General features: G+C 54.6%; 173 protein-coding genes, 3 tRNA genes, 2 pseudogenes, 1 riboswitch and 1 other annotated feature. Of the genes and pseudogenes, 135 read left to right on the forward strand and 43 right to left on the reverse strand.

Annotated features, from left to right (window positions below; genetic code table 11):
- Positions 1 to 173: 173 nt before the first annotated feature.
- The 23 genes from FC18_RS00290 to FC18_RS00395 all read left to right on the forward strand — a co-directional run bounded on the left by FC18_RS00290 (position 174) and on the right by FC18_RS00395 (position 27,184).
- On the forward strand, positions 174 to 1,298 hold the full coding sequence (locus FC18_RS00290) for a PDZ domain-containing protein (RefSeq protein WP_054676723.1): 1,125 nt from the start codon (positions 174 to 176) through the stop codon (positions 1,296 to 1,298).
- A 2-nt stretch (positions 1,299 to 1,300) separates the two neighbouring features.
- Positions 1,301 to 1,996 carry a response regulator transcription factor gene (locus FC18_RS00295; RefSeq protein ID WP_056975266.1) on the forward strand — a complete coding sequence of 232 codons (696 nt, stop codon included), beginning with the start codon at positions 1,301 to 1,303 and terminating at the stop codon, positions 1,994 to 1,996.
- Positions 1,989 to 3,605: a two-component system histidine kinase PnpS gene (gene pnpS, locus FC18_RS00300; protein ID WP_054676720.1), complete on the forward strand. Its 1,617-nt coding sequence runs from the start codon at positions 1,989 to 1,991 to the stop codon at positions 3,603 to 3,605. The genes FC18_RS00295 and pnpS overlap by 8 nt, the downstream gene beginning before the upstream one ends.
- 213 nt (positions 3,606 to 3,818) lie before the next feature.
- Positions 3,819 to 4,682: a phosphate ABC transporter substrate-binding protein PstS family protein gene (locus tag FC18_RS00305; protein ID WP_056975267.1), complete on the forward strand. Its 864-nt coding sequence runs from the start codon at positions 3,819 to 3,821 to the stop codon at positions 4,680 to 4,682.
- 14 nt (positions 4,683 to 4,696) lie between these two features.
- Positions 4,697 to 5,623, forward strand: a complete 927-nt coding sequence (pstC, locus tag FC18_RS00310; RefSeq protein WP_054676718.1) for a phosphate ABC transporter permease subunit PstC — start codon at positions 4,697 to 4,699, stop codon at positions 5,621 to 5,623.
- Positions 5,623 to 6,507: a phosphate ABC transporter permease PstA gene (pstA, locus tag FC18_RS00315; RefSeq protein WP_054676715.1), complete on the forward strand. Its 885-nt coding sequence runs from the start codon at positions 5,623 to 5,625 to the stop codon at positions 6,505 to 6,507. Before pstC ends, pstA begins: the two co-directional genes overlap by 1 nt.
- Before the next feature lie 40 nt (positions 6,508 to 6,547).
- Positions 6,548 to 7,345 carry a phosphate ABC transporter ATP-binding protein PstB gene (gene pstB, locus FC18_RS00320; RefSeq protein ID WP_056975268.1) on the forward strand — a complete coding sequence of 266 codons (798 nt, stop codon included), beginning with the start codon at positions 6,548 to 6,550 and terminating at the stop codon, positions 7,343 to 7,345.
- A gap of 34 nt (positions 7,346 to 7,379) precedes the next feature.
- Positions 7,380 to 8,138 carry a phosphate ABC transporter ATP-binding protein PstB gene (gene pstB / locus FC18_RS00325; RefSeq protein ID WP_054676710.1) on the forward strand — a complete coding sequence of 253 codons (759 nt, stop codon included), beginning with the start codon at positions 7,380 to 7,382 and terminating at the stop codon, positions 8,136 to 8,138.
- A gap of 30 nt (positions 8,139 to 8,168) precedes the next feature.
- The gene (phoU, locus tag FC18_RS00330) at positions 8,169 to 8,846 is read left to right on the forward strand and encodes a phosphate signaling complex protein PhoU (protein ID WP_056975269.1); all 678 of its coding nucleotides are present in this window, start codon (positions 8,169 to 8,171) and stop codon (positions 8,844 to 8,846) included.
- 162 nt (positions 8,847 to 9,008) lie between these two features.
- Positions 9,009 to 10,469, forward strand: coding sequence for a daptomycin-sensing surface protein LiaX (gene liaX / locus FC18_RS00335; RefSeq protein WP_056975270.1), 1,461 nt, complete (start codon positions 9,009 to 9,011; stop codon positions 10,467 to 10,469).
- Between the two features lie 24 nt (positions 10,470 to 10,493).
- Positions 10,494 to 10,802 (forward strand): hypothetical protein, encoded by a 309-nt coding sequence (locus tag FC18_RS00340; RefSeq protein WP_054676703.1) that lies wholly within the window; start codon positions 10,494 to 10,496, stop codon positions 10,800 to 10,802.
- A gap of 133 nt (positions 10,803 to 10,935) precedes the next feature.
- The gene (gene hprK, locus FC18_RS00345) at positions 10,936 to 11,874 is read left to right on the forward strand and encodes an HPr(Ser) kinase/phosphatase (RefSeq protein WP_054676699.1); all 939 of its coding nucleotides are present in this window, start codon (positions 10,936 to 10,938) and stop codon (positions 11,872 to 11,874) included.
- Between the two features lie 78 nt (positions 11,875 to 11,952).
- On the forward strand, positions 11,953 to 12,795 hold the full coding sequence (gene lgt, locus FC18_RS00350; RefSeq protein WP_054676696.1) for a prolipoprotein diacylglyceryl transferase: 843 nt from the start codon (positions 11,953 to 11,955) through the stop codon (positions 12,793 to 12,795).
- 30 nt (positions 12,796 to 12,825) lie between these two features.
- Positions 12,826 to 13,845, forward strand: coding sequence for an NAD(P)H-dependent glycerol-3-phosphate dehydrogenase (locus FC18_RS00355; protein ID WP_056975271.1), 1,020 nt, complete (start codon positions 12,826 to 12,828; stop codon positions 13,843 to 13,845).
- A 207-nt stretch (positions 13,846 to 14,052) separates the two neighbouring features.
- Positions 14,053 to 14,994, forward strand: coding sequence for a thioredoxin-disulfide reductase (trxB, locus tag FC18_RS00360; protein ID WP_054676692.1), 942 nt, complete (start codon positions 14,053 to 14,055; stop codon positions 14,992 to 14,994).
- A gap of 177 nt (positions 14,995 to 15,171) precedes the next feature.
- The gene (locus FC18_RS00365) at positions 15,172 to 16,902 is read left to right on the forward strand and encodes a phospho-sugar mutase (protein WP_056975272.1); all 1,731 of its coding nucleotides are present in this window, start codon (positions 15,172 to 15,174) and stop codon (positions 16,900 to 16,902) included.
- Positions 16,903 to 17,154: 252 nt separating this feature from the next.
- The gene (locus FC18_RS00370; RefSeq protein WP_156660846.1) at positions 17,155 to 19,767 is read left to right on the forward strand and encodes a SpaA isopeptide-forming pilin-related protein; all 2,613 of its coding nucleotides are present in this window, start codon (positions 17,155 to 17,157) and stop codon (positions 19,765 to 19,767) included.
- Positions 19,764 to 20,396 (forward strand): pilin N-terminal domain-containing protein, encoded by a 633-nt coding sequence (locus tag FC18_RS00375; RefSeq protein WP_054676687.1) that lies wholly within the window; start codon positions 19,764 to 19,766, stop codon positions 20,394 to 20,396. The genes FC18_RS00370 and FC18_RS00375 overlap by 4 nt, the downstream gene beginning before the upstream one ends.
- Positions 20,380 to 20,514 carry a hypothetical protein gene (locus FC18_RS12355; RefSeq protein ID WP_263849225.1) on the forward strand — a complete coding sequence of 45 codons (135 nt, stop codon included), beginning with the start codon at positions 20,380 to 20,382 and terminating at the stop codon, positions 20,512 to 20,514. Before FC18_RS00375 ends, FC18_RS12355 begins: the two co-directional genes overlap by 17 nt.
- A complete protein-coding gene (locus FC18_RS00380; protein ID WP_056975274.1) occupies positions 20,511 to 21,380 on the forward strand; it encodes a SpaA isopeptide-forming pilin-related protein in 870 nt (289 codons plus the stop codon). The genes FC18_RS12355 and FC18_RS00380 overlap by 4 nt, the downstream gene beginning before the upstream one ends.
- 252 nt (positions 21,381 to 21,632) lie before the next feature.
- The gene (uvrB, locus tag FC18_RS00385) at positions 21,633 to 23,633 is read left to right on the forward strand and encodes an excinuclease ABC subunit UvrB (RefSeq protein ID WP_056975275.1); all 2,001 of its coding nucleotides are present in this window, start codon (positions 21,633 to 21,635) and stop codon (positions 23,631 to 23,633) included.
- Positions 23,634 to 23,699: 66 nt separating this feature from the next.
- On the forward strand, positions 23,700 to 26,540 hold the full coding sequence (gene uvrA, locus FC18_RS00390) for an excinuclease ABC subunit UvrA (protein ID WP_056975276.1): 2,841 nt from the start codon (positions 23,700 to 23,702) through the stop codon (positions 26,538 to 26,540).
- 104 nt (positions 26,541 to 26,644) lie between these two features.
- Positions 26,645 to 27,184 (forward strand): HdeD family acid-resistance protein, encoded by a 540-nt coding sequence (locus FC18_RS00395; protein WP_054676678.1) that lies wholly within the window; start codon positions 26,645 to 26,647, stop codon positions 27,182 to 27,184.
- 56 nt (positions 27,185 to 27,240) lie between these two features.
- Here the strand turns inward: FC18_RS00395 and FC18_RS00400 are convergent, their stop codons facing one another.
- Positions 27,241 to 27,720 carry a ComE operon protein 2 gene (locus tag FC18_RS00400; RefSeq protein ID WP_054676675.1) on the reverse strand — a complete coding sequence of 160 codons (480 nt, stop codon included), beginning with the start codon at positions 27,718 to 27,720 and terminating at the stop codon, positions 27,241 to 27,243.
- Positions 27,721 to 27,916: 196 nt separating this feature from the next.
- On the opposite strand from FC18_RS00400, the gene rapZ reads away from it, so the two are divergent.
- From rapZ to whiA, 3 genes are read left to right on the forward strand one after another with little or no spacing between them, the layout of a single operon-like run.
- Positions 27,917 to 28,810: an RNase adapter RapZ gene (gene rapZ / locus FC18_RS00405; protein WP_054676673.1), complete on the forward strand. Its 894-nt coding sequence runs from the start codon at positions 27,917 to 27,919 to the stop codon at positions 28,808 to 28,810.
- Positions 28,807 to 29,835: a gluconeogenesis factor YvcK family protein gene (locus FC18_RS00410; protein ID WP_056975277.1), complete on the forward strand. Its 1,029-nt coding sequence runs from the start codon at positions 28,807 to 28,809 to the stop codon at positions 29,833 to 29,835. Before rapZ ends, FC18_RS00410 begins: the two co-directional genes overlap by 4 nt.
- A gap of 4 nt (positions 29,836 to 29,839) precedes the next feature.
- Positions 29,840 to 30,784: a DNA-binding protein WhiA gene (gene whiA, locus FC18_RS00415; RefSeq protein WP_054676670.1), complete on the forward strand. Its 945-nt coding sequence runs from the start codon at positions 29,840 to 29,842 to the stop codon at positions 30,782 to 30,784.
- A gap of 60 nt (positions 30,785 to 30,844) precedes the next feature.
- Here whiA and clpP read toward each other — a convergent pair whose 3' ends face one another.
- Both clpP and FC18_RS00425 read right to left on the reverse strand, forming a co-directional pair.
- On the reverse strand, positions 30,845 to 31,429 hold the full coding sequence (clpP, locus tag FC18_RS00420; protein WP_054676668.1) for an ATP-dependent Clp endopeptidase proteolytic subunit ClpP: 585 nt from the start codon (positions 31,427 to 31,429) through the stop codon (positions 30,845 to 30,847).
- 245 nt (positions 31,430 to 31,674) lie between these two features.
- Positions 31,675 to 31,746: transfer RNA gene (locus tag FC18_RS00425), tRNA-Arg, on the reverse strand.
- 543 nt (positions 31,747 to 32,289) lie between these two features.
- Here FC18_RS00425 and FC18_RS00430 point away from each other — a divergent pair.
- The 5 genes from FC18_RS00430 (at position 32,290) to eno (ending at position 38,190) form a co-directional block, all read left to right on the forward strand.
- Entirely contained in the window at positions 32,290 to 33,327 is a 1,038-nt protein-coding gene (locus FC18_RS00430) for a sugar-binding transcriptional regulator (RefSeq protein WP_054676666.1), read from the forward strand.
- Positions 33,328 to 33,365: 38 nt separating this feature from the next.
- A complete protein-coding gene (gene gap, locus FC18_RS00435; protein ID WP_054676661.1) occupies positions 33,366 to 34,391 on the forward strand; it encodes a type I glyceraldehyde-3-phosphate dehydrogenase in 1,026 nt (341 codons plus the stop codon).
- 172 nt (positions 34,392 to 34,563) lie between these two features.
- Positions 34,564 to 35,754 carry a phosphoglycerate kinase gene (locus tag FC18_RS00440; protein WP_054676658.1) on the forward strand — a complete coding sequence of 397 codons (1,191 nt, stop codon included), beginning with the start codon at positions 34,564 to 34,566 and terminating at the stop codon, positions 35,752 to 35,754.
- 180 nt (positions 35,755 to 35,934) lie between these two features.
- Positions 35,935 to 36,690 carry a triose-phosphate isomerase gene (gene tpiA, locus FC18_RS00445; RefSeq protein WP_056975278.1) on the forward strand — a complete coding sequence of 252 codons (756 nt, stop codon included), beginning with the start codon at positions 35,935 to 35,937 and terminating at the stop codon, positions 36,688 to 36,690.
- A gap of 192 nt (positions 36,691 to 36,882) precedes the next feature.
- Entirely contained in the window at positions 36,883 to 38,190 is a 1,308-nt protein-coding gene (gene eno, locus FC18_RS00450) for a phosphopyruvate hydratase (protein WP_054676655.1), read from the forward strand.
- A gap of 203 nt (positions 38,191 to 38,393) precedes the next feature.
- On the opposite strand, the gene FC18_RS00455 is transcribed toward eno, so the two are convergent.
- The 3 genes from FC18_RS00455 to nrdH form a co-directional block, all read right to left on the reverse strand.
- On the reverse strand, positions 38,394 to 39,578 hold the full coding sequence (locus FC18_RS00455; RefSeq protein ID WP_054676652.1) for an SAM-dependent methyltransferase: 1,185 nt from the start codon (positions 39,576 to 39,578) through the stop codon (positions 38,394 to 38,396).
- Between the two features lie 222 nt (positions 39,579 to 39,800).
- Complete coding sequence (nrdE, locus tag FC18_RS00460; RefSeq protein WP_054676649.1) at positions 39,801 to 41,972, reverse strand: class 1b ribonucleoside-diphosphate reductase subunit alpha; 2,172 nt, start codon at positions 41,970 to 41,972, stop codon at positions 39,801 to 39,803.
- Between the two features lie 78 nt (positions 41,973 to 42,050).
- A complete protein-coding gene (gene nrdH, locus FC18_RS00465; protein WP_054676647.1) occupies positions 42,051 to 42,278 on the reverse strand; it encodes a glutaredoxin-like protein NrdH in 228 nt (75 codons plus the stop codon).
- Between the two features lie 331 nt (positions 42,279 to 42,609).
- Here nrdH and nrdF point away from each other — a divergent pair, with 331 nt between their 5' ends.
- Both nrdF and FC18_RS00475 read left to right on the forward strand, forming a co-directional pair.
- Positions 42,610 to 43,620 (forward strand): class 1b ribonucleoside-diphosphate reductase subunit beta, encoded by a 1,011-nt coding sequence (gene nrdF / locus FC18_RS00470; protein WP_056975279.1) that lies wholly within the window; start codon positions 42,610 to 42,612, stop codon positions 43,618 to 43,620.
- Position 43,621: 1 nt separating this feature from the next.
- Positions 43,622 to 44,110: a class Ib ribonucleoside-diphosphate reductase assembly flavoprotein NrdI gene (locus FC18_RS00475; protein ID WP_054676645.1), complete on the forward strand. Its 489-nt coding sequence runs from the start codon at positions 43,622 to 43,624 to the stop codon at positions 44,108 to 44,110.
- Positions 44,111 to 44,478: 368 nt separating this feature from the next.
- Here the strand turns inward: FC18_RS00475 and carB are convergent, their stop codons facing one another.
- The 3 genes from carB to argF are packed head-to-tail and all read right to left on the reverse strand — an operon-like array spanning position 44,479 to position 49,747.
- Positions 44,479 to 47,604 carry a carbamoyl-phosphate synthase large subunit gene (carB, locus tag FC18_RS00480; protein ID WP_054676749.1) on the reverse strand — a complete coding sequence of 1,042 codons (3,126 nt, stop codon included), beginning with the start codon at positions 47,602 to 47,604 and terminating at the stop codon, positions 44,479 to 44,481.
- Positions 47,597 to 48,688: a carbamoyl phosphate synthase small subunit gene (locus FC18_RS00485; protein ID WP_420806072.1), complete on the reverse strand. Its 1,092-nt coding sequence runs from the start codon at positions 48,686 to 48,688 to the stop codon at positions 47,597 to 47,599. The genes carB and FC18_RS00485 overlap by 8 nt, the downstream gene beginning before the upstream one ends.
- Positions 48,689 to 48,724: 36 nt before the next feature.
- Entirely contained in the window at positions 48,725 to 49,747 is a 1,023-nt protein-coding gene (argF, locus tag FC18_RS00490; protein ID WP_054676641.1) for an ornithine carbamoyltransferase, read from the reverse strand.
- Between the two features lie 255 nt (positions 49,748 to 50,002).
- Here argF and FC18_RS00495 point away from each other — a divergent pair, with 255 nt between their 5' ends.
- The 6 genes from FC18_RS00495 to FC18_RS00520 all read left to right on the forward strand — a co-directional run bounded on the left by FC18_RS00495 (position 50,003) and on the right by FC18_RS00520 (position 57,970).
- Entirely contained in the window at positions 50,003 to 51,229 is a 1,227-nt protein-coding gene (locus FC18_RS00495) for an argininosuccinate synthase (RefSeq protein ID WP_056975281.1), read from the forward strand.
- A gap of 153 nt (positions 51,230 to 51,382) precedes the next feature.
- A complete protein-coding gene (argH, locus tag FC18_RS00500) occupies positions 51,383 to 52,768 on the forward strand; it encodes an argininosuccinate lyase (RefSeq protein WP_054676638.1) in 1,386 nt (461 codons plus the stop codon).
- Positions 52,769 to 54,232 (forward strand): ABC transporter substrate-binding protein/permease, encoded by a 1,464-nt coding sequence (locus FC18_RS00505; protein ID WP_054676635.1) that lies wholly within the window; start codon positions 52,769 to 52,771, stop codon positions 54,230 to 54,232.
- A gap of 158 nt (positions 54,233 to 54,390) precedes the next feature.
- Positions 54,391 to 55,653 carry a hypothetical protein gene (locus FC18_RS00510; protein ID WP_056975282.1) on the forward strand — a complete coding sequence of 421 codons (1,263 nt, stop codon included), beginning with the start codon at positions 54,391 to 54,393 and terminating at the stop codon, positions 55,651 to 55,653.
- 181 nt (positions 55,654 to 55,834) lie between these two features.
- Positions 55,835 to 57,283: an ABC transporter permease gene (locus FC18_RS00515; protein ID WP_056975283.1), complete on the forward strand. Its 1,449-nt coding sequence runs from the start codon at positions 55,835 to 55,837 to the stop codon at positions 57,281 to 57,283.
- A gap of 18 nt (positions 57,284 to 57,301) precedes the next feature.
- On the forward strand, positions 57,302 to 57,970 hold the full coding sequence (locus FC18_RS00520) for an ABC transporter ATP-binding protein (protein ID WP_056975284.1): 669 nt from the start codon (positions 57,302 to 57,304) through the stop codon (positions 57,968 to 57,970).
- A 60-nt stretch (positions 57,971 to 58,030) separates the two neighbouring features.
- Here the strand turns inward: FC18_RS00520 and FC18_RS00525 are convergent, their stop codons facing one another.
- Positions 58,031 to 58,912, reverse strand: a complete 882-nt coding sequence (locus FC18_RS00525; RefSeq protein WP_054676626.1) for a LysR family transcriptional regulator — start codon at positions 58,910 to 58,912, stop codon at positions 58,031 to 58,033.
- A 144-nt stretch (positions 58,913 to 59,056) separates the two neighbouring features.
- Here FC18_RS00525 and FC18_RS00530 point away from each other — a divergent pair.
- The 7 genes and pseudogenes from FC18_RS00530 to FC18_RS00560 form a co-directional block, all read left to right on the forward strand.
- Positions 59,057 to 60,721: pseudogene (locus FC18_RS00530) on the forward strand (malolactic enzyme); the annotation flags it as partial.
- Between the two features lie 29 nt (positions 60,722 to 60,750).
- Positions 60,751 to 61,731 (forward strand): AEC family transporter, encoded by a 981-nt coding sequence (locus tag FC18_RS00535; protein WP_056975286.1) that lies wholly within the window; start codon positions 60,751 to 60,753, stop codon positions 61,729 to 61,731.
- Between the two features lie 287 nt (positions 61,732 to 62,018).
- A complete protein-coding gene (locus tag FC18_RS00540) occupies positions 62,019 to 63,110 on the forward strand; it encodes an ABC transporter ATP-binding protein (RefSeq protein ID WP_054676621.1) in 1,092 nt (363 codons plus the stop codon).
- A 2-nt stretch (positions 63,111 to 63,112) separates the two neighbouring features.
- Positions 63,113 to 63,940 (forward strand): ABC transporter permease, encoded by an 828-nt coding sequence (locus FC18_RS00545; RefSeq protein ID WP_054676618.1) that lies wholly within the window; start codon positions 63,113 to 63,115, stop codon positions 63,938 to 63,940.
- On the forward strand, positions 63,933 to 64,733 hold the full coding sequence (locus tag FC18_RS00550; RefSeq protein WP_054676616.1) for an ABC transporter permease: 801 nt from the start codon (positions 63,933 to 63,935) through the stop codon (positions 64,731 to 64,733). Before FC18_RS00545 ends, FC18_RS00550 begins: the two co-directional genes overlap by 8 nt.
- A gap of 1 nt (position 64,734) precedes the next feature.
- Positions 64,735 to 65,808: an ABC transporter substrate-binding protein gene (locus FC18_RS00555; protein ID WP_054676613.1), complete on the forward strand. Its 1,074-nt coding sequence runs from the start codon at positions 64,735 to 64,737 to the stop codon at positions 65,806 to 65,808.
- A gap of 151 nt (positions 65,809 to 65,959) precedes the next feature.
- Entirely contained in the window at positions 65,960 to 66,946 is a 987-nt protein-coding gene (locus FC18_RS00560; RefSeq protein ID WP_054676611.1) for a choloylglycine hydrolase family protein, read from the forward strand.
- Between the two features lie 66 nt (positions 66,947 to 67,012).
- On the opposite strand, the gene FC18_RS00565 is transcribed toward FC18_RS00560, so the two are convergent.
- Positions 67,013 to 67,558 (reverse strand): recombinase family protein, encoded by a 546-nt coding sequence (locus FC18_RS00565; RefSeq protein ID WP_056975287.1) that lies wholly within the window; start codon positions 67,556 to 67,558, stop codon positions 67,013 to 67,015.
- A gap of 120 nt (positions 67,559 to 67,678) precedes the next feature.
- Between FC18_RS00565 and FC18_RS00570 the strand changes: the two genes are divergently transcribed.
- Together FC18_RS00570 and rsgA are read left to right on the forward strand one after the other, a co-directional pair.
- Entirely contained in the window at positions 67,679 to 69,013 is a 1,335-nt protein-coding gene (locus FC18_RS00570; RefSeq protein ID WP_054676606.1) for an MATE family efflux transporter, read from the forward strand.
- 252 nt (positions 69,014 to 69,265) lie between these two features.
- Positions 69,266 to 70,342, forward strand: a complete 1,077-nt coding sequence (gene rsgA, locus FC18_RS00575; RefSeq protein WP_056975288.1) for a ribosome small subunit-dependent GTPase A — start codon at positions 69,266 to 69,268, stop codon at positions 70,340 to 70,342.
- Between the two features lie 61 nt (positions 70,343 to 70,403).
- Here the strand turns inward: rsgA and FC18_RS00580 are convergent, their stop codons facing one another.
- Positions 70,404 to 72,950, reverse strand: a complete 2,547-nt coding sequence (locus FC18_RS00580; RefSeq protein ID WP_054676603.1) for a TIM-barrel domain-containing protein — start codon at positions 72,948 to 72,950, stop codon at positions 70,404 to 70,406.
- A gap of 365 nt (positions 72,951 to 73,315) precedes the next feature.
- On the opposite strand from FC18_RS00580, the gene FC18_RS00585 reads away from it, so the two are divergent.
- From FC18_RS00585 to FC18_RS00610, 6 genes are all read left to right on the forward strand, one after another.
- Positions 73,316 to 74,755: an amino acid permease gene (locus FC18_RS00585; RefSeq protein ID WP_056975289.1), complete on the forward strand. Its 1,440-nt coding sequence runs from the start codon at positions 73,316 to 73,318 to the stop codon at positions 74,753 to 74,755.
- Between the two features lie 98 nt (positions 74,756 to 74,853).
- A complete protein-coding gene (locus FC18_RS00590) occupies positions 74,854 to 75,387 on the forward strand; it encodes a cob(I)yrinic acid a,c-diamide adenosyltransferase (protein ID WP_054676599.1) in 534 nt (177 codons plus the stop codon).
- Positions 75,388 to 75,398: 11 nt separating this feature from the next.
- Positions 75,399 to 75,890 (forward strand): NUDIX hydrolase, encoded by a 492-nt coding sequence (locus FC18_RS00595; protein WP_054676596.1) that lies wholly within the window; start codon positions 75,399 to 75,401, stop codon positions 75,888 to 75,890.
- A complete protein-coding gene (locus tag FC18_RS00600) occupies positions 75,887 to 76,792 on the forward strand; it encodes a glycosylasparaginase (RefSeq protein WP_054676593.1) in 906 nt (301 codons plus the stop codon). The genes FC18_RS00595 and FC18_RS00600 overlap by 4 nt, the downstream gene beginning before the upstream one ends.
- 117 nt (positions 76,793 to 76,909) lie before the next feature.
- A complete protein-coding gene (locus tag FC18_RS00605) occupies positions 76,910 to 77,449 on the forward strand; it encodes a biotin transporter BioY (RefSeq protein WP_173585337.1) in 540 nt (179 codons plus the stop codon).
- A gap of 26 nt (positions 77,450 to 77,475) precedes the next feature.
- Positions 77,476 to 78,450: a biotin--[acetyl-CoA-carboxylase] ligase gene (locus FC18_RS00610; protein ID WP_056975290.1), complete on the forward strand. Its 975-nt coding sequence runs from the start codon at positions 77,476 to 77,478 to the stop codon at positions 78,448 to 78,450.
- A gap of 44 nt (positions 78,451 to 78,494) precedes the next feature.
- Here FC18_RS00610 and FC18_RS00615 read toward each other — a convergent pair whose 3' ends face one another.
- On the reverse strand, positions 78,495 to 79,319 hold the full coding sequence (locus tag FC18_RS00615; protein ID WP_054676590.1) for a LysR family transcriptional regulator: 825 nt from the start codon (positions 79,317 to 79,319) through the stop codon (positions 78,495 to 78,497).
- 100 nt (positions 79,320 to 79,419) lie between these two features.
- Here FC18_RS00615 and FC18_RS00620 point away from each other — a divergent pair, with 100 nt between their 5' ends.
- Entirely contained in the window at positions 79,420 to 80,448 is a 1,029-nt protein-coding gene (locus tag FC18_RS00620) for a YeiH family protein (protein ID WP_225353626.1), read from the forward strand.
- Positions 80,449 to 80,571: 123 nt separating this feature from the next.
- Here the strand turns inward: FC18_RS00620 and FC18_RS00625 are convergent.
- Both FC18_RS00625 and FC18_RS00630 read right to left on the reverse strand, forming a co-directional pair.
- Positions 80,572 to 80,657: transfer RNA gene (locus FC18_RS00625), tRNA-Leu, on the reverse strand.
- Positions 80,658 to 80,750: 93 nt separating this feature from the next.
- Positions 80,751 to 80,981 (reverse strand): cytochrome b5 domain-containing protein, encoded by a 231-nt coding sequence (locus FC18_RS00630; RefSeq protein ID WP_056975291.1) that lies wholly within the window; start codon positions 80,979 to 80,981, stop codon positions 80,751 to 80,753.
- 146 nt (positions 80,982 to 81,127) lie between these two features.
- Here FC18_RS00630 and FC18_RS00635 point away from each other — a divergent pair, with 146 nt between their 5' ends.
- Both FC18_RS00635 and FC18_RS00640 read left to right on the forward strand, forming a co-directional pair.
- Positions 81,128 to 82,579, forward strand: a complete 1,452-nt coding sequence (locus FC18_RS00635; protein ID WP_056975292.1) for a L,D-transpeptidase family protein — start codon at positions 81,128 to 81,130, stop codon at positions 82,577 to 82,579.
- Positions 82,580 to 82,748: 169 nt separating this feature from the next.
- Positions 82,749 to 84,098 (forward strand): amino acid permease, encoded by a 1,350-nt coding sequence (locus FC18_RS00640; RefSeq protein ID WP_056975293.1) that lies wholly within the window; start codon positions 82,749 to 82,751, stop codon positions 84,096 to 84,098.
- Positions 84,099 to 84,146: 48 nt separating this feature from the next.
- Here FC18_RS00640 and FC18_RS00645 read toward each other — a convergent pair whose 3' ends face one another.
- The 3 genes from FC18_RS00645 to FC18_RS00655 are packed head-to-tail and all read right to left on the reverse strand — an operon-like array spanning position 84,147 to position 87,772.
- The gene (locus FC18_RS00645) at positions 84,147 to 86,090 is read right to left on the reverse strand and encodes a PTS fructose transporter subunit IIABC (RefSeq protein ID WP_056975294.1); all 1,944 of its coding nucleotides are present in this window, start codon (positions 86,088 to 86,090) and stop codon (positions 84,147 to 84,149) included.
- Between the two features lie 21 nt (positions 86,091 to 86,111).
- On the reverse strand, positions 86,112 to 87,026 hold the full coding sequence (gene pfkB, locus FC18_RS00650) for a 1-phosphofructokinase (protein ID WP_054676583.1): 915 nt from the start codon (positions 87,024 to 87,026) through the stop codon (positions 86,112 to 86,114).
- Positions 87,023 to 87,772 carry a DeoR/GlpR family DNA-binding transcription regulator gene (locus FC18_RS00655; protein ID WP_054676737.1) on the reverse strand — a complete coding sequence of 250 codons (750 nt, stop codon included), beginning with the start codon at positions 87,770 to 87,772 and terminating at the stop codon, positions 87,023 to 87,025. The genes pfkB and FC18_RS00655 overlap by 4 nt, the downstream gene beginning before the upstream one ends.
- A gap of 242 nt (positions 87,773 to 88,014) precedes the next feature.
- Here FC18_RS00655 and FC18_RS00660 point away from each other — a divergent pair, with 242 nt between their 5' ends.
- Positions 88,015 to 88,506, forward strand: a complete 492-nt coding sequence (locus tag FC18_RS00660; RefSeq protein ID WP_054676580.1) for a GNAT family N-acetyltransferase — start codon at positions 88,015 to 88,017, stop codon at positions 88,504 to 88,506.
- Positions 88,507 to 88,584: 78 nt separating this feature from the next.
- On the opposite strand, the pseudogene FC18_RS00665 reads toward FC18_RS00660, so the two are convergent.
- Positions 88,585 to 89,424 (reverse strand): annotated as a pseudogene (locus tag FC18_RS00665) (MurR/RpiR family transcriptional regulator).
- Positions 89,425 to 89,566: 142 nt separating this feature from the next.
- Here FC18_RS00665 and FC18_RS00670 point away from each other — a divergent pair.
- Together FC18_RS00670 and FC18_RS00675 are read left to right on the forward strand one after the other, a co-directional pair.
- Positions 89,567 to 90,202 (forward strand): ribose-5-phosphate isomerase A, encoded by a 636-nt coding sequence (locus tag FC18_RS00670; protein ID WP_054676577.1) that lies wholly within the window; start codon positions 89,567 to 89,569, stop codon positions 90,200 to 90,202.
- 10 nt (positions 90,203 to 90,212) lie between these two features.
- Positions 90,213 to 91,193, forward strand: a complete 981-nt coding sequence (locus FC18_RS00675) for a Gfo/Idh/MocA family protein (protein ID WP_056975295.1) — start codon at positions 90,213 to 90,215, stop codon at positions 91,191 to 91,193.
- 71 nt (positions 91,194 to 91,264) lie between these two features.
- Here FC18_RS00675 and FC18_RS00680 read toward each other — a convergent pair whose 3' ends face one another.
- Positions 91,265 to 91,906 (reverse strand): Ltp family lipoprotein, encoded by a 642-nt coding sequence (locus tag FC18_RS00680; RefSeq protein ID WP_056975296.1) that lies wholly within the window; start codon positions 91,904 to 91,906, stop codon positions 91,265 to 91,267.
- A 381-nt stretch (positions 91,907 to 92,287) separates the two neighbouring features.
- Between FC18_RS00680 and manA the strand changes: the two genes are divergently transcribed.
- The 21 genes from manA (at position 92,288) to FC18_RS00775 (ending at position 109,600) form a co-directional block, all read left to right on the forward strand.
- On the forward strand, positions 92,288 to 93,274 hold the full coding sequence (gene manA, locus FC18_RS00685; RefSeq protein WP_156300781.1) for a mannose-6-phosphate isomerase, class I: 987 nt from the start codon (positions 92,288 to 92,290) through the stop codon (positions 93,272 to 93,274).
- Between the two features lie 65 nt (positions 93,275 to 93,339).
- Complete coding sequence (locus FC18_RS00690; RefSeq protein ID WP_054676562.1) at positions 93,340 to 94,443, forward strand: hypothetical protein; 1,104 nt, start codon at positions 93,340 to 93,342, stop codon at positions 94,441 to 94,443.
- A 131-nt stretch (positions 94,444 to 94,574) separates the two neighbouring features.
- On the forward strand, positions 94,575 to 95,147 hold the full coding sequence (locus tag FC18_RS00695; protein WP_054676559.1) for a thymidine kinase: 573 nt from the start codon (positions 94,575 to 94,577) through the stop codon (positions 95,145 to 95,147).
- A gap of 71 nt (positions 95,148 to 95,218) precedes the next feature.
- Positions 95,219 to 96,301, forward strand: a complete 1,083-nt coding sequence (gene prfA, locus FC18_RS00700; protein ID WP_054676556.1) for a peptide chain release factor 1 — start codon at positions 95,219 to 95,221, stop codon at positions 96,299 to 96,301.
- Positions 96,294 to 97,115, forward strand: a complete 822-nt coding sequence (prmC, locus tag FC18_RS00705; RefSeq protein ID WP_054676553.1) for a peptide chain release factor N(5)-glutamine methyltransferase — start codon at positions 96,294 to 96,296, stop codon at positions 97,113 to 97,115. Before prfA ends, prmC begins: the two co-directional genes overlap by 8 nt.
- Positions 97,116 to 97,183: 68 nt before the next feature.
- Positions 97,184 to 98,194: an L-threonylcarbamoyladenylate synthase gene (locus FC18_RS00710; RefSeq protein WP_054676551.1), complete on the forward strand. Its 1,011-nt coding sequence runs from the start codon at positions 97,184 to 97,186 to the stop codon at positions 98,192 to 98,194.
- A 198-nt stretch (positions 98,195 to 98,392) separates the two neighbouring features.
- A complete protein-coding gene (gene upp, locus FC18_RS00715; RefSeq protein ID WP_054676548.1) occupies positions 98,393 to 99,022 on the forward strand; it encodes a uracil phosphoribosyltransferase in 630 nt (209 codons plus the stop codon).
- A gap of 415 nt (positions 99,023 to 99,437) precedes the next feature.
- A complete protein-coding gene (gene atpB, locus FC18_RS00720) occupies positions 99,438 to 100,136 on the forward strand; it encodes a F0F1 ATP synthase subunit A (RefSeq protein ID WP_054676545.1) in 699 nt (232 codons plus the stop codon).
- Between the two features lie 21 nt (positions 100,137 to 100,157).
- Positions 100,158 to 100,370 carry a F0F1 ATP synthase subunit C gene (gene atpE / locus FC18_RS00725; RefSeq protein ID WP_054676542.1) on the forward strand — a complete coding sequence of 71 codons (213 nt, stop codon included), beginning with the start codon at positions 100,158 to 100,160 and terminating at the stop codon, positions 100,368 to 100,370.
- A 48-nt stretch (positions 100,371 to 100,418) separates the two neighbouring features.
- Positions 100,419 to 100,925, forward strand: a complete 507-nt coding sequence (gene atpF, locus FC18_RS00730) for a F0F1 ATP synthase subunit B (protein WP_054676539.1) — start codon at positions 100,419 to 100,421, stop codon at positions 100,923 to 100,925.
- A 1-nt stretch (position 100,926) separates the two neighbouring features.
- A complete protein-coding gene (gene atpH, locus FC18_RS00735; protein ID WP_156300780.1) occupies positions 100,927 to 101,472 on the forward strand; it encodes an ATP synthase F1 subunit delta in 546 nt (181 codons plus the stop codon).
- Between the two features lie 23 nt (positions 101,473 to 101,495).
- Complete coding sequence (atpA, locus tag FC18_RS00740) at positions 101,496 to 103,022, forward strand: F0F1 ATP synthase subunit alpha (RefSeq protein WP_054676535.1); 1,527 nt, start codon at positions 101,496 to 101,498, stop codon at positions 103,020 to 103,022.
- 11 nt (positions 103,023 to 103,033) lie between these two features.
- The gene (locus FC18_RS00745) at positions 103,034 to 103,960 is read left to right on the forward strand and encodes a F0F1 ATP synthase subunit gamma (RefSeq protein ID WP_056975297.1); all 927 of its coding nucleotides are present in this window, start codon (positions 103,034 to 103,036) and stop codon (positions 103,958 to 103,960) included.
- Between the two features lie 134 nt (positions 103,961 to 104,094).
- A complete protein-coding gene (atpD, locus tag FC18_RS00750; protein WP_056975298.1) occupies positions 104,095 to 105,519 on the forward strand; it encodes a F0F1 ATP synthase subunit beta in 1,425 nt (474 codons plus the stop codon).
- Between the two features lie 15 nt (positions 105,520 to 105,534).
- Complete coding sequence (locus tag FC18_RS00755; RefSeq protein ID WP_054676532.1) at positions 105,535 to 105,966, forward strand: F0F1 ATP synthase subunit epsilon; 432 nt, start codon at positions 105,535 to 105,537, stop codon at positions 105,964 to 105,966.
- A gap of 221 nt (positions 105,967 to 106,187) precedes the next feature.
- Positions 106,188 to 106,424, forward strand: a complete 237-nt coding sequence (locus tag FC18_RS00760; RefSeq protein ID WP_054676528.1) for a DUF1146 family protein — start codon at positions 106,188 to 106,190, stop codon at positions 106,422 to 106,424.
- 120 nt (positions 106,425 to 106,544) lie between these two features.
- Positions 106,545 to 107,534 carry a rod shape-determining protein gene (gene mreB / locus FC18_RS00765; protein WP_054676525.1) on the forward strand — a complete coding sequence of 330 codons (990 nt, stop codon included), beginning with the start codon at positions 106,545 to 106,547 and terminating at the stop codon, positions 107,532 to 107,534.
- Between the two features lie 66 nt (positions 107,535 to 107,600).
- Positions 107,601 to 107,765, forward strand: coding sequence for a DNA-directed RNA polymerase subunit beta (locus FC18_RS11870; protein ID WP_082403823.1), 165 nt, complete (start codon positions 107,601 to 107,603; stop codon positions 107,763 to 107,765).
- A gap of 10 nt (positions 107,766 to 107,775) precedes the next feature.
- Entirely contained in the window at positions 107,776 to 108,012 is a 237-nt protein-coding gene (yidD, locus tag FC18_RS11875; RefSeq protein ID WP_082403821.1) for a membrane protein insertion efficiency factor YidD, read from the forward strand.
- Positions 108,013 to 108,054: 42 nt separating this feature from the next.
- Positions 108,055 to 108,276, forward strand: coding sequence for a DUF2969 family protein (locus tag FC18_RS00770; RefSeq protein ID WP_054676520.1), 222 nt, complete (start codon positions 108,055 to 108,057; stop codon positions 108,274 to 108,276).
- Positions 108,277 to 108,343: 67 nt separating this feature from the next.
- A complete protein-coding gene (locus FC18_RS00775; RefSeq protein ID WP_056975299.1) occupies positions 108,344 to 109,600 on the forward strand; it encodes an FtsW/RodA/SpoVE family cell cycle protein in 1,257 nt (418 codons plus the stop codon).
- 46 nt (positions 109,601 to 109,646) lie between these two features.
- Here the strand turns inward: FC18_RS00775 and FC18_RS00780 are convergent, their stop codons facing one another.
- A complete protein-coding gene (locus FC18_RS00780) occupies positions 109,647 to 110,057 on the reverse strand; it encodes a hypothetical protein (RefSeq protein ID WP_054676517.1) in 411 nt (136 codons plus the stop codon).
- A gap of 602 nt (positions 110,058 to 110,659) precedes the next feature.
- Between FC18_RS00780 and FC18_RS00785 the strand changes: the two genes are divergently transcribed.
- The 3 genes from FC18_RS00785 (at position 110,660) to FC18_RS00795 (ending at position 113,474) form a co-directional block, all read left to right on the forward strand.
- On the forward strand, positions 110,660 to 111,490 hold the full coding sequence (locus FC18_RS00785) for a MetQ/NlpA family ABC transporter substrate-binding protein (protein ID WP_054676514.1): 831 nt from the start codon (positions 110,660 to 110,662) through the stop codon (positions 111,488 to 111,490).
- A gap of 234 nt (positions 111,491 to 111,724) precedes the next feature.
- On the forward strand, positions 111,725 to 112,786 hold the full coding sequence (locus FC18_RS00790) for a methionine ABC transporter ATP-binding protein (RefSeq protein WP_056975300.1): 1,062 nt from the start codon (positions 111,725 to 111,727) through the stop codon (positions 112,784 to 112,786).
- A gap of 1 nt (position 112,787) precedes the next feature.
- A complete protein-coding gene (locus tag FC18_RS00795) occupies positions 112,788 to 113,474 on the forward strand; it encodes a methionine ABC transporter permease (RefSeq protein ID WP_054676511.1) in 687 nt (228 codons plus the stop codon).
- 66 nt (positions 113,475 to 113,540) lie between these two features.
- On the opposite strand, the gene FC18_RS12360 is transcribed toward FC18_RS00795, so the two are convergent.
- Genes FC18_RS12360 through FC18_RS00805 form a run of 3 tightly spaced genes read right to left on the reverse strand, consistent with a single transcriptional unit; the run spans position 113,541 to position 115,652 of the window.
- Positions 113,541 to 113,666, reverse strand: coding sequence for a hypothetical protein (locus tag FC18_RS12360; RefSeq protein WP_263849224.1), 126 nt, complete (start codon positions 113,664 to 113,666; stop codon positions 113,541 to 113,543).
- 18 nt (positions 113,667 to 113,684) lie between these two features.
- A complete protein-coding gene (locus FC18_RS00800) occupies positions 113,685 to 114,374 on the reverse strand; it encodes a YjjG family noncanonical pyrimidine nucleotidase (protein WP_054676509.1) in 690 nt (229 codons plus the stop codon).
- Between the two features lie 42 nt (positions 114,375 to 114,416).
- Entirely contained in the window at positions 114,417 to 115,652 is a 1,236-nt protein-coding gene (locus FC18_RS00805; RefSeq protein ID WP_056975301.1) for an aminopeptidase, read from the reverse strand.
- 382 nt (positions 115,653 to 116,034) lie between these two features.
- Here FC18_RS00805 and FC18_RS00810 point away from each other — a divergent pair, with 382 nt between their 5' ends.
- Positions 116,035 to 116,637, forward strand: coding sequence for a TetR/AcrR family transcriptional regulator (locus FC18_RS00810; RefSeq protein WP_054676506.1), 603 nt, complete (start codon positions 116,035 to 116,037; stop codon positions 116,635 to 116,637).
- A gap of 463 nt (positions 116,638 to 117,100) precedes the next feature.
- Here the strand turns inward: FC18_RS00810 and FC18_RS00815 are convergent, their stop codons facing one another.
- Positions 117,101 to 117,562 carry a flavodoxin gene (locus tag FC18_RS00815; protein WP_054676503.1) on the reverse strand — a complete coding sequence of 154 codons (462 nt, stop codon included), beginning with the start codon at positions 117,560 to 117,562 and terminating at the stop codon, positions 117,101 to 117,103.
- Positions 117,563 to 117,769: 207 nt separating this feature from the next.
- Here FC18_RS00815 and map point away from each other — a divergent pair, with 207 nt between their 5' ends.
- From map to galU, 4 genes are all read left to right on the forward strand, one after another.
- Positions 117,770 to 118,561 (forward strand): type I methionyl aminopeptidase, encoded by a 792-nt coding sequence (map, locus tag FC18_RS00820; RefSeq protein ID WP_054676500.1) that lies wholly within the window; start codon positions 117,770 to 117,772, stop codon positions 118,559 to 118,561.
- A 107-nt stretch (positions 118,562 to 118,668) separates the two neighbouring features.
- A complete protein-coding gene (locus FC18_RS00825) occupies positions 118,669 to 119,664 on the forward strand; it encodes a YihY/virulence factor BrkB family protein (RefSeq protein ID WP_056975302.1) in 996 nt (331 codons plus the stop codon).
- A gap of 131 nt (positions 119,665 to 119,795) precedes the next feature.
- Positions 119,796 to 120,893 (forward strand): phosphomevalonate kinase, encoded by a 1,098-nt coding sequence (locus FC18_RS00830; protein WP_056975303.1) that lies wholly within the window; start codon positions 119,796 to 119,798, stop codon positions 120,891 to 120,893.
- Between the two features lie 309 nt (positions 120,894 to 121,202).
- Positions 121,203 to 122,132, forward strand: coding sequence for a UTP--glucose-1-phosphate uridylyltransferase GalU (galU, locus tag FC18_RS00835; RefSeq protein ID WP_056975304.1), 930 nt, complete (start codon positions 121,203 to 121,205; stop codon positions 122,130 to 122,132).
- 52 nt (positions 122,133 to 122,184) lie between these two features.
- Here the strand turns inward: galU and FC18_RS00840 are convergent, their stop codons facing one another.
- Positions 122,185 to 122,952: a tyrosine-protein phosphatase gene (locus FC18_RS00840; protein WP_054676491.1), complete on the reverse strand. Its 768-nt coding sequence runs from the start codon at positions 122,950 to 122,952 to the stop codon at positions 122,185 to 122,187.
- Between the two features lie 322 nt (positions 122,953 to 123,274).
- Between FC18_RS00840 and FC18_RS00845 the strand changes: the two genes are divergently transcribed.
- Together FC18_RS00845 and FC18_RS00850 are read left to right on the forward strand one after the other, a co-directional pair.
- On the forward strand, positions 123,275 to 123,967 hold the full coding sequence (locus FC18_RS00845; RefSeq protein ID WP_054676488.1) for a VIT1/CCC1 transporter family protein: 693 nt from the start codon (positions 123,275 to 123,277) through the stop codon (positions 123,965 to 123,967).
- A 10-nt stretch (positions 123,968 to 123,977) separates the two neighbouring features.
- Positions 123,978 to 124,661 carry a VIT1/CCC1 transporter family protein gene (locus FC18_RS00850; protein ID WP_054676486.1) on the forward strand — a complete coding sequence of 228 codons (684 nt, stop codon included), beginning with the start codon at positions 123,978 to 123,980 and terminating at the stop codon, positions 124,659 to 124,661.
- Between the two features lie 50 nt (positions 124,662 to 124,711).
- Here the strand turns inward: FC18_RS00850 and FC18_RS00855 are convergent, their stop codons facing one another.
- The 3 genes from FC18_RS00855 to FC18_RS00865 all read right to left on the reverse strand — a co-directional run bounded on the left by FC18_RS00855 (position 124,712) and on the right by FC18_RS00865 (position 128,484).
- Positions 124,712 to 125,563: a MucBP domain-containing protein gene (locus FC18_RS00855; RefSeq protein ID WP_056975305.1), complete on the reverse strand. Its 852-nt coding sequence runs from the start codon at positions 125,561 to 125,563 to the stop codon at positions 124,712 to 124,714.
- A 97-nt stretch (positions 125,564 to 125,660) separates the two neighbouring features.
- A complete protein-coding gene (locus tag FC18_RS00860; protein ID WP_054676480.1) occupies positions 125,661 to 125,960 on the reverse strand; it encodes a DUF1827 family protein in 300 nt (99 codons plus the stop codon).
- Between the two features lie 331 nt (positions 125,961 to 126,291).
- On the reverse strand, positions 126,292 to 128,484 hold the full coding sequence (locus tag FC18_RS00865; protein WP_056975306.1) for an ATP-dependent Clp protease ATP-binding subunit: 2,193 nt from the start codon (positions 128,482 to 128,484) through the stop codon (positions 126,292 to 126,294).
- A 472-nt stretch (positions 128,485 to 128,956) separates the two neighbouring features.
- Between FC18_RS00865 and FC18_RS00870 the strand changes: the two genes are divergently transcribed.
- From FC18_RS00870 to ptsP, 3 genes are all read left to right on the forward strand, one after another.
- Positions 128,957 to 129,145, forward strand: coding sequence for a hypothetical protein (locus FC18_RS00870; RefSeq protein WP_054676477.1), 189 nt, complete (start codon positions 128,957 to 128,959; stop codon positions 129,143 to 129,145).
- A gap of 88 nt (positions 129,146 to 129,233) precedes the next feature.
- Positions 129,234 to 129,500: a phosphocarrier protein HPr gene (locus FC18_RS00875; RefSeq protein WP_056975307.1), complete on the forward strand. Its 267-nt coding sequence runs from the start codon at positions 129,234 to 129,236 to the stop codon at positions 129,498 to 129,500.
- Entirely contained in the window at positions 129,500 to 131,221 is a 1,722-nt protein-coding gene (gene ptsP / locus FC18_RS00880; RefSeq protein ID WP_056975308.1) for a phosphoenolpyruvate--protein phosphotransferase, read from the forward strand. Before FC18_RS00875 ends, ptsP begins: the two co-directional genes overlap by 1 nt.
- A gap of 78 nt (positions 131,222 to 131,299) precedes the next feature.
- Here ptsP and FC18_RS00885 read toward each other — a convergent pair whose 3' ends face one another.
- Positions 131,300 to 131,809: a hypothetical protein gene (locus tag FC18_RS00885; RefSeq protein WP_054676474.1), complete on the reverse strand. Its 510-nt coding sequence runs from the start codon at positions 131,807 to 131,809 to the stop codon at positions 131,300 to 131,302.
- A 92-nt stretch (positions 131,810 to 131,901) separates the two neighbouring features.
- On the opposite strand from FC18_RS00885, the gene FC18_RS00890 reads away from it, so the two are divergent.
- Entirely contained in the window at positions 131,902 to 132,639 is a 738-nt protein-coding gene (locus tag FC18_RS00890) for an MBL fold metallo-hydrolase (RefSeq protein WP_054676471.1), read from the forward strand.
- A gap of 135 nt (positions 132,640 to 132,774) precedes the next feature.
- A complete protein-coding gene (locus FC18_RS00895; RefSeq protein WP_056975309.1) occupies positions 132,775 to 133,473 on the forward strand; it encodes an adaptor protein MecA in 699 nt (232 codons plus the stop codon).
- Between the two features lie 61 nt (positions 133,474 to 133,534).
- Here the strand turns inward: FC18_RS00895 and FC18_RS00900 are convergent, their stop codons facing one another.
- From FC18_RS00900 to FC18_RS00910, 3 genes are all read right to left on the reverse strand, one after another.
- A complete protein-coding gene (locus FC18_RS00900) occupies positions 133,535 to 133,867 on the reverse strand; it encodes an AzlD domain-containing protein (RefSeq protein WP_054676465.1) in 333 nt (110 codons plus the stop codon).
- Positions 133,848 to 134,564, reverse strand: a complete 717-nt coding sequence (locus FC18_RS00905; protein ID WP_056975310.1) for an AzlC family ABC transporter permease — start codon at positions 134,562 to 134,564, stop codon at positions 133,848 to 133,850. Before FC18_RS00905 ends, FC18_RS00900 begins: the two co-directional genes overlap by 20 nt.
- Positions 134,565 to 134,663: 99 nt before the next feature.
- The gene (locus tag FC18_RS00910) at positions 134,664 to 135,059 is read right to left on the reverse strand and encodes a hypothetical protein (protein ID WP_054676461.1); all 396 of its coding nucleotides are present in this window, start codon (positions 135,057 to 135,059) and stop codon (positions 134,664 to 134,666) included.
- A gap of 454 nt (positions 135,060 to 135,513) precedes the next feature.
- Between FC18_RS00910 and FC18_RS00915 the strand changes: the two genes are divergently transcribed.
- From FC18_RS00915 to FC18_RS00925, 3 genes are all read left to right on the forward strand, one after another.
- Positions 135,514 to 135,584, forward strand: a tRNA-Gly gene (locus FC18_RS00915).
- A 214-nt stretch (positions 135,585 to 135,798) separates the two neighbouring features.
- Positions 135,799 to 137,493 (forward strand): arginine--tRNA ligase, encoded by a 1,695-nt coding sequence (gene argS, locus FC18_RS00920; RefSeq protein ID WP_054676459.1) that lies wholly within the window; start codon positions 135,799 to 135,801, stop codon positions 137,491 to 137,493.
- Between the two features lie 192 nt (positions 137,494 to 137,685).
- Positions 137,686 to 138,144 (forward strand): arginine repressor, encoded by a 459-nt coding sequence (locus tag FC18_RS00925; RefSeq protein ID WP_054676456.1) that lies wholly within the window; start codon positions 137,686 to 137,688, stop codon positions 138,142 to 138,144.
- Positions 138,145 to 138,194: 50 nt separating this feature from the next.
- On the opposite strand, the gene FC18_RS00930 is transcribed toward FC18_RS00925, so the two are convergent.
- Positions 138,195 to 138,971: an RluA family pseudouridine synthase gene (locus FC18_RS00930; protein ID WP_054676728.1), complete on the reverse strand. Its 777-nt coding sequence runs from the start codon at positions 138,969 to 138,971 to the stop codon at positions 138,195 to 138,197.
- Between the two features lie 274 nt (positions 138,972 to 139,245).
- On the opposite strand from FC18_RS00930, the gene FC18_RS00935 reads away from it, so the two are divergent.
- Both FC18_RS00935 and FC18_RS00940 read left to right on the forward strand, forming a co-directional pair.
- On the forward strand, positions 139,246 to 141,282 hold the full coding sequence (locus FC18_RS00935) for a PBP1A family penicillin-binding protein (RefSeq protein WP_056975328.1): 2,037 nt from the start codon (positions 139,246 to 139,248) through the stop codon (positions 141,280 to 141,282).
- A 120-nt stretch (positions 141,283 to 141,402) separates the two neighbouring features.
- A complete protein-coding gene (locus FC18_RS00940) occupies positions 141,403 to 141,741 on the forward strand; it encodes a YlbF family regulator (RefSeq protein WP_054676453.1) in 339 nt (112 codons plus the stop codon).
- Positions 141,742 to 141,850: 109 nt separating this feature from the next.
- On the opposite strand, the gene FC18_RS00945 is transcribed toward FC18_RS00940, so the two are convergent.
- From FC18_RS00945 to FC18_RS00960, 4 genes are all read right to left on the reverse strand, one after another.
- Positions 141,851 to 143,191: a C1 family peptidase gene (locus FC18_RS00945; RefSeq protein ID WP_054676450.1), complete on the reverse strand. Its 1,341-nt coding sequence runs from the start codon at positions 143,189 to 143,191 to the stop codon at positions 141,851 to 141,853.
- 59 nt (positions 143,192 to 143,250) lie between these two features.
- Positions 143,251 to 144,564, reverse strand: coding sequence for a C1 family peptidase (locus FC18_RS00950; protein WP_054676448.1), 1,314 nt, complete (start codon positions 144,562 to 144,564; stop codon positions 143,251 to 143,253).
- 234 nt (positions 144,565 to 144,798) lie between these two features.
- The gene (gene rpiA / locus FC18_RS00955; RefSeq protein ID WP_054676445.1) at positions 144,799 to 145,485 is read right to left on the reverse strand and encodes a ribose-5-phosphate isomerase RpiA; all 687 of its coding nucleotides are present in this window, start codon (positions 145,483 to 145,485) and stop codon (positions 144,799 to 144,801) included.
- Between the two features lie 31 nt (positions 145,486 to 145,516).
- Entirely contained in the window at positions 145,517 to 145,798 is a 282-nt protein-coding gene (locus FC18_RS00960) for a GNAT family N-acetyltransferase (protein ID WP_054676442.1), read from the reverse strand.
- Positions 145,799 to 145,960: 162 nt separating this feature from the next.
- Here FC18_RS00960 and FC18_RS00965 point away from each other — a divergent pair, with 162 nt between their 5' ends.
- The 5 genes from FC18_RS00965 to FC18_RS00985 all read left to right on the forward strand — a co-directional run bounded on the left by FC18_RS00965 (position 145,961) and on the right by FC18_RS00985 (position 152,221).
- A complete protein-coding gene (locus FC18_RS00965) occupies positions 145,961 to 146,503 on the forward strand; it encodes a dCTP deaminase/dUTPase family protein (protein ID WP_054676438.1) in 543 nt (180 codons plus the stop codon).
- Between the two features lie 24 nt (positions 146,504 to 146,527).
- Positions 146,528 to 147,949 carry a DNA repair protein RadA gene (gene radA, locus FC18_RS00970; RefSeq protein ID WP_054676437.1) on the forward strand — a complete coding sequence of 474 codons (1,422 nt, stop codon included), beginning with the start codon at positions 146,528 to 146,530 and terminating at the stop codon, positions 147,947 to 147,949.
- A 245-nt stretch (positions 147,950 to 148,194) separates the two neighbouring features.
- Entirely contained in the window at positions 148,195 to 149,376 is a 1,182-nt protein-coding gene (locus FC18_RS00975; RefSeq protein ID WP_054676433.1) for a PIN/TRAM domain-containing protein, read from the forward strand.
- A gap of 312 nt (positions 149,377 to 149,688) precedes the next feature.
- Positions 149,689 to 151,131, forward strand: coding sequence for an amino acid permease (locus tag FC18_RS00980; protein WP_054676429.1), 1,443 nt, complete (start codon positions 149,689 to 149,691; stop codon positions 151,129 to 151,131).
- Positions 151,132 to 151,255: 124 nt separating this feature from the next.
- Complete coding sequence (locus tag FC18_RS00985) at positions 151,256 to 152,221, forward strand: 3'-5' exoribonuclease YhaM family protein (protein ID WP_054676425.1); 966 nt, start codon at positions 151,256 to 151,258, stop codon at positions 152,219 to 152,221.
- Positions 152,222 to 152,718: 497 nt separating this feature from the next.
- On the opposite strand, the gene FC18_RS00990 is transcribed toward FC18_RS00985, so the two are convergent.
- The 3 genes from FC18_RS00990 to FC18_RS01000 form a co-directional block, all read right to left on the reverse strand.
- Positions 152,719 to 153,630, reverse strand: a complete 912-nt coding sequence (locus tag FC18_RS00990) for a peptidylprolyl isomerase (protein WP_056975311.1) — start codon at positions 153,628 to 153,630, stop codon at positions 152,719 to 152,721.
- Between the two features lie 190 nt (positions 153,631 to 153,820).
- Positions 153,821 to 154,204 carry a YtxH domain-containing protein gene (locus FC18_RS00995; RefSeq protein ID WP_054676419.1) on the reverse strand — a complete coding sequence of 128 codons (384 nt, stop codon included), beginning with the start codon at positions 154,202 to 154,204 and terminating at the stop codon, positions 153,821 to 153,823.
- Positions 154,205 to 154,206: 2 nt separating this feature from the next.
- Positions 154,207 to 154,635, reverse strand: a complete 429-nt coding sequence (locus FC18_RS01000) for an HIT family protein (protein ID WP_056975312.1) — start codon at positions 154,633 to 154,635, stop codon at positions 154,207 to 154,209.
- A gap of 138 nt (positions 154,636 to 154,773) precedes the next feature.
- Between FC18_RS01000 and FC18_RS01005 the strand changes: the two genes are divergently transcribed.
- The 3 genes from FC18_RS01005 to trmB all read left to right on the forward strand — a co-directional run bounded on the left by FC18_RS01005 (position 154,774) and on the right by trmB (position 157,472).
- A complete protein-coding gene (locus FC18_RS01005; protein ID WP_056975313.1) occupies positions 154,774 to 155,508 on the forward strand; it encodes an ABC transporter ATP-binding protein in 735 nt (244 codons plus the stop codon).
- Entirely contained in the window at positions 155,508 to 156,704 is a 1,197-nt protein-coding gene (locus tag FC18_RS01010; RefSeq protein WP_056975314.1) for an ABC transporter permease, read from the forward strand. Before FC18_RS01005 ends, FC18_RS01010 begins: the two co-directional genes overlap by 1 nt.
- 129 nt (positions 156,705 to 156,833) lie before the next feature.
- On the forward strand, positions 156,834 to 157,472 hold the full coding sequence (gene trmB, locus FC18_RS01015; RefSeq protein ID WP_054676410.1) for a tRNA (guanosine(46)-N7)-methyltransferase TrmB: 639 nt from the start codon (positions 156,834 to 156,836) through the stop codon (positions 157,470 to 157,472).
- A gap of 33 nt (positions 157,473 to 157,505) precedes the next feature.
- Here trmB and FC18_RS11995 read toward each other — a convergent pair whose 3' ends face one another.
- Positions 157,506 to 157,829, reverse strand: a complete 324-nt coding sequence (locus FC18_RS11995; protein ID WP_054676406.1) for a hypothetical protein — start codon at positions 157,827 to 157,829, stop codon at positions 157,506 to 157,508.
- 64 nt (positions 157,830 to 157,893) lie between these two features.
- On the opposite strand from FC18_RS11995, the gene ytpR reads away from it, so the two are divergent.
- From ytpR to thiT, 8 genes are all read left to right on the forward strand, one after another.
- Positions 157,894 to 158,529, forward strand: coding sequence for a YtpR family tRNA-binding protein (gene ytpR / locus FC18_RS01025; RefSeq protein ID WP_054676403.1), 636 nt, complete (start codon positions 157,894 to 157,896; stop codon positions 158,527 to 158,529).
- 111 nt (positions 158,530 to 158,640) lie between these two features.
- Positions 158,641 to 159,330, forward strand: coding sequence for a hypothetical protein (locus tag FC18_RS01030; protein ID WP_054676400.1), 690 nt, complete (start codon positions 158,641 to 158,643; stop codon positions 159,328 to 159,330).
- 21 nt (positions 159,331 to 159,351) lie between these two features.
- The gene (gene murC, locus FC18_RS01035) at positions 159,352 to 160,665 is read left to right on the forward strand and encodes a UDP-N-acetylmuramate--L-alanine ligase (RefSeq protein ID WP_054676398.1); all 1,314 of its coding nucleotides are present in this window, start codon (positions 159,352 to 159,354) and stop codon (positions 160,663 to 160,665) included.
- A 117-nt stretch (positions 160,666 to 160,782) separates the two neighbouring features.
- Positions 160,783 to 161,490, forward strand: a complete 708-nt coding sequence (locus FC18_RS01040) for a Bax inhibitor-1/YccA family protein (RefSeq protein ID WP_054676396.1) — start codon at positions 160,783 to 160,785, stop codon at positions 161,488 to 161,490.
- Between the two features lie 587 nt (positions 161,491 to 162,077).
- A complete protein-coding gene (locus FC18_RS01045) occupies positions 162,078 to 162,734 on the forward strand; it encodes an amino acid ABC transporter permease (protein ID WP_056975316.1) in 657 nt (218 codons plus the stop codon).
- 24 nt (positions 162,735 to 162,758) lie between these two features.
- Positions 162,759 to 163,394: an amino acid ABC transporter ATP-binding protein gene (locus FC18_RS01050; RefSeq protein ID WP_054676390.1), complete on the forward strand. Its 636-nt coding sequence runs from the start codon at positions 162,759 to 162,761 to the stop codon at positions 163,392 to 163,394.
- Between the two features lies 1 nt (position 163,395).
- Positions 163,396 to 164,202, forward strand: coding sequence for an amino acid ABC transporter substrate-binding protein (locus FC18_RS01055; RefSeq protein WP_056975317.1), 807 nt, complete (start codon positions 163,396 to 163,398; stop codon positions 164,200 to 164,202).
- A 173-nt stretch (positions 164,203 to 164,375) separates the two neighbouring features.
- A riboswitch (TPP riboswitch) is annotated at positions 164,376 to 164,474 on the forward strand.
- 115 nt (positions 164,475 to 164,589) lie between these two features.
- Positions 164,590 to 165,153 (forward strand): energy-coupled thiamine transporter ThiT, encoded by a 564-nt coding sequence (gene thiT, locus FC18_RS01060; RefSeq protein WP_056975318.1) that lies wholly within the window; start codon positions 164,590 to 164,592, stop codon positions 165,151 to 165,153.
- An 84-nt stretch (positions 165,154 to 165,237) separates the two neighbouring features.
- Here thiT and FC18_RS11880 read toward each other — a convergent pair whose 3' ends face one another.
- Positions 165,238 to 165,354 (reverse strand): DUF4044 domain-containing protein, encoded by a 117-nt coding sequence (locus FC18_RS11880; RefSeq protein ID WP_082403815.1) that lies wholly within the window; start codon positions 165,352 to 165,354, stop codon positions 165,238 to 165,240.
- A 210-nt stretch (positions 165,355 to 165,564) separates the two neighbouring features.
- On the opposite strand from FC18_RS11880, the gene FC18_RS01065 reads away from it, so the two are divergent.
- From FC18_RS01065 to FC18_RS01150, 18 genes are all read left to right on the forward strand, one after another.
- Positions 165,565 to 165,888, forward strand: a complete 324-nt coding sequence (locus FC18_RS01065; protein WP_054676387.1) for a hypothetical protein — start codon at positions 165,565 to 165,567, stop codon at positions 165,886 to 165,888.
- A gap of 231 nt (positions 165,889 to 166,119) precedes the next feature.
- Complete coding sequence (gene mraZ, locus FC18_RS01070; RefSeq protein WP_054676384.1) at positions 166,120 to 166,551, forward strand: division/cell wall cluster transcriptional repressor MraZ; 432 nt, start codon at positions 166,120 to 166,122, stop codon at positions 166,549 to 166,551.
- Between the two features lie 2 nt (positions 166,552 to 166,553).
- Positions 166,554 to 167,489: a 16S rRNA (cytosine(1402)-N(4))-methyltransferase RsmH gene (gene rsmH / locus FC18_RS01075; protein WP_054676382.1), complete on the forward strand. Its 936-nt coding sequence runs from the start codon at positions 166,554 to 166,556 to the stop codon at positions 167,487 to 167,489.
- A 16-nt stretch (positions 167,490 to 167,505) separates the two neighbouring features.
- A complete protein-coding gene (locus FC18_RS01080; protein ID WP_156300777.1) occupies positions 167,506 to 167,883 on the forward strand; it encodes a hypothetical protein in 378 nt (125 codons plus the stop codon).
- Positions 167,880 to 170,042 (forward strand): penicillin-binding transpeptidase domain-containing protein, encoded by a 2,163-nt coding sequence (locus tag FC18_RS01085; RefSeq protein WP_235804195.1) that lies wholly within the window; start codon positions 167,880 to 167,882, stop codon positions 170,040 to 170,042. The genes FC18_RS01080 and FC18_RS01085 overlap by 4 nt, the downstream gene beginning before the upstream one ends.
- 18 nt (positions 170,043 to 170,060) lie before the next feature.
- Positions 170,061 to 171,023, forward strand: a complete 963-nt coding sequence (gene mraY, locus FC18_RS01090; RefSeq protein WP_056975319.1) for a phospho-N-acetylmuramoyl-pentapeptide-transferase — start codon at positions 170,061 to 170,063, stop codon at positions 171,021 to 171,023.
- A 110-nt stretch (positions 171,024 to 171,133) separates the two neighbouring features.
- A complete protein-coding gene (gene murD, locus FC18_RS01095; RefSeq protein ID WP_056975320.1) occupies positions 171,134 to 172,492 on the forward strand; it encodes a UDP-N-acetylmuramoyl-L-alanine--D-glutamate ligase in 1,359 nt (452 codons plus the stop codon).
- Between the two features lie 42 nt (positions 172,493 to 172,534).
- A complete protein-coding gene (gene murG, locus FC18_RS01100; RefSeq protein WP_056975321.1) occupies positions 172,535 to 173,641 on the forward strand; it encodes an undecaprenyldiphospho-muramoylpentapeptide beta-N-acetylglucosaminyltransferase in 1,107 nt (368 codons plus the stop codon).
- 27 nt (positions 173,642 to 173,668) lie between these two features.
- Positions 173,669 to 174,460: a cell division protein FtsQ/DivIB gene (locus FC18_RS01105; RefSeq protein WP_054676377.1), complete on the forward strand. Its 792-nt coding sequence runs from the start codon at positions 173,669 to 173,671 to the stop codon at positions 174,458 to 174,460.
- A gap of 131 nt (positions 174,461 to 174,591) precedes the next feature.
- The gene (gene ftsA / locus FC18_RS01110) at positions 174,592 to 175,908 is read left to right on the forward strand and encodes a cell division protein FtsA (protein ID WP_054676374.1); all 1,317 of its coding nucleotides are present in this window, start codon (positions 174,592 to 174,594) and stop codon (positions 175,906 to 175,908) included.
- Positions 175,909 to 175,935: 27 nt separating this feature from the next.
- Positions 175,936 to 177,141 carry a cell division protein FtsZ gene (ftsZ, locus tag FC18_RS01115; protein WP_056975322.1) on the forward strand — a complete coding sequence of 402 codons (1,206 nt, stop codon included), beginning with the start codon at positions 175,936 to 175,938 and terminating at the stop codon, positions 177,139 to 177,141.
- A 20-nt stretch (positions 177,142 to 177,161) separates the two neighbouring features.
- Entirely contained in the window at positions 177,162 to 177,617 is a 456-nt protein-coding gene (locus FC18_RS01120) for a cell division protein SepF (protein ID WP_054676371.1), read from the forward strand.
- A gap of 20 nt (positions 177,618 to 177,637) precedes the next feature.
- Positions 177,638 to 177,904, forward strand: a complete 267-nt coding sequence (locus FC18_RS01125) for a YggT family protein (RefSeq protein ID WP_054676367.1) — start codon at positions 177,638 to 177,640, stop codon at positions 177,902 to 177,904.
- The gene (locus FC18_RS01130) at positions 177,904 to 178,686 is read left to right on the forward strand and encodes a YlmH family RNA-binding protein (RefSeq protein WP_056975323.1); all 783 of its coding nucleotides are present in this window, start codon (positions 177,904 to 177,906) and stop codon (positions 178,684 to 178,686) included. Before FC18_RS01125 ends, FC18_RS01130 begins: the two co-directional genes overlap by 1 nt.
- A 51-nt stretch (positions 178,687 to 178,737) precedes the next feature.
- A complete protein-coding gene (locus FC18_RS01135) occupies positions 178,738 to 179,454 on the forward strand; it encodes a DivIVA domain-containing protein (protein ID WP_056975324.1) in 717 nt (238 codons plus the stop codon).
- Positions 179,455 to 179,457: 3 nt separating this feature from the next.
- Positions 179,458 to 179,669, forward strand: a binding site (T-box leader).
- A gap of 97 nt (positions 179,670 to 179,766) precedes the next feature.
- Positions 179,767 to 182,568, forward strand: a complete 2,802-nt coding sequence (ileS, locus tag FC18_RS01140) for an isoleucine--tRNA ligase (protein ID WP_056975325.1) — start codon at positions 179,767 to 179,769, stop codon at positions 182,566 to 182,568.
- 181 nt (positions 182,569 to 182,749) lie between these two features.
- A complete protein-coding gene (mnmA, locus tag FC18_RS01145; RefSeq protein ID WP_056975326.1) occupies positions 182,750 to 183,883 on the forward strand; it encodes a tRNA 2-thiouridine(34) synthase MnmA in 1,134 nt (377 codons plus the stop codon).
- 277 nt (positions 183,884 to 184,160) lie between these two features.
- The gene (locus FC18_RS01150; RefSeq protein ID WP_056975327.1) at positions 184,161 to 186,890 is read left to right on the forward strand and encodes an HAD-IC family P-type ATPase; all 2,730 of its coding nucleotides are present in this window, start codon (positions 184,161 to 184,163) and stop codon (positions 186,888 to 186,890) included.
- The last annotated feature ends 127 nt before the right edge of the window (positions 186,891 to 187,017 follow it).

Raw genomic sequence — 187,017 nt, forward strand, 5'->3', positions numbered from 1 at the left:
GGGCCTACACCTCTGAGTTGGAGAAAAATCTCCAACACCAGAAAGTGTAGACCCATATTTCCTCAAGATCCGTGCCTGCGCATTCCGCAGGTGCGGATTTTGTTTTTCTAGCGGCAAGTCGCGAATCTAGCTGGTATACTTAAGGGGAAAATGTTGCAAATGTTGGAGGACGCATGGTGGATGCAAACTGGTTACTAATCATTATTTTTATCTGCGCGACCGCACTCATGGGTCTCCTGACGGCCATGGTGGCCGGACGGCGGGTGGTGACAGAGCGCCGGCAGTTCCGGATGGCGGTTAAGCCGGACACCACGGAGACGCCGCGGTATTGGCTACTGGGGATTGTCCCCGGAATTATGCTCAGCGGGTTATTGCTACTGACCCACACGTGGCTCACACCGGCTTCAATCGTGGGTCTGGGCATTATCGGGCTCATTCTGGCAATTCTGCCGCAGTACCTGCCCGTCTTGCTGGGCCTGACCGGGCTCATCGTGGCAGTTGTACCTAATGGTGTTTGGCGGTTGCTCCTCCACACCACCCGCGTGCCGCTTATTTCCTGGGCACCAAATTTTGCCATCATCGTCGGCGCACTGACACTGCTGGCAGCGGTCAGTGACATTGTATTGCCGTTCGCCAGCTCACCGCGCCTGTTTAGCCGCCACGGCCGGACGTGGGTGCAGTACGTGGTGCAGCAACGGGTTTGGCTGCCACTCGTGGTGCCAATTCCCTACAACCTGGTCAGCAACATCGCGTGGTGGCCACATATCAGTCTTGGCGGAACCACGATTGCTCTAACCTTGCTGCCAGCCTTTTTGGGCTTGGGTTTTCGGCACCGCCAGCCATCAGCGCAGGTACTTTTGCGCCGGGACGCGTGGACGTCCGGCATCGTGGGCCTGGCGACACTCGTTTTGGGCATTCTGGGCCGTGCGGGGTTGCTCGGTGCGGGGATGGTGCTCCTCATGGTGGCTGAGGTGAGTGTGTTTGGCCTCATTGTGTGCCTCATGGCGCGATATCAGCGACCAGCGATTGCGCCCGCTGCCGGCGGTGTGCGCGTGCTGGCGGTGCAGGCGGGAACCCCCGCGGCCAAGATGCAATTGCGTCCGGGGGATACGATTTTGCAGTGCAACGGACGGGATGTGCCCAGCAGCAGCGACCTTTATGCCGCGACGCAGAACCTGGGAACCTTCTGCCACTTACGCGTACGCGGATTTGACGGTCAGATTCGCTTAACCGAAACGGCAATTTTCCAGGGTGCACCACACATGCTCGGCATCATCACATTTCCGGAGGAGGATTAACGGTGGACAAAATTCTTGTTGTTGACGATGAACCCGCGATTGTCACCTTGCTTCAGTACAACTTGGAACAAGCTAAGTACAGTGTGACCACAGCCAGTGACGGGTTGGAAGCGGTGAATAAGGCCATTGCGACGGACTTCCAGTGCATCTTGCTCGACCTGATGCTCCCCAAACTGGACGGTTATGGGGTGACGCGGCGGCTGCGTGAGGCCGGGGTCCACACGCCCATCATCATGCTCACGGCCAAGGACGAAGAAATGGACAAGATTATCGGCCTTGAACTGGGCGCCGACGATTACGTCACCAAGCCGTTTTCGCCGCGGGAAGTGATTGCACGCATCAAGGCCATTAGTCGGCGGGTAGCTGAGAAACCGCGCACGGGCGCCACTAATTTGCGGGTGGGTGGCCTGGCCATCGATACCGTGGCCCACAAGGCGGAGGTTGATGGCCGCAAGCTGGACCTCACGCCGACCGAGTTCCGGTTACTGGCGTGTTTTGCCCGCAACGTCGGGCAGACACTCAGCCGCGATCAACTGTTAGAAAAAGTGTGGGGCGCCGAGTTTACCGGCAACACGCGGATGGTCGACATTCAGATTAGCCACCTGCGTGACAAGCTGGAACCCGACACGAAGAACCCGCGCTACCTGCGGACGATTCGCGGTTTTGGCTACCAGCTGGAGGAACCAACGGATGCTTAAACACGAACGGCGAAGATTAATCCTGTTAAGTCTGCTAGCGATAGTGGGCTTTTTTGCCCTCGGCTTCGGGGCAAACGAGGCGGTACACCAGCATCAGCGGGAGGCGTTGAAATCAATTGCCACGGTGATTACCAAGGACACCGTGCCCACGAAGGGTGACCTGCACATTGTGGATTTGGCCGGCAACTCGTTGCGGGCACGCGATTTGCGCAGCCACACCGTGAGCGGCCACGCCCCGCGGGCCAACTCGTTTGATCTCATCCACCCCCATGGCAAGGCAGAGCTGGTTTACCGCGCAGAAGTTGATGGTGAACTGGTTGCGATTACCCAGCCGCGGCAGAGCCTGATGACGGTTGCGCCCAAGCTGGTAGTGAGCGCCGCGCTGCTCTACTGGTTGTTGATCATCATGCTGCTGGGCCTGCGGGTGCATGCGGACCGCAAATTGCGTCAGGAATTATTGTCCCTGCAAACGGCGCTGCACGCCATGCGCGTGGGTCAGGTGGCCCAGCCGGTTCTCGTGACGCAACATTCGCGGATTTTCGGTCTCGTGCGGGAGACCCAGCAGTTGAACGAGGCGCTGGCGTCAATGCGTCGGCACATGCGAGTCCGCAGCGCGCGGTTTGCCCGCCTGCTGGATTATTTGCCCCAAGGGGTGATGCTGATTGATGCGGACCGTAACGTGGTGCTGGCAAACCCGGCATGCGGGGATTTGCTCGGCATTGTGATTGGTGAATCCGAGCACCCGTACGTGGATGACGTCAAGGAATACGAGTTGGTGCACAGCATTGAAGCGGTCCTGGCTAGCGGCGTGAGCGAGCACCGGGAGCTGACGTTAGACGCCACAGGGAAGACCGTTGACGCGTCGATTGTGGCAATCCGTGATGACAACCAGGTGGCTCAAGTGCTGGTGATTCTCTATGACTTAACGGAGATTCACCACGTGGAGAAGATGCAGGCTGATTTCGTTGCCAACGTCAGCCACGAGCTCAAGACTCCCGTAACGGCCATCAGTGGTTTCGCGGAAACGCTGCTGGGTGGGGCGAAGGATGATCCCGCTGCGTTGACGCAGTTCCTGGAGATTATTCAAAAAGAAGCGCGGCGCCTCACCACCTTGATTAACGATATCTTGACCCTGCAACGCAATCCCGCAACGGAAGAGCGGAAAACGGTGAATGTGGCCGAGATTGTGCAAACCACCGTCAACAACTTGCAGAAGGTGGCGGACAAAAAGCACGTCAAAATCGACGTCACCATGCCCACTGAACTATTAGTCACCAGTTCGCCGGGCCGTATCACCCAGATTGTGCGTAACCTGATTGATAATGCGGTTTTCTATAATCGGGAGCACGGGGTGGTCAAAGTGGTGGTGCAGCCGGAAACAGCTGGTTTTCGGTTTAGTGTTGCGGACACCGGGATTGGGATTCCTGAAGCTGACCAGCAGCGCGTCTTTGAGCGGTTTTACCGGGTCGATAAAGCCCGTAGTCGCAACAATGGGGGCACGGGCCTGGGCCTAGCCATTACTGCTGAAGCCGTCCGGGCACTGGGCGGTAGTATCAGTTTGCACAGCGAGCTGAATGTCGGCACCACCTTCACGGTTGTTGTGCCCTAAAGAATAGGATTTGGTCGCCGGTAAGTTAGCGTTAAATGACGCTGCTTACCGGCTTTTTTGGTCTAAAACTACCCGCTTTCATCAATGAAACAAGCACGGTAAAGCGTGATAATTAACGCATTTGGCCCGTCTTTTACTGAACCTTTACATTGCTTCCAAATGACCGTTACATAAACTTGTTATTATCATAATAATGAATTGGAGGTGGACCGTATGCGGACGCGCAACATAGTGATTGGCTTGTTCACATTGATGGTGTTGACTCTTGGTCTGACTGGTTGCAAAACGGATCAGGGCGAGTCAATTACGGTAGTTGGTAGTTCGGCCCTGCAGCCGCTCGTGGAAGCGGCCAGCGAGGAATACACCAGTAGTCGGCCCGGAGTTTTCATTAACGTTCAGGGCGGGGGTTCCGGTACGGGCCTGTCCCAGATTCAAGAGGGCGCCGTGGCCATCGGGAATTCTGATGTATTCGCGAGCGAAAAAACCGGCATTAATGCCAGCAAGCTTGTGGATCACAAGGTTGCGGTGGTGGGGATTACCCCGATTGTGAACCGCGGCATTAAGGTGCAGAACCTGACGATGAAGCAGCTGCGCGGGATTTTCACCGGGACCATCACCAACTGGAAGCAGGTGGGCGGTCAGAACCAGAAGATTGTGCTCGTGAACCGGGCGCAGGGTTCCGGGACCCGCGCCACCTTCGAGAAGTGGGTGATGGCGGGGCAACCCGCGCTCGCGGCGCAGGAACAGGATTCCACGGGGATGGTCCGCCAGATTGTGGCCAGTACCCCGGGGGCGATTTCGTACGTCGCGTTTTCTTACGCCGACAAGACCGTGAAGACGATGAACGTGGATGGTGTGCAGCCAACCGCCAAGAACGTCACGACTGGTAAGTGGCAAATCTGGGCGTACGAGCACATGTACACGCAAAAAAAGCGTGACGCGTTAACGAAAAAGTTCCTCAAGTACATGTTAAGTGACCATATTCAGCAGAAACTGGTGACGGGGATGGGTTACATTCCGGTAGCCGATATGCTGATTGAACGGGACGCAGACGGCCACGTAACCAACCTGAAGTAGTGGAGGTGACAAAGATGCAAAATGATGAAATTCGGCAGGCTCTGCAAAAAAAGTCGCGGGCCGCACGCACCGAAACAATGGGCAAACTGATTAGCCTGAGCTGCATCACGCTGATTGTGGTGGTTGTGGCCGCCATCTTCTGGTTTGTGGCTAGTCGCGGGATTGCCACCTTCACCAAGGACGGGGTCAATCTGTGGAGCTTCCTGAGTAAAACAGCGTGGGCGCCTGGAACAACGGATGCTTCCGGGGTGCCGAAGACCGGGGCGTTGCCGATGATTGTCGGCAGTTTTGGCGTAACCTTCCTGTCCGCGTTGATTGCGACCCCATTTGCCATCGGGGCGGCCTTGTTCATGACCGAGATTGCCCCCAAGTGGGGCGGGAAGATTCTCCAGCCGGTGATTGACTTGCTGGTCGGCATTCCGTCAGTTGTGTACGGGTTCATCGGTCTGACCGTGGTCGTACCCTTCATTCGCCACGTTTTCGGCGGCACTGGGTTTGGGATTCTGGCGGGGATGTTCGTCCTGTTCGTCATGATTCTGCCCACCGTCACCTCAATGACGATTGAAGCGATTAAGGCCGTGCCGCGGCGCTACCGGGAAGCGTCCCTGGCACTCGGGGCGACCCGTTGGCAGACGATTTACAAGGTCATCTTGCGTGCAGCCATGCCCGGCATCTTGACCGGGATTGTCTTCGGGATGGCCCGCGCGTTCGGTGAAGCGCTAGCCGTGCAGATGGTAATCGGGAACGCCGCGCTGATGCCGACGAACCTGATTAGTCCCGCAAGCACGTTGACTTCAGTTCTGACCAGCGGGATTGGGAACACGGTCATGGGTAGTTTGGAAAACAACGCGTTGTGGTCATTAGCCTTGCTCTTGCTGCTGATGTCCCTGGCGTTCAACTTGGTCGTGCGCTGGATTGGTAAACGAGGGGAGATGAAGTAATGGGTGCAAAACGTGCAGACAAAATTGCAACGGCCGTCATTGACGCTCTAGCCGGGGTCATCGTGCTCATTCTCGCGAGCTTGCTCGGTTACATCCTCTTCCGCGGAGTACCACAGATTTCCTGGCACTTCCTGACTAGCCCGGCTAAGGCCTTCGAAGCTGGGGGCGGGATTGCCTACCAGCTGTTTAACTCGTTTTACCTGCTCATTTTGTCCATGCTGATTTCCGTGCCGCTGGCCATGGGCGCCGGGATTTACCTGGCGGAATACGCCCGCAAGAACTGGGTGACCGACGTGGTGCGGACTTCGATCGAAATCCTGAGCAGCTTGCCGTCCGTGGTGGTTGGGTTGTTCGGCTTCCTGATTTTCGTGTTGCAGTGGAAGATGGGCTTCTCCATTTTGAGTGGGGCGCTTGCTTTGACTGTCTTCAACTTGCCACTGTTGACCCGGAACGTTGAAGACGCACTGCGCCAGGTGAACTTCGCCCAGCGTGAAGCCGGTCTGGCTCTCGGGCTGTCGCGGTGGGAAACCGTCACGCACGTGGTGATTCCCGAAGCACTACCCGGCATTGTGTCCGGGATGGTGCTCGGCGCCGGGCGCGTGTTCGGTGAAGCCGCCGCGCTCATCTACACGGCGGGCCAGAGTGCCCCTGCGCTGGACTTCACCAACTGGAACCCGCTCTCTATTTCCAGTCCGCTGTCTCCGTTTCGGCCGGCCGAAACCCTGGCGGTGCACATTTGGAAGATCAACTCAGAAGGGATTCAGCCCGATGCCGCTGCGGTGTCAGCTGGCGCCAGTGCGGTTCTGATTATCGTGGTCCTGCTGTTCAACTTCGGGGCCCGCTACATTGGTAAATTACTGCACAAGAAGATGACTGCAGCTTAGTAGTGTGCCGGAATTGCCGGTGTGCCCGGAGGAATTATTGATGACTAACCAAGAAACTTTTATTCGTGAATTACCGCAAGATGCCGAACTGGCCTTAAGCACCGAAGACTTGCGCGTGTTCTACGGGACCAAAGAGGCGGTGCACGGCGTGAGCTTGCCCTTTGAACGCTACAAGATTACCGCACTGATTGGCCCCAGTGGTTCGGGGAAGTCGACCTTTTTGCGGTCCCTGAACCGGATGAACGACACCGTTGATGGGAGTCGGGTGACGGGTAAGATTATGTACCGCGACTTAGATATCAACGCGAAGGGCATCGACGTGTACGAGATGCGCAAACACATCGGGATGGTGTTCCAGCGGCCCAACCCGTTCGCCAAATCGATTTATGATAACATCACCTTTGCCCTCAAGCGCTTTGGCGAGAAGGACAAGCAGGTGCTGGACGAAGCCGTTGAGACCAGTCTAAAGCAGGCGGCCTTGTGGGATGAAGTCAAGGATAAGCTGCACCAAAGCGCCCAGGCACTGTCCGGGGGCCAGCAGCAGCGCCTGTGCATTGCCCGCGCGATTGCCATGCAACCGGACGTTTTACTCATGGATGAACCTGCCAGCGCGCTGGATCCGATTTCTACCGCCGCGGTTGAAGACACCATGATGCAGCTGCGGGACAAATACACGATTATTATCGTAACCCACAACATGCAGCAGGCCGCGCGGATTAGTGACTACACCGCCTTTTTCTACAATGGCGACTGCGTGGAATACGACGAAACACGGCGAATCTTCACCCGGCCAAAGATTCAGGCTACGGATGATTACGTTGCTGGTCATTTCGGCTAAGTACCGGGTATAATTAACGATGGAGGACAGCAAGATGGCTGAACCAATTATTACCGCCAAGGATGTACGACTGCACTACGGCGAATTTGAAGCACTACACGGCATTAACCTTGAATTCAACCGCGGTGAAATCACGGCGATGATTGGCCCCAGTGGCTGCGGTAAGTCGACCTTCCTGCGTTGTTTGAACCGCATGAACGACCTGATTGATACGGCCAAGGTCACTGGCGATATTCGGCTGGACGGCCAGGACATCTACGCCGGAGATACGGACGTCGTGCAATTGCGCAAGCGCGTGGGCATGGTGTTCCAGCAGCCAGTCCCATTTCCGTTTAGCATTTACGAGAATGTCATCTACGGGCTGCGGCTGGCCGGCGTGAAGGACCGCGCCGTGCTCGATGCGGCGGTGGAAAAATCACTGCGGCAGGCGGCCTTGTGGGATGAGGTTAAGGACAAGCTGCATGATTCAGCGCTCGGTTTATCCGGGGGCCAGCAGCAGCGTGTCGCCATTGCGCGGGTACTGGCGGTTGAACCCGAAGTGATTTTGATGGACGAACCGACCAGTGCACTCGACCCCATTTCCTCGACCCAGATTGAGAATATGCTGCTTGAATTACGGGAGCAGTACACGATTATTATTGTGACCCACAACATGCACCAGGCTTCACGAATTTCCGACCGGACCGCATTTTTCCTGCAGGGGAACTTGATTGAATACGCCCCAACCAAGAAGATTTTCATGAATCCAGACAAAAAAGAAACTGAAGATTATATCAGTGGCCGTTTCGGATAGTCGCGGCCCGCGGATAGGAGGACCCCCACAATGCGTCAAGAATTCAGTCAGGAACTCGAAAACCTGCACGTTGATTTCTCCGAGCTCGGAATGATGGTGAACGCCGCCGTGTACAAGTCGGCCAAGGCGTTCATCAACCACGATAAGGAATTAGCCCGGCAAGTAATTGATCACGATCACCTGATTAACGAACGGCAGATGAGCCTTGAAAAACGCTGCTTTGAGCTCATTGCCCTGCAGCAGCCCGTGACGTCTGACTTACGGCTGGTGGTGACGGCGATGAAGGCAAGCTCAGATTTGGAACGCATGGGGGACCATGCCGTTTCGATTGCTAAGTCCACCATTCGGGTTAAGGGCAACACGCGTGTGCCTAGTATTGAGGCGCACCTGCACAAGATGTCGGATGCGGTCAAGAAGATGTCCGATGAGGTGCTCGACGCGTATGTCCACGACGACGAATCGCGGGCCCGGGCGATTGCCACCGAGGATCACGGGATTAATGATTACTCACGCCAAATCTACACTGAGTGCATTCAGAACATGAAGGAAGACAAGGACACGATTGTTGGGGGCATGGACTACATGCTGGTGGCCTCGTATTTGGAACGCATCGGGGATTACGTGACGAATATCTGTGAATGGATTGTATACCTGAAGACGGGCAAACTGGTTGAACTGAACTCCAGTACCGACGAAGATAAGTTTTAAACTGGTGGCGGCTGCATTTGGTGCAGCTGCCATTTGTGCATGCACGGTAGTTTCTCGGACCAGCTGCCGACAAAAATATCAACCTTTGGCCCTATGTTTTTTTCACGCGGGACTTGCATAATAGACTTATCGAATGAACCAGCAAAATGGAGGGTCATATCAATGAACGAACGTGAACGGATTTTAGACTTAGTAAAAAAAGGCATTTTATCTAGTGAAGAGGGTCTGGTTTTGCTTGAAAACCTGGCCAAACAGGGCAAGGAACCAGCGGGCACGCCAGCTGAACCTGAAGCACCGGTGAAGCAGCCAGAAGAAGCCGCGCAGCCTGAAGCACATGACAGCGCCCTGGACGAACTCGAAAGCAAGCGGGCCGCAGCCAAGACCAAGCTCGACACCACTACGGACGAGTTGGCAAACCTGCGTCGCCAGATTGCCGCAAACGACGAACAGATTATCGTTTACGACACGATGGAAGACCTCGACACGCTGACGCCGGACAAGGCGGAAGCACGCCTCAGTCTCAAGGGCCAGAACAAGGAATTGACGGCCAAGGCCACCGCGCTTGAAGAAGAGCGGGTTAACGCCAAGCAGGAACTCAGCGATCTTGAACGCGACCTGCGCAAGCACCAGGTGCACGCCAGCTTCGACAAGGTGCTGCCTGATGACTGGCAGGAACAGGTCAAGAGCGCAACTGCCGATCTCGGCAAGACCGTTTCCGACGCCACCAGTCAGATTGGTTCCATCGTCAAGAAGACGGCTAAGTCCGTGATTGACAACGTGGACTGGAAGGACGTTACGGTGCGGGTGCCAGGGATTGTCACCCAGCGCTTCACCCACACCTTCAACTTCGAAAAGAACGCCGCAACGGTGGTCGACGTGAACGTGGCCAACGGGGACGTGCACTTCAACACGTGGGACAAGGATGACATCCAGGTGATTGCGAATGTCCGCCTGTTCGGTAAGGTTGAAGGCGACCCCTTCACCGCTTTCAGTGAGCGGAGCCGGATTGAAGCTGATGACGACAGCTTTATCTTCCAGGTACCTAACAAGCGGATTGAAGCTAACTTGACCATCAGCTTGCCGCGCCGTGAGTTTGACCACCTGGCAGCCCGCACCCTGAACGGTAACATTAACTTCGAGGACATTCACGGGAAGGACTTCTTCGTGAAGACCACCAACGGGGATCTGCGCTTCCGCAACACCCACGCGGTCATGCTCGAAGCCGAGAACGTGAATGGGAGCGTCAAGGCGGTGGACAGTGCCTTGAAGACCGCCGTGCTCTCCACGGTTAATGGCGACACCCGGTTTGCCGGTCAGTCGAACAGTTTGAAGCTGACAACGGTGAATGGGGATGCTAAAGTAACCATTAGCAAGCCACTTGCGAGTGTGGCTGCCACCAGTGTTAATGGCGACGTCAAATTGGCGCTGCCGCTCGAACAAGGCATTTCCGGCCACGCCAAGACCCGCTTCGGGAGTATCCGCTCCCGGATGCAGGACGTGAAGACGCCCAACAAGTTGATGCACACGCTCGACTTTGACCGTCCCGGCGCAACGCTCGCCACGGTTAACATCAGCACGGTGACGGGGGATATCCTGCTCAAGGATACCGACCTGAATAAGTAAGTAAGATAGTTAGGAGACGACAATTTGCCACTATTAGTTATCCCACTCCTCATCCTTGGGGTATTAATCGTTCTGGGCCTCGCATTCGCGCTCGTCGCGGTGCTGGTCAAGATGCTTTTCGTCCCCGCATTGATTCTGATTGCAGTGCTCTTCTGGCTGCGGCGCGACCGGCAACCACGTAAGCGCACGCGCAACCCGTACAGAGCCAGCCAGTTCCACAACACGCACCCGCAGCAACATACGCAGCGGCGTGAACTGCATAACGTGCAGGAAAAGGACGTGAAGAAGCCGCACCACCAGTCAAACCATCCTGACAGTTGGGATGATTTCTAAGTGCGGCCAAGCAGGACTTACGGGTCCTGCTTTTTTTATGCCCGCGGCGAATTGCGAAATACGGAATTATGGCCCAGGGACACGTGGGTATGGTAAAATTAGGGTTAAAGTTAAAAAGGGTAGGTGAATCATTATGGCTGACTATGTTACGGTCGAGACGTTGGTTAAATCCGCGAACCTCACCGTGGTTAGTGGCTCCGAGCATTTGCAGGACCGCAAGATTGTTGTCAGTGATATTTCGCGTCCAGGTTTGGAATTAACCGGGTACTTCAATTATTACCCCCACGAACGGATTCAGTTGTTCGGCCGGACCGAAATTTCGTATACGCGCAACATGACGCAGGAGGAACGGACTGACGTGCTGAAGCGCATGTGCGCGCGCGACACGCCGGCGTTTGTTGTGTCCCGTGGCCTGACCCCGCCAGCAGAAATGCTGAGTGCGGCCGCTGCGGCCCAGATTCCAGTGCTGAGCTCCAACTTGCCAACCACGCGGCTGTCCTCGCTCATCACCGATTTCCTCGACGGGGAACTGGCTGAACGTCAGAGTCTGCACGGGGTGCTGGTCGAAATCTTCGGGCTCGGGGTGCTGATTACCGGGGATTCCGGGATTGGTAAGTCTGAAACCGCGCTGGAACTCATTCAGCGGGGCCACCGGCTCATTGCTGATGATCGGGTCGATGTTTACCAGCAAGACGAGCGCACGCTGATTGGGGAAGCCCCAGCCATTTTGTCCCACCTACTTGAAGTCCGCGGAATTGGGATTATCGACGTCATGGACCTGTTCGGGGCCGGCGCCGTGCGCACCAACTCCCAGATTAATTTGATTGTCCACCTTGCTAACTGGACGCCGGACAAGAACTTTGACCGCCTGGGTAGCGGGGTTCAGAGTCAGTCCATCTTTGACGTGGAAGTGCCGAAGATTACCGTTCCCGTTCGTGTTGGGCGGAACATTGCCATTATTATCGAGGTTGCGGCGATGAACTTCCGCGCCAAGACCATGGGCTATGACGCCACCAAGAAGTTCGAGGCCAACCTCAATAAGCTAATCGCGCAGAACGAATCTGCGGATTAAGCGGGGGGTTAAGCACCAATAATATCCAAGCCACGGTGGTACCACATGCTGCTTTGACTTTGGCTGAAGGAGAAATACATGCTATCTGCTGCACTAAACCCGATTGCCGTTAACCTGGGGCCGCTTGAGGTTCACTGGTACGGGGTAATCATCGCTAGTGGTGTGATTCTCGCCGTGATTTTAGCAATTCGCGAGGCCAAGCGGCGTAATGTCGCGGAAGATCACATTTTAAACTTGGTGCTGTACTCGCTGCCGTTTGCCCTCATCGGGGCGCGGGCCTACTACGTGTTCTTCGAGTGGTCGTACTACTCGAAGCATCCAAGCGAAATCATTGCCATTTGGAATGGGGGCATTGCCATCTACGGGGCGCTCATCGCCGCGGCAATTGTCTTCATCGTGTACTGCCGGGTGAAGGATCTGTCCATCTGGCTGGTCCTGGACATCGCGGCGCCAACCGTCATGATTGCCCAAGCGATTGGCCGCTGGGGTAACTTCATGAACCAGGAAGCGTTCGGACAGATTACCTCGCTGCACTTCCTGCACGAGTTGCATTTACCTGAATGGATAATCCAACAAATGTTAATCGGTGGCCATTACCGCATGCCAACTTTCTTATTTGAGTCGACATGGAACGTAATTGGGTTTATCCTCATAATGTCGATTCGTCACCACCGGGGATGGTTCAAGCAGGGTGAAATTTTCCTGAGTTACGCAATGTGGTACAGTTTCGGGCGCTTCTTCGTTGAAGGGATGCGCACCGACAGCCTGTACCTGATGCCGGGACTCCGGGTTTCACAACTGGTTTCAATCGTCCTGTTCGTTGGGGCAATCATCATTTGGCTTTACCGGCGCCACCGGGCAGACACGCCCGATTATCTCGCCGGTAATCTCAATGCTGCAATCAATAATCACGCGGTCTAAGCCGCATTCACAATTTAAGGAGTGAACATTTTGTCTGAAAAAATTGCTGTTCTAGGTGCTGGGTCATGGGGCACTGTTCTTGCTAACTTACTCACGGATAACGGCCATGACGTTACCGTGTGGGCATACCTCGACAAGGATGCACACGAACTGAACGACCAGCACACGAATGAGCACTACCTGCCAGGCTTCAAGCTCAACGAACGGCTCAAGGCAACCTCAAACCTCAAGGACGCTACTGATGGTGCCAACCTGATCCTCTTCGTTGTGCCAACCAACGTTGTCCGTGGCGTTGCGGAACAGCTGCTGCCACTGCTTAAGGAATCCGGCAACAAGCCCGTTCTGGTATCCGCCGCTAAGGGTCTGGAAGTGGGCACGTACGACCGCATCTCCGAGATTCTGGCCTCAGTCATTCCGGCCGAGAACCACTCCGGGATTGTTGTTATTTCTGGTCCTAGCCACGCTGAAGACACTTCAACCAAGGACATCACCACTTTGACCGCAGCGTCCACCAACCTGGAAGCAGCTCAGTACGTCCAGAAGGTCTTCATGAACAGTTACTTCCGGCTCTACACCAACCAGGACGTGGTTGGTGTCGAAATGGGTGCCGCACTCAAGAACGTGATTGCTATCGGTGCCGGCGCGCTCCACGGTTTGGGCTACGGCGACAACACGAAGGCCGCCCTCATCACCCGCGGACTTGCTGAAATCACCCGCCTTGGGGTAACGATGGGTGCTGACCCACTGACCTTCTCCGGGTTGTCCGGGGTTGGTGACTTGATTGTGACCGCGACGAGTGTCCACTCCCGTAACTGGCGCTGTGGTAACGCATTGGGCCATGGTGAAGCACTGCAGGACATTCTGGACAACATGGGCCAGGTTGTCGAAGGGGTTTCCACGGCCAAGGTGGCACACGAACTCGCCCAGAAGAAGGGTGTCGAGATGCCAATCACCGACGCAATCTACGGTGTTCTGTACGAAAACAAGCCAATTCGTGAAACCATTGTTTCCCTGATGGAACGCGATTCCAAGCCTGAATTCGACTACTAAACTTGCAGCTTAGAAGCGATAGTAACCGCCATTTTGATTTGGGCGGTTATTATCGCTTTTTGCGTGGCGGGGACAACTGGGGCGCGTCGTCCGGGCGCTTTTGGGATTTGTTTCCCGCCGTGGCTTTACTTTTGGTAGAATGATGGTATACTCATTTTAACGACAAGCTTACAATTAGTAAGCGAACATGAATTGGAGATGTGTTCCATGACGAAAAAAGTAGATGTAGTCGTAATTGGTGCCGGCCCAGGTGGGATGACCGCGGCGCTTTACGCCTCCCGGGCAAACCTGTCCGTTGTGATGATTGACCGCGGGATTTACGGTGGCCAGATGAACAACACGGCAACAATTGAAAACTATCCCGGATACTCCTCAATTCTTGGCCCAGATTTGGGTGAAAAAATGTACGCGGGCGCGACCCAGTTCGGTGCCGAGTACGAATACGGTAACGTGACTGGCATCGAGGACCTGGGTGCAACGAAGATTGTGCACACCGATGACGGTGACTACGAAACCAAGGCGGTCATTTTGGCCACCGGGGCGGAACACCGTAAAGTGGGGATTCCTGGGGAGGAAGAATACGCTGGCCGCGGTGTGTCATACTGTGCCGTATGTGATGGCGCGTTCTTCAAGGACCGGGACCTCGTTGTGATTGGTGGGGGTGACTCCGCGATTGAGGAAGGCTTGTACCTGACCCAACTCGCTAAGTCCGTCACCGTTATCCACCGGCGTGATCAGCTCCGGGCGCAGAAGATTATTCAGAAGCGTGCTTTTGCGAACGACAAGATGCACTTCATCTGGAATGGACTCGTGCAGTCCGTTGAGGGTGACGGCAAGGAAGTCACTGGTGTCACCTACAAGGACAAGTTCAGTGGCGAAGAGACCACGATTCCCGCTGCCGGTGTGTTCATCTACGTTGGGATCAAGCCAATGACCGACGCATTTGCCGGTCTCGGTGTCCTCGACGAGCATGGTTGGGTAATCACGAACGACAAGATGGAGACCAGCGTTCCCGGCATTTTCGCCATTGGGGACGTGCGTCAGACCTCATTGCGGCAGATCACCACGGCCGTTGGGGATGGCGGACTTGCTGGCCAGGGTGTTTTCAATTACATCCAGAGCTTGGGCGACGAAGCAATTGAGGCTTAGACCGCAACTTAACCACAATAATAAATAGGCAGTATGATTTGTATTTTCACAAATCAAATTGCCGTTTTCAGAAACATTTCGCCGATTTAGGCGGGATGTTTTTATTTTGCCATTTTGCCGTGCAATGATTACGGGTATACTTACAAAGTAGAAATCAATGAAATGGGAGTGGCAGATATGGGTTACGACGATACGTATGCAGTTTGGGCAAAGCAAACCAACTTGCCGGAAGAATTGGCAAAGGATCTTGCCGCACAGAAGGATGACGCGGAAGCACGCGAGGATGCCTTTGCTGTGCCAATGTCATTCGGGACGGCGGGCATGCGCGGGGTGTATGGAGCCGGCATCAACCGGATGAACATCTACACCGTGGCGCAGGCAACAGCTGGATTGGCGCGGTACATGAACGAATTGGGGGCAGCAACCTGTGCGCGTGGGGTCGCCATTAGCTTCGACTCCCGCCACAATTCTGAACTGTTCGCCCATGTGAGTGCGCACGTTTTGGGTGCTGCCGGCATCAAGAGCTACGTGTTCGACGCATTGCGGCCAACGCCAGAGCTGTCCTTTGCTGTTCGGGAACTGCACGCTTTTGCCGGGATTATGATCACCGCCAGCCACAACCCTAAGCAGTACAACGGCTACAAGCTGTACGGTGAAGATGGCGGCCAGCTGCCACCAGAAGCATCCGACAAGATTACCGAATACGTGCGTGCCGTCACCGACATCTTCAACATTGCGCAGGCGGATGAAACCGAACTGCGCGCAAGTGGGCTGATGCAGCTGATTGGTGAAGACATCGATGCGGCCTACCTGGACGCAGTCGCAACCGTCACGGTGAACCCAGAACTGGTGCGGCGTGTAGGTAAAACCATGAAGCTGGTTTACTCGCCACTGCACGGGACGGGGAAGGTGCCCGTCATGCGCGCATTGCAGCACGCCGGTTTCGCCAACTTCGCCATGGTGCGCCAGCAGGCTATCTACGACCCAGAATTTAGTACGGTGACCCACCCGAACCCTGAATTCAAGGAAGCCTTCGACCTGGCGATTAAATTGGGCCGCGAGCAGGACGCTGACTTGCTCATTGCCACTGATCCCGACGCCGACCGTCTGGGTGCGGCTGTACGCAAAGATGGCGAATATCATTTGCTCACCGGGAACCAGATTGCTAGCTTGCTGCTGCACTACATTTTGGAAGCCAACAAGCAGGCGGGCACACTGCCAGCCAACGCGGCGGTCGTGAAGAGTTTCGTTTCCACCGAACTAGCCGACGCCATCTGCAAGGATTACGGCGTGGCAATGATTAACGTCGAAACGGGCTTCAAGTTCATTGGCGACCAGATTGCCCACTACGAAACCACCGGCGACCACACCTTCATGTTCGGATTCGAGGAAAGTTACGGCTACCTCATCAAGCCGTTTGTCCGCGATAAGGATGCGGTCCAGTCCACATTGCTGCTGGCCGAAGTTGCGGCTTACTACCAGGAACGCGGCATGACCCTCGCCGACGCCATTGACGCCCTGTACCAGCGCTACGGTTACTACGCGGAACAGACGACCTCGCTCGAATTCGCCGGGGTGACCGGGCCCAAGAAGATGGCGGCACTCATGGTGGCCTTCCGCGAAGAGGCGCCAACCGAATTTGCCGGCGTTAAGATTGCCCGGGTTGAAGATTACCTGACCCAGCAGGCCCAGCTGGAGGACGGTACCACTACCGCCATCACCCTCCCGAAGGCTAACGTGCTCAAGTACTACATGGAAGATGGTACCTGGATTGCCATCCGTCCAAGTGGCACCGAGCCCAAGGTGAAGTTCTACATCGGCGTGCAGGGCAAGAGTGACGCTGACGCCCAGGCTAAGTTGCACCAGTACGCAACGGCGCTGAACACCTTTGCCGAATCTGCAGAATAGTTGAAAAAATGATACACGGTTTGCGTGAATTTGCGCAGGCCGTGTTTTTTTGTGCGTTCAAACTAGCAATTTCATTGAGCCATTGACCCAGTTTATGCATATTAATGTCGGGAAGAACGTGCGTAAAGCCCGTGATACCGGCATTTATACGTTGTCTAGCTAGTTAACGTTGTGCACTGCCGGGGTGTTGAAAGATGTTAATCTAGCTGCGATATCAAAAACACGTGTTATCGAGGGCAAGGGGGCATTACTGTGCATAAGTGGCGGCGCGGATTGATGGTGTTAATGCTGGTCGCAACGGTCAGCATTTTTTGTGCGGCCGGGGCCCGGACACTCAGCGCGACAAATAGCGCGCCGACCTACACGACCGATGCGAAGGGCACGTACCCCGCGGCGAGTTGGCAAATTCCGCACCAGGACACGGTGATTAATGCGCAGGGCGACGATGGACAGCGGCCTGATGGGGTGACGAGTTGGGCGGGCGATCCGGATGACCGCACGCATTCCTACCGGCAGTTCGGGAATTCGACTCAGGGGGCTTATGCGGTGCGCAAATTTGCCCGTGAGACCAAGACCCCGGGGCGGTATGACGTCTACCTGAACGTACGCGGAGGCACAACCACGACCACGACCATTGAGCCGCTGGACATCGTCTTTGTCATCGACGTGTCGGGAAGCATGGAAGAAATAAAGCCCGGCACGCAGCTGCAACACATTAACAGCGCTTATCGGGGCCAGAATGGCGATTATTGGTGGCGAGATGCTGATGATGATGACGTGATGTACCGCGACAGCAACAATCAGCGGGTCAGCATGGAGGCCTTTATTAATGCAGACAAAACGGTGCTGATGCGCAACAAAGCTGATCACAACGAATTTTTTACCCGGAAAAAAGTTTTTCTGGGGTACCACTATTATTCAACGGCCAATCCCGGCTTTGTGGCTGACACCAGCGGATACTGGGATTGGCAAACCAAGGCCCAGGCTATGCGGGTCGGCCTGCATGAATTTATGACCCAATTGAATACATTGAATGCGGAGCAAAAAGCAGCCCTCCACGTTGGCGCCGTTACCTTCTCCGAACCGACCTACGCGACCAACGGTAAATCGGTGGCGTTAGGAGCGGTCTCGAACGCGCAAACGGCGGCCATCGATAATTTGGTGAACATGGATTTTTCCGGCGCGACTTTCACCCAGTCGGGGATGCTGGACGGCGAGCAGATGCTGAATGGCGGCCGGCCAGCTGCCCGCAAGATGATGATTGTGCTCTCCGACGGCGTGCCGACGTACAGCTACCACGTGACTGGGGCGCAAATGGCGAGCGGGCGCATCTTCGGCACCGACTTTAACTATCGCGCTGTGGAAGGGTTGGCCAACACCGCAGCCTTTTCCGGCCGCACCCACCCGCACGCGCATAATTTGCCGGAACGGGCCAACGAGTACAACGTGAACGGGCTGACCATTGCCAGCACCTGGCCGGCGACGCTCGGGACGGCGCGCACAATCCAGGGCAATGTGGATGTGCGGGCACTCGGGATTCAGTTGCAGCCCGACCCGATGGCGGATATGTCAGTGGATGATGTGGCGGCCAGATTTAGACTCGTTGCGAGCACGGACGCAAACGGGAAGCGGGAGTTTGAACGCGCGGAGAGTCCGGCAGACATCACCGCGTACCTCTTGGAGCAGGCTAAATTGGTGGAGCAAGAACTGACTGCCGACGTGATTGTTGATGGTCAGGTGCACGACCCGCTGGGAACCCAATTCAAAATGGTGAGCGACCAGTGCGACGTGACCACGTACGGTGGGGCGCAGGATCCACGCGTTCAGCTGGGTGCCGCCGGCCTCACGGTTACCGGGATTAATCTCGGTGCGGGGCAGGAGGTGCGCCTGCATTACCAGGTGCAACTGCAAACGCAGACCCCAGATTTCAAGACGAATTACTGGTACCAGTTGAACGGGCCAACCACGCTCACGCCTGTGGGTGCGGACCCGGATACATCCGTGAACTTCGGCGTGCCATCAGCGCGGGCGCCGGCGCGAGAACTGGAAATCGATAAGCATTGGCAGGTGCCGCAGAACGCCGAGTTGCCGGCCAGCCTGCTATTTACCGTGCAGCGACGCACCAAGGCCAGCGTTGATCCAGACTGGGTGGGCCAAGTGACCCTCACCAACCAGGATGCCGAGGACGATGATTATTGGGAACACGAATACTTTGCGGCGACTGGGACGGATGGCGCGGCGCTGGCCATGCCCGCCTATGATGACAATGGTCAAAAACTACGGTATTTCGTCACGGCGGAACAAGCGCCCGGTTATGCCGTTGACATCGACAACGACATTGACTGGCTAACCAGCGAAGACGACGAAGCGGCGGTGACCAACACCCAGTACGCGGTCACGGTGCGCAAGTACGCGACGGGGCACCGGGAATTGCTCAGCGGCGCGCAGTTTACTTTGCGCCACCTCGATAATTGGCAGGATACGGGCACGCCCGTTAAGTTGAACGCGGCGGTTGTTCCCGGGAAGTACAGCATCACGGAAACGGTGGCGCCACCCGGGTACGCGGTCGATAAAACGCCGCATTATTTCCGGCTCACGGCTGCTGGTCAGTGGCAAACCCGCACGGGCACGCCCATCAGCGATGGCATCCAGCAGAAAGGTAATGGCTACGCAAGCGGTTTTGCACTCACTTCACCGACGAACCTGGTGCTCGTGGTGAACGATGAGCCGGCACCGGCGGCGGTCATGCCACACACGGGGGGCCCGGGGAATCCGTGGTGGGCGCCGCTGGTCGTGTTTGTGCTCGGCGGGTTTGCCGTGCTGGTCATGCTGCAGGTTAAGCATGCAGGGAGGTGGCGCGAATGAAGGCCAAGCTAGCCTGGATTTTTGGGATCGTACTCGCCTTTGTGGCCGTGCGGGCGGGACCGGTGGCTGCGGCCGCCACGCAGACGGCCATTCAGATTGATTGCGTGGCAGCGGACGGGCAAACGTTTGGGGCGTATGACGTGACCGCCCAGTTTTGGCGGACCAATCCCCACGGCAGCGCACTAAATTCGCGGATGCAGCAGGTGGCACGGCTCAGGCTAACGGGTCAAGCCCCCGTGGCCGTGCGCACTGTACGTGCTGGTCGGGCGGAGTTTTTGCTGCCCACACACAGGGCGGGTGCAAACGCGGTGTATCTGGTGCGCACATTGGACGCGCAAAATGTCCAGCCAGTGGTGGTGGTTTTGCCGGTCGTGCGGGCCGGACGGGTACGGAGCCAATTGACTGTGTACCCCAAGGCCGGTGCGCCCGGCCCGCCGTTGCCGGATACCGCGGGCAGCCCGCCAGAACATCCGTCGCTGCCGAACACGTTTGGCGGTAATTTGCCCCAAACTGATGGCCAGTGGCACCGGTGGTTATTGATTTTAGGCGTGATAATTGGGGCCCTCGCGCTAATGGTTGGCGTGCGGGTTCGAATCCAAAGAGAGGTAGATAATGATGATGATGAATAAGATTGGCCGGCGACTGACCGCGACGGCCGCAATCGTGGTGGCGGCGCTGGGACTCGGCGCAGCACACGCGGCAAACGCACCGGCAGCGGCGGCTGAAGCGGTGCCGTATACGACGTGACGGATCAGTACTGGTCGGAAATGGCCAAGGATGACATTAACAAGACTAATATCGGGGATGTTGGCACTGACAGTAGTAAGACGGACGCCAAGAATTTTGACGTGTCTAAACTCACTCCGGTTGCCACGATGACGACGGGTGAAAATGACAATGCAAACCTACCCACCAAGAGCACAGGCGTTCGCGGCGCTGTTTACCTGTTCCGCGAGTCGGTGACGCCTAAGGGCTACAACCCTTCCGCCGACTTCCTGCTCGGCCTGCCATATGCTGCCGGCGATGGTACGTACCCGGCAAACCTGTACGTTTACCCTAAGGATGCCATTAAGAACCACTACTTCTTGAAGTTCAAGAAGGTGGACAAGTACAACACCACTACAGCTCTGGCCGGTGCGGAATTTGAAATCACCCGCACCGTCGGGGATACCACATTGTACGCGGTGGTTGATGGGAAGACCGCGATTAAGGGCTTTGAACCTGAGTCCCAGAAGATTACCTGGGTGGCGGACCAGAACTCAGCCACCAAGTTCACTTCCGACGAAAATGGGGCATTTGGGGTGACTGGCGAACCAGAAAGCCACATAGATGGTGTCTTCAGCGGCCTCAGCACCGACGCGACGTACGGTTTGGTTGAAACCAAGGCGCCAAAAGGCTACACGACCGCCTTCAATTATGTTGGCGGCAAGGTCCAAGTCGGCACTTCTGAAGACCCCGAAGCCGACAGCGCGGAGAACCTCATCGGCGATAAGCCCGAGAACGTGCTGCCCCACACCGGTGGCCGCGGCATCATCATGATGGTGGTTGCCGGGATTTTGCTCGTCACCATCGGCATGATTGCCTACGCAAAGCGGCGCAATGCGAACGCTTGATGAGCATGAATTTGGCAAGTGAATTGGTGTTCACGCCGCCGTTCATTTCAGCGGACAGGCCGTCAATTTTGACCATAAATTATTCAATATTCAGGACGAGATACGTGGCGAAAGTTTGTTCGCTATGTTAGACTTGGCATACGAAGGGTAGCACCAAGATTGTTGCGGGCTGCCCAGCCGCGTCCTAAACCAGAAGGCGGATTGTGCGTGAGCATTATCCGCTTTTTAGTTGCGGAAGATTGGAGGAATATCATGGACGATACACGTGAACAGCGCAAGTTTGAACTGGTGTCACCGTACAAGCCAGCGGGGGATCAGCCCCAGGCCATCAAGCAGTTGACTGAGGGCTTTGAAGAAGGCAAGAAGGCCCAGATTCTACTCGGGGCAACGGGGACCGGGAAAACTTTCACCATGAGTAACGTCATCGCGAACCTGAACCGGCCCACGCTGATTTTGTCCCACAACAAGACCCTGGCCGGCCAGCTCTACGGTGAATTCAAGCAGTTCTTCCCGCACAACGCCGTCGAATATTTCGTTTCGTACTATGATTACTACCAACCAGAAGCGTACGTGCCTAGTTCCGATACGTACATCGAAAAGGACTCGTCCATTAACGACGAAATCGACCAGTTGCGCCACTCCGCCACCAGTTCCCTGCTCACCCGCAGCGACACGATTGTGGTGGCGTCGGTGTCCAGTATCTTCGGGTTAGGGGACCCTAAGGAATACTTCGACCACCTGATTTCGCTGCACGTGGGGCAAGAAATCGACCGTAACACGCTGCTGCGGAAGTTGGTGGACATTCAGTACGACCGCAACGACATTGACTTCCAGCGTGGGCGGTTCCGCGTGCGTGGGGATGTCGTCGAGATTTTCCCCGCCAGCAAGGACGACCACGCGATTCGGGTGGAATTCTTCGGCGATGAGATTGACCGGATTACCGAAGTGGACGCGCTGACCGGAGAAATCATCGGGACACGGGAACACGTCGCAATCTTCCCGGCGACGCACTTCATGACCAACGATGACGCGATGGACAAGGCGATTGCCAGCATCAGCGCCGAACTCAACCAGCAGCTGGCCAAGTTGCGCGGTGAGAACAAATTGCTGGAGGCCCAACGTCTGGAGCAGCGCACGAACTACGACATCGAGATGCTGCGGGAAATGGGCTTTACGAGTGGGATTGAAAACTACTCGCGGCACATGGATGGCCGCAAGCCGGGCGAACCACCATACACGTTGCTAGATTTCTTCCCCAAGGATTTCCTGATTATGGTCGATGAAAGCCACGTGACGATGCCGCAAGTGCGGGCAATGTACAACGGTGACCGGGCCCGGAAGCAAACCCTGATTGATTACGGGTTCCGCCTGCCAAGTGCGCTGGATAACCGGCCGCTCAAGATTGGCGAGTTCGAGGAGCGCGTGAACCAGATTCTGTACGTTTCCGCCACGCCGGGGCCGTACGAAGAAGAGCGCGTACCCAAAGAGGACGTGGCCGAACAGATTATTCGGCCGACCGGGCTGCTGGATCCGCAGATTGAAGTGCGGCCGATTATGGGCCAGATTGATGATCTGGTCTCCGAAATCAACAAGCGGGTTGAAAGGCACGAGCGGGTCTTCGTGACCACGCTGACCAAGAAGATGGCCGAGGACCTGACCGATTACATGAAGGACTTGGGCATCAAGGTGAAGTACCTGCACTCCGACATCAAGACCCTGGAGCGGACGCAAATCATCCGTGATTTGCGCCTGGGCAAGTTCGACGTGCTCATCGGGATCAACCTGCTACGTGAAGGGATTGACGTGCCTGAAGTTTCCTTGATTGCGATTCTGGACGCCGACAAGGAAGGATTCCTGCGCGCTGAACGGTCACTGATTCAGACCATTGGCCGCGCCAGCCGGAACGAGCACGGGCGGGTCATCATGTACGCGGACAAGATTACCGACTCCATGCGCGGTGCGATTGACGAGACCAAGCGGCGCCGGCAAATTCAGGAGCAGTTTAACGAAGACCACGGCATCACGCCGAAGACCATCGTCAAGCCGATTCGCGATAATATTTCCGCGGTCAAGAGCGATGGCAACGCTGATGATGACAAGTCCTTTGCTGAAGTTGACCTGGCCGATATGTCCAAGGAAGAAAAACAGGAGCTCATCAGCAACCTGCGCGAACAGATGCGGGCCGCGGCCAAGAAGCTGGACTTCGAGCAGGCGGCAAGTTTGCGGGACACGATTCTGGAATTGGAAAAGTAGTCCTGGTGTGAAGACAGAGAACCCGGCCGCGTTTGCTGCCGGGCGGTGAATGATGTAGAGGTAAATATGGCAGCAGATAAAATTGAAATTCACGGCGCACGCAGCCACAACTTAAAGAATATCGACGTAACGATTCCGCGCGACAAACTGGTCGTGGTGACCGGTTTGTCCGGCTCCGGGAAGAGTTCCTTGGCGTTTGACACCCTGTACGCTGAAGGCCAGCGGCGGTACGTGGAGAGTCTGTCCGCGTACGCACGGCAGTTCCTCGGGCAAATGGACAAACCGGATGTCGATTCGATTGACGGCCTGTCACCCGCGATTTCCATTGACCAGAAGACAACGTCGAAGAACCCGCGTAGTACCGTGGGGACGGTTACCGAAATCAACGACTACCTGCGGCTGCTCTGGGCGCGCGTGGGGACGCCAATTTGTCCAAATGACGGGACCAAGATTGAGAGCCAGTCGGTTGAACAGATGGTCAACCACGTGCTGGAGCTGCCAGAGCGTACCCGGATTCAAATTATGAGTCCGGTGGTGCGGCATCGCAAAGGGGGACACAAGAAGGTCTTCGCCAAGATTCAGCGTGAAGGGTACGTCCGTATGCGCGTGGATGGCGAAATCGTGGACGTGAACCCCGACTTTGAGGTGGACCGCAAGAAGTTCCACGATATCGACATCGTCATTGACCGGATTGTGGTCAAGCCAGATGTGCGGTCCCGGCTCTTTGACTCGTTCGAAGCGGCCCTGCGTTTGTCCGACGGGTACGCCGTGGTGGACGTCATCGGTGGCGAACCGCTCGTCTTTTCGGAACACTACGCCTGCCCCCTGTGCGGTTTCTCCGTGGGTGCGCTTGAACCCCGGCTCTTTAGTTTCAACGCGCCGTTTGGGGCCTGCCCCGAATGTGATGGGTTGGGCCAGAAGCTGAACGTCGACGTCGACCTGGTCGTGCCTGACGACAGTTTAACCCTTACCCAGGGCGCCATTGCCCCCTGGAATCCGATTAGTTCCCAGTACTATCCTGAATTGCTGCGGCAGGCCTGCGAACACTTCGGCATCCCCATGGACGTGCCGTTTACGGATTTGACCCAGCCCCAGAAGGACTTTGTGCTGCACGGCAGTAACGGCAAGACGTTCCACTTCCACTACGAGAATGACTTCGGTGGGGTGCGCGATGTCGACGTTGAATTCGAAGGGGTCATGGCCAACATCGACCGGCGTTACCACGAAACCAGCAGTGATTTCACCCGCAACCAGATGCGCCTGTACATGACCGCGCTGAAGTGTCCCGCATGTGGCGGGAAGCGCCTGAACCGGGCGGCTTTGGCGGTGAAAGTTGGTGGTCTGGATATTGCCGAAGCCAGCGACCTCGCCATCAAGGACGAACTGCCATTCTTCCAGCGGATTGAACTGGGCGAACAGAACCGCGTTGTGGCGCAGCCGATTGTCAAGGAAGTGGTTGACCGCTTGACGTTCCTGATCAACGTGGGGCTGGACTACCTGACGCTTTCCCGCAGTGCCGGCACCCTGTCCGGTGGGGAAGCTCAGCGGATTCGCCTCGCCACGCAGATTGGCTCGAACCTGTCTGGGGTGTTGTACGTCCTGGACGAACCGTCTATCGGACTGCACCAACGCGATAATGCCCGTTTGATTGACTCACTGAAGAAGATGCGCGACTTGGGCAACACGCTCGTAGTCGTTGAACACGACGAGGACACGATGCTCGCCGCGGACTACCTGATTGACATTGGTCCCGGCGCCGGCGCGAACGGGGGCCACGTGATGGCTGCCGGTACGCCGAAGCAGGTGATGAAGAGTCGCAAGTCACTGACCGGGCAGTATTTGTCCGGGAAGAAATTCATCAAGGTGCCGCACGTGCGGCGGCCGGGGAACGGCGGGGTCATTACGGTTACCGGGGCTACGGAGCACAACCTGAAGAACATTACCGCGAAGTTCCCGCTGGGCAAGTTGGTGGCCGTTACCGGTGTGTCCGGCTCCGGGAAATCAACGCTGGTGAACTCCATCTTGAAGCGGGCCCTGAAGCAGAAGCTGAACCGGAATTCCAACAAACCGGGCGCCTACAAGAAGATTAGTGGCTACGAGAAGCTGGAGAAGGTCATCGACATCGACCAGTCGCCAATTGGCCGTACGCCGCGGAGTAACCCGGCAACGTACACCAGCGTCTTCGACGACATTCGCGGCCTGTTCGCGCAGACCACGGAGGCGAAGCTGCGCGGTTACAGCAAGGGCCGGTTTAGCTTCAACGTCAAGGGTGGCCGCTGTGAGAACTGTAAGGGCGACGGGATTATTAAGATTGAAATGAACTTCCTGCCTGACGTTTACGTGCCGTGTGAAGTTTGTCACGGGCGGCGCTATAACTCCGAAACTCTGGAAGTGACCTACAAGGGCAAGAACATTTCTGAAGTGCTCGATATGACCGTCAGTGAAGCCGTGAAGTTCTTCGCCCCAATTCCAAAGATTGCGCGCAAACTGCAAACTATCGTTGACGTTGGTCTCGGCTACGTCAGCATGGGGCAGTCCGCCACCACGCTGTCCGGTGGGGAAGCCCAGCGGATGAAGCTGGCCAGTGAACTGCAGAAGAAGAGCACCGGCAAGAACTTCTACATCCTGGACGAACCAACGACCGGTTTGCACACGGATGATATTAACCGCCTGCTGGATGTGTTGCAGCGGCTCGTCGACGAAGGAAACACCGTGCTGGTGATTGAACACAATCTGGACGTCATCAAGTGCGCCGACTGGGTCATTGACTTGGGCCCTGAAGGCGGGGATGGCGGTGGCCAGATCATTGCGACCGGCACGCCGGAACAAGTTGCCGCGGTGCAGGACAGCTACACGGGGCAATACCTGGGCGCAATTCTCAGACGCGACAAGGCGCGCGAGGTGTAGGATTACGCGCACACGCTTTCATGGTACAATCTATGTAGGAATTAAGTTGGTGCGTGCGCCAACTGCGGAACTAGATAGATATTGGTGAAGAAAGCAGGGGTATTATGTTCAGTACACGTGATCGGTGGGGTTTTGACTGGCGTGAATTAATCACTGGGGTGTTGTTTGTCATCGCGGGGATATTCATGTTCATGCACCCGCAAGTTGGCTTGGTAACGATGGCACTGCTCTTTGCGGTGGTGGCCATTATCCGCGGGATTACGGTGCTCGCTGCCTTTAGCAAGATGCGGCAGTACTTGCCCCGGCTATCGTGGATCTATGCATTGTCTGGGGTCCTGGACCTGATTCTGGGGGTCCTGTTCCTGTTTAACGTACCGGCTGGAATTGTGGGGATTACCATCCTCTTTGCGGTGTGGTTCCTCATCGATGCCATCGGGAACTTATTGACTTCTAGCCACCTGCGCCGGATGGGCACTGGCTGGTTCGTTCTGTCCCTTATCTTGGACATTGCGACGATTCTGGTTGCCATCTTGCTGATTATGCAGCCAGTGGTTGCGGCAATCTCCTTCGCCACCATCGTTGCCATCTACCTGATTCTGTTCGGGATTAACTCCATCATCATTTCCATTGCGCGTGGACGCTAAGCAGTTAGTGAAGTGCGCAAAAAGGGCCAGGAAATTTTTCCTGGCCCTTTTGCTGTCTATTCGGGAATGTAATCACTGAGGTGGGCGCGCTCCAGTGCCTCTTGAGTCAACTTAATCTGGGTGACGCCAACCTGCTTGAGCTTGATTAATTGCACGGCGTACTCGTCGTTGTGGTAATTGCGCAGGTAGTAAATGTGGCGAATGCCGGCTTGCAGCAGCATCTTGGTGCACTGCAGGCAGGGGAAATCGGTGACGTACACGCTGGCGCCGTCCATGGAGACACCGAACTTAGCGCACTGCAGCACCGCGTTCATTTCGGCGTGAATCGTGCGGACACAGTGGCCATCCCGCAGCAAGCAGCCCGAATCGATACAGTGCTCATCGCCGGAGACCGCGCCGTTGTAGCCGCCCGCAATGATGCGCTTGTCGCGGACAATCGCGGCGCCAACGGAGAGGCGGGCGCAGGTGCTGCGGGAAGCCAGCAGGATTGCCTGAATCATGAAGTATTCGTCCCAATCTAATCGTTTATCTGCCATATGTGGTCACTCCCGGAATGTTTTGCTTTATTATACACCAGATATAGTGGTTACTGGTGGAATGAACGTCAAGTTAGCTTGCACGTGGCAGATTTGGGGTGCGTTGCGGGTTAATCAGGGGGGCCACTATTAAAGACACGCCCGGAATGTTACAATGTAAATAGGATTGATTGCATCACTAACTGGAGGCCACGGAATGACAGAAGCAGATAACAAGATTGAATTAGTGATTATTTCCGGAATGTCCGGAGCGGGGAAGACCGTTGCCATGCAGGCCTTTGAGGACTTGGGCTATTTTTGTATCGATAACATGCCGCCAGCACTGATTCCGAAGTTCTGGGAGCTGCTGGAGAATTCAGGCAAGATCAAGAAGGTCGCGCTGGTTGTGGACATGCGCAGTCGGGCCTTTTACGACCAAATTGTTGATGTGCTGCACGAAATGGAGAACACTGAATCGGTTCACGCCCGGATTATTTTCCTTGACGCCACGGATACCGAACTGGTTTCGCGCTATAAGGAAACACGGCGGTCCCACCCGCTCGCCATGGAAGGGCGGCTCATGGATGGCATCAACAAGGAACGCGAACTGCTCAAGCCATTGCGCAACCACGCGGCGGTAATCATCGACACGAGCAACCTCAGCCCGCGTGAGTTGCGGGAAGAGCTGTTTGCCAGCTTCAAGAACGAGAAGAAGCCGGTATTCCACATCGAAGTGATGAGTTTCGGGTTCAAATACGGTTTGCCAATCGACGCGGATATCGTGATGGACGTGCGCTTCTTGCCGAACCCATACTACATTCCGGAACTGAAGGAGAAGAACGGCGAGGACAAGGCCGTCTACGATTACGTGATGGGCAACCCCATGGCCGAGAACTTCTACCAGCAATACAGCAAGATGCTGCACGACATCATGCCGGCGTACATCAAGGAAGGCAAAACGAGCCTGACGATTGCGATTGGTTGTACTGGGGGCCAGCACCGGAGCGTGGCCTTCGCGCGGCGCATCGGCAACAGCTTTAAGAACGAATATCCTGTGGACGTGACGCACCGTGATGCCCACAAGCGAAAGGAAACGGTGAACCGCTCATGACCGCAGACCACAAAATAATTCGGGTTATTCGGGGACGCCGGCCCAAAGTCGTTGTGATTGGCGGGGGGACGGGCCTGCCCGTCATCGTCAAAGCCCTGCACAACCAAAACGCCGACGTCACCGCCGTCGTGACTGTTGCCGACGACGGGGGCTCCAGTGGCGCCCTGCGCAACTACATTAACGTTGTGCCGCCTGGTGATATTCGGAACGTCATGGTGGCGCTGTCCGACATGCCCGCATTGCAGCGAGAAGTGTTTCAGTACCGTTTTGCCAGCACCGACTCGTTCTTTGCTGGCCACGCCATTGGCAATCTGATCATCGCGGCGCTGTCCGAGATGCAAGGCGGGATTTTCAGCGCCATCCAGCAGCTCAGCGCGATGATGCAGGTCGACGGGCACGTATACCCTGCCTGCAACACGCCGCTAACCCTGAATGCCGAATTCAGTGATGGTTCGACGCTGGCGGGGGAAGCTGAAATCACTGCCGCAGGGAAGATGATTAAGCGCGTCTGGGTGACCCGCAGTGATAATGGGGGACAGCCGGCCGCCGAGCAGGAAGTGATTGACGCAATCATGGACGCCGACGTGGTGGTTATGGGCCCCGGGAGTTTATTCACCAGCATTTTGCCCAACCTGATGATTAAGAACGTGGGCGATGCCGTGCTCAAAACCAAGGCGGAAGTCATCTACATCGTCAACATCATGACGCAAAAGGGCGAAACGGATAACTTCACCGATGCCGACCACGTGCGCGTGTTGCACAACCACCTGCACCAGGACTTCGTGGACACCGTGCTCGTCAACATCGAGCACGTACCTGTTGGGTATCTGGATACGCAGAAGTATACCGAAATCTCCACCAGGCCCGTCCGCAGTGACTACGCCGGGTTGCGCAAGATGGGGTGCCGGGTGATTTCCTCCGACTTCCTCGAATTACGCGGCGGTGGGGTTTTCCACGACGGGAACAAGGTCGCGGACGAAATCATGAATTTAGCCTTCCAAGCCAACTTAAAGAATAAGAGGTGACACAATGGCGAGTTTTGCCAGTCAGGTCAAAAAAGAACTGACCCAACTAGAGGTCCATCCGGAACACGCGAAGGCGGAACTATCCGCGCTGATTCGCATGAACGGGACATTAACCATCGTGAACCACCAGCTGGGCCTAGACGTCCAGACGGAAAATCCGGCAATTGCGCGGCGCCTGTACGCACTGATTCGGCAGTTGTACAAGCAGGAAGCCAACCTCATTGTGCGCCGGAAAATGAAACTGAAGAAGAACAACCAGTACGTGGTGCGTCTCAGCCACGACGTGAAGCCGATGCTCCAGGACCTCTCGATTCTTGATCCGCTGGGCCTGAGCATTAACACCGCGGTGGCCGATAGCGTGCTGAACGAACCGCAGCGGATGCGGTCGTACCTGCGCGGTGCGTTTTTGGCGGGCGGGTCGGTGAATAATCCCGAAACCAGTCGCTACCACCTAGAAATCTACTCCCTTTATGCTGACCACAATGAAGGCATTATGCAGATGATGAACCACTTCGACCTGAACGCCCGCACCGTGGCGCGCCGCAGTGGCAACATTGTTTACTTGAAGGAAGCCGAAAAAATTGCGGATTTCCTGAACGTCATCGGCGCGACGAACGCCATGCTGAAGTTCGAAGATGTGCGGATTATGCGCGACATGCGCAATTCGGTCAACCGGCTCGTGAACTGCGAGACGGCGAACATGTCGAAGACGGTCAACGCCGCCCAGAAGCAGATTGACAACATCAAGTTCATCCAGGCCCACGGCGGTTTGGATCAGCTGCCGGTTCGCCTCGCCGAGATGGCGCAAGTGCGCGTTGACCACCCAGAAGTATCGTTGACGGAGCTGGGGACGCTGGTTCCTGGTGGCCCGATTTCCAAATCTGGGGTTAACCACCGGCTCCGCAAGCTGAACGAGCTAGCGGAGTCCATGCGCGCGAACTTAGCTTAAGGTAGTCAAAAAAGCCCGTGCCCACTAATTGAAGTGGACACGGGCTTTATTTTGCAGAATTTACTTCTTGTTGCCGGTCAGAATATCGTCAATGAGGCCATATTCCTTAGCTTCGTCAGCGGAAAGGTAGTGGTCACGTTCTGTGTCCGCCTTAACCTTCTCGATTGGCTGACCAGATGCATCAGCGAGCATCTTGGTGAGCTTCTCCCGCGCCTTCAGAATCTGCTGGGCAGCGATTTCGATTTCGGTTTGCTGGCCCTGAGCGCCGCCAAGTGGCTGGTGGATGAGGACTTCTGAGTTAGGCAGGGCAAAACGCTTGCCCTTGGTCCCGCATGCGAGCAGCACACTGGCCATGGAAGCAGCCATGCCGACCGCAATCGTCTGGACGTCGGACTTGATGAGGTTCATCGTGTCGAGGATTGCGAGCCCGGAAGTAATCACACCACCTGGGGAGTTAATGTACAGGTAAATGTCTTTGTCTGAGTCTTGCGCGTCCAGGAAGAGGAGCTGCGCAATAATTGTGTTGGCCATCTGGTCGTTGATCTCGCCGGACAGCATGATGATGCGGTCCTTGAGCAGGCGGGAGTAGATATCGTAGGCGCGTTCGCCGCGGCTAGTCTGTTCAATAACTGTAGGTACTAACATGGGATACCTCCTAAATAATAGAGAATTAGCGGGTACGTTTGGCACTCGTTTTATTACAGTGCTAACATTACACCAAACGTCAAACTAGGTCAAATGATTTGCAATGTTTTTTGCGTACAAATCAGCGCTTTGCCTGAGTATAAGCCATCTGGATTCAGGCTGACAACTAATGCGGGACACAAAGGCTGAGGTGTCGGCGGGGAAAACAAAAAACGCCACTGCCGAATGACAGTGACGCTAGACGATGCGCAGCCCGGGAGTCGAACCCGGATTTCGAGAACCGGAATCTCACGTGCGATCCATTACACTAACCGCGCAAAGTACTTAACTATAATATCTGGTATGTGGCAAAATTGCAAGTGTTTTACGCAAAGCTACGGGTGGTTTTAGTGCGGCCAGGGGGCATATATAGAATAGACTGAGCGTTGACAGTGTGCGTAAATCGTGCAGCCGGCCCGTTTTGTCCGGTATTGCGGCGAAACCGGCGCAACTTTTGGCTTGCCGGACATGAATTTTAGTTATAGAACGTTTTCATAATGACGGTTAGGGGCTTTCATTAAATAGTAATTAGATACAATCCGAATGTATGACCGAACGGATTGCCCAATCAAGGGGTTATATGTGCGTAAAATGCGAACGAAAAAACAAGTTGTTGCAAAAATGCTTCCATAATCCGAATTTTCTGCCTGAAAATTGTGACGTTTTGCCTCCACGCCTTGCATTCGCTTCCCGGGGGTTGTTATAATAAGAACCGTTGGTAAGGAGGACGGCTTGCACCGGTAATCCAAAATTTTTTTACAGTTGATGGGTCGCTTTAAGGACCTGTTGGCCGCCAAACGTCCCACAAAGAAGGAAGAGTTATGCAATCTGATTTTGCCTGGATTGAGGCCATCGCGCCAGACATGCTGGCCGTGGCCACAAAACGCTATCAGATTCTTCAATATGTGGGGTGGATGGAGCCGGTTGGGCGCCGCGCACTTGCTGACCAGATGCACACAACTGAACGCATGTTACGCACCGAAGTTGATTTTATGCGACGCCAAGGACTCCTAGAGAGTTCCCGCAGCGGCATGGTTTTAACCGCTAAGGGCCGTGATGTGTTTGCCAGCATGGATGACTTCATGAATCAGGTGCTCGGAATTCGTTCCGACGAGAAGGCACTGGCGAAACGCTTGGGGATTGAACATTGCCTCATCGTTTCGGGGGATGCTGATCAAAGCAGCCGGGTTCTGGATGACATGGGCAAGAATCTTGCCAGAATGATGCAATTATTGCTGCCAACCGGGCGGCAAACAATCGCGGTCATGGGTGGGACGACATTGGCCCGGGCAGCACGGCAGTTCAGTTTCCAGCTCTCGACCGGGCGCGATTTGGTGTTTGTGCCAGCTCGCGGTGGGGTCGGCGAGACAGTTGACATTCAGGCAAACTCCGTGGCTGCGGCAATGGCGCAGTCAACGGGGGGCACTTACAAGGTGCTTTACATTCCCGAAAATGTCAGCGAAGAAACCTACCAACCACTATTAAAGGAACCAAGTGTTAAGGAAGTATTGGAACTGATTGACAATAGTTCCGTAGTGATTCATAGTGTAGGAGAAGCATTGGTAATGGCCCGGCGGCGGAACATGCCGACCGACATCCAGAAAATGCTTCGTGAGCACCATGCGGTCGCAGAAACATTCGGCACGTTTTTCGATGCCGATGGCCAGGTGGTGTACAAGATTCCGAAAATCGGTTTGAGGATTAGGGATCTTGATAATATTCCGTTCGTCTTTGCAATTGCCGGCGGCCGTAGTAAGGCCAAAGCAATTGAGGCGTACATGCAACACGCACCCAAGCAGACGTGGTTAATCACCGATGCGGGTGCGGCAAACTCGATTTTAACCGGGGGAACCCGTTAAAATAAAACTTCTCATTTCCTAAAGGAGGAAATTTTAACATGACTGTTAAGATTGGTATCAACGGTTTCGGCCGTATTGGCCGTTTGGCTTTCCGTCGTATCCACGAACTTGGTGCAAAGTCCAGTGACATCGAAGTTGTCGCTATCAACGACTTGACCACCCCAGCAATGCTGGCACACCTTCTCAAGTACGACTCAACCCACGGTACTTTTGATGGCGAAATCAGCGCAACCGACAACTCCATCATTGTTGATGGTAAGGAATACCCTGTTTACGCTGAAGCAGACGCAAACAACATTCCTTGGGTTAAGAACGACGGTGTTGACTACGTTCTCGAATGCACCGGCTTCTACACCTCTGAAGAGAAGGCACAGGCTCACATCAACGCTGGTGCTAAGCGTGTTCTGATCTCTGCCCCAGCCGGCAAGATCAAGACCATCGTTTACAACGTTAACCACGAAAGCCTTACCTCCGACGACCGTATCGTCTCCGCTGGTTCTTGCACGACCAACTGTCTTGCACCAATGGCATACTTCCTGAACAAGGCCTTCGGTATCGAAGTTGGTACCATGACCACGGTTCACGCTTACACTGGTACCCAGAAGCTTCTGGATGCACCTGTTCGCGGTGGTAACAAGCGTGCTGCACGTTCTGCTGCTTACAACACCATTCCTCACACGACTGGTGCTGCTAAGGCTATCGGTCTGGTTATCCCAGAACTCCTTGGCAAGCTTCAGGGCCACGCACAGCGTGTTGCTGTTCCTGATGGTTCCCTTACAGAACTCGTTTCCATCCTCAGCAAGAAGGTTACTGCTGACGAAGTTAACGAAACTCTTCGCAAGGCTACTGAAGGCAACGAATCCTTCGGTTACAACGCTGACGAAGTCGTTTCTGGCGACATCGTAGGTACAACTTACGGTTCAATCTTCGACCCTACTCAGACCGAAGTTACAACCGCAGGCGACTACCAGCTTGTTAAGACCGTTGCTTGGTACGACAACGAATACGGCTTCACTTGCCAGATGGTTCGTACCCTGCTTGCATTCGCAAAGCTTGCTGACTAATTTATTAGTCGCTATCTAGCGAATAATAGTTACACCGCACTGCCGAAAAGGGGAGGGAGGTTACTCCCTACCCCTTTTTGTATGTTTTCAGACATGCTGCCCACCACGTGCGGGCAACGCGTCCAATCTTTTACACACGCATTTACGCGTGCAAAATTAGGAGGAAATATTCGTGGCAAAACTTATCGTTTCTGACCTCGATGTTAAGGGCAAAAAGGTCCTTATCCGTGTCGACTTCAATGTTCCTATCAAGGATGGCGTTATTGGTAACGACAACCGTGTTGTAGCTGCTCTGCCTACCATCAAGTACGTAATCGAACACGGTGGTAAGGCAATCCTGCTTTCTCACCTTGGCCGTATTAAGACTGAAGAAGACAAGGCTAAGCTGAGTCTTCGTCCAGTTGCAGAACACCTTTCCGAACTTCTCGGCAAGCCTGTTACCTTCGTTCCTGCTACTCGCGGTAAGGAACTCGAAGATGCTATCGGCAACATGAACGATGGTGACGTCCTCGTTATGGAAAACACTCGTTTCGAAGACCTCGACGGCAAGAAGGAATCCGGCAACAACCCAGAACTGGGCAAGTACTGGGCAAGCCTTGGCGACCTGTTCGTCAACGATGCTTTCGGTACCGCACACCGTTCCCACGCTTCCAACGTCGGTATTGCTTCCAACATGAAGCAGACCGCTGCTGGTTTCTTGATGGAAAAGGAAATCAAGTTCTTGGGTGACGCCGTTGAAAACCCACAGCACCCATTCGTAGCTATCTTGGGTGGTGCTAAGGTTTCTGACAAGATCGGTGTGATCAAGAACCTCATTCCTAAGGCTGACAAGATCATCGTCGGTGGTGGTATGACCTACACGTTCTACGAAGCTAAGGGTCTTTCCATTGGTAACTCCCTTGTTGAAGCAGACAAGGTTGACCTTGCTAAGGAAATCATCGCTGAAGCAGGCGACAAGCTCGTTCTGCCTATCGACAACGTTGTAGCAACCGAATTCAACAACGACGCTCCACACAAGACCGTCGAAGGTGACATTCCTGATGGCTACATGGCTCTTGATATCGGTGAAAAGTCCGTTGAACTCTTCAAGGAAACTCTGAAGGGTGCAAAGACTGTTGTTTGGAACGGCCCAATGGGTGTGTTCGAAATGAGCAACTTTGCTAAGGGTACTCTCGAAGTTGGTACCGCACTTGGTGACCTCAAGGATGCTACCACAATCATCGGTGGTGGGGACTCCACTGCTGCAGCCGTAGAACTTGGCCTTGCAGACAAGATTACCCACATCTCCACTGGTGGTGGTGCAAGTCTTGAATACCTTGAAGGTAAGGAATTGCCTGGTATCGCTGCTATTACCAACAAGTAATAACGCGTAACAAGTGATTACTGCTCGAACTAACAATTGATCTGGCAGTTTGCCGGATGCTAAGCACGGAAGGACGCTTGTGTGCTTAGCTGTTAGTTCGAAGCGTAATTGCGCCGCGGCTAATCCCGCAACCATAATTCCCGCCTAGACGGGATAATTTCGAAAGGAAGAAAGCATATTATGCGTACCCCAATTATTGCCGGTAACTGGAAGCTCAACAAGAACCCCCAGGAAACTCAGGCTTTCGTAGATGCAATCAAGGGCAAGCTGCCTAAGAGCACCGACGTTGAAACTGTTATTGCTGCACCAGCTATTGACCTGAACGCTTTGACCTGGTTCGCCAAGGACGAAGAACTCAAGGTTGCTGCTGAAAACTGCTACTTCGAAGACGAAGGTGCCTTCACTGGTGAAACCAGTCCTAAGGCCCTCTCCGAAATGGGCGTTGACTACGTTGTTATTGGTCACTCCGAACGTCGTGAATACTTCCACGAAACGAACGAAGACATCAACAAGAAGGCTAAGGCCATCTTCCGTAACAACATGCTGCCAATCATCTGCTGTGGTGAAACGCTTGAACAGCGCGAAGCCGGCGACGCAGAAAGCTGGGTAGCTGGTCAGATTAAGGCTGCTCTTGACGGCCTTACTGCTGAACAGGTTTCCAAGTCTGTTCTGGCTTACGAACCAATCTGGGCTATCGGTACCGGCAAGACCGCTACTGCTGACCAGGCACAGGAAATGTGCGCACACATCCGTAAGACGGTTGCTTCCCTGTACAACGAAGAAACCGCTGCGAACGTTCGCATTCAGTACGGTGGTTCCGTCAAGCCTGCTAACGTTAAGGAACTCATGAGCAAGGAAGACATCGATGGCGGTCTCGTCGGCGGTGCATCCCTTGTTCCAGAAAGCTTCCTTGCACTGGCAAACTACAAGAACTAATTATCTAACTGATTTAGGCAGCAAGCTGCTGCTGAATTTCGTTTAATTTAGTCCTAAAAAACCGGATAAAGCGGTATCACCGCAACATAACAATATGCTTAAGCGCGCTTATTTGTTAAAATATGTTGTGGGGTAGAACGCTTTGTCCACCCAACAAAGCCGTAAAGGCAAAATAAAGGAGAAAATCACACAATGTCTATCATTACTGATGTCTTTGCTCGTGAAGTCCTCGACTCTCGTGGCAACCCAACTGTTGAAGTTGAAATGTACACCGAAGATGGCGGTTTCGGCCGCGCACTTGTTCCTTCAGGTGCTTCTACCGGTGAACACGAAGCCGTAGAACTCCGTGACGGCGACAAGAGCCGTTTCGGTGGCAAGGGTGTGCTCAAGGCCGTTGCTAACGTTAACGAAAAGATTTCCAAGGCTGTTATCGGTCTTGACGTTACCGACCAGCGCCTCATCGACGCAACCATGATTGAACTCGACGGTACCCCTAACAAGGGCAAGCTTGGTGCTAACGCTATTCTTGGTGTTTCCCTGGCTGCTGCACGTGCCGCTGCTGACGAACTTGGCCTGCCACTTTACGAATACCTTGGCGGCCCTAATGGTCACGTTCTTCCTACACCTATGATGAACGTTATCAACGGTGGTGCTCACTCCACCAACACGATTGACTTCCAGGAATTCATGATTATGCCTATCGGGGCTAAGAGTGTCCACGAAGCAATCCGGATGGGTTCCGAAACCTTCCACGCACTTCAGGCTCTCCTGAAGGAAAAGGGCGACATCACCTCTGTTGGTGATGAAGGTGGTTTCGCACCTAACCTTAAGGACAACGAAGAAGCATTCGAAATCCTTGTTGAAGCTATCAAGAAGGCCGGCTACAAGCCTGGTGAAGACGTTGCTCTTGCCTTTGACGTTGCTTCTTCCGAACTTTGGGACACCGAGAAGAATGGTTACGTTCTTCGTTGGAGCAACCCAGACAAGGTTTACAACACGGACGAATTCATCGACCTGATTGCAAGCTTCGTTGACAAGTACCCAATCGTTTCCATCGAAGACCCTATCGACGAAAACAACTGGGAAGACTGGCAGAAGATCACCGCTAAGCTCGGTGACAAGGTTCAGCTCGTTGGTGATGACCTGTTCGTAACGAACACCGACTACCTGCAGAAGGGTATCGACATGGGCGTTTCTAACTCCATCCTGATCAAGCTTAACCAGATCGGTACACTTACCGAAACCTTCGAAGCTATCGAAATGGCTAAGGAAGCTGGCTTCACCGCCGTTGTTTCCCACCGTTCCGGTGAAACTGAAGACACCACGATTGCTGACCTCGTTGTTGCTACAAACGCGGGCCAGATCAAGACTGGTTCCATGAGCCGTACTGACCGTATCGCTAAGTACAACCAGCTCATGCGGATTGAAGACCAGCTTGGTACTGCTGCACAGTACAAGGGTCGCAAGTCCTTCTACAACATCAAGAAATTCAATTTCTAATTTAGCTGCATAGCTAAGTCAAAACGGCGCCCCACAGGCATTCTGTGGAGCGCCGTTTTTGTGTTTAGCGACATTATTTTGCGCGTAATCCGATGTAGAAGTTGAACTTCTACAACATCAAGAAGCTTAAAATCGCTGTGGCTATCCAATTGTGATTAAAAAAACCTCGAACCGTGGTCACGGTCCGAGGTCAAAAGCCACATTTACTTGTACATGTATTCACGTGTCATTGGCAATGTCTTGCCGGAAGCACCCTTGTTGAGCAGGTACTGAATGACGTCAATGTTGCCGGATTCGAATGAAGCGGCACATGCCTGCAGGTACAAGTCCCACATGCGGGTGAACTCTTCGCCCATCATGTCCTGCACCTGGTCCCGGACGGCGTTGAAGTTGTCGTCCCACATCTCGGTGGTGCGCTGGTAGTGGCGGCGCAGGGGTTCGAGGTCGTTCACCTGGAGGCCAGCGTCAATGATGTGGCCGAGGTTCTCGGTCAAACCAGGGACGTAACCACCGGGGAAGATGTACTTGGTGAGCCAGGCGTTCGTGGCGCCACCTTGCTGCCGCGTAATCCCGTGAATCAGGGCCGTCCCGTCATTCTTCATGAAGCGGGCAACATCCTTGAAGTACAGGCCGAGGTTCTCTTCACCAACGTGTTCGAACATGCCAACTGAGGTCACGTAATCGAAAGGTTCGTGCTTCAGTTCGCGGTAGTCACACAGGAAGATTTCTGCTTGGTCTTCCAGGTGTTCTTCCTTGATCTTGTTCTGGACGAAATCGAATTGTTCCTGGGACAAGGTGATGCCGGCAACGTGCAAGTTGTATTCCTTGGCTGCCGTCAGCATGAGTGTGCCCCAACCGCAACCGATGTCGAGCAGGGTGCGTCCTGGCTGGGGGTCCAGCTTCCGCAAAATGTGGTGTACCTTGTGCATCTGCGCCTTGGCCAGGGTGTCGTCATCGTGCTCAAAGTAGGCACAGGAATACGTCATCGTTGGGTCGAGCCAGAGGCGGTAGAAGTCATTGCCGACGTCGTAGTGCTTCTGGATATCCTTCTTGCTGGCGCGCTCACTGTGGGATTGCTTGGGGATAATCCGCATGAGCTTGCTATTGCGCATGAATGAATCTGCGCTTTCGTAGGCGGCCGTGAGTAACTTCTGCAATGGCCGGCCAGCACCCTCAACTTCAATGTCGCCTTGTTGGTAAGCTTCACCGAGTGCGAGGGACGCGTTCTTGGTTAATTCTTTAACCGGAATTGCCTTCTTGAAAGTGATGGTGGCGTCAACTTTGCCGTCGCCATAGGTTTCAGTCGTACCGTCCCAATAGTTCACGGTTACGGTGATGTCCTTGAAGGAACTAGCGAACATCTTTGCGTACAGTGTTTTCTCGAGCATAATGAACCTCCATCGTTAGTATCATATCCAGTCTACAACTGAAATTATTTTCATGTAAGCACTACTTGCGTAAATGCCGTCAATATCGACCAATTGTCCTATGTTGGCCGACAAATCAGGGTTTGTGTTGCAAAAACTGAGACCAATTTTCTGAATATTTGACAAAAACGGGTGCCGGCCGCAGCAGTTACGCTTTGGCCGGCACCCGTTAGCAGCAGGAGCCTAGATGGAGCAGCTTTCGCACGCATTGGCGCCGATTTCGTCTTCGGAATCAGTGAACGTGCGGATGTAGTAAATCGATTTGACGCCCTTGTGGTGGGCATAGTTGCGCAGGATGTTCAAATCCCGGGTCGTCATCTTGTTGGTCCGCCCCGCCTTCCACGGATAGAGGCCTTCGGGGATGGTACTGCGCATGAACAGGGTCATGGCCATGCCCTGGTCGATGTGTTCTTGCGCGGCCGCGTAGACGTCGATCACCTTGCGCATGTCGGTATCATAGGCACTCTGGTAGTAGGGCAGAGTGTCATTGGCCAGGCCGCTAGCAGGGTAGTAAATCGTGCCAATCTTCTTTTCTTGGCGGTCCTCGATGCGGTTAACAATCGGGTGCAGGGAAGAGCTGGTGTCGTTAATGTAGCTGATCGACCCGTTTGGTGCTACAGCCAGGCGGTTCTGGTGGTAGAGACCGTCGCGCATGACGTCGGCGCGTAGTTGCGCCCAGTCGGCCTGGGTTGGCACCTTAATCCCAGCAAACTGCTGCTTAACGGTTGCGGACTTTGGCCCCCAGTCCTTGGTTGTGTACTTATCGAAGTACGAGCCATCTGCGTACTTGCTGCTGGCGAAATTGTGGAAAGATTCGCCGCGTTCTTTTGCAATCCGGTTGGAGGCCTTCAGGGTGTAGTAGTTGAGGCACATGAAGTACACGCTGGTGAAGTCCAGGGATTCGGGACTGCCGTAGTGCATGTGTTGCTTAGCAAAGTAGGTGTGCAGTCCCATGCCGCCGAGGCCAATTGAGTGGGCCAAGTTGTTACCGTGCTGGACGGATGGGACCACGTCGATATCGGAATGGTCGGTAACGTAGGTGAGGGCACGCACCATGGCGTCCACGCTCTTGCCGAAGTCGGGGCTGTGCATCAGGTTCGGGATGTTGGTTGAGCCTAAGTTACACGACACATCGGTCCCCAAAACATCGTATTCCTGCCGGTTATTCAGCTTGCTTGGTGTCTGCACCTGCAGGATTTCAGAGCAGAGGTTGCTCATGATGATTTTGCCAGCGATGGGGTTAGCATTATTGACGGTGTCGATGTTCAGGATGTACGGGTAGCCCGATTCCTGCTGCAGCTTGCTGATTTCGTTTTCCAGGTCGCGGGCGCGAATCTTGGTTTTACGAATGTCGGGGTCGGCCACCAGGTTGTCGTATTCCTTGGTGATGTCGATGTAGGAAAATGGTTTGCCATATTTACGCTCCACACTGTAGGGCGAGAAGAGGTACATGTCGGCGTCTTCCCGGACGAGCTCGTAGTACTTGTCGGGGACAATCACGCCGAGGCTCAGTGTCTTCAAGCGGTATTTTTCATCCGCATTTTCCTTCTTGGCCCCCAGGAACGCGATGATGTCGGGGTGGAAGACGTTCAGGTACACCACGCCGGCCCCTTGACGCTGGCCGAGCTGGTTGGAGTAGGAGAACGAGTCTTCAAGGAGCTTCATGACGGGCAGCACGCCACTGGCCGCACCCTCGATGCCCTTGATGGGGGCGCCGCCTTCACGCAGGTTGGAGAGGGTCAGGCCGACGCCACCGCCAATGCGGGACAGTTCGAGGGCGGAGTTGATGGCCCGGCCGATGCTGTTCATGTCATCGGTGACTTGCAGCAGGAAACACGATACTAATTCACCGCGGCGGGCTCGGCCGGCGTTCAGGAAGGACGGCGTTGCGGGCTGGTAGCGCTGGTGAATCATTTCGTCGGCCAGCTGCATGGCCAGCTGCTCGTTGCCGTCAGCGAAGAATAGGGCGTTCGCGAAGACCCGGTCCTTGAAACTTTCAAGGTACTGCTCGCCGTCGTCAGTTTTCAGCGCGTACTGGGCGTGGAACTTGTAGGCCGCCATGAAGCTTTGGAAGTGGAAGTCCTGGGCCACCAGGTAGTCGTCCAGTTGCTGCTTGAACGCATCCGTGTACTTGGCCAAAAACGCCGCCTCGTAGTAATTGTGCGCCACTAGCCAGTCGAGCCGCTCCTTGAGGGAAGCAAACCGCAGCGTGTTGGGTTCGACGTTCTCCTTGAAGAATGCGGCCAGAGCTTCCTTGTCCTTGTTCAGCGGAATCTGGCCGTCCACGGGGATGTTGATTTCGTTGTTGAGCTTGTAATAAGTGACGCTTTCCGGATCGATGTCTTTAAGTCCCATGATTTCCTCCAGTTACAATAATTGGCGCTGACAGGTGATCAGCGCCAAGTTGCAGTCAATATTCGTCGCGGGTTGCGCTTAGTTCAGTTTTGCCAGAGCGTCGGGGCGGAAACCAGAGAAGGCGCTCATGCCGTCAGCTTCGACCACCGGGACAGCCTTGAAGCCCTGCTGCTTGAGGTAGTCGACGCATTCGGGTTCGTTATTGATGTTGTGTTCCGTGAAGGGGATGTTGTGCGTCTGCAAGTAGTTGCGCGTCATCCGGCACTGGGGGCAACCATTCTTTGTGAAAAGAGTAATGTTCTTCATATCTAATATCCTCGCTAACTTGGGGCTACCCACTACTGGTTGTGGGTGCCACTTACTTAATGTCAACATTATACTTGATATTGATAATCGGTTCAACATGGGCACAATATCTTGTGGGTGATGAAAAACGCATGTAAACCGCGTCGCCGCGCGCTTTAACACAAGCTACCTACTTTTTGCCGGCCAAAAATTAAATTTTGCCGCATAAATGTAACTTGAGCATCGTTTGCCCCCGTGCTAAAGTTTGGCTATACGTAACTAAAGCGGCCGACTGCGCGTACCAAACGGGCGTTATTCATTCCTGTCGCAAGCGAGTAAACGGAGGGCAACCATGACGGACAAATTAAGTGATATTGGGAATTACAAGACCATTAACTGGGATCGCGTTGATGACGCGATTGATAAGGCAACCTGGGAGAAGCTGACTGAACAGTTCTGGCTGGATACCCGGATTCCGGTCTCCAACGACACGAACGACTGGCGTGAACTCGATGATACGCACCAATGGGTGGTTGGCCACGTGTTCGGGGGGCTCACCCTGCTCGATACGGTGCAATCACAAGACGGGATGCGTTCGCTGCAGTTGGGCGCCGTGACCCCACACGAAAAGGCGGTGCTGAACAACATTCAGTTCATGGAATCCGTGCACGCGAAGTCATACTCCACCATCTTCTCCACTCTGAACACGCAAACGGAAATCGACGAAATCTTCCACTGGTCAGACTCCGAAGAATACCTGCAGAATAAGGCCCGCTGGATTGTTGACTTATACCGCAACGACCCGGATCCGCTGCACAAGAAGGTGGCCAACGTCTTTCTCGAAACTTGCTTGTTCTATTCCGGGTTCTACACCCCGCTGTATTACCTGGGCAACAACAAGCTGGTGAACGTCGCTGAGATCATCAAGCTCATCCTACGTGACGAATCTGTGCACGGCACGTACATTGGCTACAAATACCAGGTGGGTTACAACCAGCTCAGCCAGGCCGAGCAGCAGAAGCAGGATGACTGGGCGTACGATTTGCTCTACAAACTGTACGCGAACGAAGAAAAATATGCGTCCCTGTGCTACGACCAAGTAGGGTGGACGAACGACGTGCTGACCTTCGTCCAGTACAACGCGAACAAGGCGCTGATGAACCTGGGCAAAGAGGGCTTGTTCCCGACCACGGCCAGTGACGTGAACCCAATCATCATGAACGGGATTAACACCACGACTTCGAACCACGACTTCTTCTCGCAGGTGGGGAATGGCTACCTGCTGGGCCAGGTTGAAGCGATGAGCGACGACGATTACACAATCGGGATTGACGACACGCTCCCAGATGAGGGGGACAAGTAAAATGGCACCATTACGCATTGTTTATATCAGTATCTCCGGCAACACTGAAGCCTTCGTTGAAAAGGTGGCGGAACTGGCGGCCAAAGAACACGCCAAAAATGCGGACAAGCCGCTGGTTGAGGCGTTTGAGTACAGTGAACAGTTTGACGAACGCATCTTCGACCAGCCGTACTTCGTGTTCGTGCCGACGTACCTCGATGGGGGCGACGGGATCCACACCGGCTACCACGAAATTCTGACCATTGATCTACGCGATGAACTGGATGCTGCGAACACCGCGAACATGCTGGGCATTGTGGGCAGTGGCAACCGCAACTTCAACGCCCAGTTCGGCCTCACCGCAAAGCACTATGCACGCCGGTTCAACACGCCACTCATTGGCCTGTACGAACTGCGCGGTAACGACGAAGAGGCTGCCTTAATCTACGGGCGGATGCAAAAGTACGCACATAATTACCAGCTGTCGGGTAAGAAACTCGCGTTGGCATAATATTAACTCAAGGCGGCACCCGAATTGGGGGCCGCTTTTTTGCGATGGGGCCAAAAATGCCAGGAGCTGACGGAATTTCCACCAGCTCCTGGCATTTAAAAGTGATTGAGCTATAACGTGCAGCTTACACAAATGCAAAAATGAAAACAAGTTCTATTGAATATCGGCCCGTATTGGTTGTGCAAATCGTTATTATATTAAGTGTAGGGAGGCCCCCCAACCTCCTAACAAACCAAACTTACACTCCCAATGTTCCCCATATTCATCCCGCATGACGCGTGGCTAGTACGCTGTGGTTGATTTTTCCACAGGGTAGTGCCAGGCGTTTTTTGCATGCTTAAGGTTATTTTTCTTGGGGACGCTCCACGTTATGCGTGCGCTGTGAGGTAGGCCATCAGCGTATCGATACAGGTGAATAGTGGCACCTTGTGGACAATGGCCAGTTCGCGCAGGGCGACGGCGTCTGCATCCTCGGTGGGGACGGTGCTCAGGATGAGACCAAGCTGCTTAGCCCGAATGGCGGTCAGCGGCTGTTCGCAGAGGGTTGCGTGGATGCCGGCCGCCGTGAGGTAGGTGATGGCATCCTGGTCGCCGGTGAGCTTAAAGCCAGCTTGCTGTAAGGCGCGGGCGGTTGCCACCATCTCGTTCAGTGTGTGCTTGTCCGCACTGATGTAGGCGATGAGCGGCGTGGTGGTTGCGGGCACCTTAGCGCCAGCAAATACGCGGGCGAGGGCATCAGCGTAGGTGGCACCACTGCCCATGACTTCACCGGTTGACTTCATTTCGGGTACTAGCAAGGGGTCAACGCCCGGCAGCTTCGTGAAGGAGAAGACGGGGGACTTGACGTGGATGCTGGTCGGTTCTGCCACCAGTCCCGTGGAGTAGCCGTATTCGCTCAGTTTATGCCCGAGCATTGCGGCGGTCGCAAGTTGGGTCATCGGGACGTTGGTCACCTTGGAGATGAACGGGACAGTCCGGGAAGCGCGCGGGTTAACCTCAATCACGTAGGCGGTGTCGTTATGGATGACGAACTGCACGTTCATGATTCCGACTGTGTGCAGCTCGTGCCCCAGCGCAATTGCCGCATTGATGATTTCGTGTTTCACCTTGGCTGACATTTGTTGGGGTGGGTAAACGGACATTGAGTCACCGGAGTGCACCCCGGCGCGTTCGATGTGCTCCATGATGCCGGGGATGACCACGGTTTCGCCATCCGCGATGATGTCGGTTTCGGCCTCGGAGCCGGTCAGGTAGGAGTCCACCAGCACTGGGTGGTTATGCGAAATCTTGACGGCGCGGTCGATGTAGTCTTGTAGCTCGAACGAATTGTGCACGATTTCCATGGCGCGCCCACCCAGCACGTAGGATGGGCGGATCAATACGGGGTAACCCAGTTCGTCTGCGGCTTGCAAGGCTTCTGCACTCGTCATCGCGGTTTTGCCTTGGGGCTGCGGCAGGCCCAGTTTTTTGATCACCTGGTTGAACTCTTCCCGGTCCTCTGCCCGGTTAAGGTCACTGAGCGTGGTGCCCAAGATCTTGACGCCCGCCGCGGCCAGGCTGGCGGCCAGGTTGATGGCGGTTTGGCCCCCGAACTGGACGACCACCCCAACTGGCTGTTCGAGGTTAATCACGTTCATCACGTCCTCGAAGGTCAGGGGTTCGAAGTACAACTTATCGGACACGGAAAAATCGGTGGAAACCGTCTCGGGGTTGGAATTGATGATGATGGCCTTGTAGCCGCACTTGCGGATGCTTTCGGCTGCATGCACCGTTGCGTAGTCGAACTCCACGCCCTGGCCGATGCGAATCGGTCCGGAACCGAGCACCAGCACGGAGGGGGTGGTCAGTGGGGTTGACTCGGTGTACTGGTCGTAGCTGCTGTAAAAATACGGGGTGCTGGAAGCAAACTCTGCGGCAACCGTATCGACCATTTTGTAGACTGGGTGCAGACCTTGCGCATCCCGTGCACTGGCGATTGCGGCTGCAGAGGTGTTGGTCAAATTGGCGATGGTTTGGTCCGCCAGTCCGTACTTCTTCGCGGTTGCCAGGAGTTCAGGGTTCAGCGGCGCACTTGCAGCCAATTCCTGCTCGATTTCGGTGATGTGCAGCAACTTATCGAGGAAGAACTCGTCGATTTTGGTCACCGCGTGGATGGTGTCGATGGTGACGCCACGCCGCAGCAGCTCGGTGATTGTGAAAATCCGGTCGTCCTTAGCCGGCATCAGGTCGGCGAGCAGCGCCGCGGTGTCCACGTCGGGGTAGCGCTTATCGGTCAGACCGGTGACACCAATTTCGAGCGACCGCACGGCTTTGTTCATGGCTTCTTCGAGGTTGCGGCCAATCGCCATGACTTCCCCGGTGGCCTTCATCTGGGTACCCAGCGTCCGGTCGGCGGTGGTGAACTTGTCAAATGGCCAGCGCGGAATCTTGCACACTACGTAATCCAGGGCTGGTTCTAGTTCGGCCATCGTTGCGCCGGTGACGGGGTTGACGATTTCGTCGAGGGTCAACCCGACCGCAATTTTGGCGGCCATCTTGGCAATCGGGTAGCCCGTTGCCTTGGAAGCCAAGGCACTGGACCGCGAGACTCGGGGGTTCACTTCGATGATGTAGTACTGGTCACTTTCGGGATCCAGTGCCATCTGGATATTGCAACCACCCTCGATTTTGAGGGCACGAATAATCCGCAGCGCGGCGTCACGCAGCATCTGTAGTTCGTGGTCGGCTAAGGTTTGCACCGGTGCCACCACGATTGAGTCGCCGGTGTGGATGCCGACAGGGTCGAAATTTTCCATCGAGGCCACAATCAGCGCGTTGTCGTGGTGATCACGCATGACTTCGAATTCGATTTCCTTAAACCCGGCGATGGACTGCTCGATTAACACCTGGGTAACGGGTGACAGGTCCAAGCCGTTCGTCGCAATCGCACTGAGTTCGGTGGCGCTCGCGGCAATCCCGCCGCCGGTGCCACCCATAGTGTAGGCGGGCCGGACGATTACGGGGTAACCAATCTGCGCAGAAAACGCCAGGGCTTCGTCGACGGTGGTTGCTACGGTGGAGGCGGGGATGGGTTCACCCAGCCGATCCATGAGTTCCTTGAAGAGTTCCCGGTCTTCGGCTTCCGCAATCGCGCTCATCTTCGTGCCGAGCAATTCAATGTGCAGCTCGTCCAGAATTCCGGATTCGGCCAGTTCACGGGCCATGTTCAGTCCGGTTTGGCCGCCAAGCGTAGGCAAGATGGCATCGGGCCGTTCGGTCTGCAAAATGGGCTTGAGTGCCGCCAGGGTGAGGGGTTCAATGTAAATTTTGTCGGCCATTTCCTGATCAGTCATGATGGTTGCGGGGTTGGAGTTGACCAGCACCACGTTATAGCCTTCTTCGCGCAGGGCAATGGCCGCTTGGGAGCCTGAGTAGTCGAACTCAGCGGCTTGCCCGATGATGATGGGGCCGGAGCCAATGATGAGGATTTTGTGAATATCAGAACGTTTAGGCATGGTGTATCTCCTTTTGGTGCTGCAGAATGTTGGCCTTGAAGTCAGCAAATAGGTCTGCGTAATCGTGCGGACCCGGCGCCGCGTCGGGGTGGAATTGGACGGAAAAGGCTGCGTGGTCCGCCAGTTTTAGGCCCTCAACGGTGTGGTCGTTAATTTCTTCGTGGGTAATGGTGAGTGCGGTGCTTTGCAGTGACTGGCGGTCAACGGCGTATCCGTGGTTCTGGGAGGTGAAGCCGATGGTGCCCGTTTTGAGGTTGCGGACGGCGTGGTTGAAACCGCGGTGCCCGAACTTCATCTTGAACGTGGTCGCGCCGTTTGCCAGGGCAAATAGCTGGTGGCCAAGGCAAATCGCCATCAGGGGCAACTGGTCCTGGAGCGTACGAATCACGGGCAGCACCTCCGGCAAGCTTTCTGGGTCGCCGGGGCCGTTGGAGAGCATCACGCCGTCAACATTGGCCGCGAGGATGGTTGCTGCCGGGGTGGTCGCGGGGAAAACCACGGTTTGCAGGCCAATCTGATTGAGGGCACACAAAATCGAGTCCTTGAGGCCAAAGTCAAGCACCGCAACGCGTGGTGCGTCAGCAGGCAGGGTGGCTGTCTGGGTCAGTGCCTGGTCGGTCACGTGCGCCACTTGGTCATTGATGCCCGTGCGCGCCTTGGCCGCCGCAATTACGGCGGGCGTCACCTCGTCAACAATGAGGGCCTGCATGACCCCAGCGTCACGAATCGTGCGGGTGAGTTCCCGGGTGTCCACGTCGGTGATACCGGGTAAATCCTGCTCTGTGGCCCAGTCCGCGAGGCTCATCGTGGCCCGCCAGTTCGATGGCCGCCGGGCGAGTTCGTGACAAATAATGGCGCTGGGCTTGGCCCCATTTGATTCATAGTCGGCGGGATTGACCCCGTAGTTCCCGATTAACGGGTACGTGAAGGTCAGGATTTGGCCGAAATATGACGCGTCGGTGATTGCTTCCTGATAGCCGGTCATGCCGGTGGTGAAGACGACTTCACCCGCCGTGGTTTTGGCGCTGCCAAAGCCGGTACCGGCAAATACCTGGCCATTTGCAAGAACTAAGTAGCGTTTCATGTGCTTCATTCCTTTGTTATGCGTTGCAAGATCAACTTATTCTTCAGTTAGGGCCCCGATAAACAGGTGGCCCAGGCTGGCAGCCATGATGGCTTTGATGGTGTGCATCCGGTTTGCGGCCTGCTGGAATTGCTTGGCAAACGGGGCGGAGAACACTTCGTCGGTGATTTCTAGTTCTGTTAGGCCGAACTGTGCGTGGATGTCCTGCGCCAGCTTGGTGTTAAGGTCGTGATAGGCGGGTAAGTCGTGCATCACGATGGTTGAATCCTTGCCCGTCTTCTGCACGGCTGCCATGTTGAGCTGGTATGGCTGCAGCAGTTTAATCCGTTCTGCCCACTGATCTTCTTCACCCATGGACGCCCAAATGTCGGTGTACAGAACGTCACTGCCAGCAACGCCCGCGTCGAGGTCATCGGTAATGAGCAGTTCGCTGCCGGTTTGGGCGGCAAACTTCGCGGCAATGGCTTGGACTTCAGCGGTTGGCTGGAGCGTCTTGGGGCCGACCAGGTGAATGTTCGCGCCCAGCATTGCCCCGGTAACCAGCAGCGAGTTGGCGACGTTGTTGCGCGCATCGCCCAGGTAGGTCAGCGTGATCCCCTTGATGTGGCCGAACACTTCATCGATGGTCATGAAGTCGGCGAGCATCTGGGTGGGGTGCCATTCGTCGGTCAGACCGTTCCAGACGGGTACCCCGGAGTATTGTGCGAGCCCCTCAACGATTTTCTGGTCGTAACCGCGGTATTCGATGCCATCGTACATTGAGCCGAGCACCTTGGCCGTATCAATGAGGGATTCCTTCTTGCCGAACTGGATGTCCTGGGCGCCCAAGAATTCGGGGTGGGCACCGAGGTCAGTGGCGGCGACGGTGAACGATGACCGGGTCCGCGTGGAGGTCTTGGCGAAGAGCAAGGCGATGTTCTTGCCGGCCAAGTAGTGGTGTTCAATATTGTGTTCCTTCAGGTACTTGAGGTGTTCCGCCAGCTTGATTAAGGTGTACAGCTCAGCGCCAGTGAAGTCTTTTTCTGCGAGTAGGGATTTGCCCTGGAAGTGTTCATTCATGATTTAGGTCTCCTTATATAGGAAGTAGTTGTTGGGGGAACGGACTGCGTGTCGCGCTCCTTATTTTTATTCATAAATGCAGTATACATCAAATGTAAGAATATGCAACATTTGAAAATAAAAACGCAAATATTTGCCAAAAAATGCATATTAGGTGTTTATTTTTATGAAAGCTGGTGCTATGATACATTCATCGAGTTAATAAGCATAAAACAAATTGCATATATTAATGCATAAACGTGGAGGATATTCATTATGACAAAGAAGATTGTTCTGGCATATTCAGGCGGTTTGGACACATCCGTTGCGATTCCGTGGCTCATGGATCGCGGCTATGAAGTCATTGCCGTGAACCTGAATGTCGGCGAAATGGACAAGGACGTCGACTTCATTAAGGAAAAGGCCATCAGCATTGGCGCCATTGCCAGCTACGCCATTAACGCCGAAGAAGAATTCGCCGCTAATTACGTGGCCCCAGTAATTAAGGCCAACGCGCTTTACGAAGGTGAATACCCACTGGTGTCCGCACTGTCCCGCCCACTCATCATTAAGAAGCTGGTGGACATCGCCCACGAAAACGGGGCGGTCGCCATCGCCCATGGTTCAACGGGGAAGGGGAACGACCAGGTCCGGTTCGAAGCCGCCATCCACGCGCTGGATCCCGACATGGCCATTGAAGCGCCAATCCGTGAATTCCACTGGAGCCGTGAAGAAGAAATCGACTACGCCAAGGAACACAACGTACCGGTGCCAATCGGCAAGAAGTCCCCATACTCCATTGACCAGAACCTCTGGGGTCGGGCCAACGAATGTGGGATTTTGGAAAACCCATGGAACCAGGCACCAGAAGATGCGTACGCTTTGACCGTACCCGTTGAGGAAGCGCCTGACACACCAGAATTCATCGATTTGACCTTTAAGGCAGGCTTGCCCGTTGCCATTGACGGTGAAGAACTGCCACTGTACAAGCTGATTCTTAAGCTGAACAAGATGGCCGGCGCCCAAGGGATTGGCCGGATTGACCACATCGAAAACCGGCTCGTGGGGATTAAGTCCCGTGAAATCTATGAAGCACCCGGTGCTGCAGTCATCATGACCGCGCACAAGGACCTGGAAGACCTGACCTTCGAACGCGACGTGGCGCACTTCAAGCCCCTCATTGAACAGCAGATTACCAACACCATTTACAACGGCCTCTGGTACTCACCGCTGATGGATTCCCTGCAGGCATTCGTTGACGACACGCAGAAGGTGGTCAACGGGGTGGTGAAGATGAAGTTGTTCAAGGGGACGGCCACCGCCGTTGCGCGGAAGTCCGACACGAACTCCCTGTACGACGAGAACCTGGCGACCTACACGTCTGCCGATTCCTTCGACCAGCAGGCAGCGGTCGGCTTCATCAAGCTGTGGAGCCTGCCAAGCACGGTTTACTCACAGGTTAACGGCAAGACGGCGAAGAAGCCCGAACTGTCTGAAAACTAACGGACGCATTTTGCCGGCAACCACTGACATATCCGTTGCACCGGTCAACGGAACTTTCCATTAAACACTTAGCTTAAGGAAAAAAGATGGGTCATTCGCCCGGCGCGAATGACCCATCTACATAATGACAACAATTCTGAGGAGGACATGATTATGGCTGTGAAAAAAATGTGGGGTGGGCGCTTTACCGCCGTTAGTCCCGAATTTGCGCAAGAGTTTGGTGCCTCCATTAGCTTTGATCAGGTGATGGCCGCCGAAGATATCGAAGGTTCCATCGCCCACGTCACCATGCTGGGGACCACGGGGATTTTGCCCCAGGCCGATGCGGACAAAATTAAGGCCGGGCTGCTTGAAATTCAAAGTGAGTTGGCCGCGGGCAAACTGGAATTTGATGTGGCCAATGAAGACATCCACATGAACATTGAGGCCATCCTCACGGCCAAAATTGGGCCGGTGGCGGGCAAACTGCACACCGCCCGCTCGCGTAATGATCAGGTGGCCACTGACTTCCACCTGTGGGTAACCCACCGCCTGCCCGAAGTGACTGCGGCCATCAGCAAGTTGCAGGCAGTGCTCGTGCAGCTGGCAGAGGCTAACGTAGAGACCATTTTGCCGGGCACGACCCACTTGCAGCACGCCCAGCCGATTTCACTGGGGCATTACTTCATGTCCTATTACTCAATGTTGCAGCGGGACAAGGAACGCTTCCAGTTCAACCAGCAACACGCAAGCATCTCACCGCTGGGAGCTGCCGCGTTGGCCGGGACAACCTTCCCGATTGACCGGCAACAAACCGCGGATCTGCTGCATTTCAACAGTGTCTACACCAACTCGCTGGATGCAGTGTCCGACCGTGACTTCGCAGTCGAGTACCTGAGCAACGCGGCGCTGCTAATGATGCACCTGTCCCGGCTGTCTGAGGAACTAATCATCTGGGCCAGCTTCGAGTACCAGTACGTGGAGTTGGATGACGCATATTCGACCGGCTCATCCATCATGCCGCAGAAGAAGAACGCTGATTATGCCGAACTGATTCGCGGCAAGGTTGGGCGAGTCTATGGTGATTTGACCAGCTTGCTCACGGTGATGAAGGGCTTGCCCCTGGCATACAACAAGGACATGCAGGAAGACAAAGAGGGCGTGTTCGACGCGACGACCACCATCATGGGCAGCTTGCACGTGATGACGGGGATGATGTCCACGCTACACATCAAGCAGGACAACATGGCGGCGGCCGTGCAGAACGACTTCAGTAACGCCACCGAATTGGCCGACTACCTGGCGACCAAGGGGCTGCCGTTCCGCCAGGCCCACGCCGTTGTGGGTCAACTGGTCTTGACCGGGATTAAGACGCACACGCCGCTACAGGACATGCCGCTAACCCAGTTGCAGGCGGCCAGTGACCTGATTGAAGCGGATGTCTACAAGGACCTGGATCCGGTCGTTGCCGTTGCCCGACGCACCAGTTTTGGTGGTACTGGCTTTGATTCAGTTCGCGCCCAGATTGCGCTGGCGCAGAAGCAGCTTGAGGAAGACTAAATGAAATTATGGCAGAAAATTGGCTTTGCCTTACTGACTAGCGTGACGCTGGCGGCGGGGCTAAACGCAAAGCAGGTAACGGCCGCAACCAAGACCGACCCGACACTCACGAAAATCGAAAAGGCCGGCGTGGTTCGCGTCGGCGTGTCGCCCGATTACGCACCGTACGAATTTCACAGCACGGCCAGCGGGAAGGACAAAATCGTGGGGTTTGACATCACGATGGACAAACTGCTAGCTAAGCGGCTCGGAGTGAAGCTGAAGCTCGTGCAGATGGACAACGATGCGCTGCTCGCGGCGTTGGAATCTGGCAAGGTGGATCTGGTTGTTTCCGGGATTACGCCCACGCCCGAACGGGACAAGATGGTTGATTTCACCATTCCGTACTTCAACGACCCGAACGTGGTGCTCGTGAAGAAGGCCGACAAGAACAAGTTCAAGTCGCTGAGCAGCTTCAAGAACGCTAAAATCGGTGCGCAAATTACCACCATTCAGGAAGATCAGGCCAAGAAGTACCTGAAGGGCGCGACGGTCACCTCCCTGAAGAAGGTCACGGATGAGGCCGCACAGCTCAGTCAGGGCAAACTGGACGGGATTGTGGTGCCAACGACCACGGCGAAGTCCTACATCATGCAGGATGGTAGCTTCGCCATCGCGCCCGTGAAGATTCCTGGTGGGGGCGGCGAATCCGCCGTCGTGCTGCCAGAAGGGTCCACGGCGCTGCAGGCGAAACTGAACCACATCCTGAAGACTGAGGTGATTGGCAAGCCCATCCGCACGTGGCGGGATGCAGCCATCAAACAGATGACGGTTAAGAAGTCGTTCTTGAGCAAATACGGCCCGTACTTCCTGAAGGGGACTGAGTACACGCTTGGATTAGCCGTTATCGGGGTGGCGCTTGGCTTCGTGCTCGGCACCGTGCTCGCAATGATGAAGCGGTCCAAGCTCTGGATTCTGAAGGCACTCGCGAACATCTATATTGAGTTCGTTCGGGGCACGCCGCTACTCATTCAGGTCTTCATCGTGTTCTTCGGGACGCAAATCATCGGCCTGTCCGTCTCCGGGTTCGTTTCCGGGGCCATCGCCATGTTCCTGAACTCGGGGGCGTACGTGGCCGAAATCATTCGGTCCGGGCTGAACTCCGTGCCGAAGGGTCAAGAAGAAGCCGCGCGGTCGCTTGGGTTAAGCGGTAGTCAGACCATGCAGCTGGTGGTGTTGCCGCAAGCATTGCGGACGATTCTGCCGGCGCTGGGGAATGAATTCGTGTCGGTCATCAAGGAAGGCTCCGTCATCTCGGTTATCGGGGTCGGCGAATTAACGTTCCAGACCTCCGTGGTGCAGGGGGCGTCGTTCCGGGCGTTCCTGCCACTCATGATTACTGCTGGGATATACTTTGTCCTCACGTTCGGGCTGACCCGGCTGCTCAGGTTGATGGAAAAGCAATTCAGTAAGGCAAATGCATAATTACGAATCAGGGCGGATTTCGCCCTGATTTTTTGCATTCTGGCGGTGAAATTTAGGCGATAATTAACCCGATATTGCTCATCTGCACCTAGCATTGTTTCTGCGATTACGGTACAGTTTGCGTAATCAAACTTTTGCGTGTATTGGGGGCAGAATTCGTGCAGACATTTTTCATCATCATGGCCGTGGCCATCATGTTGGCGTTTGTTGCTAGCATCTTGGTTGTGCGGCGTCTGGACCAGCAAGTGGAACAGATTCAACTTGAGGCGCACAAGGAGCTGTTCCCCCAGCAAATCTGGGGTGCCCGGCGCGCTTTTCGGCGGAATTTGCGGCGAACGCATAAGCAAGTGCAAATGTGGCGGATTCTCGGCGTTACTTTCGGCGTCATCACGGCGCTCCTGCTGCTGTTCGTCTTGTTTCTGCAATTTGTGTCCGCTCCGGTTGGACTAGACGGGTCCGCGCTGCTCGTGTGGTTTTTCAGCGGTTCGAATTTGTTGCGGACCAACCTTTTGTGGGTCGCTGCTGGAACCGGAATTCTGGCTGGTATTTTTGCCGGCGTTGGCGAATGGCAAATCGTACAGCTGGAGATTGCGGGCAATGGCGACAATGCCCGCGTTGTCTTCTGGGAACCGGAAGCAGTGTCCAGCAAGCGCCTGAAGGTACGGTTAGCGGATGCGGCATTGCTCGGCGTCACGCTATTTGGTCTAGCCATGGCGGGCCAGTTGGGGGTGCTGCCGGACACACCGTCTGGGCTTTCTGCGCTTGCAGGAGCCATGAATACTGATGCTAGCGAATCCACTAGTGCTACTAGCACTGCCGCTACAACCAGTAGTACGGATTCTAGCGCTGCTGGTTCCAGTTCTGCGGCTACTTCACGTTCTGGTAGTGCTAGCGACGATAACCAAGTGCCCAGCAACAAGGAAGCCAGCACGACTGACGTCTTCGCCGCCACGCCAGCTTCTGCTAGTGTACTGGCCAAGGTTACAGACGCGGACAAAGCCGTGATGTACTACATGACCTATTATTCCTTCCTCGGCAAGGACGCGTATTCCCAGTTTACGGGTAATTCTGGTGGTGGCAGCTACTATTACCAGATTGTGCATAACGGCGGGCAATTGTTCATTGCCTACTACTACACTCTGGCTGGCACCACTTATTACACTAATTATGCTTATGAAGTTAATGGAACGATGACGTTATACGCGCTGAACGGGGTACAGGGTAAGAAAACCAAGCTGACCGACATGACCAGCATGAGTATCAATCAGGGCACGGTGACCCCGACCGCCGAACCGCAGTCGGATCCGGTCAGTGTCGCGAAGGTTGTGGGCAATTATTTCCAGCAGACAGGCTACAAACAGGATGGTTACAAGCGGGTCCAGAATAACCTTAAACCGGGCGTGCAGATGACCGCATATTAAGCAGTGAAAATTCAGTGGTGGACGTTACTTTTAGTGCGTACGCCATTGAATTTTCCCGTTTAAAGGCAAATTTGCACGCATTCTGTTCACATTTTGCACGAATTTGGCCAGTAAATTGGGTACCAGAGATAAGGGCGTTGCCACGGCGGCGCTCAATATATTATTGATGGGAGCAATTTTTATGAATTTTGCCAAACGTGCATGGCTGAACCTGATTGCCAAAAAGGGGCGGACGGCACTACTGATTCTGGTTACGTCCGCGATTATGCTGTTCGTGCTGGCCGGAATCCTGATTCGCGGGGCGGCAACCACCGCCACCGAGAACGCGAAGGATTCGGTCGGCGCCACCTTGACGCTGAGTGCCAACCGGCAAGCGGCGTTCAAGAAGATGCGGTCGAGCTCGACTTCGGGCAGCAAGCCTAGTCTGTCGATGTCGCCGGTCAAGCTCAGCACCGCCAAGAAGATTGCCAAGCTGAATAACGTTGAGAGTTACTCGGCGACCGTGTCCACCTCGGCCAACGCTAAGGGCTTCGACGCCATCGAAACCAGCAGCGATTCGAGCGGGTTCGGCGGCAAAATGCCTGGGGCCACCAGCAGTGGGGACATCACGGTTAGTGGGGTGACCAGCACCGCCAGCAGCACCAACTTCAGTAATGGGACCTATTCCATTAAGTCTGGCCGCGGTCTGACCAGCAAGGATGTCGGCACGAATAACATCGTGATTGAGTCGGAACTGGCCACTCAGAACTCCATTAAGGTCGGCGACACCATTAAGCTGAAGTCAACCACCGGCACCAAGAAGACGTACTCGCTCAAGGTTGTCGGGATTTACAAGGCGAAGAGTAGCAGTTCCACGCAGATGGGGCCTGGTCAGTCTGATCCAAGTAACACCGTGTTCACTTCATACACCTTCGCTAACACGCTGAAGGGCAGCAAGTACAAGAACACTGCTGATTCCGTTGTCTTCACCGTTTCCAAGCCCGCCAAGGTGGCGAGCGTGAAGAAGGCGGCCAAGCAGTTAATCACCAGTAAGTTCAGTTTGACGGCGGACGACGCAACGTACCAGACCGTGAAGGCATCCATGTCGACCGTGACGAGTTTTGCCAACAAGATTGTCTGGCTTGTCGCGATTGCTGGGACGATTATCCTCGCGCTGATTGTCATCCTGATGATTCGCGAGCGCCGGTTTGAAATCGGGGTTCTGCTGTCACTGGGTGAAAAACGCGGCAAGATTATCGCCCAGTTCTTCACCGAATTATTGGTCATTCTCCTGATTGGGGTGGGCGTGGCCGGCATCGGCGGCAAGTTCGTCGGCGATAAACTCGGGCAGCAGCTCATTACCTCCACGCAGACGACCACAACCAGCTCGAGCTCCATGGGCGGCAACATGCCTGGTGGTCAGGGTGGCCCTGGTGCCAGCAAGAGTGGTTCCGCGCCAAGTGGCCAGATGGGCGGTCGTGCCAGTCAGTTTGCGGCCCAGCAGCAGAAGCAGGCGAAGCTGACGACGAAGGTGACTGCCGCGGATATGGGGATTCTCTTCGCTCTGGGATTAGTAATCATTTTGATTGCCATCCTGGCCGGGGCGGGTGGTATCCTGCGACTCCAGCCGAAGAAAGTCCTGATTGGTTAAAGAAAGGAGCGGCAAGCAATGCTAAATACCAATAAATTAGGTTACTGGTACACCCACGAGGAGGATTACCTCTTCAAGGATGTTGACCTCACTTTTAACGCCGGCCACTCGTATGCCATCGTAGGCCAGTCGGGTTCCGGGAAAACGACCCTGGTCTCGCTCCTGGCCGGGCTGGATAAACCCAAGTCCGGATCAATCGAGCTGAAGGGCAAGGACTTGAACAAGATTGGCCTCACGACGTATCGTCGGCATGACGTGGCGATTGTCTTCCAGGCGTACAACCTGTTCACCTACATGTCCGCAACGGAGAACTTGATGACGGCTATGGCCATCACGGAGTCGAAGCACAAGGGCGACAAGACCTACGCCCAGGATATGTTGCGCAAGCTCGGGTTGACCGATGACCAGATGAAAAAGAACGTCCAGAAGCTCTCCGGGGGCCAGCAGCAACGTGTGGCCATCGCCCGCACCATGGTTTGTGACGCGCCACTGGTAGTCGCCGACGAACCAACCGGGAACCTGGATGAGACGAATACCAATGAAGTCATCGCCTTATTCCAGAAGATTGCCCACGAGCAGGGCAAGTGCGTGATTATTGTCACCCACGAACCCGATGTGGCCAAGCAGTGCGACGGTGTGATTCGCCTCGCTAAGCGTGAATTCACGTGGGAAAAACAGCCCGCATAACTGATACAGACAAAGAAACAGCGCCGGCCCAGAATGTTGGGCCGGCGCTGTTTCTTTACGTTAGGTGGGGTTGTAAGCCAGCAGTTTTTTCAAGTTCCGCTGCATCGGCGAGAGCACCTGGTGTTTGCGGTGGACGATGGAGATGCAAAATTGCGGCTGGTCGGGATCACTGAGGTGCAAGGTTTGCAAGTCATCGTCCGGGGTGACGGCCAGGTCGACTAATAGCGCAATGCCGACGTTCTGGTGCACCATCTTCTTGATTAGGCCGACGTCGCTGGTGCGGAACACAATCCGGGGATGCACGTGGTTCGCCGCAGTCAGGCGCCGAAATGCCTCGGAGTGCATGAAGCCGACGGTCAGGGAGACGAATGACTCGTGGGCCAGTTCGCTAAAGGCAACTTGGCCCCCGTGCCCCAATTCCCGCTGCTTGCTGGCGATGATGGTGAATTCCGGCTGGGCCAGCTGGGTGACGTCTAGGTCGGGTTCGTCCAGCGGGCCCACGCTGCCAAGCAGGGCCATTTCGAGTTCGCCGTTGCGCAATTGGGCGAGCAGTTCCCCAGATCCCGCCTCCACGGTGCGCAGGTGCTGGACGAGGCCGTGCTCCAGCAGCCGGTCAACGGTGGAGGGGAAGAAGTAGTTGCCGATAATTGGCGGCAGGCCCAGGGTGATAATTTCTTGCTGCAGGGCGGTGATTTCGCTTTGTGTCTGGTCGAGTTCACGCAGGATGTTCTGCGCGTGGGCTTCCAGCTGCCGCCCGGCGTCGGTCACGGTGATGGTGTTATGGCTCTTGTCGCGGTGAATCAGTTCAATGCCGTACATTGTTTCGAGCCGCTTTAACGCGAGCGACACTGTTGGCTGACTCACCTGAAAATAATTGGCGACGAGCGAAAAATTTTTTAATTTACATAATTGGGTGAAATATTCTAAATCGCGGGTGTTCATCTAAACGCCGTCCTTCCGCCGTTTCCAGCTTGCTTATAAATATATTTTATCACAGCTGCCGTGTTTGACTATATTTTTTTGCCCCGTGTATTGTAGATATCGTAAGCAACGCGGTGATTACCGCAACGATTCACGAATACGGAGGATATAAATATGCGTTATACACCAGAACAAATTTTAAACGACCCATTCCTGAACAAGGGCACTGCCTTCACGCAGGCTGAACGCCAGCAGTACGGCTTGGCCGGCATCTTGCCCCCAGCGGTCCAGACCCTGGACCAGCAGGTAGCACAGGCCTACGCCCAGCTGCAGAGCAAGCCAAGTGACTTGGAAAAGCGGATTTTCCTCATGGATATCTTCAACCACAACCACGTGCTGTTCTACAAGCTCTTCTCCGAACACATCGCTGAATTCATGCCGATTGTGTACGACCCAACCATTGCCGACACGATTGAAAACTACAGTGCACTGTTCATTGAACCTCAAAACGCTGTGTACCTCTCCATCGACGACCAGGACAACATCGCTAGTGCCCTGCGTCACGGTGCCAACGGTCGCGACATTCGTCTGATCGTGGTCACCGACTCCGAGGGGATTCTCGGGATTGGCGACTGGGGTACCCAGGGGGTCGACATCGCCGTGGGTAAGCTGATGGTCTACACGGCCGCTGCCGGGATTGACCCAGCCAACGTGCTGCCAGTTGTCCTGGATGCCGGGACCAACAACGAAGCACTCCTGAACGATGACCTGTACCTTGGTAACCGTAAGCAGCGGGTCTACGGCGACGAATACTACAATTTCGTCGACAAGTTTGTGGCGGCTGCGCGCGACCTGTTCCCGAAGCTCTACCTGCACTTTGAAGACTTCGGCCGTAGCAACGCGGATAACATCCTGAACAAATACCAGGACAAGATGACCACCTTCAACGATGACATTCAGGGCACCGGGATTATTACCCTTGCCGGCATCATGGGTGCCCTCAACATTTCCAAGCAGAAGATGACCGACCAAATCTACATGAGCTTTGGTGCCGGGACTGCCGGGGCTGGGATTACCAAGCGGATTTACGATGAATTCATCCAGGCGGGCCTCAGTGCTGAAGAAGCCAAGAAGCACTTCTACATGGTTGATAAGCAGGGGCTGCTCTTTGATGATGACGACACATTGACCCCACAGCAGCGGCCATTCGCCCGTTCCCGGAGCGAATTCGCTAACGCCGACGAATTGACCAGCTTGGCTGCAGCGGTTAAGGCTGTGCACCCAACAATCTTGGTCGGTACTTCCACCGTTCCCGGTACGTTCACCGAAGATATCGTGAAGGAAATGGCGGCCCACACCGAACGCCCAATCATTTTCCCACTGAGTAACCCCACCAAGCTGGCGGAAGCAAAGGCGGAAGACCTGATTGCTTGGACTGATGGTCGCGCACTGGTTGCTACCGGGATTCCGGCCGCACCAGTCGAATACAAGGGTGTTACCTACGAAATCGGGCAGGCCAACAACGCGCTGGTTTACCCAGGTCTTGGCCTCGGGACCATCGCCGCAACGGCCACCTTACTCACGGACGGCATGATTTCTGCTGCTGCCCACTCGCTGGGCGGGATTGTTGACCCTGACCAGCCAGGTGCTGCCGTATTGCCACCAGTCAAGAAGCTGGATGTCTTCAGCCAGACCGTGGCCAACGCGGTTGCTGCCGCAGCGGTTGCCGAAAAGCTGAACGCAGAGCCAATTGCCGACGTGCAGAAGGCCGTGGCTGACATGAAGTGGGTACCTGAATACAAGGCCCTGAACATCGACGCCGAACTCTAATGCCATTAGGCTAGTTGTGGAGGAAAAATATGACTGCTTTAACAACATCAATCCAGAGCATCTTGACCATCGTGCTCATCATCGCGCTGGGTTACATTCTGCAAAAGAAGGGCTGGTTCGACGATAAATTCGGCGGCACCGTGTCCACATTACTGATGAAGGTGGCACTGCCTGCGTCCATCTTCATCTCGGTCCTTGAACGCCTGACGCTCGACAAACTGATTAGTTTATCCAGCGGCCTGGTTTATGGCTTCGGTGGCGTGATTCTTGGTTACATCATCGCGTTCATCCTGGTTAAGGTACTGAAGGTGCGCCCTGGCCGCCGCGGGACCTTTATCAACATGTTCGTGAACGCCAACACCATCTTCATCGGTTTGCCCCTGAACCTGGCGTTGTTTGGGGATAAGTCCCTAGCGTACTTCCTCGTTTACTATGTTGTGAACACCGTGTCAACGTGGACACTTGGTGCCTTCCTCATCGCAAATGATGACCCAACGAAGCAAAAGGGCGAAAAGGGTGCAGCCTTCAACTGGAAGAAGCTCTTGCCACCACCACTGCTCGGATTCCTGGTTGCCCTGGTCTTCCTGCTGCTGCGGATTCCATTCGTGAACGTCCCAGCCTTGAGCTTCGCCGTGAACACCCTCGATTACGTCGGTAGCCTGGTAACGCCACTGTCCCTGATTTACATCGGGATTGTGCTGGCCAAGGCCGGCCTAGGGAGCATCAAGTTCGACCGCGACACCATCGTGGCCCTGCTTGGCCGCTTCGTGCTGGCGCCAGCGCTCATTGCTGGCCTCATCGTCCTTGGCGCCCACATGGGGAACGCCCTGCCAAGTCTTGAAGCTCAGACGCTGATTGTCCAGGCTTCCGCTCCTGGTCTGGCCGTGCTGCCAATTCTGGCGGATCAGGCCCACGGGGATGTGAAGTACGCAACCAACGTGGTAACCACATCCACCATCCTGTTCGCCGTCGTGGTGCCAGTCATCATGATGCTGATTCAGGGAATGTAAGTAAACAAAAACTTCTGCGCTCAGCGTGGAAGTTTTTTTGTTGCCGCCAGTGGTCGTTTCTGTTGCAACTAGTTTACATTTGCAGCAGAATCGCGGGTACCATCCGTGAAGACTGGTACCTATAGCATTTTTTGCGTATAATAACAACCGGACCTTTGGGGAACCAGGGGTCCATTTTTGAGCAGTCCGGCCCACGGACGTTCAAATTGGTGGGCCACTGTGCCTGCCGCTGCAGGGGAGCGTGGCGATACCTGCAAGCACACACAGCGCTATGGGAGGCGGAAATTTTGGGCGAACCGATTGTTGAATTGCACCACGTGTTTAAGAGCTACGACGATACCGTTGTTCTCGATGACATTGATATTACCCTGGAGGCAGGGAAGTTTTATACGTTACTGGGGCCCTCAGGTAGTGGGAAAACCACTATTCTGCGGGCAATTGCAGGCTTTCTTAATGTTACCAGTGGGGATGTAGTGATCGCGGGTAAACGTGTGAACGATATTCCAGCGAATCTGCGGCAGGTCAATACGGTCTTCCAGAATTATTCGTTGTTCCCGCACATGAACGTGTTTGAAAACATTGCTTACGGGCTGCGCATTCGCAAGGTCGACAAGGCAATGATTGAGACGCGGGTTATGGATGCGCTGAAGAAAGTCCGGCTGGAGAATCTTGCCAACCGGGAAATCAGCGAACTTTCTGGTGGCCAGCAGCAGCGTGTCGCAATTGCGCGCGCGATTGTGTTGGAGCCAAAAGTATTGCTGCTGGATGAACCACTCTCCGCACTGGACGCCAAGTTGCGTAAGGACATGCAGTACGAACTGCGTGATCTGCAACAGCGGCTCGGCATTACCTTCCTGTTTGTCACGCATGATCAGGAAGAAGCCTTGGCCTTGTCCGACGAAATTTTCGTCATGAATGACGGCAAGGTGCAGCAGAGTGGTACGCCAGTTGATATCTACGATGAACCAATTAACCACTTCGTTGCGGACTTCATCGGCGAAAGCAACATCGTCGACGGCCGGATGGTGGAAGACTACCGGGTTGAATTCAACGGGAAGGTCTTCGACTGTGCCGACGCCGGGATGCGGCCGAACGAACACGTTGAAGTCGTGCTGCGACCAGAAGACCTTGACGTGGTGCCCGTGGATAAGGGGCGCGTTGCCGTACGGATTGACACGCAGCTTTTCCGCGGCGATTTTTACGAAATCGTCGCGTACGATGACGGGCAGAACGAATGGTTGATCCATTCCACCAACCCGGCACCTGAGGATGTAGAACTGATGGGCCTGTACTTCGACCCAGAAGACATTCACGTTATGCGTTTTGGCGAGTCCGAGGAGGATTTCGACGCCCGTCTCGAAAGTTACGAGGGGGAATAGTCATGCGCAAGAACGTCAATACTGCTTTCTACATTCCCTACGCACTGTGGCTCGGGCTGTTCGTGATTGCCCCGATGCTGCTGATTTTCTACCAAAGCTTCTTTGATATTAACCACAACTTCACTCTCAGCAACTACACGACTTACTTCCAGTCCGGGACGTACCTGGCGATGACCTTTAACTCGGTCTGGTACGCGTTCGTGATTACGGCGGTCACGCTGCTGATTAGTTACCCGGCTGCTTACATCTTGCACTACATGAAGCATAAGCAGCTGTGGCTCCTGCTGATTATCCTGCCGACGTGGATTAACCTGCTCCTGAAGGCGTACGCGTTCATCGGGATTTTCGGCCAGGATGGCGGGGTGAACAACTTCCTGGGTTTCTTCGGCATTGCGCCGCACCAGATTCTGTTCACCGACGCCGCCTTCATCTTCGTGGCGGCCTACATCGAGATTCCGTTCATGATTCTGCCGATTTTTAACGGCATCGAGGAATTGGACGAAAGCCTGGTTAACGCCAGCAAGGACCTCGGGGCGAGCCCGTGGCAGACGTTTACGAAGGTGACCTTGCCACTGACCATGAGTGGGGTCAAAAGTGGGGTGCAGGCCGTGTTCATCCCCAGCCTGAGCCTCTTCATGTTGACCCGCCTGATTGGGGGGAACCGCGTGATTACGCTGGGGACCGCCATTGAAGAGCACTTCCTCACCACCATGAACTGGGGGATGGGTTCGACAATCGGGGTGGTCCTGATTGTGGCCATGTTCATCATCATGTTCCTTACCGGCGAACGCGCCAAGCACCGCGTGAAGGGAGGGCGACACCATGCGTAAATTCAAATGGGGCCACCTCTACCTCGTGTTCGTATTCATCGTGCTCTACCTGCCGATTGGCTACCTGATTGGTTTTTCCTTCAGTGATGGCGAGCGCATGAGTCACTTCAAGGGCTTCACGCTGCGGCACTATGCCGAACTGTTTAACGATCCACGGATGATTCAGATTGTGCTGGACACGCTGCTCGTGGCGCTGCTCGCTGGCCTGGTTGCGACAATCATCGGCACGTTTGGCGCGATGGCCATTAACCGGACGAGCAAGGCGGTTGTGCGCAACACAGTGTTGTCGCTGAACAACATCCTGATGGTTAGTCCCGACGTTATCATTGGGGCCAGCTTCTTGATCTTCTTCACCGCTTTGAACGTGCCCCTAGGCTTCATGTCGGTGCTGCTGTCCCACATCGCCTTTTCGATTCCGATTGTGGTGCTGATGGTGCTGCCGAAGCTCAAGGAACTACCGGGCACGATGCTGGATGCTGCCGAGGATTTGGGGGCGACGAACTTCCAGGTACTGCGCGACGTCATCTTGCCGTTCATCACCCCGGGGATTCTGTCCGGGTTCTTCATGGCGTTCACGTATTCGCTCGATGATTTTGCCGTTACCTTCTTCGTGACGGGTAACGGGTTCCAGACGCTGGCGGTTGAAATTTACGCCCGCGCTCGGCAAGGGATTAGTTTGGAGATTAACGCGTTGTCTGGAGTTATGTTCCTGTTTGCTTTGGTCTTAGTAGTTGGGTACTACTTCGTCCAGCAGGCGCAGTCCAGTCGGCGGCAGAAAAAGGGGGGTCGTTAAATTGAAGAAGTTACTGACAGGGATCCTCGTGATCATCATTGCCTGCTTTGGGTTAGCGGCAACCAGTGCCCACCTGGCCAAGAGCCAGGGGGCGACCGGGGATAACGTCCTCAACTTTGCGAACTGGGGCGATTACATTGACCCCGCGCTGATTAAAAAGTTCGAAAAGGAAACTGGTTACCACGTTAACCAGGAAACTTTCGATAGTAACGAAGCCATGTACACGAAGATTAAGCAGGGGGGAACGCATTATGACCTCACTGTGCCGTCTGAATACATGGTGGAGAAGATGGCGCACGACAAGCTGCTGATTCCGCTGGATAAGAGCAAGCTGTCCGGGATGAACAATTTCGGCTCTGACTTCATGAACCAGAGCTTCGACCCGGGCAACAAGTACTCGATTCCGTACTTCTGGGGTACGCTCGGGATTATCTATAATGATAAATTCATCAAGCCAGGCACCATCAAGCACTGGAACGACTTGTGGTCGACCAAGTACAAGGGGCAAATCATGCTCATTGACTCCGCGCGCGACATCATGGGGATGAGCCTCGTGTCGATGGGCAAGTCAATGAACACTACGGACACGCCAACGTTGGCGGCAGCCAAAGCCAAGCTCGACACATTGTCGCCGAACGTTAAGGCCGTGGTGGCCGACGAAATCAAGATGTACATGGAAAACAACGAGGCACCACTGGCGGTTGACTGGTCTGGTGAAGCCAGCGAAATGCTGTACGAGAACAGTCACCTGCATTACGTGGTGCCGACTGAGGGGAGTAATCTTTGGTTCGACAACTTTGTCATTCCGAAGACTGCCAAGCACATGAAGGCCGTTTATGCCTTTTTGAACTTCATGTCGGACCCGAAGAATACCGCTCAAAACACGGACTACGTGGGGTACGCGACGCCAAACAACAAGGCGCGCGCGCTGCTGGACAAGTCCGTGCGGGAGGACAAGGCCTTCTATCCGGACGAAGCGACCATGAAGCGCCTCGAAGTGTATAAGGATTTGGCGCCGACCGTGGTTGGTAAGTATAATGATATGTTCTTGGAATTTAAGATGTTCAGACACTAAACGATAATGCGCGGTGCTAATTGGCAGTCATTTGCCAGTTAGCACCGCGTTTTTGCGTCTTGTTCATTGATTTATCCCAACTCGCCGGCGCATACTAAAATTAACGGGCTGCATTAACTAACTGTGTGGCCGCAATCAAGGGGGAACGCTTATGTGCACAAGTTTTACATATGAAGATGCCGATGGTAAGTGGTATCTGTCACGGACAATGGATTTCGATTTTGATATGGGCGCGCGGCCGGTCGTGATTCCGCGTGGTTACCGCTTCAAGGCGGCAGTTGATGCAGAGGGTATCGTGGCCAAGTTTGGCTTTGTTGGTAGCGGGCGCCAAGTGGGCGAATACGCGGTGGTCGACGGTGTTAACGAACACGGTTTTGGTGCGGCCACGTTGTACCTGGTGGAATCTAAGTACAATGAGGGCCCCGTTGCGGGAAAGCAAAATCTGGCCTCCTACGAAATGGTGCCGTACTTGCTGGGCAACTACACCACGGTGGCCGAATTGCGTGATCACCTCGATGACATTAACATCGTCGCCGTGGCCAATGCGTTCATGGGAAACATCGTTGTGCCGCTGCACTGGATTGTGGCGGACGATACGGGCGATTGTGCCGTCTTGGAACAGACTGGTGCGGGCCTTGAACTGTTCGACAACCCGGTTGGCGTGATGACCAACAGCCCCGACTTTGGCTGGCACCTGCAGAACCTGAAGAACTACCCGCAGCTGCAGCCAACGCAAGCACCAGCGCGCAAATATGGGACGCTGAACGTGCATGGGTTCGGTGCCGGAACCGGGGCCGTTGGGCTGCCGGGTGATTACACGAGCGTTTCCCGGTTCGTGCGCATGGCCTTCATGCGTGAGGTCGGGGAAAAAGTTTCCGGGCAGGCGAACGCGGTCAACACGATTAGCCACCTGATGAACTCCGTCGACATTCCGCGCGGCGCCAAGTTGATGGATAATCTCAGTGCCGATTACTCCCAGTACCGAGCGTACTGTAGCCTGAGCGACCGGACGTACTTCCTCCAGCCGTACGATGACCAGACGATTACGCGGGTTCAGTTGACCGAGGACTTACTGAACGCCGATGCACCGACCGAGTTTGCGGTGCAGCACCAGCAGCAATTTGTATCAGTTAATTAATCTAGCCTACCAACAAAAACGGCGCTCCTGCATCTGCGGGAGCGCCGTTTGCGTGCGCGGTCAATGTTAGTGTTTGAACCGCTGTGTGTGCGCGCGGATAATGCGCGCAACGGTGGCGCGGGAAATATGGAAGTGCGCCGCGGTTTCATTTTGCGTATGTGTAGTGCAATAGTCAATGACCGCCAGCCGGGCAGCAGGTTCCAGCTTGAACGGTCGGCCGCGGCGCTTGGCGGTGGGGGTGTATTGCTGCTCTGCCAGCGTCATCCGGGTCTGCGCGGCAGCCAGAGCGTCGATGATGCGTAAAATTGAGGTGCCAGACACAATCTTGCCGGCCGCCGTCACTTTGATCATCCCCATGTCGCTGATATTGACGCTAATGCCCCGGTGCAGTAAGCGGTTCAGGATATTGCGGGCACCAATGATCGACGGGCCGAGGGCATCAAAACCGTTAACCGTTAAAGTGTCGCCGGCATGCATAGTGGTTTGGAGTTGACTCCAATTTCGGCGAAAAGTGTCGGTGTCACTAACCCAGCGCATGTCTAGTCCGATTGGCATTTTAGCCAACTGGGGTGCAGTGACGCCTTGTGGTTGCCACAAGTATGTGTAATGCATCGTGCAATCCTTCCTTGTATCATAATTGTGCCTTTATGCTACAACAATTACGGAAACATTTCCATGCCGTTAGTTTTTCGCGGTAAACTAATAGCTAGTTTAATGATTGGAAGGTAAATCATGGAAGAATTATTCGAACGCACCTCGGTGCCCAAGGCGTACTTCACGCTGGCCTTGCCGGTGGTCGCGGGGATGGTCGCCAGCATGGTCTACAACCTGGCGGACACGTTTTTCATCGCCCAAACCCAGGACGCACGGCTGGTTTCGGGGGTCGCGATTTGCACGCCGTTATTTTCGTTCTTGCTTGCAATTGGTGACATTTTCGGCCTGGGCGGCAGCTCGGTGATTTCGCGTCTGCTGGGGGCCAAGGATGTTGACCAAACCCGGCGCGTCAGCAGTTGGTGCCTGTATGCGGCGCTGGTCGTGGGGATTGTGACCGCGGCCTTACTGCTGCTCTTTGAGGCCCCAATTTTGCACCTGCTCGGGACGACCAACGCGACGTACACCGCGGCGGCGCATTTTTACCGGATTATGAGCATCGGTGCGCCCATTATCATCATCTCGCTCGTGCCCAGCAACATCATCCGTACTGAGGGTATGGCCAAGGCGTCGATGGTGGGGACGGTTCTGGGCACGCTGCTGACCATTGTGCTCGATCCAATTTTCATCCTGGTTTTGCACATGGGGACCGCCGGCGCCGCACTGGCCACGGTGATTGGCTACGTGCTGACGGATGCGTTGCTGATTTGGCTCACGCTGCAGCGGGCCCAGGCGGTGAGTGTGGATCCGCGGCTGGCGCGAATTACTCCGCACATGATTTGGGGTGTCATCGCAATCGGCGTCCCGGCCGCGATTACGAACCTCACGCAGGCGTTCGGGACGGCCGTGCTGAACCGCTATGTGGTGGAGTACGGGGTCAACGCGATGGCGGCACTGGGAATCACGCTGAAGGTCTACATGGTCATCATGCTCGTGATGGTCGGCTTTGCCTTTGGCGCGCAACCACTGCTGGGGTATAACTACGGGGCGAAAAATTACGCGCGGCTGAAGGCCATTATCCGCTTCGACTTGTTCGTCGAGGTCGTGTACGCGTTGATTTTGGCCGCAGTCCTGATGGTGTTTGCGCCGCACATTGTGGCCATCTTCATGCATAGCAGTGCAGTTATCCACCTGGGGACAACGATGGTCCGCGTGCTGCTTATCAGCACCCCGGCGGTTGGGGTATGCCTGGTGATGACGACATTGTTTCAGACCATCGGCGCGGCCCCGGCAGCGCTGGTGATGGCCATTGCGCGGCAAGGGGTGATTTTCCTGCCCGTAATCGTCGCGCTGCATGTGGCTTTTGGTTACATTGGTGTGCTCTGGGCGCAACCAGTCGCCGATGTTTTGACCATGCTGATTGGTTTGTGGCTGTTCCGGCGGCACTTTAAGAAGATTTTTGTGGCTGCAGGTTAACGGTATTTTCCGGGAAATATAGACGCTATTAGGCGCTAATGTTATACTTTGAGCATTATCGGCACTCGTAAACAGTGCAGCGACTGGCCAGATTAAGTTGTGGCTGGTAGCAGAAAGGATGTGTGTAATCATGGCAAAGAAGATCATTGTGATGGACGTTGTTAAGATGGCGGAGGGTTCGGTCAACTAACAGACTTCGCCCTCCAGGTGTGTGCGGGGGAACCCGCGCAGTTTTTGGAGGACACACATAAATTGAATAGTAACAAACTTACCGCATATGGCCTGACCGCAGACATGACAACGACGAACGCCCCCGGGCTCACCATTGGCCGTGTGGTTGCGCAAAGTCGCAATCTGTACGGGGTGCAAACCGCGGCGGTGCGGGTGCAGGCCCAGGTTTCGGGGCGTATGCAAAACATTGCGTTTGGGCCAGAGGACTTCCCAACCGTTGGCGACTGGGTGCTGCTGCGCATGCCGGCTAGTCTGCAAGATGCGGGGATTATTGAACGGCTCGTGCCCCGGCAGTCAGTCTTTACGCGCAAAGCTGCGGGGACAACCAGCAATCTGCAGGTGGTTGCGGCCAACGTTGATACCTTGTTCTTGTGTATGGCGCTGGACGGCAACTTCAACCTGCGGCGCCTGGAACGCTACTTGGCGGTGGCCCGCGACAGTGGGGCTACTCCCGTGGTGGTGCTGACCAAAGCCGACCTGGCGACCGATTTTGCCAATCAGCTGACCGCCGTTACCGCAACGGCTGGTGACGCTCAGGTGCTGGTCTGTGATGCGACCAAGGTTGACGGCTGGCAGGAGTTGCAGGCATGCATCCATCCCGGCCGTACGTACGCGTTCCTCGGCTCGTCCGGGGTGGGCAAATCCACGTTGATTAACCGCCTTTTGGGTAGTGATGAACTCGCCACTGGTGGTATTCGCCTAGCCGATGCGCACGGACGCCACACGACGACCAGCCGGCAGCTGATTGTGCTGCCAAGTGGGGGCATCGTGATTGATACCCCGGGCATGCGGGAACTCGCGATTGTGGCTGCTGACCTGGATAGCACGTTCAGCGACATTACGGATTTGGCGCGGGGGTGCAAGTTTAACGATTGTACGCACACGCGGGAACCAGGATGTGCGGTGCAGGCGGCGATTGCGGCCGGCGAGCTTGACCCCAAGCGGCTGCGTAGTTTTCACCAGCTGCAGGCTGAGCAGAAAGAAAACAAGGAGTTGCGGGGTCGGGCGCGGGAACACGCCAAGATTGAGAAGATGTTCGGCTCCAAGAAAAGCATGAAGGCCGCAATGCGGACCGCTAAGAATAAGTGGCGCCGGTAGCGGATGAATAAGAAACGCCCCCGAGGACTGCACGGTGCAGTTCTCGGGGGCGTTTTTGGCGTTACAGTTGCACTTCGATTTCTAGGTCGTTGGCGTTAATCATCATCGCGGGAATCTCGATGGTGAAGCCAGTTTCGGTGCGCATGGCCGCAAATGGGTCGTGGGCGCGCAGGCCAAAGCGCTTGGGCACGTTGATGATCTCACCGTTCATCTGGACCACCGAGTAGCCAGGCTCGGTGGGGCAGGCAATGAAAATGGTCGTCGGCTGGCGCAGTTCCTGGCCGGCGAAGGTGCCCGTCGTCTTGTGAATGGTGATGTGGACGGTATCGTCGTCATCGGTGCGGGCGTCGATTTGGGTCTGCGCCTGGGCGCCATCTTGGTACGCCGGGGTAACGCCATCATCGGTATACACCGTGAAGTGGCTTTCGTCGTACCCCGGGTAGTATTCCAGGATTCGCTCTGCGGGCATCTCGTCTGGCGTGAGGTGCGGCGCCGTGCGGGGCACGAGGCTGCCGGCACGCACGAACAGTGGTGTCTGGCCAAGTGGGGCGGGGAAGTCGGCAATGGTGCGGCCGCCCGTGTATTCTTTCCCGGTCCAGAAGTCGGTCCAGTCACCGTACGGCAGATACAGTGCGGGGCGGACGTCATTACCGTTTGCTTCCGGCTGGTAGGTTCCAGTGATGGGAGCAAGCAGGAACGTGGAGCCGATGAGCAGCTGGTCGTTGAGGTCATCGCCCAGCGTGTAGTCGTTAGCTTCGAGCCACCAGGTAGGCCGCATAATTGGCGCCCCGGTGTTCCGGGCGGTGGTGGCCAGGCTGTACAGGAATGGCACGATGCTGGAATGGTATTCCAGGTAGGCGCGGTTAATGGAAGTGAACGGTTCGCCGTGCTCTAGCCCGAGCCGCTTGGCCGTTTCGCCCCAACCATCCATGGCAAAGAACGTGGGCGTGAAGGCTTTCCACTGCAGGTCGCGCGTCTGTACCAGTGGGTCGCTGCCGGCATAGATTCCGTCGACGTCGCTGGCCACATTGGGGTTCCCGGACAGGCCGGTGCTCAGGTAGGTGCCAATGTGGGATTTGATGTTGCGCCAGTTGCTGCCAGACTGGTCGCCGCTCCAGATGAGGGCGTTGCGCTGGCTGCCGGCCCAGCCATCAAGCGTGACGATGGCGGGCCGGGCGTTAACTGCCTGCAGTTCGCGTGCAGCACTGGCGGTGGCGTTCACGCCGAACGTGTAGCCTTCACCAATCCACGCGACGTCCGTCTTAAGTGCCCGGACGCCCGCCGCGATTTCTGCGTGCAAGTCGCGTTCGGCTTTTTGCGGCTTAGCGGGGTCCTTGGGCGCGACCGTTTTTTGCGTCCACAGACCGGTCGTTACGCCCTGCGCCTTCGCGTAACCAGCGAATTGCGCGAGGTTGGCCAGGTCACCCGCAAACGTTGACGTCTGCCCGTAACCGGCACCGTAACCATCGTTCGGCAGAATCCAGCCCAGGGGGAACCCGGCCGCCCGGTAACGGTCGATGACGGCCCGTGCGGAGAACTGGTAGTCGTGCTCGCCGTTAAGGGACTCGTGAATCGCCGTTTGCGGGTTCCCGTCAGCATCGGGGTGCACAAACTCGACCTGCCCGTCGCCGTACACGTTCGGGATGAGGGTGAGTCCGGCGACCGTGATGGTGCCGGGCCGATAGCCCGTGTTGAACGTTTCGGGATTAACCGGTTGGTATTCTTTGTACCACTTATTGTCCTCAAACTGGACCGCGGCGGTGGATTCTGGCGTAACCTCGACCCAGCAGTCGCGGTTGTAGGCGTTGAAGTGGGCGGGGTAAAAGGCAAACCGGGGCAGGATGGCGGGCGCCCCAGTTAATTCGTGGTAGCCGTGAATGAGGCCACTGGCGGTGTCCGCAAGAATGAAGTAGGCATCAAAGGTGGCGTCTTCGTGCATCAGGTAAGCCGCGCGGGGATTGCTGAAGTCGTATTCGCCGGGGGTGTACGAGTTGATGAGCACGCCGTAACCCGTGGTGCTCCAGTAAAACGGCACGGGGCTGGAAACGCCGCCGAGCGTCCAGCGGTTTTCGTTCTTAATCTGGATCAGACGGTCATTGAGCGTCACGATGCCATTTTGGGTGCCGCCCCCAAAGTAGTGGGCGTGGGCCGTCGTGCTAATGCGGCTGGTCCAATGTGCGGTGCTCACGTCGCTGTCGGCATCAGCCGTCGCTGCGGCTGCACTGACCAGCTGGGGCAGACTCTGGCGCAAGATGAGCTGGTCAGCGCGGTTCACAGTCAAGGCACCATCAGTGATGGTAACGGTGTACTGGCCCAGCCCAAAATGGTTGCCGTTTAGGGTGAGCGGCATCGTGGCTCCATTCACGACGATGGGTTCGCGGTATTCCTGACCGCTGCCGCCGGTCGCCACCGTGGCGTCGGCGTGCTTCACAACTTCTGGTGCGGCCGGGATGTTGGGGTGGGTCGGAAACTCATCTGTGGCCGTAACCGTGAAGCGCAGAATGTGGTCGTTTGTGGCGGTGATCCGGGCACGCCAACTATGATAGCTGAATGTGATTTGGTGCGCATCAGCGGCCAGGTCGCTGATGGCGTTCGGATTTGCAGGCATTTTAGGTTCCTCCATGAAGTACTGATTGATTACGCATATGATAGCGCAAAAAGCTTGGGTTCGCTACGGCAGTTCGCCGCACTGTGGCGTAATTATTGCGCAGACGTGACTAAATTATTATGCATTGTCAGGAAGCCGCCATAATTTCCGGTGCATTTGGTTGCACTGATGAAGATAGCGTTAATAACAAATAAATTCGGGGTGGCGTGTTTGCTTGACCTGACGCGCAATGTTATGATTGAAAATGCAAATCAGAATATAAATATATGAATGTTATTAACTAGCAGTTACAAGCTGCTTTCAGGACTGGACGTCTTGGTGAATTGGGTCCGGTCCTTTTAATTATGTGACGTAAGGAGTTAGTTTTGGGACAAAAAGAAAATAATCATGGCGTCGAGCGGACGTTAAAAACCCGGCATCTGTCGATGATTGCCCTTGGCGGTTCAATCGGCACGGGGCTGTTCGTTGCCAGCGGCTCAGCGATTGCCACGGCCGGTCCTGGGGGTGCAATCCTCGCATACGGCGCTATCGGGGTAATGGTGTATTTCCTCATGACGAGTCTGGGCGAGATGGCCACGTATATGCCGGTGTCCGGTTCCTTTTCGGAGTACGCCAGCCGCTTCGTTGACCCGGCAATGGGCTTTGCGCTCGGGTGGAATTACTGGTTTAACTGGGCAATTACGCTGGCGGTGGACGTGGCGACAACTTCCATTCTGATGCATTTTTGGCTCCCCAGTGTGCCCGGCTGGATTTTTAGCCTCGGGTTTCTGGCCTTGATTTTCGCCATTAACATTATTTCGGTTAAGGCGTTTGGCGAAACGGAGTACTGGCTGTCGATGGTGAAAGTGGTGACGGTAATTGTATTCCTCATCGTCGGCGTGCTCACCATCATCGGCATTTTGGGTGGGGGCCCAGCAATTGGGCTGCACAACTACACTGTCGGCGATGCGCCGTTCCACAATGGGTGGCCGGCCGCGCTGTCTGTGTTCGTCGTTGCCGGATTCTCCTTCCAGGGGACCGAGCTCATTGGGATTACGGCGGGTGAATCGGCCACGCCGGAAAAGAGTATTCCGAAGGCCATCAAGCAGGTTTTTTGGCGCATCATTCTCTTTTACATCTGTGCCATTGCTGTGATTGCGGCAATCATTCCGTTCACCAGTCCGAATTTGCTCGGCTCTGGCGCCGGGGACGTCGCGATTTCGCCGTTCACCTTGGTCTTCAAGCGGACGGGACTCGCGGGGGCTGCGAGCGTGATGAACGCCGTGATTTTGACCTCGGTGCTTTCCTCCGCCAATTCGGGGATGTATGCATCAACGCGGATGCTGTGGGCGATGGGGAGCACCGGCTTTGCGCCCCGCATCTTCAGCAAGACCAATAACCGCGGGGTACCGTTGCCCGCCCTCATCGTCACGACGGCGGTCGGTGCGTTGACGTTCCTCACCAGCATCATGGGCTCAGAGGTTTACACTTTACTTGTGGCGGCTTCGGGGCTGACTGGCTTCATCGCCTGGCTCGGGATTGCTATCTCGCACTACCGGTTCCGGCGCGCGTTCATCAAGCAGGGGCATCAGGTCAGTGAATTGGTGTACCACGCGAAGTTATTCCCGTTGGGGCCACTACTCGCACTGGCGCTCGGGATTGTTGTCATCTTGGGGCAAGATATCCAGTCGGTGACCCACTTCGCCTGGGCAAAATTGCTGATTTCGTACATGTCCGTGCCGCTGTTTCTCATCCTGTATGTCTACTACAAGGTGCGCCACAAGACGAAGCTGATTCCGCTGGATGAGATTAAACTGGATAAGTAGTGGGTGCAGAAGGACGCAACTGGTCCTTCTTTTTTTGGCCAATGATGGCGGGGAATGCGGTAAAATGAATGCAATATAGATCCAGATGGAGGGACGACATGAAAATATACACGAAAGTCGGCGACCACGGGCAGACCAAACAGGTGACCGGTAAAATGGTTGCGAAGACGGATCCGCAAATTGAGGCGCTCGGGGCAATCGACGAGTTCCAGTCCTACCTCGGGGTGGCGGTCGCGGCCCTGGCGCCTACCAGTCTGAACTTGGCGCCAGACCTGCAGGCGGTGCAAAAGCAGTTGTATATCTTGCAGGCGGACCTGGCTGTGCCGCGCAGTAACAAGCTGACCCCGGAAGCGACCGCTTGGTTGGAGCAACGGATTGATGCGTTTTGGGCGGCAATGCCGCACCTGAATGCGTTCATTATCCCCGGCGGCCCGGATAATGGTGCCGGCAGTCAGTTGCAGTATGCCCGCACCCTCGCACGCCGGGCCGAACGGGCGGCGGTGGCGCTCAGCAACCAGCAAGACATCTCGGATGCGTGCATGACCTACCTGAATCGGGTGTCTGACTTTCTGTATGCGGCCGCCTTGTACGCGAACTGGGAAGATGGCTATCAGGAAATTCCCAGTAAGTAAGGGGGCAAATAATGGGCTATATTGAAGATTTACGTGCGGTCATTGGCGCGCGGTCAGTGATTCTGAATGGCTGCTGCGCGGTGCTTGTGAACGACCAGGCGGAAGTGCTACTGCAGCAGCGTAATGAACCGCAAAAGCGCTGGGGTTTGCCCGGTGGGTTGATGGAAATGGGCGAGACGACGCAGGCAACCGTTGTGCGTGAGGTCGCCGAAGAGGCGGGTTTGCACATTGAACCGGACGCCTTGCAGTTGCTGAATGTCTATTCGGGACCAGACCACCACGTGATTGCGCCGAACGGGGATGAATTCTACAATGTGGTGATTGCGTATTACGCGGAAAATGTCGCGGGCACACCACGCATCAGTGACGGCGAGTCGTTGCAATACGCCTGGGTGCCCCTGACGCAGTTGCCCGCGAACATGGTGGCTACCCATGCAGAAGCGATTCAAGAATATCTGCGGCGCGTTTTGCGCGCGCCGCTTAGTGAAGAGGAAAACAAATGACGAATGCAATTATTGGCACCTGGCGGATGGCGGGCGAAGGCGTGCAGCTTGTCGCGCCCGCTTTGGCTGCCGGCGGAAGTGCTGCGGACGCAGTGGAGCGGGGCATCATGGCGGTGGAGAACAACCCCGCGAACATTTCGGTTGGCTACGGCGCGTTGCCCAACCGGGATGGGGTACTGGAGATGGATTCTGCGTTCATGAACGGCGCCAATTTTCAGATTGGCGCAATTGCCGGCGCGCGCGACATTGCCAACCCCATTCGTGTCAGTCGCCGGCTCAGTGAAGAACGCGTGAACAACGTGCTCGTTGGCCGGGGCGCAGAGAGTTTTGCGGATGCGTGCGGCTTTGAGCGCAAAGACATGGTGACGGCAAAAGCCCGCGCGCAGTATCTTGCCCGCAAAGCAGAGGTTGCCGCCGGCGCGCGGCTGACCCCCTACGATGGCCACGATACGGTGGGGATGATTGCACTGGATAATGCCGGGCAGATGGTTGCGGGTACCAGTACGTCGGGTCTGTTCATGAAGCACGCGGGGCGGGTGGGCGATTCGCCCCTTGCCGGCAACGGCTTCTACGTTGACCGTGAAGTTGGCGGCGCGGTTGCGACCGGCCTGGGTGAAGACATGATGAAGCGGCCGCTGTGTTTTGAAATCGTTGACCTGATGGCGCGCGGAATGGCGGTGCAGGCGGCGATGAATCAGGCGGTTTACGGCTTTATTGACCGGTTGCAGGCACGCAACGGCAACGTGGGGGAATTCTCCTACGTGGCCCTAGATAAGGACGGCAACTTCGGCGTCGCGTCGAACGTGGAGTTTCAGTTTGCGGTGGCCGTGAACGGGAAGGCGCACCTGTATGTGGTTACCCCCCTTGCCGGTCATGAATTGCAGATTAACCAAGAGTATTAACAGGGGGCGGGCGCAAGCGGCCCGCTTTATTTGCCTGCTTAGTAACCCTAATATTGACAGTTGGGTTACTAGTTTAGTATGCTGAACCCATTCAACGTGCTGATGGAGGGCAAAGTGATGCAAAATGTGCGTAATCTAACGCTAACGGCAGTGATGCTGGCGCTGTTGATTGTTCTAGGCCTGTTGCCCGGAATTCCGCTGGGGATTATCCCGGTCCCGCTGGTGCTGCAAAATATGGGCGTCATGCTCGTGGGGCTAATCTTAGGCCCACGATATGGCACCATCGCGGTGGGCTTGTTGTTGCTGCTGGTTGGTCTGGGCTTGCCCATTTTAACCGGCGGCCGCGGCGGGGCGGCGATGTTTGTCGGGCCCACTGCCGGGTACATGCTGGGCTGGCTACTGGTGCCCGTGAGCATCTGGGGGCTGACCCAAATTGGCGCACCGGCCGCGACAACCTGGTGGGGGCAGTTTTTAATTGTCCTGCTCGCGGGAGTCTTGCTCGTTGATCTGTGCGGAACATTGTGGCTTGCCCACCAGGCCGACATGCCGGTTGCCGCCGCAATGATTGCGAACATGGCGATTATCCCGGGTGATATACTGAAAGCAGGATTAACGGTCGTTTTGGTGCGACGTTTGCCTAAGCAACATGTTGGGTGAATGCCGCTGGTGCATGAGGAGAAATTATGGCTAAAAGTACCCGGCAACAGGTTTTAACGGACCTGCTGCAATATCAGAATGGTTGGCGTTCCGGTGACGAGCTGGCTGCCGACCTGGGCGTTTCGCGCGAAACCGTGTGGAAGGCGATCAATGCGCTGCGCAAAGCGGGGCACCACATCGAGGGACGCAAGAGTCTGGGCTACCGGTATGCGGCCAGTGCCGTGCTCGATGCCGACGCGATTAGTTTTTACACCCATACCCAGATGCCGGTCACGGTGCTGGCCAGCGTGGACTCAACGCAGGTGTACGCGAAGGAAGCCGTGAATGCAGGCACCAGAACGCTTCCGTTCGCGGTTCTAGCCGATCAGCAAAGTGGCGCGTATGGGCGGCGCGGGCGGCATTTTTACGCCCCCGCCAGCAGCGGCCTGTATCTAAGCATGGTGTTGCCTAATGCGGGCGCGACCTTGCAGAATGTGGGGCTCCTCACTACCGGGGTGGCTAATGCCGTGGTGGATGTGCTGGCGGCCACGTTCCCCGGGCAGAATTTTGGCCTCAAGTGGGTGAATGATGTGCTGCTAAACGGGCACAAGGTGGGCGGGATTATCACCGAGGCGGTGCTGGAACTCGAGTCCACGTCAACCGCGGCCTTTATCATCGGCATCGGTCTGAACCTGACCACCGCTGATTTTCCCGCCGCGTTGACGGATGTGGCGGGCGCCATTCAGGTTGGCGCGGATGTTGACCGCAACCTGCTGGCAGCGCGCATTATTGACCACGTCACGCAGTTGTATGCACACTACGGGGATGGCGCCTTTTTGCCCGCGTACCGGCAGCGGTCGGTAACCATCGGCAAGCAGGTGACGTTGAACCTCGGCAATGAACGGGTGCTCGGCAAGGTGCTGGACATCGCCGATAACGGCGGACTGGTGCTGCGCGACGTGTTTGGCACGGTGCACACCTTTACCAGTGGTGAAGTAGTCAAAGTTGAAAATTCGCATTAAGCGCAAAGAAAATGCCGTCCGTGGATGCGGACGGCATTTGTGCGTTATTCAGTTAGTTCGTGCGTTGCATGCTTGATGGCACGGGTGATGCGGGTGTAGTCATCAAGTTCTTCATCCTGGCGGTCCCTGGCCGTCAGCATGTAAAACTGGCGGGTGAACTTGCTGCCAAGCGATTGGTGCGGAATATTGCCCGCGGCGCGCTGGGAAATAATGGACTGGCCAAAGCCGGTTTGTAGCAGGTTGACAATCACGGCGTTGTTGTCGATTTCGATGGTCGGCCCCGCGATGCCCGCCTCTTCCATGTAGCGCTTGGTGTAGTAATAGACTCCAGAGTCGGGTTCGCGGGTGAGCCAGGGGCCGCTGGTGCCAGCATGCACGAGCTGATCGGCGAGCAAGACGGTGCGGTGCAGCTGGGTACTGGCGAGTGGTTTTTCGATGAAGCCGATGTCGGCGTCGTGGTGCAGCAGCCGGGTTTGGACGTCCTGCGAGTTGCCCATGTGGACACTGAATTGCACGTTGGCAAATGTTTGCTCAAGCATGGGCAAAAGGTGGGGCAGGATGTAGGTAGCGAAGGTGTGCGAACTGGCGAGGCGGCAAGTCCGCTTCTGGGCAGCCGTGGCTTGGAGCTGTGTGTGGAGCGTGTTCCACGTACCGAGGAGCTGCAGGGTTTGGGCGTAAAGGGTGTCGGCAGCTGGGGTGAGGCCAATCTCCCCGCGCCCGTTGCGGACGAACAGTTGCGCCCCGAATTCGGTTTCGAGCTGTTTGATTTGCGCCGACACAGTGGGCTGGGCGATGAAGAGCAGGTCGGCGGCACGGGAGAAGCTGCGCGCTTCGTAGACTGCCTTGAAGGTGGCGAGGTTTTTAAACATGAGTTCTCCATTACGATTTGTGATAGTTGATATTATAGCAATCACTCCCATTGATGAAAACCATCAAGTAAACTAATTACTGACAGGAAGGATGTTGGTAATGGAAAAAACGACAACAATGGCCCGATTGACGGCCAAGAATGCAATTGTTCCGGGCCTTGCCCTCGCGACCATTGTGGCAATCGCCGCTAAATTATTGGGGACACTGGTTCCCAGCCTCGGTGGAGCGACCATCGCCATTTTACTCGGGATTGTGCTGGGCAACACGATTTTTCGGCAAGCATACTTAGGTGCCGGCACCAAATTTGCTGAAAGCAAGCTGCTGGAGGTCTCGGTGGTGCTGCTTGGGCTCACCGTTACGTTTCAAACCATCGGCCAAATCGGGCTGCGCGGCGGAATCTTCGTGCTCATGATGATGACCACGGTGATCCTGGCGGCGTACGGGATTGGCCGCAAGCTCGGGTTCGGGGAGAAAATGGCGCTGATGATGGCGGGCGGCAACGCGGTCTGCGGCTCGTCGGCCATTGGGGCAATCGCGCCGGCCATTGACGCTGACGACGCAGATAAGGGTCAGATTATCACGCTGGTGAACTTGCTGGGAACGGTCATGATGCTGACGTTGCCGTTTCTGGGCATGACGCTTTTGGGCAAAAACAGTTTGGCGACAAGCGCCTTGCTGGGCGGCACCCTGCAGTCGGTGGGGCAGGTGGTGGCCGGTGCCAGTTTGGTCAACGCCCACACCGTGCAGTTCGCCATGTTGTTCAAAATCATGCGCATCATCATGCTGGTGGTTGTGGTGTACCTGTTCACGCGTAAGGTACAAGGCGGCCGGCCGCAAAGTGCTGGTGCAACCGCGCCGCATAAGTTCAAGCTGCCGCTGCAGTGGTACGTGCTCGGCTTTCTGATTCTGTGCGTCATGAACAGCGCGGTCACCTTGCCCGTATTTCTGGGTACGGGTGCGCACTGGCTGAGTGGGTGGTGTGAGACCATCGCGCTGGCGGCAATCGGGTTGCGGCTGGATTTTGCCCGCTTCATCAAGGAAGGGCCGAAGTTCATGCTTTACGCCCTGGCAGTTGGTGGGGTGCAAACTATCGCTGCACTAAGTTATATATACCTACTAGGCATTTAATCTGAATTCAAAAATGGGTCCGACTGCGTAAAGGCAGTCGGACCCATTTTATGTGCTGCAAACCGGAATGTTGTGGCCGGTATAAAAAAAGCGCGGAATGAGTAACCTCGTTCAGCGCAGCAATGCGGGTGAAAGGACTTGAACCTTCACGGCCGTAATTGGCCACAAGATCCTTAATCTTGCGCGTCTACCAGTTCCGCCACACCCGCATCATTGGTAGTTGTGCCTCAAGCACAAGAAATATCATACCGGAAATGGGGGGTGTCTGTCAACCGTTCTGCGCAAAAAGTTCGGTGCGGCGCTTAGCCGATGTACTTACCAACGACCGGCTTGTCATCGAGGAACTTCTTCCCGTGTGGTGAGTGGGTGATGGCGATTGATAAGTCCTGGCCCGCAACGTTGCCGTGGTGGTTGTCACCACTCCACGCGGGCACGTTAGTTAAATCATAGACGACGCCGTCAACTGCAACGTACTTTTCGGGATTTTTCTGCCCGTCGAATTCGGCTAATTGTTCCTTGGTAAATTCACGCATGAATATCATCCTCCATTAGAAAAATTATTGTCTTCCTACTTACTATTATATAGCAATGGCCGCCAGAAAGGAAACCCTTGCAAAGCGGTTGGCTAAATTGGGGCCAGCCTGTATGATTAAAGTATCAATGAGTGAGGTGCAAAAAAATGGGCAAGTTTAGACGGCACAAACCGTGCGTACTGGGATTCATGTTAATCTGGGCGAGCGTTCTTTTGGGGTTAACCTGCAGCAGTGGCCAAATTACGCAGGCGGCCACACCAACGACCCAGCAGGTAGCCGCAACCAGTAACCAGACCCCAAAGCCCCAGGGTGCGGCCCAAAAATTTGGGCAGTACGTCACGGTGACTAGCTCTAATTACAGTGTCTGGGGCAATTTTGACTGGGCAGTGCGCAACCAGTCGGCCAAGTTGTACCACCACACCTATCTGGCAAAGGTGGCGTACCACCACGCGAACGGGAGTACCTACTACTCACTGTATGCGGGCAAAAAGTGGCTGGGTTATCTCAACGCGCGGGCGGTGAAAGTCGGTCAGGGGGCCCAGGGCGGGGCCGTTGCGACTAATCAGTACGTAACGATCACTAAGAAGAATTTCACCGTCTGGGGTGATTTTGCCTGGCGCAAAAAGCGCGCGAACACCAAAAACGCATATCATGTCACGCTACAGGCCAAAATTATTTACTACCACAGCAATGGGTCCGCCTACTATTCGCTCTACCGTAACGGCAAGTGGTTCGGGTACCTGAATGCCAGCGCGGTCCAGGTGGCCAAGGGTGCCCAGGGAATCGCGGTGGGCGCAAACAAGTACGTCAAGATTACGAGTAAACGCGCGACCGTTTGGGGCGGATTTAACTGGCAAAGTAAGCACCTTACCAAGAACTGGTTCAACCACGTGTTTCAGGTCAAATGTGTGTACTATCACAGCAATGGCAGTGTGTACTACTCGCTCTACCAGGATGGCTGGTGGTTTGGGTACCTCAACGCGACGGCCACGAAGGCGAGCACTAAGCCCAAGGCCACAGCGCGCAGTTACGCCGCCACGAGCAAGACGGCCAAGAAGACCGATCAGATTGTCGGGGTGGTGGCCAGTGGCAGTCACGCACAGGTTTACCTGTTCGAAAAATCGGGTGGTATCTGGGTGCAGGCCGTAAGTGTTGCCGGGCGGGTCGGATACAATGGCGTGGGCACCGCCCGTGAAGGTTCTGGCCGCACGCCGCGGGGCGCATACCCGCTGACCTTTGCCTTTGGGACGGGGAAGAATCCGGGGACCAAGCTCACTTACCGGCAGATTACTGAGCAGTCGTACTATATTTCTAACCCCAAGGACAAGCAGTACAATACCTGGCAGGAGCGCCGCAAGTCTAGCAGCAAGGACGAGCACCTGGCCGATTATCCGGTCCAGTATCAATACGGAATTGTTATCGGCTACAACCACGGCGTCGGTGGTGGGTCGGCGTTCTTCCTGCACGTGAACGGACGCGGCGCGACGGCGGGCTGTGTCTCCGTGCCGCGGAGCACAATGCTCTCTTTCATGCGCCGAATTCATAACGGCGCCCGGATTATCAACGTTACCAGTGCCGCGCAATTAGCTAAATATTAGGTTTTCAGGCAAAGCACAGGGTGGCTTTGCCTTTTTTGTGGCCGCAAGATAAGAATTATTGCCAGATATCCACCGCAGTTTCTGAAAATAAAATGAAGGCTAGTTCGCAAGACGTGCACACTTGTGTATAATGCTTATATTACGCACGCAGGCTAACCAAGGAGGCACCATGGCAGAAGCAAAACCGCAACTAGCACGCAATCTTAAGAGTCGCCACATTCAGCTGATGGCAATCGGGGGCACTATCGGGACCGGGCTGTTCTTGGGCGCCGGTCAATCCATTCACCGCGCCGGGCCCGCAATCATTTTTGCGTACCTGTTGACGGGGATTGTGTGTTTCCTCATCATGCGCGCCCTCGGGGAACTGCTCGTGGCGGATTTGCACCAGCATTCATTTGTCGAGAGCATCGACAAGTACCTGGGCAAAACGTGGGCGGTAGTCACCGGCTGGACGTACTGGGTGTGCTGGCTGGCCCTAGCAATGGCGGAAGTCACGGCAATTGGCGTATACGTGCGCAACTGGTGGCCACTTTTGCCGCAGTGGCTGCCGGGGCTAGTGGTGCTGGTTGTCTTATTGTTAATGAATCTAATCTCCGTGGGTCTGTTCGGTGAGGCGGAATTTTGGTTTGCCCTCATTAAGGTTGTGGCCATCATCGGGCTGATTGCGGTCGGAGTCGTGCTGCTCATCTTGCACCACCCGACCAATTACGGACACGTCAGCTTGAGCAATCTGTGGGCTTACGGCGGCTTATTCCCCAAGGGCCTCGGCGGCTTTCTGATGTCCTTCCAGATGGTCGTATTCGCCTTCACCGGCATTGAGCTCGTGGGGATGACAGCGGGGGAGACCGCGGATCCGGGCAAAACCATTCCGGACGCCATCAACAAGCTGCCGGTGCGCGTAATTCTGTTCTACATCGGGGCGCTGGTCGTGATTATGGCGATTAACCCCTGGACCGCAGTTAGTCCGGACAACAGCCCGTTCGTCCAGGTCTTTGAACAAGTGGGGCTACCTGGCGCCAGCGACATCATCAATTTTGTGGTGTTAACGGCCGCGGCCTCCGCCTGCAACTCGGGGCTCTTCAGCACGGGGCGGATGCTCTTGTCACTGACCATGACGAGTAATAATCAGCGGCTGCACCGGCTCAGCAAGCTGTCGCGGCACCAGGTTCCGGCGCGGGCCATTGCGCTATCGGCAGCGGTGATCGCCATTGCGGTGGTGCTCAACATGTTTCTACCCGCCTCCGTATTTGCCTTGGTGTCCAGTGTGGCGACCATCAGTTTCCTATTCGTTTGGGTGATGATTATTCTGGCGCACATTCGCTACCGGCGGCAAAATCCTGCCGGTAGTGCGTTCAAGGCGCCGCTTTTCCCGGCGGCCGATTACTTAGTGCTCGCATTTCTGGCCATGGTGGTAGTCATCATGCTGTTCACCTTCGAAACGGCAATCGCAATGGGCGCCACGGTGGTTTGGATTATGGTTGTGTACCTGCTCACCCGGTTCAGTCGCCGAACGGCATAAAAAAGAGGGTCAGACATTTGTCTGACCCTCTTTGCGTACCTATTAAGGTTAGTCTTGCTTTGCCTTTGGCCGCCAGATACCGAGGATAACCCCGGCGACGATGGCACCAACGAGCAGGGAAACCAGGAAGCCGACCTTCTGATCCGTCAGTGCGAGGGCCACAATGCCCCCGTGTGGTGCGGGTACGTTAACCTTGAACAACTGGGTCAACCCACCGGCAATGGCACTCCCGATAACGGAGCTACCGATGATGTGTACGGGGTCGGTTGCGGCGAACGGGATGGCCCCTTCAGTGATGAAGGTGAGCCCGAGCACGTAGTTGGATAAACCAGACTGGCGTTCGTTTTCCGTGAACTTAGCGGGGAAGAAGGTGGAAGCAATGGCGATGGCCAGTGGGGGAATCATCCCCCCAACCATGACTGCGGCCATCCAGCGGCCGTCGGTGTAGTTGGATGCGGAGTAGATCCCAATGGCGAAGGTGTAAGCAGCCTTGTTGAAGGGACCGCCCATGTCGATACTCATCATGGCGGCGAGAATGACGCCGACCAGGATGGCGTTACCAGTACCCATACCTTCAAGGAAGCTAATCAGGGCGCCGTTGATGGCAGCGAAAATGGGGTTAACGATGAAGAACATGATAATCCCGATTAACGCAAGCCCGACAACTGGGTACAGGAGAATCGTTTTAAGCCCGTCAAGCGACTTTGGCAAGCCCTTGAAGGCTTTCTTCAGGTAAACGACGAGCCAACCAGCGACGAACCCAGCAACCAGGCCGCCCAGGAACCCGGATGGATTGGAAGCCTTAACGATCGAGGCGGTCGCAATGGTGGCCATGTACCCACCGACGAACCCAGGCATGAGCGCTGGCCGGTCGCCGATACTCATCGCGATGTAAGCGGCGAGGACGGGAACCAGGAAGCTAAATGCGTAGTTCCCCAAGTTGTTAGTGAAGGTGAACCACAATGATTCTTTGCCCGCATACTGTTCGAAGATGAAGGAGAGGGCCATGATGATTCCCCCACCAACAACGAATGGCAGCATGTTGGAAACCCCGTTCATGAGGTCCTTGTAGATGCGGTTCCACAGGGTGCCAGTGGTTTCTTCTTCACCACTGCTTTCTTCATTGCTGTTGCCGGCGTAAATTCCGCCCTTTTCGTCCAGGGTGTCCTGAATCAGTTCGGTTGGCTTCTTAATGCCGTCAATGACGGGGTGGTTGATCAGGTGCTTGCCGGAGAACCGGTTCATCTCCACCTTCTTGTCAGCAGCAATGATGACCCCGACGGCGCGGTTGATGTCATCGCTCGTGAGGCGGTGCTTGACCCCTTCAGAGCCGTTGGTTTCGACCTTGATGTCGACGCCCATCTTCTCGGCGGTTTCCTTGAGGGCCGCTTCAGCCATGTAGGTGTGCGCAATCCCGGTTGGGCAGGCGGTGACGGCGACGATGAATGGCTTGTCGGCAGCGGCTTCTGCAGCGGCGGCGCGCTGAGCTTCCTGCGCCTTTTCCTTAGCTTCATCGGCCTTGTCCTTGGCATCCTTGGCTTCCTGCGCGGCGGCGAATAGGCGCTGCACTTCATCAGGCGTCTTGGCGTCGCGCAACTGGGCCACGAAGTCTGGATTGATGAGTAGTGAAGACAGGGCGGAAAGCGCGGCGAGGTGCGTGTTATCTGCACCCTCTGGCGCAGCAATCATGAAGAACAGGTGCACTGGCTGACCGTCAAGTGCGTCGTATTCGACCCCGGCGTCACTCTTGGCGAAGAGTACTGCGGCCTGACTGACCGCCTTGTCCTTCGCGTGCGGCATGGCGATGCCATCACCAATCCCGGTGGTGGATTCAGCTTCACGCTTCAGAATGTCCTGCTTGTACAGGTCAGCGTCGGTGATAATGCCGCTGGCGGCGTACTTGGCAACTAATTCGTCAATCACATCGGCCTTGGTGGTGCTCTTCAGGTCCATGATCATGATATCTTTGCGTAGTAATTCACGGATGTCCATGATTTTGTCTCCTTCTACTAGTTAGATTTCTTCAATCGAGATGGTGGCTTCAACTTCATCAATCTTGGCGCGATCGGCAAGGTCGGTGGAAAAGGCGGTGGCACTACCGCACGCGATGGCCTTCTTGAAGGCGAGCAGTGGGTCGTGGGTGCGGGCGAACGTGCCGGTGAATCCGGCGAGCATGCTGTCACCGGCCCCGACTGAGTTCTTCACGTCCCCCTTCGGCACGGTGCCGTGCCAAGCCTTGTCCGCAGTAATCATGAGCGCACCCGCACCGGCCATTGAGACCAGTACGTGCTTGGCGCCGAGTCCGAGCAGCTTGCGCCCAGCGGCAACGGTTGCCTGCAGGTCTGGATATTCTGCGTCGCCGAACAGCTCTGCCAGTTCGTGGTGGTTTGGCTTCACGACCAGCGGCTTGCTTGGCAATGTGTCCAGCAGTGCCTGCCCCGTGGTGTCGATGACGAAATCGGCACCGTGTTCGTGGATGAGGGGAATGAGGTCGCGGTAGAAGGATTCGGGTAACCCAGCCGGAATACTACCGGCCATGATGACCACATCGCCCTGCTGCAGCTGGTTGAACCGGGCACGGAAGGCGGCAACTTCATCGTCAGTAATCTGGGGGCCAGGCGCATTCAGTTCGGTTTCTTGGTCGGCCTTGAGCTTGACGTTAATGCGTGTGTCGCCGTTGATGCGGGTGAAGTCGGTGCGTAAGCTGAGGGCCTGCAACTGCTCTTCGATGAAGCGGCCGGGCATCCCGCCGGTAAAGCCCCAGGCGGTGGTGTCAATGTCCAGTTCCTTGAGGATGCGGGAAACGTTGATGCCTTTACCGCCAGGGAGCTTGATGGCGGTGTCGAGCCGGTTGACCAGCCCTAGTTCCAGTTTGGGGAGCCCAATCACGTAATCAATGGCTGGGTTCAATGTGATGGAGTAGATCAAAGTGTTGCCTCCTTGATGTTGTCGAGTTTGGTGAATGCTGGGTCGATTGCCGTGAAGTCATCCGTGATGATTGCGGTTGTGTTCAGTGGCGCGATTTGGGCGAATGAAACACTGCCGAACTTGCTGGCGTCGGCGAGCATGTAGGTGCAAGCGGCTTGACTGATGGCGACCCGCTTGGTTGCGGCTTCCTCGGGGTCCGGGGTGGTGCAGCCGTAATCGATGTGGATACCGTTAGCGCCGATGAACGCGCTGTTGAACCGGTACTGGGCTAGCTGTTGTGCAGCCTGCGCCCCGATAATCGCTTTTGTCAGCGGCTTGATGGTGCCGCCGAGCATGATGGTCTTAATGCCGTAATCAGCCAGGAGTGACGCGTTGTCGACCCCGGTGGTGACGACGGTGACGTCCTTATCCTGCAGCAGCGGAATCATCTGCGCGGTGGTGGTGCCGGCGTCGAGGAAAATCAAATCGCCGTCCGCCACCATGTTGGCTGCGGCGCGCGCAATTGCGGCCTTAGCGGTGGTGTGCGTCGTGGCTTTTTCCTGGACGCCAGGTTCGTCGCGCAGGGAGCTGATTTTCTGGGCGCCACCATGGACGCGGCGGACCAGGCCCGCTTTGGCCAGTTCACCAAGGTCCCGGCGGATGGTGGATTCGGAGGCATCCAGTTGCGCGATGAGTTCGCGAATCTGGACGACGCCGTTCCGGTCAATATCGGTCAATATGCGTTGTTTGCGTTCTTCAGTAAGCACTTTCATTCACCTCTTGATTCTTATTATACACAGCAACCGGTTACAATCAAGTAAAAAACGTCAAAAACATTCAAAAAAGTTCATGAAAATGGCCAAAACTGCCCAATAAGCGGGCAAAATGCCGGTCAGCGGCTGATTTTTCGCTTAAACGGTCAAAAGACGTCAATTAGGTGCACCTTGTTTGTCGGCACCGTTTCTTCTATATTAAAGGCACGATGATTTTTTCAGGACGGGAGAATAATATGAATATTGTAATTCGCAGTGCCGGCGCCGCTGACCTCGGGGCCATCATGCGCATTGAACGGGCGGGGTTCACGCCAGCAGAAGCGGCCAGTGAAGCGAGTATGGCGGAGCGCATCGCCAAGATTCCAGACACGTTCCTTGTCGCGGAAAGTGCGGGGCAGGTTGTCGGCTTCATTGTGGGGCCGGCAATCAGTGCCCGTTATCTGACCGATGATTTGTTTGATCACTTGACTGTTAATCGCGATGCAGACAAGTGCGTTGCGGTGCTGAGCATTGCCGTTGATCCGGCCACCCGCGGACAGGGGCTTGGCACGGCATTGCTGACCGCCTTTGCCAAGCAGGCGCAAAAACAACACCGCGAACTCATTTCGTTGACCTGCCTAGAGCGCCTCGTGCCGTACTACGCCAAGCATGGCTACGTGAATGAAGGTGTGGCGGACTCGCAACATGCTGGTGAGGTGTGGTACAACATGGTGCTCAGCTTGGCGTAGTTGGGTTTACCTATTACCATGAAAAAAGACCAGGAACTCCGCAGTCGTTACTGACTGCGGGGGTTCCTGGTCTTTATTTTAGATTTTGGTTGTGGCGACGATGCTTTCGTGCTGCTTGATGTGCTTAAGTCGCGTTTTGTCATCGGCAAGCAGCAGGAAGATTGCTTCCACCGCGGTCATCGCGGCGACGCGGGAGAAGTAGTATTCCGACTCGAAGACCCGCTGCCGAACTGCGGTTAGCATGTGCAGGTCAGCCCGCTGCGCAATCGGTGAATCCGCGTGATTGGTAATGGCGACGACTTTGATGCTGCGCTTTTTGGCGACATTGACCTGGGTGAGTAAGTCGCGGGTTTCCCCAGAGTTAGAAATTACCAGCAGCACCGCGGTTTGCGGTAAGTTGAGGGTTTGGGCCACCGCTGTGTCCCACACGGAATCCGTAATGGCCAGCTTGCCCAACTGGTTGAACTTTTACACCGCATCGGCCGCCACGGGAAAGGTGCCCCCAGCGCCGGCAACCTGCACAATTGGTGCGGCCGCGATTGCTTGCACGATCTCTTTGAGCACCGGCGCCGCTGTCTGGGCCAGCGTGCTATTGATTTCTGCTACCTTATTGGCGCTAATGCTTTGCAGAGCCTGACCGAAATCATCCGGATTGATTTGTTGATAATAGCTGTCTTGATTCTCCGCCACGCGCGCAAGTTCAATCTTGAGCTGATGGAAGCCGTCCAGCCCGATGTTCTTGCTGAAGCGCGACACGGAGGCGTCACTAACCCCAGCCGCCTGCGCGAGTGCCGAGATGGTCATGTTCACGACCTGATTGGGGTGGGTGAGCACGTATTGCGCGATTTTGTGATCCGTTGCCGATAGGGTGGGTAGCTTGCTGTAGAGTGTATCGATGATTGTCGCCTGACTTGCCATAGTGTGCGCCTCCGTGGTTGTTACCATTAATGTACGCCAGCACCACCTGAAAATCAATTTCCAAATTTGCCGCTTGACGAAAATTAATTTCTGAATTAGTATCTATTTGTAAATTAATTTCATGATTGTAAGGCGTGTGAAAATGACTAGACAAATTGAGATGGCAGCGCAGATGGTTAAGCCAGGAATGAGCGTTAGTTTCGGTGGGGGTCAGCACGTGCGCGCGTTAATTGACGCTGTGGCTGTCCGTAACTTGGATATATCTGTCACCAGTCCACTTGCACTTGTGCGCGATTATTGTCGCCAGGTGGGGTTCAGCGTGATCGATGCGCCCCAGCAAATCGATTTGGGCTTTGATGGCTGTGATGCAGTTGATGGCTATCTGAACTTGCTCAAGAGCATGGGCGGAATCTTCGTGGACGAGAAGGCATACGCAACACTGTGTACAGAATATGTCATCCTAACGCCGGAAGCGCGGGTTCAGCCAACCCTCGACACGACGATTCCGCTGACTCTAGAGGTGGTGCCAATCATGGCGGCGCAGGTTGTGCAGGCAGCAAAGAACCTGGACTTAGATGTCCGTGTGCGGCCGGTTGTTCAAGGTGAACGGGGGAACCGGTTGCTTGACTGTTTCTGCAAAGCTGATGAATGGGCGCGGATTCGTGAACAGAATGCAGCTTTAACCCAAGTGAACGGGGTTGTGGGCAGTTCTTTGTTCACGAACTTAGCAACGCAAGTATTGATTGAAACACCGGATGACGGCGTCCGGATGTTATAAGGAGGAACTCATGACAAAATTGAATTGGGGCATGATTGGAACGGGCTGGATTGCCCACGAAATGGCAGATGCACTGAACCGCGTTAATGGTGAGATTTACGCCGTGGCCGACGTGAATGCGGAGATGTTGGCTAAGTTTGCCCGTGAAAAGCACATTCGCCGGACATTCACCGATGCGGACGCGATGATTGCGGATCCGAACATCGACGTGATTTATATTGCCACGCCCCATACCTTTCACTACCCATACATTAAGCAGGCGTTGAACGCGGGGAAGCACGTGTTCGCGGAAAAGGCGATTACCGTAAACGCCAAGCAGTTCGATGAGGTGCAGGCCCTCGCCAAGGCCAAGGGGCTAATTCTCACCGAGGGCCTGACGCTGCTGCACATGCCACTCTACCAGAAGGTGCAGGCGCTGATTGCGGCTGGCAAACTGGGTGACATCCACATGGTGCAGGTCAATTTCGGCAGTCTGAAGGATTATGACCCGCAGAACCGGTTCTTCAACAAGGACTTGGCTGGCGGCGCGCTGCTGGATATTGGCGGGTACGCAACCGCGTTTGCCCGGACGTTCCTCAACCAGCAACCGAATGTCTCTTTGACCACGGTGAAGTACTTCCCAACCGGAGTTGACGAACAATCGGGGATTATTCTGAAGACGCCTGATGAACAAATGGCGGTGATGGCACTGTCGCTGCGGGCGAAGCAGCCCAAACGCGGGGTGATTTCGGGGACTAAGGGCTACATCGAAATCAATGATTACCCGCGGGCAACAACCGCGGAAATCACGTACACTGCTGACGCCCACACCACCACTACTGAGACCATTACCGCGGGGAACGCGGCGGATGCGTTGGTCTACGAGGTGCAGGACATGCAGCGGTACGTTGATCAAGGCCATGATGATGGCCAACTAGCGCTCTCACATGATGTTAGCCACATCATGTCCGATGTGCGCAACCAGTGGGGAATGACGTTCCCGTTCGATTAGCTGCATAACAAATCAATCCGGGGCGGACAAATTTTGTCCGCCCCGGATTAGCATTAGTGCCTCAATTCTGGTTATTCATGGAGCTGGTCAACCGCAAATGCAGCTTCGGCCTTTGTGAACTTCTCGCCATTATCGGAAGCGAGGTGGGCTTCGATGGCGGCAGCAGACATGTGCTCGCGCTTTTGGAGCGTGATGGCCGCGGCGGCCGCATTCTTCTTGTAGTTAACGTGAATGTGCTCGACCGCGTATTTGGCTTCGGTCTTCGCGAAGCCTTCGCCACTGGCGGCGGTCAATTCGTTATAGAGCCCTTTTTTCGAGAGGTGCTTGGACTTAGCAATCTGGGCGCCCCTGATGGTCGCGTTACGGTTCCAGTCCGCGCTGACGTGACCCACCGCGTAAGTTGCGGCACCTGCGCTAAAGCCTTCACCCTTTTTGTTCGTTAAGAGTTTGTACAAGCCTTTGCGCGACGGGTGGGTATTGGTGACATACGCGTCTGCGCGGTTGAGGGCCTCCTTGTACGATTTTGGCACCTTCTTCTTACTGGATGACTTTTCTGTGACCACCGTCGATGCCGGATCTTTGTCCGCGGTGGACTTGCTACTGTTATTGGCAGCAAGCGCGCCCCAGGTGATGGCAACGACGAGTACGACGAGAACCCAGAACCACGCCTTTTTCCAGAAAGGGGTCTTGGTCGGTGTTTGGTTATCAGCCATGATTTCCTCCCTTGGACCGGAGCTAGGGTACTACCGGTCACAACTCAGTTTACGGTCAGATACGTGGCGCACGGCCACGCAAACATTGGGGTGACGAGCAACTTGGTCTTTAACCTACATTCATCGTAATTGCTGGCAAGCAAATAATAAATGGCTGGGGTTAGCTATCGACTGCAGGCCTTGCGCTGCTTAGCTTGTCGCGAAGAGGGGGTGGCGGCGAGCCAAATTTTGCTGCGTTCTTGAGCATTTTGGTTAAGCAAAAGTCCAATTTTTTGCAGCAAAAGTGGATTAGTGGGGCGGGTGGTGACCCATACCAATCCCGTTGTGACCGTTTTCTGGAAGTGATTTCTGTGTTAGAATTAACGGGAATTGATAAACGCTATGCATACAGATGGAGGAATTATTTTGACTGAACCATTTTTCCTGAAACCATATTTCCAACCAAAAATCTGGGGTGGCCGCAAACTTGAAACATTCGGCTACGATCTGCCTGAGGGTAAGATCGGTGAATGCTGGGCAATCTCGGCCCACCCCCATGGCCCCGCAACCATCGAAAACGGACCACTGGCCGGCAAGACGCTGGCTGAGGCCTACAGTGATAACCCAGAATACTTCGGTAACCCAAGCAGCAAGGTCTTCCCGCTGCTCACCAAGATTCTGGATGCGGAAGATGCACTTTCCGTCCAGGTGCACCCGGATGACGAATATGCGGCAATCCACGAGCACGAACTGGGTAAGACCGAATGCTGGTACGTGATTAATGCGGACCCAGGTTCCTACCTGATCTACGGCCACCACGCCCAGACACATGAAGAACTTGTGTCCATGATTGAAAACGGACAGTGGGACAAGCTGCTGCGGAAGGTGCCAGTTAAGGCGGGCGACTTCTTCTACGTGCCTAGTGGAACCATTCATGCACTGACCAAGGGCATCATGGTGCTCGAAACCCAGCAGAGTTCCGACACCACGTACCGCTTGTACGACTACGACCGGACGGACGATGCAGGAAACAAGCGTGAGTTGCACCTCAAGCAGTCCGAAGATGTGACCATCGTGCCACACGTTGACCCTAAACTCGACATCACCACGGAAAAGATTGGCGATTCGACCATCACCACGTTCGTAACCGCACCAACGAGTCCATTTTTCTCCGTGTACCGCTGGCAGGTTAACGGCGAACTTAAGCTTACTAAGTCCGCGGACTACACGCTCATTTCCGTCCTGGATGGCGACGGGACCATTACGGCCGACGACAAGACGTTCGCCCTGACTAAGGGGACGCACCTGCTTGTGCCAAGTCAGATTGCAAGCTGGACGATTAACGGGAAACTCGACATCATCGCCTCAACCCCAGGCAAAGAAGCATAAATCATTTTCTGAACTGAACAAGGCCCAGCTTTGTTCAGTTTTTTTCGCAAATGGAGGACACGTGCATGCACAAAAAGATCATCTTACTCTTGGCCGCCGCCTTGGGACTGACGCTGGCTGCGTGTGGCAAGACGGCGACGCAAAATCCGGTCAGCTCACCGAAACCGGCGACGCAAAAGGTGCTCGCCCAGACGGACAATACGTGGCAGGGCACCAAGTACCTGAGCATCAACGTGAGCAAAAAAGGTCAGCTCGGCAAGCGCAGTTTGCAGCAGCAGGGTGCAGGGTTAGTGACGGTGTCGCACGGCGGGAAGCTCGATCTGGGGCAAGGCCAGCAGAGCTATGCCGCGTTCAAGTACCAATCGTCGCTGAACCAGGTGGGTGCAACGGGCAAAACCAAGCAGTACACACTCGCTCAGTTGAACGCCAACCTGAAAGCGGCCCATGCCGGCATTAAGTTAACCAAGATTAGTGACCTGGTGTTCTTCAAGGGCAACCGTTTGGGCTACGTGGTGCACAAAAACAACCTGTACGCCCTCGCGCTTTCCTATAGTTACGGGACGACTGGGGCAAACGACGCGCTCTATCTCTACACGCGCTCCGGATTAACGGCGCCCAAGAAGCACCTGACCGATGCCCAGCTGAACGGGCGCTGGTCGCCACTGGACACACAGGAGAGTGATGCCAGTGTGCTCGTGCAGGACGGGATGCTGTATCGCAGCGAGAACAACGGCATGTTCGTGTTCCGCACCCGCGTGCAGGACCTGCGCAAACTGCCGGCTAAGCAGTTGTACACGACCCAATTCCTTAGTGTGCTCGGAACGGCAGCGAACTCTGGTTACGCAATGCCCAAGGCAACAACACGTGGGGCGAACACGAATGAGTACACATATTTGTTCTTGACGCCGACGAAGATGGTCAAAATTGGCAACGGGTCGGTTCAAACTTTCACCAAGTCGGCCAGCACTTATTCGACGATTCCGGCCGCGTTCGTCCACACACTGGCGCAGACGGCCAATTACAAGGGTTTGGTGCCCGCCGTGATTAATCAGACCGGCACCAATTACTTTGTCGGTTATTACAACACAATCAATGGCTTAACTGAGGCGTGGTTGCAGAATAGCACGCAGACCAAAACGGTTGATGCGCAGGGGAAACTAGTTAAATAATGCTGGCCAGGCCACATGTAGCGGGGCGGCGTGAATTCCAATTTGTGGAATTTGCGCTGTCCCGCTATAATAGTTAGGTTAAGATGCGTGGATTGTGCGGAGTTTCAGTCCACCAGATTGGAGAAAACGAAATGGCACAACTGTTTTTCCGCTACGGTGCGATGAATAGCGGTAAAAGTATCGAAATCCTCAAAGTGGCACACAACTATGAGGAGCAGGGTAAGCAGGTCATCATTTTGACCAGCGGGGTCGATTCCCGCTCCGGCGTTGGCGTCATTGCCAGTCGCATTGGGCTGGAACGCAAGGCCACGCCAATCGAGAGTGCAACCAACGTGTTCGACCTGGTGCAGCGTGAAAACCCCCAGGCCGCGTGCGTGCTCATTGACGAAGCCCAGTTCTTGGAGAAGCACCACGTGACCGAGTGCGCCCGGGTCGTTGACGAACTGAACATTCCGGTGATGGCGTTCGGCCTCAAGAATGACTTCATGAACAACCTGTTCGAAGGCAGTGAGGCACTGCTCCTCCAGGCCGACAAGATTGAAGAGATGAAGACCATCTGCTGGTTCTGCACCAAGAAGGCCATCATGAACTTGCGGGTGCACGACGGTCACCCCGTTTACGCGGGTGAGCAGATTCAGATTGGCGGCAACGAGAGTTACTACCCAGTCTGCCGCAAGCACTACAACAACCCCCCATTTCGTTAGCTAGCCAGTCTGGTAATCATGACTGTCACTAGATTTGGGGAAGTCGCATTCCCCAGTAATAAGGAGTAATAATGGATAAAATTTTTGAACAACTTGAGAGCGTCCTGATTCATTACGATGATATTCAGGAACAGATGTCTGACCCGGACATCATTGCCGACACCGACCGCTACATGGCGCTCGCAAAGGAAGAAGGCTCCCTGCGCGATGTCGTTGCGGCGTACAAGCGCTACAAGGAAGTCCTCGATGACATCGAAGGTTCCGACGAGATTATGCGGGAAACCAAGGACCCCGAAATGCTCGAAATGGCCAAGGAAGAACTCGAAGATGGGCGCAAGGAGAAGGCCGAGCTGGAAGACAAGATGAAGATCTTGATGCTGCCTAAGGACCCCAACGACGATAAGAACATCATCATGGAAATCCGCGGTGCTGCTGGTGGGGATGAAGCCAGTCTGTTTGCTGCCGACTTGCTTAACATGTATTCCCGTTACGCTGAACGCCAGGGGTGGAAGACCGAAATCATTGACGAAAACCCAACCGAAGTCGGGGGGTACAAGGAAGTTGTCGTCATGATTACCGGCGATTCTGTCTACTCCAAGCTGAAGTTTGAGAACGGGGCGCACCGAGTGCAGCGGATTCCGGCAACTGAAAGTGCGGGCCGCGTGCACACCAGTACCGCAACGGTGGGCGTAATGCCCGAATACGAACAGGTTGACCTGGTGCTCGACCCTAAGGATATCCGTACCGACGTCTTCCGTTCCTCCGGTGCCGGTGGTCAGCACATTAACAAGACCAGTTCGGCTGTGAGGATGACGCATATTCCAACCAACATCGTGGTTTCCATGCAGGACCAGCGTTCCCAGCAACAGAACCGGGTGAAGGCGCTGCAGATTTTGACCACCCGTGTGTACGATTACTACGAAAGCCAAAACGCGGAAGCTTACGCGGAAAAGCGGAAGACTTCCGTCGGGACGGGGGACCGTTCTGAACGTATTCGGACCTACAACTACCCGCAAAACCGGGTGACGGACCACCGGATTGGCCTGAGCCTCAACAAGCTAGACCGCATCATGAACGGGGAACTGGATGACATCATCGACGCACTCATCCTGCACGACCAGACCGCAAAGTTGGAGCAGTTGGCCAATGACTAGTTACGCTGCGGCCTTACGCAACGCGACGGATAAGCTTGAACGGGCGGAGATTGACGGCGACGGCGCGAATTTCGTGCTGTCTGTGCGTCAAAACTGGACACGCAGCCAGCTGGTTCTGCACGGTCGGGACGAGATGGACGCTGACGTGGCGCAGCAATTCAATGCGGATATTGATAACCTGCTTGCCGGGCAACCAGCACAGTACATCGTGGGCCGCGCACCGTTTTGGGGGCGCATGTTTAACGTGAACCCAGCCGTCTTGATCCCCCAGTTCGACACCGAAATTCTGGTGGAATGGATGCTGGAGGATGCGGTCGGTGGCTTTGGTATCGACATCGGCACCGGTAGCGGCGCGATTGGCATCACCTTGAAGCTAGAACGGCCGCTAATGGAAATGACGCTGTCTGACATTTCCCAGCCGGCACTGGCCGTAGCCACGGCCAATGCGCAGACACTAGGGGCGCAAGTGCAGGTTAACCAGGGTGACCTACTGACGGGAACGGGCAAATTCGACTTCATCGTGGCCAACCTGCCGTACATTGACCCGGACGAAACGAACGTGATGGATCAGTCGGTAATTGACTACGAGCCGCACCTAGCCTTGTTTGCCAAGGAACACGGGCTCGCGTTGTTTCGGGAACTCTTCGACCAGATTCCGCGCCACCTGCGCCCAGGCGGTGTGGTTTACCTCGAGTTTGGGTATCGCCAGCAGCCAGCCTTGGAGCGCATGATTGCGGAGATGCTGCCATTAGGCCACGCCGATTTTCGGGTTGACGAGGCGGGGAACCCGCGCGCAGTACGGATTCAGTTCTAGGCGGAAGGGCAAAGGGGGACTTTTGCCCTTTTCCGCGCGACATTGATTAATTAATTGGAAGTGCAGAAATGAAAACCACAATATTTACCCACGACACTGTTGCTAGTGCCGCCAAGTTATTGCAGGCCGGGGAACTCGTTTCTTTTCCGACCGAAACTGTCTACGGCTTGGGTGCCGATGCAACGAACGTGGACGCAGTCAAGAAGGTATACGTGGCCAAGGGCCGGCCTTCAGACAACCCGCTGATTGTTACGGTCGCTGATCCGGAGACCGTGGCCAAGTTCGCCCAGGTGACCCCAGCGGCTGAAAAGCTGATGGCCAAGTTCTGGCCCGGCCCCCTTACCATTATCCTGCCCATCATTCCTGGGGCACTGGACATGGCGGTGACGGGTGGCCTGCAGACGGCTGCTTTCCGTGAACCCGATAATGATGCAACCCGCGACTTGATTCGGCTTGCCGGCACGCCGATTGTCGGGCCGTCCGCGAACCTATCGGGTAAGCCGAGCCCAACAACCGCCCAGCACGTGCTGCACGACATGGACGGGCGGATTGCCGGAATTTTGGACGATGGCCCGTGCCGTGTGGGGGTTGAATCCACGGTAATCGACATGTCTGGGGATGTGCCAGCCATCTTGCGGCCCGGCGCAGTGGATGAAGCGATGTTGGAACCAATCGTTGGCCCCGTGGCGACAGACAAACACAAGGTGGGCGCTAAGGAAACACCAAAAGCACCGGGCATGAAGTACAAGCACTACGCTCCCGAAGCCCAGGTCATCATTGTGGACCACCCGGAACAGTTCCCCGCAGCTATCGCGTGGGCTAAGGCGCAGGGTTATGACTTTGGCGTGCTCGCGACGGACGCAATTCTTACGGCCCACGCCCAGGGTTTGCCCCAGTACTCACTTGGCAAAGACCTGACTTCTGCAACGCGCGACCTGTTTGCCGGGCTACGATACTTTGACCTCCACCCCGACGTGTTGGTGGTGTTGGCCCAGGCGTTTGCTGATGACGGCTTTGGGGCGGCGTACATGAACCGGCTCGGCAAATCCGCTGGTGGTCAGCATTTCACTGAGGCGTAACTAGTTTCTTCTATTAATATTCTTAGTGAAACCTAACCCAAAAACGATAATTGAGGCCCCCTGCACGGCAATTTCAGTGCGGGGCCTTTTTATTGCGTGCGAATCCGGAATCGTCTTGCGCGCCACTAGCTTCACCGCTATAATGTTTAAGGCGATGCGTGTGTGTGGCACGCACCATAGATAGGAGAGACAAACAACATGGGTAAATTTACCGTTTTGAACCACCCGCTGATTCAACACAAATTAACGATTATTCGGGACAAGAATGTTGGGACCAAGGAATTCCGCGAGGTTGCTAACGAAATTGCCGAATTAATGGTATACGAAATTACCCGTGATTTGCCCCTTGAGGACGTTGAAGTTGAAACCCCAATGGGCCACAGCGTCCAGAAGCAGCTTGCCGGGAAGAAACTGGCAGTGATTCCGATTCTCCGTGCCGGCCTCGGCATGGTGGACGGCGTGCTGGAACTGATTCCCGCAGCTAAGGTGGGCCACATCGGCATGTACCGCGACGAAGAAACCCTGAAGCCACATGAATACTTCGTTAAGATGCCAACCGATATTGACCAGCGTGACCTGATCATCGTTGACCCAATGCTCGCAACTGGTGGATCGGCTATCATGGCCATTGACGCCCTGAAGAAGCGCGGTGCCCAGTCCATGCGGCTCGTCGTCCTCGTTGCGGCTCCAGAAGGCGTGAAGGCCGTTCAGGAAGCCCACCCAGACGTTGACATTTACGCAGCTGCGCTCGATGACCACCTGACCGAAAGTGGCTATATCTTCCCTGGTCTTGGTGACGCAGGGGACCGGCTGTTCGGCACCAAGTAAAGATATTTATAAATTACTTAATAATCCGTTATTGCAGACAAGTGCGTGCGTATTTGCACGTTTAATGGTCCGCAAATAGCGGATTTTTTTGTTATTCGCGGTTGGCGAAATTCGACGGGTGCGCCAATAGACGCGACACTTTTGTGACATTGTGTCAGAAATTTATTTAATTTTTTTGTTGTTCCGCAACTGGTATACGCGGTCACCCTTTATTCGGCGCGGAGTTTTCCGCTTTCAATGAAAAGGTATGTAACCTCGCTTGTCGCGTGCTTTTTCCTTTGTCTTTTACAGTTGAAGGTGGTAGAGTTATCAGTGTATTTTGTGGGACTCTACAAAATCCGTATTAAGAAAACTTAGTCCCTCTCAGATGATAAGGATCTTTCTGGGCACTAGCTTTCGTAAGGAGGTGAATTCTGTGAACGATAAGTATCCCTATCTCGCAATAGGGCCGGTTCGTTTCAACTTAGCGAACGACATCCCAATGCTACTTTCCGCCATCATCATCGCGGCGCTTGTTATTTACCTGTCACGCAACCCTAAGCTGCGTCCAGGCGGCAAGCAGAACGTGCTTGAATGGCTGATTGATTTCATTAAGGGCATCGTTGGCGGTGAAATGCCGGGTAAGTCAGGTAGCTTTTTCCAACTTTTCGCATTCACAATGTTCCTGTTCATATTCGTTATGAACCAACTGGGGCTGTTCATTGATGTGAATATCGGTGGTGTTTCGTGGTTCCACTCACCAACGGCAAGTCCATTAATCACAATGACGCTTGCATCCACGGTGTTGTTCCTTTCCCACTACTATGGGGTCCGGAACAAGGGCTTCCTCGGATACATGAAGCGGTACCTTAACCCGATGAACCTGCTTGAAGAGTTTACCAACTTCATGACGCTGTCACTGCGTCTGTACGGTAACATCTTCGCTGGTGAAATTCTGATTATGCTTATCCGCAACATGGCATTATCTGGCGTCGCGCCTATCTTCACGTTCCCATTTGGGTTTGTCGCCGAGATGGCATGGATGGGATTCTCAGTTTTCATTGGCAGTATCCAAGCGTACATTTTTGTAATTCTCGGGACGGTTTACACGTCTCACCAAGTTATCTCAGAATAGTTTTTAGGAGGAAATATACTCATGAAATATCTCGCAACAGCTATCGTAGCTGGTATGGCAGCCCTGGCTGCTAGTCTTGGTAACGGTCAGGTTATTAGCCGGACCATCGAAAGCATGGCTCGCCAGCCAGAACTTTCTGGTCAGCTCCGTGGGACCATGCTTCTTGGTGTTGGTTTGATCGAAGCTGTGCCAATCATCGCGATTGCTATCTCCTTCCTTATCCTTTTCATGTAATTCACGTGCATCGTCACGTATTTGATGAAAAAGAAGGGAGTGGCATAAATGAATTACGGAATGATTAGTGCCGCCGGTGCCCTTGAACTTGGGGATATGCTCTTCGGACTCATTACCTTCATCGTGCTGCTTCTTGTTGTTGGGAAGTTTGCTTGGAAGCCAGTTGTCGCAATGATGGCTGCACGTCAGGACAAGATTACCTCTGACCTTGACTACGCAGACAACAGCCGCGACGAAGCGGAAAAGCTGCTTGCCCAGCGCAAGAGCGAACTGCAAAGCACCCAGACTGACGCTGTGAACATTATCAACACGGCTAAGGCTAACGGTGAAGCGCAGAGCAAGAAGATCGTTGCTGACGCACACGCTGAAGCAACGGACCTCAAGTCCAAGGCCGAAGCAGATATCGCCCAGGCTAAGCAGGACGCACTGAATGGCGCCCGTGACCAGGTTGCTGACCTGTCAGTTGCCATTGCCAGCAAGATTATCGGTAAGGAACTGTCAACAAGCGACCAGCAGGCCCTCATTGACGATTACATCAAGGGGCTAGGTGATTAGAATGGCGCTAACGAACGCGGTAGTTGCCCCACGTTACGGTACGGCTTTGTACGCACTCGCGCGTGAGACGAATCAGGTTGACCTGATTAACGAAGAATTACAGCAGCTCAAAGCTGTTTGCGATGCTGCGCCTCAACTACTCGCCGCTTTAGACGCTCCCGAGCTGACGCCAGCGGCCAAGCAGCAGTTGATTGACACCCTGAAAAAGGATGCAATCCAGCCAGTTGCCAATCTCATCCAGATGACGTTCGATTACGGTCGAATCGGCGCATTGCCCGCCATCATTGATGACTTTGCGGTCTCAGCACAGGCGGATGCCGGTATCGTAGAAGGTACCGTCACTTCCGCCGTGCCGCTGAGTGATCAGCAGGCTCAGCAACTTAGCAGCGCGATTGCGGCTAAGTTGTCGGCGAAAACAGCACACCTGACACCAGTAGTAGATGCTAGTGTTCTTGGTGGTGTGCGAGTAGAAGCAGCAAACCGGATCATCGACGGAACGGTTGCACACCGGATCCAACAGATGCGTGCGGCATTGCTGGCACATTAGATTTTTAGTGAAGAGGTGAAGTCATGGCTATCAAAGCAGAAGAAATTAGCGCGCTGATCAAGGATCAGCTCGCACAGTACCAGACCGACCTCGATGTTGAGGAAATCGGGACCGTTACCTACGTTGGTGACGGGATTGCCCGTGCCCACGGTCTGGACAATGCCATGGCCGGTGAACTTTTGCAGTTTGAAAATGGTTCATACGGTATGGCGCAGAACCTTGAAACAAATGACGTTGGGATTATTATCCTGGGTGAATTCGATGATATCCGCGAAGGCGACACGGTTAAGCGTACCGGCCGGATCATGGAAGTGCCTGTCGGTGAAGCTCTGATTGGTCGTGTTGTGAACACGCTCGGTCAGCCACTCGATGGCCTTGGTGATATCAAGACGGACAAGACCCGTCCTATCGAATACAAAGCACCTGGTGTTATGCAGCGTAAGTCTGTCTTCGAACCACTGCAGACAGGGCTTAAGGCTGTTGATGCCCTCGTGCCAATCGGCCGTGGCCAACGTGAATTGATTATCGGGGACCGTAAGACTGGGAAGACCAGCATTGCGATTGACACGATTATCAACCAAAAGGGTCAGGACATGATCTGTATCTATGTTGCTATCGGGCAGAAGGATTCCACTGTGCGTGCACAGGCGGAAACCCTCCGTAAGTTCGGGGCCATGGATTACACGATTATTGTTTCTGCTGGCCCATCCGAACCAGCTCCTATGCTGTACCTGGCGCCTTACGCTGGTGCAGCCATGGGTGAAGAGTTCATGTACAACGGCAAGCACGTCCTCATCGTGTACGATGATTTGACGAAGCAGGCTTCTGCTTACCGTGAAATATCCCTGTTGCTCCGTCGTCCACCTTCCCGTGAAGCTTACCCTGGTGACATTTTCTACACTCACTCCCGTTTGCTTGAACGTAGCGCTAAGCTCAGTGATGAACTTGGTGGGGGCTCAATGACTGCTTTGCCAATCATCGAAACCCAGGCCGGTGACGTGTCCGCATACATTCCAACCAACGTTATCAGTATTACTGACGGACAGATTTTCTTGCAAAGTGACCTGTTCTACGCTGGTACCCGTCCAGCGATCGACGCCGGGACTTCTGTTTCCCGTGTCGGTGGTGACGCGCAGCTGAAGGCAATGAAGAAGGTTGCCGGGACGCTCCGTCTTGACTTGGCAAGTTTCCGTGAACTGGAAGCCTTCAGTCAATTCGGTTCTGACCTGGATGCAGCTACTCAGGCCAAGCTGAACCGTGGGCGTCGGACTGTTGAAGTTCTGAAGCAGCCACTGCACAAGCCATTGCCTGTTCAGTACCAGGTTGTCATTCTTTACGCTCTGACGCACGGTTTCCTTGATGCCGTTCCTGTTGCTGATATTCAGCGCTACGAATCTGAAGTTGTTGATTACTTCGAAAGCAACGCCAGCGATTTGCTCAAGCAGATTGTTGAAACGGGTAAGCTGCCTGACACCGACAAGATGGATGCTGCACTCAAGGCATTTTCTGCCGGCTTTGTCGCTAGCGATTCTGCCGACACCACCAAGTAGGGGGTGTACACATGGCTGATTCTTTAATTGACATCAAGCGGCGCATTGCGTCAACCAAGAAGACCCGCCAGATTACGGCGGCCATGCAGATGGTCTCCGGGGCAAAACTGTCCCAGGTTGAGAAGAAGTCCGGTGCATATCAGATCTACGCTGACAAGATCCGTGAGACGGTCACGCATTTGGCCCAAAGCCAATTGCTGAGTATGGCTGCCAACCGCGATTACAATAATCGTGACGACAACGACAAGGCTGGGGACATGCGTGTGCGTGTTTCCGACCTGTTGCAAGAACGTCCAGTCAAGAAGGTCGGCTACTTAGTCATGACCTCTGACCGGGGCCTCGTTGGTAGTTATAACAGCAACGTGCTCAAGCCAATGCTCGACGTGCTGAAGGATGACGAACACCCATCCACCGTACTTGCGGTTGGAGGGGTTGGTGCCGATTTCTTCAAGGCGCGCAACGTGAGCGTGGCTTACGAATACCGGGGCATTTCTGACGTGCCAACCTTCAACGAAGTCCGGGAAATCGTTAAGACGGCGGTTTCAATGTACGATAATGAAGTGTTCGATGAACTTTACGTGTGCTACAACCACCACGTGAACTCATTGACCTCCGTTTTCCGAGTTGAAAAGATGCTGCCAATTAACGACTTGGACCCAGCTGAAGTTGAAGACACACCAGTATCGTACCTGACTGAACCCGATGTGGATGCAGTTCTGGATGCGGTATTGCCTCAGTACGCTGAAAGTCTGATTTTCGGGGCCATCATGGACGCGAAGACGGCGGAACACGCCGCTTCAATGACGGCCATGAAGAGTGCCACCGACAACGCCGACAACCTGATTGGCGACCTGTCGACCCGTTACAACCGGGCCCGTCAGGCACAGATTACGACCGAACTGACCGAAATCGTTTCTGGTGCCGCTGCGGTTGAATAACTGCAAGCACCATGATTTTGCCAGTAGTAATCTGACGGTTAAATACAAATATAACGGTTTGGGCGGGGCCAAAGGTGACCCGCAACAGCGGGCATTTTTGCCTGCGCCCAAACACAAAAGGGAGGACACAGACATTGAGTAATAGTACAGGGAAAATCGTTACCGTTATCGGCCCTGTTGTCGACGTGGCCTTTCCCATTAACGATTCCTTGCCTAAGATTAACAACGCTATGAACATCAAGAAGCCCGACGGTTCAACGCTTGTCGTTGAAGTTGCCGTTGAACTTGGTGATGGCGTTATGCGGACCATTGCGATGGCCAGCACAGACGGCTTGCAGCGCGGGATGGAAGTTACCGACACCGGTGCTCCTATCTCCGTGCCTGTAGGGAAGGACACGCTTGGTCGTGTGTTCAACGTTTTGGGAGAGCCAATCGACGGTGGCGAGGACTTTGGTCCTGATCACAAGCGCGATAGCATTCACAAGTCTGCACCTAAGTTCGAAGACCTGTCCACTGGTTCCGAAATCCTCGAAACCGGGATTAAGGTTATTGACCTGCTTGCCCCATACCTTCGTGGTGGGAAAGTCGGTCTGTTCGGTGGTGCCGGTGTTGGTAAGACCGTTCTGATTCAGGAACTCATTCACAACATTGCTGAAGAACACGGTGGGATTTCCGTGTTCACCGGTGTTGGTGAACGTACCCGTGAAGGTAATGACCTTTACTTCGAAATGAAGGAATCTGGCGTTCTGGAAAACACCGCCATGGTCTTCGGACAAATGAACGAATCTCCTGGTGCCCGTATGCGTGTGGCACTGACTGGTTTGACCATCGCTGAATACTTCCGTGATGTTGAAGGCCAGGACGTGCTCCTGTTCATCGATAACATTTTCCGTTTCACCCAAGCCGGTTCCGAAGTTTCCGCGCTGCTCGGCCGTGTGCCTAGTGCCGTTGGTTACCAGCCAACGCTTGCTACGGAAATGGGTCAGTTGCAGGAACGGATTACTTCCACCAAGAAGGGTTCCGTTACGTCAATCCAGGCCGTTTACGTGCCTGCCGATGACTACACTGACCCTGCGCCAGCAACGACATTTGCCCACTTGGACGCAACGACTAACCTTGAACGTCGTCTGACCCAAATGGGGATTTACCCCGCTGTTGACCCACTGGCTTCTTCTTCCAGTGCCCTGACCCCCGAAATCGTGGGTGAAGAACACTACGAAGTTGCCACCAAGGTCCAGCAGGTTCTCCAGCGTTACCAGGAACTCCAGGACATCATCTCCATTCTCGGGATGGACGAACTGTCCGACGAAGAAAAGCTGATTGTTGCGCGTGCGCGTCGCATCCAGTTCTTCCTATCACAGAGTTTCAACGTTGCTGAACGGTTCACCGGGATTAAGGGTTCATACGTGCCAGTTGAAGAAACCGTTAAGGACTTCAAGGCCATCCTCGATGGTGAATACGACGATGTTCCTGAAGAAGCATTCCGTCTTGTCGGTGACATTAACGACGTGATGGCAAAGGCCAAGACTCTCGGGTACGACCCAGCAGCAGCTAAGTAGTAGGAGGGGACAGACATGGCCGAAGACAAGCAAGTGTTGACGGTGAATATCGTTACCCCGGACGGCATTGTGTACAATCACCACGCAAAAATGGTGGTTGTGCGTTCGGTAGACGGTGATCTCGGCATTATGGCTAACCACGAGCCAATCGTGGCCCCCCTGCAGATTGGTGAAGTTCGCGTGCAGCGGATTGACAATCCTGGTCATGAAGACCGGATTGCGCTGAACGGCGGCTTCATGGAAGTTGCGAACAACGTGGCTTCCATCGTTGCTGATTCTGCCGAACGCGCGCGGGACATTGACCTCACGCGTGCACAGGCTGCGCGTGAGCGTGCCGAGCGCAGAATTGAAACTGCCAAGCAAGAGCAGAACAAAAACGATTTGCGGCGGGCACAAGTTGCATTGCAACGTGCGCTCAACCGGATTAACGTTAAGAGCTCAAAGTAGAAAAGTGTGTCGGCTTGCCGGCACGCTTTTTTATTTTGCCCCGCGAGATTTTGTGAATACATTTACAAAGCCCGGGGAGCAGTTTTCACACGGGTTTGGTCCCGAAAAATGCCCGTGACCCTTTATTTTTGGTAAAAAAGTCGTAAACGGTTGTAAACCATTGCCTGCACGTCTTTTAGTCTTTGCATAATTTTGCTATTATTATGCTTGGAGGTTTGCTTATGACACAATCATTCGGCGTATCCGCATTAATCACCATCATGTCGCACCTCATTTTCATCCTGATGGTGTGGCGCACGCTCATTGCATTGCGCCTCGAGAAGATCTTTAAGGCGGGCCATGAACGCGAGATTCAAATCCTGATGTTGTTTATCGCCATCGGGTTGGGTTACCTGGTTTCCAGTTGTTTTTTGTCGCTGCTGGGCGCGTTCAAAAATCTGCCGTACTTATACAAATAAATCAGTTAGTAATTGCGTTGAAAAATAGAACGTGGGCTCATGTGCATACACTGGGGTTCCTTGCAGAAGGTTTTGCTTTCAGGGTATAATGGAGAGTCTAACGAGGGGAGAATTACATTAATGGCAAAAGATATCGGGATCGACCTGGGGACGGCGAACGTCCTCATCAACGTGAAGGGTAAAGGGATTGTTCTGAATGAACCTTCCGTTGTGGCAATCGATACCCAGACGGGCAAGGTGCTTGCTGTTGGTGCTGAAGCGTACAAGATGGTCGGCCGGACTCCAGGTAACATTCGGTCCATTCGGCCACTGAAGGATGGCGTCATCGCCGACTTCGACATCACCGAAGCAATGCTGGAATACTTCATTAACAAGCTGAACGTTAAGGGGTTCCTCAGCAAGCCCAACATTTTGATTTGTGCACCAACCAACATTACTTCCATCGAACAGAAGGCCATTATTCAGGCGGCCGAAAAGTCCGGCGGTGGTAAGGTGTACCTTGAATTCGAGCCTAAGGTTGCCGCTGTCGGTGCCGGTCTCGATATTTTCCAGCCCCAGGGGAACATGGTCATTGATATCGGTGGGGGGACGAGTGATGTCGCCGTCCTGTCGATGGGCGAAATCGTCACCAGCCAGTCCTTACGCCTTGCCGGGGACAAGATGGACGCAGCGATTGTGAGCTACGTGAAGGCTAAGCACAAGCTGCTCATCGGTGAACACACCGCGGAACAGCTCAAGATTCAGATCGGGGCCGTTTACGAAGCCGACAAGTCTGTTTCCATGGAAGTCCGTGGGCGGGACATCGCGACCGGGCTGCCACGTGAAGTTGAAGTGACGGCGGTCGAAGTGCAGGAAGCCCTGCACGACGTTATGAGCGCCGTGATTGCAGCTGCCAAGGAAGTGCTGGAGAAGACGCCACCTGAACTGTCAGCTGACATTATTGACCGGGGCGTTATGCTTACGGGTGGTGGTGCACTGCTTAAGGGGATTTCCAAGCTCTTCGCCGACGAACTGCACGTCCCAGTGCTGCTTGCCGAAGACCCACTGGATGCCGTTGCCCTTGGTACCGGTGTATTGCTTGATAACATCGCGCACCACAAACAGTACTAATCACTTCTGGGTGCGCGTGTTGCTATGGCAACACGCGCATTTTCAGGTTAGAAGGAGACCGTTTCCATGGATGTATTTTCACGGACAATCCGCCGGGTGCTCTTGCTGCTCGGCATTGGGATTATTCTTATGATTTTAGGGGCAATGATTGGTTATGCAATCGGTGGCGGCAATCCCTTTGCCGTCTTTGTCCCGAGCACGTGGACCCATATCTTTGATTTCTTGAAGTAAGGTGATTTGGTTGCAGACGCTTGTTGTCGGAATGATTCACTTTTATCAGCGGTACATTTCCCCCGCGTTCCCGCCGTCTTGCCGGTACCAGCCGACGTGTAGTCAGTACACGGTGGTGGCGGTCAAGCGGTTTGGCGTGCTCCGGGGGCTGCTTATGGGCACGGTCCGCATCCTGCGCTGCAACCCGTTTGTCCGGGGCGGACAGGATCCGGTACCCGATAAATTTAGTTTACGAAGAAACAATTAAAAATAATAATTAAGCATGGAATTAGGTCAGGGAGGCGCAATAATGGCTAAAGAGCGCAACATTAACATTACGATGGACAGTGTCCAGCGGGGCGGCAAGACCGTTTCTGTTTTGCTGGATGGCAAAAACGAAATTGGTTCAATCGAGCCGGCTGGCAGTAAGTTTGCCGCATTTCTCATCGGGGAAGATGCACCGCAGAACTTCAAGAGTGAAGACGAGGCGGTTAATTTCTTGATTGCGGGTTATCACTTGCACCGGCATTAGGCACCGCGCTTAGCGTAGTGAACGATTTACCTAGGGGCGCCGTTTTCAAAGCGAAAATGGCGCCCTTATGCAAAGGAGTGGGAAAGTGAATAGACAGCAAGCAAAAAATGAGGCGCCGCAGCAAGACCGCGTGGACTACGGGATTTTGCTGACAATCATGCTTCTGGGGCTCATTGGCATGGGCGCCATCTACATGGCGGTGGCCAATGACAGCACGCAGGGGGCCGCAATCAAAGCGGTGGTCATGCAGGTTGTCTGGTATGCCGTGGGTGGCGTCGGTGTGCTGCTGATTATGCGATTTGACGCGGAGCAGCTGTGGCGGATTGAGCCAATCCTGTTCGGCATTGGGATATTTCTACTCGTGGCCGTCCTGATTTTCTACAACCGCCAGATTGCGTTCAAAACGGGGGCCAAATCGTGGTTTAAGGTTGGGCCGATTACCTTCCAGCCTAGTGAAGTTATGAAGCCGGCGTACATCTTGATGCTCAGCCGGGTGGTGACGCTGCATAACTCGAAGATGCCCCATAATTTCGCGAACGACTGGCTCCTCATTGGCAAAATGCTGCTGTGGACGCTGCCCGTCGCGGCACTGCTGATTGCCCAGCATGACTTGGGGACGACGCTGGTTTTCCTGGCGATTTTCGCCGGGGTGGTTCTGGTTTCGGGGGTCACGTGGCGCATCATCGCGCCAATTGGCGGGGGCGCCATCTTCATCGGCGGCTCAGCACTGTATCTGGCCACGCAAACCTGGGGGCAACACCTGCTCGAACACGTCGGCTTTGAGGCCTACCAGTTCGCCCGCATTCAGTCGTGGCTGAATCCATCCGGCGCCACGTCGGGGGATTCGTACCAGATTTGGCAGGCGATGAAGGCGATTGGTTCCGGCCAGATGACGGGGACGGGCTTCGGCAACCTCAACGTGGTCGTACCCGTGCAGGAGTCAGATATGATTTTCTCTGTCATCGGCGAAACGTTTGGTTTTATCGGTGCCGGGGTGCTGATTCTCCTCTATTTCCTGCTAATCTACCAGATGATTCGGGTCACGTTTGATACGAAGAACGAATTCTACGCCTACATTTCAACCGGCGTTATCATGATGATTCTCTTCCACGTGCTGGAAAACGTCGGGATGAACATTGGGCTTCTGCCACTGACCGGGATTCCACTGCCGTTTGTTAGTCAGGGGGGCTCGTTCCTGCTTGCAAACATGTTCTCGGTGGGCATGGTGCTGTCAATGCGGTACCACCATCAGAGCTACATGTTCAGCCAAACTGAAGAATTCAAGGGGAGCGGCCAGGGTTCCGAACTGGTTGATAACCCGTAAACCAAAAATGCAGGGCCACCGCATATTACACGGCGGGCCTGCATTTTTATTTCTGTAGATACTTGGAATACTGATCCGGAATCTTATTCTTGTCCGGGTGCTGTTTTTTGATGAGGGTGAAGGTCAGCACGGGTTTTGGCGTGATGCGGTACTCTTCGTTGGCGGTGTTGACCAGAAAGACCGCATTTTCGGGGGTCAGTCCGTATTGTTGCATTTGGCCTTGGGATAGCTGCATCATTTGGCCAGTCTGTTCGCCTTCGTGATCCGCGAAGTCCTGGTTGAGGGCGTTGCCGATGATGCCGGCCGTCACGTCGATGAAGCGCATGAACGGGGAGAAGGTCTTGGTGTGGAGCACTAACACCGTCCGCACGAGCTTGGCGGCGGGGCCGTGTAGCGTGATGGTCGGGGTTTTGGCGTGCAGGGCGCTGAGTAATTCGGGAATGGTTTCGATATCCATGGGTGACCTCCAATTTTATGCTAGGTCCATTATACCAAAATAGCGTGAAACCGATTTACATTATTTAACTTGCGGAGGTCGCCAAATTATTTTGCTAATTTTTCTCACAGTTACCAAAGTTGCGTAAATGCCAATCAGACGCGGTTTGGCGCCGCCGAGCGCGGTGATTTTACGAACCCAACAGAATGATTCATGCGTGAATATTAAAAAAGTTCGGGAAAAATGTTGACAGTGATTAGAAAACTAGTTATTATACAGACATTGAAAGACAACGATAAACGAAGACGTGGGAGAGCGAACTTACACGACCTTAACAGAGACCCCGGATGGTGAAAGCGGGGAGGTACGGTGGTTCAAAAATGGCCTACTGATCGGTGCACCGAGCCCGCTTGCGGGTCAGGCTGCAATGGCTGGCATCCATTAAAGTGCACACGGGTTGTTTGACCCGTTAGTGAGGTCCCTGACTGCAGCAGGGACGACTTAGAATGGTACCGCGTTAATTCGCTTCTAACTTTGGTTAGGGGCGAATTTTTTTGTTTCTCGCCACACATTTATCGTTGTCACTAAACTAGACCACACACAAAACTTGGAGGATTTCCATTATGAAGAAAAAGCTTATCTCACTTGCAACTGCCGCATTGATTATTCCCTTGACGCTCGCCGCTTGCGGCAACAGTTCTAAGTCCAGCGAATCCAAAGAAACCACCGTTAAGCTCGGGGTGATTGGTTCTGACGCTGATGTTTGGAAGCCAGTTGCCCAGCGCCTCAAGAAGCAGAACATCAACTTGAAGCTCGTGCAGTTCACCGACTACAACAAGGTTAACCAGGCCGTTGTTGATGGTGACCTGGACCTGAACGCCATCCAGCACTACGACTTCTTCAACACCTGGGAAAAGGAAAACAAGGACAACAGCCTGGCAGTTATCGGCCGCACCTACATCGGCCCACTGCGTGTTTACTCCAACAAGATTAAGAAGCTGAGCCAGCTGAAGAACGGTGCCAACATCGCTGTTCCTAACGACACCACGAACGAAGGCCGTGCCTTGATCCTGCTGCAAACTGCCGGCATCATCAAACTGGACAAGTCCAAGTCCTCACCAACGACCCGTGACATCACGAGCAACCCTAAGCACCTCAAGTTCACGACGGTTGACGCTTCCCAGACCGCACGTTCCCTGAGCTCCACGGACGCTTCTGTTGTCAACAACGACATGGCCCTGAACGCAAAGCTGAACCCAGACGACGCTATCTACGTTGAAAAGATTAACGCGGCAAGCAAGCCATGGATCAACATCATCGTTGCGAAGAAGAGCGAAAAGAACAAGGCGGTTTACAAGAAGATTGTTAAGGCATACCAGACCAGCGCAACCAAGAAGCAGATCAAGAAGGTCTACGATGGTTCCACGATTGCTGCCTGGGACACCAAGTTCTAAGTAAGGTCTCGAGCATTGCCGCACCAACTTGAATAATTATTGAGCTTAATGCATAGTTACCGCGCAAAGTGGCGGTGACGTGGTAGAATGGTCAATAAATGGTATCGGGCTTATCCAGAGCGGGTGAGCCCGATATTGGTATCAAGGTACACAGTTAGCGCTTACTCCGGTCATTTAGCTAACGCATACGCTGGTTGCACGTTCAAGCAATCAACGAAGGAGGAACCCACACACATGAGCGATGAAGTAGTCCAGTTCAAAGACGTTGATGTCGTCTTTAAAGAAAAGAAGAAGAAGGCTGTCCATGCGGTCAACCACGTGACGTTGAGCGTGGACCGCGGGGATATATACGGAATTGTCGGTTATTCAGGGGCCGGGAAGTCGACGCTGGTGCGCCTGATTAACCTGCTCCAGCGGCCCACGAGCGGAACGGTGACGGTTCTTGGCGACGACATGTTGTCGCTGTCTGCCGCGCAGTTGCGCAGTAAGCGGCGGAAGATTGGCATGATCTTCCAGCACTTCAACCTGATGGCCAGCCGCACCATTGCGGATAACGTGGCGTTCCCCCTGCGCGGAACCATGCCCAAGGCCAAGATTAACGAAAAGGTGACCGAACTGCTCGACCTGGTTGGCCTGGCAGACCGGGCGACCGCGTACCCCGCAGAACTGTCCGGGGGCCAGAAACAGCGGGTCGGGATTGCCCGCGCGCTGGCGTCGGATCCCGAAGTGCTGATCTCTGATGAAGCAACCAGTGCGCTCGACCCCAAGACCACATCCGCAATTTTGGACCTCCTCAAGTCTTTGAACGAGAAGCTGGGCCTGACGATTGTGCTGATTACCCACCAGATGGAAGCCGTTAAGCAGATTTGTAACCGCGTGGCCGTGATGGACGCCGGAGCCGTGATTGAACGCGGCTCACTGCTGGAAATCTTCGCGCACCCGCAGCAGCAGTTGACTAAGGACTTCATCGACACCACCATGCAGCTGGATGCAACCCTGAAGGCCATCAGCAAGCAGCCGGCTGTGCAGCACCTGGGCGCTAATGAACGCCTGGTACGCTTGACCTACGTTGGGGCCAGCACCGACAAGCCGCTCATTGCGACCCTGTACGGCGAGTACAACGTGACTGCCAACATTCTGTTTGGGGACATTCAGAGCTTGCAGGACACGCCATTTGGGAACCTGATTGTCGTTTTGACCGGGGCTGCTGCCGACATTGACCGTGCGCTTGCGTACCTCAAGGCCGGGGATGTCACCGTGACCGATGTTGCCATGAACGTGTCGGAGGAGGACTAATATGAGCTTTTTTGACAAATTTCTCCCGAACGTCATTCCGCTGTGGAGTGGGGATGACGGATTCACGGGGGCCATCAACCAGACGCTGTACATGACCTTCTGGACCACCCTGGTTGCTGGTCTCATCGGGTTGTTCGTCGGGATCTTGCTGCTGCTGACAGATGAACACGGCTTGCTGGAAAACCGGCCATTCTATTCCATTCTGGATAAACTGGTTAATATCTTCCGGTCCATTCCGTTCATCATCTTGCTGGCGGCCTTGAACGACTTCACCCGCTTCATCGTCGGGACGGGGATTGGTTCCCGCGCCGCACTGGTGCCCCTGATTATCGGGGCCGCACCGTTCTACGCCCGGCAGGTGCAAAATGCCTTGCTGACCGTGGATCCCGGGGTGATTGAAGCCGCCCAGGCCATGGGCGTATCGCCAATGGGGATCGTCTTCCGCGTGTACCTGCGTGAAGGCTTGTCCGAGCTCATCCGGGTGTCCGTCCTGACCATTATCAGTATCATTGGCCTGACCGCGATGGCCGGCGCCATTGGTGGTGGTGGTCTGGGGAACCTGGCCATCAACACTGGTTACCTGCGTTACCAGAACGACGTCATTTGGGTCTGCCTGATTTTCATCCTGATTTTGGTCTTCATCGTCCAGTTCATCGGGGACTTCCTGGCCCGCAAGACGCACCACTAGACTACAGCAATACAAAAATGGACCTGAGCAATTTTGCTCGGGTCCATTTTTTTGGCGAAATTTTTGTTAGTTACGCGTGCCGTGGACAAGGGTGAGGATGCCACTCGCCAGCGCAATAGACGCGGACAAAAGCGCGGTGCCAGCAGCGGCGGTGGAGATGATCCCGAGGACGGTGGTTTTCTTATCGTTCATAATGTTCCTCCTAAATGTTTATGCGTTGAGCAGTAAGTCGGAAAGTTGCTGCAGGTCAGTGACGGTGTGCGTCGGGTGCAGCTCAGTCTTGTTGACCTGGTGCTTGCGGTTGACCCAGATGGTCGGTAAGTGGTAGTCGACGCCGCCACGAATGTCCGAGTTGAGGCCGTCACCAATCATGATGGTATCGTTGCGGTCAATATGTGGTTCCGCGGCGAAGATGGCGTCAAAGAAGCGGGGGTCCGGCTTGTCGTAGCCAATCTCTTCGGAAATGTAGACGCCGTCAAACAGCGGGCCGAGGTGGCTGTGTAGCAAGCGGTTGTGCTGGGTGGCCGCATTCCCGTTCGTGCCGGCCAGAATGCGGTAGCCGCGTTGCTGCAGGTTTGTGAGCAGGGTCTTGGCGCCGGGTACCCGGTCAAAGCCGTTGTTCAGGAAATTGCGGTATTCCTTCTCCGCTGCGTGGGCGTCAAAGTCCTGCTTGGCGATGGCGGCACCAAAGCGGGCAAAGCGCACGTCGAGCAACTGGGCGCGGGTTAACTCACCCCGTTCTAGTGCGGCCCACAGACCGCTGTTAACGCGCTTGTAGGTTGCGCGCGTGTCTGCGTTATCGGGAATCCCAAAGTCAGCGAAGACGCCAGTGAGGCCCTTTTCTTCGCTGGCGGTGAAGTCCAGGAGTGTATCGTCTAGGTCAAAGATTAAAGTGGTCAAGATATTTCCTTTCCGTGGTGCTAAATTCGGTGCTAAAACAGGTTAGGCCCAGTTGCCGTTGCGGAAAATTGGGATGATCTGCCCATCCTTGGTAATCCCGTCAACATCGGTTTCTGCTGAACCCATCATGAAGTCAACGTGCGTGTCGGCGTGGTTCAAGCCGACTGCTTCTTGTTCTTCTTCCGTCATTTCCACGCCGCCCTCGACGCAGAACGGGTACGCTTCACCGAGTGCCATGTGGTCGGAGGCGTTCTCATCAAAGAGGGTGTTGAAGAAAATGATGCCGGACTGCGAGATTGGTGACGGGTCGGGCACTAGCGAAACTTCGCCCAATGAGCGGGCACCACGAATGTCCAGTAAACCGTCCAGAACGTGTTGGCCCTTGTCGGCTTTACCACTGATGACCTGTCCGTCCTTGAAGGTGAAGTGCATGCCGTCCAGAATGTTACCCGCGTACGCTAGCGGCTTAGTGGAGCTGACGGTCCCGTCAATGCGGTGGTGGTCCGGCACCGTGAAGACTTCTTCAGTAGGCATGTTCGGCATGAAGTATTCACCTTGGGGGTTAACGGATCCGGCCGCTTTCCAGATGTGATTCTTAGGCAAGCCAACGGTCAGGTCTGTGCCCGGGGCGCTGTAGTGCAGCGCGTCCAGCTGCAGGCCGGTGAGCCACTGCGCCTTGGTTTCGAGCTTGTCGACGTGTGCTGCCCAAGCAGCTTCCGGACTGTCGTTGTAAATCCGGGTGGTCTTGAAAATTTCGTCCCACAACTGGTCCTGAGCCGCTTCCGGAGTGGCTGCGTGAGGGAAGACCTTCTGCGCCCACTTCACGCCGGCAGCGGCGATGATGGTCCAGCTAATCTTATTGGTGACGATGGCATTACTCAGCTTAGCATATGCCTGCTGGTGGCCGGCGTTATAAGCCGCGATGCGCTTGGCGTCAATTCCGGCGAGGTTGTCGGGATCATCGCTCTTGATGGTGATCCGCTTGGCATTTTTGGCGACCCAGTAGTCGTATTGGGCCTGCACGAATGGTGGCTGGGTGGCCAGGCGGTCTTCAGCGAGGTTGGCGAGATCCAGGCGCTTGACCGTGTCGTCAGCCCACTGGACGTTAACTTCGGCGGCCCCGGCCCGGTAAGCACTGGCCACGATTAGGCGTGCCAGGGGTGCCTGGTCAATCGCCACTTGGACGTAGACGGTGTCGCCCGGCTTAACCCCCACGCCAGTTTCAACGGCAAGGTCGGCGTACTTCTTCAGGTTCTCTGCAAAGTTAGGTAATGTCATGTTTTTGCCTCCAATATCATGTGTTAGCCTAATTTTAGCATAGGTTAAGGATTTGCTCTAAAACGTTTTCGTTAAGTTAGGCGGCTTTTGGCGCGGACTGAATTAGATGACCGGTAAGCGGGGCCACCTGGCCGGAATTTGGCTAGGGTAAATTCGCATTAGTTGTTATCTGGTGCACAAGCGCTACACGTTTGGCCGCCAAAATGAGAATCTTCTGCACAAAAACGGGGCTATTGCCGGGAAAATCCCATATATTAGAAAAAAATTCCAAAATGATACAAAAATAGTATTGTTATCTTTCGTAATTTTGATAAAATACAATTAATAACGGTAAGTGTCCAGGGGGATAGCTTGCCGTTAAATTATCCGGGGGGATTACTAAATGGCTCGTCACAAATCAATCACGCGCGACCAGATTCTCGCAGCCGCGTACAAACTGGTTGTCGCGGAGGGATTCTCAAAATTCACCGCGCGCAACATCGCTGCTCAGATCGGTTGTTCAACTCAACCAATCTACCTTGAATTCGACAACATGGCCGAATTACGCACCGCAATCATGGATCAGATCAAACAAGAACTGACCGAAAAGTTCGATAAGGTCTACACACACGACCCAATTATCGATATGGCGCTCACCTACATTGACTTCGCGCTGGAAAACCACAACCTGTACACAGCGGTTTTCGTTGAAGATCACTTCGGGGTTGATGACATGCGCCAGTTCGCCATTGCGGCGGCACTCAAGCGGTTTGAAGCACGCGAAGAGGCGAAGAGCCTGTCCGATACGCAGAAGAACAACATCATTACTGGCCTGTGGATTGTTGCCACCGGGATTGCCGACCTCATGACATCCGGGTTCGTCTCCATGTCCCACGCGCAGATGATCGATATTTTGCAGACGGTCATTAACGTATTCATCGAGAATGGTTCACTTTCAGGCCACGCCGGCGAGGATATTATCGCCATGGCGGCCCGGACTAAGTAAACAACAAATGCATGCAACCCGCCCTTGTGGTGGGTTGTTTTTTTGCATTTCTGTGGAAGTCAGTTAAAAAACTTATGGTCAGTGACAATTTTTTGCCGGGATCAGCCGGGAAAGGGGCAGCCACATCGGTAACGGAAAGAAGCAATGAAGGCCAGATTTGACGTGAAATCCGATTTCGGTTTGCTGCCGCAGGTGATGAAATGCCCGCTGATTTGGCGCAAAATTGTGAACATATCGAACAGTGTGTACTTTACTGACGGATTTTATAATAACATTTAACCCTATGAACTGCTCCCACATGCAGGCGGGTAATCGGCCAGCAGTCTTGTTATTCGACCGTTACTTTATTCGTACTTATAGATTCGATTGGAAAAATACCGGGAACTTTCGCCCGGTGACAAGACAAAAAAATCACCCGTGACCGGCACGGATGATTAGCCAAAATTTCGCTATATTAATGGGTTTAAGCCAGCTTAGCCGCGGCCGCAATTAGCTGGTCGGCAAAGATCTCCAAATTGTCAATGTCTTCTGCCTCAGCAGCGAGGTCCACCTTGACGCCTTCTGCACCCTTAGTCGCGCCGGCTGCGGTGAAGGCATCAGCGAACATATCCACGGCGGTGGCGAAGTCATCATAGAAGCGGTCACCGCTCCCGGTAGTGCCGAAGACCTTCCCGGACAGATCGAGTGCGCGCAGGTCGTCGTAAAAATCTTCGCCTTCTTCAGGCAGCAGGCCGGGGCCACCATCACTGTACGTGTAGGCAGCGACCACGCAGATATCGGCATCCGCGAAGTCGGCCGCCACCGCCTGGCTCATCTCGGTAAGTTCGGTGGGAACGCCACGGTCTTCGAGGGCCTCCTGCACGATTTCGGCGATTTCCTGAGTGTTACCAGTCATGCTGGCGTAAACGATTTTTGCTGTAGCCATGTTTTCCTCCGTCTTGGTCATTGACCGTCTGTTATAGCGTTAGTTTACCATAAAGCGCCGCACTTTTCCGGCACGCACGAAGCGGCACTAGTTGAAGCCGTGGTTTACGTTTTTTGTCCCAACAGTGTATGATGGTAGAGGATATTTTCATCAAGTAGCATATTTAACATCACACGTGCATACGTACGTGAATCTGGAGGCACTATTTTGATTACAATTAAGTCTGAACGTGAAATCGAAGGCATGCGCAAGTCGGGCGCGATTCTGGCCGGCATGCACATCGGGTTGCGGGACATCATCAAGCCAGGCATCTCAAGCTGGGAGATTGAAGACTTCGCCGTGAAGTACTTCGATCAGCACAAGGCGATTCCCGCCGAGAAGGGCTTCGAGGGCTACAAGTACGCAACCTGTGTGGCCGTGAACGATGAAGTTGCCCACGCAATTCCACGTAAGGATCTCATCCTGAAGAACGGGGACATCGTGAAGGTGGACACCGTGGTTAACAAGGATGGCTACTTCAGTGACTCCTGCTGGACGTACGCAGTCGGCGAAATCAGCCCCGAAGCACAGCGGCTGATGGATGTCACCAAGAAGGCCCTCTACCTGGGGATTGACCAGGCGGTGGTTGGTAACCGCATCGGGGACATCGGGGCTGCAATTCAGAAGTACACCGAAGAAGAGAACGGCTACGGGGATGTCCGCGACCTCATTGGCCACGGTATTCAGCCAACCATGCACGAGGCGCCTAACGTGCCGAACTACGGGGTTGCCGGCAAGGGCTTACGGCTCAAGGCGGGGATGACCATCACCATCGAGCCAATGATTAACATCGGGACCTGGCGCATTGCCGTGAAGGAAGTGCCAGAAGGAGACTGGGAATACTACACTTCCCAGGATGGTTCATTGTCTGCCCAGTACGAACACACACTGGTTATCACTAACGACGGACCTAAGATTCTGACCAGTCAGGACCCAATTGCGGACGCTAAGTACCTTTAAGGCGCTGGCTAGGGTAAAATTAATAGTAACGGGAATGGGCGCGGAACTTTCCGCGTCCATCTTCGTGCGTTGCTGGAGTTACTGACGGAGTGCGAACGGGAGAAGACATGAGCAAAAGAAAGTTCGTTGCGCGTATTCAAGGTACGCATGGCGGCAGTCGGCTGGTGCCAATCATGCGCCGCAAAACTACGGTCAAGGCCAAATTGCTCGCGATTTTGGCCTTGTTTTGGCGTCGACTCGGAGATTCCCAGATTAACGAGACCTCTGCGGCGATGGCGTACTATACGATTCTGTCCTTATTCCCCACGATGCTGTTCGGGATTAACGTGGTGGCCCACATCAAGATTGATTTCAGCGGCATCAAGGATGTGCTGGAGCAACTGATTCCGGAGAATATCATCGCCACCATCACGCCAATTGTCCACGACCTGCACGTGAATGCCAGTACGACTTGGCTGAGTGTGGGGGCAATTGTGACGCTGTGGGCGGCCAGCTTGGGGCTGGCGGCTTTGCGCAATGGGTTCAACCGGGCGTACGGCATTCGCCACCCGGTGCAAAACTTCTTGGTCAGCCGCGTTGTTGCCATGATCATGATGGTGGTGCTGCTGATTGCGGTCGTCGGCACCATGGTGGCCTTCGCCTTTGGTCAGCAATTTTTGGAATGGCTCATCAATCAGTTGCAGTTGTCGCCGCACTGGCTGGAAACCTTCCAGACGTGGAAGTGGCCGGTCGCGGTCATGGTGCTGGTGGTCGTCCTGCTGATTGTGGATTACTTCTTGCCGAACGCCAAAATGCGCTTTTGGACCGTGGTCCCGGGGGTTCTGATTACCGGCATTGGGCTGCTGGGACTCACGCAGGCGTTCTCGCTGTACATGACCTATTTCGGCCAGCGGTTTAGCACATACGGCACCCTGGGGGCGTTTATCGTCTTGCTGCTGTGGCTGTTTTTCATGTCGTTCATCATTACCCTTGGGGTGGTGGTGAACTCCGTGGTGAACGAAAGCTTCTATGGCCGGGCCAAGCCGATTGGGAGCAAGGTGACATTCAAGGTACGCAAAATGACCAAAAAACTGCTTAGTAATGGGGCAAAGCAGGGTGATTAAATATCACGATATGATTAAATTTGCCGTTTGGGTGGTTATCCGCCCGCTGGTAAAAGTTTGAAAGTAGTATAATTGTTTTCTTGGAGTGTTAAGGCACTTATATTAGTTAAGTTTGGAAGGGGTTTGGCAGCGTGGTAACAGCTAAGGCACCGGGCAAATTATATATTGCCGGTGAGTATGCGGTGGTGGAGACGGGTTTTCCCGCTATATTGGTGGCCCTCAATCAATTCGTAACCGTCACGATTGAGGACGCAGCGCAGTACGGGAGTATCATCAGCCACCAGTACCAGGAGAATTCGCTCTACTGGCGCCGCGACGGGGATGAACTGGTTTTTGACAACCGGGATAACCCATTCCATTACATTTTGTCCGCAATTCGGTTAACCGAAAAGTACGCGCGCGAATGCGGGAAGCCGCTGGGCCTGTACAACCTCGAAGTTGATTCCGATCTGGACTCGGCGGATGGGAAGAAGTACGGGCTCGGCAGTTCAGCGGCCGTCACCGTGGCGACCGTGAAGGCCCTCAACGAGTACTATGCTTTGGGGATGGGCCCGGAGAACGTGTACAAGCTAGCGGCCATCGCGCACCTGGATGTCCAGGGTAACGGGTCACTGGGCGATATTGCTGCTTCCGTTTACGGCGGCTGGCTAGCCTACCAGTCATTTGACAAAGAATGGCTGGCTTCTGCACGGCGCCGGCACACGCTCACCGAATTACTGCAGATGCCGTGGCCCCAACTGAACATCGAGTTGCTCCAGGCCCCAACCAACATGCGCCTCATGATTGGCTGGACGGGTTCACCCGCCTCCACGTCCCGGCTGGTGGATAAGATTGCGGACGCAAAGAGTGAGCAGTGGGGTGAGTACTCCCGCTTCCTTGAAGGCAGTCGGTCCGTATTACAAGGCATGATCGAAGCCTTCCACAACGCGGATATTCGCGGAATTCAGGACGGTCTGCGGGCAAACCGGATTCTGCTGGCCAGCCTCGCGGACTTGTCGGGGGTGCAAATTGAAACACCGGCATTGACCAAGCTGCGCAGCCTCGCCGAACAGGCCGGGGGCGCGGCGAAGTCTTCAGGCGCTGGTGGTGGGGACTGCGGGATTGTCCTCATCGACCGCGGCATTGACACGACGAATCTGCTGGCCCAGTGGGCGGCGGCTCAGATTGAGCCCTTGCCGCTGCGGGTTCATGAAGTGCAGGATTCAGAATTTCACCCAGTCCGGGGTTAAGATTGCGAACTAGATAATGGCAGGTTTTCCGCCGTATGGTGCGGAATGCCCGCCATTTTTTATTTTCTGAAAAACGCACAATGACGGGTTGCATCCCGGACACAGATACGGGGTACAAGGAAGCCAATACAACTAATAAGCACCAGTAATTAAGGCTGTTTGTGGTGTGTGGCCTAATGAAAGCAACTGTGAAAAGTACCTAAACCAAGCTTTGCTGGCCCATATTTACCCTACCAACTCTGCGCAACATTTAGTAGAATTAAGCCAGCACATAAAGTACGGGGAACCGCAATTAAAGGAGATTACAACATGAAGGTACGTAAAGCCGTTATTCCTGCTGCCGGGCTGGGCACACGTTTCTTGCCCGCAACCAAGGCACTGGCAAAGGAAATGCTGCCAATCGTTGATAAGCCAACGATTCAGTTTATCGTTGAGGAAGCCAAGAAGTCAGGCATTGAAGACATCCTGATCATCGAAGGTAAGAACAAGCGCTCCATTGAAGACCACTTTGACTCCGCGCCAGAATTGGAACAGAACCTGGAAGCTAAGCACAAGGATGCGCTCCTTAAGATGGTCCACGAAACCACCGATATTGGCGTTAACCTGTTCTTCGTTCGGCAGCCATACCCACGGGGCCTCGGGGACGCGGTGCGCCTCGCGAAGTCCTTCGTTGGTGATGAACCATTTGTCGTCATGCTCGGTGATGACTTGATGGAAGACGAAGTTCCATTGACCAAGCAGCTCATCAATGAATACGAACGCACGCATGCCTCCATTCTGGCCGTTAAGCGTGTTCCACATGATGAAGTGTCTGCTTACGGGGTCATCGATCCAAACGCGGAAGTGCACCCAGGCCTGTTCAACGTTTCCCGGTTTGTTGAAAAGCCGGCGGTTGAAGATGCCCCTAGTGACCTGGCAATCATCGGTCGCTACCTGCTGACCCCCGAAATCTTTGACATTCTGGACAACCAGAAGCCAGGGAAGGGTAACGAAATCCAGCTGACCGACGCCATCGACACGCTCAACAAGACTCAGCGCGTCTTCGCCCACGAATTCACGGGTAGCCGTTATGATGTCGGCAACAAGTTCGGCTTCGTCCAGACCACCATTGAATACGGTCTGACCCACCCTGAAGTTAAGGATGAATTGCGCCCATACCTGATTAAGCTGGCCAAGGAATTGGCTGCTGAAGACAAGGCCCAGGCGGCCAAATCAGACAGCAAACCCGCAAAGAAGTAGTTGATCGATACGTAAACGCCCCTGCACTGAACTGTGCAGGGGCGTTTTTGGGTTAATAGCGGGCAAAAAAGCGTGGTTTCTTGATTGGCCGTTCATTGAAGCGGGCGACGTTATCGCCGTTGACCAGGGCCTTGGCGTTCTCGGCGAACTGGATGCCGTATTCGGTGCCCATCTTCTTATCGAGGCGTTTGAAGGCGGCACTCATTTCGTAATCTCGCTTCTCCAGATGGTGCGCGTCAGAGGCAAAAACGTGGGCTAACCCGGCGCGCACGATGTCTTCGGCAAAGGCCTGGACGTTCTTGCCAAAGGTGCCAACGTACGAGCTGGCGGTGACCTGGCTGAGGCAACCGCGACTGATGAGGTCGTACAGTAGCTGCGGGTTGTGCATCATGGCCTCGTTGCGCTCTGGGTGGACGATGACCGGGGTCAAGCCGTGCTGCATAATCTGAAAAATCATGTCGCTAGCGTACGCGGGCACTGCGTCGTGGGGGAACTCCAGCAGCAAATACCGGCCGCTTTCGTCGGTAGTCAGAATGTCGTCATCCTCGATGGCCTGGATTAAGTCACCATTGATGTGCACTTCTTGGCCCGGGAAGACGGTGAGCGGAATCTCCGCCTTGTTCAATTCCGCCTGGAACGCATCGGTGCGATCAATCACATCTTGGGCGTGGTTGGTGTAGCGGCCGTTCATGTGGTGCGGCGTCATAAGTGCGTGGGTAATTCCGTCGGCCACGGCGGCTCGGGCCAATTCTAGTGAGTGGGCCAGTGAGCTGGAGCCATCATCCACACCTGGCAATAGGTGACTATGTACATCGATCAATTTGCGGTCCTCCTTGGTTAGTAAGTCCATTATACAGCAGCACATATTATCACGGTTAATTATGTGCAAGCGGAAGATTAACCACAAAAAGTCAGCTTTTTACTGAAAACGTGTTGCGGACGCACCGGGGGTAAGAAAAGATGTGTATCTGCAAGCACTTATGTAAAGAGAACAACAGTAAATTAATTCGGATTGCCTAACTATGGGCGAATATTGACGGAAAAATAACGATATGCGTTTGAAAACACTCATGCAAGTGCTACACTTATTGATGTAGTTTTAACAGGTAAATGATTAATAAATATGTACGTAGAAGTTGGGGATGGATTTCTTGCAGAAAAAAGCAATGTCACTGGCCGAAAAGATTAATCTAATTCGGGCCGGCGTGATGGGTGCCAACGACGGGATTCTCTCGGTCGCGGCAATTGTGCTGGGGGTCGCGGCGGCCAATGCCAGCGCGTCCACGGTGCTGCTCGCCGGGATGGCCGGGATGCTGGCCGGCACAATCTCGATGGCGATGGGTGAATACGTGTCCGTGCACGCTCAGCGGGACGCAGAAAAACGTGCGATTGCTGACGAGCGGGTGCGCCTGGCCGTTAACGAAGCCGGGGAACGTGAATTTGTGACCCAGAAGTACGTTGATTCGGGCATTAGCCGCGAACTGGCCAGCAAGGCGGTGACCGAAATGTTCACTGAGGCGCCAATCAACACGGCCGTCCGTGAACGCTATAACATTGACCCGACGGCAACCACCTCCGCGGTGGGCGCTGCCATTACGTCCATGATTTCCTTCCCGCTGGGGTCATTGCTGCCGATGCTGATGATCACACTTGCGCCGGCTTCTTGGCGCATTGCCGGAACCATTGGCGCGGTGGTCATTGCCCTGGCTGTGACCGGCTCGATTGCCGCGAAGCTCGGGAACGCGAACGCCGTGCGGGCGCTAATCCGGAACGTGATTGCTGGGTTGATTACAATGGCGGTCACGTACGGGGTTGGCCACCTGTTTGCGCGTTAGGAGGGTGAACATGGATACGAAGAAAAAGGAACAATCACTCGCGATGCGGGCCAACACCCTGCGTGCGGGGGTGCTCGGAGCGAACGATGGGATTCTCACCGTTGTCGGCGTCCTCTTTTCTGTTGGCGCGGTCACCACGGATTCATTTACCTTGTTCATCGCTGGACTGGCTGATTTGCTCGCTGTTGCCTTCTCGATGGCCGGCGGGGAATATGCCAGTGTCAGCTCCCAACGCGACACAGAGGCCTCAGCAGTGCGTGCAGAGGCGGTTCTGCTCAAGTCCGACTTCGCCGGTGAGCGGGCGGCAGTTGTCGCCAGCTACACCGACCGTGGGGTGAGCGTGGACACGGCCAACGAAATTGCGGATGAACTGCTGCAAAAACAGCCGCTGAAGACGGTCGTCGGGGTCAAGTATGATTTGGATCCCAGCGAACTGATGAATCCCTGGATGGCGGCGCTGGCCAGCTTAATCTGTGCCGCAATCGGGGGGGCACTGCCGCTCGCAGCGCTCACCTTCCTGACGGGGATTATGCGCTGGATTGGGACAATCATCGCCACTGTGATTGCCGTGGGTCTCACCGGGCTGTTTTCCGCCAAGCTGGGGCACGGGTTCGTGCGCGCGGCGGTAGTGCGGAATATCATCATCGGCATCATCACGATGTTTATCCACTACGGCATCGGGCGGCTTTTCTAAATTCATATTTTGATACAGCAAAAGGCTGGGACGATTAGGTCCCAGCCTTTTTAGCGCGGTAAGAATGGATTTTGCTGATGACCGCGGGTGTTGTCGTTCGTGAGCCATTGGGCACCGCCGAGACTGAGCCACACTTTGTGGTCCGTTGTGGTTTGAACGGCCTCGAAGACCCGCCAGAACGTGCCCTGGGGGAGCAGTACCGGTAGCGGCAAAACGCCGGCGGGGGCGTCGAAGACCGGCTTATCAGTTAGCAGTTCGATATAGGCGACGTTGGGCAAATGCAGCGGCGTAATGGGCACTACTTGGTAGCGGAACGTGACGACGCGGATGCGCTTGGTGAAGGTACCAGTTGCAGTGCTTGCACCAACGACCATCGCGGCAAAATAATTCAGTGGTTTGACGGTATACTCAGCGCCGAGCTTGCCGTTAATGCGTTCGGCGGGGCAGAGCAGCTGCCCATCTTGATCGCGGTGGAAAACAATCACGGGGGCGCCAGCAATGCGTTCGTAATACAGGACGATACTCTTGCGGTGGTGCGGGAACGTGGGTTGAAAGCCAAGGGCGCGGACGAAAATCCAATCGGCAATGGGCGGATAGTTCAGAACTAATTTGCTGCCTGGAAGCCCAGCAATGATGGTTGGTTGGGCAATGCGCGCACCAGTGTCAATGTCCCGGTAATCAACGCGGACGCGAATGCGGTGGGGCCGACGTACTGACCCAGTCGCCTGCGTGGCGGCGGGTGTACTCCGTGTCGCAGGCTGTACTGTTTGCTTTGGGCCAAGTTCAGGCGTCTCTGATGGCAGTTTATAATTTATTTTGTTTTTATGTGGGCGACGGCGGTGCCGAGTTGAGCGTTTTGACTCAGGGCGTGCGCGTTGCCATAAATAATCAGATATTTGCATAGGCGTCTTCCTGAGTGCGGGGTAAATGCAATTACACACCAAAATAGATTCGCAACCAGGGCGAATTTATTTTGGTGTGTAAGGGTCAGTGCGTCTTCTAAACGGAGGCCGCTGCGTCTTCAGTAGTCCGGAACGTTACTTCAGCTAAGTGCCGAGAACGGAGTACCTTGACCTCTTTAATCGTTTTGCCAGTTAGTTCGCGCAATGCAAAGTCAATCTCGCTATTCTGGATATTTCGGCGTTCGTTTGTGAAGAGTACTTCTTGGTGGTGTGGCGATTCGGTAAAGACGACCGTCGTCTGACCCAGGGAGTAGACTTGCACGAGCTGAGCGTTGGTGTTCGCTAACTGCTGCGAAACTAGGTGTGCGTATGAGTTGGTGACATCGATAAGCCGCATCGTGTATCAGTCCTTTCGTTCCTTGTATATGTTAAGTATAAGGGAATGAGGAGTCACTTTCCAGCATTTTTTGAAAACGTTCACTATTGATTTGTGATTGGTTTACCTGCTCCCTGGATATGGCTATTTGGCGCGCTTTTTTTCACAAAATGCGCCCGTAATTAACACCGGCGCCATATGCGTGCTGGCAATTGGCCGCAGGTTATCCGGAATTGTACGCTGCAGCACTGGTAAAATGTGAACACCATTAAATTGGTCTACCACCGTCAAAATGCATAAAAAAAGTCGCCACACGCGGCGGCGACTTTGCAGATTAAGTTGTAATCATTGGTTACTTGGCAGTGGCGGCCGTCACGGCGATGTGACCGTCAACAATCCGTGCTTCCAAATTCTTGGCGTCTGGGTGATCCAGGTAGTAGTCCGCAATGCGGTCTTCAATCTGTTCCTGGATAACGCGGCGCAGTGGGCGGGCACCCATGGCCGGGTCATAGCCCAGTTCGACCAGCTTGTCCTTGACGGGAGCAGTGACCTTAATGGAAAGGCCCTGTGCCTTAATGTTGGCGCTGGTGTCTGCAATCATCAGGTCAACAATCTTCAGCAGACTGTCCTTGCCGAGGGCCTTGAACTCAACGATGTCGTCGAAGCGGTTCAAGAATTCGGGTTTGAAGTAGTTACCCAACTGACTGAGCACGCTGTGGGTCGTGCCGTTGATGCTGGCCCCAAACCCAACGTTCGCTTCCGCGTCAGTGGCGCCGGCGTTACTGGTCATGATAATCAGCGTGTCCTTGAACGAAACCACGCGGCCCTGGCTGTCGGTCAACCGACCGTCATCCAGAATCTGCAGGAACATGTTCATGACGTCTGGGTGCGCCTTTTCAACTTCATCCAGCAGAATCAAGCTGTATGGGTTGCGGCGAACCTTTTCGGTCAACTGCCCGGCTTCCTCGTAACCAACGTAGCCAGGAGGGGAACCGATGAGCTTAGAGACGCTGTGCTTTTCCATGTACTCAGACATGTCGAAACGAATCATTGCGTCTTCGGAGCCGAACAGGACGGCGGCTAATTGCTTGGCCAGTTCGGTTTTCCCGACCCCCGTTGGGCCAACGAACAGGAAGCTGCCGATTGGCCGGCCGGTCTTGTTGAAGCCGATGCGGTTGCGGCGAATTGCCCGGGCAACCTTGTCGACCGCGGCGTTTTGGCCAATCACCTTGCTGGCCAGAGTTGGGGCGAGGTCCTTGAGCTGCTGCTGTTCTTGCTGCTTGAGTTCACCAACTGGAATGCCGGTTTTCTCTTCAACAATCTGCTCCATGTCCTTCTCGGTGACTTGGGGCTGCTGATCCTCAGGCAGGTCTGCCTGGTCCTTTTGCACCTTCTGCAACTTGGTGACTTGATCCCGGTAGAAGGCGGCCTTTTCGTAGTCTTCACTCTTCAGTGCGGCTTGCTTCTGGGCTTCAGCATCGTTAATCTTCTGCTCAATTGCCTTCGGGTCAACGGTGGTAATCGTCAGGTTCTTCCGGCTACCGGATTCATCCAGCAAGTCAATTGCCTTGTCGGGCAGGAACCGGTCCTGGATGTAACGTGCAGACAACTGGACCGCGGCCTTGATGGCGTCATCCGTGTAGTGCACGTGGTGGTAGGCCTCATAACGGGGCTGAATCCCCTCCAGAATCTTGATGGTTTCTTCTGGCGTTGGCTCGTTGACTGTAACTGGCTGCAGCCGGCGGGCGAGGGCGGAGTCTTTTTCGATGCTCCGGAATTCGCTGCTGGTGGTGGCCCCAACAAGTTGGAGTTCACCGCGGGCGAGGGCCGGCTTCAAGACGTTACCCGCGTCCATGCCCCCTTCAGCGTTACCCGCGCCAACGATTTCGTGGATTTCATCGATGAACAGGATGACGTCCGTCCGCTTCTTCAGTTCGTCGAGCAGCTGCTGCATCCGCTGTTCGAATTGACCGCGCATGCTGGTGCCTTGAACAAGGGAAACAACGTCAAGCCGAATGACCTGCCGATCCTGCAATTTCTGTGGTACTTCGCCATTTGCAATCTTCAGGGCAAGTCCTTCAACGACCGCCGTCTTCCCGACACCAGCCTCACCAATTAAGACGGGGTTGTTCTTCGTCCGGCGGTTGAGAATTTCGATGACCCGTGCGATTTCGTTATCGCGGCCGATGACTGGATCAATCTCGCCGCGCTTAGCTGCATCGGTGAGGTTAACCCCGTACTGACCCAGGATTCCGCCGCGGTTGCCATTGCCACCGCCTTGACGCTGACCGCGCATTTGCCCGGTAGTGTTTTCGCTTTGCGGATTGCCCGCCGCAGCATTGCCGTTGCCCATTGCCCGGAAAATGTCATCGAGGCTGTTGAAACCAAATGGGTCGTTCGACTGGTTGGTTGCCTGCTGGTTCATGTTCTGTTCCTTGAGCTGCTGGTAGCAGTTCTGGCACAGGTTGACCTCTTGGCGACTACCATTCACGCTGGTGTACAGGTGGATAGTAGCCGGGTTCTTCTTGCAGTTTTCACACAACACTATTTGTCACAACCTTTCTATTGATGGTGTGCGGCCCGAAAATCAAGTTAAAGTCTGCTTGACCTTCCTTGACCATGCCCATAGTATAACGCAGCTTCGCCTAATTGCAAGCACTCTAAAGGTGAGAGTGCTAATTTCTGGCGCCGTCAAAAAAGCCCATCTGTCCGGTTAGCGTTTGACCGTGAATTTAGCGCATTAATTTTGGCCAAAACGCGGGGAAAATGGGTGACTGCTGAACACGTCATTTAGGCGGATAAGATAGAAATAACCGACTGTAACGGGGCCGGTGCGGTGAAAAGTTTACTTATTCTTCAATAATCCACAACCCACCGTCTTATCAGCAGTTTCCGGCGCAAGTACTGCCCGAACACCTGAATTTTGTGGCAAAAAATGCGAAAATGAAAAGGCGTGCATTGTACTGAAACCGATTGCGTGTTAAACTAATTTGCATTCTGAAAGGGAGGAATCATTTTTGGCGACCAACTATGTCGAGCTAATGGACAAATTACGCGCTGGTGAAATTGACGAAATCGATATTTCGCCGGCAAACTTCATGGAGTTTCGGGCTGCCTGGACTAATTATCCAGAACGCAAGGAAATCGTGGGGACGGCCAAGCGTGGTGGGAACATTATTTACCATTACGAATCTGCAAACGCGTAACCGCTATTATAAAAGACTTGTTAACTGCCCGTAAAAATGGTAACCTTTACAGGAATTGATTTTAACCAGACCAAAGGAGAGATTTTTCATGGAAACTCGTGAATACAACGTTATTGCAGCTAGTGGGATCCACGCCCGCCCAGCAACCTTGCTTGTTCAGGCAGCAAGCAAGTTCACTTCAGACCTCAACCTTGAATACAAGGGCAAGTCTGTCAACCTCAAGTCCATCATGGGCGTTATGAGCCTTGGTGTTGGCCAGGGTGCCGACGTAACCATCTCTGCTGAAGGTGCCGACGAAGCTGACGCAATTGCAGCTATCGACGACACGATGAAGAAGGAAGGCCTGGCTGAATAATGACCAAGGAACTTCAGGGTATTGCCGCGTCCGACGGGATTGCTATCGCTAAGGCGTACATGCTCGTTCAGCCCGACTTGTCCTTTACCAAAACAACAGTTGAAGACACAGCCGCCGAAGCAGCACGTTTTGATGCTGCTATCGAAGCTTCTAACTCAGATTTTACTCTTATCCGTGCTAAGGCCGCTGAGTCACTCGGGGAAGAAGAAGCTCAGGTGTTCGATGCCCACATGATGATTCTGGCCGACCCTGAGTTCACTGGCGCTGTTAAGTCAAAGATTGAAGACGACAAGGAAAACGCTGAACAGGCACTTTCCGACGTTTCTTCAATGTTTATCGCCACCTTCGAAGCAATGACTGACAATGCATACATGCAGGAACGTGCTGCGGATGTCCGCGACGTTTCCCAGCGTGTGCTCAGCCACTTGCTTGGTGTTCAGCTCCCTAACCCAGCGCTCATTGACGAAGAAGTAATCGTGGTTGCCCACGACCTGACGCCAAGTGACACTGCGCAGCTGAACAAGAAGTACGTTAAGGCGTTTGTTACCGATATCGGTGGCCGGACTGCGCACTCCGCAATCATGGCTCGTTACCTGGAAATCCCAGCTGTTGTTGGGACCCAGGAAATCACCAATTCCGTTAAGAACGGTCAGCTGCTTGCAGTTGATGGTTTGACCGGGAAGGTAGTTGTTGACCCAGAAGCTGACGAACAGGCAAAGCTCAAGCAGGAAGCTGCTGACTACGCCGCACAGAAGGCTGAATGGGCTCAGCTCAAGACTGCTGAAACGGTTACCGCTGATGGCAAGCACTTCGATTTAGCTGCCAACATCGGTACACCAAAGGATTTGGACGGGGTCCTCGCTAACGGTGCTGAAGCCGTTGGTCTGTACCGGACAGAATTCCTGTACATGGATTCTGCCGAACTGCCAAGTGAAGAAGATCAGTTCCAGGCTTACAAGCAGGTTGTTGAAACCATGAGCCCTAAGCCTGTGGTTGTGCGCACAATGGATATCGGGGGCGACAAGCACCTGCCATACATGCCACTGCCAGAAGAAATGAACCCATTCCTTGGTTACCGTGCAATCCGGATTAGTCTTGACCGTCAGGAAATCTTCCGCACCCAGTTGCGCGCATTGCTGCGGGCATCTGCATTCGGTAAGCTCCGCATCATGTTCCCAATGATTGCTACAATCCAGGAATTTGAAGCAGCGAAGAAGATTTTCACCGAAGAAAAAGACAAGCTTGTTGCTGATGGCGTCAAGATTTCTGACGACATTCAGCTCGGGATTATGATTGAAATCCCAGCAGCTGCTGTCCTTGCCGACCAGTTTGCTAAGCACGTTGACTTCTTCTCCATCGGGACCAACGACCTGATTCAGTACACAATGGCTGCTGACCGTGGTAACGAACACGTTTCTTACCTCTACCAGCCTTACAACCCTTCAATCCTGCGTCTTGTTAAGCACGTTATTGACAGTGCGCACGCTGAAGGCAAGTGGGTTGGTATGTGTGGTGAAGCTGCTGGTGACCCAATCATGGTGCCACTGCTGCTCGGTCTCGGCCTGGACGAATACTCCATGAGCGCAACCTCCATCTTGAAGGTTCGTTCCCTCATGAAGAAGCTGTCCACCGAAGACATGAAGAAGCTCGCTGACACAGCGATTAACGAGAACATCTCCAACGACCAGAACAAGGCCCTTGTAGAAGCTAACGTTAAGTAAAAAGCCAATAAAGTAACCCCCAAGCATTCCGCTTGGGGGTTATTTTTATGCCGTGATGAAGTGGCACTGAATATGGAACTAGTCGAGGTATTCGTGTGGGGCCAGAACCTTGTAGCCCGTCTCGTGGTATCCGCGCGTGGTTGCTGCCCGGTCCATGTACTTACGCATGGGTTCGAAAGCGGGTGTTTCCTTCAGCTGGTAGAAGTCGGTGCTGCGTTCCCATGATGAGATGAGCACGTACTGAATGTGGTCGGACTTCGCGCGCCCCAAGGTGATGTTCCCTAAGCCGGGGAACCGATCACGGCTCGCGAACAGTTTGTCCATCCCGTTGTTGAACAGGGTTTCCTGATCAGATGTGATGTTGAAGTACATGAACTGAATGAACTCGCCGTGGCTAATCTTGCCGTAACTGTGAGCGACGTTGAACTGAATGGGGGCGCTGAACTGGCCCGCACCCGACATGTCGAGTAACATGAAGTCCCGACCATTGCCACTGGGCTTGAGAAGGTACGCTGGTTGCGGTACCTTAGAAATAAGCATATTAAGTAATGATTGCGTTCCGAAAACGGTTTGGATTGTTTTAGTCATTAGTGCACCTCCAATCTCATTATACCGCTTTCATGACCGCATTACCGAATTAAGCTGATGTTTTAGCAAAGCATCGTGAAAGGACGAACAAGATGGAAATTCGCATTTTAGGGTATTACGGTGGCTATCCCGCTGACGGTATCGGGACGAGCGGGTATTTAGTGACGAGCAATGGCTTTAATTTGCTCATGGACGCCGGCAGTGGCACGCTGCTGGAACTGGAAAAGCACTTGGATCCACTGCAGCTGGACGCAGTGCTGCTCACGCACTATCACCACGACCACACGGCAGACGTGGGTCCACTACAGTACCTGTGGCAGCTGCGGCCCGGGGACAAAAAGGAACCGGTGCTGCCAATTTATGGGCACACAAAGGACCCCCTGAATTTTGCCGCGCTCACGTTTGGGACGTTCACCAAAGGGGTGGGTTACGCCGGTGCCAGTCAGCTCGCGGTTGGTCCGTTTGATTTGACCTTCTGCGAAACCGAACACCCAGTACCCGCATTTGCCGTGCGTATCGTCGAACGCGCCACGGGCAAGGTTGTGGTGAACACGAGTGACACCCGCTATTTTGCCGGCTTGGCGCCCTTTGCACAGGACGCGGACCTATTGATGGCCGACACCAACTTCCTGAACAGCAAGCCCCAGCCCCGTTGGCACTTGACCGGCGGTGAAGCCGGTCAGGTTGCCAGTGACGCCCACGTTAAGTCGTTGCTGCTGACACACTTGCCCCAGACTGAGGACCTTGAAGTGCTGCGGCAACAAGCTGAAAAGACGGCCGGAAACATTCCGGTGCTGCTTGCAAGCGACCAGACAACCTTAACAATTTAATATGATTCGCTGGTATTAAATAAATAATGGTTTATCTTCTTAGTGATTGGTGTTACACTGTTTATTCGAGTATTATAGAACGTAACAGGGGCTAATCATTAATGAAAGCGCCAGTGAAAGTTAGGGGGAATCAACATGGAAATGGAACGAATCAACGATGATACAATCCGGATTTTCATGAATACACAAGAACTCAAGGACCGGGGAATTCAGCTGGTGGACCTTGTGGCCAACCACAAACGCATCGAGAAGTTCTTCTACGGGGTGCTTGACGAAGTGGATTCTGACCACACTTTTGCGGAAAATGGCGCGGTGACTTTTCAGGTGATGCCAAGTGGCAGTGGCCTCGAAATCTTCATTTCTAAGAGTAGCAATGACGAAGCAGACCTGGACGCTACCGACGACGCTAACCCGGCTGCGGACGCGCCCACCGACAAGTTCAGCCAGTTGGCGCGGGAAACCCTCCAGCGCTTCACAGACGGCAAGAAGGACGCTGACGCCAAGACTGAAGCTGAAGATGACGTGGACTTCTTCGCCGATGGGGACAGCGTTGCATTGACGCTGCAGCTGCCCGATTTTGAAGCGATGGTCAACTTGGCCCGGGAGCTGCGCATGGAAGGCGGGGTATCGGATCTCTACAAGTTCCGCAACGCATACTTCCTAGTTCTGCGTTTTTACAGCAACATGGTTAGCGAAAGCGAAGCCCAGGTGCAAATGAGCATTGCCAGCGAGTACGGTTTTGCCACCAACGTCACCCCCGAGACGCTGGTCGAGCACGGGCAGCACGTGATGGAAACTAGCGCACTGGAAACGACCCGCTACTACTTCAAATAGACCACAAAAAACAGGACATTGTGCATGTCCTGTTTTTTTGTGCCGATTTTGCTTTTCGGTGCTAGAGTACCAAGCGTAATAGCGCGAGGGCGACCACGCCGACAACGGCAATGACCAGCAGGGACTTGGTCACAATGGCCGCGATGAAGCAGGGAATCGCGGCCAGGGTGTTGGGCACGTTGATGCTTGGCAGGCTGCCCAGGTGCTGAATGAACAGGTTGTCAAACAACAGTGCACTCATGATGGCGACGGGCACGAAGCTGAGGAATTCGACCATCCAGCGGGGCATTCCCCATTTTTTGAGGACGACGAAGGGCAGGACGCGGCAGAGCCAAGTGACAAACCCCGTGGCGACGATGACTAATAGCATATAGCTAAACGTTGGTGCTTGCATGACGGCGGACCCCCATTCCGATTAAGCAGGTGACGATTGTGACCACCAAGACGAGCAAACTGCCGGGAATGAAAATCATTCCGACGTACGTGAGGACTAGGGCAACCAGCACGAGGCCCACTTGGAAACTGAACTTCATGCTGCGGTCGCCAATCATTTGCAGGTAGAGCAGCCCAATGAACATGGCGACTAAGGCGTAGTCGAGACCGAATTTTTCCGGATCCGGAATCAGACTGCCGATTAAGTTGCCGGCCACGGCGGCGGCTGCCCACGCGGAGTAGGCAAAGAGGTTGGCGGCGGTGAGCCACGGGTAACTTAGCTTGTGGTCCGTGTAATTGAGCTTACTCATCGAAAGGGCGAAGGTTTCGTCGGTGAGGAGCGTCCCGAGCGCGATGTTCTTGCCCATGCTTTCGTCTTTGTAGTAAGGCGCAACGGTCATGCTCGTGAGCAGCATCCGGGCGCTCAGCATGAAGACGGAGAGGACGATGGAAATTAGCGGACTTTGGGCGGCAACCATCGACACGATGACGAACTGGGCGGCACCGCTATATGTAATCAATGACAGTAATAGCGCAATCCAGACGTCCATGCTGGCGGCGCGGCTGACAATCCCGAACGCGAGGCCAATCCCGATGTAGCCGAACACGGTCGGCAGGGTGTCCTTTAGCCCCGTGCGGAAACTGAGATCAGAGTTCAAAGGCGAATCCTCCTTACTGATGAACGAAATAACGGTTCTGAGACGTCTGCACGTCTTAGAACCGTTATCCGTTAGGTGCTGTGAATAAGTATCTTACTACTAGGCGTGATTTGATGCGAGTGGCTTGTCGTCGTATTCGACTAAGTGGGACAACTTGGCCGCTTGGTTGCGAATCTCGTCTGGTAGGGTTTGCGCAATCGTGAATGTGGTGGTCATCTTGTGCGGGTTGAAATCGCCGGGAACACTGACGATGGAATAAAAAGTATTTTCAGTGTTTTCCGGGATTCCAGAAAGTGTGTATGCGGTGAGTGCTGCCTCGTCCCCAGGCAACTGGCTCAAAAAGTCTGAGAGGGCACGGTATGAGTAGTACACGGTCTCGGCATAGGTGACACCAGAAGCGGAAACATGCGGAATATTCAGAAACTCGATTGTGTAGCCGTTGTCCGTCTTCACGTTCTTCGCTACAAAAAAGTAGCGCCGTTCTTTCTTTGCCATGTCTGTCCCTCCTCCAACTGTATAAGATTATAGCACGGTTAGAGAAAATAACCAATGCTACAAAAGCTCTAATAGTGAATTTTCTGTTTTTTTATACTTTTGGCGTTGTGACGCAAATCAGAACACACACCGACCGTTAATTGTGCCACAAAGTTTGCGGGCCGTAAATGCCTAAAGTAGAAAGATTTACCGGTATTTTTACAGATAAATGGTTGGCGTGGCGCGGGGACGCGTGACCTAATGAATTTGCGGTCATATTCTTCATTTTGTCCGCTGTGGTGGGGGATTACATGATAAAGCAACAAGTGACTGCTAATAATGAACAGCTACAATCAAAAAAGGCCGCTGTTATTTGAAACCGGGGCCGTGGGGGGGTCTTGCGCCCACTTTGCAATTTTTTCGGTGAAACCCTTGGCAAACTATTTGCCCGCGTGCTATACTACATATCGTTGTTGCGGTCGTAGTTTAGTGGTAAAACTCCAGCTTCCCAAGCTGGTGTCGCGAGTTCGATTCTCGTCGACCGCTTCATCCCAACCTAATGAGAGAGAGGAACCGGATAGCGCCATCTCAGTGAGCCTGCTACAGTGTGATGCAGGCATGAGCACTCCGGGGCGCGCTGTTGAGGGTTTCAATCAAACATTAGAGTGGGCGGTAACGCCAACAAGAGTGGTACCGCGGGCAGTTGCTCGTCTCTTCTTTTTGAAGAGGCGAGCTTTTTTTATATTCTAGGAGGAAAACGATGGATTTCAAACAACAAGTCATTGATGCAATCACCGCCGTTCTGGGCGACGAATTACCTAAGGAGCAGGTCGCAAAGCTCATTGAAACCCCCAAGAGCAACGACTTGGGTGACTATGCCTTCCCTACGTTCGCTTTGGCGAAGACGCGGCACATGGCACCCGTGAAGATTGCAGCCGAACTGGCACCCCAGATCGACGCTGCCAACTTTGACAAGGTTGTGGCGACCGGTGCATACGTGAACTTCTTCCTCGCGAAGACGACCTTTGCCAAGCAGGTGCTCGCCGAAATCGCGGCTAAGGGCGCCGATTACGGGCAGCAGGAACTCGGTCACGGGAATGTGCCAATTGATATGTCCAGTCCCAACATTGCCAAGCCAATGTCCATGGGCCACCTGCGTTCGACCGTGATTGGGAACTCCATCGCCAAGATTCTGACCAAGATTGGGTACACACCAATCAAGATCAACCACCTTGGTGACTGGGGCACTCAGTTCGGGAAGTTGATTGTGGCGTACAAACTTTGGGGGAGTGAGGCCGCTGTTAAGGCGGACCCAATCAAGAACCTGCTCGAATACTACGTGCGGTTCCACACCGAAGCTGAAACCAAACCCGAACTGGACGATGAAGCGCGTGCTTGGTTCAAGAAGCTGGAAGACGGCGATGAAGAAGCAACCCACCTGTGGAGCTGGTTCCGGGCCGAAAGCCTGAAGGAATTCAAGCGCATCTACGACATTCTCGGCGTTGAATTCGACAGCTTCAACGGTGAAGCCTTCTATAACGACAAGATGGACAAGGTTACCGACGAGCTGGAAGCAAAGGGCTTGCTTCAGGAAAGTCGCGGGGCTGAGATTGTGGACCTGTCCAAGTACGACCTGAACCCGGCATTGATCCGCAAGAGCGACGGCGCAACGCTGTACATGACCCGGGATTTGGCCGCTGCGTTCTACCGCCACGACCACTACGACTTCAAACAGAGTCTGTATGTTGTCGGCATGGAGCAGACGGAACACTTCAAGCAGCTCAAGGCCGTAATCAAGGAAATGGGTTACGACTGGGCTGATGATATCCACCACATTCCGTTTGGCCTGATTACCGCTAACGGGAAGAAGTTGTCCACACGTAAGGGGAACGTAATCCTGCTCGAAAAGGTTCTCGGAGAAGCCGTTGACCTGGCCAAGGAGCAGATTGCTGAAAAGCACCCCGACCTCAAGAACGCCGATGAAGTTGCTGAGGCTGTTGGGGTGGGCGCCGTGGTCTTCCACGACTTGAAGAACGAACGGATTGACCAGTTCGACTTCAACCTGGAAGAAGTGGTCCGTTTCGAAGGTGAAACTGGTCCGTACGTGCAGTACACGAACGCCCGGGCGAACTCAATCCTGGCTAAGGCTACCGCTGAATTTGACGTGGCGGCCGATGCTAGTGTCACCCTGGATGACGCCAACGCATGGCCAGTGCTCAAGCAGCTGGGCGCATTCCCAGATGTGATTGCTCGTGCCGCGAAGGAATACGAACCATCCGTGATTGCGAAGTATGCCTTGAAGCTCGCGAAGACCTTCAACCAGTACTACGCCCACACGAAGGTTGCAGTGCAAGATGCGCAGCTGCCAGCCCGTTTGGCTCTCGTGCAGAGTGTTTCGACCGTGCTGACCGAATCCCTGAACTTGCTCGGGGTTAAGGCACCTAAGGAAATGTAACCCATGATTAAATGGCCCGCGTAATGATGCACGTTACGCGGGCCATTTATGCGTTCGGGGCAATATGCGACACAACGTGGGGGTTGCTGCAATTTATACATTATTTTGCATATTTTCTCCAGAAGTGGTGTATAATCTCAATATAGAATTTTTGCCCGCCATGAATGCGGGTGAGTAAGGGAGGAACCGATATTGAAGAAGGCAGAGCGGCAAGCGGCCGTTGCCAAGATTATCGGCACCAAAGTCGTTCAGACGCAGGAACAGTTACTGAAGGAATTGCAGAAGGCGGGTATCTTTGCAACGCAGGCCACTGTTTCGCGGGACATCCGGGAGATGCGGATTGTGAAGTCCAAGGATTTGGACGGGAGCAGTCGTTACACCATCCTGCAGCAGGGCAATATTAGCCTCACTGAACGACTCAACAGCACTGTGCGCGAAGTGGGTCTGAAAATCACCCGCGTCCAGTTCATTAACGTCATTAAAACCCTGCCTAGCAACGGGAACCTGCTGGCCGCACTGATTGACGATGCGGATTTCGCCCAAGTTGCCGGAACCGTTGCGGGTCACGATACGATTGTGGTCATTAGTCCCGACGAAGAGGGCGCGATTTGGTTTAACCAGCAGTACCACGACGCATTGGCGGTAGAATAAGCAGATTACTACGCAAAAGGTTCGTCCCAGTTAATTGGGGCGAACCTTTTTTAGACCATAAAATCTGTGGGCGGACAGCTAATTTTGAGCTGCGCGGGCGCAAATGGCCGAGTGAGCGTCATTTCCGTGGCGTGGAGGTACATCCGGGGACCAGGCGTCTGGTTGTACAGCGGGTCGCCGATGATGGGGAAGCCGATGTGCGCCAAGTGCACCCGAATCTGGTGTGTCCGGCCGGTTTCCAGGACCAAGCGCACTAGCGCGTAGGCAGCATTTCTAGTCAGCACCTGGTAGTGGGTGACGGCCGGCAAGCCGTCAGAGCGCACTTCGCGGCGGCGGGTGTCGTTGCCCATGTGGCCGATGGGCGCGTCGATGGTCCCGCAATCCGGAATGGCGGCATCGACCATGGCGGTGTAGGTGCGTGCGGCCGTCTTGGTGGCTAACTGGCGGTTAATGATGGCCTGGCTGAGCGGGTCTTTGGCCACCAGCAAAATTCCACTGGTGGCCATATCGAGCCGGTGGGTGATGAATGCGGGTTGGCCCAAGTACTGGCCGATGCGCGCAATGGCCGTGTCGGTGTCGCTGGCCTTGTTTGGGTGGGTCTTCATGCCCGCAGGTTTGTTAATCGCGAGCAGCTGCTCGTCTTCATACACGATGTCAGTGGCGCCGGGCGCGGGGGCGATGGTGGGCATTGGCGCCTGGTAGTGCAGCGCCACCGTGGCGTCTGCGGGTACCGGTGCGGACATCGGCAAGTAGTGGCCGTTCACCGTGATGCCCTCCTGCATCCGCAGCTGCCCCTGGAAGTGCTTGGGAATCAGCCAGCCCTGCATGAGTGTGCGCACCGAAGGACTTGCGGGCACGTGATGAATTATTTGGTAAAAATCAGTCAAAAGTCGCACCTCAATTAGTGAAAAATTATGTAAAGTGTTAAGGGGAAAGTTAGTCGGCCCGTGGTTTTATGCTAGAATTAGTTGGTTACTCAACGCGGCGGGACCACTGCCCTCTAGATTCTAGCATAGATACATACTTAATTATGACGTAAAGGAAGTGAAGTTCGTGGATCGACAGCAAATTGGTGCGTGGTTTAAGCGCGTGCTCGCAAATATGTGGCACTGGCTGGGACGCATTCAGCGGCGCTTTCAACTGGTGCGCTGGTTTATTCTGCTTGTCCTCACGCTGGTGCTCGCGCTTTCTGCTTACTTCACCTATCAAGCGAAAACGGCCAACGTTGAAAACATTAAGAGTAGTTTGCAAACCAAGACCACGCTTTACGATGAAGACAACAAGGCGGCCGGGACACTGTACGCGCAAAAGGGCACGTACGTGGAGCTCGACAAGATTTCGCCCAACGTCCAAAACGCGGTGATTAGCACGGAAGACCGGACGTTTTATTCCAACCTTGGTTTTGACATCAAGGGGATTTTGCGGTCAGTGGTCAACCTGATTATTCACCGCGGGGTCATTACTGGTGGGGGGAGTACGCTCACCCAGCAGTTGGCCAAGAATACCTTGCTCACGCAGAAGCAGAGCTTTGCGCGGAAGGCCCAGGAGATTTTCCTCGCCGTGCAGATTAACAAGGTGTACTCGAAGAAGGACATCCTGACCATGTACCTCAACAACGCCTACTTCGGTAACGGGGTCTGGGGAGTTGAGGACGCGTCTAAGCGCTACTTCGGCAAGTCGGCCAGCGAGCTGACTGCCGGGGAGGGGGCGACGCTGGCGGCGATGCTGCGCAGTCCCAGCTTCTACAACCCAATTGACCACATGGATCACGCCATCAGTCGGCGCAACCTGGTGCTAGACCTCGAAGTTGAGGCCGGACACATGACCCAGGCGGATGCGAATGCCGCCAAGAAGACCACGCTCACTTTGCGGAACACGTATCAATCCGATAACGGAAACAAGTATCCCGATTACTTCGATGCGGTCATCAGCGAGGCGATTAAGGATGGGGTGTCGGAAAATGACATCCTGAACAAGGGCTACAAGGTCTACACCACCTTGAACCAAACCTACCAGCAGAAGATGGACAACACGTTCCAGAAGAGCTGGTTGTTCCCCGCTAATGCGGCTGATGGCACCCAGGCCCAGGCGGCCTCGATTGCCGTTGACCCGAAGACCGGCGGCGTCTTGGCCGTTGTTGGTGCCCGGGGCAAGCACGTGTATCGGGGGCTGAACTATGCCACCTCGATGTCCGGCCGTTCCCCAGGTTCGACCCTCAAGCCGCTGATGGTGTACACACCGGCGCTTGAAAGCGGGATGCACTATGACAGCGAGCTGTCCGATGAGCAGCAGAGTTTTGGGAAGGACAATTACACCCCGACCAACGTCAACGGTGTGTACCAGAAGTCGATGCCGATGTACCAGGCACTGGCCAACAGTGTCAATGTGCCCGCGGTGTGGACGCTGAACAAGATTGGCCTGCAGACGGGGATTAACAGCCTCGCTAAGTTTGGGATTAACCTGAACAAGTCCGACCAGAACCTCGCCGCCGCTCTGGGCGGAACGAGCACCAAGATTACGCCGGAAATGCTGGCGCGGGCTTATTCCACCTTCGCTAATGGGGGCAAATTACCTGAGACCCACTTCATCCGCAAGATTGTGGATGCCACGGGGACGGTGGTTTACCAGGATAACTCCGAGAACAAGACGATTATCAGTAAGTCCGTGGCCAAAGAGATGACCAGTATGATGATTGGCACCTTCAACTACGGCTCTGCGATGAGCGGCAAACCAAGCGGCTTCACCGTTGCCGGTAAGACGGGCACAAGTCAGGTGAGCTGGACGAATGCGGGGCAAAAGGACGAGTGGATCGTCGGCTACACGCCAGACGTGGTGGTTGCCAGTTGGACCGGTTTTGCCTACACCAACAAGACACATTACCTGACCGGCGCGGGCGGGACCGTGAAGACGTTCTTCAAGGACGAAATGGAAGGAATTCTGCCGAATACCGCCCAAACCAGTTTCAATACGAGTGATGCGCAGTCGATTGCCCGCAGTACGGGGACTGACAACACCGGCAGCAGCGGTGATGGTGATGTCTGGCAGAACGTGCAGGATAGCGTCGAGAAGGGCGTGGAGAGCGCGAAGACCACCATTGGCGGCTGGGTTGACGGCATCAAATCGATGTTCGGCAACTAACGTGCAATCTCGCTAAAGATACTTTTACCGATACGCACGCATTTTCGCCCAAAGTTTGCTAAACTCAGATAAGAACCGGGCCGCATTATTGTGTTGCCCCACTAACTAGGAGGAACCCTCATGATTAACATTTACGACAACGCCAACGATATGGCAGAAAACCTGCAGAAGACGCAGCAGTTCCAAGACCTGCAGCACGCATTCGACATGCTGAAGCTCGACGCCGTTGCTTACGGGCTCTTCAAGCAGTTCCAGGACAAACAGATTGAACTCCAGCAAAAGCAGGCTCAGGGCCTTGAATTCGCTCCCGATGACCTCTCCAAGTTGCAGGAGCTCGGTGACAAGATTAAGGATATCGACGCCATCAAGGAACTCATCAGTAAGGAACAGGCTTTGGCCCAGCTCATGGATGAACTTAACTCCATCATCAGCAAGCCAATTGCCGACCTCTACAAGTAAGCAAAAATCGCTCGCTGTTAACGGGCGGTTTTTTGCTGGGTGCAAACCTAATTGGACGCAAAAAAACTCTTCTGGCAGCTGCTGCCAGAAGAGTTTTTGTTTGTGCTACTTATGCAAGTGCACCCATTGGGTCCCATGGAGCCAGGAGGGTTGGCTTGTCGTATTCAGCCTTGATAACGGCGTTTTCGCTGTCAGTCAGGAACTTCTTGTTGACAACAACCTGGTAGACGTATTCGTCAAACCAAGCATCGGAAGCAACGAAGTAACCCTTCGTCCCAACCTTGTCGCCCCAAGAGTTTTCAACCTTCCACTTGGTAGGCTGGCCGTCAACAATGTCGACACCAGTGAGAACCATGGCGTGGGTCATGAGGGACTGTGCGTAGTCGAGGCGTTCGCCCTTGGTCATGGCGAAGGAAGTGTTGAACAGGCTGTCCTGGTCGTAGATGCCGGGGTTCATGATCCCAACCTGACGATCGGATTCCTTACCAACGTCACTACCGAACCAAACAGATTCGCCGGCTTCAAGCTGACGGATTGCGGCTGCCTTGAAGTCTTCAATGGTGAGGTTCAAGTGGCGCACTTCACGGCCACCCAGAACGTTACCGAGCATTTCAACGGTGTAGAGGTGGTCGAAAGGCTTGTCGGCGGTTGGGGAGTTGATGAGTGACTGGTAGTCATCGAGGTTCCAGCCGATGTACTTATCGTAGAAGGACTTAGGTGTGAGGCCCTTGTCGATGTGGTAGTTCTTGTCATCGTCGCGGTATTCGAAGTCGAATTCCGTTGGTGGGTTGCCCAGCGTGTAAGCCAAGATGCGGTAGATTTCGGAGAGGAACTTGCTCTTCGTGTCTTCGATTTCGTCAGCACTTGCGCCATCGTTAACCAGCTTGCGCAGGGCAACGGCGTCCTTGCGCAACTTGAGGTTCAAGGTTGCGTTCAGTTCGTTACTCTTGGAAGAAGAGTAGGTTTCGGGCATCACGGACTTAGGCACAATCCCGTACTTGTCGATGAGGGCAGTGAGCATGTCCCACTGGCCACCATCCTGCTGGGGGGTGGTGAGGAGGAATGCTACCTTGCGTGAGTCAGTTGCCTGGTCGGCAGTGGCGATGACGTTTTCGTAGAAGTAGTTGGACTTTTCAAACTTGTCCCAGAAGAAAGTGTAGTTCTGGGAAAGTTCGAAGTCCTTGAGCTTGAACTGAGCCTGGATGGAGTGACGCATCGTGTTGAGGGCGGCAAACATCCAGCAACGGCCGGACTGCTTCTGGTTGGCAACCGCACCGGTGGACAAATCGATGGAGAAGGTTGGCGTCATGTCAATCTTCTTGGCGGTATCCTCGGATGTCGCCAAGATACCGTTGTTCATAACGGCCTTTTGCAGAGCGCTGGATGCGGGCGTAGCAGCGAGATCCTTTGCGTACTGAGCAATGTTTTCTGAAGAAATTGCTTTCGTCATTAAAAGTTCACTCCTTAGTTTTGAATAACATTATAGATTCGTTAAATAGTGTAACACAATTAGCGCAATGTGTCCCATGCTGGTAGCGCAATTGGGGTCTTTTCCAGCGCTGCCTTAATTTCTGGGGTCAGCAGGCTCTTCTTGATTACCACTTCGTATGCGTAGTCTGTGAACCACTTCTCGTCGGCAACGAAATAACCGTCGTGGCCGTTTTCCTTGCCCCAAGAGTTTTCGACCTTCCACTTGGTTGGCTGGCCGTCAACCAAGTTTACCCCGGTGAGCACCATGGCGTGGGTCACTTCGGCCTGGCGGGTAGCGAAACGGTTGCCCTTGTCGAGCGTCATGTCGGTGCCAAACAGGGAAGACAGGTCGTACAGATCACCTTGCAGCGTCCCACTCTTGCGTTCGGAGGACTGACCAACGTCGTTCCCGAACCAGATTGTTTCGCCGGCCTTAATCTGGGCGATGGCCATCTGTTCGAGGTCGGCCCGCGGAACGTTCACCATGGTAATTGGCCGGCCGCCAACAACGGTGTCCTGGCTGGGCAGGTTGTACGGCTGGTAGTATTCTTTGCCGGCTTCCGGGGTGCTGACGAGGGTGACGTATTCATCCAGGTCCCAGCCGATGTACTTGTCGTAGAAAGCCTTAGGGGTGAGGTCCTTGTCGATGTGGTAGTTGTTGTCCTTGTCCCGGTACTCGAAGGTGAAGGTCTTAACGGGTTCACCGTAAGCGTAAGCCAGGATGCGGTAGATGTCGCTGAGTTGTGCTTGCTTTGCGGTTTCCGGATCTTGTCTGTCCGCAATCGCCTTGCGCAGTTCAATGGCGTCCTTGCGCAGCTTGAGATTGAGCGTGCCGTTAAGGGCCGCGGTGCGGGAAGAGTGGTACGTTTCTGGCATGACGGACTTCGGGACAACACCGTATTTGGCAATCAAAGCAGCGGCGTTGTCGAACTGACCACCATCACCGTTGGGCTGAGCGAGGTATTCGGCAACTTCGCGGTCAGTGATTGGCCGGTCGGCAGTGGCAATGATGTGTTCCAAAAACAAGTTGGATTTTTCCAGGCGGTCATAGAATGCGTTGTAGGCCTGAGAGAATTCCAAGTTCTTGATGCCGAACTTAGCACTGCTGAAGTGGCGCATGGTGTTCAATTCAGAGAACAACCAGCAGCGTCCAGATTGCTTTTGGTTGGTTACGTCATCAGTGGCGATTTCGTCGGAGAAGACCGGTTCGAGATCGGCCTTGCCGAGTGTGTCGCGGCTAGCAGCCAGGGGACCGACGTTCTGGACGGCCTTGGCGATGGCACTGCTGCCTGGCGTTGCGGCCAAATCCTGCTTGTAGCTGGCGATTTGGTCAAAACTAATACTTTTTGCCATAAAATAAGAACCTCCTATGTATTTAGGAAAGATTGGCGGGCCGTGGCGTTAATCGTCGCCCCGCTGCGGCGTTAAAATTCAGCCACAAGCACCAGTTTACGCCTTTTACACCACTAGTAAAACCTCAAATATGAGAGAATGATGGTTGATTGTGAGAATCCGGACACAAAACCGCGATTGTCAGCGGTAAAAAATACCACCACCCGCATACTGCAGGCAGTGGTAATCATTAATTTAACGTTTGGCGTCTAATACCTGCGCGCCGTCCTGCGTTCCGACGACGACGGTGTTCACGAGGTCCAGGAAGAGGCCGTGTTCCAGGATGCCGACCTCACTGTCCAGGAACTGTTTGAGCAGGTGGGGGTGCTTGATGGCGCCCATGTGCAAGTCGATGACGAAGTTCTGGTTGTGGGTGCGAATCCGTTCGCCATCCGCGTCGAGGCGGAAGTGGGGGTGCAGATTCTCTGCTTCCAGGCGCTTGAAGACCTGCTCACAGCCAAATGGGATGACCTCAGTTGGCAGCGGGAACTTGCCCAAAACAGGAACCAGTTTGCTTTCGTCCACAATCCAGATGTTCCGTGTGCTGTTAATGGCGACCATCTTCTCGAGCGTGTGGGCGGCACCGCCACCCTTGATACCCTGGAAGTGCTTGTCGATTTCGTCGGCGCCATCAATCGTCAGGTCAATGTGGTCGACGTCGTTCAAGTCGAGCATCTTGATGCCGAGTTCCGCAGCCTGGTTTGCGGTCCGGCTACTGGTAGCGACACCCTGGATGTGCAGGCCTTCTTCTTTGATGCGGCGGGCGATGGCTTCAACGAGGAAGAACACGGTTGAGCCGGTGCCAAGGCCGATAGTCATGCCGTCTTCAACAAACAGGGCGGCGCGTTCAGCAGCAACTTGCTTTAATTCACTTTGATTCATGATTGTCCTTTCAGATAGTGGTGGCAACTAGTTACTTGGTTGCCCGCAACACGTCAGCGTATTCGGAGCGGCGCTTGAATTCGGCCGCAGCGAAGGTGCACAGTGGTTCGATGCGGAAATTATCCCGGCGCGCTTCATCAACCACCAGCTTCAGCAGTTTGCCCGCAACGCCCTGGCCCCGCAGGCTCGGATCAACGTACGTCCGGTCGATGACCACGTTTTGCCCGTCATCAATGCGCGGATAGACGATTTCGGCCAGTAATTTGCCGTCTTCTTCAATAAAGTAGCGTCCAGGTTCGTGTTGAAAATTCATGTGTGACCTCCTGATGGCTAATTTTTTCTGTTCTTATTTTACCATGAACCTGCTGCAGCGCGAAATCAAACGTGTTTTTAACGTAATGGTGATGTAGTCACGGCGGCAGCATGATAGACTGAGACTATTGACGAATATGCAATGATAGATTGTGAGGACACCATGCCAAAACGTGGATTTGAAATTGTTAGTAAGTATGCAGACGCCGGGTTAAGCTTGCCCGTCCGGTCGACCAAGAACGCGGCCGGCTACGACTTTTTTGCCCGCGAGGATTTCGTGCTCAAGAGTATCTGGCGCTATGACTTCATTCGCCTGTTCCGGTTGATCAAAAACGAGCACCCGCTAACGGGCGAAGACTTCACCCGGGCGAACAAGGTGCTAAAGCCAATGTTGGTGCCGACCGGCATTAAGGCGTACATGCAGCCAGATGAAGTGCTCATGTTGGCAAACCGCAGCAGCAACCCCTTGAAACGCGGGCTGATTTTGCCCAACGGGGTCGGCGTGATTGACGCGGATTACTACAACAACGCGAGCAATGAAGGCGAGATTTTCTTCCAGCTTGTGAACCTGAACCCACGCGACGTGGTCATCAAGAAGGGCGAGCGCCTCGGTCAGGGCATCTTCATGCCGTTTTTGACCGCTGATGGCGAAGATGCCAGTCAGATTGGTGAACGGAAGGGCGGCTTCGGGTCGACCGGATTCTAGATTTCTCTTTAAGGAGGGAGCGTTGTGGCAAAAGCACGGACGCGCTATGTATGTGAAAACTGTGGGAATGTCTCCGCGTCGTACCTCGGGCACTGTCCGGAGTGTGGTGCGTGGAACACCCTAGTGGAGGAAACGGTCGAACCAGAAAAGACGGCGGCCAGCAAGCCCCGGACCTCAATCGATGGGCGCAAAGTCGTGCCCCAGCGGATGAACACCATTACCGCCCAACGTGAATCACGGGTGACAACGAAGCTCGCCGAATTAAACCGCGTGCTCGGTGGGGGCCTTGTTCCCGGTTCGCTCATCCTGATTGGGGGTGACCCCGGAATTGGGAAGTCCACGCTGCTCTTACAGGTTTCGGGCCAGCTGGCGGCGGATCACGGCACGGTGTTGTACGTGTCGGGGGAAGAAAGTGCCAGTCAGATTAAGCTGCGCGCCGAACGGTTAGGGGTGGCGGATTCAGGGATGTATTTGTATCCCGAAACCGACATGCCCAGCATCATGGGCGCGGTGGATGATTTGCAGCCCGATTACCTCATCATTGACTCGGTGCAGACGATGAACGTGCCCGACATGAACTCCGCCGTGGGTTCGGTCGGCCAAATTCGTGAGGTGACCGCGGAGCTCATGCGGCTGGCCAAGAGCAAACAAATCACCATCTTCATCGTTGGCCACGTAACTAAAGAGGGCGCGATTGCCGGACCCAAGATTTTGGAACACATGGTGGACACGGTCCTGTATTTCGAAGGGGACATGCACCACACGTACCGGATTCTGCGCTCGGTGAAGAACCGGTTCGGTAGTACGAACGAAATCGGGATTTTCGAGATGCGTCAGGGCGGGCTCACGGAAGTCGCTAACCCCTCCGAGATTTTCCTCGAAGAACGCTTGGCCGGCGCGACGGGGTCGGCGGTGGTTGTGTCGATGGAAGGCACCCGCCCGATATTGGTGGAAATCCAGGCACTGATGACGCCAACCATGTACGGTACGGCACAGCGAACCAGCAGCGGGATTGACCGCAACAAGGTAAGCCTGATTATGGCGGTCCTGGAAAAGCGGGCCAACTTACTGCTGCAGAACCAGGATGCGTACCTCAAGGCGACTGGGGGTGTGCGTCTGGACGAACCGGCGATTGACTTAGCCGTCGCGGTGGCCATCGCGAGTTCGTACCGGGATCAGGAAATCCCGGCAACCGACTGTTTTGTGGGCGAAATCGGCCTCACCGGTGAGGTGCGGCGGGTGAGCCGCATCGAAGACCGCGTGCACGAGGCGGCCAAGCTCGGGTTCAAGCGCATCTTCGTGCCCAAGAATAACCTGCAGGGGTGGGACGTCCCGACCAATATCGATGTGATAGGGGTCACAAGCGTTGCGGAAGCTTTACACAAAGTCTTCGGGAAGCGGCGCGCAGCAACCAAGCGGCCACCTATTACGGATGATTTTGAATAGTACGATAATAGTTGCTTTAGCTTTTTCGGCAGGTGAAAAGCGTGCGCTTAGCGGCCAGCACAGAAGTTTTTCGTAACTAAAACGCTAATTTTCGGTTTCTGCAGCATCCGGTCACAGCTTTCTGGCGGGTGCGGCGGGGACCGATTTTTTATTTTCCAAAGAATGAGCAAAATCCGTCATTTTGGGGTCATTTTTTGAACAGTAAGCGGTACAATTGGACATATAAAAGTCAAAGGAGGCTAAAAATGCAACAAAAGGTTAAACGGAGAATCGTGTTCGCTTTGTTCGTTTTGATCGGGATTGGCGCTGGTATCGGGATTATGCCTAATATCTGGCAACTAGCCGGGCAAACGGACAACCACGTGCTCAACAACATTTTTGTTGATGCACTAATTGGGGCCGTCATCCTGCTCGTGGTGGCAGCCCTCACCGTCCATTGGATTCTTGATGTTGTAACGCGAGCAGAAAAGTCACTTAGTTCTAAATCGACCTCATACTTACTGTTCGGCAGTCTTTCGACCATCGTTGGTCTTATCATTGCCACATTAATTTCGCAGCTATTATTCTCGCGACTTCCGAATGGTTTTTGGTCCACAGTGCCACCCGTTGTCCTGATGATTATCTTCGGGTACTTAGGCTTCCGGGTGGGGACGACCCGCCGGCATGAATGGCGGCAACTCTTCATGTCTCTGCGCCGCAACGACGAGGGGACGAAGAAAAAGGCGGAGGGTGCCGGTGTTAGTGCCGACGCGCCAGACGTCACCGTTGCCGATCTGGGTGAGAACTTCCACAAGTACAAGATTTTGGACACGTCCGTCATCATTGATGGCCGCATTCAGACCCTTGCCCGGACGGGGTTCATCGAGGGGACGCTGCTCGTGCCGAACTTCGTGGTGCACGAACTGCAGCTCATCTCGGATTCTGCGGACGCGCTGAAGCGTGAACGTGGACGGCGCGGGCTCGACATTTTGAACCAGATGCAAAACGACATTCACATCCGGCTCGAGATGACCGACCGCGACTTCGAAGGCTCACGGGAAGTCGATGGCAAGTTGCTGAAGCTGGCGAAGGAAATCGACGGGATTGTGGTTTCTAATGACTACAACCTCGGCAAGGTAAGCCGCCTGCAGAACGTGCCCATCCTGAACATTAACGAACTTGCTAGTGCGCTCAAGGCGGAAGTGCTGCCCGGCGAGACACTGTCAGTCAAGGTGGTTAAAGCCGGGACCGAGCGCCAGCAAGGGGTGGCGTACTTACCTGAAGGGACGATGGTTGTCGTCGAGGATGGTCAGTACTACATGAATCAGCAGTTATCGGTTGTGGTGACTAGCTCACTGCAGACGAACGCCGGCCGCATGATTTTTGCCCGTCCTGAACACAGCACGCAGTCGATTCGCAATAAGGACAAAGAAGTTAAAACTAACTAACGGTATTTGTTAGTAGTAATGGATAGCACCGTGATTGTGGCGAAATAAAAAATTCGCCCTGAAATCACGGTGCTTTTTTTATGGGCTCGAATGCGATTAACTCGGGCTTTTACCCTTGCCTTCACATTATTAATAATTGCTGCACGCAACTTTTTTGTCTCACTTTGCACATTTTTGCCACATTGTATGTGCATTCAGGTGGGGCAACTTGGTATGATTAAATTAAGAAGTGTTACCGCTTGCAGATTTGGCGCCAGATTTGCACGGGGCAAGACTGATTAATCCAAAAATATTCGGAAAGAAGTGAGAAATATGGCTGATCGAACAAAGCAATTACGCTGGTACAATGTGGCCCTCATCGCGTTCGTTGCGGTTTGGGGACTGGGCAACGTGGTGAACAACTACGCCCAACAGGGACTATCCGTTATTACCTCCTGGATTCTGATTATGATTCTGTATTTCGTCCCGTATGCATTAATCGTCGGCCAACTTGGCTCGACCTTTAAGGATGCCAATGGTGGGGTGTCATCGTGGATCAAGCAGACCAGTACCAAGCAGCTCGCGTATTACGCGGCGTGGACGTACTGGGTTGTGCACGTTCCGTATTTGGCGCAGAAGCCGCAGGGGATTCTGATTGCCCTGAGCTGGCTGTTTAAGGGCAACGGGAACTTCGTCAACACGGTGTCTTCAATGACGGTTTCGCTGATTTGTTTGGCGTTATTCCTCATTTTCCTCTGGGTTGCGGCCCGCGGACTCACGACGCTCAACCGGATTGGGAGTGTGGCGGGGACCGCGATGTTCATCATGTCCATCCTGTTCATCATCCTCGCGGTATCTGCACCAATCATGACCAAGGGTGCACACATTGCGACCCCGGACATGGGCAAGCTGAGCACGTACATGCCGAAGTGGAATTTCAACTACTTCACCACCATCTCGATGCTGGTCTTCGCAGTTGGTGGGGCCGAGAAGATTTCCCCGTACGTTAACAACACGAAGAACGCATCCAAAGAGTTCCCGCTGGGTATGCTGTGCCTGGCCGGCATGGTTGCGCTGTGTGCCATCCTCGGCTCATTTGGGATGGGGATGCTCTTTAACAGCAACAACATTCCGCAGGACCTGATGGCAAATGGGGCGTACGAAGCCTTCGCTAAGCTGGGCGGCTTCTACCACGTTGGCCCAGTCTTCGTGATTCTGTATGCCATCGCCAACACGATGGCCCAAGTTTCCGCGCTGGCGTTCTCCATTGACGCACCACTCAAGATCATGCTGGGCGACGCGGACAAAGAATACATTCCGCGTAGTCTGACTAAGCTCAACAAGCGCGGCACGCCAATCAACGGTTACTACCTGACCGGGATTCTGGTCAGCATCCTGATTGTGGTGCCCGCACTTGGGATTGGCAGTATGAATGAACTGTACAAGTGGTTGCTGAACCTGAACTCAATCGTGATGCCGCTGCGGTACCTGTGGGTATTCTTGGCATTCTTCCTCCTCAGCAAGCACATGGACAAGTTCCACTCTGACTACATGTTCCTGAAGAATAAGACCGCCGGCATGATTGTCGGGGGCTGGTGCTTCTTCTTCACCGCGTTCGCCTGCATTATGGGCATGGTGCCTAAGGTCGACTTCCAGGCCAACCCTGGTTCATGGTGGTTCCAGTTCGCCCTGAACATCATTACGCCGGTGGTCCTGATGGCGCTCGGTTTGATTCTGCCATTCATCGCGCGGCGGAACCTGGCGAAGAATAACTAGTTTGCTACACTGCACGCTTGACCCGCGTCCACGTAACTTTGCTGCTGCGTGAACGCGGGTTTTGTGGTTTATCGCTGAAGATTGCGGTAAAATGATTATATTATAGAAGTGGGGGAAATCCGCTATGCCAAAGCGTTTGTTCGATTATCAGAATGGCGATGATATGAAGTTGCCCGTCCTGATTAAGTCTGCCGATGTCCGCGTCGCCAAAAACGGCAAGAAGTTCATTGCCTTCGTCTTCCAGGATAAGTCTGGCCACATTACCGGGATGCTTTGGGATGCGTCTGCGGATGCTATCGCGCAGTTCAAGCCGGGGATGGTTGTGCAGCTGAACGCCAAGCGCGAAGTGTATCACGACAGTCCACAAGTGAAGATTTACAACGTGCGTCTGGCAACCCAGGAAGAGGGGGCCGACCCGAAAGCGTTCATGGAGCGGGCTCCTGAGGCTGCCAGCACGATGGAAGAAGAAATTGGGACGTTCCTGTTCGATATTCTGAATCCAAACTGGAACCGGATTGTGCGCCGGATTTTGAATGAACATCACGATCAGTTCTTCAACTATCCCGCCGCGAAGTCCAACCACCACGCCACTGCCGGCGGGCTGGCCTTCCACACTTTGAGCATTTTACGGCTCGCCAAGCACATCGGGGAGCAGTACCCGGGCATCAACGTGTCACTCCTTTATTCTGGCGCGATTCTGCACGACATGGGTAAGACCATCGAATTGAGTGGTGCTGCTTCCACTGAGTACACCATCGAGGGGAACCTGATTGGCCACATTGTCCTGATTGATGAAGAAATCGTCAAGGCTTGTGATGCATTGGGCATTAACCCCCAGGATGAGGACGTCATGATGTTGCGGCACACGGTTTTGGCCCACCACGGTTTGCTGGAATACGGTTCGCCAGTCCGGCCCGCACTGCTTGAAGCTGAAGTCCTCCACGATTTGGACGAGCTGGATGCATCAATTAACATGATGACCAACGCGCTGGCGCACACCCAAAACGGGGAATTTTCCGAACGCCTCTTCGGGATGGACAACCGGCGCTTCTACAAGCCTGCGAGTCTGCAGCACTACACCAAAAAATAAATTGCAAAAATCCCGCCACACTGGCTACATGTCAGCGTGGCGGGATTTTTAGTTTGTGCAGTAAAACGCTTTCAAACCCATCCTTATGGTTTCAATAAAATTTAACGAGTCAAGTTACCAAAATGTTTATCGCGAATCAAGGTGGTAAAAGGACGGTACAGACGGCATTTGGGCAAAAAATAAGCCATCACCGGGCAGTGATGGCTAAAAGGGGGATGTGTTTGTTGGGAGTATTAGAACTAGGATGAATCTCGTATTCGCCGCTCCATGTCTTTAATATAACAGAGTCTGTGCAGTGCGAACTTCAATTTGCGTAAGAAATGTTTGTAACTTCTGACTTTTGATAAAGCCAGAAGTATTGATAGCATAAGTCGCCGCTTTGCAAATATTAAACGTAATTTTGCGCCAAAAAATTGCACAAACATAGTAGGGGATAAAATTTGCACCGGACACAAAAATCCCCCAAACCGTGGTTCGGGGGATTTCGGCATTAATGTTTAGTTGGAGCTGGTTGAAGATGAGGAGCTAGTGCCAAGGTATGTGGAGAGCACATTCTTGAGGTCGCTGTCCTTGATCTGAACGTTGGCCTTCTTCAGGACCTTCGCAATCACCTTGTTCATCACAGTCGTGTCAGATTCCCAGGTCGTGTAAATCTGGTCGCTGACTGCCTTCTTGGTTGCCTTGTCGCTCAAGCTGCCCTTACCAGGGTTCTTGATTGAACGGATGATGTGGTAACCGTATGAAGTCTTAACTGGGGTTGTGGTGTATTCACCCTGCTTGAGCTTGAAGGCAGCGGCCTTGAAGGTGCTGTCGAGCTGTGTGTCGGTGTTGTCAAAGGATGAACCAATCTTACCTTCGTTGTTCTTGGTGCCGGTATCGGTTGAGTTCTTCTTTGCCAACTTGCCGAAGTAAGCGGTGGTGTTGTGACCCTTAAGCTGGGAAATAATCTTCTCGGCCTGAGCCTTGGTCTTAACCAAGATGTGCTGTACTTCAATCTTAGGTTCGTAAGACTTGTACTGCTTCTTGATCTGCTTGGTCGTTGGCTTCTTGAGGTCCTTCAGTGCAACTTCAGAAAGCATGGACGTGCGAATCTGGTCCTTGAAGGAAGATTCGGTGTAACCGTTCTGGCTCAGGGTTGAGTCGAAGGTTGAACCGTACTGCGCCTTCATTGCGTTGAACTGCTTCTTAACCTTAGCGGAAGAAACCTTGTCGCCGTACTGCTGTTCGAGCGCCTTGGAAACAATCAAGGTCCGCAGTTCCTGCTGGCCGGCAGAGCTCTTCTTCAAAGCATCGTAGTATTCCTTCTGGGTAATTTTGTCACCCTTCATGCTGGCAACCGTGGAGCTTGAGCACCCTGCGAGGAGTACCGCAACGGCAAGGCCAGTGAAGCCAAGAATCCATTTCTTCATCATGACACATCCTAATCAAATTTTTTCGCAATGCGAATCTGGTGTCTAATATAACACATCTTGCGCGGCGGTGCCTTTATTCACACAACTTTCAAACTTCCTTCAACTTCTCGTAATATGAATTTCTTAATCGAAATTGGCAAAAACGCATATTTAAGTGTCCGCAAGTTGGTGGGTAGCGCCGCCCTAATTATTGCTTGGTGCTATCGGTGTTGGTCGGGGTCTGCTCACTGACATTGGCAGTGGGAGCAGTAGGCATGGCCGCGGTGATTTTGCCCAGGCTGGCCTCAATGTTCGCCAGGTGGGGCGCCGTGCGGAACTCGAAGTGGTTGACTGCCTGGTTAATGCCATCCAGCGCCGGTTCCAAGTTCTCGTGCATTGCCGTTTGCAGGCGCGCACTCGATTCCTGCAGCCGCTTGCCGGCATCCTGCAGCTTTTGGATGTCGCTAACTGTGTCCGTCGTCCAATCTTTGACTGCTTTTTGGCGCTGCTTACCAGTTTGGGCGCTGGTCAAGAGGGCAAAGACGGTGCCGGTGAGGGCGCCAAAGAGAAAGCCACGTGTGAATCCTGCCATGATTATGCCTCCAGGTGGGTGCGAATCTTTGCGGCCACTGCTTCCAGACCTGCTGGGGTTGACTGGTCGGAGTGATCGCCGAAGTGGATGGAGAAGTCGTCTGCTTCCTTGTAGCGGGGAATCAGGTGAATGTGGGAGTGGAAGACACTCTGGTAGGCGATTGCCCCGTTGTTGTTGATGATGTTCATGCCGGTGATTGCGGGGTCGCTAGCCTTGATGGCGCGGGCAATCTTAGGCAGGCGGGCGAATACGCGACTAGCGAGGTCGGTGTCGTAGGCGAAGATGTCCTGCACGTGCTGTTTAGGGACGAGGAGTGTGTGGCCGGGAGTTGCCTGGGACAGGTCCAGGAACGCCAGCACTTCGTCGTCCTCGTAAATCTTGGTGCTGGGAATTTCACCCGCGATAATTTTACAAAAAATGCAATCTGTCATGGTATTCGTACCCCTTTCAACGTCTGGTTAATACTATGTTTATGGTATCATTTATCGTGTAGCAAAAAAACAGCGGGAACCGACGTCGACCAAAGAAAATGTGGGGCCGGCACCGGTTTCAAGATTGGGAGTATAGATATGAGTTTAGAAGTCAACGCACTCTCTGGTGGGTACGGCCAGGTACCCGTACTAAAAGACGTGACCTTCACGGTTCCGGACGGCCAGGTTGTTGGGCTCATCGGGTTGAACGGGGCCGGCAAGTCCACCACGATTAAACACATCATCGGCCTGCTCACGCCACGCACTGGCAGTATCAAGGTGAACGGGGTGACGCTCAAGCAAGACGAGAATGCATATCGCCAGAGTATCGCGTACGTTCCCGAAACGCCGGTCCTCTATCCCGACCTCACCCTGCGCGAACACCTGGAACTGACGATGATGGCCTATGACTTGGACCAAAAGCAGGCGTGGATTGACCTCGAACCGATTCTGCAAAAGTTCCGCTTGGCCAACAAGCTGGAATGGTTCCCCGATAACTTCTCCAAGGGGATGAAGCAGAAGGTGATGATTGCGGCGGCATTCATCACTTCGGCCAAGCTCTTCATCATCGACGAACCGTTCACCGGCCTGGATCCACTGGCGGTGCATGATTTGCTGGATTTGGTGCGGGCCAAAAAGGAACGCGGCGCAAGCGTGCTGATGTCTACGCACGTGCTCGCGACGGCGGAAACGGCTGCTGACGCTTTTGTCCTGCTGGGGGACGGGCAGGTGCGCGCGACTGGCACGCTCGATGAATTGCGCAGTCAGCTGCACATTGCTGACGCCAGCCTCGATGACATCTACATGGCCATGACGAGCGGGGAGGCACGCTGATGGATAAGCTGTGGCAAACACGGCTGCGGCGGCACCAGAAGGAACAAGCCAAGTACCTCCAGCGAGTGTTCAACGACCACTTCGTTTTGGTACTGCTGGTTTTGTTCGGGGCGCTGCTGTACGCCTACAGTAATTTCGTTCGTGGCATCTACGGCCACCCGTTCTGGGTGAACCTGGTGGTGGCGGGCGTTGCCGCTGCGTCTTTGCTTTTGGGACGGTTAGTGACCCTCATGCAAAAAGCGGACGTGGCCTTCTTGCTGCCTAAAGCGGGGGCGATGCGCGGATACCTCAATCAGGGCCGGCGTTACAGTATGATGCTCCCAGTTGTGATTGAACTGGCGACCACGGTTGCGCTTTGGCCCCTCATGACCGTGGGTGGTAATCCTAACGTGGCGATTCTCATTGCGGTGATTGTGCAGCAGCTGACTTTTGCCTACGCCAGCATGTCTGTGCAGTTGACCGGGCTATTTAACCACAAATGGGACCGGATGCGCCTCGTCATCGTCGCACTCGACTTTGGCTTCCTGCTGGTCGGCCAGCTGACGGCGCTATTGCCCCTGGCACTGCTGGGGACAGTCACCGCCGCGGGCCTGACGTATGCGACCATTGCGGCCCGCAAGCACGAACAACTTAACGTGTTGCGCATGGTGAAGCGCGAAGCTAGCCGCATGGCAACCATTTACCGATTCTACAACCTGTTCACCGATGTTCCTGGCCTCGGTGGTGGGGTGCGGCGGCGGAAGTACCTCGATTGGCTGCTCCGGCGCGTTCCGGTAGTCCACGCGCAAACTTGGGCCTACCTGCTCGTGCGCGGGCTGGTGCGCAGTCAGGAATACTTCGGCCTGTGCATCCGCCTGATGATTGTGGGCGCACTGGCCATGTGGGTGGCGCCAACGTGGTGGCTGGGACTGATTATTGACCTGGCCTTTAGCTACCTGCTCGGCTACCAATTGCTGCCATTAGCGGTCCGGTACCGGGAGATTGTCTTCACCCACATCTATCCAGTTGCGGCGGCGGGACGCAAGCAGGCGTGGAGCCGCATTGTGTCCGTGGTGCTATACGTGCAGGCTGTCATTTTGGGTTTGGTGCAGGTTGTCCACGCCCCGGCATTGACGAGTGCGCTCGTATTGGTGCTGGGTCTGGTGTTCGTTCCCGTTTTGGTCAACGGCTATTTGCGCAGGCGCATCGCTGATTAAGCGCGGCGCCGCTGATGGCGATGATTTGCGTTTTGCACCAATTTCCTATATATTTGTAAGCTGGATTGTTAAGAAATTACGGGGGCGGTTTTGCATTCGGCAAGGCGCCTCCGATACGAGGAGAATAATATGCGACTGCGGAATAAATCGTGGGCAAGACCACTCATTGAAGCCCATCCTGAAATGATTAGCGTGAAGCCTGTTGGCATGCAGGGCAAGTGGCAGGAACGGTTTGCACAAAGCCAGCCACTGATGCTCGAAGTGGGTTCAGGGAAGGGGAAGTTCATCACCGAGATGGCTGCCGCGCACCCAGAACTTAACTTCATCGCGCTGGAATTGCAGGAAGTGGCGATTGCCTACGTGCTGCGGAAGCAAGTTGAACTCGAACTGCCGAATCTGCAACTAATCTTGGGTGATGGGGCGAACCTGACTGAATACTTTGCTCCTGAAGAAGTGACCGGGGTGTACCTGAACTTCTCCGATCCGTGGCCCAAGACGCGCAACGAGAAGCGCCGGTTGACGTACAAGTCCTTCCTCGACCAGTACAAGGCTATCATGGCCAAGGACGGCGTGTTGCAGTTCAAGACCGACAACCAGGGTCTATTCGAATACTCCCTGGTCAGCATGAACAACTACGGCATGAAGTTCGACATGGTCAGCCTCGACTTGCACAACGACCCGAAGATTGAGGGTAACATTGAAACTGAATACGAACACAAATTCAGCAGCAAGGGCAGTCGCATCTACCAGCTGATTGGTCGGTATTAGGAATACAAAAAAAGCAGCTAGATAAGTGGCTGCTTAAGCAATGGTCCGTTTAATTTGGTTGGTGCTTTCGATATACGTGAACGGCAGAACTTCGCGCTCACGGTTACGCATAACGATGACCCCGCCGTTGTATTCAAGGGTGCCATCATCGGAAACAATCGGCGTGTGATCCAAAAAAGACCCCACCACTTTACTGCTGGTCTGCGCCTTAGCGGTTGCCAGGGCGCGGCGCATGTTGCGGGCGTGGATGAACTTACTTCTGGCAACGCACGCACCGGTCAGGATGACTGCGCCGACAGTCAGGACGGTCGCCGTTGCACCTAATTTTGATTTTTCGATAATATCGCCCCTTTTCACAGATAGTATACCGAATCGGGACGAAAAAGAAAGCACGTTATTTACGAAAGGATTGTTCGATCAAATGTTGATTACTAGCTACAACCCAGATTCATTGGGCGATACACTCATTGCAATTGTTGCACAGGATGAAGCAAACCAGACCAGCAAGCAGGCTGGGGATGTGGTTGTTATCACCGGTAAAGATGACAAGCTACTCGGCGTGAACTTCTTTAACGTCAGCAAGATTCTGGGCACCATTGATGCCCGCGGCCAGGTTTTCCTCACTCCAGACCAGGTAGCTAAGCTCAATGCAGCCTTAACTGCTGCCGGCTTCACCCAGCAGCTTGAAGCCGACGCGACACCTAAGTTTGTCATCGGGGTGGTAACCGAGTTTGTTGCCCACCCAGATTCTGATCACCTGCACATCACGCAGGTGGATTTGGGCGGCTATACCAAGCAGATTGTCTGTGGTGCACCGAATGCGGCCCTGGGTCAGCACGTTGTTGCCGCACTGCCAGGCGCCATGATGCCTGACGGGAAGGTCATCTGGCCAGGTGCTTTGCGTGGGGTCGATAGCTACGGCATGCTGTGCTCAGCCCGCGAGCTGGCGCTGCCGAACGCCCCACAGGAACGCGGAATTCTGGTTCTTCCAGACACCGTTGCAGCTGGGACGCCATATGACTTTGACAAAGCAGCCGCATTTTTGGCCGCTAAGTAGTTGATGAGGATCCGCGCACACGCGTGGGTCCTTTTTGCTTGCGCTGGGCCTCAAGTTACGCCCGCTTTGTGGTATTATTGTTAGTAAATGAAATGAGGGGAGTTGCAGACGATGGCGCATTATGATGGCCCCGTTTTTCAAAGCGACGACAAGCCTGCGACAAAAGCGCCGCAGCACACCAACAAACAAGCGGGCAAGGCTGATAGCGCTGATGTCCAGCCAACTTACCACTCCGTTGACCCCATGTCCCAGTTCGTCACGCCACCTAGTACGATTCCCCGGCAAGCCAAGCCGGCAGTTGACTATGCGGCGGTGCGGAGAAACCTGCGGCGTACGGACGCGGAAGTAGTGCTGATGGCAACGGATGCGGACCAAGCCGTGCCTTTTGCGGACGAAGTGGCAGCAAACCAGCCGGTTGAAGTGCAAACCAGCGCTGCAGCTGCGGAAACCGCTGCGGCCACCGCGGCGGGTCAGGCAGACGATGAAACTTATTCAGCACTGCACAAAAAAGTTACATCTGACCCCGAGACGGTCGCGGAGCCCACAACTGACGCGGATATCCTGAGTCTGGCGGCGGATGCGGCGGAGTCGGAACACATTCCGGCAACATTGACCGAATTGGCTGAGCAGGGTAGAATTCAATCCCGACAGGTACAAAATCGGGCGCACACCCAGAAGAAGCGGCAGGAAACAGGGCGCCCAATCTTCACGGGGGGCACACGCCCGAATCGGTATAACATTCACCAAGCGTTCGCCGAGTACAAGTCTAGTCAGACTGGCAAGCAAAAACGGCACCACTAGTTAGAAAGAGGAATACGGTTTATGACTGAAGAAATAGATTATTTTGTTGGGATTAAAGGCTCTGGGATGAGCGCATTGGCACTCATTTTGCACGACCTCGGTCATCAGGTATTGGGTAGTGATATTACCCAGTACACCTTCACACAGCGCGGCTTGGAGCAGGCGGGCATCGAGTCACTGCCATTTTCTGCGGACAACATCAAGCCAGGCTACACGATTATTGCCGGGAACAGTTTCACCGACGAACACCCCGAAATCGTGCGCGCCAAGGAACTCGGCCTGAAGATTTACCGTTACCACGAATACCTCGGCCAGCTGCTTAACAACTACACCAGTATCGGCGTTGCCGGTGCCCACGGTAAGACCAGCACGACTGGTTTGCTCGCCCACACACTAGGCGGGGTCGAGAAGACCAGTTACCTCATCGGTGACGGGACCGGTAAGGGTGAACCTGACTCCAAGTTCTTTGTCTTCGAAGCCGACGAATACCGGCGCCACTTCCTCGCTTACAGCCCTGACTACATCATCATGACCAACATCGACTTCGACCACCCCGACTACTACACCGGGATTGAAGATGTTTACGATGCTTTCGAAACCGAAGCCAAGCAGGTCAAGAAGGGCATCTTCGCTTGGGGTGATGATCCTTGGCTGCGTAAGCTCAAAGTTGACGTACCGGTTTACTACTACGGGACGAGTGACAAGGACGACTACATCGCCAAAAACGTGCAGCGCAACACCACCGGCTCTGAATTCGACGCTTACTTCCACGACGAATTCATCGGTCACTTTGCCGTACCGCTGTTTGGTGAACACAGCGTGCTGAACGCCCTGGCCGTTGTGGCGGTGGCGCACGCTGAGAAGTTGGATTCGAGCTACATTGCGCGGGAACTGGCAACCTTCTCTGGGGTTAAGCGTCGGTTCTCCGAAACCAAGGTTGCGGACATGACCATCATCGATGACTATGCCCACCACCCAAGTGAAATTGATGCGACCCTGGATGCTGCGCGCCAGAAATACCCCGACAAGCAGCTGATTGCTGTCTTCCAGCCGCACACGTACAGCCGGACGATTGCCTACCTGGACGAATTCGCCGAGAGCCTGAACAAGGCCGACGTGGTCTTCCTGACGGACATCTTCAGCTCCGCCCGGGAACAGAGTGGCTCCGTGACCTCCGAAGATTTGGGCGCGAAGATTAGCCACGGTGGTACGGTGATTAAGCTGGACAACATGCAGCCACTGCTTGAATACAAGGATGCGGTTGTGGTCTTCATGGGTGCCGGTGACGTGCAGAAGTACGAGCGCGCCTACAAGGACTTGCTGAACCTGCGCTAAGCTGCCGCGCGTTTTTGTGACAAACAACAAAATGGGACTTTAGGCGGGTGGACGAACCCGTGCTAAGTCGCTATACTTGTTTATTAATAAAACAGCGTTACAGAAAGGAATGGTATCATGCAAGAACGGCGTGAAGTTAACGAAACGGGTGTCGCCCAATTCTTCGGTAAGGTATACGGAATGATGGGGCTCGGGGTCATCGTCACGGCAATCGTGACGTTCATGCTGGGTTACGTCTTCCGCGATTCATACTTCGCCCTGCTTGCGGCGAACCCAATCATCAAGTTCATCATGACCTTCCTGCCATTCATCTTCCTGTTTGCGGGGATGGGGCGGAAGGCCATCCAGAATCCGGGGCGGGCCATGCTCATGTTCCTGGGCCTGGCCGCCAGTGAAGGCACGATGCTTGCGTCCGTAATGTACTACTTCAACGGCGCAACGGTTGTTTCCGCGCTTGTGGTGACGGCGATTGTCTTCGGCACCATGGCCGCAGTTGGGGTGTTCGGGAAGAAAGACCTTAGCCGGGCCGGCGGAATTGCCACAATGTTGCTCTTCGGGGCGCTGCTCATGACCTTCGTGAACTTCTTCATCGGCTCTGCCGGGATGGCGATGCTGTTGAACTATGTGATCGTCGGGGTCTTCATCGTCCTCGTCGCTTACGATTCCCAGCGTCTGCGTCACTTTTATGCGTACGCCGCCGCTTCGGGTGAAGTCGCAATCAACTCCTTGGCGATTCAGGGGGCTGTGATGCTCTACCTGGACTTTCTGAACCTGTTCATCACCATTCTCCAGATTTTTGGGGTTGGTGGGAGCTCCGATAACTAACGCGCACAATGGCGCAACAGGCCGCATCCGGATTCCGGATGCGGCCTGTTTTTAGGTTTAATGGTGGATACGGTTAAGCACAATTAATCAAATTCTAAAACTTTTTTCAGAAATGTAGTTGACATCCGCTGACCGACGATGTAAATTAGTCTCAACATCAAAAATCGTTGATCGGAATCGTACTTGACCGGTGACACACAGAGAACCCACGGGGCTGAGAAGTGGGTGGTTACTCCAGGTACACACATCCGTGAGCGAGGCGTTGAATAAAGTAGGCGTCTCCGGGTTGACCCGTTACAGTCGGTGGTTGAATATTTTCAACCAGGTAAGGTGCACCAGGTGACTGGTGGACGTACATGAGGTGGAACCGCGGATTAACCGCCCTCTTGCTGGCAACAGCAGGGGGCGGTTTTTATTTTTCCATCTCGACCTGGATTATTCAACCACGTGAGGTTTAGTGTGTGAATGCTAAACGTACATGAGGTGGAACCGCGCTTGGCGCCCTCTTGCAGCTGCTGCAAGGGGGCGCTTTTTTCGTTCAACGACGATCTTAAAAATTGAAATTATTTTTCTGGGAGGAAAAATCTATGAATTACATTGGTGAAATTTTACCCGCACTGCTCAGCGGGACCTGGACAACATTGTGGGTCTTCATTTTAACTTTGGTGGTTTCCATTCCACTCGGGATTCTTTTCTCCCTCGGCTTGACCAAGGGCGCGAAAAACCCAATCGCCATCTTCATCCGCTGGGTGCTCAGTATCTACACCTGGATTTTCCGCGGCACGCCATTGCTGCTGCAACTGATCTTCGTCTTCTACGGCCTGCCAACCATCGGCGTCGTGTTCGACCGATCATCAGCCGTCATCTTCGCATTCGTGCTGAACTACGCCGCTTACTTTGCCGAAATCTTCCGTGGTGGATTCCAAGCTGTTGACCGCAGCCAGTTCGAAGCCGCAACCGTGTTGAACCTGACCCGCTGGCAGACGCTGCGCTACATCATCATTCCCCAGGTGACCAAGATTGTGCTGCCAAGTATCGGGAACGAAGTCATCAACCTGGTGAAGGACAGTTCACTGGTCTACGTTATCGGGCTGGGCGATCTGCTCCGGGCCGGGAACATCGCGACCGCACGCGACGTAACGCTGGTACCACTCGTACTTGTTGGGATTATCTACTTGCTATTGACGTTCGTCCTGACGATGATTCAAAAGCAAATCGAGAAGAAGTACGCCAACTTCGATTAAGCAGAAGAGACGGAGGAAGATATTATGTTGGAATTAACTGGAATTACAAAGAAGTTTAACGGACGCACAATTCTGAATGGTCTCGATTTGACCGTGACGGACGGGAAGACGCTGGCAATCGTTGGCCCATCCGGGGTTGGTAAAACCACGCTGCTGCGGATCATCGCGGGTCTTGAAGAAGCCGATGCTGGCAAGCTGACTTGGAACGGCAAGCAGACGACGCCGGATGAATTGCGGAAGCAGGGGATTTTGGGGGTTGTTTTCCAGAACTTCGCCTTGTTCCCCCAATACACCGTCAAGAAGAACATCACGCTGGCACCCACGCTGAGTGGCACCAGCCAGCAAGACGCTGATGCCAAGGCAGATGAACTGCTCGCCCAGCTGTCATTGACGCAGCAGGCAGACGCATTCCCCGCAACCCTGTCTGGGGGCCAGAAGCAGCGTGTCGCAATCGCCCGCGCCCTGGCCCTGAACCCCGATGTGCTGCTGTATGACGAACCAACCAGCGCCTTGGACCCAGCACTGCGGGACAACGTGGCGGCAATGCTGAACCAGTTCAAGCAAAGCGGAATGACGCAGGTTGTCGTTACCCACGACATGGACTTTGCGGCCGCGGTCGCAGACACGGTGTTCAAGATGCCTACTGGAACGGAGGACTAATATGCGTAGAATTACCAAAATTATCGTGGCCTTGGTCCTGAGCGTCGTTGCGGTATCGTCACTTGCAGCTTGCGCCCGGACCACGACCAAGAATTCTTGGCCGCGAATTAAGCAGGAAAAGAAGGTCGTTATCGGGCTGGACGATTCGTTTGTCCCCATGGGCTTTCGGGCCAAGTCCGGTAAGCTTGAAGGTTATGATATTGACCTGGCGAAGGCTGTGTTCAAGTTGTACGGGGTGAAGTGCAGTTTCCAAACCATTGATTGGTCAATGAAGGAAACCGAACTGCGGAACCAAACCATTGACCTAATCTGGAACGGGTACTCAGTGACGCCGGACCGGAAAAAGGTGGTGCGTTTCTCCGATAACTACCTGGAGAACCACCAGGTGCTGGTTACCAAGAGCAAGGACAACATCAAGAGCTTTGCTGACATGAAGGGCAAAGTGGTTGGGGCCCAGTCCGGTTCTAGCGGTGCTGCCGACATCGACGCGGAGCCGAAGAAGCTGAAGGACATCGTGAAGGGCAAGCCAGTCCTTTACGACACGTTCAATGATGCGTTCATTGACCTGGGGGCTAACCGCATTCAGGGGATTGTCATCGATGAGGTCTACGCTCGTTACTACGTGGCCCACCAGAAGAACCCAAGCGACTACTCGATCTACGACGGCACCTTCCCGGCTGAAGCATTCGCCGTGGGGATGCGCAAGAGCGATAGCGAGCTGGACGCCAAGATTAACGCCGGACTGAAGACGTTGAAGGCTAATGGTGAACTCGCCAAGATTCAGGATAAGTGGTTCGGCAATAACTAAATGAATTGACAATGTGCAAGGCAGGGACGTTAATCCTTGCCTTTTTTGTGCGCTGCGTTAATCGTTGCTTCTATATAAAGATACCGAAAAAACGCTTACTGAATAAACTTGCATTTGCGGCCGGCTGGCTAGTTATTGACAGGGGCGAGGCGGTGCGGTAACCTCGGCCTATAGTCACCACAAAGGGGAGCAAAACGCTGAGATTGGAGCAATCCTAAACCCTTCGAACCTGTTCGTTAGTACGAGCGTAGGGATTTGTGGAAGTGAATATGGGCCTGGCCCAATGAACTCCGTGTGGTGGTATTTGTGGGGAGACGAGTGGTTTTCCTACTTACTACAATTCGCCCAGGTTGCGGGTGCAATCTGGGCAAGAAGGAGTGACTATCGATGGCACAAGGTAACAAGTTGAACGTTTTGGTGGAAGGCGCCGTGATGGTGGCCTTTGCCGAGGCGCTGGAGTATATCCCCCACACGGTGGGGGTCTCCGCGATTGAGGTGCAGTTTGGCCTCATCCCCGTCATTTTGTACGCGTTGCGGCGCGGAGTCCGGCCGGGGCTCATGGCGGGTTTAGTCTGGGGACTGCTGGACATGGTGTTGCGCGGCTTTTCTGGCGGTAGTGTCTTGAACGTTTGGCAGGGGCTGCTCGAATTCCCCGTGGCGTTCGCGTTTGTGGGGTTTGCTGGTATCTGTTCGCGGCGCGTGCAGCATAGTGTTAGCAAGGGCAATGCGTCTGGGTGGATCATCCTGGGCACCGTAATTGGCGCTTTTGCGAAGTATTACTGCCACTTCATCGCCGGCATTATTTACTGGGGTAGTTATGCGCCCAAGGGGCAGTCGGCATGGCTCTATTCGCTGATTATCAACGGCGGGTCAGCGGTCGCATCAACTCTGGTCACGGCAATTGTTCTGGTCCTCATTAGATTCACAGCGCCAAGACTTTTTCGCGTATAAAATAATTGCATTTTGACCAACGTAATCGATAAAAAAACACCCCGCAAAATTTTGCGGGGTGTTTTTTGGTGTTGCGGCAATTGCCTAAAGGAAACCGGCAAGACCACCGAGAACGGCGCCCAAGATGGTGACAATCAGCATCATCCAGACAACAACCTGGGTTACCTTAGCAATCGTGCTCTTCTGTTTCTTTTCGCTCACTGAATTCACAACCTTTTGTTCGTTTACTTAAAAATCAGTCTACCTGTTTTCGCCTAAATGCGCAATACGGTGTTGCCGGCATTGGTTAAGTGACTTCTAAATTTAACCCAAAAGTGCAAATAACGGGAAATCCAGGTCGACATAACAACCTGTGCACGGTAAACTACCAAGTAGAAACAGAAGAACGGGCGCGATGTGGGAGGTCTGGTTGTGACTGTTGTGGTACCGATTATTTGGCTAGTATTGGCGTGCGTGGGCGTTGCGCTGTCGCGGCGCTTCAAGTGGGGACGCATCCCATTTTACCTGCAGCCATTTGTGAATTTACTGGCAATCTGGCTGCAGGTCGGGGGCACCAACCCAGACTACTTCTTTTTATGCGTGAGTATGATGGCTGTAAGCGGTATCCTGTGGGCATTTTTCATGGTTAGTCGCGACGATGATTTGTTATTTAAAAGTTACGGAAATCAAATAACGTTTGTTCTGGCAATCTTTACGACCATCTGGTGGGTGGGCGCACTGCTTGGAGCGGCGTAATCTAAACGTGATTCGCTGTAAAAATGGGTTTAGCCCCCACCACCGCACCACAGTTTAAAATTGACCGAAGATGCGCAATCTTCGGTCTTTTTTTGCGTATTTTTGCGAACATACGTACTGTTTTCTGTTATTAATTTTTTCATTTTGGTAACATTATGGTTCTTTGGGGTAAATTGTGGAGAGAAGTGGGGGATTGTGGTAATATTGGCACTATGGAAGGGGTGCCGGCGCATGTTCATGGGTGAATACCATCACAACCTAGATGCGAAAGGCCGTCTAATTGTTCCGGCAAAATTCCGTGAACAATTAGGGGCTAACTTCGTGTTGACCCGCGGCATGGATGGTTGCCTGTTCGGTTACCCCGATTCTGAGTGGCAGGCGCTGCAAGAAAAACTTGCTAAGCTGCCACTAACCAAGAAAGACGCGCGGACGTTCGTGCGGTTCCTCTACTCTGCTGCCACTGAGTGTGAACTTGATCGCCAAGGCCGGATTAACATTCCGAAGCCCTTGATGGATCACGCGGGGCTGGCGAAGGAATGTGTTCTGGTTGGGGTTGCCAACCGGATTGAAGTCTGGAGCAGTGAACGCTGGAACAACTTTGCCGATTCGGCGGCAGATGATTTTGACGAAATTTCCGAAAATCTAATGGACTTTGGGTTATAAGCATGGAATATACACACGAAACGGTGCTTTTACACACCGCAGCAAATGAACTGAATATTCAGCCAAACGGCACGTATGTAGATGCTACGCTGGGCCGGGCGGGACACACCCAACAGATTCTGGCCCAACTTACGGACGGTCAGCTGTACGCATTCGACCAGGACGCCGACGCCATCGCCGCGGTTAAGCAGAACCTGGTGCCATTCCCACAGAACTTGCACTTGCTGCACACGAACTTCCGCAACATTGCGGATGCGCTAGCTGAGGTTGGCGTGAACAGTGTTGACGGGGTGTTATACGACCTCGGGGTTTCTAGTCCCCAGTTCGATGATTCAAAGCGCGGGTTCTCCTACCGCTTCGACGCGCCCCTGGATATGCGGATGGATCAGAGCCAGGATTTGACGGCCCGCACGATTGTCAACGAGTGGTCATTCAATGAGCTGGTCCGGATTTTCAGCCGTTATGGGGAAGAGAAGTTCGCTAAACAGATTGCCCGCCAGATTGAACGGGCCCGGGCGGAAAAACCAGTGGAAACCACCTTCGAGCTGGTTGAATTAATCAAGGCCGGCATTCCCGCGGCTGCACGGCGGACGGGCGGCCATCCCGCCAAGAAGACGTTCCAAGCACTGCGGGTGGCGGTGAACGATGAACTCGGGGCACTGGAAGATTCACTGACTGACGCGCTTAAGCTGCTGAATGTTGGCGGCCGGATTGCGGTCATCACGTTCCAGTCCTTGGAAGATCGCCTCGTGAAGACGATGTTTCGTGAAGTCTCATCCACGCCGGATATTCCCCGTGGATTGCCAGTGATGCCGGACCAGATGCAGGCCCCATTCAAGTTGGTAACGCGGAAACCAATTGTTCCCACTGACGAAGAAATTGAGCATAACCATCGAGCTCACAGTGCCAAGCTGCGGGTTATCGAACGGGTAAAGTAGAAAGGTGTAGATGATCGTGGATAACACAGCAAGAATGTTAGACCCACAGACTCAGCCCCAGCAGGCACCAAAAAAACAGCAAAAAACGGCTCCAGTTGTTCAGCCGCAACCAAGTAAGCACGTCGCCTTTTCGCCACTTGAGCGGGTGCTTGTTTGCACGATTGCAATTGCCGTTACTACAATTGCCATTCTCTGCTTGTTCGCCCAGTTTGGCCTCTCCGGTGCGCGGCGGACGTATCAGAACACGCAGACCAAGATTAGCCAGACTGCAACACAGATTGATACATACCAGCAGTCGGTTAGCGAACTCACTGCTTCCTCCCGGCTAACCGCTTTCGCCAAGGCCCACGGGCTGACGGTCGTGAACGGCAGCATCAAGCAGGCGGTTAAATGAGCAAGCGCAAGGGTCGCATGTCAGAAAAGCAGATGCTAGAGCACCTGCGCAGAAACCGCCAGTGGTTCGGGTTTATCCTGTTATCGCTGACGGTTCTTGCGTTGGTGCTTATTGGCGTTAAATACGCACTCATTATTCATGGCCAAGCGGACGAGCATAACTTGACCAAGAGCCGGCTGTCCCAAGTGACCCGCACCAAAACGGTTGTGGCCAAGCGCGGCGAGATTGTTGATGTCGACGGCAACGCCATTGCTTCCACCGGGAATACATACACGGTTTACGCGATTATTAAACACCAGTACAAGGGCGATACGAGTAAAATTGTTAAGGACAAGGCGAAGACTGCTAAGTTGCTTGCCAACCACTTGCCCGTCAGTGAAGCGGAAATCCTTAAGCGCTTGAACCCCGCGAACGGTCACACCACCCAGGTGGAATTCGGCGGCGAGGGTAGTGGCCTTAGTTTGGCCACTAAGCAGGCGATTGAAAAAGAGAACCTCGCCGGGATCCACTTCACCACGACGCCAGCCCGTCTGTACCCCAACGGTATTTTTGCCTCCCACGAAATTGGCCGCACGACGGCCACCACGAGCAAAAACGGTTTGACCACGCTGGCCGGAACCATGGGCCTAGAGAAGTCCTTCAACAAGCTGCTCACCGGTACGAACGGGGAGAAGCGGATGCAGACCGACCGCTTTGGCTACACGGTTGCTGGCACCGCCAAAACGCTGAAAAAAGCGCAAAACGGCGGCACGGTGTACACCACCATCAACAGCAACCTGCAGAACTACCTCGAGTCGCTTATGACTTCGGTGCAGGAGAAATACTCGCCCACGGCAATGACGGCCACCCTGATGAACGCCAAGACTGGGGCCATTCTTGCCACCAGTCAGCGGCCAACGTATGAACCGACCACCGGGAGCGGGCTGGCGAACGCCTGGCGCAGCATGCTCGTGCAAGACGTGTACGAGCCCGGATCGGTCATGAAGATCATGACGCTCGCGGCGGCGATTAATTCCGGGAACTACCACCCGAATGAATACTACAAGTCCGGCCAAATTAAGGTGGATGGTGCCACGCTGTCCGACTGGAACAAGGCTGGGTGGGGGATGATTCCGCTCAGTCAAGCGTTCACCCGTAGTAGTAACGTCGGGATGGTCAAAATCGAACAGGCGATGGGTGCCAAGACCTGGTTGTCCTACCTGAAGAAGTTTGGTTTTGGCAGCAAGACCGGGATGCCGCTGCCTAGTGAAAGTGCGGGGAGTATCGCTTATTCCAGCACGCCAGACCAAGCCAGCACCGCCTTTGGCCAGGCCATTAACGTCACCGTCGTGCAGATGCTGCGGGCCATGTCCGCAGTTGCAGATGGGGGCCAGATGGTTGAGCCACGGATTGTTAGCAAAACTGAAACGGCCAGCGGTAAGGTGACCAAGTACGGGACCAAGAAGCTCGCCAAGGTGATTTCCGCCGACACCGCCGCCCAGGTGCGGGAAGCCATGGTCAAGGTCGTTAAGGACGAGAACGGGACTGGGGGCTCCTACGCGATTAAGGGCATGGATGTCGGCGTCAAGACCGGGACCGCCCAAATCTCCGGGGCCCACGGGTACCTAGCCGGCTCGCAGAACTACCTGCACAGTGTCGCGGCGATGGTGCCAAGCAAGAACCCGAAGTATCTGGTCTACATCACGTTGAAGCAGCCGAAGATTCCGGCGGGGACGGTCAGTGCGAACGACGTCATCGCCACGATTTTCAAACCGCTCATCAAGCGGGCGATTGCGCTTGAAAGCAACTCCGGTTCAGAAGCGGGTAGCGCGATGACCAAGATTGGCAACCTCGATGGGCAGAAGCTGACGACAGTCCGTTCCGACCTCCAAAAGCAGGGCTTCCAGGTCGCTGTAATTGGCACGGGGAATGAGGTTGTTCAGCAGTTGCCGGTCGCAAATCAAGAGGCAATGAATGGCAGTCGGGTGATTCTGATGACGAACGGGGCGATGACAATGCCGTCTGTTAGTGGTTGGGGTAAGTCGGATGTGTTAAAATTGGCCCAGATTACTGGTGTTAAGTTCAAACTGAAGGGTGAGGGTTATGCCAGTGCCCAATCGCTCAAGGCGGGCTCGCTCATTACGGGTGATACCGTTACGGTGACCTTCACAAGCAAATAGAAATTGAGGTTTAGTTTAATGGCTTTAGCACAAATTTTGATTCCCTTCGTGTCGGCGTTCGCCATCACGGTTCTGATCCTGCCATTCTTCATCATGTACATGCGGGCGAAGAAGGAAGGCCAAATGATTCGTGAGGAAGGCCCCAAGTGGCACGAAAAGAAGAGCGGGACCCCGACGATGGGCGGCTTGGTCTTCATGCTCGGAATCGTGGTCACGGTTCTCTGGTACGGTTCCTGGCAGCACCAGCTCAGTCTGTCGGCACTTATGGCACTGTTCATTCTGATCCTGTACGGGGCACTCGGGTTCTCCGACGACTTCGTTAAGGTCAGCATGAAGCGCAACCTGGGGCTGAGGGCATGGCAGAAATTGCTGGGCCAGCTGGTTGGTGCCGCCATTTTCCTGTTTGTCTTCTTCCGTGAGGGCTTCAAGCCAACCATCGCGATGCCGTTTATCGGCACCGTGAACAGCACCTGGTTTTACATCCTCTTCGCGGCCATCTGGCTCGTCGGCTTCAGTAACGCGGTTAACCTGACTGACGGACTTGACGGTTTGGTTGCCGGGCAGGCCAGCATCGCCTTTGGCACGTACGCCATCATTGCCGCGCAGATGGGGCGCCAGGACGTGGAATACCTCTGTCTGGCCGTCATCGGGGGCTTGATTGGGTTCCTGATGTACAACCACAAGCCGGCCCAAATCTTCATGGGGGATGCTGGGAGCCTCGCCCTTGGGGGGATGCTCGCCGCCGTTGCGCTCATGCTGCACCGCGAATGGTCATTGCTGCTCATCGGGATTATCTTCGTTTGCGAAACGGCTAGTGTCATGCTGCAGGTCGCATCCTTCAAGCTGACGGGGAAGCGCATCTTTAAGATGGCCCCAATTCACCACCACTTTGAAATGCTGGGTTGGAGTGAATGGCGCGTTGACATTACATTTTGGCTGATTGGGATTGTCGCCAGTGCGATTTACCTGCTTGCCTTCTAGGCACGCACCCAACTAGCGCCGTCAGTAATATTGGCGGAATGCACGTTCTGGGTGCAACTCCCAGTGCGTGTTTTGATCCAAATAGATAATTTAAGAAAGAAGTTTCCAAAATGAAGGCAATCAGTGATTATCAGAACAAAAAAGTGCTTGTATTAGGACTGGCCAAAAGTGGGCTGAACGCCGCACGGCTGCTGCACCGGCTGGGCGCGCTCGTCACCGTTAACGACGCCAAGGATTTCCACGAAAATCCTGACGCCCAAGCGCTTGTTGAAGATGGTATTCGCGTGATTAGCGGCCATCACCCAGTTGAACTGCTCGATGAGAATTTCGAACTGATGGTGAAGAACCCCGGAATTCCGTACACCAACCCCATGGTGGTGCGGGCGCAAGAACTGAAGATTCCAATCATTACCGAACCAGAACTGGCCTATGAAGTTTCCGAAACGGACTGGGTTGGGGTAACCGGGACTAACGGTAAGACAACCACCACGACGCTCATCGGCCTGATGCTCAACGCTGGGGGCCAGGTTGCCCACGCAGCCGGGAACATTGGTGTCCCTCTGAGCCAGGTCGCCCAGGACGCCAAGCAGGGTGAAACCATCGTGGCGGAACTTTCAAGCTTCCAGCTGCTGGGAATTACTAAGCTGCACCCCCACATTGCGGTTTTGACAAACATTTATGAAGCCCACCTGGATTACCACGGCAACCGGGAGAATTACGTGAACGCGAAGATGCGTCTGACCATGAACCAGACGGCGGACGACTACTTCGTGATGAACTGGGATTTGCCCGAAATGCACGACTTGGCTAAGCGCTCTGCCGCCCAGATTGTGCCATTCTCCCGCAAGCACGCGGACGGCGCACGGGCATACCTGAACGCAGACGGCATGCTGTGCTTCGATGACGAAGTGATTATGGCGGCTGATGACCTGAAGATTCCTGGTAACCACAACGTCGAAAACGCGCTGGCAGCAATTGCAGTTGCGAAGTTGCATGGTATCGATAACGCTGCGATTGTGCACGTGCTCAGCTCCTTCACCGGGGTTAAGCACCGCATTCAGTACGTCACCACGCTCAATGGTCGCCGGTTCTACAACGACAGTAAGGCCACCAACGTGGAAGCTGCGAGTGTGGCCATCACGGCCTTCAAGGAACCTGTTGTACTGATTGCCGGGGGCCTTGACCGGGGCTTGTCCATGGACGACCTCGTACCGCTTATGCAAAAGCACGTTAAGGCACTGGTCACGTACGGCGAAACGGCCGCTTTGATGGTGCAGGCAGCTAAGGACGCCGGCATTACGGCAATCAATCGGGTCACCACGCTCGATGAAGCTGTGCCAGCGGCCTACAAGCTCAGTGCTGAAGGTGATGTCATTCTGCTCTCCCCGGCGGCAGCAAGCTGGGATCAGTTCCACACCTTTGAAGAACGCGGTGACCTGTTCATCGCGGATGTTGCAAAACTTAAGTAGATTTTAGTGCTGATTAACGGCTAGATTTTTGGAGGAAACACGATGCGCGTATTAGTTTCAGGTGGTGGTACTGGTGGTCACATTTATCCAGCACTAGCATTGCTTGACCGCTTGCAGGAAACCGGTGAATTGGATGCCGCCCTCTATGTGGGGACTGAACGGGGACTTGAATCCCGAATTGTGCCCAAGCACGGGGTGGATTTTGCCACCGTTAAAATTCAGGGCTTTAGCCGCAAGCTGAACTTTAAGGGCCTGAGCACCAACATCCAGACGGTACGGATGTTCCTGGCCAGTGTGACGCGCGCGAAGAAGATTCTGGCGGACTTCAAGCCGGACGTTGTAGTCGGTACCGGGGGCTATGTCTCGGGGGCAACGCTGTACGCTGCCAGCCGGATGCACATTCCCACGGTCATTCACGAATCCAACTCGGTCGCCGGGGTGACTAACAAGTTCCTCGCTCGTTTCGTGACCAAGATTGCCATCAGCTTCACGGACGTGGCCACAGCTTTCCCGGCCAGCAAAACCGTGCTCACGGGGAATCCCCGCGCGCAGCAAGTTGCGGGGCTTAAGCCTAACCAGCAGTTAGCCGAGTTCGAACTGGACCCGAAGAAGCGGACCGTCCTGATTTTCGGCGGTTCACGGGGTGCGCCGATGCTGAACAAGGCGGCCATTGCGGGTATGTCCACGTTTGCTGATGCCAGCTACCAGGTGCTCTTTGCCACCGGGACTACGCATTATGACAACGTTTTGCAGCAGTTGGGCACCCTGCCCGCCAACGTTGCGATTGTGCCGTACATCGACCACATGGAAAAGGTATTGCCGGACGTGGCCCTATTGGTGAGCCGCAGCGGGGCAACCACTCTGTCCGAGATGACCGCACTGGGCCTGCCAGCAGTCTTGGTGCCCAGTCCGAACGTGACGCACAACCACCAGTTCCACAACGCTGAAAGCTTGGCGAAGGTGGGCGCTGCGGTTGTGATTGAAGAGCCGCAACTGGCTGACCGCTTCACGAACACCGTTGACGATTTGATGTCCGATGCGGGTAAGCTCAACGAGATGGCCGCTGCCAGCAAGAAGATGGGGGTCCCGGACGCAACGGACCGGTTGATTCAGGTACTCCGCGACGCCATGGGTGCGCTGGGTAAGTAATATGTAAACGCGAAAGGGGGCGGCAAAATGACCACGACAGATAAAGAACGCAGCGGGGCACGGCCCGGTGTGCGGCCACAATATGTGCACGAGCCATTACCAAAGCCGCTCCCGAACGTGCAACACATCCGCCACCGCCGCAACGTCCGGAACCTGGTCATCATCACGGTGCCCCTGCTGCTGATTGCGGCAGCGTCTGGCTACATGGCCTCACCCTGGTCGAAGGTGGCCGACATTACCGTGAAGGGGACCAGCGTGGTTGCGAATCAGGACGTAATTGACGCCACGAAGATGAGCAAGCGCACGTATATTCCGCAAGTGTTGTTGCATCATGCTGATTTTGCGGATCAAGTTGAACGCAAGGTGCCGGCGCTGAAATCCGTCCGGGTGAACGTCGCGGGGGCCCAGAACGTTACGGTACGGGTCAGTGAGTACGCGACGGTGGGGTATATTACCCAAAACGGTGCGAATCACGCTGTTTTAAGTAACGGTGCGGTGCTCAAGAAGTCGAGCGCCCAGCCGGAGCAGGGGCTGCCGCTGTTCTCCGGGTTTGATAACGACCTCAAGAATATTATCCAGGTTGTCGCTAAGATTCCAGCGGCGATTCGCCAGGACATCTCCGAAGTGGACGCCACGCGCGGCAACGGGAATCCGTACCAAGTCACCTTGGTGATGAACGACGGGAATACCATCGTCGCCGACTCGCGCACATTGGCAAAAAAAATTAAATATTATCCCAGCATTAAAGGCCAGGTTAAGGGCAAAGGCACCGTTGATCTGGAAGTTGGCGCCTATTTTGTACCGAAAAGCACAAAATAACGTGATTTCTGGGCTAAATGTCGCCTGATAGCGTACGCTTTCTTTTTCTAATGTGGTAAACTCAAAATTGTATTAATAATAAAAATTGCACATAAAACGTTAAATACGTAAACATAAGGAGGTCCAGACACATGGGGAATCAAGACGTTTACGTCGGTCTTGATATCGGGACCACTTCAATCAAGGTTATTGCCGCTGAAATAACATCCGGGCAACTGAGTGTGATTGGTGTTGGCAGCCAGCGAGCTGAAGGCATGTCCCGCGGTGTGATTGTCGATATTGATAAGACCGCCGCGACAATTCGTGCAGCCGCCCAACAGGCAGCTGATAAGACTGGCATCACAATCCACGACGTGCTGGTGGGTGTGCCCGCAAGCATGCTCCAGATTGAGCAAGTATCCGGCATGATTGCCGTCGGGGATACAAGTAAAGAAATAACCGCCGATGATGTGCGGAAGGTCGCAAGCACTGCTTTAACGCGGAACTTGCCCCCTGAACGCGAGGTGTTGTCGCTGATTCCGGATGAATTCGTTGTTGACGGGTTCGATGGGATTAACGATCCGCGCGGCATGATTGGGGTACGGATTGAGATGCATGGATTATTATTCACCGTCCCTAAGACCGTACTCCACAACTTGCGCCGGGCCGTCGAGAAGGCGGGCCTGAACGTGGCGATGTTCATCGCCGCACCGCTGGCACTCGGGGACTACATTCTCTCCGATGGGGAAAAGGACTTCGGCACGGTTGTGATTGACCTTGGTGGTGGGCAGAGTACCGCTGCCGTCATTCACGACCGGAAGCTGAAGTTCACCACGACGGACCTTGAGGGTGGCGAGTACATCACGAAGGATATCTCCGTGGTGCTGAACACGAACTTCTCCGACGCTGAACGGCTTAAGCGTGAATACGGGACGGCGGATACCTTAAGTGCCAGCGAGGAGCAGACGTTCCCCGTGACCGTGGTGGGTAAGTCAAACCCCGTCACGATTTCCGAGAAGTACTTGGCGGAAATCATCGAGGCGCGCCTGACTCAGACGCTGACCCGTTTGAATGACGCCCTGGTTGCTGCCCACGCGCTGGATTTGCCCGGGGGCATCGTCATAACTGGGGGTAACGCCGCGTTGCCTGGCGTTAGTGCCCTCGCGGATGATATTTTCGGCCGGCAGGTAAAGCTGTACGTGCCGAGCGAGGTTGGTTTGCGCCACCCCGCATTCACCCAGGCGCTGGGTCTGGTGTACACCGCGGCCCACATGAGCGACATCAGCCGCATCGTGGCTTCCGCAGTGAACGCGCCAGCAGTAACAACTACTAGCGCGAAGGTTCAGCAGAGCACCCCTGCAGCCGCAAAGCAGCAGGAGGAAAAGCCCGCAGCAACCGAAGTAGAACCAGAGCCGAAGCAGAAGAAGGAACCATTCTACAAGCGTTTCTTCGGTACATTTTTTGATTAATAAAATCCCCGAGTAGGAGGAACTAAGATGGAATTCTCACTTGATGAACAGAACGACACTGGCGCAGTAATTAAGGTCATTGGGGTCGGTGGGGCCGGTGGTAACGCCGTTAACCGCATGATTGCCGAAGACGTCAAAGGTGTCGAATTTATTGTTGCAAACACGGATGTTCAGGCACTGTCCAGCTCTAAGGCTGAAACCAAAATTCAGCTTGGCCCGAAGCTGACCCGGGGCCTGGGTGCCGGCTCAACCCCAGAGATTGGGCAAAAGGCCGCTGAAGAAAGCGAAGAAGCAATCGCTGACGCACTCCAGGGTGCCGACATGATTTTCGTCACCTGTGGTATGGGTGGTGGTACCGGGACCGGTGCTGCACCCGTTGTGGCTAAGGTTGCTAAGGACCAGGGGGCACTGACCGTTGGGGTTGTGACCAAGCCATTCACCTTTGAAGGCCCTAAGCGCGGCAAGAACGCAACGGAAGGCATTGCCTCCCTCAAGGAACACGTGGACACGCTGGTAATTATTGCTAACAACCGCCTGCTGGAGATTGTCGACAAGAAGACGCCAATGCTGGAAGCGTTCAAGGCGGCCGACAACGTGCTGCGTCAAGGTGTGCAGGGGATTTCCGACCTGATTACGAGCCCTGGGTACGTTAACCTGGACTTCGCCGACGTGAAGACCGTGATGGCCAACCAGGGGAGCGCCCTCATGGGGATTGGTTCCGCAACTGGCGAAAACCGGACCGTGGAAGCAACCAAGAAGGCGATTTCCTCACCACTGCTTGAAGTTGCCATTGATGGCGCTAAGCAGGTGCTGCTGAACATCACCGGGGGCCCAGATCTCTCCCTGTTTGAAGCGCAAGACGCATCTGAAATTGTGACCCAGGCGGCAACCAACGACGTTAACATCATCTTCGGGACCTCCATCAACGAGGAACTGGGCGATGAAGTGGTTGTTACTGTAATTGCCACGGGTCTTGATTCCACGCCAGCTAAGGGTGAAAGCCGCCAGTCTAGTCGACCAGCAGCTGACCGTGACCAGAAGCGCACCGCCAGCGACGACCCATTCGTTGGCTGGGACATGCGCCGCGACCCTGAACCAAAGGCAACTCGTCAAGACGACACCAACTTCGATGACGCCAAGAAGACTGAATTCGACGTGTTCGAAAGCCAGACCAAGGCTGCAAGTGAGAACGACGACGATCAGCCCCCATTCTTCAAGCGTCGTCGTCAGTAATCTGACGGAGGTAAGAAGCTATGAGTAAAATTGGTAACGCATTTGGCAAGTTCTTCGACATGAACGACACCGAAGACGATTACGAAGACGAACCAGCTGCTCCGGAAACGGAAGCGGAGGCGCCAGCTCCCGCTCAGGACCGCGTCACGCCCAACCGGAACAACGTGGTGTCCATGAGCCAGCCGGCAAACAAAGGCGCCAAGATTGAGCTGTACGAACCCCGCATCTATTCGGATGCTAAGGAGATCGGCCGCAATTTGCTCAGTAACACTGCCGTGCTGGTGAACTTCACGCACCTTGAAAGTGAAGACGCCAAGCGCATCGTGGATTTCATGACCGGGGTCGTTTTTGCCGTCAACGGTGAAATTAAGCGGGTCGGGGACCGAATTTTCCTGGTTACGCCGGCTAACTTCGAAGTCAGTGGTACTTTGGCCAGCAAATTGCAGGACGATCTGAATATCGACGACCTGAACTAGTAACGGAGGACAAAAACCGAGTGTATATTATCTACCGCATCATCATGTTCCTGATCTGGATTGAGCAAACCGCAATCCTGGTTCAGTGCGTGCTTTCATGGATTCCGATTGAGCCGTTGCGCCCAGTCTACGAGTTCTGTGACCGCATTTCCGCACCACTGGTGGACCCGATTCGCCGGATTATGCCCGTAATTGCCGGACTGGACTTCAGCCCCGTGGTTGCGCTCGTGATTCTCCAACTTGTGGGCAAAGCAGTGGGGATGATTTTTGTGGGGCTGATGTACTAATGGTTGCAGCAGGTGCCTTGCACGGAATTCGCCCAGCGGAACAGCCACTCATTGACCGCCTGCGGGAACAGGCACTCAGCGCGGCAGGTGAATACCGGCCGGTGCTGACCAGCTTCCTCAATCCGCGCCAGCGCGTTCTGGCGGACATGGTCGCCGAGCAGGCAGGAGTTGAGTTGCACGGCGCGGGTGGTTTTGCCCAAGCGGAGATGCAGCGCGTACTATTTGCCCCCGATTACTTCACCCCGGAACCAAGCGATTTTGCGGTGACGGTGTTGGAGTGTGTCTATCCGGCCAAGTTCACTAGCTTGCACCACAGTACCATCTTGGGCAGCATGATTCATCACGGCCTCGACCGGTCGGCATTCGGCGACATCATCACCCAAGATGACCGGTGGCAGCTCGCAGTGACCGATACGCTGGTCGGGTTTGTCCAAAGCGACGTTGACCATATCGGCAAGACTAAGGTTTCTTGGCAAGTGGCATCCGGCAAAGATGTGTTGCGGCCCAACGTTCCGTGGCGTGATTTAACCACGGTTGTTGCCGCCACACGGGTGGACGCCGTGGTTGCGGCGGGGTTTAACCTCTCCCGGAGCCAGGTGAAGGAACTCATCGCCAGTGGCCAGGTTCAAGTTAACTGGCTTGCGGAAGGTCGCGCTGACGCCCAGCTGGTGCCGGGCGACATGATTTCCGTCCGTGGGCACGGCCGGGTGCAGCTGGTCGATATCTTAGGAATTACAACCAAACAACGATGGCGAGTTGCGCTTAGAGTACTCGCAAAGTAAAAAACACGCTGCAACCTTGTGCTAGGCTGCAGCAGAGCTGGAGGAATGACGATGTTAACGCCAATGGATATTCGCGATAAAACTTTTAACGTCAAGATGCGTGGTTACGATCAGGATCAGGTGAATGACTTCCTGGACCAGATTATTGCGGACTACGAATCAGTGCTGAAGGAAAAGGAAACAATGGCGGCAGAACTGAAGACTGCCAAGGACCAGGTTGCCCACTACGAAGGGATGAAGGACGCAATGAACCAGTCCATCATCGTTGCGCAGGAAGCGGCTGACCGCGTCCGTTCCGCGGCTGAGGCCGAAGCAACTGAAGTCCGGCAACAGGCCCAAGACGACGCCGAGAGCATGCTGAGTGAAGCCCACGCCAAGAGTGACGATGTGCTGTCAAAGGCGGACGACCAGTCCCGTCAGCTTGCTTTGCAGACCGAAGATTTGCGGCAGAACGCCAAACAGTTCCGAGATCACCTGGTTCTCTTGCTGCAAGCCGAACTGGAAACAGTGAAGGGCGCAGAATGGAGTGCCGCGGTTGACCACGAGCCATTCCAGCCGGTTCAAACTGATGCTGCGGATGCAGAAACTTCTACGGATACTGAAAAAGACCTTGACACGGATGGGGCAGATTCAGTAAACTCTGGTGCAGAAGGTGATTCCGCCGCTACATCAGAAGCGGAAGCACCCGATGCAGCGACGGACACCGCCAAGGACGACGAATATACAGAAATCGTCTTCCCGGACGGCCCAATTGCCAAGGATAACTAATACTACAATCCATTGAGGAACACGCGTCAAGATGGCGACCGGCTATCAGCGACCCGAAGCACGGTGCAAGTTCGGGAGTACGGCCAGCTTGATATCAGTTCTGAGCACCGGTTCGATACATAGGGCCGGACGGTTGGTGTCCGTTAGCACGCCATAGAGGGGAAACACTTTGTTTCCTGAACTTTAGGTGGTACCACGAGAATCTCGTCCTATTTTAGGGCGGGATTTTTTTAGTTGCGTTAACTTATTAGCGGCACCACCGTTGCTGCAACATTATTTACGGAACCGAATTTTACGAAAGAAGGAAAGATTGTGAAGGTCAAAGAAACACTCAACCTTGCCAAGACTGACTTCCCAATGCGTGCCGGTTTGCCTAACCGCGAACCAGCATGGGAAAAAGCTTGGGAAGACAACAAGGTTTACGAAAAGCGCCAGAAGTTGAACGAAGGGAAGCCCGACTTCATTTTGCATGATGGCCCGCCATTTGCGAACGGGAACATCCACATGGGCCACGCTCTGAACAAGGTCACGAAGGACATCATCGTTCGTTACCACTCCATGGCTGGTTACTACTCACCATACGTTCCTGGTTGGGATACCCACGGTCTGCCAATCGAACAGCAATTGGCCAAGAAGGGTGTTCGCCGTAAGGAAATGAGCATGGTTGAATACCGGGCAATGTGCCGTGATTTCGCACTCAAGGAAATCGACAAGCAGCGCACTGACTTCAAGCGTCTCGGGGTTTCCGGGGACTGGGATCACCCATACATCACCTTGCAGAAGGAATTCGAAGCTGAAGAAATCCGCGTGTTCGGGAAGATGGCCGAAAAGGGCTACATCTACCACGGCCTCAAGCCAGTTTACTGGTCATGGTCGTCCGAATCCACGCTGGCCGAAGCCGAAATCGAATACAAGGACGTTAAGTCACCATCAATCTACGTTGCCTTCCCCGTGAAGGACGGTAAGGGGATTGTGGACCAGGACGCACGGTTCATCATCTGGACCACGACGCCGTGGACGATTCCTGCTAACCAGGGGATTGCGGTTAACCCCCGGTTCAACTACGTGCAGGTTAAGGTGGGCGCGGACAAGTTCGTTGTTGCTGCCGACATGCTGAGCAAGGTCGCTGCTGACCTCGACTGGTCTGACCCAGTTGTGGAGAAGGAATTCAAGGGTTCCGACATGGACCGCATGGTGGCTAAGCACCCACTGTACGACCGCGATAGCCTTGTAATCAACGCCGACCACGTTACGCTTGATGCTGGTACCGGTTTGGTGCACACCGCTCCTGGTCATGGTGAAGATGACTACAAGGCCGGCGTGAAGTACAACCTGCCCGTTGAATCCGTTCTGGACGAACACGGGGTCATGAACGAGAATGCGCCGGGCTTTGAAGGCGTCTTTTACGATGACGCCAACAAGCTCGTGACCAAGGCCCTGACCGACAAGGGTGCGCTGCTCAAGCTGAGCTTCTTCACCCACAGTTACCCCCACGACTGGCGGACCAAAAAGCCCGTTGTCTTCCGGGCAACGACCCAGTGGTTCGCTTCCGTTGACGCATTCCGCCAGCAGATTCTGGACCAAATCGAGAAGGTCAATTTCAAGCCAGCTTGGGGGAAGACGCGCCTCTACAACATGATTCGCGACCGCGGTGACTGGGTCATCTCCCGTCAGCGCGCCTGGGGTGTGCCACTGCCAATCTTCTACGCTGAAGATGGCACGCCAATCCTCGAAAAGGCCACGATTGATCACGTTGCGGACCTGTTCGGTAAGTACGGTTCAAGTTACTGGTTCGAAAAGGACGCGAAGGACCTGCTGCCAGAAGGCTACACCAACGAACACAGCCCCCACGGTGAATTCACCAAGGAAACGGACATCATGGACGTTTGGTTCGACTCTGGTTCATCACACCAGGCAGTCTTGGCCCAGCGCCCAGAACTGAGCTTCCCTGCTGCTTTGTACCTTGAAGGTTCCGACCAGTACCGTGGCTGGTTCAACAGTTCCCTGATCACCAGTGTTGCCACAACCGGCATCGCGCCATACAAGGGCGTTCTGTCCCAGGGCTTCACGCTGGATGCGAACGGCCAGAAGATGAGTAAGTCACTCGGCAACACGATTGCGCCCGACGTGGTTGAAAAGCAGTACGGTGCCGAGATCATCCGCTTGTGGGTAGCCACAGTTGATGCCAGCTCCGATGTGCGCGTTTCCATGGACAACTTCGCCCAGGCCAGTGACGCTTACCGGAAGATTCGCAACACGATGCGGTTCATGATTGCCAACACGACTGACTTCGACCCAACCAAGGATGCAGTGCAGTACGCTGATTTAGGTTCCGTTGACAAGTACATGCTGGTACGCCTGAACGACATCGTTAAGCAGTCCCGGGCCGCTTACGAAGATTACGAATTCGCGCAGGTTAACAAGTTGATCACCAGCTTCCTCGTTAACGACCTGTCCGCATTCTACCTCGACTTCGCCAAGGACGTGGTTTACATCGAAGCTGCAGACGACATCAAGCGCCGCCGGATGCAGACCGTGATGTTCGACGTACTGGTTGCACTCACCAAGTTGCTGCTGCCAATTCTGCCCCACACGGCGGAAGAAATCTGGCCATACCTGCACCAGAGTGAAGAGTTTGCTTACCTGTCAGAAATGCCAGAAGTACAGACGCTGCCAGATGCTGCGGCAATCAGTGCTGATTGGGCTAAGTTCATGAGCTTCCGTGGTGAAGTCCAGAAGGCCCTTGAAGAGGCCCGCAACGCCAAGGTCATCGGGAAATCACTCGAAGCTAGCGTTACGGTTTACCCAACCGCCGAACTGGCTGATCTGCTCACGAAGCTGGATGCGAACGTGATGCAGCTGCTAATTGTTTCGGACTTCAAGCTCGAAGCGGCCGGCACCAAGGCACCAGCTGACGCGGTTACCTTCGCCGATGGGGCCATCACGGTTAAACATGCGGAAGGCGAAGTCTGCGAACGTTGCCGGATGATTAAGTCCGATGTCGGCAGCGACGACGCATTCCCAATGCTTTGCGGCCGTTGTGCCAACATCGTGCGGACGAACTTCCCTGCAGCAGTCGCTGAAGGGCTCGAATCCAAGCAGAAGAAGAACTAAACTGACTAATGCAACCTGCAACAAGGGGGGGCGGACAAACATGTCCGGCCCCCTTGTTGTCTGCTTTGGACACAAGTGGGCGTTTTTACTTACTTATGGTATGCAAATTTTGCACAAACTGGTATACTTGAAGTTACTGGAATTCCGACCTTCAAATCGGTGATTTTAGAATCCAATTGAAATGATGGTGATAATTGTGGACAATTCCAACATCCGCGTGGTAGTCGGCATGTCTGGTGGGGTGGACAGTTCTGTTTCTGCGCTCCTCCTCAAGCAGCAAGGCTATGACGTGGTCGGTGTGTTCATGAAGAACTGGGACGATACGAACGACGATGGCGTTTGTACCGCAACCGAAGATTATGAGGACGTTGCGAAGGTAGCGGACGAAATCGGGATCCCGTATTACGGAATTAACTTCGAGAAGGAGTACTGGGACCGCGTGTTCACGTACTTCCTCGACGAGTACAAGGCTGGGCGGACGCCTAACCCCGATGTCATGTGCAACAAGGAGATCAAGTTCAAGGCCTTCCTTGATTACGCCGATCAGCTTGATGCTGACTACATCGCCATGGGCCACTACGCCCAGGTGGAGACCGACGCTAACGGGGTGACCCACATGTTGCGCGGTGCCGACAAGGGCAAAGATCAGACGTACTTCCTCAGCCAGCTGTCTCAGGACCAGCTGAAGAAGTCCATGTTCCCGATTGGCCACTTGCAGAAGAAGGAAGTGCGCGCGATTGCCGAGGCTGCTGGCCTTGCAACCGCCAAGAAGAAGGACTCCACCGGGATTTGCTTCATCGGTGAGCGCAACTTCAAGCACTTCTTGAGCGAGTTCCTGCCTGCACAGCCGGGCGTCATGATGACGCGCGATGGTCAGGTGATGGGCGAACACAGTGGTCTTATGTACTACACGATTGGTCAGCGCTCCGGTCTTGGCATCGGCGGCAGCACGGAGAACTCCGAGCCATGGTTTGTGACCGGCAAGGACATCGAGAAGAACATTCTGTACGTCGGCCAGGGCTTTAACAACCCCGACCTGATGGCTAGTTCACTCGATTGCTCCGGCATTTCCTTCGCGACGGGGACCAAGCCTGGTGATGAGTTCCACGTCACCGCTAAGTTCCGTTACCGGCAGCCAGATACTGGTGTGACCGTGAAGATGACTGGTAGTGACACGGCAGTTGTGACCTTCGACGAGCCCGTTCGCGCAATCACCCCCGGCCAGGCCGTTGTGTTCTACGACGGGGCAGAGTGCCTCGGCGGGGGGACCATTGACCACGCGTACAGTGCAGCCAAGGAGCTACAGTACATTTAATTAAAAAACAGTGAGGAAAATGTCCTTAAGCTTTGTGGAGTCAGCTCCATGACGACGTGCTTTATGAAAAGCGCGTTGGGGATCATTTCTTTGTGGTGCCGTAACCCCTGTATCAAGGGGGTTACGGCATTTTTCGTTATTGTGAAAAAATTTATGAACAAAGCGCCAACTGGATGCACAATATGGCAGCAATATGATAGAATAATCTTACGACTGGTAGAAGGCTGAAGTTATTCGGCTCAGCCAGCGATAAAATGTACAGAAGGAATGTGATTAAATGGACTCTTCTGAGTCGAAATCCGGAAGACCGGATGGGGAACAACAACCCGCTAAGCCGCCGTTATGGCAACTGAGTAGTGATGAACTCGCCGCTAAGTTCAAGACCAACGTTGAAGATGGTCTGAACGAAGACGATGCTAAGGCCCGTTTGCGTCAATACGGGCCCAACGCATTAGTGGCGAAAAAACAGTCAAAGATTATTCGTTTTCTGAAGCAGTTTAACGATAGTATCAACTATATTCTGGCTGCTGCGGCGATTTTGACGTTCTTCATGCACCACTACTCTGACTCTGCGGTTATTGCGCTGGTAATTATTGCCAACGCATTCATTGGTTATTTCCAGGAGGAGTCAGCCGACAACGCGCTCGCGAAGATTTCCGAGCTGCTTGTCGCAAGTAATTACGTCTACCGTGGCGGGGACAAGCTCGAACTGTCCTCCCACGACCTTGTGCCCGGGGACCTCGTGCAGCTTGAAGCGGGGGATGCGGTGCCCGCCGACATGCGGCTCATTGAAGCCGATAATCTGACGGTCCAGGAATCGGTGCTCACTGGGGAAGCCGTTTCGGTTGAAAAAACCGAAGATCCGCTCACCCAGGCCGAGATTCCGCTGGCCGAACGCACTAACATGGTCTTCGCTTCGACTGCGGTTACGACCGGTTCTGGCCTGGGGGTGGTTGTTGCCACCGGGGCCAACACCGAAATTGGCCACATTCAAAACAGTGTGAAGACCATCAAGCCCAAGCCAACGCCGCTGGTGCGCAACCTGAACAAGCTGGGCCTCCAGCTGTCACTTGCGATTGTGGCGGTTGCCGCGTTGCTGTTTGTGGTTGGGCTCATGACCAAGGTTTACAGCCTGTCGACCTTAACCATTGCGGTTATCACCATGGTTGTGGGTTCCATGCCAGAAGGTCTGCCTGCCAGCACGTCCGTTGTCCTCGCCATGGGGACGCGGAAGCTGACTAAGCAGAACGCGATTGTGAAGACGCTGCCCGCAGTGGAAACGCTGGGCGCCGTGGACATCATTAATAGTGACAAGACCGGGACCTTGACCAAGAACGAAATGACCGTCACCGACATCATCGCCGATGGCCAGGACTTCGTGGTTGATGGGGTTGGTTATGCTGCGGATGGCCACGTCAAAACAAGTACGGGCAAGGACGTTGACTGGGCCAAAAACGACAAGCTCAAGTGGTTGGTCACGATTGCCGGTGAAACCTCCGACGCCGAATTCCACGAAGAAGACGGTCAGTGGGTCCTTACCGGTGAACCAACGGACGGGGCGCTCACAACGCTGTACCACAAGCTGATGGGTGTTGAGCCAGATCCAGATGAGATTGACTCCCTGCCGTTTGACTCACAGTTCCGGTACTCTGCACGCCTGGCGAACGTTGACGGCGAGCGCGTGCTCATGGTTAAGGGCGCACCGCAAACGCTGGTGCGCCTGGCGAACGAGCATGGTGGTAATATCGACGCTGGCTACGTTGAAAAGCAGGTGGCCAAGCTGGCGAATGCTGGTAAGCGTGTGGTTGCCCTCGCTTGGCAGCCAGTGGCGCCAGACACCGACGAAATCAATCAGGATGAAATTGGTGCGGGCCTGAAATTGGCCGGACTCGTCGGCATTATTGACCCGCCACGCCCAGAAGTTGCGGCCGCAATTTCTGAACTGCGGGTTGCCGGAGTGCGCGTTAAGATGATTACCGGTGATGACCCCCGGACTGCGAGTGCCATTGCCAAGCAGCTCAACATGGGTGAAACCATCGAAGCCATTACCGGTCCGGAACTGGAAAAGCTCTCGGATGAACAGCTTCAGGACCAGATTGACCGTTACACCGTGTTTGCCCGGGCCACGCCTGAAGACAAACTGCGGATTGTGCGGGCCCAGCAGGCGCAGGGCCACGTTGTCGGGATGACCGGGGATGGGGTTAACGATGCGCCCGCACTGAAGCAAGCCGATATCGGGATTGCCATGGGGATTAAGGGGACTGAAGTTGCGAAGGGTGCGGCCGACATGGTGCTCGCCGATGACAACTTCACGACCATTTTGACCGCCGTGCGTGAAGGCCGGCACGTCTTCGATAACATTCGTAAGACGATTCGCTACCTGCTCCCAACCAGTTTTGCTGAAGGGCTCGTCGTGGTCTTGAGTATTGCGTTCCAGCAGCCACTGCCGTTGTACCCAACCCAACTGCTCTGGATCAACATGGTCTCGGCGTTGACCATTCAGTTCGCGTTCATTTTCGAGCCACCAGAAGATGGGATTATGACCCGTGGCCCACGTAACGTTAACGAAGGCATCCTGACCAAGTGGCACGGGGTTGAAGTTGCGTATGTTGCGGTGCTCATTGCCGGACTCGGGCTGGCCATTTACGACTGGCTGTTCAACCACGGAATGAGTCACGTGGTCGGTTCAACCGTTGCCCTGCAGATTGTGATTTTCGGGAAGATTTTCTACCTGTTCAACCTGCGCAACAGTCACCCAGTTATCTCGAAGTACTTCTTCCAAAACAAGATGGCCTTCTGGATTATTGGGATCCTGCTGCTGCTCCAGTGCGCGATTATCTACCTGCCGTTCATGAACGGGATATTCCACACGACGCCAGTTGGTTTGGCGGTCGGTTGGGGGATTCCAACCTTGGCCGGGCTGGTCGTGCTCATTATCACCGAAGCGGTGAAGTTCACGCGCATCGGGCTGATGCGCCGCGCTGGGCGGTTGTCCAACAAAATTTAACAATGGGCTGATTAACGGCCGCAAAAGGGACAGAACCCGCAGGATTATTGCGGGAACTGTCCCTTTTTTATTGGAACTATGTCAAACGGTGTTGAATAGTAAATTTATCATTTGGAGTTCGTCCTTC

It is taken from the genome of Lacticaseibacillus sharpeae JCM 1186 = DSM 20505 (genome assembly GCF_001436225.1).
GTDB lineage: Bacteria > Bacillota > Bacilli > Lactobacillales > Lactobacillaceae > Lacticaseibacillus > Lacticaseibacillus sharpeae.

Excerpts from the sequence above, each read along its gene's own strand:
- FC18_RS00305 (WP_056975267.1), top strand. The coding sequence starts at position 3,819 with ATGCGGACGCGCAACATAGTGATTGGCTTGTTCACATTGATGGTGTTG.
- FC18_RS00795 (WP_054676511.1), top strand. The coding sequence starts at position 112,788 with ATGAGCTTTTTTGACAAATTTCTCCCGAACGTCATTCCGCTGTGGAGT.
- nrdF (WP_056975279.1), top strand. The coding sequence starts at position 42,610 with ATGACGGACAAATTAAGTGATATTGGGAATTACAAGACCATTAACTGG.
- FC18_RS00595 (WP_054676596.1), top strand. The coding sequence starts at position 75,399 with ATGGGCTATATTGAAGATTTACGTGCGGTCATTGGCGCGCGGTCAGTG.
- eno (WP_054676655.1), top strand. The coding sequence starts at position 36,883 with ATGTCTATCATTACTGATGTCTTTGCTCGTGAAGTCCTCGACTCTCGT.
- rsmH (WP_054676382.1), top strand. The coding sequence starts at position 166,554 with ATGGAATATACACACGAAACGGTGCTTTTACACACCGCAGCAAATGAA.
- FC18_RS00875 (WP_056975307.1), top strand. The coding sequence starts at position 129,234 with ATGGAAACTCGTGAATACAACGTTATTGCAGCTAGTGGGATCCACGCC.
- FC18_RS01030 (WP_054676400.1), top strand. The coding sequence starts at position 158,641 with ATGGCGCATTATGATGGCCCCGTTTTTCAAAGCGACGACAAGCCTGCG.
- FC18_RS00520 (WP_056975284.1), top strand. The coding sequence starts at position 57,302 with ATGCTAAATACCAATAAATTAGGTTACTGGTACACCCACGAGGAGGAT.
- FC18_RS00680 (WP_056975296.1), bottom strand. The coding sequence starts at position 91,906 with ATGGCTGATAACCAAACACCGACCAAGACCCCTTTCTGGAAAAAGGCG.
- argS (WP_054676459.1), top strand. The coding sequence starts at position 135,799 with ATGGATTTCAAACAACAAGTCATTGATGCAATCACCGCCGTTCTGGGC.
- FC18_RS00670 (WP_054676577.1), top strand. The coding sequence starts at position 89,567 with ATGACTAGACAAATTGAGATGGCAGCGCAGATGGTTAAGCCAGGAATG.
- FC18_RS00900 (WP_054676465.1), bottom strand. The coding sequence starts at position 133,867 with ATGCAAGCACCAACGTTTAGCTATATGCTATTAGTCATCGTCGCCACG.
- nrdE (WP_054676649.1), bottom strand. The coding sequence starts at position 41,972 with ATGGGACTTAAAGACATCGATCCGGAAAGCGTCACTTATTACAAGCTC.
- FC18_RS01120 (WP_054676371.1), top strand. The coding sequence starts at position 177,162 with ATGAGTAAAATTGGTAACGCATTTGGCAAGTTCTTCGACATGAACGAC.
- FC18_RS00430 (WP_054676666.1), top strand. The coding sequence starts at position 32,290 with ATGCAATCTGATTTTGCCTGGATTGAGGCCATCGCGCCAGACATGCTG.
- FC18_RS00785 (WP_054676514.1), top strand. The coding sequence starts at position 110,660 with ATGAAGAAAAAGCTTATCTCACTTGCAACTGCCGCATTGATTATTCCC.
- FC18_RS00475 (WP_054676645.1), top strand. The coding sequence starts at position 43,622 with ATGGCACCATTACGCATTGTTTATATCAGTATCTCCGGCAACACTGAA.
- FC18_RS01150 (WP_056975327.1), top strand. The coding sequence starts at position 184,161 with ATGGACTCTTCTGAGTCGAAATCCGGAAGACCGGATGGGGAACAACAA.
- mreB (WP_054676525.1), top strand. The coding sequence starts at position 106,545 with ATGGCAAAAGATATCGGGATCGACCTGGGGACGGCGAACGTCCTCATC.
- FC18_RS12360 (WP_263849224.1), bottom strand. The coding sequence starts at position 113,666 with ATGAACGATAAGAAAACCACCGTCCTCGGGATCATCTCCACCGCCGCT.
- FC18_RS00290 (WP_054676723.1), top strand. The coding sequence starts at position 174 with ATGGTGGATGCAAACTGGTTACTAATCATTATTTTTATCTGCGCGACC.
- FC18_RS00950 (WP_054676448.1), bottom strand. The coding sequence starts at position 144,564 with ATGGCAAAAAGTATTAGTTTTGACCAAATCGCCAGCTACAAGCAGGAT.
- FC18_RS00810 (WP_054676506.1), top strand. The coding sequence starts at position 116,035 with ATGGCTCGTCACAAATCAATCACGCGCGACCAGATTCTCGCAGCCGCG.
- FC18_RS00395 (WP_054676678.1), top strand. The coding sequence starts at position 26,645 with ATGTTCAGTACACGTGATCGGTGGGGTTTTGACTGGCGTGAATTAATC.
- mraY (WP_056975319.1), top strand. The coding sequence starts at position 170,061 with ATGGCTTTAGCACAAATTTTGATTCCCTTCGTGTCGGCGTTCGCCATC.
- FC18_RS01010 (WP_056975314.1), top strand. The coding sequence starts at position 155,508 with ATGGATAAGCTGTGGCAAACACGGCTGCGGCGGCACCAGAAGGAACAA.
- liaX (WP_056975270.1), top strand. The coding sequence starts at position 9,009 with ATGAACGAACGTGAACGGATTTTAGACTTAGTAAAAAAAGGCATTTTA.
- thiT (WP_056975318.1), top strand. The coding sequence starts at position 164,590 with ATGGCACAAGGTAACAAGTTGAACGTTTTGGTGGAAGGCGCCGTGATG.
- FC18_RS00660 (WP_054676580.1), top strand. The coding sequence starts at position 88,015 with ATGAATATTGTAATTCGCAGTGCCGGCGCCGCTGACCTCGGGGCCATC.
- FC18_RS00400 (WP_054676675.1), bottom strand. The coding sequence starts at position 27,720 with ATGGCAGATAAACGATTAGATTGGGACGAATACTTCATGATTCAGGCA.
- uvrB (WP_056975275.1), top strand. The coding sequence starts at position 21,633 with ATGGACGATACACGTGAACAGCGCAAGTTTGAACTGGTGTCACCGTAC.
- trxB (WP_054676692.1), top strand. The coding sequence starts at position 14,053 with ATGACGAAAAAAGTAGATGTAGTCGTAATTGGTGCCGGCCCAGGTGGG.
- FC18_RS00525 (WP_054676626.1), bottom strand. The coding sequence starts at position 58,912 with ATGAACACCCGCGATTTAGAATATTTCACCCAATTATGTAAATTAAAA.
- FC18_RS01040 (WP_054676396.1), top strand. The coding sequence starts at position 160,783 with ATGCAAGAACGGCGTGAAGTTAACGAAACGGGTGTCGCCCAATTCTTC.
- FC18_RS00695 (WP_054676559.1), top strand. The coding sequence starts at position 94,575 with ATGGCACAACTGTTTTTCCGCTACGGTGCGATGAATAGCGGTAAAAGT.
- FC18_RS00780 (WP_054676517.1), bottom strand. The coding sequence starts at position 110,057 with ATGGATATCGAAACCATTCCCGAATTACTCAGCGCCCTGCACGCCAAA.
- FC18_RS00885 (WP_054676474.1), bottom strand. The coding sequence starts at position 131,809 with ATGACTAAAACAATCCAAACCGTTTTCGGAACGCAATCATTACTTAAT.
- clpP (WP_054676668.1), bottom strand. The coding sequence starts at position 31,429 with ATGTTAGTACCTACAGTTATTGAACAGACTAGCCGCGGCGAACGCGCC.
- FC18_RS00710 (WP_054676551.1), top strand. The coding sequence starts at position 97,184 with ATGAAAACCACAATATTTACCCACGACACTGTTGCTAGTGCCGCCAAG.
- atpA (WP_054676535.1), top strand. The coding sequence starts at position 101,496 with ATGGCTATCAAAGCAGAAGAAATTAGCGCGCTGATCAAGGATCAGCTC.
- FC18_RS00755 (WP_054676532.1), top strand. The coding sequence starts at position 105,535 with ATGGCCGAAGACAAGCAAGTGTTGACGGTGAATATCGTTACCCCGGAC.
- FC18_RS00850 (WP_054676486.1), top strand. The coding sequence starts at position 123,978 with ATGGATACGAAGAAAAAGGAACAATCACTCGCGATGCGGGCCAACACC.
- murD (WP_056975320.1), top strand. The coding sequence starts at position 171,134 with ATGAAGGCAATCAGTGATTATCAGAACAAAAAAGTGCTTGTATTAGGA.
- FC18_RS00770 (WP_054676520.1), top strand. The coding sequence starts at position 108,055 with ATGGCTAAAGAGCGCAACATTAACATTACGATGGACAGTGTCCAGCGG.
- rpiA (WP_054676445.1), bottom strand. The coding sequence starts at position 145,485 with ATGAATCAAAGTGAATTAAAGCAAGTTGCTGCTGAACGCGCCGCCCTG.
- FC18_RS00860 (WP_054676480.1), bottom strand. The coding sequence starts at position 125,960 with ATGCGGCTTATCGATGTCACCAACTCATACGCACACCTAGTTTCGCAG.
- FC18_RS00605 (WP_173585337.1), top strand. The coding sequence starts at position 76,910 with ATGCAAAATGTGCGTAATCTAACGCTAACGGCAGTGATGCTGGCGCTG.
- FC18_RS00630 (WP_056975291.1), bottom strand. The coding sequence starts at position 80,981 with ATGCGTGAATTTACCAAGGAACAATTAGCCGAATTCGACGGGCAGAAA.
- nrdH (WP_054676647.1), bottom strand. The coding sequence starts at position 42,278 with ATGAAGAACATTACTCTTTTCACAAAGAATGGTTGCCCCCAGTGCCGG.
- mnmA (WP_056975326.1), top strand. The coding sequence starts at position 182,750 with ATGATGGTGATAATTGTGGACAATTCCAACATCCGCGTGGTAGTCGGC.
- FC18_RS00945 (WP_054676450.1), bottom strand. The coding sequence starts at position 143,191 with ATGACGAAAGCAATTTCTTCAGAAAACATTGCTCAGTACGCAAAGGAT.
- pstB (WP_054676710.1), top strand. The coding sequence starts at position 7,380 with ATGGCTGAACCAATTATTACCGCCAAGGATGTACGACTGCACTACGGC.
- FC18_RS00410 (WP_056975277.1), top strand. The coding sequence starts at position 28,807 with ATGACCGCAGACCACAAAATAATTCGGGTTATTCGGGGACGCCGGCCC.
- FC18_RS00455 (WP_054676652.1), bottom strand. The coding sequence starts at position 39,578 with ATGCTCGAGAAAACACTGTACGCAAAGATGTTCGCTAGTTCCTTCAAG.
- FC18_RS00910 (WP_054676461.1), bottom strand. The coding sequence starts at position 135,059 with ATGGCAAAGAAAGAACGGCGCTACTTTTTTGTAGCGAAGAACGTGAAG.
- pnpS (WP_054676720.1), top strand. The coding sequence starts at position 1,989 with ATGCTTAAACACGAACGGCGAAGATTAATCCTGTTAAGTCTGCTAGCG.
- FC18_RS00580 (WP_054676603.1), bottom strand. The coding sequence starts at position 72,950 with ATGCCTGCAAATCCGAACGCCATCAGCGACCTGGCCGCTGATGCGCAC.
- lgt (WP_054676696.1), top strand. The coding sequence starts at position 11,953 with ATGCTATCTGCTGCACTAAACCCGATTGCCGTTAACCTGGGGCCGCTT.
- FC18_RS00550 (WP_054676616.1), top strand. The coding sequence starts at position 63,933 with ATGCGTAAATTCAAATGGGGCCACCTCTACCTCGTGTTCGTATTCATC.
- pstB (WP_056975268.1), top strand. The coding sequence starts at position 6,548 with ATGACTAACCAAGAAACTTTTATTCGTGAATTACCGCAAGATGCCGAA.
- rapZ (WP_054676673.1), top strand. The coding sequence starts at position 27,917 with ATGACAGAAGCAGATAACAAGATTGAATTAGTGATTATTTCCGGAATG.
- FC18_RS00790 (WP_056975300.1), top strand. The coding sequence starts at position 111,725 with ATGAGCGATGAAGTAGTCCAGTTCAAAGACGTTGATGTCGTCTTTAAA.
- FC18_RS00645 (WP_056975294.1), bottom strand. The coding sequence starts at position 86,090 with ATGGACATCCGTGAATTACTACGCAAAGATATCATGATCATGGACCTG.
- uvrA (WP_056975276.1), top strand. The coding sequence starts at position 23,700 with ATGGCAGCAGATAAAATTGAAATTCACGGCGCACGCAGCCACAACTTA.
- FC18_RS12355 (WP_263849225.1), top strand. The coding sequence starts at position 20,380 with ATGATGATGATGAATAAGATTGGCCGGCGACTGACCGCGACGGCCGCA.
- FC18_RS00565 (WP_056975287.1), bottom strand. The coding sequence starts at position 67,558 with ATGCATTACACATACTTGTGGCAACCACAAGGCGTCACTGCACCCCAG.
- FC18_RS00675 (WP_056975295.1), top strand. The coding sequence starts at position 90,213 with ATGACAAAATTGAATTGGGGCATGATTGGAACGGGCTGGATTGCCCAC.
- ytpR (WP_054676403.1), top strand. The coding sequence starts at position 157,894 with ATGTTGATTACTAGCTACAACCCAGATTCATTGGGCGATACACTCATT.
- gap (WP_054676661.1), top strand. The coding sequence starts at position 33,366 with ATGACTGTTAAGATTGGTATCAACGGTTTCGGCCGTATTGGCCGTTTG.
- FC18_RS00995 (WP_054676419.1), bottom strand. The coding sequence starts at position 154,204 with ATGGCAGGATTCACACGTGGCTTTCTCTTTGGCGCCCTCACCGGCACC.
- FC18_RS00845 (WP_054676488.1), top strand. The coding sequence starts at position 123,275 with ATGGATTTCTTGCAGAAAAAAGCAATGTCACTGGCCGAAAAGATTAAT.
- FC18_RS00495 (WP_056975281.1), top strand. The coding sequence starts at position 50,003 with ATGACAAAGAAGATTGTTCTGGCATATTCAGGCGGTTTGGACACATCC.
- FC18_RS00760 (WP_054676528.1), top strand. The coding sequence starts at position 106,188 with ATGACACAATCATTCGGCGTATCCGCATTAATCACCATCATGTCGCAC.
- FC18_RS01005 (WP_056975313.1), top strand. The coding sequence starts at position 154,774 with ATGAGTTTAGAAGTCAACGCACTCTCTGGTGGGTACGGCCAGGTACCC.
- argF (WP_054676641.1), bottom strand. The coding sequence starts at position 49,747 with ATGAATGAACACTTCCAGGGCAAATCCCTACTCGCAGAAAAAGACTTC.
- FC18_RS00930 (WP_054676728.1), bottom strand. The coding sequence starts at position 138,971 with ATGCAGGGCTGGCTGATTCCCAAGCACTTCCAGGGGCAGCTGCGGATG.
- ftsA (WP_054676374.1), top strand. The coding sequence starts at position 174,592 with ATGGGGAATCAAGACGTTTACGTCGGTCTTGATATCGGGACCACTTCA.
- ftsZ (WP_056975322.1), top strand. The coding sequence starts at position 175,936 with ATGGAATTCTCACTTGATGAACAGAACGACACTGGCGCAGTAATTAAG.
- galU (WP_056975304.1), top strand. The coding sequence starts at position 121,203 with ATGAAGGTACGTAAAGCCGTTATTCCTGCTGCCGGGCTGGGCACACGT.
- FC18_RS00690 (WP_054676562.1), top strand. The coding sequence starts at position 93,340 with ATGCACAAAAAGATCATCTTACTCTTGGCCGCCGCCTTGGGACTGACG.
- upp (WP_054676548.1), top strand. The coding sequence starts at position 98,393 with ATGGGTAAATTTACCGTTTTGAACCACCCGCTGATTCAACACAAATTA.
- manA (WP_156300781.1), top strand. The coding sequence starts at position 92,288 with ATGCATACAGATGGAGGAATTATTTTGACTGAACCATTTTTCCTGAAA.
- FC18_RS00560 (WP_054676611.1), top strand. The coding sequence starts at position 65,960 with ATGTGCACAAGTTTTACATATGAAGATGCCGATGGTAAGTGGTATCTG.
- FC18_RS00635 (WP_056975292.1), top strand. The coding sequence starts at position 81,128 with ATGGGCAAGTTTAGACGGCACAAACCGTGCGTACTGGGATTCATGTTA.
- pstC (WP_054676718.1), top strand. The coding sequence starts at position 4,697 with ATGCAAAATGATGAAATTCGGCAGGCTCTGCAAAAAAAGTCGCGGGCC.
- FC18_RS01050 (WP_054676390.1), top strand. The coding sequence starts at position 162,759 with ATGTTGGAATTAACTGGAATTACAAAGAAGTTTAACGGACGCACAATT.
- FC18_RS00640 (WP_056975293.1), top strand. The coding sequence starts at position 82,749 with ATGGCAGAAGCAAAACCGCAACTAGCACGCAATCTTAAGAGTCGCCAC.
- FC18_RS00805 (WP_056975301.1), bottom strand. The coding sequence starts at position 115,652 with ATGACATTACCTAACTTTGCAGAGAACCTGAAGAAGTACGCCGACCTT.
- FC18_RS01130 (WP_056975323.1), top strand. The coding sequence starts at position 177,904 with ATGGTTGCAGCAGGTGCCTTGCACGGAATTCGCCCAGCGGAACAGCCA.
- murC (WP_054676398.1), top strand. The coding sequence starts at position 159,352 with ATGACTGAAGAAATAGATTATTTTGTTGGGATTAAAGGCTCTGGGATG.
- FC18_RS00825 (WP_056975302.1), top strand. The coding sequence starts at position 118,669 with ATGAGCAAAAGAAAGTTCGTTGCGCGTATTCAAGGTACGCATGGCGGC.
- FC18_RS00855 (WP_056975305.1), bottom strand. The coding sequence starts at position 125,563 with ATGCAAATATCTGATTATTTATGGCAACGCGCACGCCCTGAGTCAAAA.
- FC18_RS00975 (WP_054676433.1), top strand. The coding sequence starts at position 148,195 with ATGCAACAAAAGGTTAAACGGAGAATCGTGTTCGCTTTGTTCGTTTTG.
- carB (WP_054676749.1), bottom strand. The coding sequence starts at position 47,604 with ATGCCTAAACGTTCTGATATTCACAAAATCCTCATCATTGGCTCCGGC.
- FC18_RS00620 (WP_225353626.1), top strand. The coding sequence starts at position 79,420 with ATGGAAAAAACGACAACAATGGCCCGATTGACGGCCAAGAATGCAATT.
- FC18_RS01045 (WP_056975316.1), top strand. The coding sequence starts at position 162,078 with ATGAATTACATTGGTGAAATTTTACCCGCACTGCTCAGCGGGACCTGG.
- prfA (WP_054676556.1), top strand. The coding sequence starts at position 95,219 with ATGGATAAAATTTTTGAACAACTTGAGAGCGTCCTGATTCATTACGAT.
- FC18_RS01055 (WP_056975317.1), top strand. The coding sequence starts at position 163,396 with ATGCGTAGAATTACCAAAATTATCGTGGCCTTGGTCCTGAGCGTCGTT.
- FC18_RS00545 (WP_054676618.1), top strand. The coding sequence starts at position 63,113 with ATGCGCAAGAACGTCAATACTGCTTTCTACATTCCCTACGCACTGTGG.
- FC18_RS00535 (WP_056975286.1), top strand. The coding sequence starts at position 60,751 with ATGACTGCTTTAACAACATCAATCCAGAGCATCTTGACCATCGTGCTC.
- FC18_RS00985 (WP_054676425.1), top strand. The coding sequence starts at position 151,256 with ATGCCAAAGCGTTTGTTCGATTATCAGAATGGCGATGATATGAAGTTG.
- FC18_RS00980 (WP_054676429.1), top strand. The coding sequence starts at position 149,689 with ATGGCTGATCGAACAAAGCAATTACGCTGGTACAATGTGGCCCTCATC.
- FC18_RS00895 (WP_056975309.1), top strand. The coding sequence starts at position 132,775 with ATGGAAATGGAACGAATCAACGATGATACAATCCGGATTTTCATGAAT.
- pstA (WP_054676715.1), top strand. The coding sequence starts at position 5,623 with ATGGGTGCAAAACGTGCAGACAAAATTGCAACGGCCGTCATTGACGCT.
- hprK (WP_054676699.1), top strand. The coding sequence starts at position 10,936 with ATGGCTGACTATGTTACGGTCGAGACGTTGGTTAAATCCGCGAACCTC.
- FC18_RS11870 (WP_082403823.1), top strand. The coding sequence starts at position 107,601 with ATGGATGTATTTTCACGGACAATCCGCCGGGTGCTCTTGCTGCTCGGC.
- FC18_RS01085 (WP_235804195.1), top strand. The coding sequence starts at position 167,880 with ATGAGCAAGCGCAAGGGTCGCATGTCAGAAAAGCAGATGCTAGAGCAC.
- mraZ (WP_054676384.1), top strand. The coding sequence starts at position 166,120 with ATGTTCATGGGTGAATACCATCACAACCTAGATGCGAAAGGCCGTCTA.
- FC18_RS01000 (WP_056975312.1), bottom strand. The coding sequence starts at position 154,635 with ATGACAGATTGCATTTTTTGTAAAATTATCGCGGGTGAAATTCCCAGC.
- whiA (WP_054676670.1), top strand. The coding sequence starts at position 29,840 with ATGGCGAGTTTTGCCAGTCAGGTCAAAAAAGAACTGACCCAACTAGAG.
- FC18_RS01105 (WP_054676377.1), top strand. The coding sequence starts at position 173,669 with ATGACCACGACAGATAAAGAACGCAGCGGGGCACGGCCCGGTGTGCGG.
- ptsP (WP_056975308.1), top strand. The coding sequence starts at position 129,500 with ATGACCAAGGAACTTCAGGGTATTGCCGCGTCCGACGGGATTGCTATC.
- FC18_RS00505 (WP_054676635.1), top strand. The coding sequence starts at position 52,769 with ATGAAATTATGGCAGAAAATTGGCTTTGCCTTACTGACTAGCGTGACG.
- prmC (WP_054676553.1), top strand. The coding sequence starts at position 96,294 with ATGACTAGTTACGCTGCGGCCTTACGCAACGCGACGGATAAGCTTGAA.
- FC18_RS00375 (WP_054676687.1), top strand. The coding sequence starts at position 19,764 with ATGAAGGCCAAGCTAGCCTGGATTTTTGGGATCGTACTCGCCTTTGTG.
- FC18_RS00775 (WP_056975299.1), top strand. The coding sequence starts at position 108,344 with ATGCAAAGGAGTGGGAAAGTGAATAGACAGCAAGCAAAAAATGAGGCG.
- FC18_RS01135 (WP_056975324.1), top strand. The coding sequence starts at position 178,738 with ATGTTAACGCCAATGGATATTCGCGATAAAACTTTTAACGTCAAGATG.
- FC18_RS00570 (WP_054676606.1), top strand. The coding sequence starts at position 67,679 with ATGGAAGAATTATTCGAACGCACCTCGGTGCCCAAGGCGTACTTCACG.
- FC18_RS00990 (WP_056975311.1), bottom strand. The coding sequence starts at position 153,630 with ATGAAGAAATGGATTCTTGGCTTCACTGGCCTTGCCGTTGCGGTACTC.
- FC18_RS00610 (WP_056975290.1), top strand. The coding sequence starts at position 77,476 with ATGGCTAAAAGTACCCGGCAACAGGTTTTAACGGACCTGCTGCAATAT.
- FC18_RS00890 (WP_054676471.1), top strand. The coding sequence starts at position 131,902 with ATGGAAATTCGCATTTTAGGGTATTACGGTGGCTATCCCGCTGACGGT.
- atpH (WP_156300780.1), top strand. The coding sequence starts at position 100,927 with ATGGCGCTAACGAACGCGGTAGTTGCCCCACGTTACGGTACGGCTTTG.
- murG (WP_056975321.1), top strand. The coding sequence starts at position 172,535 with ATGCGCGTATTAGTTTCAGGTGGTGGTACTGGTGGTCACATTTATCCA.
- FC18_RS00590 (WP_054676599.1), top strand. The coding sequence starts at position 74,854 with ATGAAAATATACACGAAAGTCGGCGACCACGGGCAGACCAAACAGGTG.
- FC18_RS00960 (WP_054676442.1), bottom strand. The coding sequence starts at position 145,798 with ATGAATTTTCAACACGAACCTGGACGCTACTTTATTGAAGAAGACGGC.
- phoU (WP_056975269.1), top strand. The coding sequence starts at position 8,169 with ATGCGTCAAGAATTCAGTCAGGAACTCGAAAACCTGCACGTTGATTTC.
- tpiA (WP_056975278.1), top strand. The coding sequence starts at position 35,935 with ATGCGTACCCCAATTATTGCCGGTAACTGGAAGCTCAACAAGAACCCC.
- atpE (WP_054676542.1), top strand. The coding sequence starts at position 100,158 with ATGAAATATCTCGCAACAGCTATCGTAGCTGGTATGGCAGCCCTGGCT.
- FC18_RS00485 (WP_420806072.1), bottom strand. The coding sequence starts at position 48,688 with ATGAAACGCTACTTAGTTCTTGCAAATGGCCAGGTATTTGCCGGTACC.
- atpF (WP_054676539.1), top strand. The coding sequence starts at position 100,419 with ATGAATTACGGAATGATTAGTGCCGCCGGTGCCCTTGAACTTGGGGAT.
- FC18_RS00515 (WP_056975283.1), top strand. The coding sequence starts at position 55,835 with ATGAATTTTGCCAAACGTGCATGGCTGAACCTGATTGCCAAAAAGGGG.
- argH (WP_054676638.1), top strand. The coding sequence starts at position 51,383 with ATGGCTGTGAAAAAAATGTGGGGTGGGCGCTTTACCGCCGTTAGTCCC.
- FC18_RS00365 (WP_056975272.1), top strand. The coding sequence starts at position 15,172 with ATGGGTTACGACGATACGTATGCAGTTTGGGCAAAGCAAACCAACTTG.
- FC18_RS00935 (WP_056975328.1), top strand. The coding sequence starts at position 139,246 with ATGTGGCACTGGCTGGGACGCATTCAGCGGCGCTTTCAACTGGTGCGC.
- FC18_RS00745 (WP_056975297.1), top strand. The coding sequence starts at position 103,034 with ATGGCTGATTCTTTAATTGACATCAAGCGGCGCATTGCGTCAACCAAG.
- FC18_RS00615 (WP_054676590.1), bottom strand. The coding sequence starts at position 79,319 with ATGTTTAAAAACCTCGCCACCTTCAAGGCAGTCTACGAAGCGCGCAGC.
- FC18_RS00940 (WP_054676453.1), top strand. The coding sequence starts at position 141,403 with ATGATTAACATTTACGACAACGCCAACGATATGGCAGAAAACCTGCAG.
- trmB (WP_054676410.1), top strand. The coding sequence starts at position 156,834 with ATGCGACTGCGGAATAAATCGTGGGCAAGACCACTCATTGAAGCCCAT.
- FC18_RS00965 (WP_054676438.1), top strand. The coding sequence starts at position 145,961 with ATGCCAAAACGTGGATTTGAAATTGTTAGTAAGTATGCAGACGCCGGG.
- FC18_RS00600 (WP_054676593.1), top strand. The coding sequence starts at position 75,887 with ATGACGAATGCAATTATTGGCACCTGGCGGATGGCGGGCGAAGGCGTG.
- FC18_RS00815 (WP_054676503.1), bottom strand. The coding sequence starts at position 117,562 with ATGGCTACAGCAAAAATCGTTTACGCCAGCATGACTGGTAACACTCAG.